Source organism: Larkinella fluvii (assembly GCF_051857545.1).
GTDB lineage: Bacteria > Bacteroidota > Bacteroidia > Cytophagales > Spirosomataceae > Larkinella.
In genome coordinates, this window is record NZ_JBPZHB010000003.1 from 461,372 (window position 1) to 692,057 (window position 230,686).

192 protein-coding genes and 1 riboswitch (2 of these 193 cut by a window edge) are annotated in these 230,686 nt (G+C 51.8%); of the genes, 106 read left to right on the forward strand and 86 right to left on the reverse strand.

The window, feature by feature from the left end:
• From ACS5NO_RS09285 to ACS5NO_RS09300, 4 genes are all read left to right on the forward strand, one after another.
• Positions 1–229, forward strand: the 3' portion of a protein-coding gene (locus ACS5NO_RS09285) for a hypothetical protein (protein ID WP_439414881.1). The gene continues 437 nt to the left of window position 1, outside the view; the window shows 229 of its 666 coding nt (coding positions 438–666); its start codon lies beyond the left edge, outside the window; the stop codon is at positions 227–229.
• Positions 230–340: 111 nt separating this feature from the next.
• Positions 341–1,219 (forward strand): PE-PGRS family protein, encoded by an 879-nt coding sequence (locus tag ACS5NO_RS09290; protein ID WP_439414882.1) that lies wholly within the window; start codon positions 341–343, stop codon positions 1,217–1,219.
• Positions 1,220–1,272: 53 nt separating this feature from the next.
• The gene (crtD, locus tag ACS5NO_RS09295; RefSeq protein ID WP_439414883.1) at positions 1,273–2,751 is read left to right on the forward strand and encodes a 1-hydroxycarotenoid 3,4-desaturase CrtD; all 1,479 of its coding nucleotides are present in this window, start codon (positions 1,273–1,275) and stop codon (positions 2,749–2,751) included.
• A 79-nt stretch (positions 2,752–2,830) separates the two neighbouring features.
• A complete protein-coding gene (locus ACS5NO_RS09300; RefSeq protein ID WP_439414884.1) occupies positions 2,831–4,012 on the forward strand; it encodes a cation:proton antiporter in 1,182 nt (393 codons plus the stop codon).
• On the opposite strand, the gene ACS5NO_RS09305 is transcribed toward ACS5NO_RS09300, so the two are convergent.
• Positions 4,009–4,347 (reverse strand): hypothetical protein, encoded by a 339-nt coding sequence (locus ACS5NO_RS09305; protein ID WP_439414885.1) that lies wholly within the window; start codon positions 4,345–4,347, stop codon positions 4,009–4,011. The two genes, ACS5NO_RS09300 and ACS5NO_RS09305, sit on opposite strands and share 4 nt — an antisense overlap.
• Positions 4,348–4,586: 239 nt before the next feature.
• Here ACS5NO_RS09305 and ACS5NO_RS09310 point away from each other — a divergent pair, with 239 nt between their 5' ends.
• The 5 genes from ACS5NO_RS09310 to ACS5NO_RS09330 all read left to right on the forward strand — a co-directional run bounded on the left by ACS5NO_RS09310 (position 4,587) and on the right by ACS5NO_RS09330 (position 11,123).
• Positions 4,587–6,020, forward strand: a complete 1,434-nt coding sequence (locus ACS5NO_RS09310) for a M16 family metallopeptidase (RefSeq protein ID WP_439414886.1) — start codon at positions 4,587–4,589, stop codon at positions 6,018–6,020.
• A 49-nt stretch (positions 6,021–6,069) separates the two neighbouring features.
• Complete coding sequence (locus tag ACS5NO_RS09315) at positions 6,070–8,154, forward strand: M16 family metallopeptidase (RefSeq protein WP_439414887.1); 2,085 nt, start codon at positions 6,070–6,072, stop codon at positions 8,152–8,154.
• Between the two features lie 202 nt (positions 8,155–8,356).
• Positions 8,357–8,788 (forward strand): hypothetical protein, encoded by a 432-nt coding sequence (locus ACS5NO_RS09320; protein WP_439414888.1) that lies wholly within the window; start codon positions 8,357–8,359, stop codon positions 8,786–8,788.
• A gap of 502 nt (positions 8,789–9,290) precedes the next feature.
• The gene (locus ACS5NO_RS09325) at positions 9,291–10,163 is read left to right on the forward strand and encodes an SDR family oxidoreductase (protein ID WP_439414889.1); all 873 of its coding nucleotides are present in this window, start codon (positions 9,291–9,293) and stop codon (positions 10,161–10,163) included.
• 45 nt (positions 10,164–10,208) lie between these two features.
• Positions 10,209–11,123 (forward strand): helix-turn-helix domain-containing protein, encoded by a 915-nt coding sequence (locus tag ACS5NO_RS09330; protein ID WP_439414890.1) that lies wholly within the window; start codon positions 10,209–10,211, stop codon positions 11,121–11,123.
• A 20-nt stretch (positions 11,124–11,143) separates the two neighbouring features.
• Here the strand turns inward: ACS5NO_RS09330 and ACS5NO_RS09335 are convergent, their stop codons facing one another.
• Positions 11,144–12,340, reverse strand: coding sequence for a hypothetical protein (locus tag ACS5NO_RS09335; RefSeq protein ID WP_439414891.1), 1,197 nt, complete (start codon positions 12,338–12,340; stop codon positions 11,144–11,146).
• A gap of 132 nt (positions 12,341–12,472) precedes the next feature.
• Here ACS5NO_RS09335 and ACS5NO_RS09340 point away from each other — a divergent pair, with 132 nt between their 5' ends.
• The 15 genes from ACS5NO_RS09340 (at position 12,473) to ACS5NO_RS09410 (ending at position 28,636) form a co-directional block, all read left to right on the forward strand.
• Positions 12,473–12,847, forward strand: a complete 375-nt coding sequence (locus tag ACS5NO_RS09340) for a hypothetical protein (RefSeq protein ID WP_150876463.1) — start codon at positions 12,473–12,475, stop codon at positions 12,845–12,847.
• A 110-nt stretch (positions 12,848–12,957) separates the two neighbouring features.
• Positions 12,958–15,321 (forward strand): TonB-dependent receptor, encoded by a 2,364-nt coding sequence (locus ACS5NO_RS09345; RefSeq protein WP_439414892.1) that lies wholly within the window; start codon positions 12,958–12,960, stop codon positions 15,319–15,321.
• Positions 15,322–15,345: 24 nt separating this feature from the next.
• Positions 15,346–16,542, forward strand: coding sequence for a sialidase family protein (locus tag ACS5NO_RS09350; protein WP_439414893.1), 1,197 nt, complete (start codon positions 15,346–15,348; stop codon positions 16,540–16,542).
• Positions 16,543–16,582: 40 nt separating this feature from the next.
• Entirely contained in the window at positions 16,583–17,362 is a 780-nt protein-coding gene (locus tag ACS5NO_RS09355; RefSeq protein WP_439414894.1) for an MbnP family protein, read from the forward strand.
• Between the two features lie 15 nt (positions 17,363–17,377).
• The gene (locus ACS5NO_RS09360) at positions 17,378–17,758 is read left to right on the forward strand and encodes a hypothetical protein (protein WP_439414895.1); all 381 of its coding nucleotides are present in this window, start codon (positions 17,378–17,380) and stop codon (positions 17,756–17,758) included.
• A 188-nt stretch (positions 17,759–17,946) separates the two neighbouring features.
• Complete coding sequence (locus ACS5NO_RS09365) at positions 17,947–18,780, forward strand: MbnP family protein (RefSeq protein WP_439414896.1); 834 nt, start codon at positions 17,947–17,949, stop codon at positions 18,778–18,780.
• On the forward strand, positions 18,780–19,823 hold the full coding sequence (locus ACS5NO_RS09370; RefSeq protein WP_439414897.1) for a cytochrome-c peroxidase: 1,044 nt from the start codon (positions 18,780–18,782) through the stop codon (positions 19,821–19,823). The genes ACS5NO_RS09365 and ACS5NO_RS09370 overlap by 1 nt, the downstream gene beginning before the upstream one ends.
• 29 nt (positions 19,824–19,852) lie before the next feature.
• On the forward strand, positions 19,853–20,923 hold the full coding sequence (locus tag ACS5NO_RS09375) for a cytochrome-c peroxidase (RefSeq protein WP_439414898.1): 1,071 nt from the start codon (positions 19,853–19,855) through the stop codon (positions 20,921–20,923).
• Between the two features lie 145 nt (positions 20,924–21,068).
• Entirely contained in the window at positions 21,069–21,989 is a 921-nt protein-coding gene (locus ACS5NO_RS09380; protein ID WP_439414899.1) for a hypothetical protein, read from the forward strand.
• Positions 21,990–22,117: 128 nt separating this feature from the next.
• A complete protein-coding gene (locus tag ACS5NO_RS09385) occupies positions 22,118–22,480 on the forward strand; it encodes a hypothetical protein (RefSeq protein ID WP_439414900.1) in 363 nt (120 codons plus the stop codon).
• Positions 22,477–23,304 carry an MbnP family protein gene (locus ACS5NO_RS09390; protein ID WP_439414901.1) on the forward strand — a complete coding sequence of 276 codons (828 nt, stop codon included), beginning with the start codon at positions 22,477–22,479 and terminating at the stop codon, positions 23,302–23,304. Before ACS5NO_RS09385 ends, ACS5NO_RS09390 begins: the two co-directional genes overlap by 4 nt.
• A 128-nt stretch (positions 23,305–23,432) precedes the next feature.
• Positions 23,433–24,530: a cytochrome-c peroxidase gene (locus tag ACS5NO_RS09395; protein ID WP_439414902.1), complete on the forward strand. Its 1,098-nt coding sequence runs from the start codon at positions 23,433–23,435 to the stop codon at positions 24,528–24,530.
• 259 nt (positions 24,531–24,789) lie between these two features.
• Complete coding sequence (locus ACS5NO_RS09400; protein WP_439414903.1) at positions 24,790–25,308, forward strand: hypothetical protein; 519 nt, start codon at positions 24,790–24,792, stop codon at positions 25,306–25,308.
• A gap of 50 nt (positions 25,309–25,358) precedes the next feature.
• Positions 25,359–27,743, forward strand: a complete 2,385-nt coding sequence (locus ACS5NO_RS09405; RefSeq protein WP_439414904.1) for a TonB-dependent receptor — start codon at positions 25,359–25,361, stop codon at positions 27,741–27,743.
• Positions 27,740–28,636 carry a DUF4249 domain-containing protein gene (locus ACS5NO_RS09410; RefSeq protein ID WP_439414905.1) on the forward strand — a complete coding sequence of 299 codons (897 nt, stop codon included), beginning with the start codon at positions 27,740–27,742 and terminating at the stop codon, positions 28,634–28,636. Before ACS5NO_RS09405 ends, ACS5NO_RS09410 begins: the two co-directional genes overlap by 4 nt.
• An 85-nt stretch (positions 28,637–28,721) precedes the next feature.
• Here the strand turns inward: ACS5NO_RS09410 and ACS5NO_RS09415 are convergent, their stop codons facing one another.
• From ACS5NO_RS09415 to ACS5NO_RS09460, 10 genes are all read right to left on the reverse strand, one after another.
• Positions 28,722–29,855 (reverse strand): LacI family DNA-binding transcriptional regulator, encoded by a 1,134-nt coding sequence (locus ACS5NO_RS09415; protein WP_439414906.1) that lies wholly within the window; start codon positions 29,853–29,855, stop codon positions 28,722–28,724.
• Positions 29,856–29,999: 144 nt separating this feature from the next.
• Positions 30,000–30,767: a glucosamine-6-phosphate deaminase gene (locus ACS5NO_RS09420; RefSeq protein ID WP_439414907.1), complete on the reverse strand. Its 768-nt coding sequence runs from the start codon at positions 30,765–30,767 to the stop codon at positions 30,000–30,002.
• Between the two features lie 31 nt (positions 30,768–30,798).
• On the reverse strand, positions 30,799–32,019 hold the full coding sequence (gene nagA / locus ACS5NO_RS09425; RefSeq protein ID WP_439414908.1) for an N-acetylglucosamine-6-phosphate deacetylase: 1,221 nt from the start codon (positions 32,017–32,019) through the stop codon (positions 30,799–30,801).
• On the reverse strand, positions 31,985–33,364 hold the full coding sequence (locus ACS5NO_RS09430; protein WP_439414909.1) for a sugar MFS transporter: 1,380 nt from the start codon (positions 33,362–33,364) through the stop codon (positions 31,985–31,987). The genes nagA and ACS5NO_RS09430 overlap by 35 nt, the downstream gene beginning before the upstream one ends.
• Positions 33,365–33,376: 12 nt before the next feature.
• Positions 33,377–34,756, reverse strand: a complete 1,380-nt coding sequence (locus ACS5NO_RS09435) for a Gfo/Idh/MocA family protein (RefSeq protein ID WP_439414910.1) — start codon at positions 34,754–34,756, stop codon at positions 33,377–33,379.
• Positions 34,757–34,798: 42 nt separating this feature from the next.
• Positions 34,799–37,111 (reverse strand): alpha/beta hydrolase, encoded by a 2,313-nt coding sequence (locus ACS5NO_RS09440; protein ID WP_439414911.1) that lies wholly within the window; start codon positions 37,109–37,111, stop codon positions 34,799–34,801.
• Between the two features lie 36 nt (positions 37,112–37,147).
• A complete protein-coding gene (locus ACS5NO_RS09445; RefSeq protein ID WP_439414912.1) occupies positions 37,148–38,671 on the reverse strand; it encodes a RagB/SusD family nutrient uptake outer membrane protein in 1,524 nt (507 codons plus the stop codon).
• Between the two features lie 13 nt (positions 38,672–38,684).
• Positions 38,685–41,792, reverse strand: a complete 3,108-nt coding sequence (locus tag ACS5NO_RS09450; protein WP_439414913.1) for a SusC/RagA family TonB-linked outer membrane protein — start codon at positions 41,790–41,792, stop codon at positions 38,685–38,687.
• Positions 41,793–41,907: 115 nt separating this feature from the next.
• Positions 41,908–42,891 (reverse strand): Gfo/Idh/MocA family protein, encoded by a 984-nt coding sequence (locus ACS5NO_RS09455; RefSeq protein ID WP_439414914.1) that lies wholly within the window; start codon positions 42,889–42,891, stop codon positions 41,908–41,910.
• A gap of 360 nt (positions 42,892–43,251) precedes the next feature.
• Positions 43,252–43,632 (reverse strand): MerC domain-containing protein, encoded by a 381-nt coding sequence (locus tag ACS5NO_RS09460; protein ID WP_439414915.1) that lies wholly within the window; start codon positions 43,630–43,632, stop codon positions 43,252–43,254.
• A 170-nt stretch (positions 43,633–43,802) separates the two neighbouring features.
• Here ACS5NO_RS09460 and ACS5NO_RS09465 point away from each other — a divergent pair, with 170 nt between their 5' ends.
• Positions 43,803–44,366: a hypothetical protein gene (locus ACS5NO_RS09465; RefSeq protein WP_439414916.1), complete on the forward strand. Its 564-nt coding sequence runs from the start codon at positions 43,803–43,805 to the stop codon at positions 44,364–44,366.
• A 185-nt stretch (positions 44,367–44,551) separates the two neighbouring features.
• Here the strand turns inward: ACS5NO_RS09465 and ACS5NO_RS09470 are convergent, their stop codons facing one another.
• Together ACS5NO_RS09470 and ACS5NO_RS09475 are read right to left on the reverse strand one after the other, a co-directional pair.
• Positions 44,552–45,253: a TapB family protein gene (locus ACS5NO_RS09470; protein WP_439414917.1), complete on the reverse strand. Its 702-nt coding sequence runs from the start codon at positions 45,251–45,253 to the stop codon at positions 44,552–44,554.
• Between the two features lie 78 nt (positions 45,254–45,331).
• A complete protein-coding gene (locus tag ACS5NO_RS09475; RefSeq protein WP_439414918.1) occupies positions 45,332–46,231 on the reverse strand; it encodes a geranylgeranylglycerol-phosphate geranylgeranyltransferase in 900 nt (299 codons plus the stop codon).
• Between the two features lie 210 nt (positions 46,232–46,441).
• Here ACS5NO_RS09475 and bshA point away from each other — a divergent pair, with 210 nt between their 5' ends.
• The gene (gene bshA / locus ACS5NO_RS09480) at positions 46,442–47,578 is read left to right on the forward strand and encodes an N-acetyl-alpha-D-glucosaminyl L-malate synthase BshA (protein WP_439414919.1); all 1,137 of its coding nucleotides are present in this window, start codon (positions 46,442–46,444) and stop codon (positions 47,576–47,578) included.
• Between the two features lie 62 nt (positions 47,579–47,640).
• Positions 47,641–48,330 (forward strand): phosphoribosylformylglycinamidine synthase subunit PurQ, encoded by a 690-nt coding sequence (purQ, locus tag ACS5NO_RS09485; RefSeq protein WP_114405364.1) that lies wholly within the window; start codon positions 47,641–47,643, stop codon positions 48,328–48,330.
• A 112-nt stretch (positions 48,331–48,442) separates the two neighbouring features.
• On the opposite strand, the gene ACS5NO_RS09490 is transcribed toward purQ, so the two are convergent.
• Both ACS5NO_RS09490 and ACS5NO_RS09495 read right to left on the reverse strand, forming a co-directional pair.
• On the reverse strand, positions 48,443–48,934 hold the full coding sequence (locus tag ACS5NO_RS09490; protein ID WP_439414920.1) for an RES family NAD+ phosphorylase: 492 nt from the start codon (positions 48,932–48,934) through the stop codon (positions 48,443–48,445).
• Positions 48,934–49,359, reverse strand: coding sequence for an Xre family toxin-antitoxin system antitoxin (locus ACS5NO_RS09495; protein ID WP_439414921.1), 426 nt, complete (start codon positions 49,357–49,359; stop codon positions 48,934–48,936). Before ACS5NO_RS09495 ends, ACS5NO_RS09490 begins: the two co-directional genes overlap by 1 nt.
• Positions 49,360–49,626: 267 nt before the next feature.
• Here ACS5NO_RS09495 and ACS5NO_RS09500 point away from each other — a divergent pair, with 267 nt between their 5' ends.
• The 6 genes from ACS5NO_RS09500 (at position 49,627) to ACS5NO_RS09525 (ending at position 58,564) form a co-directional block, all read left to right on the forward strand.
• A complete protein-coding gene (locus ACS5NO_RS09500; protein ID WP_439414922.1) occupies positions 49,627–49,905 on the forward strand; it encodes a hypothetical protein in 279 nt (92 codons plus the stop codon).
• 623 nt (positions 49,906–50,528) lie between these two features.
• Complete coding sequence (locus ACS5NO_RS09505; protein ID WP_439414923.1) at positions 50,529–50,720, forward strand: hypothetical protein; 192 nt, start codon at positions 50,529–50,531, stop codon at positions 50,718–50,720.
• A gap of 200 nt (positions 50,721–50,920) precedes the next feature.
• Complete coding sequence (locus tag ACS5NO_RS09510; RefSeq protein WP_439414924.1) at positions 50,921–51,670, forward strand: ABC transporter ATP-binding protein; 750 nt, start codon at positions 50,921–50,923, stop codon at positions 51,668–51,670.
• A 9-nt stretch (positions 51,671–51,679) separates the two neighbouring features.
• Positions 51,680–53,032, forward strand: coding sequence for a hypothetical protein (locus ACS5NO_RS09515; protein WP_439414925.1), 1,353 nt, complete (start codon positions 51,680–51,682; stop codon positions 53,030–53,032).
• A gap of 136 nt (positions 53,033–53,168) precedes the next feature.
• Positions 53,169–57,086, forward strand: a complete 3,918-nt coding sequence (locus ACS5NO_RS09520) for a PAS domain S-box protein (RefSeq protein WP_439414926.1) — start codon at positions 53,169–53,171, stop codon at positions 57,084–57,086.
• Between the two features lie 86 nt (positions 57,087–57,172).
• The gene (locus ACS5NO_RS09525) at positions 57,173–58,564 is read left to right on the forward strand and encodes a DUF418 domain-containing protein (protein ID WP_439414927.1); all 1,392 of its coding nucleotides are present in this window, start codon (positions 57,173–57,175) and stop codon (positions 58,562–58,564) included.
• A gap of 7 nt (positions 58,565–58,571) precedes the next feature.
• Here the strand turns inward: ACS5NO_RS09525 and lolA1 are convergent, their stop codons facing one another.
• From lolA1 to cysM, 4 genes are all read right to left on the reverse strand, one after another.
• Entirely contained in the window at positions 58,572–59,201 is a 630-nt protein-coding gene (gene lolA1, locus ACS5NO_RS09530) for an outer membrane lipoprotein periplasmic chaperone LolA1 (protein ID WP_439414928.1), read from the reverse strand.
• Between the two features lie 195 nt (positions 59,202–59,396).
• A complete protein-coding gene (locus tag ACS5NO_RS09535; RefSeq protein ID WP_439414929.1) occupies positions 59,397–61,916 on the reverse strand; it encodes an FtsK/SpoIIIE family DNA translocase in 2,520 nt (839 codons plus the stop codon).
• On the reverse strand, positions 61,900–62,976 hold the full coding sequence (locus ACS5NO_RS09540; protein ID WP_439414930.1) for a quinone-dependent dihydroorotate dehydrogenase: 1,077 nt from the start codon (positions 62,974–62,976) through the stop codon (positions 61,900–61,902). Before ACS5NO_RS09540 ends, ACS5NO_RS09535 begins: the two co-directional genes overlap by 17 nt.
• 121 nt (positions 62,977–63,097) lie before the next feature.
• The gene (gene cysM, locus ACS5NO_RS09545) at positions 63,098–63,973 is read right to left on the reverse strand and encodes a cysteine synthase CysM (protein WP_439414931.1); all 876 of its coding nucleotides are present in this window, start codon (positions 63,971–63,973) and stop codon (positions 63,098–63,100) included.
• 231 nt (positions 63,974–64,204) lie between these two features.
• Here cysM and ACS5NO_RS09550 point away from each other — a divergent pair, with 231 nt between their 5' ends.
• Positions 64,205–64,651 (forward strand): LytR/AlgR family response regulator transcription factor, encoded by a 447-nt coding sequence (locus tag ACS5NO_RS09550; RefSeq protein WP_225309452.1) that lies wholly within the window; start codon positions 64,205–64,207, stop codon positions 64,649–64,651.
• 35 nt (positions 64,652–64,686) lie between these two features.
• On the opposite strand, the gene ACS5NO_RS09555 is transcribed toward ACS5NO_RS09550, so the two are convergent.
• From ACS5NO_RS09555 to ACS5NO_RS09575, 5 genes are all read right to left on the reverse strand, one after another.
• Positions 64,687–66,393 (reverse strand): AMP-binding protein, encoded by a 1,707-nt coding sequence (locus tag ACS5NO_RS09555; protein WP_439414932.1) that lies wholly within the window; start codon positions 66,391–66,393, stop codon positions 64,687–64,689.
• Between the two features lie 241 nt (positions 66,394–66,634).
• Complete coding sequence (argC, locus tag ACS5NO_RS09560; RefSeq protein WP_439414933.1) at positions 66,635–67,618, reverse strand: N-acetyl-gamma-glutamyl-phosphate reductase; 984 nt, start codon at positions 67,616–67,618, stop codon at positions 66,635–66,637.
• The gene (locus ACS5NO_RS09565; protein WP_439414934.1) at positions 67,615–68,865 is read right to left on the reverse strand and encodes a glycosyltransferase family 4 protein; all 1,251 of its coding nucleotides are present in this window, start codon (positions 68,863–68,865) and stop codon (positions 67,615–67,617) included. The genes argC and ACS5NO_RS09565 overlap by 4 nt, the downstream gene beginning before the upstream one ends.
• Before the next feature lie 100 nt (positions 68,866–68,965).
• Complete coding sequence (locus ACS5NO_RS09570) at positions 68,966–70,171, reverse strand: argininosuccinate synthase (protein WP_150876427.1); 1,206 nt, start codon at positions 70,169–70,171, stop codon at positions 68,966–68,968.
• Positions 70,172–70,324: 153 nt separating this feature from the next.
• On the reverse strand, positions 70,325–71,032 hold the full coding sequence (locus ACS5NO_RS09575) for a GNAT family N-acetyltransferase (protein ID WP_439414935.1): 708 nt from the start codon (positions 71,030–71,032) through the stop codon (positions 70,325–70,327).
• Between the two features lie 364 nt (positions 71,033–71,396).
• Here ACS5NO_RS09575 and aat point away from each other — a divergent pair, with 364 nt between their 5' ends.
• The 5 genes from aat (at position 71,397) to tnpA (ending at position 76,073) form a co-directional block, all read left to right on the forward strand.
• The gene (gene aat, locus ACS5NO_RS09580) at positions 71,397–72,023 is read left to right on the forward strand and encodes a leucyl/phenylalanyl-tRNA--protein transferase (protein ID WP_439414936.1); all 627 of its coding nucleotides are present in this window, start codon (positions 71,397–71,399) and stop codon (positions 72,021–72,023) included.
• 144 nt (positions 72,024–72,167) lie between these two features.
• Complete coding sequence (gene proB, locus ACS5NO_RS09585) at positions 72,168–73,196, forward strand: glutamate 5-kinase (RefSeq protein ID WP_439414937.1); 1,029 nt, start codon at positions 72,168–72,170, stop codon at positions 73,194–73,196.
• A gap of 14 nt (positions 73,197–73,210) precedes the next feature.
• Positions 73,211–74,461: a glutamate-5-semialdehyde dehydrogenase gene (locus tag ACS5NO_RS09590; protein ID WP_439414938.1), complete on the forward strand. Its 1,251-nt coding sequence runs from the start codon at positions 73,211–73,213 to the stop codon at positions 74,459–74,461.
• Positions 74,462–74,584: 123 nt separating this feature from the next.
• Entirely contained in the window at positions 74,585–75,562 is a 978-nt protein-coding gene (locus ACS5NO_RS09595) for a sterol desaturase family protein (protein ID WP_439414939.1), read from the forward strand.
• A 52-nt stretch (positions 75,563–75,614) separates the two neighbouring features.
• Positions 75,615–76,073 (forward strand): IS200/IS605 family transposase, encoded by a 459-nt coding sequence (gene tnpA, locus ACS5NO_RS09600; protein WP_439414940.1) that lies wholly within the window; start codon positions 75,615–75,617, stop codon positions 76,071–76,073.
• Between the two features lie 263 nt (positions 76,074–76,336).
• Here tnpA and uvrA read toward each other — a convergent pair whose 3' ends face one another.
• Together uvrA and ACS5NO_RS09610 are read right to left on the reverse strand one after the other, a co-directional pair.
• Positions 76,337–79,234 carry an excinuclease ABC subunit UvrA gene (gene uvrA / locus ACS5NO_RS09605; protein WP_439414941.1) on the reverse strand — a complete coding sequence of 966 codons (2,898 nt, stop codon included), beginning with the start codon at positions 79,232–79,234 and terminating at the stop codon, positions 76,337–76,339.
• 242 nt (positions 79,235–79,476) lie between these two features.
• The gene (locus tag ACS5NO_RS09610; protein WP_439414942.1) at positions 79,477–80,544 is read right to left on the reverse strand and encodes a 2Fe-2S iron-sulfur cluster-binding protein; all 1,068 of its coding nucleotides are present in this window, start codon (positions 80,542–80,544) and stop codon (positions 79,477–79,479) included.
• 223 nt (positions 80,545–80,767) lie between these two features.
• Here ACS5NO_RS09610 and ACS5NO_RS09615 point away from each other — a divergent pair, with 223 nt between their 5' ends.
• The 4 genes from ACS5NO_RS09615 to ACS5NO_RS09630 all read left to right on the forward strand — a co-directional run bounded on the left by ACS5NO_RS09615 (position 80,768) and on the right by ACS5NO_RS09630 (position 85,681).
• Complete coding sequence (locus tag ACS5NO_RS09615; RefSeq protein WP_439414943.1) at positions 80,768–82,696, forward strand: hypothetical protein; 1,929 nt, start codon at positions 80,768–80,770, stop codon at positions 82,694–82,696.
• Between the two features lie 221 nt (positions 82,697–82,917).
• Entirely contained in the window at positions 82,918–83,283 is a 366-nt protein-coding gene (locus tag ACS5NO_RS09620; protein ID WP_439414944.1) for a BlaI/MecI/CopY family transcriptional regulator, read from the forward strand.
• Position 83,284: 1 nt separating this feature from the next.
• A complete protein-coding gene (locus tag ACS5NO_RS09625; protein ID WP_439414945.1) occupies positions 83,285–84,451 on the forward strand; it encodes a M56 family metallopeptidase in 1,167 nt (388 codons plus the stop codon).
• A 48-nt stretch (positions 84,452–84,499) separates the two neighbouring features.
• Positions 84,500–85,681, forward strand: coding sequence for a peroxiredoxin family protein (locus ACS5NO_RS09630; protein WP_439414946.1), 1,182 nt, complete (start codon positions 84,500–84,502; stop codon positions 85,679–85,681).
• Between the two features lie 69 nt (positions 85,682–85,750).
• On the opposite strand, the gene ACS5NO_RS09635 is transcribed toward ACS5NO_RS09630, so the two are convergent.
• The 3 genes from ACS5NO_RS09635 to ACS5NO_RS09645 form a co-directional block, all read right to left on the reverse strand.
• Positions 85,751–86,470 carry a glucosamine-6-phosphate deaminase gene (locus ACS5NO_RS09635; protein WP_439414947.1) on the reverse strand — a complete coding sequence of 240 codons (720 nt, stop codon included), beginning with the start codon at positions 86,468–86,470 and terminating at the stop codon, positions 85,751–85,753.
• 84 nt (positions 86,471–86,554) lie between these two features.
• Positions 86,555–87,433 (reverse strand): c-type cytochrome, encoded by an 879-nt coding sequence (locus tag ACS5NO_RS09640; protein WP_439414948.1) that lies wholly within the window; start codon positions 87,431–87,433, stop codon positions 86,555–86,557.
• A 263-nt stretch (positions 87,434–87,696) separates the two neighbouring features.
• The gene (locus ACS5NO_RS09645; protein ID WP_439414949.1) at positions 87,697–88,836 is read right to left on the reverse strand and encodes an amidohydrolase; all 1,140 of its coding nucleotides are present in this window, start codon (positions 88,834–88,836) and stop codon (positions 87,697–87,699) included.
• 91 nt (positions 88,837–88,927) lie between these two features.
• On the opposite strand from ACS5NO_RS09645, the gene ACS5NO_RS09650 reads away from it, so the two are divergent.
• Positions 88,928–89,284, forward strand: coding sequence for a VOC family protein (locus ACS5NO_RS09650; RefSeq protein ID WP_150876411.1), 357 nt, complete (start codon positions 88,928–88,930; stop codon positions 89,282–89,284).
• A gap of 88 nt (positions 89,285–89,372) precedes the next feature.
• Positions 89,373–89,735, forward strand: coding sequence for a winged helix-turn-helix transcriptional regulator (locus tag ACS5NO_RS09655; RefSeq protein WP_439414950.1), 363 nt, complete (start codon positions 89,373–89,375; stop codon positions 89,733–89,735).
• Positions 89,736–89,763: 28 nt separating this feature from the next.
• Here ACS5NO_RS09655 and ACS5NO_RS09660 read toward each other — a convergent pair whose 3' ends face one another.
• The gene (locus tag ACS5NO_RS09660; protein ID WP_439414951.1) at positions 89,764–91,260 is read right to left on the reverse strand and encodes an MBOAT family O-acyltransferase; all 1,497 of its coding nucleotides are present in this window, start codon (positions 91,258–91,260) and stop codon (positions 89,764–89,766) included.
• Positions 91,261–91,272: 12 nt separating this feature from the next.
• Positions 91,273–92,349 (reverse strand): hypothetical protein, encoded by a 1,077-nt coding sequence (locus tag ACS5NO_RS09665; RefSeq protein ID WP_439414952.1) that lies wholly within the window; start codon positions 92,347–92,349, stop codon positions 91,273–91,275.
• 229 nt (positions 92,350–92,578) lie between these two features.
• Here ACS5NO_RS09665 and ACS5NO_RS09670 point away from each other — a divergent pair, with 229 nt between their 5' ends.
• A complete protein-coding gene (locus ACS5NO_RS09670) occupies positions 92,579–93,757 on the forward strand; it encodes a CPBP family intramembrane glutamic endopeptidase (RefSeq protein ID WP_439414953.1) in 1,179 nt (392 codons plus the stop codon).
• Between the two features lie 119 nt (positions 93,758–93,876).
• On the opposite strand, the gene ACS5NO_RS09675 is transcribed toward ACS5NO_RS09670, so the two are convergent.
• The 5 genes from ACS5NO_RS09675 to ACS5NO_RS09695 form a co-directional block, all read right to left on the reverse strand.
• On the reverse strand, positions 93,877–94,317 hold the full coding sequence (locus ACS5NO_RS09675; RefSeq protein WP_150876406.1) for an ester cyclase: 441 nt from the start codon (positions 94,315–94,317) through the stop codon (positions 93,877–93,879).
• Between the two features lie 97 nt (positions 94,318–94,414).
• Complete coding sequence (locus ACS5NO_RS09680; protein ID WP_439414954.1) at positions 94,415–95,233, reverse strand: DUF6597 domain-containing transcriptional factor; 819 nt, start codon at positions 95,231–95,233, stop codon at positions 94,415–94,417.
• An 81-nt stretch (positions 95,234–95,314) separates the two neighbouring features.
• Positions 95,315–98,182 carry a M16 family metallopeptidase gene (locus tag ACS5NO_RS09685; RefSeq protein WP_439414955.1) on the reverse strand — a complete coding sequence of 956 codons (2,868 nt, stop codon included), beginning with the start codon at positions 98,180–98,182 and terminating at the stop codon, positions 95,315–95,317.
• Between the two features lie 66 nt (positions 98,183–98,248).
• Positions 98,249–99,406, reverse strand: a complete 1,158-nt coding sequence (locus ACS5NO_RS09690) for an acyltransferase family protein (protein WP_439414956.1) — start codon at positions 99,404–99,406, stop codon at positions 98,249–98,251.
• A 68-nt stretch (positions 99,407–99,474) separates the two neighbouring features.
• The gene (locus ACS5NO_RS09695; protein ID WP_439414957.1) at positions 99,475–100,377 is read right to left on the reverse strand and encodes a glycosyltransferase family protein; all 903 of its coding nucleotides are present in this window, start codon (positions 100,375–100,377) and stop codon (positions 99,475–99,477) included.
• Positions 100,378–100,693: 316 nt separating this feature from the next.
• Here ACS5NO_RS09695 and ACS5NO_RS09700 point away from each other — a divergent pair, with 316 nt between their 5' ends.
• The 4 genes from ACS5NO_RS09700 to ACS5NO_RS09715 are packed head-to-tail and all read left to right on the forward strand — an operon-like array spanning position 100,694 to position 104,930.
• Positions 100,694–101,419, forward strand: a complete 726-nt coding sequence (locus tag ACS5NO_RS09700) for a class I SAM-dependent methyltransferase (RefSeq protein ID WP_114405314.1) — start codon at positions 100,694–100,696, stop codon at positions 101,417–101,419.
• Positions 101,416–102,516 carry a glycosyltransferase gene (locus tag ACS5NO_RS09705; protein WP_439414958.1) on the forward strand — a complete coding sequence of 367 codons (1,101 nt, stop codon included), beginning with the start codon at positions 101,416–101,418 and terminating at the stop codon, positions 102,514–102,516. The genes ACS5NO_RS09700 and ACS5NO_RS09705 overlap by 4 nt, the downstream gene beginning before the upstream one ends.
• The gene (locus ACS5NO_RS09710) at positions 102,513–103,412 is read left to right on the forward strand and encodes a class I SAM-dependent methyltransferase (RefSeq protein WP_439414959.1); all 900 of its coding nucleotides are present in this window, start codon (positions 102,513–102,515) and stop codon (positions 103,410–103,412) included. The genes ACS5NO_RS09705 and ACS5NO_RS09710 overlap by 4 nt, the downstream gene beginning before the upstream one ends.
• Before the next feature lie 9 nt (positions 103,413–103,421).
• Complete coding sequence (locus ACS5NO_RS09715; protein WP_439414960.1) at positions 103,422–104,930, forward strand: lipopolysaccharide biosynthesis protein; 1,509 nt, start codon at positions 103,422–103,424, stop codon at positions 104,928–104,930.
• Positions 104,931–105,214: 284 nt separating this feature from the next.
• Here ACS5NO_RS09715 and ACS5NO_RS09720 read toward each other — a convergent pair whose 3' ends face one another.
• The 3 genes from ACS5NO_RS09720 to ACS5NO_RS09730 form a co-directional block, all read right to left on the reverse strand.
• The gene (locus tag ACS5NO_RS09720; protein ID WP_439414961.1) at positions 105,215–105,553 is read right to left on the reverse strand and encodes an Xre family toxin-antitoxin system antitoxin; all 339 of its coding nucleotides are present in this window, start codon (positions 105,551–105,553) and stop codon (positions 105,215–105,217) included.
• A 78-nt stretch (positions 105,554–105,631) separates the two neighbouring features.
• Complete coding sequence (locus ACS5NO_RS09725; RefSeq protein ID WP_439414962.1) at positions 105,632–106,573, reverse strand: GNAT family N-acetyltransferase; 942 nt, start codon at positions 106,571–106,573, stop codon at positions 105,632–105,634.
• 30 nt (positions 106,574–106,603) lie between these two features.
• Positions 106,604–107,494 (reverse strand): Ppx/GppA phosphatase family protein, encoded by an 891-nt coding sequence (locus ACS5NO_RS09730; protein ID WP_150876396.1) that lies wholly within the window; start codon positions 107,492–107,494, stop codon positions 106,604–106,606.
• Between the two features lie 196 nt (positions 107,495–107,690).
• Here ACS5NO_RS09730 and ACS5NO_RS09735 point away from each other — a divergent pair, with 196 nt between their 5' ends.
• The 5 genes from ACS5NO_RS09735 (at position 107,691) to ACS5NO_RS09755 (ending at position 115,789) form a co-directional block, all read left to right on the forward strand.
• The gene (locus ACS5NO_RS09735) at positions 107,691–109,553 is read left to right on the forward strand and encodes a carbamoyltransferase family protein (protein ID WP_439414963.1); all 1,863 of its coding nucleotides are present in this window, start codon (positions 107,691–107,693) and stop codon (positions 109,551–109,553) included.
• A gap of 270 nt (positions 109,554–109,823) precedes the next feature.
• Positions 109,824–110,186 (forward strand): SxtJ family membrane protein, encoded by a 363-nt coding sequence (locus ACS5NO_RS09740; RefSeq protein ID WP_439414964.1) that lies wholly within the window; start codon positions 109,824–109,826, stop codon positions 110,184–110,186.
• Positions 110,187–110,269: 83 nt separating this feature from the next.
• A riboswitch (SAM riboswitch) is annotated at positions 110,270–110,377 on the forward strand.
• A gap of 109 nt (positions 110,378–110,486) precedes the next feature.
• Positions 110,487–114,266, forward strand: coding sequence for a methionine synthase (gene metH, locus ACS5NO_RS09745; protein WP_439414965.1), 3,780 nt, complete (start codon positions 110,487–110,489; stop codon positions 114,264–114,266).
• Between the two features lie 608 nt (positions 114,267–114,874).
• Entirely contained in the window at positions 114,875–115,228 is a 354-nt protein-coding gene (locus tag ACS5NO_RS09750) for a PadR family transcriptional regulator (protein WP_114405302.1), read from the forward strand.
• A gap of 36 nt (positions 115,229–115,264) precedes the next feature.
• The gene (locus tag ACS5NO_RS09755; RefSeq protein ID WP_114405301.1) at positions 115,265–115,789 is read left to right on the forward strand and encodes a hypothetical protein; all 525 of its coding nucleotides are present in this window, start codon (positions 115,265–115,267) and stop codon (positions 115,787–115,789) included.
• 102 nt (positions 115,790–115,891) lie between these two features.
• Here ACS5NO_RS09755 and ACS5NO_RS09760 read toward each other — a convergent pair whose 3' ends face one another.
• The 8 genes from ACS5NO_RS09760 to ACS5NO_RS09795 all read right to left on the reverse strand — a co-directional run bounded on the left by ACS5NO_RS09760 (position 115,892) and on the right by ACS5NO_RS09795 (position 128,917).
• On the reverse strand, positions 115,892–116,521 hold the full coding sequence (locus ACS5NO_RS09760; protein WP_439414966.1) for a response regulator: 630 nt from the start codon (positions 116,519–116,521) through the stop codon (positions 115,892–115,894).
• 56 nt (positions 116,522–116,577) lie between these two features.
• Positions 116,578–118,500, reverse strand: coding sequence for a polysaccharide biosynthesis protein (locus tag ACS5NO_RS09765; RefSeq protein ID WP_439414967.1), 1,923 nt, complete (start codon positions 118,498–118,500; stop codon positions 116,578–116,580).
• A 124-nt stretch (positions 118,501–118,624) separates the two neighbouring features.
• On the reverse strand, positions 118,625–119,698 hold the full coding sequence (locus tag ACS5NO_RS09770; protein ID WP_439414968.1) for a hypothetical protein: 1,074 nt from the start codon (positions 119,696–119,698) through the stop codon (positions 118,625–118,627).
• A gap of 64 nt (positions 119,699–119,762) precedes the next feature.
• On the reverse strand, positions 119,763–123,290 hold the full coding sequence (locus ACS5NO_RS09775) for a hypothetical protein (RefSeq protein WP_439414969.1): 3,528 nt from the start codon (positions 123,288–123,290) through the stop codon (positions 119,763–119,765).
• A 1,299-nt stretch (positions 123,291–124,589) separates the two neighbouring features.
• Positions 124,590–125,966 (reverse strand): tRNA uridine-5-carboxymethylaminomethyl(34) synthesis GTPase MnmE, encoded by a 1,377-nt coding sequence (gene mnmE, locus ACS5NO_RS09780; protein WP_439414970.1) that lies wholly within the window; start codon positions 125,964–125,966, stop codon positions 124,590–124,592.
• Positions 125,967–126,047: 81 nt separating this feature from the next.
• Positions 126,048–127,049: an oxygenase MpaB family protein gene (locus ACS5NO_RS09785; protein ID WP_439414971.1), complete on the reverse strand. Its 1,002-nt coding sequence runs from the start codon at positions 127,047–127,049 to the stop codon at positions 126,048–126,050.
• A 71-nt stretch (positions 127,050–127,120) separates the two neighbouring features.
• Positions 127,121–127,606, reverse strand: a complete 486-nt coding sequence (locus ACS5NO_RS09790) for a DUF8785 domain-containing protein (protein WP_439414972.1) — start codon at positions 127,604–127,606, stop codon at positions 127,121–127,123.
• Between the two features lie 69 nt (positions 127,607–127,675).
• Positions 127,676–128,917, reverse strand: coding sequence for an ABC transporter permease (locus tag ACS5NO_RS09795; RefSeq protein WP_138989951.1), 1,242 nt, complete (start codon positions 128,915–128,917; stop codon positions 127,676–127,678).
• A gap of 131 nt (positions 128,918–129,048) precedes the next feature.
• On the opposite strand from ACS5NO_RS09795, the gene ggt reads away from it, so the two are divergent.
• Positions 129,049–130,848, forward strand: a complete 1,800-nt coding sequence (gene ggt / locus ACS5NO_RS09800) for a gamma-glutamyltransferase (RefSeq protein ID WP_439414973.1) — start codon at positions 129,049–129,051, stop codon at positions 130,846–130,848.
• 72 nt (positions 130,849–130,920) lie between these two features.
• Complete coding sequence (locus ACS5NO_RS09805; protein ID WP_439414974.1) at positions 130,921–131,535, forward strand: DUF6624 domain-containing protein; 615 nt, start codon at positions 130,921–130,923, stop codon at positions 131,533–131,535.
• Between the two features lie 114 nt (positions 131,536–131,649).
• Here ACS5NO_RS09805 and ACS5NO_RS09810 read toward each other — a convergent pair whose 3' ends face one another.
• The 7 genes from ACS5NO_RS09810 to ACS5NO_RS09840 form a co-directional block, all read right to left on the reverse strand.
• Positions 131,650–132,012, reverse strand: coding sequence for a DUF1801 domain-containing protein (locus ACS5NO_RS09810; RefSeq protein WP_439414975.1), 363 nt, complete (start codon positions 132,010–132,012; stop codon positions 131,650–131,652).
• Positions 132,013–132,208: 196 nt separating this feature from the next.
• A complete protein-coding gene (gene fahA, locus ACS5NO_RS09815; protein WP_439414976.1) occupies positions 132,209–133,396 on the reverse strand; it encodes a fumarylacetoacetase in 1,188 nt (395 codons plus the stop codon).
• Between the two features lie 167 nt (positions 133,397–133,563).
• Positions 133,564–134,724 carry a hypothetical protein gene (locus ACS5NO_RS09820; protein WP_439414977.1) on the reverse strand — a complete coding sequence of 387 codons (1,161 nt, stop codon included), beginning with the start codon at positions 134,722–134,724 and terminating at the stop codon, positions 133,564–133,566.
• A 51-nt stretch (positions 134,725–134,775) separates the two neighbouring features.
• Positions 134,776–135,213, reverse strand: coding sequence for a MarR family winged helix-turn-helix transcriptional regulator (locus tag ACS5NO_RS09825; protein ID WP_439414978.1), 438 nt, complete (start codon positions 135,211–135,213; stop codon positions 134,776–134,778).
• A gap of 99 nt (positions 135,214–135,312) precedes the next feature.
• Positions 135,313–136,065: a phenylalanine 4-monooxygenase gene (phhA, locus tag ACS5NO_RS09830; RefSeq protein ID WP_439415077.1), complete on the reverse strand. Its 753-nt coding sequence runs from the start codon at positions 136,063–136,065 to the stop codon at positions 135,313–135,315.
• A 75-nt stretch (positions 136,066–136,140) separates the two neighbouring features.
• On the reverse strand, positions 136,141–137,277 hold the full coding sequence (gene hppD / locus ACS5NO_RS09835; RefSeq protein WP_439414979.1) for a 4-hydroxyphenylpyruvate dioxygenase: 1,137 nt from the start codon (positions 137,275–137,277) through the stop codon (positions 136,141–136,143).
• 14 nt (positions 137,278–137,291) lie between these two features.
• A complete protein-coding gene (locus tag ACS5NO_RS09840; protein ID WP_439414980.1) occupies positions 137,292–138,470 on the reverse strand; it encodes a homogentisate 1,2-dioxygenase in 1,179 nt (392 codons plus the stop codon).
• A gap of 296 nt (positions 138,471–138,766) precedes the next feature.
• Here ACS5NO_RS09840 and ACS5NO_RS09845 point away from each other — a divergent pair, with 296 nt between their 5' ends.
• Together ACS5NO_RS09845 and ACS5NO_RS09850 are read left to right on the forward strand one after the other, a co-directional pair.
• Positions 138,767–139,678 (forward strand): nucleotidyltransferase family protein, encoded by a 912-nt coding sequence (locus ACS5NO_RS09845; protein ID WP_439414981.1) that lies wholly within the window; start codon positions 138,767–138,769, stop codon positions 139,676–139,678.
• Positions 139,679–140,132: 454 nt separating this feature from the next.
• Positions 140,133–140,540 carry a T9SS type A sorting domain-containing protein gene (locus tag ACS5NO_RS09850; RefSeq protein ID WP_439414982.1) on the forward strand — a complete coding sequence of 136 codons (408 nt, stop codon included), beginning with the start codon at positions 140,133–140,135 and terminating at the stop codon, positions 140,538–140,540.
• A 176-nt stretch (positions 140,541–140,716) separates the two neighbouring features.
• Here ACS5NO_RS09850 and ACS5NO_RS09855 read toward each other — a convergent pair whose 3' ends face one another.
• A complete protein-coding gene (locus ACS5NO_RS09855; protein WP_439414983.1) occupies positions 140,717–142,396 on the reverse strand; it encodes an AMP-binding protein in 1,680 nt (559 codons plus the stop codon).
• 68 nt (positions 142,397–142,464) lie between these two features.
• On the opposite strand from ACS5NO_RS09855, the gene ACS5NO_RS09860 reads away from it, so the two are divergent.
• The 11 genes from ACS5NO_RS09860 to ACS5NO_RS09910 all read left to right on the forward strand — a co-directional run bounded on the left by ACS5NO_RS09860 (position 142,465) and on the right by ACS5NO_RS09910 (position 156,358).
• On the forward strand, positions 142,465–142,596 hold the full coding sequence (locus tag ACS5NO_RS09860) for a hypothetical protein (RefSeq protein WP_439414984.1): 132 nt from the start codon (positions 142,465–142,467) through the stop codon (positions 142,594–142,596).
• A 78-nt stretch (positions 142,597–142,674) separates the two neighbouring features.
• A complete protein-coding gene (locus ACS5NO_RS09865) occupies positions 142,675–144,102 on the forward strand; it encodes a T9SS type A sorting domain-containing protein (protein WP_439414985.1) in 1,428 nt (475 codons plus the stop codon).
• Between the two features lie 107 nt (positions 144,103–144,209).
• Positions 144,210–145,067, forward strand: a complete 858-nt coding sequence (locus ACS5NO_RS09870; RefSeq protein ID WP_439414986.1) for a CAP domain-containing protein — start codon at positions 144,210–144,212, stop codon at positions 145,065–145,067.
• 237 nt (positions 145,068–145,304) lie between these two features.
• A complete protein-coding gene (locus tag ACS5NO_RS09875; RefSeq protein ID WP_439414987.1) occupies positions 145,305–146,147 on the forward strand; it encodes a FecR family protein in 843 nt (280 codons plus the stop codon).
• Positions 146,148–146,369: 222 nt separating this feature from the next.
• The gene (locus tag ACS5NO_RS09880) at positions 146,370–149,324 is read left to right on the forward strand and encodes a SusC/RagA family TonB-linked outer membrane protein (RefSeq protein ID WP_439415078.1); all 2,955 of its coding nucleotides are present in this window, start codon (positions 146,370–146,372) and stop codon (positions 149,322–149,324) included.
• 32 nt (positions 149,325–149,356) lie between these two features.
• The gene (locus tag ACS5NO_RS09885; RefSeq protein ID WP_439414988.1) at positions 149,357–151,078 is read left to right on the forward strand and encodes a RagB/SusD family nutrient uptake outer membrane protein; all 1,722 of its coding nucleotides are present in this window, start codon (positions 149,357–149,359) and stop codon (positions 151,076–151,078) included.
• 171 nt (positions 151,079–151,249) lie between these two features.
• The gene (locus ACS5NO_RS09890) at positions 151,250–152,173 is read left to right on the forward strand and encodes a sugar phosphate isomerase/epimerase family protein (RefSeq protein WP_439414989.1); all 924 of its coding nucleotides are present in this window, start codon (positions 151,250–151,252) and stop codon (positions 152,171–152,173) included.
• A 102-nt stretch (positions 152,174–152,275) separates the two neighbouring features.
• A complete protein-coding gene (locus ACS5NO_RS09895; RefSeq protein ID WP_439414990.1) occupies positions 152,276–153,019 on the forward strand; it encodes a 3-keto-disaccharide hydrolase in 744 nt (247 codons plus the stop codon).
• A 215-nt stretch (positions 153,020–153,234) separates the two neighbouring features.
• The gene (locus ACS5NO_RS09900; RefSeq protein ID WP_439414991.1) at positions 153,235–154,584 is read left to right on the forward strand and encodes a Gfo/Idh/MocA family protein; all 1,350 of its coding nucleotides are present in this window, start codon (positions 153,235–153,237) and stop codon (positions 154,582–154,584) included.
• Positions 154,585–154,694: 110 nt separating this feature from the next.
• On the forward strand, positions 154,695–155,723 hold the full coding sequence (locus ACS5NO_RS09905) for a DUF6807 domain-containing protein (protein ID WP_439414992.1): 1,029 nt from the start codon (positions 154,695–154,697) through the stop codon (positions 155,721–155,723).
• Between the two features lie 218 nt (positions 155,724–155,941).
• Complete coding sequence (locus tag ACS5NO_RS09910; protein WP_114405269.1) at positions 155,942–156,358, forward strand: hypothetical protein; 417 nt, start codon at positions 155,942–155,944, stop codon at positions 156,356–156,358.
• Positions 156,359–156,389: 31 nt separating this feature from the next.
• Here the strand turns inward: ACS5NO_RS09910 and ACS5NO_RS09915 are convergent, their stop codons facing one another.
• Positions 156,390–156,791, reverse strand: coding sequence for a hypothetical protein (locus tag ACS5NO_RS09915; RefSeq protein ID WP_439414993.1), 402 nt, complete (start codon positions 156,789–156,791; stop codon positions 156,390–156,392).
• A gap of 185 nt (positions 156,792–156,976) precedes the next feature.
• On the opposite strand from ACS5NO_RS09915, the gene ACS5NO_RS09920 reads away from it, so the two are divergent.
• Entirely contained in the window at positions 156,977–157,669 is a 693-nt protein-coding gene (locus ACS5NO_RS09920; protein WP_439414994.1) for a type 1 glutamine amidotransferase domain-containing protein, read from the forward strand.
• A 34-nt stretch (positions 157,670–157,703) separates the two neighbouring features.
• On the opposite strand, the gene ACS5NO_RS09925 is transcribed toward ACS5NO_RS09920, so the two are convergent.
• Both ACS5NO_RS09925 and rfbC read right to left on the reverse strand, forming a co-directional pair.
• Positions 157,704–158,474 carry a tyrosine-protein phosphatase gene (locus ACS5NO_RS09925; RefSeq protein WP_439414995.1) on the reverse strand — a complete coding sequence of 257 codons (771 nt, stop codon included), beginning with the start codon at positions 158,472–158,474 and terminating at the stop codon, positions 157,704–157,706.
• Positions 158,475–158,664: 190 nt separating this feature from the next.
• Entirely contained in the window at positions 158,665–159,210 is a 546-nt protein-coding gene (rfbC, locus tag ACS5NO_RS09930) for a dTDP-4-dehydrorhamnose 3,5-epimerase (protein ID WP_439414996.1), read from the reverse strand.
• A 140-nt stretch (positions 159,211–159,350) separates the two neighbouring features.
• Between rfbC and pyrF the strand changes: the two genes are divergently transcribed.
• Together pyrF and ACS5NO_RS09940 are read left to right on the forward strand one after the other, a co-directional pair.
• The gene (pyrF, locus tag ACS5NO_RS09935) at positions 159,351–160,163 is read left to right on the forward strand and encodes an orotidine-5'-phosphate decarboxylase (RefSeq protein WP_439414997.1); all 813 of its coding nucleotides are present in this window, start codon (positions 159,351–159,353) and stop codon (positions 160,161–160,163) included.
• A gap of 179 nt (positions 160,164–160,342) precedes the next feature.
• On the forward strand, positions 160,343–161,626 hold the full coding sequence (locus ACS5NO_RS09940) for a DUF2851 family protein (protein WP_439414998.1): 1,284 nt from the start codon (positions 160,343–160,345) through the stop codon (positions 161,624–161,626).
• A gap of 125 nt (positions 161,627–161,751) precedes the next feature.
• On the opposite strand, the gene ACS5NO_RS09945 is transcribed toward ACS5NO_RS09940, so the two are convergent.
• The 4 genes from ACS5NO_RS09945 to ACS5NO_RS09960 all read right to left on the reverse strand — a co-directional run bounded on the left by ACS5NO_RS09945 (position 161,752) and on the right by ACS5NO_RS09960 (position 165,090).
• Positions 161,752–162,573, reverse strand: coding sequence for a YciE/YciF ferroxidase family protein (locus tag ACS5NO_RS09945; protein WP_439414999.1), 822 nt, complete (start codon positions 162,571–162,573; stop codon positions 161,752–161,754).
• Positions 162,574–162,742: 169 nt separating this feature from the next.
• On the reverse strand, positions 162,743–162,946 hold the full coding sequence (locus ACS5NO_RS09950) for a hypothetical protein (RefSeq protein ID WP_114405262.1): 204 nt from the start codon (positions 162,944–162,946) through the stop codon (positions 162,743–162,745).
• A gap of 36 nt (positions 162,947–162,982) precedes the next feature.
• Positions 162,983–164,515 carry a CCA tRNA nucleotidyltransferase gene (locus ACS5NO_RS09955; RefSeq protein ID WP_439415000.1) on the reverse strand — a complete coding sequence of 511 codons (1,533 nt, stop codon included), beginning with the start codon at positions 164,513–164,515 and terminating at the stop codon, positions 162,983–162,985.
• A gap of 56 nt (positions 164,516–164,571) precedes the next feature.
• Positions 164,572–165,090 (reverse strand): L-threonylcarbamoyladenylate synthase, encoded by a 519-nt coding sequence (locus ACS5NO_RS09960; protein ID WP_439415001.1) that lies wholly within the window; start codon positions 165,088–165,090, stop codon positions 164,572–164,574.
• A 114-nt stretch (positions 165,091–165,204) separates the two neighbouring features.
• On the opposite strand from ACS5NO_RS09960, the gene ACS5NO_RS09965 reads away from it, so the two are divergent.
• Positions 165,205–166,734 carry a glycoside hydrolase family 140 protein gene (locus ACS5NO_RS09965; protein ID WP_439415002.1) on the forward strand — a complete coding sequence of 510 codons (1,530 nt, stop codon included), beginning with the start codon at positions 165,205–165,207 and terminating at the stop codon, positions 166,732–166,734.
• Here ACS5NO_RS09965 and ACS5NO_RS09970 read toward each other — a convergent pair whose 3' ends face one another.
• From ACS5NO_RS09970 to ACS5NO_RS09980, 3 genes are all read right to left on the reverse strand, one after another.
• The gene (locus tag ACS5NO_RS09970) at positions 166,735–167,871 is read right to left on the reverse strand and encodes a radical SAM protein (RefSeq protein WP_439415003.1); all 1,137 of its coding nucleotides are present in this window, start codon (positions 167,869–167,871) and stop codon (positions 166,735–166,737) included. It lies immediately after the preceding gene.
• 93 nt (positions 167,872–167,964) lie between these two features.
• Positions 167,965–168,393: a hypothetical protein gene (locus ACS5NO_RS09975; RefSeq protein ID WP_439415004.1), complete on the reverse strand. Its 429-nt coding sequence runs from the start codon at positions 168,391–168,393 to the stop codon at positions 167,965–167,967.
• 106 nt (positions 168,394–168,499) lie between these two features.
• Entirely contained in the window at positions 168,500–168,907 is a 408-nt protein-coding gene (locus ACS5NO_RS09980; protein ID WP_150876355.1) for a helix-turn-helix transcriptional regulator, read from the reverse strand.
• Positions 168,908–169,278: 371 nt separating this feature from the next.
• On the opposite strand from ACS5NO_RS09980, the gene ACS5NO_RS09985 reads away from it, so the two are divergent.
• Positions 169,279–169,506: a DUF2905 domain-containing protein gene (locus ACS5NO_RS09985; protein WP_150876354.1), complete on the forward strand. Its 228-nt coding sequence runs from the start codon at positions 169,279–169,281 to the stop codon at positions 169,504–169,506.
• Here the strand turns inward: ACS5NO_RS09985 and ACS5NO_RS09990 are convergent.
• Positions 169,472–171,079, reverse strand: coding sequence for a hypothetical protein (locus ACS5NO_RS09990; RefSeq protein ID WP_439415005.1), 1,608 nt, complete (start codon positions 171,077–171,079; stop codon positions 169,472–169,474). The genes ACS5NO_RS09985 and ACS5NO_RS09990 overlap by 35 nt on opposite strands.
• A gap of 174 nt (positions 171,080–171,253) precedes the next feature.
• Between ACS5NO_RS09990 and ACS5NO_RS09995 the strand changes: the two genes are divergently transcribed.
• The 8 genes from ACS5NO_RS09995 to ACS5NO_RS10030 all read left to right on the forward strand — a co-directional run bounded on the left by ACS5NO_RS09995 (position 171,254) and on the right by ACS5NO_RS10030 (position 179,454).
• On the forward strand, positions 171,254–171,829 hold the full coding sequence (locus ACS5NO_RS09995; protein WP_439415006.1) for a Crp/Fnr family transcriptional regulator: 576 nt from the start codon (positions 171,254–171,256) through the stop codon (positions 171,827–171,829).
• A 280-nt stretch (positions 171,830–172,109) separates the two neighbouring features.
• A complete protein-coding gene (locus ACS5NO_RS10000; RefSeq protein ID WP_439415007.1) occupies positions 172,110–173,030 on the forward strand; it encodes a hypothetical protein in 921 nt (306 codons plus the stop codon).
• Positions 173,020–173,835 (forward strand): hypothetical protein, encoded by an 816-nt coding sequence (locus tag ACS5NO_RS10005; RefSeq protein ID WP_439415008.1) that lies wholly within the window; start codon positions 173,020–173,022, stop codon positions 173,833–173,835. Before ACS5NO_RS10000 ends, ACS5NO_RS10005 begins: the two co-directional genes overlap by 11 nt.
• 779 nt (positions 173,836–174,614) lie before the next feature.
• A complete protein-coding gene (locus ACS5NO_RS10010; RefSeq protein WP_439415009.1) occupies positions 174,615–175,145 on the forward strand; it encodes a hypothetical protein in 531 nt (176 codons plus the stop codon).
• Between the two features lie 196 nt (positions 175,146–175,341).
• On the forward strand, positions 175,342–177,120 hold the full coding sequence (gene argS, locus ACS5NO_RS10015; RefSeq protein WP_439415010.1) for an arginine--tRNA ligase: 1,779 nt from the start codon (positions 175,342–175,344) through the stop codon (positions 177,118–177,120).
• A 16-nt stretch (positions 177,121–177,136) separates the two neighbouring features.
• A complete protein-coding gene (locus tag ACS5NO_RS10020) occupies positions 177,137–177,754 on the forward strand; it encodes a glutathione peroxidase (RefSeq protein WP_439415011.1) in 618 nt (205 codons plus the stop codon).
• A 91-nt stretch (positions 177,755–177,845) separates the two neighbouring features.
• Entirely contained in the window at positions 177,846–178,739 is an 894-nt protein-coding gene (locus ACS5NO_RS10025; protein ID WP_439415012.1) for a 1,4-dihydroxy-2-naphthoate polyprenyltransferase, read from the forward strand.
• Positions 178,740–178,761: 22 nt separating this feature from the next.
• Positions 178,762–179,454, forward strand: a complete 693-nt coding sequence (locus tag ACS5NO_RS10030) for an aspartate/glutamate racemase family protein (protein WP_150876350.1) — start codon at positions 178,762–178,764, stop codon at positions 179,452–179,454.
• A 127-nt stretch (positions 179,455–179,581) separates the two neighbouring features.
• On the opposite strand, the gene ileS is transcribed toward ACS5NO_RS10030, so the two are convergent.
• On the reverse strand, positions 179,582–183,004 hold the full coding sequence (gene ileS / locus ACS5NO_RS10035; RefSeq protein ID WP_439415013.1) for an isoleucine--tRNA ligase: 3,423 nt from the start codon (positions 183,002–183,004) through the stop codon (positions 179,582–179,584).
• Positions 183,005–183,453: 449 nt separating this feature from the next.
• Between ileS and ACS5NO_RS10040 the strand changes: the two genes are divergently transcribed.
• Together ACS5NO_RS10040 and ACS5NO_RS10045 are read left to right on the forward strand one after the other, a co-directional pair.
• On the forward strand, positions 183,454–183,906 hold the full coding sequence (locus ACS5NO_RS10040; RefSeq protein ID WP_439415014.1) for a hypothetical protein: 453 nt from the start codon (positions 183,454–183,456) through the stop codon (positions 183,904–183,906).
• 12 nt (positions 183,907–183,918) lie between these two features.
• Positions 183,919–184,404: a hypothetical protein gene (locus ACS5NO_RS10045; protein ID WP_439415015.1), complete on the forward strand. Its 486-nt coding sequence runs from the start codon at positions 183,919–183,921 to the stop codon at positions 184,402–184,404.
• A 33-nt stretch (positions 184,405–184,437) separates the two neighbouring features.
• Here ACS5NO_RS10045 and ACS5NO_RS10050 read toward each other — a convergent pair whose 3' ends face one another.
• The 6 genes from ACS5NO_RS10050 to ACS5NO_RS10075 all read right to left on the reverse strand — a co-directional run bounded on the left by ACS5NO_RS10050 (position 184,438) and on the right by ACS5NO_RS10075 (position 194,907).
• Entirely contained in the window at positions 184,438–185,487 is a 1,050-nt protein-coding gene (locus ACS5NO_RS10050; protein ID WP_439415016.1) for a sialidase family protein, read from the reverse strand.
• 349 nt (positions 185,488–185,836) lie between these two features.
• Positions 185,837–187,750, reverse strand: a complete 1,914-nt coding sequence (locus ACS5NO_RS10055; protein ID WP_439415017.1) for a CocE/NonD family hydrolase — start codon at positions 187,748–187,750, stop codon at positions 185,837–185,839.
• Between the two features lie 18 nt (positions 187,751–187,768).
• On the reverse strand, positions 187,769–189,397 hold the full coding sequence (locus ACS5NO_RS10060) for an alpha/beta hydrolase-fold protein (protein WP_439415018.1): 1,629 nt from the start codon (positions 189,395–189,397) through the stop codon (positions 187,769–187,771).
• A gap of 22 nt (positions 189,398–189,419) precedes the next feature.
• Positions 189,420–190,802 carry a RagB/SusD family nutrient uptake outer membrane protein gene (locus tag ACS5NO_RS10065; protein WP_439415019.1) on the reverse strand — a complete coding sequence of 461 codons (1,383 nt, stop codon included), beginning with the start codon at positions 190,800–190,802 and terminating at the stop codon, positions 189,420–189,422.
• Positions 190,803–190,899: 97 nt separating this feature from the next.
• Complete coding sequence (locus ACS5NO_RS10070; protein WP_439415020.1) at positions 190,900–193,932, reverse strand: SusC/RagA family TonB-linked outer membrane protein; 3,033 nt, start codon at positions 193,930–193,932, stop codon at positions 190,900–190,902.
• A 372-nt stretch (positions 193,933–194,304) separates the two neighbouring features.
• Complete coding sequence (locus tag ACS5NO_RS10075) at positions 194,305–194,907, reverse strand: DUF6134 family protein (RefSeq protein WP_439415021.1); 603 nt, start codon at positions 194,905–194,907, stop codon at positions 194,305–194,307.
• Positions 194,908–194,962: 55 nt separating this feature from the next.
• Here ACS5NO_RS10075 and ACS5NO_RS10080 point away from each other — a divergent pair, with 55 nt between their 5' ends.
• On the forward strand, positions 194,963–197,317 hold the full coding sequence (locus ACS5NO_RS10080; protein WP_439415022.1) for a beta-N-acetylhexosaminidase: 2,355 nt from the start codon (positions 194,963–194,965) through the stop codon (positions 197,315–197,317).
• Between the two features lie 8 nt (positions 197,318–197,325).
• On the opposite strand, the gene ACS5NO_RS10085 is transcribed toward ACS5NO_RS10080, so the two are convergent.
• Positions 197,326–198,300, reverse strand: a complete 975-nt coding sequence (locus ACS5NO_RS10085; protein ID WP_439415023.1) for a c-type cytochrome — start codon at positions 198,298–198,300, stop codon at positions 197,326–197,328.
• A gap of 273 nt (positions 198,301–198,573) precedes the next feature.
• Between ACS5NO_RS10085 and ACS5NO_RS10090 the strand changes: the two genes are divergently transcribed.
• The 3 genes from ACS5NO_RS10090 (at position 198,574) to ACS5NO_RS10100 (ending at position 202,335) form a co-directional block, all read left to right on the forward strand.
• A complete protein-coding gene (locus ACS5NO_RS10090) occupies positions 198,574–200,037 on the forward strand; it encodes an APC family permease (protein ID WP_439415024.1) in 1,464 nt (487 codons plus the stop codon).
• Positions 200,038–200,164: 127 nt separating this feature from the next.
• The gene (locus ACS5NO_RS10095; protein ID WP_439415025.1) at positions 200,165–200,947 is read left to right on the forward strand and encodes a LytR/AlgR family response regulator transcription factor; all 783 of its coding nucleotides are present in this window, start codon (positions 200,165–200,167) and stop codon (positions 200,945–200,947) included.
• Positions 200,948–200,997: 50 nt separating this feature from the next.
• A complete protein-coding gene (locus tag ACS5NO_RS10100) occupies positions 200,998–202,335 on the forward strand; it encodes a peptidoglycan DD-metalloendopeptidase family protein (RefSeq protein WP_439415026.1) in 1,338 nt (445 codons plus the stop codon).
• Between the two features lie 102 nt (positions 202,336–202,437).
• On the opposite strand, the gene ACS5NO_RS10105 is transcribed toward ACS5NO_RS10100, so the two are convergent.
• The 5 genes from ACS5NO_RS10105 to atpA form a co-directional block, all read right to left on the reverse strand.
• Entirely contained in the window at positions 202,438–203,013 is a 576-nt protein-coding gene (locus ACS5NO_RS10105; RefSeq protein ID WP_114409655.1) for a DUF4136 domain-containing protein, read from the reverse strand.
• Between the two features lie 283 nt (positions 203,014–203,296).
• On the reverse strand, positions 203,297–203,842 hold the full coding sequence (locus ACS5NO_RS10110; RefSeq protein WP_439415027.1) for a YceI family protein: 546 nt from the start codon (positions 203,840–203,842) through the stop codon (positions 203,297–203,299).
• A gap of 162 nt (positions 203,843–204,004) precedes the next feature.
• Positions 204,005–204,241, reverse strand: coding sequence for a zinc ribbon domain-containing protein (locus ACS5NO_RS10115; RefSeq protein ID WP_439415028.1), 237 nt, complete (start codon positions 204,239–204,241; stop codon positions 204,005–204,007).
• Between the two features lie 234 nt (positions 204,242–204,475).
• Entirely contained in the window at positions 204,476–205,363 is an 888-nt protein-coding gene (atpG, locus tag ACS5NO_RS10120) for an ATP synthase F1 subunit gamma (RefSeq protein ID WP_150876334.1), read from the reverse strand.
• Between the two features lie 116 nt (positions 205,364–205,479).
• The gene (gene atpA, locus ACS5NO_RS10125; protein ID WP_439415029.1) at positions 205,480–207,057 is read right to left on the reverse strand and encodes a F0F1 ATP synthase subunit alpha; all 1,578 of its coding nucleotides are present in this window, start codon (positions 207,055–207,057) and stop codon (positions 205,480–205,482) included.
• Positions 207,058–207,513: 456 nt separating this feature from the next.
• On the opposite strand from atpA, the gene bamJ reads away from it, so the two are divergent.
• Together bamJ and ACS5NO_RS10135 are read left to right on the forward strand one after the other, a co-directional pair.
• Positions 207,514–208,263 carry a BamJ family beta-barrel-assembly machinery protein gene (gene bamJ / locus ACS5NO_RS10130; protein WP_439415030.1) on the forward strand — a complete coding sequence of 250 codons (750 nt, stop codon included), beginning with the start codon at positions 207,514–207,516 and terminating at the stop codon, positions 208,261–208,263.
• Positions 208,264–208,443: 180 nt separating this feature from the next.
• Complete coding sequence (locus ACS5NO_RS10135; RefSeq protein ID WP_439415031.1) at positions 208,444–210,525, forward strand: carboxy terminal-processing peptidase; 2,082 nt, start codon at positions 208,444–208,446, stop codon at positions 210,523–210,525.
• 150 nt (positions 210,526–210,675) lie between these two features.
• Here the strand turns inward: ACS5NO_RS10135 and ACS5NO_RS10140 are convergent, their stop codons facing one another.
• Positions 210,676–211,023: a hypothetical protein gene (locus ACS5NO_RS10140; protein ID WP_138989892.1), complete on the reverse strand. Its 348-nt coding sequence runs from the start codon at positions 211,021–211,023 to the stop codon at positions 210,676–210,678.
• A 307-nt stretch (positions 211,024–211,330) separates the two neighbouring features.
• Here ACS5NO_RS10140 and ACS5NO_RS10145 point away from each other — a divergent pair, with 307 nt between their 5' ends.
• From ACS5NO_RS10145 to ACS5NO_RS10160, 4 genes are all read left to right on the forward strand, one after another.
• The gene (locus ACS5NO_RS10145) at positions 211,331–212,644 is read left to right on the forward strand and encodes an aminotransferase class V-fold PLP-dependent enzyme (RefSeq protein ID WP_439415032.1); all 1,314 of its coding nucleotides are present in this window, start codon (positions 211,331–211,333) and stop codon (positions 212,642–212,644) included.
• A gap of 53 nt (positions 212,645–212,697) precedes the next feature.
• A complete protein-coding gene (locus ACS5NO_RS10150; protein ID WP_439415033.1) occupies positions 212,698–213,075 on the forward strand; it encodes a hypothetical protein in 378 nt (125 codons plus the stop codon).
• 219 nt (positions 213,076–213,294) lie between these two features.
• Positions 213,295–214,722, forward strand: a complete 1,428-nt coding sequence (locus ACS5NO_RS10155; RefSeq protein ID WP_439415034.1) for a sensor histidine kinase — start codon at positions 213,295–213,297, stop codon at positions 214,720–214,722.
• Positions 214,723–215,412, forward strand: coding sequence for a LytR/AlgR family response regulator transcription factor (locus ACS5NO_RS10160; protein ID WP_439415035.1), 690 nt, complete (start codon positions 214,723–214,725; stop codon positions 215,410–215,412).
• Between the two features lie 142 nt (positions 215,413–215,554).
• On the opposite strand, the gene ACS5NO_RS10165 is transcribed toward ACS5NO_RS10160, so the two are convergent.
• Entirely contained in the window at positions 215,555–215,971 is a 417-nt protein-coding gene (locus tag ACS5NO_RS10165; protein ID WP_439415036.1) for an OsmC family protein, read from the reverse strand.
• A 201-nt stretch (positions 215,972–216,172) separates the two neighbouring features.
• Here ACS5NO_RS10165 and ACS5NO_RS10170 point away from each other — a divergent pair, with 201 nt between their 5' ends.
• The 3 genes from ACS5NO_RS10170 to ACS5NO_RS10180 all read left to right on the forward strand — a co-directional run bounded on the left by ACS5NO_RS10170 (position 216,173) and on the right by ACS5NO_RS10180 (position 219,190).
• Positions 216,173–216,916, forward strand: a complete 744-nt coding sequence (locus tag ACS5NO_RS10170) for a hypothetical protein (RefSeq protein WP_439415037.1) — start codon at positions 216,173–216,175, stop codon at positions 216,914–216,916.
• A 128-nt stretch (positions 216,917–217,044) separates the two neighbouring features.
• Positions 217,045–217,923 (forward strand): lipoyl synthase, encoded by an 879-nt coding sequence (gene lipA / locus ACS5NO_RS10175; protein ID WP_439415038.1) that lies wholly within the window; start codon positions 217,045–217,047, stop codon positions 217,921–217,923.
• Between the two features lie 106 nt (positions 217,924–218,029).
• On the forward strand, positions 218,030–219,190 hold the full coding sequence (locus tag ACS5NO_RS10180) for a lycopene cyclase family protein (RefSeq protein WP_439415039.1): 1,161 nt from the start codon (positions 218,030–218,032) through the stop codon (positions 219,188–219,190).
• A 197-nt stretch (positions 219,191–219,387) separates the two neighbouring features.
• Here ACS5NO_RS10180 and ACS5NO_RS10185 read toward each other — a convergent pair whose 3' ends face one another.
• Entirely contained in the window at positions 219,388–219,579 is a 192-nt protein-coding gene (locus tag ACS5NO_RS10185) for a hypothetical protein (RefSeq protein WP_439415040.1), read from the reverse strand.
• Here ACS5NO_RS10185 and ACS5NO_RS10190 point away from each other — a divergent pair.
• From ACS5NO_RS10190 to ACS5NO_RS10215, 6 genes are all read left to right on the forward strand, one after another.
• Entirely contained in the window at positions 219,578–222,115 is a 2,538-nt protein-coding gene (locus ACS5NO_RS10190; RefSeq protein WP_439415041.1) for a DUF7133 domain-containing protein, read from the forward strand. The genes ACS5NO_RS10185 and ACS5NO_RS10190 overlap by 2 nt on opposite strands.
• A 51-nt stretch (positions 222,116–222,166) precedes the next feature.
• Positions 222,167–223,225, forward strand: a complete 1,059-nt coding sequence (locus ACS5NO_RS10195) for a sugar phosphate isomerase/epimerase family protein (RefSeq protein WP_439415042.1) — start codon at positions 222,167–222,169, stop codon at positions 223,223–223,225.
• Positions 223,226–223,381: 156 nt separating this feature from the next.
• A complete protein-coding gene (locus ACS5NO_RS10200; protein ID WP_439415043.1) occupies positions 223,382–224,167 on the forward strand; it encodes an SDR family NAD(P)-dependent oxidoreductase in 786 nt (261 codons plus the stop codon).
• A 138-nt stretch (positions 224,168–224,305) separates the two neighbouring features.
• Complete coding sequence (locus tag ACS5NO_RS10205; RefSeq protein ID WP_439415044.1) at positions 224,306–225,598, forward strand: MFS transporter; 1,293 nt, start codon at positions 224,306–224,308, stop codon at positions 225,596–225,598.
• A 139-nt stretch (positions 225,599–225,737) separates the two neighbouring features.
• Positions 225,738–226,508, forward strand: coding sequence for an SDR family NAD(P)-dependent oxidoreductase (locus ACS5NO_RS10210; RefSeq protein ID WP_439415045.1), 771 nt, complete (start codon positions 225,738–225,740; stop codon positions 226,506–226,508).
• An 80-nt stretch (positions 226,509–226,588) separates the two neighbouring features.
• Entirely contained in the window at positions 226,589–227,674 is a 1,086-nt protein-coding gene (locus ACS5NO_RS10215) for a lipase family protein (protein WP_439415046.1), read from the forward strand.
• Positions 227,675–227,709: 35 nt separating this feature from the next.
• Here the strand turns inward: ACS5NO_RS10215 and ACS5NO_RS10220 are convergent, their stop codons facing one another.
• Positions 227,710–228,075, reverse strand: a complete 366-nt coding sequence (locus ACS5NO_RS10220) for a winged helix-turn-helix transcriptional regulator (RefSeq protein ID WP_439415047.1) — start codon at positions 228,073–228,075, stop codon at positions 227,710–227,712.
• A 109-nt stretch (positions 228,076–228,184) separates the two neighbouring features.
• Between ACS5NO_RS10220 and ACS5NO_RS10225 the strand changes: the two genes are divergently transcribed.
• Both ACS5NO_RS10225 and ACS5NO_RS10230 read left to right on the forward strand, forming a co-directional pair.
• Entirely contained in the window at positions 228,185–229,075 is an 891-nt protein-coding gene (locus ACS5NO_RS10225) for a pirin family protein (RefSeq protein WP_439415048.1), read from the forward strand.
• A 163-nt stretch (positions 229,076–229,238) separates the two neighbouring features.
• Entirely contained in the window at positions 229,239–230,075 is an 837-nt protein-coding gene (locus ACS5NO_RS10230; protein WP_439415049.1) for an ion transporter, read from the forward strand.
• Positions 230,076–230,086: 11 nt separating this feature from the next.
• Here ACS5NO_RS10230 and ACS5NO_RS10235 read toward each other — a convergent pair whose 3' ends face one another.
• Both ACS5NO_RS10235 and ACS5NO_RS10240 read right to left on the reverse strand, forming a co-directional pair.
• Complete coding sequence (locus tag ACS5NO_RS10235; protein WP_439415050.1) at positions 230,087–230,512, reverse strand: energy transducer TonB; 426 nt, start codon at positions 230,510–230,512, stop codon at positions 230,087–230,089.
• A 61-nt stretch (positions 230,513–230,573) separates the two neighbouring features.
• A protein-coding gene (locus ACS5NO_RS10240) for a PVC-type heme-binding CxxCH protein (RefSeq protein ID WP_439415051.1) crosses the window boundary here: on the reverse strand, positions 230,574–230,686 show its final stretch. 2,887 nt of this gene lie beyond the right edge of the window; only the last 113 of its 3,000 coding nucleotides appear in the window; its start codon lies off the right edge, out of view — the gene reads right to left on this strand; it ends in the stop codon at positions 230,574–230,576.

Sequence of the window (230,686 nt, forward strand, 5' to 3'; positions counted from 1 at the left end):
TTCGCGTAAATTGGTATGGCAGTACATAGGTAGCCGTGCCAATTTATCAATGGGTTTTCTACATCTTACGAATATGGTGAATGCCCTATTGGATGAAGATTCAAAACCATTCTTACTGGTTAAATCATATCCCGAGTTGGTAATGGGATTGATATGTATTCTCCTGATTTATTCGGTCACTTTTCTCCAACTCTACCGCGAAAATTTTAGCTACAAAACCGCTCACTAGCCTAACCCCAGACTTGAGTGCGCCGACACGCTTACTCAAAATTCTTGGGGTTCTACAACTATATGCCTCCGATTTCGCGTTATTTGTAGCATACAACCTTGTAAAAAACGCATGTACCTTCGTTATCTGGCCGTCAGCCTGCTTTTGACCCTTTGCTCCTGCGGGATTATTTCGCCCAACTCGTCCAGTTCCGACCGGTTTTCGACCAGTCCGGAGAAATTTGCCGTTCAGCCGGGGTTGGTCGACGAAGCATCCGGGATGGTTGCCAGCCGCACGATGGATGGGCGGTTGTGGGTGCAGGAAGACAGCGGCAATCCCGCCGAAATCAACCTCATGACCACCGATGGCAAGGTGGAAAAGCAGTTTCCGATACCGGGTGCCTCCAACCGTGACTGGGAAGACCTGGCCATCGGACCGGGGCCGCAGGACGGCGTTTCGTACCTCTACCTGGCCGACATCGGCGATAATCTCAAGCAAAACGACCTCAATTACATCTACCGGTTTCCGGAACCGAAAAATGCCGAAGAATCCGTAAACGGCGTCGAACGGATCAGCTTTCGGTATGCCGACGGTGCCCGCGATGCCGAAGCCATCCTGCTCGACCCCCAAACCCGCGATCTCTGGATTGTAAGTAAAGCCGAAGAAAAAGTACGCATCTACCGGCTGCCATATCCCCAAAGCACGAGCGTTGAGATGCGGGCGGACTATTACGGCGAACTACCCCTGACGTTGATTACGGGCGGCAGCGTTTCGGCGGACGGCAACGAAATCGCGTTGATCTCCTACCTGGGTGCGTACCACTGGCGTCGGAAAAGCGGGCAGTCGCTGGCGGATGCGATGCAAAAAAACAGCTTTAAAACCCTGGCGACTGACCCGCTCGGCATACAGAGCGAAACCATCTGTTTCGATAAAAACAGCAATGGCTACTACACCCTACCCGAAAAAGGAAGTCAGGCGTCGGTAACCTTAAACTACTACAAACGGTTATAGGACGTTAAAGCAGGGGAGACTCCCCGGTTCGAAACGCTTAAAAACCCATCGTCTTGTCTAAAACCGCTGCCATCGTTGGAGCCGGCATTGCCGGCATTGCCGCTGCCATTCGGCTGGCCGTCAAAGGCTACCGCGTCGATGTGTTCGAAGCCAATGCGTATCCCGGCGGTAAATTATCCGGTTTTACGCTCGACGGTTTTCGGTTCGATGCCGGGCCGTCGCTCTTCACCATGCCGCAGTTGGTCGAAGACCTGTTCCGGCTGGCGGGCAGAAATCCTGACGACTATTTTAAGTACAGTCGGCTGGATGAGACCTGCCGGTATTTCTGGGATGACCACACGCACCTGACCGCCTGGGCCGATCGCGACGGTTTTGCCCGCGAAGTGGCGACCCAACTGGGCGAACCCGCCGATCACCTGCTGGCGCATCTGGCCGACAGTGCCGCCAAGTACCACATCACCGAAAAACTGTTTTTGCACCGCTCGCTCCATAAGCTATCGACCTGGTTCAACCGCGACGCGCTGTACGGCTACCTGAATTTGCCGAAGCTGGAGGTGTTCAAAACCATGAACCGGGCCAACGAACAGCGGTTTCAGAATCCGAAACTGGTGCAGCTTTTCAACCGCTATGCGACCTACAACGGCTCCAATCCGTATCAGACGCCTGCTACGATGAACATCATTCCGCACCTGGAATACAACATCGGGGCATTTTTTCCGAAAGAAGGCATGATTGGCATCACCAACAGCCTGGTTCGGTTGGCGGAAGAACTGGGCGTACGGTTTCACTTCAGCACGCGGGTGACGGAATTGGTGACGGAAGGGGAACGGATTGTGGGCGTCAGAACCGGGAATGGAGACAATGCACGAAGCGAACCGAAACCTTACGATGTCGTGATTTCCAATATGGATGTCGTCAGCACATTCCGGCGGTTGTTGCCGAACGCCCGGCAGCCGGAGCGGATTTTACGTCAGCCGAAATCCAGTTCCGGATTGATTTTTTACTGGGGAATCAAGCGGGAATTTCCGGAACTGGGCCTGCACAACATCTTTTTCAGTTCTGATTACCGCGCCGAATTCGACCACATTTTCAATCAGAAAACGCTGTCGGACGATCCGACGGTTTACCTCAACATCACCTCCAAACACAAACCGGACGATGCGCCACCGGGTTGCGAAAACTGGTTTATTCTGATCAATGCACCGAATAATACGGGGCAGGATTGGGACGCTTTGATTGCCAGAACCCGGCGGAATGTCATTCGGAAACTGAGCCGGAACCTCGGTGTCGACATTGCACCCCTGATTGCCTGCGAAGCCCTTTTAGATCCCATCCAGATCGAAAACCGCACCTCAAGCTCGCAGGGTGCGTTATACGGCAACAGTTCCAACAACCGGTTTGCGGCTTTTTTGCGCCACGCCAACTTCTCGCACCAGTTCCGGAATCTGTATTTTGTCGGTGGCAGTGTGCATCCGGGGGGCGGCATTCCGCTCTGTTTGCTGTCGGCTAAAATTGCAACGGATTTGCTATAAGTTGTCTGGTAATTTCTCGGGCTATCCGCTGAAAGGCTGAAAACCGTATATTGCAAGCTTTGCACTGAAACTCGACGGCATGGATACCTCGTACCTGATTATCATTTTCAGTTTATCGGTTCTCCTTTCGTACGTGTTCGACCTGCTCAGCAGCCGTTACAAAACGCCGTCGGTGATTTTGCTGCTGGCGTCGGGCATGTTGATGCGGCAGGTGACGAATTATTTTGCGTTTCAACTGCCATATGTCGACACCATTTTGCCGACTTTGGGAACCCTGGGGCTGATTTTGATCGTATTGGAAGGCGCATTGGAGTTGGAACTGACGGGAGAGAAACTGGGAATGATTCGTCGGGCGTTCTGGGCGTCGCTGTCGTCCATTCTGGTCACGTCGCTGCTCATGGCCTCGCTATTTTACGTGCTGATGGAAGCGTCGTTTTTCAAGTGTCTGGTGGCGGCCACGCCGTTTGCCGTCATCAGTAGTGCTGTGGCCGTTCCGGGCAGCAACAACCTGAACCCAACGAGCCGGGAGTTTGTCGTCTACGAATCGTCGCTGTCCGACATTCTGGGCGTTATGATTTTTAACTTTCTGGTTTACAACGCTTCCGGCGGCATTCTGTCGATTGTGTCGTTTGCCAAAGACACCATCATCATGGTGATCATCTCGCTGATCTGTTGCTTTTTCCTGCTGTATTTGATCAGTAAAATTAGCCACCGGATCAAATTCCTGCCGATCATTTCCGTTCTTTTTCTCGTCTACGCCGTCAGCCGGATTTACCAGCTTTCCCCGCTTTTGCTGATTCTGGTTTTCGGGTTATTCCTGAACAACACCGAACTGTTCATCCGGGGTCGGCTCGACCGAATCTTTAAAAATGAGCTGTTCGAAAAAGAACTGGACCAGTTCAAAAACCTGACGGCCGAAGGAGCCTTCATTGTCCGGACATTTTTCTTCCTGCTGTTCGGTTATGCCTCCGATTTCTACACCCTGATCGAACCTGACGCCCTGATTGTTAGCTTTTTACTCCTCTTGATTCTCTACTCCGTTCGGACGGGTGTGTTGCGGTTGTCGTTGCCGGGCAGCATCAATCCGGTGGTTTTTATTGCCCCGCGCGGGCTGATTACGGTTCTGTTGTACCTCAGTATTCCGGATAATCTCAAACTGGTGGGTTTCCGCGACGGTATTCTGATGGCCGTGGTGTTGCTGACGGCGCTGGTGATGATGGTGGGCGTCATCAGTTACCAGGATGACACCCCTGTGGACTAAACGGTCCCGCCCGGCGGTTTGTCGGTACGATACGCCAGAAAACCGTACCACTTTCGTGTTTTCCAGTACGTCAGATTGTGCTCATTGTCAAAGGCTTCTCGCTCAAAGCTGATGTTACGGTACGCATCGTAATGATGGGTGTATTGCCAGCGCCGAATCAGGTATTCCAGCAAATACCAGACGTAGAAGGGGAGGATGCCCAGTTCCAATTGCTGGCGGAGGTGAATGCGTTCGTGGTGGAGCAAGACCGCATCCGGACGTTTCGTCCGTACCAATACGAACGGAAATAGTGCCATGCCACTGACCCACAAAAACGGTACGCGAACGATAATCATAAAGCAATTTTAAAAAGAAAACAGAAGGCCTTTCCTGACGTCCCATTCGTTGTCTGCTAATGGGTAAGGTAAGTCGTTCAGGTAACAAAATAAAACCGCTCACCATTCCTTTTCAGCCTTTTGACAAACTTTACACCCCGGTTATTTCCGATCTGTTTCCCTCCGAAAAAAACATTGTATATTTGAGAAAGACCGGGTTGCCGGCGTTGTCATAACCTACATTTTAGTGTTCTTACTCTATGAAAAAAACCGTGCTTTACGTTGCGTTAAGCCAGTGCCTGCTCTGGTCGGCGGTGGCGCAAACGCCTAAGAAATCGACCCCAAACCGGCCTGCTCCCAAACCGGCCGCCACGGTTTCGACCGCTCCGAAAAGCCCATCGACCGAGTCGGCGGCACGCATCAAATTTACTGAATACGACTTGCCGAACGGCTTGCATGTCATTCTGCATCAGGACAATACAACGCCCTTGGTGGCCGTCACGATGATGTACCACGTCGGCTCGAAAAACGAGCAGCCGGGTCGTTCAGGATTTGCGCACTTTTTCGAACACCTGATGTTTGAAGGTTCTGATAACATCAAGCGCGGGGAATATATGAAGATCGTAAAGGGGGCCGGAGGACAGTTGAACGCCAACACCTCTACCGACCGGACGTTCTATTACGAAATCCTGCCTTCTAACAAACTGGAACTGGGCCTATACATGGAATCGGAGCGGCTTTTGCACGCTAAAGTCGACGAAAAAGGGGTTGAAACCCAGCGCGAAGTGGTGAAGGAAGAACGGCGGCAGCGGTATGAAAACCAGCCGTACGGCACGTTCTTTCCGCAGGTTTTGAGCCATGCGTTCAAAGTACACCCGTATAAATGGGCGCCCATTGGCTCGATGGAAGACCTGAATGCGGCCAAAATCGATGAATTCCGGGATTTCTACAAGGAGTTTTACATCCCCGGTAATGCCATTCTGTCCATCGCCGGGGACATCAATCCCGAGGATACAAAAAAACTGATTGAGAAATATTTTGCCGAAATTCCGAAAGGAACGAAAACGCCGTATCGCCCGACTGTAAAAGAGCCGGTTCAAAAAGCGGAGGTGCGCGACATCGTGTACGATAACGTCTCGCTGCCGGGGGTATTCCAAGCGTATCACATGCCCGCTCAGGGTGATCCGGATTATTACGCCCTGGATGTCTTGCAGACCCTGCTTGCCGCCGGTGAAAGCTCCCGGATGAATAAGGAACTGGTTGATAAACAGCAGAAAGCGGTTCAAACTGGTGTGTTTCCCCTCTCCACTGAAGATCCCGGTTTGTTTATCTCCATCGGCATTGCCAACATGGGCGTCAAAGCCGAAGACTTGGAAGCCGGTATGAACGCCGAAATTGAGAAACTGAAGAAAACCCTGGTTACCGATGCCGAATTTCAGAAGGTGAAAAACCAGATTGAAACCAATTTCGTGAACCAGAACGCGGGTGTCGCCGGTATTGCCGAAAGCCTGGCCAACTACAAAATGTATCTGGGTGATGCCAACCTGATCAACACGGAACTGGAACGGTATAACAAAGTGACGAAGGAAGACCTGCGCCGGGTGGCTAACAAATACCTCACGAAAGAAAACCGCGTGGTGTTGTATTATCTGCCTAAGGCGATGGAGCCGAAAAAAGAGGGGAAGGGGGAATAAGCAAATAACGAATATCGAACACTGAATATCGAATTTTGAATATCGAATGATGAAAGCAAACTATATCCTGGCTTTGGGCTTGATGGCTCTTGGTCTGTCGGTTCAGGCGCAAACGCTTGACCGGTCAAAACTGCCCGCCGATGCGCCGGCACCGGTCATCAAAGTGGGCAAACCCGTGTCGTTTACGCTCGCTAACGGACTGAAAGTGTTCGTGGTACAAAATAATAAACTGCCGCGCGTCGGTTTCAGTCTGCTGTTCGACTACCTGCCCATCCGCGAAGGCGACAAGGCGGGGTACGTCAGCATTGCCAGTCAGTTGATCAAAACCGGAACCAAAACCCGGACAAAAGATCAGATTGACGAAGCGGTTGATTTCATCGGCGGTAGCCTGAACACCTCGCCAACCGGCGTTTATGCGATGTCGCTGAAAAAGCACACGCCCAAAATGCTGGAAGTGATGTCGGATGTGGTGCTGAATCCGAAGTTTACGCAGGAAGAGCTGGATAAGCTGAAAAAACAGACCAAATCGGGGCTGGCGTCGCAGAAAGACAATCCGGCGGCCATTGCCACGCGGGTGAGCAGCATGCTGGTTTACGGCAAAGACCACCCGTACGGTGAGCCGGATTCGGAAGAAACCGTTGACCGGATTACACTTGAAGATTGCCGCAAATTCTACGAAACCTATTACCGGCCCAACATCGGTTATCTGGCCGTGGTAGGCGACATTACGCCGGAAGAAGCACGTCCGATGGTGGAGAAGTACTTTGGCAAATGGCAGCCGGGCGAGGTTCCGAAACCGAGTTATGAAACGCCAAAACCGCCCGCCAAAACGACCATTGCGCTCATCGACCGGCCGAGTTCGGTGCAGTCGGTGGTCTACATCACGCATCCGGTTTTGTTGAAACCGTATACGCCCGAGTCGATTCAGGCCAGCCTGACCAACGATATCCTGGGCGGTGGCGGTGGCAACGCCCGTTTGTATAACAACCTGCGCGAAAAACACGGCTATACCTACGGCGCGTATTCGTCGTTGACGAGCGACCGGCTGGTGGGCCGCTTCCGGGCCAACGCCAACGTGCGGAATGCGGTGACCGACAGCGCCGTAGCGGAATTTATGACGGAACTGAAAGCGATCCGGAGTTCGAAGCCGACGGCTGAAGAACTGAAAAGTACGAAAAATACGTTTGCCGGCAATTTCATTTTTACGCTGGAAGACCCCGAGACGATTGCCAATTTTGCGATCAATACCGCCCGGTATAATTTGCCGGAAGACTTTTTCGCCAATTACCTGAAAAACGTCGATGCCGTCACGGAAGATCAGGTTGAAGCGTCAGCCGCCAAGCTGATCGATCCGGAACACGCCTATGTGGTAGTGGTGGGAAAAGCTTCCGAAGTGGCCGATAAACTGAAACGGTTTGGCGACGTTGTTTACTACGATGTCAACGGCATGAAAGTGGACGCACCGGCTCCCGGCAAACTGACGACCACGCCGGTGGGTGTGACGGCGGATCAAGTGATCGATAAGTACATAACCGCGATCGGCGGGAAAGACGCCATTGCGAAAATCAAGGATGTCACCCAAAAGCTGACGACCGAGATTCAGGGCACGAAAATAGACATTGAAAGCAAGCAGAAAGGGTTGAACAAGTTCTCGCTGGCCGTAACGGCCCAGGGTCAGGTGGTGCAGAAAGTGACTTCCGACGGCACGAAAGTGAAAATGGAAGGCGGTGGGCAGTCGAAAAACGTGACGGACGAAGAAGCCAAGATGGAAATTCTGAAGAATGCCTCTTTTGCTGAATTGCTGTATCCGACGCTGGGAGCCAAAACGACGCTCGTCGGCACGGAAAAAGTGAATGGAAAAGACGCCTTCAAAATTGACGTGACGCTGGGCAAAAAGACCATTTCGGAGTTTTATGATACCGAAACCGGCCTGAAAGTGCAGCACACGGCCATTGAGCAGACTCCGCAGGGTGAAATGGCCATCAATACCGGCCTGAGCAATTACAAAGAAGTAAATGGTGTAAAGTTCCCGCACACCCTGACCCAGAATCTGGGCCCAATGACGATGAAAATGGAAACCCAGTCGCTGGTGGTGAACACCGGGCTGGATGACAAGGAGTTTGCGGTGCAGTAAGCACGGTTTATGGTTTTCGGTATACGGTTTACGGTGGCTGGCGCGTGCTTTTTGTGCGTTAGCCACCGTAAACTTTTACAATAGGCTTCCCTTTCTTGACTGGTACGAGGAAGTAGAATTCTTCAATTGGCATCCCGCATACGGTTTTCGGGAAACGGCGGTTTTGGTCTGTTCTGGGTGAGCTATTTGGTAATTAGACCACATGATTGGTGCTTCTAAGACAAAGTTGATGCGTTTCTTAATAATCCTCTTGCTGCCTGTCATGTTTGTTTGGCAATGTAGTCAGTTTGGTTATCATTCTATTGGAGGGTTCCCAACCAGAGCGGCTGCTCATGCAAAAGCATTGGAACATCTGCATTTTTGGTATTACTGGATCACCACAGGTACGTATAAAATAGAGTATTCGTACCTTGAAAACGGCGCGTATAAACGCGAAGCCATGTGGTATTTTAAGGACGAAAATAGATTAGGGTTAGAAGAGGATATCGGTAGTGGTTTTTATGTACTTTGGCCTGGCATCAACCGTTCTGAAATAAAGCGGTTGATCGTGCAAACTCAACAAGGAATGCCACTAAACAGCATCCTTCGGAAATCAATTCTGCCAGGAGATACGTGGGACATTGAGGCTAAATAAGGCTTTATATCTCATGATGTACACTGATTCAAGAAAAATATATGCTTAATCACACTTGGCAAAAGCAACTCGGAGGAGTGATTCTAAATACTATTTGTTACCTGGTTTTGTGTGCTGCTCTATTTCCGTTCTGGCTACTGTTTGGTGTTTTGGCTAGTGAAACCGCTCTTTGGCAAAAAGTGTTGTGGCATATTGTTTTTCCTTTAGTTGGGCTTCCCTGGCCCGAATCCGTTACTGGCGTATTGGTCTGCTTGTTATCAAATGCAATTGTATGGGGTAGCATTGCTCAACTATTAACCCGATTACGTCATTTTAAACACTCGAAATAGTGAGTTTTCTATGATGGATTATCTAATAACAGAAATCAAACAGTGGGTTTAGAATTAACTAATCATAAGATTTTCCATTCCCAAATAATTAATTCGGCTACAACAACCCCAAATTCGGCTACGTTTGCTCATTGGAAATGGCGGACCTTTGTCCTAACCAATAGAGCATAACCATGATCTTAGTAACTGGAGCTACAGGCCAGCTAGGCACTGCCGTCATCGACCAACTCCTTCAAAAAATACCAGCCAGCCAGATTACCGCCTTTGTGCGGGACGAAACCAAAGCCGCCCATATGCTTAAACAGGGCGTGACGATACGCGTTGGCACCTATGACGACATCAACGCCCTCGACAGCACCATGCAGGGTGTTGAAACGGTTCTGTTGATTGCAGGTACGGATGAAGAAAACCGGGTTCGCCAACACCAGAATGTCGTGGATGCGGCCCGAAAAGCTGATGTTCAGCGGATTGCCTACACCAGTCGGGCGCTGAAAAACCCGGCGACGCTGGTGAACCGGTTGATGGCAGGCCACTTTCAGACCGAGGATTACATCAAAGCTAGTGGAATGCCCTACACGCTGTTTCAGAACATCCTGTATATGGATGCGATTCCGCAGTTTGTGGGTGGCGACGCCGTTTTCGAGCGTGGTATCAACGTACCGGCCGGTCAGGGCCGGGTTGCCTTTGCTCTCCGCAGCGAGATGGGCGAAGCGATCGCGAATGCGCTGGTCGGTAACGAGGAAGACAGCCGAACGTACCGGCTGACGGGCCGTGAGTCGTACTCGTTTTATGACGTAGCCGCAGCCCTGACCGATCTCTCAGGCAAATCCGTCACCTACACGCCAGCGGAGCCAGCCACCTTTGAAGCCCAACTGATCGGACGCGGTTTGCCTCAAGTCGTGGCCCGGCGAATCACCGGGTTTATTACCGACATCGCCCATGGCCAGGAAGACACCATCAGTTCTGATCTGGAAAAGTTGCTGGGTCGAAAACCGACTGGACTTAAAGACGGATTAACGGTGTTGTATAAGCTGAAACAGGCGTAATCTGGCTTTTACTCGGTGCAAACCAGGCCATAAACCCATCGAAGAATGTCAACTGAACCGCTTCACCGCATCGACACCATCTCCGCGTATCATCAGTTCGCCGGTCTTCCCAAACCGGGCCATCCGCTCATTAGCGTAGTTCGGTTTGACGACATCAGACCACAGAAGATTGACAGACCGAAAAGCTTTGTGAACAACTTCTATTCGATTGCGCTCAAACGGAATTTCAATGGCCGGATGAAATACGGGCAACAGCCGTATGATTTCGACGACGGGGTGATGGTTTTTTTAGCGCCCGGTCAGGTGCTGGCGGTTGCGGCTGATGAAACCCTTGAACACAGCGGCTGGCTGTTGATGATCCATCCTGATTTTTTATGGCATACACCTCTGTCTAAAACAATCCGCCAGTACGCCTATTTCGACTATTCCATTCGTGAAGCCCTGTTTTTGTCTGAAAAGGAAGAGTCCGTGATCGTCGGCATCATCCAGCAGATTCAGCAGGAATACCAGGCTCCCATCGACAAATTCAGCCAGAACATCATCGTTGCTCAGCTCGACGTGCTGCTCAATTATGCCGACCGGTTTTACCAGCGACAGTTCATCACCCGGAAAATTACCAACCACGAAATTCTGGACCGGTTTGAAACCGTACTTGTGGCTTATTTTGCCAGCGATGAGCGACTGAAAACCGGCTTGCCAACGGTCGGGTATATGGCCGAACAACTTCATCTATCTCCCACGTATCTGAGCAGTCTGCTAAAAGCACTGACCGGGCAAAACGCCCAGCAGCATATTCACGGGAAACTCATTGAAAAGGCCAAAGAAAGGCTGTCGACAACGACTTTGTCGGTTGGTGAGATCGCTTACGGGCTCGGTTTCGAGCATCCCCAGTCGTTCAGTAAGTTATTCAGGAGCAAGACGAACTCTTCTCCGCTGGAATTTCGCCAGTCGTTTAATTAAGTCAATGATGGCGGTGCAGATTACCGCCCAATCGGCCGGATTCCCGATTTCCGGACATCGGCGACGACGATAAAACGGTAGCGGGGGTCTTTATCGAACGAGTCTTTAGAGGTGCGGTAATGCCGCTGGGCGCGCTGGCGGGCTTCGGTGAAGAGCTTTCGGGAAGCTTTCCGACGGCGAACCGACATGATTTTCCGTAAATCGACATCGCCGATCATCGAGGTTTCCAGACAGGCCAGATCCTTGTGTTCGGCGTCGCGGTAGTAGCCCAGCACGCAGTGGTCGGCCAGCAACACCAGAACCGGGTCGATGTGAATGGAACGCAGCACCGACGCCATCAACACCATGCCATCGACACAATTGGCCTGCCGATTGTTCCAGGTTTGGTCAATCGTCCGAATGCGCTGGCTATAGAGGTTTTGTGAAATGCCGGTACTTGAATTGGTTGAGATCGAACTGTAGCGAATGCCCCGTTTCTGTAGCGCATACCAGATGGAAAAAACCTGATCGTCGACCCGCTTTCTGTCGCCGGTCTGGTAGCCGTCGAAGCCATCCACAATGTCATTTTGCAATGCCTGACTCAGCACCTCGTCCACAACCGGATCATCCTCGTTGATGTAGGCCACGTACATGTAATTCAGATCCAGATCACCGGTTCCGGTTTCGTCGTCTTCCCAATAATACGGGCAATCGTTGACGGAACGCATCGTGGCCACCACCGTCCGATGACCGACTTTTTCGTTGTTGATGTAGGTCGTAACCGTGAAATTAACCGGCGTAGGTTGCAGCAATCCGCGCAGTTTCTCAAAATTCCAGGCAATGCGGGGCGTTATTTCGTAGTTCCTGTCGGGTTCCTGCAAAATGCCTTCGTAAACAGCCGCTTCACTAAAGGGCGTTGCGCCCACTTCCACCCGCACGGAGGTATTCAGGCCGGGGTTATGAAACGAAACCGACACATTGCCGTCGCCATCGCCCAATCGGTAATTTTTGCTTTTTTCGGAAAGAGTCGCCCGCGCCAGCAGGTAGGAGGGGAAAAGCTGGTGTTCCATGCCCACCACTACCGATATACGTTGACGGTTTTCCCGGACTTTACTGGTCGGAGAAGAAACATGCGCCAATGCATCCCCTCTGGTCTCGACAGGTGCCAACTGCGAATAACCAGGAAACAACGACAAATAAAATACACTAAAAATCAGTGCATTGCACAATAATCTCATTTCGGTTAAAACAGTTACGATAGAATCTACGGGTGGCTATGCGAATTAACAAAATATTACGAATTTAGTCAATAGGTAACATCAGAGGGTATTCAACATTTTTTTGTACTATTGTGCGGATTTTAAAATCGTATGCGCGCTGCACTGGCTTACATCCTGCTGATTGCGATTCTGCTGCCTCTGTTCAGCCAGTGGGGAACCATTGCGTATTACCATGCCAACAAGGCGTATATTGCCAAAGTCCTGTGCGAAAATCGCGCCAAACCGGAGCTGCATTGCGACGGGCAATGTTACCTCGCCAAAAAACTGACCGCTCAACAGGAGCAGCAGGATAAAGCGACCACGGAACAAGTGCAGAAAACGCCTGATTTTCAGTTGTTCTACCAGTCGAATTTGCCGTTTTTATTTCAACCGGTTGTCATTGCTCAGACAACGGTTTTGCCGGCTTATCTGCCGGGATCGTATCCTTCCCCACGGTATTCGTTGTTTCAGCCACCGCAGGTTTGATGGTTTGTTGTCAGATCTGTCAGGTTTCCAAAACCTGATAGATTCCCGGTTTAACCAATGGGATGTTCCCAGCGGTTTGCTCGTCCATTTCATCAAATCGAACCCGCTTTATGACTTTTTTATACCGGCTCGTGGTCACGGTTTTCGTGATCCTGGCGCCATTTGGGCTATACGCCCAATCCCTTATTCAGGGAACCATTTTCGATGCCCAAACCAAAGAGCCCCTGGCGGGCGTCGCTATCTCGTCGGAAGATCGCAAAACCGGTACGCTGACGAATGCCGACGGCCGGTTTTCATTGAATTCCTCCACCCTGAAACTGTTGATTTCGGCGGTGGGTTTTCAATCCCAGGAAGTAACGCCCTCCGAAAAACCGTTGCGCATTGCCCTGGCTCCCGCCGTCGAAAACCTACAAACCATTGTTGTGACCGCCAACCGCGAAGCCCAGAAACGGACCGAAGCGCCGGTGGCCATTTCCCGGCTTTCGCCCACGCTGATCGACGAAACCAAGCCGACTTTGCTGGCCGAACTCATCAACAAAACGCCGGGCGTGGTGATGCTCAATTACAACAACGAGCAACACGGCATGGGCATTCGCCAACCGTTTGGCACCAGTGCCTACTTTCTCTACCTCGAAGACGGTGTTCCGATCCGGCCGATGGGCGTTTTCAACCACAATGCGCTGATTGAAATGAACGTCTTCACCGTCAGCTCGGTAGAAATTGTGAAAGGCCCGGCTTCGTCGCTCTATGGACCGGAAGCCGTGGGGGGCGCCATCAATTTTATCACGCAGCGACCCACCGCCGTCCCGACGTTTCGGGTTGGCATTCAGGGCGATCAGTGGGGCTATGGCCGGGTGCAGTATGGCGGGGGCGGAATGCTCACCAAAAAGCTGGGCGTCTACGCGGGCGGTTTTGTGGCCCGGCAGCACAATAGCTGGCAATCCCGGTCCGACTACGACAAAGTGTCGTTCAATGGCCGGGCCGAATACGCGTTTACGGGTCGTACCAAACTGACCGGCACGTTTTCGTACAACGACTACAATTCGCAAACCGGCGGCAGCGTCGACAGCATCGCTTTTTACAACCGGCAATACACCTCGACCTCGGATTTTACGTACCGGAAAGTAAAGGCAATTCGCTCGCGGTTGACGCTCGATCACCAGTGGAAAAACGGCTCCGATAGTTACCTGACGGCTTTTTACCGCGACAATTCGATTGGCCAGAACCCGAGTTACGGCATTCGCTGGACGAGTGGTGCCACCAAAGCCACGGGCCAGATCAACGTCAATGCCTTTCGCAGTTATGGCTTCATTGCCCAGCACAGCCAGAAGCTGCCGTTCTGGAACGGACGGGTGATGGCCGGGCTGACCTACGATGCGTCGCCAACGACCTATAACGCCTACCAGATTGAACTGGAAGCGCAGCTACGACCCGACAAAAAATCGGTGGAACAGTATAAACTGGTGAAAGAACGGCCCGACTTGCTGCTGGCCGACTACGCAGCCGACATTCACAACTCGGCCGTTTACGCCCAACTCGACCTGAATCCCTGGTCGGCGCTGCGGATTTTACTCGGCGGACGGTTCGACCAGATGGCGTTCGATTATGACAATTACCTGGATCAGAGTACCGGGCGAAAAGCCTACCGCCAGTTTACGCCCAAAGTGGGCCTGACCTACGATCTGGGCCGCGACCAGGGTTTGTATGCCAACTACAGCAAAGGCTTTTCACCGCCCGGTCTGACGTCGATTTTTACCAAACGCGTCAACGCCCAACCGGGTGAATCGCCCTTTTATTACAACCTTCAACCGGCGTATTTCAACAACTACGAAGTCGGTGGCTGGGCGTCGCTGCTCAACCGGAAAATGTACATCGATGTGGCGGTTTACCAGATGGAAGGGCGCAACGAACTGCTCAACATTCGCCAGCCCGACAACAGCACCGATTACCAGTCGGCGGGGAAAACGCTGCACCGGGGCATCGAATACAGCCTCACCTACCGTCCGTCGGGCGAGTGGTTTTTCCGGTTTGGCGGGACCAATGCCGTTCACCGGTTTGTCGATTTTGCGTTGAGTACGAGGGCTTCCGATGCCGTAAAAAACGTGAACGGCTTCGATATGCCGCAGGCCCCGCGCTGGGTGGCCAATACCGAACTGACGTATAAACCGCGTTGGGCCAAAGGGTTGCGGATGTCGGCGGAATGGCAACGCATCAGTTCCTGGTATCAGAATCAGATCAACACGGTTTCGTACGACGACCGGGGCGCGTTCGGCGGGCGGGGTGTCAGCGTCATCAACCTGCGGGCGGGGTATGCCTTCCGGCGGTTTGAGGTATTTGCCAATCTGATGAATGCCACCGACGAACTCTATGCGACCTCGGCCACGCGTGGCAACAATGCGACCGACCGAACCACCTATACGCCCGCAGCACCCCGGACGCTGGTGGGCGGGATTCAGTATAATTTTTCAAAGTGACCTAAACTGCATACCGTATTGACCATGAAAAACAGCATCCTGATTGCCGCAATTCTAATGTTTGGATTTGCCGAGCGACCCGCCAAAGAAATCCGGCTTTCGAATCCCCAGTTTGTGGGAGCGACGCCCCGATTGACCACCGATCACCGAAATCACCCGGTGTTGAGCTGGACGGAAAAAGAAGGCGAAAAAGTCGCTTTTTACTATGCTGTCTCGGAAGACGGCGGGCGGACGTTCGGTGAAAAAATCCGGATTAAGTCGCCGACGGTTTTTTCGACCCACGCCGAAGGAATGCCGAAAGTGGCGTTTAAAAAAGACGGAACCGTGCTGGCGACCTTCGAGGTGTCCCGGCCCACGGCGGAGGCCCCGCGTGCCGGTGATGTGCTGTATGTTACCTCGACCGACGGCGGCCAAACCTGGACCGAACCCAAAGCCGTTCACCGCGACACCACGCCGGGAAAAGGTCACTCGTTCAGCAACCTGAACCGGCTGCCCAACGGCGAAATAGGAATTGCGTGGCTCGACGAAAAAACCGCCAACAAGGAAGGCCGAACCGTAAAATTCGCCCAAACGGTGCCGGGTGGCGGTTTTGGGAAAGAGGTGCTGGTAGATGACAATGCCTGCCAGTGCTGCCGAACCAACGTGTTTGTTGACACGAAAAACCAGATTCACATTGCGTATCGGGATTTGCTGGACAACGGTGCCCGCGACATTAGCCACGCGGTTTCGACCGATGGCGGCCGCACATTTACCAGCCCGAAAGTGGTGTATGATGACCAGTGGAAAGTGAACGCCTGTCCGCATACCGGCCCTGATGTGGCACAGGTTGGCAATGAGCTGTTCGTGACCTGGTTTTCGGGGGGAGAAAAAACACCCGGTATCAAGCTGGCCCGGCTGGGAGCAACGCAACTGGTTTCGGGGATCGTCTCCGTGCGAACGAAACATCCGCAGATCGCGTCGCTCAACGGGCAACTGATCTGGGTTTGGGACGAGTCGATGGAGGTGAAAAATGCGGCTGGCGAAAGTCGGTTTATCTCCCGAATCGGGATGCGGAAGGTGTCCGGCGGCACGGCTTCCCCCATCACCTACCTTACGCCAACCGATGTCAATGCGGCTTTTCCGGTGGTTCTGGCCACAAAAAAAGGTCTTTTAGTCGCCTATGAGCAGAAGAAAGACCAGCAAAACAGCGTTATCGTAAGTAGATGGATTGAATCAATGTAATGCAACGTTCAGTATGAAAAACACCTTTCTCGCTTCCGGTATGAGTTTATTTCTCTTTTTAACCGTTCTGGTTGCCTGCCACAATGACCCCCTGGAACCGGAATACGGAACGGTTCAACTGAGATTTGATAACGTAGTCGGTGCGCAGGAATTGAAACTGGATTCAACGACCTACACCAACGGCAGCGGAGAACCGTTTACCGTCTCCCGGTTTACATATTTCATCAGCAACATCAAGCTGAAAAAAGCCGATGGGTCGGAATACGCCGTTCCGCAGGACAGCAGTTATTTTCTGACGTCGCAGAGCAACCCGGCTTCCCGGACGGTTCTACTCCGCAACGTTCCGGTGGGCGATTACACGAGCATCAACTTTATGGTGGGTGTAGACAGGGAGCGGAATATGATGGATATTGGAAAACGAACCGGCGCACTCGACCCCGGTGGTGCGGCTGCCGGGATGTATTGGGACTGGAATTCGGGCTATATTTTCCTGAAACTGGAAGGAACCTCAACCAAAGCACCGGTCGATGCGACGGGAAAACGGAATTTCGTCTACCACATCGGTTTGTTTGGCGGGTACCAAACCAAAACCATCAACAATCTGAAAACCATTCAGTTGGCCTTGGGTACGCAGCCCGCCCACGTCATTGTGAACGGAAAAACCGGTATTCAGGTGAAGGCGGATGTACTGAAGGTGTTCGACGGCGTCAAACCGCTCAGCATTGCGGCTTTACCGACGATTATGGTATCGGATTCTTCGAAAAACGTTGCTAACAATTACGCCACGATGTTCAGCATCGGTACGGTTCAGGTTGATTAAGTATTTGGTACAAGTATGATCCGAAATCTCCTTTTGTATAGCTGGTTATGCGCCGTTCTGCTGCCGACATTCAGTCAGTGGGGAACGATTGCGTATTTCCAGCTCAACAAGGAGTACATTGCCCGGGTGCTGTGCGAAAACCGCGATCGGCCGGAGCTTCATTGCGACGGACAATGCTATCTGGCCCGGCGGTTGAAGGCACAACAGGAAAAACAGGATCAACAGACCACCGAACGGGTGCAGAATATACCTGTCCTTCAGTTATATACGCCCCCTTTTCTCCGGTTCGATTTCCTGCCGGAGTTGACGGTTTTGCCCACAAAAGCTACGTTTAGTTATCAATTACCAGCCTATTCGGCTCCCCTCGCTGATTTACTACAGCCGCCCCGTCTGTAACACTCCGAAGCAAACCGGTCTATTTCCAAAAATCGGGTAATCGTTTTTCTTGCGATTACTCAGGAAGAGTCTGTCTGATCGTCTGACAACGTTTTTCCGTTGCCGGGAAGATGATGACCCGCCGGTTTTGCTTCAATTCCTTTCGTTTACTCCAAATCAGCACTTTTTAATCCTTATTCGAATTTCGTATGAACTTCCGTTCTTTATCTCTGATAGTCAGTGTGGCGCTTCTTTTTATGGCCTGCACCAATGATTCGTCCACCACGACCCCGGAACCGGCTGGATCCGGTGCTGTCGATTTGAAAATCGAAGCCCTGTATGGCACCGCTGCGTTTGAATTGGGCAAGGCCTACACTACGGCCGGAAACGAAAAAGTAACCTTCGATCAGCTCCGGTTTTGGGTTAGCAAAGTGGAACTGACCCAAAAAGACGGTTCCGTGTATGAAGTGCCGAATTCCTATTACCTCATGCAGTATCTGGGGAAGGATGAAGCCATTCAGTATGGCACGTTTACCCTGACAGCCGGTAAACGCGAGGTGGTGAACCTGACGGGTGTTCCGGCGGGAGAATATACCAGTGTCAAGTTTGGCATCGGCGTCGATCCCAAATACAACGACAACCTGACCCTGGCCGCCGGGGAACTGAATATCCTGCAAAATATGACGAATGTGAGCTGGATGTGGCACACCAGTTATATTTTCACCAAACTGGGCGGAACCGTTGACGTGGCCGGAGCCGCCAGCCCTTTTCTGCTGGAAACCGGTACGAACGTCAATTACAAAACCATCTCGCAGACGTTTGCCACACCCCTGGTGGTCGACGGTTCGATGAAAGGGCAGATGACGTTGCAGGCTGATGTTGCCAAGGTTCTGGACGGGATTGTGATTGCCCGGGATGCCAAACTGAACACGACCGACAAAACGTACCACATCAATGCCGGAACGGCTAGTATGATGAGCAAACTCGCCGGAAACTACCCGGTTTCGTTCGTAAACGCCAAAACCGCCCGCATTAGTCAGTAATGAATCGACGGGGAATTTTTGCGGGATTGATAACGCTGGGAATGGTCGCCTGTTCTCCGCCGGACGTTCCTGCGCCGACACCCGAGACGCCACTGCTGGTGCGCGAACCCGCCAATTTTCCCCCCTTGCCGTCGTCGTCGGATAATCCAGCGACGACGGCGGGGGTGAAACTGGGTCGGCAACTGTTCTACGATCCGCAGCTTTCCTCCAACGGAAAAGTGTCCTGTGCCTCTTGCCACGATCCTGCCAAAGCTTTTTCCGACGGTGTTCGGGTTTCGGCGCTGGGCGTATCGGGTCGGCCTTTGCTGAGGCACAGCCCGGTTTTGATGAATCTGGCCTGGGCAACCAATGGCCTGTTTTGGGATGGCGGTTCTAAAAATCTGGAATCCCAGGTGTTGGGGCCGCTGACGAACCGCGACGAAATGGGCCACGATCTGGTCGTTTTAGCCAATTACCTGAAAACCGTCCCGGTCTACAAAGCGCAGTTCGAGCAGGCTTTCCCCGGCGAAGCCATCCATTACGCAACGATTGCGAAGGCCCTGGCGCAGTTTCAGCGGACGCTGGTTTCGGCCGATTCCCGGTATGATCAATGGGTTCGCAAGGAGGGCGGTGTTCTCCGCGACGAGGAACAACGGGGGCATCAACTGTATCAGCAACACTGCGCGGGCTGTCATGCAACGGACTTGTTTACGGATCATCAATACCATAACAACGGTTTGGATATTGTTTTTTCGGACGAGGGCGACGGCGAAGGACTGGGCCGGGAACGGGTGACGTTTGATTGGGCTGACCGGGGAAAATACCGCACCCCCACGTTGCGCAATGTGGCCCTGACGGCTCCGTATATGCACGACGGGCGCATGGATACGCTGGAGGACGTGCTGGACCACTATTCAGACCGAATTAAAACATCGCCAACCCTCGATGCCCGATTACCGGCGGGCGGTTTCAGGTTGGCAACCACTGATAAAAAAGCGCTCCTGGCGTTTCTGAACACGTTGACAGACCCGCAATTTGTCACCAACCGGGCTTACCGGCCCTAACGGAAACGCAGCGGATTCGCTTTCGCAAAATGATAGAAAACCGATTTTTTGGACTACTCAGCAGTATACTCTTTTTGGGAATCGTGATGGCCTGCCAATCGGGCAAAGATCCCGGTCCGGAAGCCACCGGCGTGTATGACCCGACCCCGTATGACTGGAAAAAACCGGCGAATTTTCCGGAACCGGTTTACGATTTCTCGAAAAATCCGATGACCCGAAAAGGCGTGGCATTGGGGAAGATGCTGTTCTTCGATGGCGCGCTCTCGCGCGATGGCCGGATTGCCTGCGGGTTTTGCCACCAGCAGTATTCGGCTTTTGCCCATGCCGACCATTCGCTCAGCCACGGCATCGACGATAAAATTGGCACCCGCAACGTGCGGAATCTGCAAAATGTGGCCTGGAGCACGGCTTTTTTCTGGGATGGCAGCATCACGGATCTGGATACATTGGCCATCAGCCCGATTCAGAATCCGCTGGAAATGGGCGAGCATCTGGGCAATGTACTGGACAAGGTGCGCCGGAGTTCAAGCTATCCGGCGCGTTTTAAAGAAGCGTTCGGAACCGAGCAGATTACGCAGGAGAACTTTCTCAAAGCCTTGTCGCAGTTTATGCTAACGATGGTTTCGGCCAATTCCCGGTATGACAAATACGTCCGGAAAGAACCGGGCGGGGATTTGTCGGCAGATGAACTGGCGGGGCTTTCCCTGTTCAAACAGCAGTGTTCGGGTTGCCACCAGGGCGAGTTGTTCACGGATCAGGGGTATCACAACAACGGTTTGCCGGTCAGTGAAATCAACGATCAGGGGCGGTTTGAAGTGACCAAAAAAGAAACCGATCGGCTGAAGTTTCTGGTGCCCAGTTTGCGCAACATCGAACGCTCACTGCCATACATGCACGACGGACGGTTCTGGTCGCTGGAGCAGGTGCTGGATCACTACAGCCAGGGGGTGAAAGACAGCCCAACGCTCGATTCACGCCTGAAAACCGGTGGCGTTTTGGGTATTGCCCTGAGCGAACCCGAGAAGAAGCAGATCATTGCGTTTCTCAAAACACTTACCGACCAGCAATTTATTACCGACCGACAGTTTATTCCGAATTGATTATAGGCCTTTCGTTATTGCCCCTAATCCCCTGAAGGGGACTTAGACGCGCGCTACTCCGGATGCTAAAAGTCCCCTTCAGGGGATTAGGGACAATAACGAAAGTCTTGTGATGATTAGTCAATGTATTCTAATAATCCACTTTATGAAAAAGCTTTTTTTACTGGTTTTTCTGCTTAGTCCGGTGCTGACTTCGGCCTGTGAAGTGTGCGGGTGTTCCGGCTCCAGCTTTTATCTGGGCGTATTGCCCCAGTTTCAAAAGCACTTCGTGGGTCTGCGCTACCGCACCCAAAGCTACGACACCCGGCTGACGCTTCACCACGCCGGAACGATCTACGATTCGCGGGAGGAATTCCGGGCCATCGACCTCTGGGGGCGGTTTTATCCGCACCCCCGGATTCAGGTGCTGGCGATGTTACCTTACCAAATTAACAAACAGACCCAGGGACCGGACGTTCGGCGGCACCAGGGAGTTGGCGACGCGACGGTTTTGGTCAATTACAAACTGCTTGATAAAACCCGGATGAGTGACAGTGGTCGGGTGGTGAAACAAACGCTGCTGGTGGGGGGCGGAACCAAGCTCGCGACGGGCGAATACCGCTACAACCAGTACGATGGCGCGCAGGTGGCTAATCCGAATTTTCAGGCGGGAACCGGGGCTTACGATGTGGTTTTCAACGCCATTTATACGCTGCGCATCGACAAATGGGGGATGAATGCGGATGCAACGGGCCGATTGACCGGCACGAATGCCAACGACTACCGGTTTGGCAATCGGCTGAATAGCTCCATCACCGGTTTTTATGTGCAGCAATGGGAAAAGCTGGATGTCGCGATGATGCCGAGCGCGGGCTTCTACGGTGAGCTGGCGCACAAAGACCGGGATTACGCTGGCATCGTAGCGGAAACGGGCGGGTATATGTTGGCCGGAACCGTTGGGCTGGACTTCTACCGGGGGAATTGGATGATGGGTGCGAACGCCCAGATTCCCCTTCGCCAGAAGATTTCCGAAGGATTGGTTCAGGCCCACAGCCGGGTTGGAATTCATCTGGCCCGGACGTTTTAATGATTGTTCTATTATCTGAAATCTGATTATCAATGATTTGTAAAAATAAACTTTCGATTTTGTGTTTTCTGCTCGGGCTTCTCGGATCCTGTCAATCCAAAAAGCAACCCGACGACCATCATCACCATATGGTTTCGGATTCTGGACAGACGACAGGCCCCGTTGCGGAGCTGGAGAAACAGGTTCTGGCCGTACACGACAGCCTGATGCTCCAAATGAATGACTTGATGCGTATGCAGGAAGAAGTATCCGTTAAAGCAGAGAAGAGCGATACGCCATCCAGGGAAAAAGGGCTGCAGGTTCTCCGGCAGCTTAAACAGGCTGATGAGGTAATGATGGACTGGATGCATCAGTACAAGGGCGATACGCTCAAACAACTGGATCAGGAAAAGGCGCTCAACTACCTGAAAATCCAGCAGGGGAAAGTGAACTCCCTGAGCCGCCTGATGCGCCAGAGTCTCGCCGATGCCGAAAACTACCTGAAAGAATGAGAAAAATCCGAAAAATCACCCTGACAGCCGTTGGATGGCTAGGTCTGTTTACCGGCATTTTCTGGTCATGCCGTCACGACAACCCGGACCCTCAGCCAGGACCGACGGGATCGCTCGAACTCGTGTTCGATCATGTTGTGGGAGCCGCCGATTTACAGCTTCATACCGGAAATTATACCAACGCCAGTGGCGAAGCGTTCAAGGTAACAACCCTGAATTATTACGTCACCAACATCCGGCTGAAACGGTCTGATGGGTCGGCGTATGTGGTTCCGCAGGACAGCAGTTATTTCCTGGTGAAAGAGGCCGAACCGGCTTCGCAGCGCATTATGCTGAAAAATATTCCAGTCGGCAATTATACGGAAGTTTCGTACCTGATTGGCGTGGATAGCCTGCGCAACACGATGGACGTCAGCAAACGAACGGGGGTTCTGGACCCGTCCGGTGGCATGACCGGCGGCATGTACTGGGACTGGAATTCCGGGTACATTCATTTTAAAATGGAAGGGACTTCGCCACAGGCTCCTGCAACGGCCAGTGGTAAGGTCTTCCTGTATCACATTGGTCTTTTCGGCGGTTACCGGACTAAAACCATCAATAATTTAAGGACAATCACTTTACCCTTTGGAGCAAAGGCCGTCCGGGTAACCGAGAACGGAGTCGTTCCACAGGTAACGATTCAGGCGGATGTTCTCAAGGTGTTCGATGGGCCGATGAAACTGAGTATTGCCGCCTATGCGGATATTATGGTGTCTTCGCTGTCGTCCGGTGTGGCCGACAACTACGCCCGGATGTTTCAGATTGCGACCATAAAAGCCGATTAGGACTGCCGGTTTTCAATCGTAAATGGATGGCGGGTTAATCATTGCCCGCCATACGTTTACATTCTTCCGTACGTTTTATTGTAGTAAATTTGTATTCAGATTAGCAAGTAAAGCTGAAGTAGATAGAAATGACGCGTTGGCAACATGTTGCAATCCTGGCGGCAATCGTTTTTTACGGTTTCGCAGTCGGCTGTCAGAACGACTCGGGGAAGGATGGCCCGGTTGAGCCGGAACCCAAACCCGTCGAGTTCAAGGCGACGCCGTACAACTGGAAAAAACCGGCCAATTTTGATGATCCGCACTACGATTTTACCAAAAATCCGCTGACGGTTGAAGGTGTCGCCCTGGGAAAAACCTTGTTCTATGACGGAATTCTGTCGCGCGACGGGGCCATCACCTGCGCGTTTTGCCACCAGTCTTTTTCGGGTTTTGCGCATAATGACCACGCCTTAAGCCACGGCATCGGCGATAAAATCGGAACCCGCAACGTTCCCGGTATTCAGAATGTGGCCTGGACGCGGGCTTTTTTCTGGGATGGCGGGATTGTCGATCTGGATTTGCTGCCCATTGCGCCTATTCAGAACCCGGTCGAAATGGGCGATTCGCTGGCTAATGTGCTGAAGAAAATCCGGGCCAGCGGGCAGTATCCGGCTTTGTTCAAAGCGGCTTTCGGAACGGAGGAAGTAACGACGGAGCGATTTTTGAAAGCCCTGTCGCAGTTTATGCTAACGATGGTTTCGGCCAACTCCAAATACGACAAGTATTCGCGGAAAGAAACCGGCGCTTCATTGACCGAATCGGAGTTGCGCGGATTGACGTTGTTCAAAGCGAATTGTTCGGGTTGCCATACCGGCGAATTGTTCACCGACCAGAGCTACCGGAATAACGGTTTGCGGATGCAACTCGCCAACAGCAAGGACTTCGACTTGGGCCGGTATCAGATCACGCTAAACCTGGATGACTATAACAAATTCCGGGTGCCGAGCCTGCGGAATGTCGAGCGAACTTCGCCCTACATGCACGATGGTCGTTTTCAGACACTGGACCAGGTGCTGGAACACTACATCAACGACGTTCAGGACACGCCCCAACTTGATCCGTTGCTGAAGAAAACCGGCAAACCCGGTATTGCCCTGACCACCACCGACAAGGCGGATCTGCTGGCGTTCCTGCGAACGCTGACCGATGACGAATACATCCGCGACCGCCGTTTTCAGCCGGACTGAGAGGGAAGGGCGTGTTGATAAGGGCGAAAGCTACTACCTTGAAAAGCGTCCTGATACGACGCAGACAACTCGATAGATTCCTTACGAGACGATTAAAGTGAGGTTGTCATACCGGTTAAAAGAACGGATTGAGGATCGTTCCATTGAAAAAAGTCTTTTTAAAGATCGTGAGAAGTGACCGAAAAGGTTTAAAATATGTTAATTTAATCTTCTTTTCGTGATAAAAAGATACCTTTCTGATCTATCATCCGAGAAGCTCATGAAAGGCATCATCACACTGTTTGTACTTTTAAGTAGCCTTATGTCGGTCACGGCTCAAAATCCGGTTAAGGCATCGTTTAAAGTTGGCTTAAACACGATATTTTTTGGCTCCGGTGACCTGCGGGGAACAGAAATCTATAATGAATACAATTACCGACTGAGTTCTCACTTCACACTGGCTCCCTCCCTGCATGCTGGTTACGGGACGCGGCCATCCGGGGGCGCAAAAGGGACCTTGTCCACCGATGTGACCCTGTTTTTCTCGCCCATGCAATTTAACCAAAGTAAAGTTCGGTTAGGCATTGGGCCATCGCTGCGCTTCTTGACCGATAGCCGGTTTTCTTATCCAGGCGATCGCTATTCGCCCAACTATTGGACGCTGGGTTATACTATGGCTTTAGAAGGGGAGTTCAATCTGTCTAAAAGGTGGCTGGCCGGGGTGGGAGGTTCGATCCAGCCCTATGAGAGTGGTGAAATTGTTTCCAGGTGTGGTCTCAGTGTCGGTTATAAGTTTTAGGAGCGATAAGCGGCTGTTTCGTCAAAACAAGAATAAAATTGACTTAACGTATGGTGGATTTTATACGTTCAAAGACTAAAACGGTAGTTACTCTAGTTTTTTGTTCGCTGCTCTACGGGTACACTCTTATCGATGCGAATGCTCAGTTCGTTACCCTGAAAGGAGAAGTTACTGATCGCCTATCCACTGAAGCGCTACCCAGCGCCCACGTTTCGGTAGATGATGGGCGTACTATAATTCCTACTAATCGGTATGGGAGTTTTACACTTCGACTTACCCCTGGTTCACACGATCTGAGAATCACCTACATGGGCTATGCGCCCCAGCGTCTATCCATCCACGTTCGCAAAGACACGTCCCTTCAAATTGCCCTGGCACCCTTGATCAGAGAACTGGATGCAGTCAATGTCAGTGGGATCACCACCGTTCAGGACGTGATACCGGGTCGAGTAACGTTGAATGTGGCTCAGATCAAGAATCAGCCCGCTTTGGGGGGGGAGGCCGATGTGCTGAAAGCACTCCAATACTTACCCGGCGTAAGCGCTCCTGTTGAGGGTACATCTAACTTGTCAGTGCGGGGCGGGAGCTACGATCAAACCCTGGTCTTGCTCGATGGAGCCCCCGTCTATAATCCGGGCCATGCTCTGGGTTTCTTTTCGATCTTTAACATTGATGCCCTTAAAGATATTTCGCTCTATAAAGGGCTTATTCCCAGTCAATACGGGAACCGGCTGTCTTCCGTGGTTGACATCAGTATGCGCGAAGGCAACTCCAAACAACGAAAGACGGATGTCGGTGTGGGCTTACTGGCCAGCCGGCTGACCCTGGAAGGGCCGCTCTCCAAAAACACGTCCTTTATCGTTTCCGGCCGCTATAGTTATGCCGGTCATACCTTGAATGCCCTGGGTTCGGTGCTATCCAACTATGTTTTTAGCTTACGAAATTTTCAGAATAACAACGTCATTAGCTTCTACGACCTCAATGCCAAGATCAACTTCAAGGATCGCAGCGGAAAAGACCGATTCTTTTTTTCGGCTTATAATGGCCACGACAAGTTTAATTACTACTTGCTGAGCAGTTCCACATTGCTAAAGTGGGGAAACACGACGGGGGCTTTTCGTTGGAATCACACTTATACCAACCGCTTGTTTTCGACGATCAGGGCTACTTATGGCAACTATAATTATAACTATATTCTCGTCAATGATCGGCGAAACTTTGACTGGATGGCCCGGCAGTCTGAAATGAGCGTAAAAGCTGATTTTCAGTACGCGGTTTCGCCCGGGTGGCATTCCGACTTTGGGCTGCAAGTCGCTAAAAACAGCATTTCTCCGGGCAGCGTTAGTCCCATAACCGCCAATTCCAGTGTATTGCCTTTTAAAATGAGTGATAAGCATTCGGTTCTCACGGCGGTTTATACGGGCAATCAGATCGATGTAAATGAAAAAGTAAAAGTGTACCTCGGTTTACGGGCGAATGTGTTTAGTCTTTTGGGGCCGACCAGGCTACCTGTCCTGGATGCTGGCTACAACATCATAGACACGCTGTTGTATGACGCGAAAACGCCCATAAAATCCTTCGCTACCCTGGAGCCGCGGTTGAGCGCTACCCTGCTGATGGCGAATAACCAATCGGTTAAGTTCGCTTACTCCAACACCGCCCAGTTTTTTCATTTACTCACGAACTCATCGGCGGGCCTGCCAACGGATATCTGGATGCCTTCGAATCCGATCATCAAGCCGCAAAAATCTCATCAAATTTCACTCGGGTACTATAAAACAGTGTCCAACGATCGTTATACGCTAACGGTCGAAGGGTATGGTAAAGCCATGAGCAGCGTCATCGACTTTATTGACAATGCCAATTTATTTCTGAACCAGACCATCGAGACCCAGATACGATCCGGAAAAGGGTCGGCTTACGGGGTCGAAACCCGGCTGGAGCGAAACAAAGGGAGACTAACGGGGTGGGTGAGTTATACGTGGGCCCATTCCAGACGTAAAATTGAGGGCATTAACCAAGGGTTGTGGTACCCTACGCGCGATGATCGTAGACACAATTTGGCCTTGACGGGCAATATGATCCTGAAAAAAGATAAGCTTTTTTTATCGTCGAATTTTAGTTTTAATAGTGGCGCGCCGATTACGGTTCCGATAGGTACTTTTATCTATCAGGGCGTGGTATTTAACTATTACAGCGACCGCAATGGCGTGCGCTTAAAACCGTATCATCGTCTGGATCTATCGCTAACGTTTCGCAAAAGAAAAAACAGACATGAACGCAATTGGATCGTTGGCATCTACAACGTGTACGGCCGAAACAATGCCTTTACCATTGTTCAGCAACCTGACTTTTATGATCTAACCCGGAGTCAGGTCGTCGCCTTGTCAGTTTTTGGGATCGTTCCTTCCATTACCTATACGCTTTCGTTATGAAAAAAGCCCTGATTTACTTTTTGGTCTTCCTGCTGGGCGAAGGCTGTATGCACGTAGTCGATATTGAGCTGGAATCCTCTTCGGGTAAAGTCGTCATCGAAGGCCAGCTTTCCAATGAGCCCGGTGGCAATTATGTTCGGGTCACGCTGAGCGACCCCGCTAAAACCGGACTCATATGGGACAAAGACCAGGCCGTGCCTCTTGGAGATGCCCTGGTAGTGATTTCCGATGATCAGGGACAAGTTGATACCTTGAAGCAGGAGTATGGCTCGGGCGATGAGCGCTTCACGGGCTATTATCTACCCCGAACAATAAAAGGGATACCGGGGCGGACCTATTTGTTAACCGTCCAGGTTGGCTCTCAAATGTACCGGGCTACTTCGTATATGCCACTAGTTCCCCCAATTGATTCGGTTCAGGTTCGCTATGTTGAAAACGGCAAATTTTCGGGTTATCAGCCCATTTATTACTTTCAGGATGTGCCATCAGTCAAGAATTATTACTTAACCAAAGTCTGTTTTGATCAAGACTATCCTTACTACAAAAGTTATCAAGTAGGAATCAACTGCGGTTTAGACGGACGCGTGTGGAACTTCTCGGTAGTCGACGACCAATATGTTAAACCCGATTCCGTGGGACTCAATGTCAATTTAGGACCCACTCCCTCTACCTATTTTATTCCTTCTCTGAGGCCAGGCGATTATCAGGCCAAGCTCTATTCGCTGAATAAAGAAGCGTTTGCATATTATGAAGCTTTAATCAATAGTTTTTCAAACGATGGCGGTGTGTATAGCCCCACTCCGGCCTCCCCCCCAACCAACATCCAGGGTGGCGGGCTGGGTTTCTTCAATACCTCAGCCGTCACGATTCGATCTTTTTCGATTCCTGAATGATCAGACATTGAGGTTGTCATAGCAGCAAAAAACGGCTTGAAGAATGACCTGCCGACTGCTCCTCTAATTGTCAACATGCTCAAGGTTAGTTTCGGTAAAACGCCTGGTTTTCCCGCATCACAATGTCGATGGGCATGTATTGCTCCTTCTCGATGGATTTTGAAAAAATCAGAAGCTGATACAACGTCATGATGCTCCGGTAGCCCTGGTCTTCGGGTTGGTGGCAGATCAGGAAATCGATCAGGCCGTTGTCGAGGTATTTGGCGTTTTCTTTGATCAGGTCGTACCCGATCAGCAGCGGTTTTTGCTCCAGATTTAATTTTTCCAGAAAACGCGCCACCAGAAAAGACCGGGAGTTGGTCACGAACAGCACGTCGATGGCCGGATTGGCTTCGAACAGCGGCTGAAGGTTCCGGAAAACGGATTGCTCGTCGGTCTGGTGACTATCGACCCGCAGGATGGGATATGACTTGTGGTGTTCGGCAAAATACGCCCTGAACCCTTCTTCCGTCTCTTTGTAGGTGTAACTATCAATGGCCGTGGCAATGTTGACCACCAGCAACTTGCTATTCTCCCGAAGCGCGTACGTGCTTAATTTGCCAGCCAGATAACCGCTCTGAAAGAGGGGAGGACCGATGTACGAAAGGTTTTTCTGGTCAGGAATGGTCGAGTCGATGAAGACATACGGAATGCTTTTTGCATCGCAGGCCGCCGTAAACTCCCGGGCTTCGTTGATGAACATCGGCGCCAACACAATGCCGTCGGCCGAAGATTCCAGAATGGCGTTGGCCTGTTGGACGAACGATTGCTGGTCGCTGAGGTCAAAAAAGAACAAATCGACCTGCAGGCCATACTGGCTGATTTCGGTGTTGGCCCGCTGAATGCCCCGCAAAGGGGCATCCCAGAATTCGGTTTCTTCGGTGGCCGAAGGAATCAAAACCGCCAGCTTGATGATTTTACCGGACGCCAGACGGCGGGCCAGCATGTTGGGCTGGTAATTCAGTTCCTCGATAATTTTGTTGATTTTCTCGCGTGTTTTGTCCGAAACACCCGTTCGGTTGTGAATAACGCGGTCTACCGTAGCAATGGTGACGTTGGCCCGGCGGGCAATTTCCTTAACGCCCTGAAGTTCTTTCTTTTTCATGTATTGGCTCTCCGAACAGGCAAAAAGTTGCAAACCGCCAGTGGCCGGGATGCGTTTCTCTTTCCTTTCTCTCACTCTTTCGCCGAAAGATACTTTTTTTGCTTAATGCCGCAACAAATAGGATCATAAGTTGGGGGAAATAAGCGGTATTTTCCCGAACTGAGCCGTTTCGTATCCTACCTGTTGTCGCCCGCATCTCGCGGGCGACAACAGGTAGGATCATTGGGGTAAGCGGGAGGCACTGTCGGTGTCGACGAACAAAACCGCATCTTCGTGCAGCCGCAGAATGGTAGAAGGATACTGCTCGCTGACCGGTGAATGCAGTGTGTGGTAAACGGCCTGCGCTTTGTTGACACCGGGCACCATGCAAAAAACGTGGGGCGCCTGCATCAGGGCCGGAACCGTCAGCGTCAGGGCGTGCGTTGGCACGTCTTCAAAAACCGTAAAGCACTCATCATTCACCTGTTGCTGGCGGCAGGCCTGGTCCAGATCGACGACCTTGACCAAAACCGGGTCGTTGAAATCAGCGACGTGGGGGTCGTTGAAGGCGATGTGGCAGTTTTCGCCAATGCCCATGCAAACCACATCGACGGCGTGTTGCTTCAGGAGATCGCTGTACCGCTGGCATTCAGCCGCCAGATCCGGGGCGTTGCCGTTCAGATAGTTCACGGTTTGGAAAGGTACCCGGTCGAAAATCCGTTCTTTCAAAAAGTTGCCGAACCGCTGCGGGGCGTCCTCGGCCAACTGGACGTATTCGTCCATGTGAAAAGCATGAATCCGGCTCCAGTCGATGGCTTCTTCCTGGCACAAAGCCGCCAGAAATTCTTCCTGCGACGGGGCTGCGGCAAAAATCACGGAAACCGTATCCTGTTCGGCCAGCAGGGTTCGCAGGCAGTTCGCTGCGGCTTGTGCGGCACTGTCGCCCAGTTGGTTCCGGTTGTCGAACCGGCGAAAATCAAGTTGGTTGGTATTCGATTGACTAATCATTCGGATGGATGGTATTTTCTTCGTATAGGGTTTAAAAGACGGGGATGCTTTCACGCTGGTAGACAATCCGTCCTTCAACCATCGTCAGTTGTATTGAAATATCGGCATCAAAAAACACCAGATCCGCGTCTTTCCCCGGTGCCAGAATCCCTTTCCGATCGGCAACGCCCATGATCCGGGCCGGGGTGCTGCTGATCATGCGGATGGTGTCGAGCAGCGGAATGTCGGCCAGGTTGATCATGGTGCGCACCAGCCGGTCGGCGGTGGCGACGCTACCGGCAAAAGCCTGACGATCCGGCATTTTGGCAACGCCGTCTTCTACTATCACCTCGGTTCCGTTGTGGAGGCTGCCCAGAATGCTGTTGCCCGGGGGCATTCCGGCGGCCCGCATGGCGTCCGTGATCAGAGCGGTTCGTTCAGCCCCTTTGATCTTATAGGCCAGTTTGAGCAGTGGGGCCGGTAAATGCACGCCATCGGCAATGAGTTCCACGTCCATCTGATCCAATAGATACGCACTTTCGATCACACCGGCATACCGGAAACTGTTCCGACGCGTAACGCCCGACATCGCGCTGTACAGGTGCGTGGCCAGCGAATAGCCATTTTCGACAGCCGCCAGCACTTCCTCATACACCGCGTCGGTATGCGCAACAGCCGCCAGCACGCCCTTTGAACGAAGGAATTGACCAAACTTGAGCGCGCCCTTCAGTTCGGGCGCGGCACTCCAGCGGGTCACGGACGACGAACGGGCCAGCACTTCCTGGTATTCGTCCGGATCGGGATCACGAATGTAGCGCGGGTCCTGGGCTCCGCGCTGGCTCATGGCAAAATAGGGGCCTTCGAGGTGCATACCCAGAAACCGGGCACCCGACGTGTTGCGGGCGTTCGCTTTCTCGTAAATTTCCAGCGTATTGAACAACTCCTGGCGCGTACTGGTCAGGGTCGTCGGCACCATTGCGGTGGTGCCGTATTGGGCGTGGAGTTCGGCGATGCGCAGAAAGGCTTCCTCGCTGCCGTCCATAAAGTCGTGCCCGCCCCCGCCGTGGACGTGCAGGTCGATAAAACCGGGCGACACATACGCTCCCCCGGCATCCAGTTCCAGTGCGTCGGGGACGTCGATGTCGCGCTCGCTGATTTCCGTGATCGTTTTTCCCGTAATCAGGATCGTTCCGTGGGGAATGATCCGGTAGGGGGTCAGAATCCGGGCGTTAGTAACTTTAATCCGTTGTGGTGCCTTGCCAGTGTTGTTCATGAACAGGTGTTTTAGCCGCCCCCGAAATCCGCCACCGGCGAATGCGGTGACCGTAAAAGGCATAATAAGCCAAATATAAGTAGCAGGGAAACAGAACCCAATAGGCTTCCCGAAGTCCGTATTGATCAGCGAGATACCCGTAAACCAGGGGCAGGATGGCGTTGCCGCTCAGTCCCATGATCAGCAAAGCCGCCCCGACTTTCGTAAACCGCCCCAAACCGTCGAGGGCCAGGGGCCAGATGCTGGCCCAGACCAGCGAGTTAGCCAGCCCCAGCAACACGATAAACCAGATGGAAACGTCGGCCTGATGACCCAGAAAGACTACGCTGCTTTTTGCGAAAATAATCAGTAACGTGAACGCTAATCCCAGTAACGTACAAATTCTGAAGACGTTCACCTGGCTGATGCGTTTGGGAATCAGGATGATGCCCAGCAGATACCCGCAGATGGCGGCAAAGAGCGTATACGACGGAAACGTTTTGGCTTCCAGCAGCGAAATGCCCATCGAACTGGCGTAGCCGATGATGGTGTCGATGGAAATGACCTGTGTGCCGACGTGCAGAAAAATGGCGATTGCGCCCAGCACCAGGTGCGGAAACTGAAGCACCGACGTTTTTCCGGAATTGGCAGCCGCCACTTCGGAGGTTTCCTGTTCGGTATTGATTTCGGGCAAAGGTGAGTAACGAACCAGAATGCCCAGCCCGATCAGCACGAAGCCCATCACCGTATACGGAACAATCACGCGCCGAACGAGCTCGTCCAATGCCTGGGCTTTTTCGATGGGCGACATGCCCGGCAACTGGCTGAACAGGTCGGTGTCGGTGGCCCGCAGAATCACGGCGGCAAACAGAATCGGAGCCAGAATTCCGGCCCCCTTGTTGCCGATGCCCATAATGCTGATGCGTTGGGCGGCCCGTTCTTTCGGTCCCAGAACCGTGATGTAGGGATTGGCCGCCGTTTGCAAAACCGCCAGCCCGACGCCGATCATGAACAGTCCCAGCAGAAAAATCTCGTAGGTTCGCGTCAGTGCTGCGGGGACAAAAATGAACGCGCCCACCGCCATAATCCAGAAACCGATCATCATGCCTTTCTTAAAACCGGTGGCTTTCAGCAGATACGACGACGGCACCGACATCACGAAATACGAAATGTAAAACGCGAAGGTGACCAGATACGACTGGAAGTTCGTGAGTTCGCAGGCAATCTTGAAATACGGAATCAGGATGGCGTTGACCCAGGTCACAAACCCGAAAACGAAAAATAGCAGCCCGATCAGGGCGATGGAAATCCGCGTATCCCGCTGACTCAGCGACCCTACGTCAACCGTCTTGGTTTGGTTTTTCATGCGATTATGAATCTAAACGGTGGGTTCCCAGCCCCGCTGGTAGTCGCGTTTCCAGTACTGCTGCGCCTGGCGGTTATTTTTGATGTGGCCGTTGGTCGGGTCAATTTCCAGCGTTCCGCCCGACCGCAGGGCAATGTTGCCCAACTGACAGAGCAGCGTACTCTGGTGACCACTCAAAATATCGGCATTCAAAGCCGTTCCTTTTTTGATGCCATCAAAGAAATTCTGGATGTGAATCGCGTCCAGCACCTGCGAGGGGTTCATCCGATCGCGGGCGTTGATCACCACGTCGTTCTTCACTTCCTTCACCAGCTTGTTTTCCAGATCATAAATCTTGTAGGCATTGCCCCCGTCGATCTGCAACGAACCGGTATCTCCGTAGAAAATAACGCCGACGCTGCTGCCTTCAATGGTGCGTCCGTTGCAACTCCGGCCTTCCCACGTCATGCCGGTATTGTTGGCAAATTCGAGGTTGATCACCTGCGTGTCCGGTGTTTCCCAGTCGTCTTTGTAGCGATACCGCCCGCCCGAGGAAGTTACCCGGTTGGGGTACTCCACGTTCAGCCCCCAGCGCATCAAATCCAGCATGTGCGTGCCGTTGTTGAGGGCTTCGCCCGTTCCCCAGTGCCAGAACCAGTGCCAGTTATAGTGCAACAGATTGTCTTTGAACGCCATACGGGGCGCGGGTCCCTGCCACAGATCGTAGTTCAGCCACGACGGAACGGCGGCTTCTTTCCCGACGCCAATGGATGGGCGGTTGTTGGTATACCAGCCTTTGGCAAAATACGCCCGGCCGATCACGCCATCCCGAACCGCCTTGACCCCGGCGGCCACGTTGGGCCACGACCGGCGCTGGTTGCCCATCTGAATCACGTTTTTGTACTTTTTAGCAGCCGCTACCAGAATCTCGCCTTCGTTTGGGTTGTGGCTACACGGTTTTTCCAGATAGACGTGTTTTCCGGCTTTGGACGCCAGAATGGCGGCTGGCGCGTGCCAGTGATCCGGAGCGGCCACCACCAGCGCATCCAGGTCTTTGTCTTCCAACGCTTTCCGGAAATCAGGAACCGCTTTGGGTTTGGATTTCTGAATACCTTCCACGGTGGTGATGCACTTGTCGGCTGCGCGGGTATCGACGTCCGAAACCGACCGGATTTCGCAGTTGGGTTGCAGTGCAAAATTGCTCGCCAGCGCCAGACCCCGGCTGTTGACGCCCATCATGCCCACCTGAATGCGTTCGTTGGCCCCCAGAATCCGGGCGTAACTTTTGGGACTAAAACCGGGGAGCATACCGCCCAGCGATAAGGCCGCTGTTCCCGCCAGCGTCTGGCCTAGAAAGGTCCTCCGCGACGGCGAACTGGCTGTGTTTTCTGTTTTTAGTTTCGATTGGGTCATTGTACGGACTGTTAAATTGATAAAGGGTTGCCTGTGTTGATGTTACTGCTTGTCGGATTGTATCAAAAACCGCGTAAGGTCCGCCCGCATGGGCGCGGTGATCCGGTTAATTTCTGGTGGCGTCTGGAACTGCAAGGCATCGGATTTCTGGTACATACCGTAGACGGTTTTGACCCGCTCCAGGGTGGCCTGCACCGCCGACGGATCGGCATGACGGTTCAGGCTGGGCGCGATCACCAGCAGCGGACGCGGGGCAATGCAGGCCATGATTTCGTCATAATCGACCGGCGTCTGTTGCGGGTTTTCGGCAAATAGACCCAGTCGGGGTAAAAAACCGTGTTGGTAAGCGTCATTTTTCAGGCTTTCATACTGCTTCGTACTCGTCCGCCAGGGCGAAAACGCAGCCACAACGGCGACCCCGGCGATCCGTTGATTGAGCGCAGCCGCCATCAGGGCGACGCTGCCGCCGATGGTTTCGCCCAGTACATAAATCTGCCGGTTGTCAAGGCCTTCGTAAGTTTCAAGCGCATCCACGCACGCCCGGACATCGCTCACCATTTTGCCCATTTTGGACCAGCCCGGGAAACGATCGTAAAAGTAGGTGCCTTCTTCCAGGCGGTTTCCGAATCCCAGCAGGTCGATGGCCAAAACCGCAAACCCCTGATCCAGAACCTCCTGAAATAGAACTTCATTACCCCGCCCGCCCTCGGGTTTGTAGCCAACGGCGTAGCCGGTGTTGTAATTGTAAGAATGCAGGTAAATGACAACGGGTCTCTTTTTGCCTGGCTTCAACGGACCATCCGGCTGGTACAGGGTGCCGCTCAGGTGGTCGCCCATGGCGGTATACGGCCCCAGATGCGTAATTGTCGCGCGTTTGGGTTTGGGGCGGCCCGTGATGCCGTCGATCCAGTCGACGCGGTCGATGATGGTGGCGGCTACGGGATTGGGTTTCACTCCGGCGGGTTCATCCCCCAGCAACCAGTTGAGACGTGCCCGGATGGCCTGCTTCTGGCGACCCAGCGCAACGGTATCTTTGGCTTCGTTCAGGCGGATCGCGGGCCAGGAGGGACGTACGGTTTTAGTCGTTCGGAGCCAGTTCGGATAGGAAAAATCACAATACCGGACGTTTTCCCACCGGGCGGTTTTTCGTTTAAACTGGTTGTCCAGAAAGTCCAGGCACCGTTCCACATCCCGGGTCGTCACGGCATGTTCGCCCATGCGGGGAAGCAGGCCAATTTTTTCGGGCGATTTCAGAAAATCATAGACGGTTTTTACGGACTGGTAACACTGCTCGTTCGCCCAGGGATTCAACTGCCGTTCCACCGTCGAGTAGGTGAGCAGCAAACTGCGCGGAGCGATCAGGGCCAGAAGCTGGTTCTGGTCGATGGGCAGGCGGTCTTCCCGCCCGAAGAAAAACCGCAGACGCGGGTGAAACCAGTGGGCCGCGTTGGCGCAAATGTCGTCGATGGTCTGGTTGCCGTATTGCGGGTCGCTAAACCGCCAGGGCGTAATGCCGCCCGTTCCGCAACTGCTGGAAATGACAGCCGCAAACCGCTCGTCGAACGCAGCCGCCCACAAGGCCTGCTTGCCATTGCGCGAATGCCCCGTAATGGCGATCTGGGCCGGATTGACTTCGTTTCGCGTAACCAGGTAATCCACTACCCGCGAAGCACCCCAGGCCCGGCGCATCAAACCGGTAAAGTCATAGTCGGGGTAAAGAGCCTGATAGGCCTGCGTGTCGTCCTGCGTATCGGCCCCGGCATACACGCAACCGATGTAGCCGCGCTTGACGGCCAGTTGCGCCCAACCCCGGTGGGTCACGGGCGTCATGTAAACCGGTAAGGACCCTTTTCCCGGCGGAATCATCAGTTCCAGCGTCATGCGGGCGCGGTTTTCGGGACCAAATGACAGCTCGATCCGTTGAATCCGGACGGCCCCTTCGTAACGGTCAGAAAGCATCCGGGGGTTCACGGACGCGGGAGCCGGGGGGACGGTTCCACTGATCCAGTGCTGAAATTCCCGCCTGATCCGGTTTCGTTCCTGCGACCAGTCGGCTGCGGTTTGGATGCGTTTTCCGGTCGTGCCCGACATCAGCGGGTCGGGCAGAAACGGTACGGACGGAAGTGCGGAAAAATCGGGGGGTAATTCGCCCGTTCGCCGTTGCCAATCCAGCCAGGTGCTGTCCTGAAGCGTCACCCGCCGACTGATCGGATGCCGGTGATCCTGCCGCACATTCAGCCGCAGTGATTCTTCCAGATACTGTTTCCGCCGGGCCAGGTCAGCCTGCGCCCAAAGCGAGGTTGCCAGAGGGCCGGTTAACAGAAGGATCAAAATCAGGCGAAGCGAATAGCGCATGGTTGAGAAAGGGTTTGACGAACGGGCTTTACCCACTTAAAAGGTATAATGTGGATTTTGCTCCAGTGCCTTGTTCCGGTTCCAGGCATCGCGCGGGATGGGGAACAGAATGGGGACGGTGCTCAGCCACGGTTTTTTGTCAATTTCCAGGTCCTTGATGTTGGGGCGGTTGGCCTTGATAAAATCAATGAAGCGCCCGCGTCGGTTGAGGTCAGAAAATGCCCCCGCCGGTTCCCAGATGAATTCCATGCGTCGTTCGTAGAAAATGGCATCCAGCACCTCCGCTTTGTTCAGCGTTGCCGGTTTGGCCGCCAGACCGGCCCGCACCCGGATGCGGTTGACCTGCTGCATGGCGTCCTGCGAGCGACCCACTTCGTTGAGGGCTTCGGCGTAATTGAGCAGGGCTTCGGCAAACCGCAGAATGGGCGGGTTGATGCCGGAGTTGGTCAGCGCGGGGCCTTCCCAGTATTTGGTAACGATATAACCCGTTCGGGACCAGCCCGCTGGTACGTCTTTCGGCATCACAAACGCGGGCATGTCCTGATGCGCTTCGCCCGGCCCGATGATGACGCTCCAGTAGCGTTTGTCCTTGATTTTGCCACCGGCCTCTTTTTCAAAAGCGTTCACCCATTGCGGTTGCGGTACGAAGTTACTCCAGGCGGCACTTCCACTGTATTGTGACGGCGATCCGCGCGGGGCGGTCCGCTTCACGAGGTTGTTGCCTTCCGCATCCGGGGAAACCCGAAACTGGGTCGAGAACAAAATCTCCTTGTTGTTTTCGTTGCTTTCGCGAAACACGTCCCGGAAGTTGGGAATCAGGTCGTAGGCTCCGGTCGCGATCAGGTCTTCGCTGTATTTGACGGCTTCGGCCCATTTTTGCTGCCACAGGCTGGCTTTCACCAGATAGCCCAGAGCGGCTCCTTTGGTGGCCCGGCCCACATCGGCGGTTCCGGTCCAGGCCGTTGGCAGCGCCTTGGCGGCTTCCTGCAAATCGGTTTCGATCTGTTTCCAGGTTTCGGCCGCCGTGGCCCGCGGAATGGCGAGGTTGGAGGAGGCATCCAGTTTTTCGGTAATCAGCGGCACCCCGCCGAAATAATTGACGAGCCGGTAATAAAACAACGCCCGTAGAAACCGCGCCTGCCCCAGAATCAAGGCCTGATTGGCTGGGTTGATGCCGCTCATTTTGGTTGCTCCGTCGATCACCAGGTTGGCGCGGCCAATGCCCTGATAAGCCGCCTGATAAACGTCCCGGATAATGGTGTTGCTCGACGGCAGGTTTAGCGAGTGCAGTTCAATCCGGTTGGCACTGCCGTCCATTTCGTACATATCGCCCGACATCGCCCACTCGATATCGGCGGCATCGCGGACGTTCGTAAACGTTTCCTCGCGTTGCAAAACCGCATAGGTGCCGATCAGAGCCGCCTGGGCGTCCGATTCGGTCAGGAAGAAATTGGCATCGGTCAAAACATCCTTGGGCGTCAGTGTCAGAAACGAATCACTGCACGCGGTGGCCGTCAGCAAAAAACCGGTGAGGGCCAAGTAGTTGATATACTTGCGCATGAGTTCGGTTGGATTAAAAGTTCAGATTGATACCCGCCATGAACGTCCGGGGTTGCGGATAAACGCCATCGTCGATCCCGGCCTGCAACGGATTCAGGCTGCCGATTTCGGGATCGAAACCCGAATATTTCGTGAACGTGAACAGGTTCTGGGCCGATACGTACACGCGCGCACCCTGGAACGCCCGGGTTCTGGACAGCAGCGATGCCGGAATCCGGTAGCCTAGCGTGACGTTCCGAATCCGGAGGTAATCGCCGTCTTCGACGTAAAAAGTTGAGCTGTTTCCGAAGTTTCCGTTGGCATCGGTATACTGCAATTTGGGCACATCGTTGCGGCCACTGCCGGGTGTCCAGCGGTTCAGCACGTCCTTCACGCCGTTGATGACGCCCGATCCCCCAAAATATTTGAGCGGATAAACCGACCGGCGGTTGGCGTTGTAGATCTGGCTGCCTCCGATGCCCTGCACGATGATGTTCAGGTCAAACCCTTTGTACGACAGATCGGCGTTGGCGCCATACATCAGCGTCGGCCACGGACTTCCGATCCGCACCTGATCTTGATCCGTCAACTGATTGTCGCCGTTGATATCCCGAAACCGGAAGTCACCCGCTTTGGCGTTGGGTTGCAGCACTTTGTTGACCTCCTCATTGGTTTGGTAGATGCCATCGACCTGATAGCCCCGGTAATACCCAATCGGTTGCCCCACTTCGGTGTAGGTCGCCCGCATGTCGAAGTAGCTGGATACGGTAGCCCCCGTGATCGGCTGGCCGACGCCCAGGCTTTTGACTTCGTTTTTGAGCGTCGAAATGTTCGTATTGACGTCATACCGGAACTGGCCGACCTTGCCTCGGTAGCCGAGTAAAAACTCCCAGCCCCGGTTTTGAACCTTGCCGCCGTTGACGGAGGGCGCATTCTGGAAACCGGCTTCCACCGAAACCGGCAGACTCACCAGCATGTCTTTGGTGTTTTTGACGTAGTAATCCGTCGTCAGATACAGCCGGTCGTTGAAGAACGACGCGTCGATCCCGAAGTTGGTTTGTTCACTGATTTCCCACTTCAGGTTGGGGTTACCGGGCCGCGACATGCTCGCTCCGATGACCAGTCCCTGGTTGGTGCCCAGCACGTAGTTGTCGTTGACGGTTCCGATCTGGATCGTGCTCAGATAGCCGAAAGAGCCGATGGCGTCGTTCCCCAACTGCCCCCAGCTTCCGCGCAGTTTCAGCGAGTTAATGGCGGGAATGCCTTTCATAAACGCTTCGTCCGACAGGTTCCAGCCCGCCGAAACCGACGGGAAATTGCCCCATTTGTGCTTCGGTCCGAAGTTGGACGAACCGTCGCGTCGCATGCTGACCGAGAGCAAATACCGCTCTTTGTATGAATAATTGACCCTGCCTAAATACGATGCCAGTGAATAGAGCGAACCGGTGCCACTCGCCCGGCGCTGCGTATCGTTGCTGCCGTTGATGACCTGTAATTGCTCATTCTGGAAATCCAGCGCCGTTACGGAAACCCAGTCCGAAACGTTTTTCTGGGCGGTTTGCCCCACAACCGCGCTGATGCGGTGTGCCCCCACATCCGTGGAATAGGAGAGCGTGTTTTCAACCAGCCAGTTAAGCCCCTGCGTAAACGTGTTGCCCAGCCGAGCCTGCAGGTTGCGGTAATGGCCACGTTCGGCTTTCGGTTCCCAAGTCGTCGACCGGTTGTTGCTGGCGTCGATGCCCACGCTGGTGCGCCATTTGAGTCCCTTAATGACCTCGTATTCACCGAACATGTTGCCGTAGATGCGCAGGTTGTAGAGGTAATTTTCGATGGAATTGGCCCGGAGCAGCGGGTTGTCACCCTGGGTCGTGTAATAGGCAGACGATCCGTTGACCACGGCGCTGGGGCCCAGGGTCGGATAAAACTGCTGGGCGAGGTTGAAAATACCGATCCGCAGATCCTGGTTCTGCTGTCCTTTGGCCTGCGAGTAGGTGAGGGCCATCGTTCCGCCAAACTTCAGTTTGTTCGTTACGATCAGATCGGCGGTAGCCCGGGCCGTGTAGCGTTTGTACCAGGTTTCGATGAGCGTTCCCTGCTGGTCCCGGTAGCCGAGGGTCAGGGCGCCTTTCAGTTTCTGGCTGCCACCCGAAATGCTAAGATCCACGTTTTGTACCGGCGCACTGCTGAAAACTTCGCCGATCCAGTCGGTTCCCTGACCGAAGGAAGCCGGGTTGGCCCATTCCGGATTGGGTGCCATGCCGGAGTTGGTATACAGTTCGTTGGCTAAGGTTGCAAATTCCTGCCCGTTCAGAAATTCGGGCTTTTTCCACAGTTGCTGAATCCCGGTATACGCGTTCAGGCTCACTTTTGCCTGGCCTTCTTTTCCGCGTTTGGTCGTGATCAGAATAACGCCGTTGGCGGCCCGCGCTCCGTAAATGGCCGCAGCCGCAGCATCTTTCAGAATTTCGACGGATTCGATGTCATTTGGGTTGATGATCGATAAACCGTCTACCTGATCCGAACTGCCGCTGATGCCCATATTCCCACCACCGAGTGGAAAACCGTCGACCACATACAGCGGCTGGTTTCCCCCCGTTGTCCCGACACCCCGAATCCGAACGGAAGCGCCACCACCGGGCGCACCGCTGGTTTGGCTGATGAAAACACCCGGAACACGCCCCTGCAGGGACGAGGTAACGCTGTTAGTGGCTACTTTTTGCAATTCTTCCGCTTTGACCGACGAAACCGATCCGGTCAGTTCGCGCTTGAGCTGAGTTCCGTAACCGACTACCACCACTTCGTTGAGTGAAGAAGCTGCCTGTTGCAGCAGCACGTCGATGGTCGTCTGGCCTTCGATTTTTACTTCCTGGGTCGTGTAACCGATGTAAGAGAATACGAGTACATCGTTCGGTTTGGCATCGATGCTGTACTTGCCGTCGCCATCGGTGGAAACACCCCGGGTTGTGCCTTTGATGGCTACGTTGGCACCCGGCAGGGGCGACTGGGCGAGGTTATCCCGAATAACCCCTTTAATCGGGGTAGAAATTTGGGCCATTGCCGACCGGTTGGCCAGCAGAACCAGCAACCAGAGGCAGGTTACCTGCCAGACGAGCCGTCGCAGGCGTTGGGGAGCAGTTGTCATAGTGTAAAGGATTTGAGCATGAGAAAAACTGGAAATAAACCAATTCATGAAGGGGGTTAATTGAGCAGAAAAGGCATTCCGGGTACGTACCCGGAATCGGAACTAAAAAAGGATACTACGCTTTTTGCGCTTTTTTCAGGACGCTGGCGAGGCTCACAGCGACGCCACCCTGCCGTTTGCTTTCGTCGGCGGCTTCCATGAAGGCAAAAATTTCGATGGTTTCTTCGGGCTTGACGGGCGTTTCACCGGTTTCGAAAAAGTGGATGATGTCTTTCAGCAGTGGGTTGTAACCGGCGTAGGGTCCCAAGGTTACGTTGCCATTTTTGGTATATACCGTGCCGCCGTATTCGTGTTTGCCAGTACGGGTTCCGCGAAAGGTTCCCACGCGTCCGTCGCTCCAGGTACCGATCACGATGTCGGTATCGGGCGTATGGACCCGCGTCACACTCTGACAGCCCGTTCCCATGGCCGTAAACAGCGTTTCGACGCCGTGAATACCGTACCAGAACAGATCGGGATGTGTTTTTTCCAAAACCGCCGGGCTGTAGGTGTCGGCACCCACGACCAGGCTTTTGTCGATGCTGTCCATGCCTTTGATATAGCGCAGCGACGATGCCGAGAAAACGGGGATGTTTTTCTTCCTGGACAGATCAAAAATGGCAATGGCGTCGGCGAGCGAAGCGGCAATGGGTTTATCGATGAAAACGCGTTTTCCTGCTGCAAAAACCTTGGCAACCTGTTCCCGGTGCAACCGACCGTCGTTGGTTTCCAGCATCACGACGTCCACTTTACGCAGCAGATCATCAATCGAATCCGCGATCTCGACGCCCAGTTTTTTGACCTCTTCGATGTAGCCGGGAATTCGTTTGACGCTGGTTTCGATGTCGTTGCTGCCTTTGGGGTAAGCCGCCACCACCCGATACCCGGCCCAGTCGGGATTGGGGCTTGGGTTGTTGAGTTCTTTGGTGAAGGCAATGCTGTGGGAGGTGTCCAGCCCGATGATGCCCACTTTTTTCCCCTGGAGTGGCCCGGCTGGCACCGATCCGGCGGTTGCGAACGGAAGCAGGTAGGACCCTAAACCGGCGGATGCTGTCAGCATTGAGAATTTTCTACGATTAAGTGTATTTGCCATATAATATTTTACAAGGGTATGGGTTTGTAAAAACGTGTACGTACCCGAAAGGTGGGATTCAAAATTTAATAAAACAAATAAATTGTATATTTATTAAATTAATACTATTTAAAGGGTAAATAGTTGTATTAAAATTAGTTTTTAGAAGGGGATAGTCTGCCGGATTGCCGGTCATCCGGATTTCAATCCGGCGGAGGAGAAATAGAGAAGTTGTTTCCGTATGGGTACAGGCATTCCTACGGGATAAACGCCTGGGTCAACGAATGGAAGTTCGCAAATTTTGGGTCAAAAGACCATTGACCGTGGGGCAAAAAGGGAATCGTTTGATTAATGCGCGTGGCGCAGGCGGTGAAGCCGGATGTTGGTGAGGTGGGTCAAAACCAGGCCTAAAGAGGCTGCGTAGCCGAGGTATTCGAAGGTTTCGCTAACGTCTTCCAGCAAAATGGCCACGGCAAAAACGCTCAGGAAAAACCACAGGCAGACTTTGATGGCGGGCGTGGTGAAATGCCGGGTGGCAAAATAAACCGCTACGATGTTGACACCGATGAAGACATAATCGAGACTGAGGTAGCCGACCCGAACGGTGTCGTTGGCCAGAAAAGACGACGATACGAGCAGAATGGGCGTGATCAGGCAGTGAATGATGCACAATACCGATCCGCTAATTCCGATGTAATCCGCCTTGCTGCCTAGCTCTCCCAATTTCATAGTCGTCCGTTTGCTCAGTAATCATTGCAAAATAAACAGATGGTTTTGTACCGATCAAGATTATTTGCAATAAAGTTGCATTTATTTTTGCAACCTTGTTGCGAGTGTATACTTTTGCTGCCGGATTGCTGACCGATCGTCGGCTAAAACAAACTAAAGAGCATTGAAGAATGAAGGCAAAACGAACACGTCAATGGGTGTGGATGCTGTCACTGGCAGCGTCGGTGGTGCTGGTAGCGGGTTGTAATGACAAAGCCGATGAGCCCGAACCGGCCGATGAGAACGAATTGATTACGACCGTCAACCTGAAATTTACGGAGTCGGGAACGACAACGACCCAGACTTTTACGTACCGGGATACCGACGGTGATGGGGGACAGGCCGCTACCCAATTCGATAAAATCGTGCTGAAACCCAGCAAAACCTACGAACTGGCGGTGGAATTACTGGACGAGAGCAAAACGCCCACGGATGATATTTCAAAAGAAGTAGCCGAAGAAAGCGATGAGCATTTGTTCGTCTTTACGGTTTCTCCGACAACCCTCGCGACGTATACCTACGGCGACAAGGACGCCAACAACTTGCCCATTGGCTTGAAAGGCACGTTCAAAACCAATGCCGCCGGAACCGGAAAACTAAAAGTTCAACTCCGTCACCAACCCAATGCGAAAGATGGCACGCCAACACCGGGCAGCGACGATGTGAATCTGGACTTCGATCTGACGGTTCAGTAAGCGAACCGTCAGATCTTGAATTGAATTAACGAGCGACTTACGCTTTCTGCCCCTAAATTCCTAAAGGGGACTTGGACACAGCTCGAGCCGGATGCTAAAAGTCCCCTTTAGGGGATTTAGGGGCAGAAAGCGTAAGTATAAGAGAATTATCACACGTAAGTTCTGGCTGAGTGATAAAGACATTCTCATTTATCACTCAGCTTGCTCAATACCGTATAGCCTTTCAGCTTGCCGTTTTTGTTATAAGTTTCAGTTTTAATATCAAACAGCACATCGGTTGCCCGGTAGCTGACGGAGCGGAACGAAACCCGGACAGGGATGCCCATCATCCGATTGGCCAGATTAATGTCGGAACCGATTTTATAGACGTCGAACGTGCCGGCGGGTGTTGTCAGGCTTTCTTTGCTTTCAACCTTCCGGTTGACAACCTTGATGGACATATCCATCATTTTGGTGTCTTTGTTGTAGGTCTCGGCTTCCAGTTCGCCGTCGGCCAGGGTGCTGCCTGCGCTCAATTGTTTGGGATAAACCAGTTTATTGGTTTTGATCCGCACTTCCATGTCTTTCATCGCGTCATTGGTGGCCAGCACCACGCCCGACAGGTCGGCGATGAGTTCATCCCCCGTACAGGTATACTTCACCGCCATTTCGGGGGCCGGTTTGCCCTTGTCGTCGAACGACTGCATGACGATATGGATCAGCGTGGAACCGCCCTCACTCGTGACCTCCTTGATGGTATACACAACCCGGCCGGTCGGTTTGTCTTTGGCACTGTAGGACAGCATTTCGTAGCTGGTTCCCGGCTTGAATTTGATTCCCAGACATTCCTGAGCGTTAGCAAGAATGGCGATTAAACTGAAGGCAAAAAAGAAGAGCAAAGTTTTCATAGAAAATAGGGTTCGTTACGAAACCGGTAAACTACGGAAAATTTGCCAGACCGGAACAAAGGATTGAGTGAACGGATGTTAGACCCAGGCCATGCTGACGACACCAATGAGCATGATCAGTTTGCAGAGCGAACTCAGGTAGGCGAAATCCCGCTTGGTGTCGGCCCTGACCAGCCGGTAGACGAGCCACGCAATGGGCACCAGCAGGATGACAAACATCCAGAATAGTTGCTCGTTTTGCAGCGAATGGGCAATGGTGAAGAGCGAAAGGATGAAGGCGGCAATGATGCTGTACAACAATTGTTTGGTTCGGCGCAGTCCCCAGACGATCGGCAGCGTCCGGCAACCGAAGCGGGCGTCGCCCTTCACGTCTTCCATATCTTTGATGATTTCCCGAACCAGCGTGATGACGAAAGAAAACAGCGCGTAAATAAGCAGCAAATCGACCTGTTGCCGGTAAAAAACCGCCAGTACAATCAGCGACAGAGCCGTGAGCAGAGCCACGATAAAATTTCCGATAAAAGGCTGGCGTTTGAAGGTCGACGAGTAAAACCACAGCAATGTGACCGACAGGACGTTGACGACGAAAACCCATTTGCTGAGGTAAAAACCGATTACGACGCCCAGAAAATTCAGCCCCTGGTGTAATCCCATCGCAATCTGTCGTTTCAAATACCGCCCGATGATGACCCGATCCGGTTTGTTGATGATATCGATCTTGATGTCGAAATAATCGTTGATGATGTAGCCGGCCGCGGCAATCAAAACCGTTGACAATGAGAGCAGAAAGAGCTTCGGGTCCAGGAGCAAACCGGTCCAGTTGTCGCGCGGGCCGATGAGCGTAATACGGGCAAAATACTGCGTGCCGACGATGATGAGCAGGTTTTGTACCCGGATCAACCGCAGGAACCCCAGAATGTATACGTAAAATGGCGGAGTACCCGCGCGGGGCGAATGGCTCCGGACTTTTGGGGTCATAACCGAAAGGGAAAATCAGTGAACCAAAGATACAGTTTCCGGGCCGAATCACCGGCTCTGCTAAAATCTTTCTCTGTCCAACCAAATTTGTGAACACAAACGACCGGAATTGATGTTATGGGAACTGATTGGAAGAGCGAAGGGGTGAACGGGTGTTTGTCACTCGGTTACTCCCTCCCTCCCTCAGTCCTTCCATCATCTTACGACTATATGAAAATTGGCATAGTGTGTTACCCGACGTTCGGGGGAAGCGGTGTGGTGGCAACAGAACTGGGCAAGGCCCTGGCCAAAGCCGGCCACAAAGTTCATTTCATTACCTACCAGCAACCGCACCGGTTGGACTTTTTTAACGAAAACGTTTTTTACCACGAAGTCAATATACCGACGTATCCGCTCTTTCAGTTCCCGCCTTACGAAACGGCGCTGGCCAGCGCGATGGTGAACGTCGTTCAATACGAAAAGCTGGATTTATTGCACGTTCATTACGCCATTCCGCACGCATCGGCGGCTTACATGGCTAAAATGATTCTGCGGGCGCAGGGGCGGCACATTCCTTTTGTTACCACGCTGCACGGAACCGATATTACGCTGGTGGGCAAAGATGCGTCTTACGAACCGGTGGTGACGTTCAGCATCAACGAGTCGGACGGCGTAACGGCGGTTTCGGAACACCTGCGGCAGGAAACGCTCGATCAGTTTGCCATTCGCCGGGATATTGAAGTGATTCCGAATTTCATCGACCTCGACCGGTTCAAACGGCAGAAGAAAGACCATTTCAAAATGGCGATTTGCCCGAATGGCGAGAAGCTGATCGTCCACACCTCGAATTTCCGGCGGGTGAAGCGCATTGACGATGTGGTGCAGATCTTCCATAAAATCAATCAGCAGATTCCCAGTAAATTATTACTTTCAGGCGACGGTCCGGAGCGGGCGCGGATTGAAAAACTGTGTCGCGATATGGGCATTTACCAGGACGTGCGGTTTTTGGGCAAACTGGATGCGGTCGAGGAGGTTTTGTCGGTGGCCGATTTGTTCCTGATGCCGTCCGAAAACGAAAGTTTCGGCCTGGCCGCATTGGAAGCCCTGGCCTGCGAAGTGCCGCTGATCACGTCGAACGCCGGTGGTCTGCCCGAATTGAACCTTCAGGGCGTGACCGGATTTCTGAGCAACGTCGGTGATGTGGACGACATGGTAAAAAATGCCCTGTACATCCTGGATGACGATAATCTGCCGACCTTCAAACACAACGCGCTGGAGCGGGCGAAGGAGTTTGAAATTTCGCGCATTCTGCCGCACTACGAAGCCTATTACGAAAAGGTGGTGATGGAAAGCCGGGCGCTGATCTGAAATAACGGTTTTTAGCAACTTTTTGCCCGACAAGTGTTAACTTTGCCACAAACCAAGAACGTATGAAATTCGGTGTAGTAGTATTCCCCGGCTCCAATTGCGACGACGATGCGGTCGACGCGCTGCGTGATCAACTGAAACAGGATGTCGTCAAGCTCTGGCACAAAGACCACGATTTGCAAGGCTGTGATTTCATCATTCTGCCCGGCGGTTTTTCCTACGGGGACTACCTTCGGACGGGGGCCGTTGCCCGGTTTTCGCCCATCATGAACGAGGTGATCAAACACGCCGAGCGGGGTGGTTACCTGATGGGCATCTGCAATGGTTTCCAGATTCTGGCCGAAGCGCGGCTGGTTCCGGGCGTTCTGCTGCGGAACACCAACCAGAAATACGTTTGCAAAAATATCTACCTCCGTCCGCAATCGAAGAGCGTTCTGCTGACCGCCGGTTTGGACGATCGGGCTTATAAAATCCCCATTGCCCACGGTGAAGGCCGATATTTCATCGATGCCGATACATTGAATGAACTGAACGACAACGATCAGATCATCTTCCGGTATTGCGACGAAGCGGGAAACATCACCGACGAAGCCAATCCGAACGGCAGTCTGGACAACATTGCGGGCGTTGCGAACGAGCGCAAAAACGTGTTCGGCCTGATGCCTCACCCAGAACGGGCGGCCGATTCGCTGTTGGGCAATACCGACGGGCGGCTAATTCTGGAGCAATTGCTGAATACGGTTTTGGTGTAACGCTCCGGTTTGTTTAAGACATTGGAAAAGTCGGCTCAGGTGGCCGACTTTTCGCGTTTATAACCTTCTGGATACCGGCATAGGAATTCGAGTTACTTTATTGACCGTTTGCTCAAGCGGTTGGTAAGCGAGGATCGATTGGATACGGTTCAATCCGAATAATCTGACATTCAGCCCGCAATGGGTGAAGTGGATCGATCAATACATTCCGCGAAGGGGACAACGGTACTACCGCCGATGGCAAAGCCAGACACAATGTACCTTGTTGCCGAAATTGGGCGTCGGTAAATTGCGCTAAACCCGCTGGTGTAACCTGCGGATCGTTCCAGCCGACCGGTAGCTGATCTGTTCTCAGAAATGTAATCGCATTGTCCGGAATTTTGATTTCGCACAGAATCAGAGGTGGCAAATCTGCTAAAGGTGTCCCCTCGAGGTGTACGATGTATTCCAGAAAACAGAGTTCGGGTGTTGTGGCCGTATAAATCATCGGTCGACCTTTGCTGTTCCAGCGACCTCCCCGCAGTTGAGCTCCAATCCCGTCCAGAATGGTGTCACGATGCGAATCCGACTGGATGCGGTATAACCGGTTGATAGGCGGATGCATTAGCTGAAAACGCCGTATTCGATTCTCCCCAGAATATCTTCGACCAACTGAACGCCTGTTGTGCTGTCGAGTAAATCTAAAGGTGAGCGTTCAGCCAGTAGTCGTAGCGGTCGTCGCAGCCAGCGTATAAATTTCCCCTGATCCTGGAAAACGGTTGCTCCATAGGTGGCTAATTGAGTCAATAACAACAGTCGTTCCGACGTAGCCGCATCGAGTCGGCTGATTTTAGCCTGTCTGTGAAAGGTTGCCACGGATTGATTCAGGAGCCGGGCCATTTCTTTGTCCGAAACCCCCAATAAACCAGCAACCCGCCCGGCTTCAGTGCCCGACAGCCCTTGGCGTGAGCGATCAATGAGTTGAAGTGCCGTGAGTGAAGTGTTTACCGGCGTTTCTATCAATGGGTTTGGCTCTGTCGACGTTAGCATGTCAATGTAGAATCATTTGATTGCAATATAAGAATCTTTTGAGATTGTTCGTAGATTGATCCAGCATTTATTTTTGCATTGAGCCGTCCGGTTATTAACTGAAAATGTGGCCAGATTTTCGCGTTTGTAACCTTCTGGATACCGGCCAATGGATTCGAGTTACTTTATTGACCGTTTGAGCAAACGGTTTTTACAATAAAGCAGATCGGGTGTGACTTTCGGCTTATGATCACGTCTGACAACTAATTCTAACCATTTGTCGAGACCATGCTTCAGAAACTTTGTAATCGGTACGAATCCCTGAATTGTCTTGTCCGGAAACGAGCTACCGGTTCTCCCAAAGAATTAGCCCAGAAATTAGGCATTAGCGAACGGGCTTGGTATAAACTCCGCGACGAGTTGGTCAATGAGCTGGGTGTTCCGCTGGCGTATTGCCCAATCCGACGAACGTATTACTATGCCGAAGAAGGGGAACTGATCTTTCGATTTCGGCGCAAGTTAGAAGATGAGCAGATGGAAGGGTTGTCAGGCGGTTTTGCTATTTAATGCCGCAGTTGCTTCAGGCGTTATAGATGCATTACTGTGTTATTGAATTGTTTTTTTGACTAGTTTAATAATTGAGTTTCTTATTTCCATTGCACTTAAGTGACAAAATGTAATTTTTGGATAGTTTCTATAACCAATGTAAAAAATAGAAAGAATCGATTTTTTAAATAGATTTGAAACGATTATATGCAAATTTAGAGTTTTCAGATTAGGATGAAGTTTTATTTAAAATTAGTAGTTTTCTTATGAAGAATCCTTTTTGCAAAAGCCATATTTTTATATATCTATCTTTTTTTGTTTCAATAATGGCGGTCCTTAATTTGTATATTATTTATAGGCATGAGTTACTATTGGTGGTATTAATCCTTTTATCAGTATTAGCTATTTGGAAGTTGCCAAAATTACTTAAATAAAATTTGGGAGACCGAATGTGTCTTTTTAGTAAAGTTGTACAGATTAGCTATTTGGCTTATTTTGCCTAATATCTTGTGAAATTTGGCTCCAATGAAGGCACTAAAAAAGAAGAGATAGAATGGTTTTAATCTCTTCTTTAATGATCTTATTTCTTAATTTGGTTTATTTTACTGTAAAAAGAAAGCAGAAAATACTTAATGGTTGTTCCAATGAAAACTAAGTATGTAATGCTGATTCGTGCTTTGTCTGGATTGTGTGCAAGCGGTCTTCTATTGCTTTTTTTATTCAAATCTGAAGCTGCTCTATTTACTGATGATATAGCAGGTACTATAGCAGGTTTAATAACGGTAATTGCTTTTCTGGTGTTTTTTATGAAATTTACTAAAAGACCACGTAAGTGAATTACTAAATTATTGAAATGAAATATATTGTGAACAAAATGGATGGCAGTAAAATAGCCGGTATAGTGCCTCGTAAAATTTGGACTGCTTGCGGGTTGTTTGAGCATTGGCTATTTTTGCAACCACTCAATTTGACTTTGATAACCAATCCCAACGTTGTCAAACCCAGTCGTTGACCCACACAACTACTTTCTTTCACCATGGAACTGGTCATTAAAGAACTCCGCAAATCCTATTCGGGAAAAACCGTGCTCGACGCCATCAATCTGACCTTTCGGGGTGGCGATGTGATTGGGTTGCTGGGCAAAAACGGATCGGGAAAAACCACCTTTCTGAATTGCCTGATCGACCTGATTGCGCCCGATAGCGGACAGTTTTACTTCAATCAGGAAGAGTTAACGGGCGATCGGTTGTCGTTGAAACGGGTACTGGGCATTGTATCCGACGTCATTCCGCCCGTGCCTGAATTTACCGGTGCGGACTACCTGCGCTTTATGGGCCTGATTCACAAGCTCGATGACGCGACGTTTCAAAAACGCTCCACCGACCTGACCGATTTCTTTTTTGATGAACCCGGCGTCCTGAAAAAGAAGATGAGCCAGTATTCGACGGGGATGATCAAAAAGATTAGTTTCTGCGCAGCGATTCTCCACATTCCGTCGGTCGTCATCCTGGACGAACCGTTTGCCGGTCTCGACCCCATAGCCGTCCGTCAGTTGATTTCCTTCCTGCAGACCTATCATCGGGCCGACCGCATCATCCTGGTTGCGTCCCATGACCTGAGTTACCTGGAAGAAATCGCCACCCGCATTCTGGTGTTGGATGAGACGCAGATCAAATTTGATGGCGAGCTGGCGAACTTTACCGAACAAGGCACCAAAGTCATCAGTGAGGCCCTGTTCGAGATATTAGTACCAAAGACCAAACAAACCACTTTCGATTGGCTCTAACCTCCCCGAATGATGTTTCCCATCCTCTTTTTCGCCTTGCGTCGGCGTTTTTTTGGCTTTTTTCGGAGTGCAGAGTCGATCCTCGGACTGATTCTTCGGTTTGTTTTCATGGCCGCTCTGGCGTTGAGCGCGGGTACGACGGGCTGGTTGATCGATTTGGCTGCCACTTCTGACAAAATGGGAGCTAATCCCAACAATCTCATTCTGATCAGCAACGGCGTCGTCTGTGGGCAGTGGGTGTGGATGGAATTTTTTCCGACCTACACACCACGGTCAACGCTGTTTTCGAAAACCTTTCCGATTCCATATCGCTCTCAGTGGATCGGGACGCTGTTGTATGATGCGTTTACGGTTTCGGTGGTTGGTTCGGGATTGCTTTTCGTCATCCTGAACGCATTTTCGAAAACGTATACCAACACCCATTTAATGTCTTCACTCCTGCTGCTGGGCAACGCCGTGGTTTTTGTTCAACTGCTGAAAGCGTTCCTGGAATCGACGCATCGCCGGCAAGCGGTATTCCTGTTAAGCTGGGGAATGCTGAGTGTCCTGATTGGTTTTTCGGCCTGGCATTGGCGGTTCGATCCAACCGGATTACTTCTTGTAGTGAGTGTTGCATTTGCCAGCCAAACTATACTCTTGTTTTTAGTGGATCGGGCTGCTGTAGCGAGAACAGAATCAACGGTTCTGCTCGTAAAGACAAACTACCTGTCACCGGTTTATACGGCCTTCATCAACAATGCCCAAACGCGGAAAGCCTTTGCGTTCGGAATCCTGATGAAAGCGCTGTTGCTATTGTTTTCATCAAAGATGTCGGCGAGTGATTTTTCGATGGCCGATTTTCTGCTTCTCCTGTACGTTTCTCCCATGATTTTATTCAATTATGTGGCCAATAATAGCTGGGGGTTCTTTCCGGCTTTGTGGATCAACGGTGCGTTAGGGAAGCGTTCGGAGGTGTATTTGATTTATTTTCAACTGCTTATCATTCCTGTTCTGATCGACCTGATCGCAACCGTCAGCGTCCTTGCCTTCTTAAACCTGTTGAGTGGGCACCTGCTCTCTTTTTACCTCATCAGTACGGTTTGCTTCAGTTTGAATGGCCTTCTTTTTTCGCAGTATAAGGCGTTTCGGGTACACAACAGCCTGAGTTTTGGTCAGGCAAAAAGTAATGTGAGTGGCTGGAGTATTTTTATCAATTTTCTTTTACTGATCGGAATTGGTCTGGCGCTGAAAACCGCAGTGACGACCTTCGCTCTCTGCTTGGGTTTGGTGGTGGCGGTGGTGTATGTATTCCGTTCTGTTTTGCCACGGGATCGCAATGCGATTCACAGAATTTACAAAAGTGTATTCGTAGACCGGGAGTAAAGGCAACGAATCGATGCAAGCAAGCCATTCATTCGGATTTATTTATGTGTACAAATTGCGCATATTAGTAACTTGGCCTGGAAAATGCTGTTAATTACGGTAATTTTATACACTGCCATTGTACGCATTGAATGCCATGCCAATTCCATCCAATGAGCCTGAAAGAGTAAGAGCCTTACACCGGTACCAGATTCTGGACACGGTTCCTGAGAAAGAATTTGACCGGCTGACCGAGCTGGCTTCCCTGATTTGCCAGGTACCGATTTCGTTGGTGTCGCTCATCGACGACCACCGGCAATGGTTTAAATCCCGGGTTGGGCTTGATTTGAAAGAAACCAGCCGGGATATTGCGTTTTGCCGGTACGCCATTCTAAACAGTGACCTCTTCGAAGTGGAAGATGCCACACGGGATACGCGCTTTAAAGAAAATCCGCTGGTCACTTCGGATCCTCACATCCGGTTCTACGCCGGTTATCCATTGACCGATTCCGATGGGTATGCCTTGGGAACACTTTGCGTACTGGATCGAATTCCCCGGCAACTCACTGAAAGCCAGCAAAAATCGTTGCGCCTGTTGGGTGACGCGGTTATTGAACTGATTATTAAACATCGCCAAAACCAGGAACTGAAATACCTGGGCAACCTCTTTGCGCTGTCAAATGACCTGATCTGTGTGGCGGGTACCGATGGCTATTTTAAAAAACTAAATCCGGCTTTTCATGATATATTGGGATGGGATGAGTCCTATTTACTACGAACTTCTTTTTTTGAATTAGTCCATCCGGACGACTTGCAGGCTACCCGGCAGGAAATCGCCGGACTGGCATCGGGCAAGTCGACCATCAATTTTGCCCATCGGTTTCGTTGCCAAAATGGCACCTACCGGAACCTGCAATGGGTGGCCACGCCCGAACCCGACACCGGGTATCTGTTTGCCATTGCCCGGGACATTACCGACGAGAAGGAGAAAGAGCGTCTGTTGTTCCAGTCGGAGAATAAATTCCGCTCGTTTTTTGAAAACTCCCAGGGTCTCATGTGCATTCATGACCTGGAGGGGAAACTGCTCACCGTCAACAGTGCGGGTGCCCACGCTTTGGGGTATGAACCGGCAGAATTGGTCGGCCTGCAGTTGTCCGATATTGTTCCCGAAATGCACCAGGGTGCCCTGACCGCTTACCTGCAAACCATCAGCAAAACCGGTCGGGCCAGCGGGCTGATGCACACGCTCACCAAAGACGGGTCGTTGCTGATCTGGCTGTTCAATAACATCCTGGAAAAAGAGCTGAACGGCCATACGTATGTGATTGGTAATGCCATCGACATTACCCGCAGACACCAGTTGGAAGCGGATTTGAACCGGACCAAACAAATTCTGGAACAAACCAACGAGGTGGCCCGAATCGGAACCTGGGAAGTGAATGTTGTTCAGGAAACCGTATACTGGTCAGCGGTAACAAAAGCCATTCATGAAGTGCCAAAAGACTATGTGCCGGATTTTCATGCTGCCGTATCTTTCTTCAAAGGGAAAAATTACGAGCAGATTATGGAAGCCGTAAACCGCTCCGTTCAGGAAGGCATTGCTTACGATGTAGAATTGCAGATCGTTACGGCGAAGGGCCGGACTGTATGGATTCGGGCACTGGGAACCCCCGAATACCAGGACGGAAAGTGTGTGCGCTTATACGGCACATTTCAGGACATTGATGAACGAAAGAAAGCAGAGCAGGCGCTGCTGAATGAAAAATTACGCTTGGCGGCTTTTGTTGAGCACGCTCCGGCGGCCGTCGCCATGCTCGACCGTGAGATTCGGTACATCGCCGTCAGCAATCGCTGGATGGAAGAGTATCATTTGTCAGGTAGTGTTCTCGGGCGGTCACATTATGACGTATTTCCCAATTTATCAGACGAATGGAAGGCGATTCATTCCCGCTGTGTCAACGGGGCTATAGAAAAAAATGAAGAAGACATCTGGCGCCCCGAGGGATGGGATCATGACCAGTACCTGCGCTGGGAAGTCCGGCCGTGGTACCAGTTCGATGGCTCCATTGGTGGTATCATGATGTTCACCCAGGACATTACCGAAATTTGTCTGCAACGTGATGAACTGAAAAAAGCGAAGAGTATGGCTGAGCAGGCCAGCCTGGCGAAATCGGAATTTCTGGCCAACATGAGCCATGAAATCAGAACCCCGCTCAATGGGGTCATCGGTTTTACGGATCTGGTGCTGAAAACCGCCCTGAACACCACGCAACAGCAGTATTTGTCCATCGTCAACCAATCGGCCAACACCTTGCTGAGCATCATTAACGACATCCTTGATTTTTCGAAAATCGAAGCCGGAAAACTCGAACTGGCGATTGAAAAAACGGATGTATACGAGATCAGCAGCCAGGTGGCCGACACCATCACGTATCAGGCTCAGAACAAAGGACTTGAGGTCTTATTGAACCTTTCGGTCGATCTGCCCCGGTTCGTCTTTGTGGATTCGGTGCGGTTGAAACAGGTGCTGGTCAATTTGCTGGGGAATGCCGTGAAATTTACCGAGAAAGGTGAAATTGAGTTGAAAATCAAGACATTGAGCGATATTACAGAAGAGTACATCACTTTTCGGTTTGAAGTGCGGGATACCGGTATTGGCATCAAACCGGAAATGCAGGAACGCATATTTGACGCTTTTTCCCAGGAAGACCCTTCCACGACAAAAAAATACGGCGGAACCGGATTGGGGCTGACCATCTCCAACAAGCTATTGGGCTTGATGGGAAGTCAGCTTCAGTTGACGAGCAAACCCGGTGAAGGAAGTTGCTTTTTCTTCGAAATCAGGCTGAAGGCAGAACCGGGGAATGCAATCGTCTGGCGCGATAGCCTCCCGATCAATACCGTGCTGATCGTGGATGATAATGCACACAACCGCCTTATTTTGCGGCAAATGTTTCTATTGAAAAACATTGAAGTAGAGGAAGTTAATAACGGTTTTGAAGCGCTTCAGTTGTTAGGCCGTCATAAAAAATACGATGTCATTCTGATGGATTACCACATGCCTTACATGGATGGGCTGGAAACGATTCAGAAAATACGGACTACCTTTTCTCCGTCACCCATTGAGCAGCCCATCATCTTTCTGCATAGCTCATCGGATGACGAAAAAATCATCAAAGCCTGTGAGTCGCTGGATGTTAACCAGCGGCTGGTGAAACCCATCAAAATGCAGGAACTGTATCAGGCACTGTACCGGCTGGTTCAGCAGGACGAGAAACCCGTGCCGACCTTGTCCGACCAGGAGGCCGCAGTCGATAACCAGGCCGTAAAGGTGTTGATCGTTGAAGATAATAAAATTAACCTGTTGCTGGCGAAAGTCATCATTGGCCGGATTGCCCCGAACGCGCGCATTTTTGAAGCGATCAACGGCGTGGAAGCGGTTCAGTGTTACATTCAGGATGCGCCCGATCTGATTCTGATGGATGTTCAGATGCCGTTGATGAATGGGTATGAAGCTACGCAGCGAATTCGGGAACTGGAGAAGGATCGGCGCATTCCGATTGTTGCCCTGACGGCAGGGACCGTGAAAGGGGAACGGGAGAAGTGTCTGGCCGCCGGAATGGACGATTTTCTTACCAAACCCATCGTGCAGGAATCCCTGGCTGCTCTGTTCAGGGTGTGGTTGTGGGCCGAGCCAAAAACCGCCCATGCGGTCGACCAATTCGCCGAAAGGAATGCGCATTTTGACCTGGCGGTGATCAAGGAAATGGCGGGGCATGATCTGGCCTTGGTACGGGAGCTGGCGGAGGTTGCCGGCGATGAATTGAGAAAATCGATTCCTCAGCTTCTTCTTCAGGCCGAAAAAGCCAATTTATTGGGATTGAGAGCAGCCGGACACAAATTGTATGGAACCGCCGTGAGTGCCGGTATGCCCGACCTCGCTGCGCTGGCGCGTACGCTGGAATACCTCGAACGGTTTGATGCTGAGAACGTAAACGAGCTCCTCGGCCGGGTGCAGTCAGAAATCGAACTGGTCCTGGATGCCATAGCGAATACGCCCTTTACCGAATCCTAAAATCCCCCAATCCGGAATTGGATATGAATCAAATCCTTCGCTATTTACCGTAGCGAACCTTCTTTCTCCTCTAATTCCTGCCGTTTATGAATACGCCCGACGTTTCCGCAACTTCGTCGGCCGCAGTGGCTGAAAACCTGCGCCCGGTTGAGCGGGCCGAACGCATTCGCTCCATCGACGTCATTCGTGGAGTCGCGTTGCTGGGCATTCTGATGATGAACATTCCGTATTTCGGACTGCCGGAAGGAATGCTGGGTTCCCTGAAATTCGATCATCCCGGCGACACCAACTTTATCACCCACCAGATCGTCGACATTGCTTTTTCGGGCAAAATGCGGGCGTTGTTTTCCATGCTCTTCGGCGCGGGAGTGATCCTGCTGACCACGCGCAAGGAACACGCTGTGGGGTTGTCGGTGGCCGATATTTACTACCGCCGGATTTTGTGGATGATTCTGTTTGGTGTGCTGGATGCCTACGTTCTGCTCTGGGCGGGCGATATTCTGTATGCCTACGGTCTTTGCGGTTTGTTTCTGTTTCCATTTCGGAAGCTGGCTCCGCGGTATCTGATTCTGGCCAGCGTATTCTGCTTCGGCGTCCTCATTTTTAAAGGGAATTTGCGCTTTCAGGAAACGAAGGGAAAACGGGAAGCCTACCTGAAAGTGGTGGCGCTGGAAAAGCAGAAAAAGAAGCTGACCGATGAGCAAAAAGCTGACAAACAGGCGTGGGAAACCGTCGTGAAAAACGGCAAACCGGATCAGAAAAAGATTGATGAAGAGATCAAGAAAGTACGTTCCGGTTATCCGACGGTTTGGGCGTATTATGTACCCATCAACAGTGAAATCCAGTCGGCGGTGATGTATAATTTTTACTTCTGGGATGCTATCGGAATGATGTTTCTCGGTATGGCACTCTATAAATTAGGCGTTTTTACCGGTCGGCTCCGGCGACGAAGTTACCTGGCGTTGATGCTGATTGGCTACGGCATCGGCATTCCACTCGGCTGGCTGGCCCACCAACTCACCCTGGAAGCGCACACGAACTTTGGACTTTACCTGGACACGCACGGTTTTGGATTTCCCCGCAGCACCTACGACATTCGCCGGGTAACGATGGCCCTGGGGCATGTCGGGCTGATTATGATCATCTACAAATCGGGCTGGTTACGAGGACTGATGAGCGCTTTGGGGGCAGTCGGTCAGATGGCTTTCTCCAATTACGTAATGCAGACCCTGATTTGCACCTTTATTTTCTTTGGGTACGGTTTTGGCTATTTCGGTAAATTGACCTACTACCAACTGTTCTACGTCGTCGCTGGTGTCTGGATCTTTCAGTTGATTGCCAGTCCGTTGTGGTTACGGCATTTTTACTTTGGCCCCCTGGAATGGGCCTGGCGGTCATTGACCTACTGGAAACGGCAACCATTCCGTATTCCGCAAAACCGTACAGAAACCGTCATTTCTCCGGCACAGGCCGGATAAGTCGCCCTTATCGCAAGTCTACGACTTCAACGCCGGGATACTTGGTTTTGTCAAACACAAAATACGAATCGGCTACGGCGACGTTCGGGGTGAATTTGTCGATCGTATAACTGGTTACCTTACCGGTTTTATCGGTCAGTTTCCAGCCTCTGACCTGCTTGTCTTTTTTGTTGACGGAGATTTGTACTTTAACAATTTGCGTGCTTTTCTTTTCGGGGGTCAGTTCCACCACTTCGACGGGTTGACCGCCCTGTTTCTGCTCGCCGATGTATTTGTAGTTGTACCCTTGTTTGTAGATGGAGTAAATCTTCGTCGGATTGAAGTCCCCGGCGGCTCCGGCGTCGTAATCCTGTACGTTCACTTCGTTCGTTTCCTTGATGTAAGTAGACATCGTTTTGCCGTCGGTGAATACTTCCTGACCGGCCAGCTTCAACCGGAAGGCGTTCTTTTTTACCGTTAAATCACCCTTGTAATTGCTCCCTTCGCCCGTGTAGGTAAAGGCGGCTTTGTAGGAATTTAGTGCTTTGTATTTGGCACTCATGGCATCTAAAACGTCCGATGCTTTTTTATCTTTTTGCGCCACCGAAGGCAGCGAAAATCCAATAACCAATGCCCACAATAAGGCTAATTTTTTCATGTGTATCGTCTTTTACGTAATTTCGGGTGATTTCTAAAACCGCCCGCAAAGTTGCTGACCGTTTTGTAGGTAGACAAGATTTATGAGAAAAAGTTTAATAAACAGGAGAAAGACCTAGTAGAAAAGCGGAGAAGCCAATAGAAAGAAATGACCGCATCATGCTCTTTCTATTGGCTTCTCCGCCTGCACGACTGCCTAATTCATATTTTTCAGAACTTCCTCCAGCGTATGGATATCCTGAATCAGCACCTCGCGGGCTTTGCTGCCTTCAAAGGCGCCCACAATACCGGCGGCTTCCAACTGATCGATGAGCCGACCAGCCCGGTTGTAGCCCAACTTTAACCGGCGCTGAATGAGTGAGGTGCTGCCCTGCTGGTGATTAACCACCAGACGAGCCGCTTCGTCGAACATCGGATCACGGTTTTCGAGGTCAATTTCTTTTTCTTCGCTGCTTCCCGATTCATCACCGGCAAATTCGGGCAGGTTATACGCTGAATCATACCCGCGCTGACTCCCGACAAATTCGCAGATGTCTTCAATTTCGTTGGTATCGACAAACGGACATTGCAGCCGGACAATATCGGAATTGGACGAGAACAGCATGTCACCCATGCCGACCAGTTGCTCGGCACCGCCCGTATCCAGAATGGTTCGGGAGTCGATTTTTGAGGTCACCTTGAACGACAGACGTGCCGGGAAGTTGGCTTTGATCAAACCCGTAATGACGTTCACGGAGGGCCGTTGCGTAGCCACCACCAGGTGAATCCCGATGGCCCGCGCCAACTGCGCCAGCCGGGCAATGGGCTGTTCGACTTCCTTGCCCGCCGTCATCATCAGATCGGCCAACTCGTCAATCACCAGCACGATATACGGCAGGAATTTATGGCCTTTTTCCGGATTCAACCGGCGCTGGATAAACTTGGCGTTGTATTCTTTCAGGTTCCGGCACTGCGCGTCTTTGAGCAGGTTGTACCGGTTATCCATTTCGATACAAAGCGAGTTGAGCGTATTGACCACCTTTTTTGTATCGGTAATTATCGGCTCATCACTGTCGGGCAACTGGGCCAGAAAATGCCGTTCTAGTTTATTGAACAGCGTCAATTCCACCTTCTTCGGATCAACCAGAATGAGCTTGAGTTGCGAGGGGTGTTTCTTGTAAATCAGCGACGTCAGCAAAACATTCAACCCGACGGATTTCCCCTGTCCCGTGGCACCGGCCATGAGCAAGTGGGGCATTTTGGCCAGATCAGCCACGTAAATCTCGTTGGAAATGGTTTTACCCATCACCACCGGCAACTCGAAATTGCTTTTGGTAAATTTCTCGGTGGTCATCACAGACCGCATCGCCACCATTTCCCGGTTTTTGTTCGGCACCTCGATCCCGATGGTTCCCTGGCCGGGCATCGGCGCAATGATCCGAATACCGAGGGCCGCCAAACTCAGGGCAATGTCATCTTCCAGGCTCTTGATCTTCGAAATCCGCACCCCGGCCGCCGGAATGATTTCGTACAGGGTGACGGTTGGCCCGATGGTCGCCTTGATGCTATCGATCGTGATGCCGTAATTCTGGAGGGTATCCACAATCCGGTCTTTGTTGGCTTCCAGTTCTTCTGCCGAAACCTGGGCCTTTTTATTTTCCGGGTATTCGGTCAACAAGTCGATGGTCGGAAACTGATACCGGGGCAGATCGAGCGTTGGGTCATACAGACCGTGCAATTTTAACGCATCCTCATCCACCTCGTCCGTTGGTCCGGCAAACACTTCCGCAACGGGTTGGGGCGATTCGGAAGCCGGTTCGATTGGCGTGGTGTCGGCAATGGTAAACGTAAGCGGTTTTTTAGCGGGTGGCCCCGATCCATTGACCTTTTCGGGTTTCAGTTCAGTCGTGTGCCCATTCAAGGGCTCGGGTTCCGCCGGGACTTCGGCCACCGGAACTGGCGTTGGCGCGGGCACCGGTTTCGGAACGCCGTTCGATGCCGGTTTGACGTCAATAAAATCCTTTACATCATCTTCGTCCTCTTCTTCCGGATCATCGTCCTCGCCATCATAAGCTGATTTGGAGGCCGAAACTGGTCTTTGGGGCAGCGAAATCGACGGCAATTTGGTGATTCCGTAGAAAAAAACGAGAAAGACAAAAAGCGCAAACCCAATGATGGCAAGACCGCCCCAGCCAATGAGGTTGTAGAGCCAGACGTTCACTTCGTAGCCTATGCCACCGCACCAGACGCTGCCCTGCCCGACGGAGTCGGTAGCCAGAACGATGTAACCGGCCAGCGCACTGATCCAGGTCATGTAAAACAGCACGGCTTTGGTCGTGCGGCTCAACGGCAGCAGTTCGAAATTGAAAGCCAGTTTACACCCGGCTAAAAACAGGATGACGGGAATGCCGAGGGCGGCAATTCCGAACCAGCGGAAAATGAACACGTGGGCGATGTAGGCCCCCAGAATTCCCAGAAAATTCCGCATTTCGGTGCCCGATTCCCGCAGGGGAGCATCCGTCACTTTGCTCAACACGCTCTGGTCGGCCTGACCGGTGAGCAAGTAGGAGCAGAAGGCCACGGTTAGCCCGATGGCCAGCAGCATCAGCAACCCGCCAAAGGCTAATTGCGACCGGCGGTCGGCTTGCCAGGCCGGCCATTTCATCGAAACCGACGATGGCCGCGGTTTCGGCCGCTCATTCCGAACGGAGTTTTGTCGGTTAATGGGTTGACTCATTTTTTTGTAAACTGCTATAATCTACCTCTTCTGCCAATACTTTGCAAATCTCTTTCGCCAACGTAGGGCCTTCATAAATGAACCCCGTGTACACCTGCACCAAACTGGCCCCAGCCCGCAGTTTTTCGAGCGCGTCTTCCGCCGTGGCAATACCGCCTACGCCAATAACCGGGAACGCATGACCCGATTGTTGACAAAGATAACGAATCACTTCCGTCGAACGTTGTTTTAACGGCGCTCCGCTGACGCCACCCATGCCTATTTTTTCAACGGTCTGGGCGTCGGTTTGTAAACCGTCGCGGCTGGTGGTTGTGTTGGTCGCAATAATACCGGCAATGCGGGTGGTGGTAACAATTTCGATAATATCATCCAACTGACTGTCGGTCAGGTCGGGGGCAATTTTGAGTAGAATGGGTTTCGCAACCGGTTTCCGGCTGTTTTCGTCCTGCAGGCGCTGCAACAGGGCCATGAGCGGTTCTTTTTCCTGCAAGGCCCGCAGCCCCGGTGTGTTGGGCGAACTGACATTGACGACGAAATAATCAACGGTATCGAACAAGTCGTGAAAGCAGGCCAGGTAATCGTCCAGCGCGTTTTCGTTCGGGGTCATTTTATTTTTGCCGATGTTTCCGCCGATGATCAGTTGCTGGCCCGAACGCCGTTTGCGTAGCCGACTGGCAGCCGCTTTGGCACCTTCGTTGTTGAAACCCATGCGGTTGATGAGCCCTTTGTCGGCTTTCAGACGAAAAAGCCGGGGGCGGTCGTTGCCGGCCTGGGGGCGGGGTGTTACGGTACCGATTTCAATAAAGCCAAAACCCAGACAGGCAAGTTCGTCGACCCATTCCGCATTTTTGTCGAAACCAGCGGCCAGGCCGACGGGATTGGCAAACTGAATGCCGAAAACTTCCCGTTTCAGACGCGGATCGTCGACGGTAAACAACTGACGGGCCAGCCAGCGAAAACCGGGGATGGCCAGCGAAATTTTCAGGAAAGAAGTAACAAAATGGTGAATTTGTTCAGCATCAAAACGAAAGAGGAGGGGCAGGACGACGCGCTTGTACATAACACAAATGTACAGAACTGTCGGGATGTGGTGCAAGCCGCCGGATGGATAATTAACTGCCGGAAAAATTAATTTCCCGGCAGTCATCCCCCGGCCGCTGATGGTCCGTTGTGCTGTTCGGTTAACTCCCAAACAGATCGGACGACAAATAGCGGTCGCCCCGGTCGCAGATGATACAGACCACGACGCCTTCTTCCAGTTCCTCGATGAGCTTGAGGGCGGCATAAACGGAACCTCCGCTGCTCATCCCGGCAAAAATCCCTTCTTCGCGGGCCAACCGGCGGGTCATCCGGGTGGCGTCGTCCTGCGACATTTCAATGACGCGATCGACGCGGCTGGGTTCAAAAATCTTGGGCAGGTATTCCTGGGGCCATTTCCGGATTCCCGGAATCTGTGACCCTTCGGAAGGCTGGCAGCCGATCACCTGAACCGCCGGGTTCTGTTCCTTCAGATACCGGGACGTTCCCATGATGGTGCCGGTGGTTCCCATGGCTGAAACAAAATGAGTAATTTTACTCTGAGTATCTTTCCAGATTTCGGGGCCTGTGGTGCGGTAATGGGCTAAGTAGTTGTCAGGATTGGCAAATTGATTGAGGAGAAAATAATTCCCTTTTGTGGCTTGTTCCTCGGCATAATCGCGGGCGCTTTCCATCGTTTCCAGCAGGGTCACTTTTGCACCGAATGCCTGCATGGTCAGAATCCGTTCGCGGGTCGAGTTCTGGGGCAAAACCAGTTCAATCTCAACGTTGTAAAGCCGGGCAATCATGGCCAGTGCAATGCCGGTGTTCCCGCTCGTGGCTTCGATCAATTTCATACCCGGTTTAAGATCACCACGATCGATGGCTCCCTTGATCATGCTGTAGGCCGGACGATCCTTCACGCTGCCGCCCGGATTGTGTCCTTCCATCTTTCCGTACAGCTTAACGCCTGGATGTGAGTGAATACGGTTTAATTCAACCAATGGGGTGTTCCCAACAAAATCTAATAAAGTAGCCATGAAGAGTGTACGAAGAATGAAAGCCTGTCTGAAACAAACACGAGGGCGGTTTTCAAAGTTGCAAACCGCCCAAATGTTACTAAAAATGGCGTTGTAATGCAGTAAAACGGCATTAGAGCAAATAAGTTGAAAATATTTTTGCTGTTCGAGGGTAAAATGTTAAAAAAACATTGCGTTTATCAAATAATATGAGCCATTTTTGTAGAAGATCAATATACAACGGCTACGTATATGAAATTACAAATCCATTCCACCCCCAGAAATAGTTACTCCGAGTACCAGTTGCAAGCCGTCACCCGTCATCTGAACCTATCAGACATCGTCCTGCCTTTCTGGGGTCAGCGCCGGAAAATCCCGGCGTACCGGATCACCTGGCTCGAAGGACAGGGCAACTACACGGTGGTGCATTTTAGCGACGGTTCCGAGATGATCGTATCGCTGACGCTGAAAAAACTGGAAGGCCGTTTGCCGACGGAAATCTTTGTGAGGCCCCACAAAAAAAGCATCATCAACCTGCTGTATTTACAGGAAATCCGCCCGGGGAAAAGTACAACCATCTGTCTGACAAATGGCTGTGAAATTGAAGTTTCGCGTCGGAAAACTACGCATTTCATGCGGCTGGTAGTTGCCTTTCAGCAGGAATTCCTTCCGCTTACGACGCAGTATGCCGTGGCCTAAAGCACAAAAAAAGCGGTTTTTCAACCGCTTGTCTTTTACTTCTTCGGGAGTTTAGCGAGTTCTTCGTCGCGCAGTGGCCGTCGCAGAATCTTGCCGACATTGCTTTTCGGTAACTCGGTCCGAAACTCGATGTGGCGCGGTCGTTTATAGTTGGTCAGTTGGTCTTTGCTGTACTTGAGAATGTCTTCGGCCGTGAGGTTGGGGTCTTTTTTGACCACAAAGATTTTGACGGCTTCCGTCGATTTGTCGTCAGGCACACCAATGCAGGCCACTTCCAGAACACCCGGACACTGGGCAATCACATCCTCGATTTCGTTGGGATATACGTTGAAGCCCGAAACCAGAATCATGTCTTTCTTGCGGTCGACAATCCGGAAAAAACCGTCTTCGTCCATCACCCCGATGTCGCCCGTTTTGAACCAATCTCCCTCCATCACCTTGGCGGTTTCGTCGGGGCGGTTGTAGTAGCCCGGAAAAACCTGCGGTCCTTTCGCCCACACTTCACCCGGCATCCCCATCGGCGCTTCGGTGCCGTCTTCCTGCATGATTTTCAGCTCGGTACTCGGCAGTGGCAGACCGATCGTTCCCAGCCGGGCCGTGCCGTCGCAGGGGTTTGATGATAGAATCGGCGAGGTTTCCGACAAACCGTATCCTTCCGAAATCACATTCCCGCTCAGGTTTTTCCAGCGTTCGGCCACTGCCGTTTGCAGCGCCATGCCGCCCGCCGACGAAATCTGGAGGTGACTGAAATCGACCTCGTTGATCCGGGGGTGATTGACCAACCCGTTGTAGAGCGTATTCAACCCGACAAACATGTTGAACTTGTATTTCTTCATCTCGTCGATGAACGCATTCATGTCGCGCGGGTTGGTAATGAGCACATTCAGACAACCGCTCTTGAGCGCCAGCATGGCGTTCACGGTCAGGGCATAAATGTGATACAGGGGCAAGGGCGTAATGATCACGCACTGGTCTGTTTTCATACGGTCGATCTGCATCCAGTAACAACCGGCTTCCGTGTTGGCAATGATGTTGCGGTGCGTCAACATGGCTCCTTTCGAAACGCCCGTGGTACCACCCGTATACTGAACAAAGGCCATGTCGGTGTTCGCAACCTGAACTTTCTGCAACGGCTGACGGCTCCCGCGGCTCAGCGCATCGGCCAGCGAAACGGCCTGAGGCAGGTGATAGGGTGGAATCAGTTTCTTGACGTATTTCACGACAGCATTGACAATCAGCTTCTTCGGAAAGCCGAGCAAATCGCCCACATTGGTGATGATAACGTGTTTGATGTCCGTTTGGTCGATGATTTTTTCCAGATTCGCGGCAAAATTGGCGAGAATGATAATGGCCTTCGCGCCCGAATCCTTGAATTGGTGCTGCATTTCCCGGGGCGTATACAGCGGATTTGTGTTGACAACCACCAGACCGGCCCGGAGAATGCCGAAAATAGCCACCGGATACTGCAACAGGTTCGGCATTTGAATGGCAACGCGGTCTCCTTTTTGCAGTTTCAGGTTGTTTTGCAGGTAAGAAGCAAAGTGTCCGGAAAGCGTATAAATTTCCCGGAACGTCAGTTGCTTATCCATGTTCGCGTAAGCCGGTAAACTGGCAAACCGCTGGCAGCCTTCATCGATCAGATCGACCAGGGATGAATAGGCATCGGGATTTATGTCGGCAGGAATACCCTCCGGATAATGCTTGAGCCAGGGGTACGGTTTCGCCGTGAACGGTTTTTCCATGGGATTAGAATGTTTTTTGTAAAAATAAGACAAAACTTCAAACCTCCTACGCACCCACGGACTTTCGTCCGCGTTTAAATGAAGATCAACGACGGTCAGGTTTCTTTGTTGTGTCGGTTACGTATGAACACAAAGATATAGGCTTCAAAACCGTCGGCCAGCGGGAGTCGATAACTGGCGGTGTAGAGCCGATAACTCACAAAAAAAGGCCGGATTTTTGTGATCCGGCCCCCTGAGAATGTTAAAACGCAACGGCTTTCAGTCGCAGTCCCGTATCTTCCGGCAACCCGAACAGGAGATTCATATTTTGAACGGCATGGCCCGATGCGCCTTTGGTCAGGTTATCGATCACACTGCTGATGAGCAACTGACCGTCGTGTTTTTCCAGGTGAATCAGGCATTTGTTGGTGTTGACAACCTGCTTCACATCCACCGGCGTGTTGCTGACGTACGTAAACGGGTGGCTGCGGTAGTAGGTGTCAAAAAGTTGACGGGCTTCGTCGAGGCTCCCGGCAAAGGGCGTATAGACGTTGGCCATGATGCCGCGGGTGAAGTCGCCCCGGTACGGAACAAAGTGGATCGGCTGATCAAAACCGGGTTGCAACGCATTCAGACTCTGGCGAATTTCTGTCAGGTGCTGGTGCGTAAAGGCTTTGTAAATCGAAACGTTGTTGTTCCGCCAGGTGAAATGCGTGGTTGGGCTTAACGATTGTCCCGCGCCGGTGGAACCGGTAATGGCACTCACCTGAACGGCTTCCGTGAGCAGCCCGGCCTGCGCCAGGGGAAGCAAAGCGAGTTGAATGCTGGTGGCAAAACAACCAGGGTTCGCGATTTTGGTTGCGGATTGGATGCGTTCGCGTTGCAGTTCGGGCAAACCGTATACAAAGCCGTTCGACTGATCGCGGAAATCGGTGCTCAAATCAATTACTTTCAGCGTTTCCGGGATCGGGTTTTCCGCCAGAAACTTCGCGGACTCCCCGTGGCCGGAGCACAGAAAAATCACCGATAGTCCGGCCTGGTTGACCAGTTCGCGGGTGTCGTCCCCGGAAAAAGTCAAATCGGTGTCGCCCAGTAAATCCGTGTGGGTGTTGTAAACCGGTTTTCCTGCCTGGCTTTTGCTGTGGACAAAGGCAATTTCTGCATTGGGGTGGTTGATGAGAATACGCAGCAACTCGCCACCCGTGTAGCCCGCTCCGCCGATAATCCCGATACGTAGTTTAGTCATAATGTCTGATAGAGCCTGATGTGCTCACTGGTGAAACGTTCCCACGAGAACAATTGTGCCCGCCGGAGCGCTTGGGTTGCTAATTCGTTGCGTAAATCCGTCGACCGAACGACCGTCAGGATGGCTTGGGCGAGCGCGTCGGCGTTGGTAGGTGACACCTGAATGGCCGCATCGCCCACCACTTCGGGCAGTGACGAAACGTTCGAGGTAATCACCGGTAAACCGCATTGCATGGCTTCTAGGGGCGGTAATCCAAAGCCTTCGAACAGGGATGGATATACGAAGGCCAGGGCACCGGAATACATAGCGGCCAGGTCTTCGTCGGGCACAAAACCGGTGAAAACCAGCCGCGACCGAATGCTTTCGTTCTTTGCGATTTCACTCAAAACCTGATCCATTTTCCAGCCTTTCGTACCGACCAATACCAGCTTCACTTCCGTCGGCAGCTCCCCGCTTTCGGCCAGTTGAACAAAACAGCGGATGAGGTGATCGAGGTTTTTGCGCGGTTCGAGCGTGGCCAGACTGAGCAGATACGGTTCGTCGCCCAGGCCGAAGCGTTGCTGCGTGGCTTTGATTCGCGCGGCATCGGTTACCGGATAAAACAGCGTTTTTGAAGCCGCCAGATGAATGGCGGTTACGCGGGCCGGATCAAAACCGGTAAACTGGCAAAAATCTGCTTTCGTCGCTTCGGAAACGGTAATGACGTGTGCGTCTTTGGGTAGGGTTTGGATTGCTTCTTTGACCGCCCGCTCACCCGCCGGAAACCATTCAGGGTGGTGAATGGGAATCAAATCATGTACCGTCAGCACCTTGCGAACGTGTGGCATTCGCCCAATGTCGTCCGGAATGGCAAAAAACGGCGAATGATAAATGGCACCGTTCGGCAGCCGTTCTGCCGAAAACCGGGCCTGTTCGCCCTTCAACGCTTTTCGGAATTGGTAAAAAACCTGCCGAATCACCTTCGAGGGCATACTTTGGGGCGCAAACGGACCGAGCAGGGCGTTTTCCAGCTTCGCCCACCGCTGTTCGACCGGGCGGTTGATCAAGGGCGGAGCCTGTGTCCCGAAGGTTTCCCGCGCATACCGCAACGTTTCGGCCTGGTTGGTCGGCGCAGCCAGCGAAAGCTGCACCTGCTCCGACGCAAGCAGTCCCTTCACCAATTGCTCGGCTACGCGACTCACGCCCGTTTTGGCCTGACGGTGGTAAAAGCCAATACCCGGAAGGCTGGCGTCGATGATTACGTCCAAATTTTAAGGAATGTAAAATAGCAAATGTAAAATGATGAATGTAAAAGTGTTAGAGCGACACCACGCACTTGTACATTCATCATTTTACATTCTACATTTATTATTTGTTTGCGCTTTCCTTCACTTTCCCATAAATCATCAACTGATTCGACATCACTTTCGAGAAGCCACGGACATCCTCGCCGGTCCAGGCGTTGTTCATTTCGCCGTAGCTGCCGAACGCGGAGGACATCAGGTCGAATGGCGATTCGATGCCCAGCACCTGGAAGCGATACGGAGCCAACAGAACGTGAACTTTGCCCGTTACGTGGGTTTGGGTATCGGTCAGGAAGGTCTCGATGTTCCGCATGACGGGGTCCAGAAACTGACCTTCGTGCAGCATCGTGCCATACCAGTTGGCCAGTTGATCTTTCCAGTATTGCTGCCATTTGGTCAGCACGTGCTTTTCGATGGCGTGGTGCGCTTTCAGAATGATCAGCGGAGCCGGAGCTTCAAAACCGACCCGGCCTTTGATGCCGATGATGGTGTCGCCGACGTGAATATCGCGGCCAATGCCAAACGGCCCGGCCAGCGCCGTCAGTTGTTGAATGGCCTGAACGGGATCACCGACGGGTTCGTCACCGATGCCTTTCAGTTCACCCGCTTCAAAATGCAGCGTGATTTGCTCCGGTTCGGTTTTGGTCACCTGCGTCGGCCAGGCCGATTCGGGCAGAAAACCGTTGGAAGTCAGCGTTTCGCGACCGCCTACCGAGGTTCCCCACAAGCCTTTGTTGATGGAATAGGCGGCTTTGTGCCATTCCTGCTCCACGCCCTTGGCTTTCAGGTAGTCGATTTCGGCTTCGCGCGACAGCCGCAGATCGCGGATGGGCGTAATGATTTCGGCATCCGGGGCAATGATCCGGAACGCCATATCGAACCGTACCTGGTCGTTGCCCGCGCCGGTACTGCCGTGTGCAATGGCATTGGCACCAATGGATTTAGCGTATTCGGCGACAGCGATGGCCTGAAAAATCCGCTCGGCACTGACGCTCAGGGGGTAGGTGTTGTTTTTCAGTACATTACCGTAGACCAGATATTTTAAACATTGCTGGTAGTAATCGTCGGTTTTGGCGATGGCGGTATGGTGCTTCACGCCCAGCGAATAGGCCCGGTCTTCGATGGTTTTCAAATCGGCCTCCGAGAACCCGCCGGTATCGACCAGCACGGAGTAGATTTCATACCCCAGATCTTCGGATAAGTATTTAACACAAAACGAGGTGTCGAGACCTCCGCTAAACGCAAGAACTACTTTTTTCTGTTGAGACATCACGGTGAACTGTGGGACGTATGGAACGAAAAGGGTGATCTGACCGGATTGGGGACAGCTCAGATTGTATTTAAGACACAAAACTAAAAAATCCCTTCCAGCCGACCGCCGAAAGGGACTTAAAATCACTTGAATACCTTTACAATGACTTTATTACCCGACGGTTTCCAACTCGCGTTCGGTTTTCCTTGTCCGGGGGCGATCCTGAAAACGCATCAGAATGCGCTGTTTGATGCGCATCCAGCGTTCATACAGCTTCGATTCCTTCAGAAAATTCCACTTCTCGGTTTTCTCTTCCGTCTTTTTGTGCTGCTCGGGATCATACAACATGCCCGTACAGAGGCAGTGTTTCCGGTTGGTTCGGGTCAGAATGTCGTAATTGACACAGCTCGAACAGCCTTTCCAGAACGCATCATCCGCCGGTAATTCGCTGAACGTCACGGGTTCGTAGCCCAAGTCTGAATTGATCTTCATCACCGCCAGGCTCGTCGTTAAACCGATGATTTTGGCGTCCGGATATTTCTTGCGTGAAAGCTTGAAAGCCGCATTTTTGATGCGCGTGGCAATGCCGCTCTTCCGAAAAGAAGAATGGACGATCAGGCCCGAATTGGCGACAAACTTGCCGTGCTGCCAGGTTTCGATGTAACAAAAACCCACCCATTCGCCGGTTTTCGTCGTTGCCACAATCGCCTTGCCTTCCAGCATTTTCTCCATCAGGTACAAAGGCGAGCGTTTGGCAATGCCCGTTCCTCGTGCCTTGGCGCTCTCCTCCATTTCCTGGCAGATCGCTTCGGCTAGTTGAAGGTGGTTTTCATCGGCCACCTGAACTACATACGTATCGTTGTTTACTTCTGAAATCATCGTCGTTTGATCGAATGAAGGCACCCTCGTCCGGCGAATAACCGGTTGGATCGTGTGATCAAAAAAGTTTGTTGATAAATGAAAATGAGAAAGGGCTGAACCGCAGGAGCGGATGCTCACCGCATAGGCAAGCAATTAGGTCGGGTCCTTTCGGACCTGAACCGAAATGGCGTTGTGTGGTAGAATGTCGGTAGATAGACGCGTGTTGCCATTTTTGTGTTTGCCAAAAAGCGGGACAATGATAAAGGAATTGTTCCGCTTGTGCAATAAAATAACGATAATTTTGAAGAAACGTTCAGTAATCGTGCCATTTTTTACAAACCATTATTTTTATATATTTGTTGGAGAACCTTCGCGAATCTCCATGTATCGTCTGTCTTCTGATGACCTGATTTATGGCTACATCAATGGTATCTTTCCGATGGCCGACACGGACAATACGCTGTATTGGTACTCCCCCGACCCCCGTGCCATCATTCCCCTGGACACCTATCAACCCGCTAAATCACTGCGGCCTATCCTGAATAAAAAAGTATTCGAGATTCGTATTAATGCTGATTTCGAGCAGGTTATGCGCAAGTGTGCGTTGCCACGTTCGGAGAATGACGGCACCTGGATTTCCGAAGAAATTATCGAAGCCTATATGGATTTACACCAGATGGGAATGGCCCACAGCGTGGAAACGTATATCGACAACTGTCTGGTCGGCGGACTCTACGGCGTTGCACTGGGAGCGGTTTTTTTTGGTGAATCAATGTTTTATCAGGTGCCCAATGCCTCAAAAGTAGCGTTCCACTACCTGATTGAAATCTTGAGAAAACAACAATTTGAGTTGCTGGACACTCAATTTATCAACGATAATGTCCGGCGGTTTGGTGCCATTGAAATTCCACGACCGGAATACATGAAGCGGTTGAAGCAAACGCTGCAAAAAAAAGCCAATTTTACGGAGCCGGTGCTGGCGCATCTTTTCAAAAATCAGCCGGATTAATAGCGTCTTTCGTTCCCCCACGGTTTTCTGTCCCCGATTTCGGCCGATTCGCGCGGTCTGGCGGAATCTTTCGTATTTTTGCCCCTTCTTTCACTTCATCGCCCGTAACGTCACTTTAGTTTAGTCTTTTAATCCAGTTCAAGCGTGTCAGTTTTAGTCATTAAATTCGGTACGGCATCGATTACCCAGCCGGACGGTTCGCTCCATGAAGCGGTGATTGCCGACATTGCCCGGCAGGTGGCCGAATTGCGGCAGTCGTACCACATTGTTCTGGTATCATCGGGCGCGGTGGGTGCCGGAAAAGGCCTGATCGAAGGCTACCGGGGCGAAATGGCCCAGCGCAAAGCTGCGGCCGCCGTCGGTAATCTACTGTTGCTCAATGTATATAACCGCTATTTTTCCGAATATAATATTCCCATTGCCCAAACCCTCTGCGAACGCCATCACTTCGCCGACCGGCAGCAGTTTCTCCAGCTCAAGGAAACCGTGCAGGAATTGTGGAAAAACGGCATTATTCCCATTGCGAATGAAAACGACGTCGTGAGCGACCGGGAACTGAAGTTTTCGGACAATGACGAACTGGCCACGCTCATGGCCGTCGGGTTTGGGGCTTCGACACTCATGCTGTGTACCTCAGTTGGCGGTTTGCTGGACAACGACAACCACATCATCCAGGCGGTCGATCGGGTCGATGAATCCATTTTCGGGATTGTTCGGGATGAAAAATCGGCCCTGGGCCTGGGCGGAATGGCGTCCAAGCTGACCTTTGCCAAACTGGCGACCCGCATGGGCATCCGGGTCACGATTTTTGGCCTGAAACAACCCGACGGTATTTTGCGGGCGTTGCGGGGCGAAACTGGCACGACGTTTAAACCGCAGGTGAGCACGCCCTCGGCTCGGCAACGCTGGCTCGGCAGTGGCAGCCTGACGGCCGGAATTCTGCGGGTCGATGCGGGCGCGGTGGCGGCCTTGGGTCGGCGGAACAGTTTGCTGGCCGTCGGTGTTCGAACGGTAGAAGGTGAATTTGCGGCTGGCGAAGTCGTTGAGATTTGTGACGAAGCCGGGGTCACCGTGGCCGTAGCCCGCGCGCGCCTGTCGTCGGCGGACTTATTGCCGCAGTTGAACCAGCAAAATGTGGAGGTGGCAAATGCCAATGATATTGTACTTTTGTGAAAATACCGGATTGTATGAATACAGTAACTCCCCTGCTTCAGGAAACGAAGTTTGCTTCGGCTGCGGTTCGGCGCCTGTCCGACGAGCAGAAAACCGCCTTGCTCAACCGGCTGGCGGACGTGGTTTTTGAAAACAAAGAAACCATCTTGGCTGAGAACCAGAAAGATCTGGACGCCATGCCGGACACCGATCCGAAGAAAGACCGGTTGTTGCTGAACGAAAAGCGCATCTGCGATCTGGCGGAAAGCCTGCGCGTGGTGGCGGTGCTGCCCGATCCGAGCGGAAAGGTTTTACTGGAAAAGACGATAGAACAGGGGCTTCAGCTCCGGAAGCTGGCCGTTCCGCTGGGCGTGGTGGGCGTCATTTATGAGTCGCGGCCCAACGTAACGCTGGATGTGGCTTCGCTCTGCCTGCGGTCGGGAAATGCCTGCGTACTGAAAGGCGGGAAGGAAGCGCATTACTCTAACCTGGCGATTGTGGCGCTGATTCACCAGGTGCTGACAGAATTTGGCGTGCCGGAAGCCGCCGTTTCGCTGATGCCCCCCGACCGGGCGGTAGTCAACGAATTGCTGACGGCCACGCGCTATGTCGATATTATTATTCCGCGAGGATCCGATTCGCTGATTCAGTACGTCCGGCAAAATTCGCTTGTGCCCACCATTGAAACCGGTGCGGGCGTTTGTCATACCTATGTTGAACGGACGGCTGATCTGGAAAAAGCGCGTGATATGGTCGTGAATGCCAAGGTGTCGCGCCCGTCGGTTTGCAACTCGCTGGATTGCGTGCTGGTCGATCAGGCTGTTGCCGACGTATTTTTGCCGATGCTGGTGGCGGATTTTACGAAATGGAACGTGGAGGTTTTTGCGGATGAGGAGGCTTATCGTACCTTAGCGTCAGTTGGTTATCCCCAGCTTCAACCGGCTCAACTGAGCGATTTTGGCCGGGAGTTTCTGGATTATAAATGTGCCATTAAAGTGGTCGGCGGTTTGGAAGAAGCCTTGTCGCACATTCAGACCTATTCGTCGCGCCATTCCGAAGCGATTGTGTCCCGCGATCCGGCGGCTATCGACCGGTTTCTGAATGAAGTGGACGCGGCAGCCGTGTATGCCAATGCGTCGACTCGTTTCACCGACGGCGGGGTGTTTGGTCTGGGGGCCGAAATTGGGATTTCGACGCAAAAATTGCACGCCCGCGGGCCTTTCGCCCTCGAAAAACTGGTGACGGAAAAGTGGGTGGTGGTTGGCGATGGTCAGGTGCGCTGGTAGGAGAAAACCGCTTTTTTTAGTTCGAAATGAGGAGGTTCATTTTTAATGAATTTCTAATCAACGTACAATTACAAATGTAGTTCAATGCCGTAACTTGCAACGTATTCGTCGTAACACTGAAGAATGATTGGATTTCGGGAGTCTTTGCTATTCATGCTCTCCACACCGTTATATGTGCTCATTATCGGCGCAGAGATGATGTTGAGCTATTGTCAGCATCGGCCTTATTATTCCATCAAAGGTGTCCTTCAGAATTGTTACCTGACCCTGCTCAACATGGGCCTCGATTTGCTGGTTCGGGGTTTCTATGTCGGCGTTCTGGTATGGATGTATCAATACCGCATCACCGAGATAACGACACCCTGGCTGTATTGGCTGACGCTCCTGATTCTGGAGGATTTTGCCTTCTACTGGCTGCACCGCGTCGATCATTTCTGCCGCCTGTTCTGGGCCATTCACGTCACGCACCACTCTTCGGAGGAGTTCAACCTCACCGTTGGCTTTCGTTCTTCCGTGCTGCAACCGCTCTACCGGTTTATCTATTTTGTTCCGATTGCGTTGCTGGGGTTCCGGGCCGAGGACATTGTGTTTATGTATTCTGCAACGCAGATTTACGGCATTATCGTTCATACCCAGTATGTTGGCCGTCTCGGTTTTCTGGAATGGTTTCTGGTTACGCCGTCACACCACCGGGTTCACCACGCGTCCAATGTTCGCTACCTGGATCGGAACATGGGCATGATGTTCATTGTTTGGGATCGTCTGTTTGGCACCTTTGCCGAAGAAGCCCCGGAAGACCCCGTTCGGTATGGTCTTACGACCAACATCACCGATCACTCACCGGGGAATCTGGTTTTTCACGAGTGGAAAAAACTAATTTCAGATCTTCGTATACCGGGGCCGTTCGGCCAGAAAATCAAATATTTGCTGGCTCCTCCCGGCTGGAGCCACGATGGCCGGAGCCAAACCGCCGACGAAATGCGGCAGGAACTTGGCATCGGGACGGAGTCGGAAATGGAATTCCAGATGGTCGGTGAGTTGCCGGAACGGCCGGGTGTTGGGAATCATACGTCGATTTCTACGGAATCGCCAGCGAAGTGACAAAATAGATTGGTTGTCGTCTAGGTATTGAACGATAATCCCTATTTCCGCGATGTCACATTCCAAAACCAAAATCTGGATTCACGCCGTTTTCTCGACTAAAAACCGCCAGCCGCTTATTCGGAAAACCGTCCGGGATTTCTTATACCGTCATATTCGTCAGGAATTAACCGACGCCGGTTGTATCGTCGATAGCATCAACGGCATCGAAGACCATGTTCACATCCTGTTTCTGTTACAACCGCAACTAGCGGTTTCGGATGTTATGAAGCAGATCAAGGGCAGCAGCTCCCATCACATCAACGGGCTGGATGTTATTCCGGACAAATTTGCCTGGCAAACGGGGTATGGTGCTTTTTCGGTGAGTGAATCCCAAGTTGAACGGATTCGGCAGTACATTGCCAATCAGGAATACCACCACCAGAAAATGACGTTTGCCGAAGAATATCGCCGGTTTATGAAACAATATGGGTTGCTGAACAGCGAGGATGACGGGTTTCAAAACCGTTAAAACGGTTTTTGGAATTGAGGGAAACCGGTTCGTGGACCCACGGTTGAAACCGTGGGCTGGTGTTGACGTACTATTCAATCAGCCTGCGTTTTTATTCAGGGTTTGAATATTTTGCCATTCTGACCAACAAACTGGTTTGCTGCACCGGTATTTTACCAGCCCACGGTTTTAACCGTGGGTAAATCGGTCAATATCCCCATTTCCAAAACCGTTTTAACGGTTTCATATTCTGAAATACCATTAAGCCACGGTAAAAAACCGTTTCAACGGTTTGAAAACGCGGCCAACTCCATTGCCAAAAACTTCCCGGTATAGCTTCCTTTCGTTTTAGCGACTTTCTCCGGCGCTCCTTCTGCGATGATGTAACCGCCTTTGTTACCCCCTTCCGGACCCAAATCGATGACGTGGTCGGAGACTTTAATCACATCCAGATTGTGTTCGATGATCAAAACCGTGTTGCCTTTGTCGGCCAGTTTGTTCAGCACGTCGAGCAAATGGGAAATGTCCTGAAAATGAAGGCCGGTGGTGGGCTCGTCGAGGATGTACATGGTTTTGCCGGTGTCCTTCTTCGAGAGTTCTTCCGCCAATTTCACCCGCTGGGCTTCCCCGCCCGAGAGCGTCGTGGCGTGTTGACCGAGGGTGATGTAGCCCAATCCGACATCGTTCAACGTTTGCACTTTTCGCAGAATCTTCGGCTGGCTGGCAAAGAACTCGAGCGACTGTTCAACGGTCATATCCAGCACGTCGGCGATGGATTTACCCTTGAATCGTACCTCCAGCGTTTCGCGGTTGAAGCGTTTGCCTTTGCAGGTTTCGCACATGACGTGGACATCCGGCAAAAACTCCATTTCGATTTTCTTCATCCCGGCTCCCTCACACTCTTCACACCGACCGCCTTTGACGTTGAACGAAAACCGCCCCGGTTTATAGCCCCGGATTTTGGCTTCGGGCAGTTCGGCAAACAGGCTGCGGATGTCGGAAAACATGCCGGTATACGTCGCCGGATTCGAACGGGGTGTCCGCCCAATTGGCGATTGGTCCACCTCGATTACCTTATCCAACTGATCCAGCCCTTCGACCGATTTGAACGGCAGGGCCTCGCGTTTCGACTTGTAAAAATGCTTGTTCAACACCGGAAACAGCGTTTCGTGAATCAGCGACGACTTGCCGCTGCCCGACACGCCCGTAATGCAAACCATCTGGCCCAAAGGCAGTTTGAGGGTTACGTTCTTCAGGTTATGTCCCGTAGCGCCCTTGATTACCAATTGATTTCCATTGCCTTTTCGGCGTTCTTTCGGAACTTCAATCGCCCGGCGACCGCTCAGGTAAGCCGCCGTCGTGCTGCCGTTTTTCAGGAATTGCTCCGGTGTTCCGGCACCAACGACCTGACCGCCGTGCCGACCAGCTCCCGGACCAATGTCCAGAATGTAGTCCGACTCCAGCATCATGTCCTTGTCGTGTTCCACCACCAAAACCGTATTGCCCAGATCGCGCAGGTTTTTCAGCGAGTCGATCAATTTGACGTTATCGCGCTGGTGCAAACCGATGCTGGGTTCGTCCATAATATACAGAACACCAACCAATTGGGTGCCAATCTGCGTGGCCAGCCGGATGCGTTGGGCTTCGCCACCGGAGAGCGTGCGCAGCGGTCGGTCGAGCATCAGGTAATCCAAACCGATGTCCAGCAGAAAACCGATCCGTTTGCGGATTTCTTTCAGAATCTCTTTGGCAATCACATTCTGGCGGTTGGACAGGCGGCTTTCCAGATCCGTCATCCAGACGGCCAGTTCCGAAATGTCCATCCGGGCCAGTTCGGAGATGTTTTTGGTATCCAGCCGAAAGTAAAGCGATTCTTTTTTCAAGCGCGCGCCCTCGCATTCCGGGCAGGTTTTGATCACCGTAAAATCTTTCAGCCATTCCTGAATTTTGTCGGAACGTCCCGCCGAATCAGCGCTTTCCTGCTGGCGTTTCAGGAAGGTAATGACGCCCTCGAATTTGAAATTGTAATAGTCCTGGCCCGGATGTTTTTTCGACGGCATGGTCGACTCGTCCTCCGTTCCGTAGAGCAGGGCATGCAGCAAATCTGCCGGGTATTTTTCGACCGGTGTCGTCAGGCTGAGTTTGTATTTTTTTAGGATGACTTCGATTTCCCGAAAAAACCAGAGTTCGCGGTATTCGCCGAGGGGAGCAATGGCACCCCGGCTGATGCTGAGCGATTTATTCGGAATCACCGATTCTTCCGTAATTTCTTCGATACTTCCCAGCCCGTTACAAACCGGGCAGGCTCCATAGGGCGAATTGAACGAAAACGTATTCGGCGATGGCTCATCGTAGCTGATGCCCGATTCCGGGTCCATCAGGTTTTGGGAGAAATACGTCAGGTGGTTTTTCTCATCCAGAATCTGCATGGCCCCCTTTCCCTGTTTCAAAGCCGTTTGCACCGACTGGCTGAGCCGGTAGCGGTCCTCTGGTTTGGGAACAATCCGGTCGATCACGATCTCGACATCGTGAACTTTATACCGGTCAAGCTGCATCTTTGGAACGATGTCCTGCACCTCGCCATCGACGCGCACTTTGGCGTAACCTAACTTGGCAATTTGCACGAACAGTTCACGGTAGTGCCCTTTCCGGCCCCGGACGATGGGTGCCAGCAGCGTCAGCTTTTTATTGGCATAATGCGTCAGAATGGTGTCGATGATCTGATCCTGCGATTGGCGCTCCATTTTCCGCCCCGTGACGTACGAAAAGGCTTCACCGGCGCGGGCATACAGCAGCCGCAGAAAGTCGTAGATTTCGGTGGTCGTGCCGACGGTAGAACGGGGGTTTTTCGACGTCGTTTTCTGCTCGATGGAAATAACCGGACTCAATCCGTTGATTTTGTCGACGTCGGGCCGTTCCATGTTACCAAGAAACGAGCGGGCGTATGCGGAGAAACTCTCCATGTAACGGCGCTGTCCCTCGGCATAAATGGTATCGAAGGCCAGCGACGATTTGCCGCTGCCGCTGATACCGGTTACCACCACCAGTTTGTTACGGGGAATGGTAACATCAATGTTTTTTAGGTTGTGTTCGCGGGCACCCAATACCTCAATTTGTTCGTAGCCCGTCAGGTCAATGTCTGTAAGCCCGGTGTGTGGGGCGGAAGCGTTGTTTTCTGTCACGTTGTGATAGCCTTATTCTTCTAGCTTTTCGCTTGCCGCCCCTAAATCCCCTAAAGGGGACTTGGACACGATCAATCCGGATTCCAAAAGTCCCCTGTAGGGGATTTAGGGGCGGCAAGCGAAAGGCCTATTCTTAAATCTAACAGAAAATTCAGGGATGAAGTTTCTAACCGGTAAAAGTAAAAGGAGTGATTTGGTGCTGGAGGTCTAACCCTGTCAGCGGTCGAAGATCCTGACAGCGGTTAGGCTTCCAGCACCAAACCTTCCGATGCCGGATAACCCGTGCAAGTCAGCACCCAGCCGTTGGCCAGGTCGCGTTCCGTCAGCACATCGTTGATCGTCATGTGCACTTCACCCGCTTTCAGCCGGGCTGCACAGCTTGAACACCGGCCGCCTTTGCAGCTATACGGCAACGGAATGCCGTGATCCAGAGCCGCTTGCAGAATGGATTTGTACGCCGGTACGTCGATGTCGTAGTCTGTTCCGCGATACCGCAGCAACATCCGGTGGTCGCGCGCCAGTTCGGGCGGTGGCGTTCTCGTAACGGGTTCGATTACAAAATTTTCTTTCTTGATGTGATCGAGCCGAATGCCCGCATACACCAGCGTAAACTGCACCATCCGCATGAACGCAAACGGCCCGCAAACGTACCAATGGGCCTTGTCGCGCTGAAAACGCACCAGCTCGGGCAGCATGGTTTCCAGCAACCAGTTGTTCAATCGACCCCGCCGGATGTTGCCCGCTTTCCGCCAATCGTCCGACGGCTGGCTGAGCAGGTGGATCAACTGAAACCGGTCCGGGTGCTGTTTCCGCAGGGCTTCCAGTTGGGTGTAGAAAATAATATTCTGTTGGCTGGTGTTGCAATACAGCAGCGTAATGTGGCTTTTCGGCTCATCACGCAGGGCCTGTTTCAAAATACCGTACAGGGGCGAAATACCGCTTCCGGCCCCAATCAGTACAATATCCCGCTGCTGATCAGGGTTGCTTTCCAGTGTAAACCGGCCCGTTGGCGGCAAACTGCTGAGCGTATCGCCTACCCGCAGATGATCGAGCAGATACCGGGAGATTTCGCCGTTCTCCACCCGTTTGATCGTCAGGCTCAACGGCTCTGCCGGATCACCACCGGGTGTTGAACTCAATGAATACGACCGCCGGACTTCGTGGCCGAGGTGGTGAAAGAGAAGCGTCAGAAACTGCCCCGCCCGATACGGAACAGGTTGCCCGTCGGTGGGTTGTAAAAGAAGCGTTTTCGTGTCGGGTGTTTCCGGAATTATTTCGGATACCTGAAGATGAATCAATTCCTCGTTCATGCGAGCGTGTTAACTTTGTACCAGGGTCTGCAAACTTTCCGTTATAGTTAGCGAACTTTGCATTTCGAAAACGGTTATCGTTTTACCCCCAAATCCCCTGAAGGGGACTTCCGGACCTGGAGGTTTTGCGTCCAAGTCTCTTTCAAAAGATTTAAGGGTAAAATGCAAAGTTCGTCAACCCAATCGGAAAGAACACCAAGTTTTGAAGTTGAACCACACATGCATGAATAAATTTACGTTGTTGAGTATCGTTTTGGGAGTCGTTGGGGTGTTGACCCTCGGCGTGTCGGGAGTGGACCAACGAACCCGCCAATCCCAGGCTGTTGCCGATACCCTGATTGAAATCCAGAAGGACACGCTGATTGAAAAGTACCTGAAAGACAGTCTCTACAAAGCCATTTTTCAGCGCGATACCACCATGCGCATCGACTCGGCGGCTATGCGCGCCCAGGCCGACAGCCACAAAGTGGCGTTGCCGGAAGTGATAACGGGTGACCTGAACGGCCTGGCGGTTTGTGCCGGATCGCCGGTTTCGGTGCCGTATACCTCGTCGGGTGGGCGGTTTTCGCCGGATAATCAATTTGTTCTCCAACTGGTCGATGCAACCGGAAAAGTGACCAACCTGAGCGAACCCGCCAAAGCCGGGCCGTTTGGCAACGGAACGCTGGCGGGCGTGATTCCGGTCACTACTGCAGCCGGAAGTCGATACAATTTGCGGGTCGCTTCCACCAATCCAGTCGTTAATGGTACGGTGCAGGCACTTCGGGTGTTGCCCGCGCCGGGTGCGCGTATCGAACTGGCCGATGGCAGTAATGCCGTAACGGTTTTGCCGGGTCAACCCGCTACGTTCCGCATCGCCCTGAGCGGCCATGGGCCGTGGTCGTTTATGCTGTCGGACGGAACCAAAGTGCAAAATACCACCACGACGCCTTACGAAGTGACGGTAACACCCGATAAACCAACGATTTATAAAGTGGTAAACGTCAGCGGCCCCTGCGGAAGCGGAACGGTTTCGGGGGAAATTATCGTCAATGTAAATGAGAACCCGAACCCGGAAATTGCGATCAAAGCACCAAACGGCGGTTTTCGGATTTGTACCGGAACACCCTTTCAGGTCGCTTTCACGGCTACCGGAAAATACCAGACCGGGAACGGTTTTGTGGCCCAACTCGCCGATTCCACCGACAACTGGACTACCATTTCGGCTTCCGGCACGGCCAGTCCGCTGATGGCGCGGTTGCCCTACGGGATTTCGCCCAGGGGAGCTTATAAAATTCGGGTGGTGGCAACACAACCTGCCATCAGCAGTAACCCCGAAAATCTGATCGTGGCGGCTCAGGCCGTGGCGGTTTTGCGGAACGATACCGTGAAGATCGAAGAAGGAAAAACCGCCGAACTGACCGTGGATTTTGGCGGAGGTGGGCCGTGGTTCGTTCTGTTGACGGATGGCACCTACGAAAATAACATTGCCAAAAGTCCGCACACCATCCGGGTGACGCCGAACAATCCGACACCTTACGCCATTACCTCGGCGGGTGGTGCCTGCGGGGTAGGCGAGTACAGCGGGCGGGCGTTTGTGAAAGTCAACATTCCACCCTCCACCATCACCACCGGCAATCTGTCGGCCCGGACGATTTGCCACGGTGCCGAAATTACGGTTCCGTTTACGACGGCGGGGCGGTTTTATGCCAACAACAAATACATTGTGCAGGTGGCCGACACCAGCGGGCGGTTTGTCAATCTGGCGACCACCTACAAAGACGGGGTTTTGAAAGCCGCCATCAGTCCGGCTTATCTGAAAGACACGCTCAACACCGTTCGGCTGCGGGTGGCGTCGACCAGCCCGGCGGTGGCGGGTTCCGAAACGACGGTTAAAATCCTGGCACCCAATGTCAGTCAGGCCATCGTAGCGGGCGAGGGAACCATCCGGCCCGGCCAGACTTCCAAAGTGCGGGTAGCTTTCAAAAATGGATTGCCACCCTGGTCCTTTGTACTCTCCGACGGCACGCAGGTGAATGGCACCTTCCTCAATCCGTATGTGCTGACGGTGGCCCCCACGGCTTCGACGGAGTATACCATTACGTCCTTAAAAAGCTCCTGCGGGGCAGGAATGCCGGCGGGAAGCGCCCGGGTAACCGTGGAGCGGAACTAGTAAAGAGCATTTACATCCGTGCTGCAGAGTTAAAGTAGCCCCTGGTTTTAACCGGGGGTTCGCAAGGCAATTTGATTATTGCATTATTGAAACCGTTTTAACGGTTTTGAGCACTAGAAAACCGTTGGCTAATCCAACCATTCCTGAAGTCCTGAATTTTATTTTCAGCATTTTATTTCACAATTACGAAATATTCGTAGATTTACGAAAAAATCGTAATTGTGAATAAGCTGACTGTACAGGAAGAAGAAGCCATGCTGGTGATCTGGAAAAGCCAGGGCGGTTTTGTCAAAGATTTTCTGGATCAACTGCCGGAACCCCGCCCGCCCTACACGACCCTAGCGTCAACGATTCGGAATCTGGAGCGGAAAGGGTTTCTGGAGAGTAAAAAATGGGGCAATACGTATCGCTACGAGCCGCTGATTAGCGAAGAGGAGTATAAGAAACGTTTCATGAGCGGTTTTGTGAGTGATTATTTCAGGAATTCCTTCAAAGAGCTGGTCGCGTTTTTTGCTGAAGACCAGAAGATCAGCGCCGATGAGCTGAAGGAGATCATTGAGATGATTGAAAAACGCAAATCCGATTGATATGCCCCCGGTTTTGATATACCTGCTTCAGGCCAACACGGCTTTACTGCTGTTTTTTCTGGCCTATTCCCTGGTTCTTCGTCGGCTGACCTTTTATGGTCTGAATCGCCTGTTTCTGCTGTTCGGAATGGTTTTTTCTGCCATTTACCCGGTGATGAGCTTTCCAGACTTAGGCAGCAAGCCGGTACTGGGCAATTCGATTCAACGGATGGTAAGTTGGACGGTGCTGGAAACCGTTCCGCAGCAAACCGCAGACGGGAGCCAATGGATCTGGCTGGTGGTCGTGTTCTGGCCTGGCCTTGGCGTGATGGCTGTCCGGCTGGTGGTGCAGTTGCTGTCGCTCCTCCGCATTCACCGGTGTTCGCAACCGGCAACGTACAAGGGGTTCCGTTTTCGGGCGGTCAGCGAAAATTTCAACCCGTTTTCGTTCGGGCAAACCATCTACCTGAATCCGTCCCGACATTCGGAAGAAGAACTCGGGCCGATTCTGCAACACGAGCGGGTTCACGTTCGGGAGTGGCATACGTTGGATGTCCTGCTGGCGGAATTGGTTACGGTTTTTTTCTGGTTCAATCCGGTGAGCTGGTTTCTGAAACGGGCGATCAAAGAAAATCTGGAATTCGGCGTTGATCGGCAAATGCTGCGGAGCGGTTTGGATGCTAAAAACTATCAATACATGCTGGTGCGCATCGGCGGTTTGCGGGTGAGTTTAGCCACTAACTTCACCGAACTGACCATCAAAAAACGGATTGGGATGATGAACCGTAAACCGTCATCACGGCGATTAATGGCCAGTTATAGCCTTTTGTTGATGATTTTGGTCACGCTGATTCTGCCAAAAATGCCGGGAGCATCAGTGAACCGGGAGCGAGGAATAACAACGGATGCCGGAAACTTTTCAATCGATCCGAAAAACGCATTTGCGGTAATTGATACGCCCAATGGAACGCTGAATCTGATCCGTAACATCCAGCTTAAACACCGAAAAGCCGGGTCGGAACCGCCAACTGAACTGATTCTTTTTTCGAAAAACAGCGAAGGCCGAGGCATGGACGTCTACGTAAAAATAAAGGACGATCAGATTGAACAGATAAAAATTCTGGCGCTGGCTTCTCCCCATTTTTCCGCAAACAACTCCTCCAAAAAAACGCTGGCTAGCTTGAAGTAACCTTTTCCAACACGTCTAAATTTCTCCATAATCTTCCTTCCTACTGCGATGAAATCATTGATTTTCAGTGGCATTCTTATGCCCTTTTTTCTGGTAATGACAGCCCAAACGTCCGGTTTGGCACAGTCCGAAACCGTTTCTGCGGAGGACGTACTTCGTAAAACTTCGCAAGCACTCAGCGGCCGGAAAACGCTCCGGTACCACTATCACCGGGAACTGAATTACGTCTCGGAAGGCATCCACAACGAGATGAGCGGAGCGTGCTTTCTGGATTTTAGCAGTGAAAACCCGGTTTTGGACTTTCGCTACCAGTTCAGCAACGCGGATATGCTGGCGGTTTTTAATGGAACCGAACAGTTTGTCTGCGACCGGAAAAGTAAGACGCTGCGGGTTGTCGGACAACCGGCCCGTCGGAATTTTGAGTCGCTTTCGTTCTTTTACGATTCGCCGGTCACGTATCGAAACGCGTTGCCGATGCTTTTTTCGGATGTGTCGGTTCCCAAAACCGTGCTGGATACCGTGGTGGACGCGAAGCCTTTTTATGCGGTAACCTTCACCCTGAAACAGAAAGTGATCGATTATCTGGGCGCTTACCGTCCCATTACGGCGGACCGATTGATCCGCTACCGTTTGCTGATCGACAAGGCGACGCATTTGCCCATTGAAGTGATGCAGTCCAACAACCGCAACCAGGATTTTACGAAAACCCGCTTTCAATACCTCGATGCGACAGCTTTGCCAACTGATTCGTCCTGGTATTATTCCAGTTACCGGAATGAGTACAAGCTGGGAAGCCCGGAAGATGAAAAGCTGCAAATCATTCCACGCGGCCAGACCGCCCCGGATTGGACCTTACCGGTTTTTGACCGCACGACCGAACTCACGCTGAGTCAGTTGAAAGGAAAAATCGTTTTGCTGGAATTCTGGATTCGGAATTGTGGCTATTGTGTGGCCGCCGTCCCCGAATTAAATGCGATTTATAACCAATACAAAACCAACGGTTTCGAACTTTTGGGCATCAATCCGCATGATTCGAAAGAAGTCATAGCGGTTTTTGAACAGAAAATCCAGCCGGAGTACCCGCTTTTATACGGTGCGCAGGAGGTGGCGAAACGCTACGGTATTGGCCTATTTCCTGTGGTTGTATTGCTCGATAAAACCGGAAACGTGCTGTATTCCGGCGAGTTCAGGCGGGAAAACGTGGCGAAACTGATTGAGGAGAATTTGTAAGAGTTGGGTGGTTGTTAGTAGTGCTTTACACTACTAACAACCACTATGTTCTGAGAGAAAGACGGTTTATTACTCCCCAGCCGCGTCCCGATCCACCCAAACATAGCCCTTCGGGTGCGTTTGCATGATGCTGGCTGGAAACTCTTCCGTCACCGGGCCTTCCAGGGCGGTTTTGATCACCGGTGCTTTTTTGCTGCCGCTGGCAATCAGAATGGCTTCGCGGGCGTCCATCAATTGTTGCAGGCCGGTCGTGACGCCCAGCGTCAGGGGCGTTGGGGTAGAGAAGTATTTTTGCCCGACGGTAATGGTCGTTTCGGCCAGTTCTGAAACGTGGGCTTTCAGGTTGAACGGTGTTCCGGGTTCGTTCAGGGCAATGTGGCCGTTCAGACCGACGCCTACCAGAATCAGGTCAAAACCGCCCCGATCGTCAACAAATTGCGTCATCGACGCACATTCGGCTTCCAGATCATCGGCTTTGGCGTCGAACAGGCGGTATTGATCGGACGGAATGTTGAGGGGTCCGAAGAGTTCGCGCTGGAGGTAATTCGCGCAACTTCCTTCACTTTCCGGTCCTAAACCAACCCATTCATCCAGGCCTACAAACGTGCAGCGGTCGACGCTGGTTTTTCCTTCTTTAACCAGTTGAACCAGTGCCCGGTACGTCCCAACGGGCGTGTCGCCGGATGCAGCACAAATCAGGGCATCGGGTTTGCGGTTCAGTAAGTCGGCAATGTGTTGGGCAGTATGACGGGAAAGCGTTTCGTAATCGGCGAAAATCTGGAAGTTCATGAGCGGGGTTTAGCAGTTTGGCCGCTAAAATACGGCGAAGCGGTCTATTTCCCTGCAAAGGGCTCAAAATCTATTTCTCTACCGTTACTTCAAGTCGTGCAGGTATAAATAAATCGCTTTCAGTTCGTCGTCGGTATACACGGTGGCGAAATACTTCCAGGGCATAAAATCGTTAATCACGCGCCCATCCGGTGTTTTACCCGTCCGGATGGCGGTAACAAAATGATCCGACGTCCATTTTCCGACTTTGCCCGTTTGGGTCAGGTCCGCAATGTGCGGTTCGCCGGGACCGTGGCCGGGACCACCTTTGAAACTGGGACCGTGGCATCCAGAGCAGGTAACGGCCAGGTATTTTCCGTAGACGGCATCCACCGCGGCCGGTACGTTTTCGGCGGGTTGGGCCTCGTGGTCGATGACTTCTGCCGGAAAAAGCGGCAAGTCGCCGGTAAAGGCTAAAAACCGCCCCAATGGTTTCACTTCTTTGGCCGGGTGAATTTTATCGACGGGTGGCTGACGTTTCAGGTAATAAATCAACGCCCCCATATCCCGGTTCGACAGCGGGGCACTCACATCGTTCGCTGGCATGAACCACAACGTTTTGTTGTCTTTTCCCAAACCATGCCGCAAGGCGCGAATCCAGTCCTGATCGGTATAGGAAATTCCACCTTTTCCGGTGGTCAGGTTAGACGTATACAAAATACCGATCGGAGTGCTTGCGTCGAAGAACGGTCTGCCACTGAAATCGGCACCGTGGCATTCCGCGCAGCCCCGGATACCGGCAATGTGTTTGCCAAGGGCATACGAAGCCGAGTCGTTCGGAAGGGTGAGCGTCTGCAATTTGACATCATATACCTTGTTGGCGCGCGACTCGGTCTGAAAATAGACGAATGCATAAAAAACCAGGAGCAAAACCAACACAGCGCCAAGGACAATGCCGAGCCATTTCAATACTTTCCTGAACATGATCAATGGTACGTTAAAGGGAGTGAGTAGGGTGATCCATAACCCCGGTTTTCGAAAACCGGCCTTTCTGTGCTGCCCGAAAAGAGTTAACTGACAATAAGTTAAAAGCAAATGGGTTTGGTGCTCACAAGTATTGAGCAAGTGGTAGAAAGAGCCTTTTTAATTGATTATTCGGTTACAGTATACGGTTTTCAGTTTACGGTGGCTGACGCGTTAGCCTAAATGCGCTAGCCACCGTAAACCGTAAACTGAAAACCGTAAACCTATTTGTGCTGAAGGTCGATCAATTCCAGGAACATCCGGGCCGCTGGTTCGATCAGATCATCGTTGAAGTCGTAGTCGTCGTTGTGCAGGGCCGGGGTGTTTTCGCCCGCGCCGATCCCGAACATGGCGCCCTGGAAATGTTGTGTGAAAAGACCGAAATCTTCTCCCCATTTAAACGGTTCCTGTTTTTCTACGAACGAATACCCCAATTTCAGTGCGCTGGTTTTGACCTGCTCAAACGCATCGGGATCGTTCTGGCTGGCGAAAAACACTTCCGTGATGGCGGTTTCTATGTCAATACCGGTTCCGACGCTGAGGATCGACAAAACGCTGAGCAATTGCTTGGTCAGCCGTTCCATGTTTTGGCTGGTTCGGGTTCGGAGCGTTAGATGCACTTCGCCGTAACCCGCCGACACACCGTACGATTTTTCGCCCAGTGTGGTATAAACCGGTGTGATCAGTACAAAGTCGTTGGATCGGCTGTCGGGATGCGTCAACTGCCTGGTTTTTAGAATAAAATCCGCCATCAGATACGCCGGATTGATGCCTTTTTCGGGTTCTGCCGAATGCGACACTTTGCCCCTAAACGTCACGATCAGGCTTTGAACGGCTGACGTAAACGGGCCGGGTTTGCACACGATGGTTCCTGAACCGAAACCGGGCAGATTGTGCAGGGCAAACACCCGGTCGGGGCGAATCGCGGTAAAGGCGGGATCTTCCAGGACGGCTTTGGCACCTTCACCGGTTTCTTCAGCGGGTTGAAAAAGCAGATACACCCGGCCTTTCAGCGACGGTTTTTCGGCCAGATGAGCCGCCAGTCGGGCCAGAATGGCCGCGTGGCCGTCGTGGCCGCACTTGTGGGAAACCCCTTCGATCCCGGATTTGTGTGCAAACTCGTTGACTTCCTGAATCGGTAACGCGTCGATGTCCGCCCGGATCATGGTGACCGGCCCCGCAACATCCGCTCCGTATTGCAGCAGCAGCCCGGTTTTTCCTACTTCGATCAGGCTAACCGGATTAAACCGGCTCACAAATTCCTGAATCCGTCGCTGGGTTTCAAATTCCTGCCCGGAAACCTCCGGGAAACGGTGAAGTTCCCGTCTGAATTCGGTGAAGCGGCTGGTTTTTTCTGAAGACATAGGTTGCTGAAAGGAATTTTACAACGAAATTCGGGAGCGATAAAAGTAAGCGAAATTTGCAGTAGGTTGCACCCCAATCCATAAAAATACGATGATTCATTTCAAGCGGTTAGACCACATTCTGATTTCCATTCCGGAAGGGAAAAAAGCAGAAGCGAGAACATTTTATGGCGATGTGCTGGGCCTGGAAGAAGTTCCGGGTGAGCATCCCGGTGGTGCGCTCTGGTTTTCGATTGCCGATATTCAACTGCATTTTCGCGAAGAAGCCGCCGGGCCGTATTCCAAACGGCACCCGGCTTTTGAAATTGCGAACCTGGAGGAAGCCAAACAGCAACTGGAAAACCACGGCATCGCGATCACCTATTCGTCCGAGATCGACGGACGGCAGCGGTTTTTCTTCCACGATCCGTTCGATAACCGCATCGAGTTATTGCAATTTGCTGATTAGAAGCTTCCTGTTAAATTTCTATATTTGCTATCGAAAAGATACCAGACTCCAAACGGATACCGGTATTTCTAAACAGTTTCGGACGGTTATGGTCAAGCAAAAAGATAAGGTCATTCATACCAAAAGCGCCTGCGACCGCAGCTTAGCCGGAGTGCGGGATGCGCTTTATGTCCTCAATGGCAAATGGAAATTGCCCATCATCATTGCCCTGTCCGAAGGTCCGTCGCGTTTCAAGGACCTGCAACGGCGGGTGGAAGGCATCACGCCCAAATTGCTCTCGAAAGAGTTGAAAGAACTGGAGCAAAACGAGTTTGTCGTGCGCCATGTTTACCCCCAAACCCCGGTTTTGGTCGAATATGAACTGACGGAATACAGCCGTTCGCTGGACGACATTATTCAGGCGATGGCGGAATGGGGTTTTCAACACCGGGCGCGCATTCAATCCCGGTAATGAAAACCCCGTTCGGAACAGGTAATCTCTAGAACTGAAAGTAAATGAACGAGTTGCTGCTTTTCTGAGTCAGAATCAGTAAAATCAGCATGCCCGCCCAGACGAGGCTGAGCAGCCACCACGGTAGGCGCGCCCCGAGTTTCACCAGCGACGAATTGCGCATCGCCCAGTGACAGGCAATCAGAATCACCGTGACTGAACTGACTTTCAGGATGTCGAGGGACGTGAGCAGGGTCGCTCCGTTGGGAATGACGCCAAACATCGACAGCAGAATTCGCATCGCGCTGCCGAAATCGGGGGCGCGGAAAAACACCCAGGTGATATCGACCAGAAACAGGGTTAACAACGCCAGACCAAAATTGCCGAGCTTTCCGTTCCACGAAACGGGCAACATCGAAGCCTGTGCAACGGTTCCGGTTAGCACCTGGTCGGAGCGGTTTTGTCCGGCAAAATTCCGCTGCCGCTTGCCGGACCAATCCCGAATCAGCCGTTCGGCACACAGAAAAATGCCGTGCAAACCGCCCCAAATCACGAAGTTCCAGGACGCTCCGTGCCACAAGCCGCCCAGCAGCATCGTGATCATCAAGTTGATATAGGTCCGGGCAGCGCCCTTGCGGTTTCCGCCCAGCGGAATGTAGAGGTAGTCGCGTAGCCAGGTTGAGAGCGTGATGTGCCACCGGCGCCAGAAATCCGAAAATCCGATGGATGCGTAGGGGTACCGGAAATTGTCGGGAAGTACAAATCCCAGACACAGCGAAATGCCGATGGCGCAAGTCGAATAGCCCGCAAAATCACAGAAAATCTGCCCCGAAAACGCCATCACACCCATCCAGGCATCCAGTGGTTGCACCGGAAAGGGCACCCCAAAAACCGTATCGGCCGAGTCGGCCAGCAGCGTATCGGCAACCACCACTTTCATGAACAGACCGAGCGACAGCAGAAAAAGTCCCCAGGTCATCTGTTGGGTCGTGGCGCGGTGGGGCTCCTTGAACTGAGGAATCAGATCTTCGGGCCGGACAATCGGCCCCGCAACCAGGTGCGGAAAGAACGTAACGAACAGCGCAAAATTCAGAAAAGATGGTTCGGGTTCGGCTTTCCGGCGGTACACATCCAGCGTGTACGAAAGCGTTACGAAGGTGTAAAACGAAATGCCGACCGGTAGGATTATATCGGGTTTGGCCGCTTGGAAAGCAATGCCCATCGCCGACAGCAAAGCCGTAAAGTTTTCCAGCAAAAAACCGCCGTATTTGAAGTAGCTCAACATGCCGAGGTTCAGCAACAAGCTGACGGTCAGGAGGAGTTTGCGGGGCGCAGACCGTTGCTCGCGGGCAATCAGCCGGGCCATGTAAAAATCCACCACCGTCGAAAGCCAGAGCAACAGAATGAAGGGCGGATTCCAGAGAGCGTAAAATAAGTAACTGGCTAGCAACAAATTGATCTTTTTTGCCTTCCAGGGCAGAGGAAGGTTGTGCAGCAACAGCAGCAGAACGAAGAAGAGGGCGAAACTGTAGGAGTTGAAAACCATGATCGTCAGGAGCTATTGGTGGGGAGGAAGGGAAGCCGTAAGGGCGGGCTTTGGAGTGGACCGGATCGGGATGGGCCAGCCGGTTTTCTGCTTCAGAATCGGGATAAAATCCTGCGTGAACGTGACCGCATCCTTCGGTGCCAGGTGCGACCATTCCGGGCAGCGGTATTTAGACAATGCCGGGTAATCCGCAAAATAGATACCGGGCGTCCGGGTATGCGCCAGCAGCCGGTCCCAGTATTTTTCCCGTGGGTGGCTCATTTTTTCGGCTTCGTAGAAGGGGCCGTCCGAAGGCATCCGGACAAAAACCACTTGACCACCCCGCGCCCGAATCTGGTCTACCGACTTCTTGACGGAGTTCATAATGCCCATAACCATCGCATCCGGCATGGTTTGCTTCGGGCTGTGGGCGCCAATGTCCAGCCAAACCGCCTGCACTTGGTGCTGAATGGCGGTGTCGGCCACCATCGCATCCGTCATGACTTCCTGCCGGTCGAACTGGATGATCGAGAATTCTTTTGGAAATTTCGGTCCACCCCAGGTGCCGGGCCGGGGCGGAATCGGCAGGTTGGTCAGCAGGGGACGCAGGGCCAGCCGTTCTTCATCCAGAAAATACAGCCAGGGTTCCAGCACCCGGTTGATGTGGAAGCTGATCTGCTGGGAAAGCGACCACCTGGGATAAAAATTGACCCGTTTCGTGGCCTCCCGTTCGGGAAAAGAACCGTCGGGCGCGAAGAAAAGGCCTTCGGTGACGCCAATGATGAGTGTTCCTTTGAAGTTCGGATCATTGGCCAGATCCGTCAGCAAAGGCCGGGGGGCCGTACCGACCAGCGCCAGTTGGATCGGTTTTTCGCCGGTTGCGGCTTCCCAAGTCGCCAGATCGAGGTCGAACTTGACGCGCGACGAGCCAATGATCACGGGCCTCGACGGGCTGCTCCGGTAAATTTCTTTCCGGGTGTGCGCCCACAGGCTTTCGTCGTCGTTGTAGGAAAGCCCGAGGTTCTGACTGCGCCAGTACCATTCCCAACCAACGACAAACGTCAGAACCAAGACCAGCGTCAATAGGCTCGATTTCAGAAGTGGGGTCATTTGTGTAAAGGTTATCGTATTGTGTATCAGTTTGTTCGGTATAATCTACGAAAGCTGGATCTGAAAACCGGCGGGTTATTTATTAATTGGTCGAACATCGAAGAATTTTACCAGATTTTGCATCAGAAATGATGTTTTGGAGAGAATAGAGCATTTTTGCAGTTTTTTGCCTCGCCCAATAGCCCATCTGATTTTCTTTTCGTAGTTATCTGGAACAAATTGACGGATGATGAAAAAGACGACGGGGTATGCGGGTGAAATACGGACGGGCGTGCTGTTGACAGCGGCCTTGTTTGCGCTTTTCCTCTATTTCAATGGGCAACTTCCACCCGCCGAACTCCTGCTGGCGAGTCCTTACTTCATCGGGTTGTATTTCCTGACGTTCACCCTGGGTCAACCGACTCTTTCCGAATCGCTCCGCCGGACCGTTAGCACCGGCCTGGAGCGGGCGGTTGTGTTTCCGGTGTTGCTGATTATTGTTCTGTATTCGTATCTGGGATTCCACGGGCATTCGCCGTTCAAGGGGTCGGCTGCGCTCTTTCCTTTTTATGTACTGTTTCCGGTGCTCGTTTTTTTAGCCTATCCGAAGGACTACCAGCCGATCAAATGGACGGATTTTGCGGTTTATTTTCTCTTTCTGATTCCGGCTACTTCCATTTCTTTCGGGGTAAAAACACATCTGCCTTTCAACGGTGCGGGCTTCAGCAATGTGTTGCGGTTTGTGCTGATTTTGACAGCGGTCTACGGTTTCGGCACCATCCGAAAGCTGCCCGACATCGGTTTTTTTCCGACTTTCAACTGGCGTTATCTTAAAACCGCCCTCTGGGTCTGGCTGGCTTTCATTGCCTTAACCGCCTTGATTGCGTACGTCAGCGGTTTTCTGAAAACCAGCGGCTACGAACCGCTTTCGATGGCGTTGATTCCCCTGGCCGTTGGCGAAATGGTGCGGATATTTTTTGGTACGGCCTTGTTCGAAGAACTCTTTCTGCGGGGCATTTTGCAAAACATGCTGGCCCGGAAAATTACGGAATCGGGTGTCTGGAAGACGTATTGGAAATGGGGATTTGCAGTTTTTCTGCTGCTCTCGCTGCTCACCGGGTACCTGATGCACGCGGCCCTGCTGTGGGTTCCGGTTCTGATCACGGTTCTCTTATTCCTTGCCGCTTACTGGATTGAGAAGAAATCGATCGAGTTGAATGGTCCGTATACGGCCCTGGCGATCACGAGTATCTTTTTTGGCCTGGTTCATTTTCACGCGGGTTCGCTGGTCTTTGTGGGCCTGGCCAGCATTGCGGGCTGGGGCTATGGCTACACGTACATGAAAACGAAAAATGTCTTTTACGCGGCTCTGGTTCACACGCTCGTCAATTCATCGGAGTTTCTGTTCAATCTGGAAACGCTGAAGTGAGGAGGGATTTAGACAAGAGAGTAAAGACAAGAGAGGATAGACGTGAGAGTAAAGACTGTTTTCTGATCACTATTCTCTTGTCTTTATTCTCACATCTTTACTCTCTTGTCTTCAAAAACCTATACGCCAAGTTGCTGCTGGAAGCTGGCGTGATCCCAGTCGATGGCTACCGCAACGATCTTGTCGTCTTCGTTGAAGCGGAAAATGAAAATATGGTCGCTGTTGAAATGCAGTCCTTTGTTCGTAATACCGGCAAAATCAGCGGTTTGGGTTCCGAACAACGCCACGTTGCAAATGATTTTGTCGCCATCGGCCGTCACTTTATCGACGGTATTGTCGATGTCCGGGAAAGCGCCGATGACGCCCGTCCAGAAATTCCGGCCTAAGTCGCCGATGGTGCCCTGCGGATCGGGGCCGAGCGGCATGAGCCAGAATTCGCCGGCGGGGTCAAAGAGGGCCATCATCCGTTCGATATCGCGTTCCTGGTAGGCCGAGAAAAATTCAATGCTGGTGCCTTTGCGGGTCAGGTCGGTCAGTGAGTCCGTTTGTGTCGTTTTCATGAAAAATCGTGGTTATATGATACACCAAAAGTACCTGACCACCGGGCGGCTTTATTGTATAAATGCGACATTTTGCAAAAGGCGCACAAACCGGCGCTCACGATTTGAGAAAATTCGCCAGCTCGACGTTATCCCGTACGTAAAGTGATGGAATCCGGCCCGTAAAGCCGGTAAACTCACGGATGAAATGCGACTGGTCGTAATACCCCGCCCGGTAAATGACGTCGTGCCAGTCGTCCACGTTCCAGTGTTTGCTGGCCAGTTGAGCACACAAGTAACTGATGCGCCGGATGCGGGCGTAATATTTCGGACTCACCCCGACTTTGGTCAGGAATTTTCGTTCAAACTGCCGCCGACAAACGTACAGTTCGTTCATTAATTCATTGATATTGATGATGCCCCGCTGGTCTACGATCAGGTTGGCAACGTAATCCGTGCGGTCGGTTACGGCATTGGTGCGGGTCATCTGGTTGCTCAGAAAGGCTTCCAGCAGCCGAACCCGACCCATGGCACTGTTGGGTTCGACGATGCGTTCCTGAATGGTTCGGATGCCGTCGCCCAGAACGCCGGTCAGATCGATGCGTTCATCGGCAAATTCATACATCGGTAACCCAAACAAACTGTTCAGGCCCGCCGGACGAAAAACCGCCCCGACCATGCCGATTTGCCCCTGCAACTGCAACTGGTAGCTGCGGGTCGACTGTCCGCTCAGGAAGGAAGCCGGCACCATTTTCGTTCCGTTTTTCTGCGTTTGAAGCCGGTACGGATCACCATAATTGAACACCAGCGAGCCGTAGCCGTTCGGGGGCGACTCAACCGTCATGGGCTGAGTCGGCAACGCTGCGTTTTCCCAAACGTAGTAGCACTCGACAAACGGGCGCAGATGGGGAGCCGGTTGATACTTCTGGTACAGCATGAGACGTGCAGGGAGTTAAAGCAAGTTATGCTTTTTTTCCTGCAAAGCAGCCCAACGATTTAGCGAAAGGTAGGTGGTGTCTTATTTTCGCTCCGGCAACAGCAACAGCTTGATGAAATTCTTGCCAAAATACTGATTGGCAGCCTGTTTCGTGCTTTCGGGGGTCACCTGTTTCAGAAATTCCGCTTCCCGCAGGATTTCGTTCGGGTCGTCCTGATTGAAATATTGGTTGGATAGATACCCCAGCCAGAAGTTGTTCTGCTTCAACTGAACTTCCGTTTCGCGCCGGGTTTCGGCTTTGAACTTGTCGATGTCTTTGGAATCAGCACCGTTCTGCTTCAGTTTTTCGATTTCGGCCAGGGTTCGCGCAATCAGTTTATCGACGTTTTCGGGGGCGCAACTGAAACCGACGCGAAACGTATACCGCTGTGCCGGGATTTTGGCATAGGCCCCGTTGACGCCCACACCGTAGACCCCGCTTTCTTCTTCGCGCAGCGTTTCGGTCAGTTTGATCTCCAGCACTTCGGCCAGCGCGTCGACCTGGGTGGCATTTTCGGCATTCCAGACAAAATCACCGCTGAAAATCAACTGCACAGTACTCCGGGGTTCCAGGCCCTTGGTAACGGATTTCTCGATCTTCCCGGCCGGAATCCGGATGCCCAGGTCGCGGTAAGTTTCTTTGCGGTTTGTAGACGGTAAACCGCCTAAATATTTCTCGATCAGCGGTTTAATGTCTTTTTCTTTAAAATTTCCGACGAAGAAAAACGTGAAGTCGCTGGCGTCGGCAAAGCGTTCTTTGTAAATCGCTCCGGCCCGGTTGACGTCCACTTTATCCAGCCGTTCGGGCGTCAGTGGCAACCGGCGGTAGTTGTAGGCTCCCAGCAACGACTGAACCGTATCCTGAAAAACCTTCTGGGGCGTTGGGGTGGCCAACTGGTTTTGCAGAAAGCTCCGCTGGTTTGACAGAAAACCCTTGATCACGTCGGGGTCCTGGCGCGAGGCCGTAAAATAGGCGTAGACCAGTTGCAGGGCGGTTTCCAGATCGTCGGGCGTGGTGCTGCCGCTGATGCCTTCGGTGGTTTCACCGATGTAGGGCGACACGCTGACGGTTTTTCCGGTCAGGTATTTACCCAACTGAATCTGGTTATATTCGCCAATACCACTCATGTGCGTCAGCGTCGAGGCAAACCGCGCCGATTCAAAATCCTTGTCGGGGTAGAGAGACGTTCCGCCCGGACTGTTGGCCGAAAAAATGATCTGATCGTTTTTAAAATCCGTCGGTTTCAACACCACCTTCACGCCGTTGCGGAGCGTCCATTCCGTGACGTTGATGTCATTGATTTCTTTTTCACTCGTTACCGGACCGCCAACGGGCAACGTCGGCAACAGCGGTTTGTCCATTGTCTTATCGACATACGCCGTCAGGTTTTTACCGGCATTGTCGATCAGGGCCAGCACCTGCTTTTCGGTCGGGAGTTTGGCTTTGTCTTTTTCGGGAGCCATGATGACCACGGCGCGGTTTTCGGTCGTAATGAACTGTTTCGCCAGGTTGTTGACGTCGCCAACGGTGATTCCACCGAGGTATTTTTTCAGAAAATCATTGTAAAACGAGATGCTGACCGGAATATCGCCTTTCAGAAAGTTCTCCACGTATTCGCCGACGTAGCTCGTCGAACGGGTTTTGTCGCGTTCGCGGTAAATGCGGTCGACGGCTTTCAGATACTGTTTTTTTGCCCGATCCAGTTCCGTTTCCGTAAATCCGAAGCGATCGACGCGGGCGTTTTCGTCCAGAATGGCCGTGACGGCCCGTGCTACGTTTCCGTCTTTGGCGATGACATACGAACTGAAGGCATCCTGATCGCCCAGAAAACCGCCATAGTTGCTGTAACCGGCCAGAAACGGCGGGTCGGCCTGCTGCGTGAGTTCATTGATCCGGTTTCCGATCATGGAATTGAACAACACCCGTTTGATAGCCTCGCGGATGTCATACAGGGTTTTCTCCTTGATTTCGGGGCGTTTATACATAATCTGCACCATCGTGTTCGGTTGTTCCGGATCGGTCACGATGGCGATTTTGGTGTCTTTGTGGGGCGGAACCGGGTATTCCGGGCGCGGTTTCGGGTTTGTTGCCGCCGGAATTCGTCCGAACTTTTCCTTGATGATGCCTTCAACCTGATCCACATCGAAATCGCCCACGGCCACAACAGCCATCAAATCCGGGCGGTACCAGTCTTTATAAAACCGTTGCAGGACTTCGGGTTTGAAGGTTTTGATGATGTCATCTTTTCCGATGGGCAAACGGCTGGCGTAGCGGGAATTGTTGAGAATCAGCGGGAAATACTTCTCGCGCATCCGTTGACCCGCCCCGCGCCCCGACCGGGCTTCTTCCAGAATCACCCCCCGTTCTTTTTCGATTTCAGCCGGGTCCATCGTCACGTTATGTGCCCAGTCTTCCAGAATCTGAAACGCCCGCTCAAAAAGCCGCACCGAGTCGGTTGGAACGGGCAGTTGATAAACCGTCTCGTCAAAACCGGTCGACGCGTTCAGGTCGGCCCCAAACCGGACGCCCGACGATTGCAGGAAGCTCACCAGCTCGTTTTTGGGGAAGTTCTTGGTGCCGTTGAACGCCATGTGTTCCATGAAGTGGGCGAGCCCCTGCTGGTCGTCGGTTTCCAGAATCGACCCGGCATTGATGGCTAACCGCAGTTCGGCCCGGTTTTTGGGCTCGGCATTTTTCCGGATGTAATACGTAATTCCGTTCGGTAGTTTCCCCACTTTAACGCCCGGATCGAACGGAATGGGCTGTTTTAGTTCGGCGGGAATACCGGCTGCAACAGCCGCTTTGGAAGGAATGGCGGCTTTTTTGGCACCGGTTTTAGTGGGTTGCTGGGCATTCACACCGGTTACCAACAGAGAAATGGCAAGGCCGGTCGCAAGAATCTTGTTCATTAGGTCGGTTTTGAAAACACGGCGGATCACGTGTCTGCTGTGTTAACTCAAAATTAGCGGCATTATTTATACTTTAATAATGATTTTTTGTTGATACATCCAGCCCAGAATACCGAACCAGATCAACACAAAGGTCAGCGCCCCGGCCAGCGACGCATTGTACGGACTTTCGAAATACGGCACAAAAAACGCCTGGTACAGCCATTCTTTCGCGCCGATCTCTGAGCCATCGGGTTGCTGAATTTTAATCATGTTCAAAATGCGTGGAATTAGACCGGAGAGAAAGAAAACTGTGATAGCATTGACGCCAAAGGCCACGAACGGTTTAGTCCATTTTTTGTAGTCCTGCACGTCGATCAGCCAGTAGCACAAGGCCAGTCCCTGCAACGCCAAACCGGAGGTGAGCAACACAAATGAGCTTGTCCAGAGGGATTTGTTGATCGGGAAAAAACCGTTCCAGATGTAGGCACCCAGCAAGGAGAAGCAACCCGCTACAAACAGCCAGACGGCTTTTTCTGCTTCCGGGCGGCTGGATTTCAGGAGCGTTCCGGCCAGAATTCCGGACAGGCCGGTGGCAATGGCGGGCAGAGTGCTTAGCAGTCCTTCGGGGTCCCAGATTTTCGAGGTTTTCCATAGGTGTCCGCCCAGCAAAGTTCGGTCGATCCAGGCACCGAGGTTGGTTTCGGCTTCCAGATTGGCCGGGCCAAAATCCGGCACGGGAACGAACGACATCAACAGCCAGTAGCCGACGAGCAAAATCCCGACCAGCCAGCCCTGCGTTCGGGTGTCGGTTTTGATGTAAATCAGCGAACAGGCCAGATACACCAGCGCAATCCGCTGCAAAACGCCCGGAATCCGGACGGTCGTGAAATCAAATTTCGGAAACAGGTTCAGAAACAAACCCAGACTAAACAGGATCAGACTTCGCTTCACAATTTTTCCCGCCAGTCCGGCCCGGTCCTTCTGCTGCAATGCATACGAAATCGATACGCCGACAATGAAGAGGAAAAACGGAAAAATCAGGTCGGTGGGCGTCCAGCCGTGCCAGTGGGCATGGCCCAGCGGGGCGTAGATGTGACCCCAGTCGCCGGGATTATTGACCAGAATCATGGCCGCAACGGTGATACCCCGGAAGGTGTCGAGGGAGAGAAGCCGGGAGGGGTTAACGGACCGGGGAGTGTCCCGGTTCGGGTCGTTTGTGTGCGAAGTAGTCGTTGGTTGCATGTGTTGCTACGGAAACTGGAACGGATGGATACGACGATTGTTCAACTTTTTCGGCGGGATAAAGATCATTAAATACCGTACTTATACCGATTGATCATCTGCCGCAGCAAACTCGGCTTGAAATGTCGTTTGAGGTTTTGAACGATCTCCGGGTCAACCTGAATATTCGGTATTAGCTTGATTTCTCCTTCGTGAAGCGCCGTGTTCTGAAACCGGCTGAACCGGCCAAAGTTGGTGCCGGCGTCGTAGCCAATGTGTTCGACTTTCGACCGGATCGGATACAGACAATACCGCTTTTGCCTGAAATGCGTGTAACTCCAGCGGATGGCCCAGGAACTGATCAGGCCCTTTTGCTGCTTGGCAAACATCGGAATCAGGTCGCTGCCGCTGGCCGAAAAAGCCTGCCGGGCTTTCGAATCCTGAATGAAATGGGCGTAATCCGCCACCGACCAATCGGCCAATTCCCAGCGGTTTTTCCAGGTCGACCAGCCGAGCGACGATGCGCGCGGCAACAGCAAGACGTCCTCAGAATAAGTGGACGGAATGGAAAACGGATACAAGTAGCCAGAAATCGAAAAAACCAGCGGATGGTGTTCGTAAAAATCCAGAGCCGCATTCTGAAAATCGAGGAAATCGGTCGTACAGATGATGTCATCTTCCATGACAATCACGCGGCCATGTTGCGCAATCACCTCCGAAACGCCCCGGATTACGGAGTTGGCCAGCCCCTGATTCGTTTCGGCTTCCTTGATGCGGACGTCCGCAAAGCCTTCTATCGTCGGCAAATAGGAACGGACTTTTTGCACCCGTTCTGCGTCTTCTTTCCCAACCGCCGGATTCGTTTTTGGCCCGTCTGAAAAAATATAAAGGATACTTTCTCTGGCTAATGGGTTTTTAGCCAGATAGTTAATCGTTTCCCGCAGATGATCGACACGGTTATAACAAAATAAAACGATGGGGGCGAGGGGCATTACGGTTTACGGTTTACGGTATTCGGTTTACGGTATTCGGTTTACGGTATTCTGTTTACGGTGGCTGACGCGTGCTTTTAAACGCACGATCAAGTATGTGTAGCTATCTTGCGCCAGCCACCGTAAACAGAAAACCGAATACCGTAAACTAATTACAAGATTACTTAATTATTTGCATCGTCTCTGCTTTCTTTGTGTTTACAATGCCAATACGCACCACAAATCGTACGCGTGCAAGGGCTGATTTGTTTGGTATTTCTGAAAATCAGCCGATTCCCGTTCAAACCGGGCCGCACTACGACGTTTCTATTTCATTATGACAACAATCCGCGCTGAAGCGATGCCGGACGATCCGTCTGAGCATTACCGGATTAAACCTCCACTGACCAATCCCCGGCGGTATTATCTGATCAAACTCAGGGAGTTGGTGCAGTATGCCAGAACCACGTTTATCGATCCGCTGACGAAAACCGGGCGGATCAAACTGGCCGATTACGGCTGCGGAACCAAACCCTACGTGTCGCTTTTTCCGCCCGAACAGGTGCAGTACATCGGCATCGACCTTGACTGGAACCCGCACGCCGATGTCTACATCGGCTCCGACAGCCGCATTGGCATGGACGACGCGCAGGTGGATGTGGTGTTGTCGACGCAGGTGCTGGAACACGTCGAAGATCCCGAAGGCTATTTGCAGGAAGCCTGCCGGATTCTGAAACCCGGCGGTTTGCTGTTGCTGACGACACACGGTTACTGGATGTATCACCCCGACCCCACGGATTACTGGCGCTGGACCTCCGCCGGTTTACAAAAAATTGTGGCCCGCAACGGCTTTGAAATTGTCTCCTTTCGGGGCATTATCGGAAGGTCGGCGATGGGTTTGCAACTGTTTCAGGACGGTTTTCTGTTCAAAATACCGCGCTGGCTGTGGCCACCGTTTGCGCTCATCATGCAGGCATCAATCAGCCTGTTTGACAAAACGACATCTCAGGAAACGAAGGACAAGGACGCGTGTACGTATTTGGTCGTCGGCCGGAAGCTATGAAAATCTGCATTGCCTATCCGAACAAAAACAGCTATTCGGAGACGTTTATTCACAACCATATCGCGTATTTAAAGCCCGAACTGACGCTCTCCGGCGGCTGGCGACCGTATCGCACGCAGGACGGCGACACGATTATCCGGATGCCGCTGGCCGAGCCGGTTCGGGTGGGCGTGAAACGAATGGTTTCGGCACTTTATCCGGCTTTTTACACCCATTTTCTAACCCGGTATTTGAAAGAAAACCGCCCGGATGTGTTGCTGGCAGAATACGGCCCGACGGCTTGCCATGTGATGGCCGCTTGCCGAAAGGCAGACGTTTCGCTGGTCGTGCATTTTCACGGCTTCGATGCGGTCGAGAAAGAAACGCTCAGAAAGTTCGAAACGCCATACCGCCAACTCTTTGCGCAGGCCAAGGCGATTGTGGCGGTTTCCAACGATATGGTGGAACAACTCGTCCGGCTGGGTGCTGATCCTCAGAAAGTTCACCGAAATCCGTATGGTGTTGAAACGAAATTGTTTGCCGGGGCCGAGCCGGAAAAAGCGGAAAAGCTGATTGTAACCGTCGGACGGTTTACGGCCAAAAAAGCGCCACAACTGACCATTCGGGCGTTTGATAAAGTGCTGGACCGGCATCCGGATGCCAAGCTGGTGATGATCGGCGGGGGTGAATTGTTGGAATCGTGTAAGAAACTGGTCGACGACTTGCAGTTGAAATACGCCGTTCAGTTGATCGGTGTTAAAACCGCTGCGGAAATTGCGGAATGGCACAAAAAAGCCCGGCTTTTCGCCCAGCATTCGATGGTCAACCCGGTGAACGGCGATTCGGAAGGAACGCCCAATACGGTGCTGGAAGCCTCGGCCGCTGGTTTGCCGATTGTCAGCACCCGCCACGCGGGCATCAAGGAAGCCGTCGAACACGGCGTGACCGGTTTTCTGGTCGAAGAAGGTGATTTTCAGGGCATGGCGAAGTACATGGTTCAGTTGCTGGACGAGCCCAAACTGGCTGGTGAACTGGGTCGGAATGCCCGGCAAAAAATGATCAATGAATACGAAATGCGTGACCGCATCAAGGAATTAAACCGCCTATTGGAACTATGACCGTACGCTCACCGCTCACCAACTCGCCCGCGGTTTCGCCCGTTCGGAGCCTGAACGCCCGCACCATCGAAGAACGGTATCGCGATCAGTTCGGGATGGACGTCAGCCGGTATTTTGCCGGGATGGACGAGGTGATGATTTATGAATGCAACCAGTCGAAACTGCGGTTTTATTACCCGTTTTCGCTGGCGGGTGATGCGGATTTTTACGCCGATCTGGGCAAGCATTACAAAGGCTATTACAGCCCGTGGAAATGGGAACACGAGCTGGTGTTTCAACACCTGAAGTCGGGCGACCGGGTGCTGGAAATTGGCAGCGGTAATGGCTACTTCCTGAAACGGCTTCCCGAAAAAGGAGCGAACGGTTTGGGGCTGGAACTGAACGACGACGCGATTGCGTACGGAAAGAAAATCGGGGTTAATATCATTAATGAAGATCTGAAGATTCACGCCCAACAGCATGAAAAACAGTACGATGTCGTCTGTGCATTTCAGGTTTTCGAGCACGTCAACAACGTGGGGGATTTCTTTCGGCAGGCGGCTCAGTGTGTCAAACCGGGCGGTTTGCTGGCCATTGGCGTTCCGAATAATGCCTCGTATTATTTCCGGGAAGATCCGTATCACACGCTGAATCTGCCGCCCCACCACACCCTGCTCTGGGACCCGGTTTCGTTGAAATATGCCGGTGAGTGGATGGATTTGACCGTGGTTGAAATCCGAAACGAACCGGCTTCTGTCACGCACCGGAGTCTCGGGTATCGCTTGTGGCTGGAAAAACACCTGGGCCGGAATCTTTTTTCGTCGCTCGTCTATAAATCGACCCGGTTTGTGGCCAAACGCCTGCCGATTATGTCCGACGGGGCCACGGTGGTCGCCATTTATCGAAAGGGAGCGTAACCAAAACACATGGGAATTGTCATTCGTCAAAGCCTGAAAGCCAGCATCGGTTCCTACATTGGAGTCGGCATCGGGATTATTAACCAGTTGTACGTTTCGCTGCATTTTCTGTCGACCGACCAACTGGCGATTTCGCGTTTGTTACTGGAAAATAGCCTGCTTTTTGCCGCGTTTGCCCACCTCGGCGCACCGTTTATCACTGACCGGTTTTTTGGCTATTTCCGCGATGACAAAACGCAGAACAACGGCTTTCTGGGTTTCCTGCTGGCTTTTCCCCTGATTGGAATCAGCCTGTTTACGGCGGCTTATTTTCTGTTCGAACAACCCATTCAGGATTATTTTGCCGAAAAATCAGCGGGGCTGATTCCGTATCATGTGCTGGTGGTGCCACTCACGATATTCTGGATTTACATCTCCGTGCTGGAAGCCTACTGCCGCAACAACGCCCGCATTGCCATTCCGACCTTCATTCGGGAAGTGTATCTGAAACTGGCGAATGTGCTGGTGATTCTGCTGTTCGGACTGGGCTGGTATAACTTCGACTGGATGCTCTACCTGATGGTTGCATCGTACGGTCTGGCGGTGGTCATTTTGCTGGTCTATATTTATCAGTTGGGTAAATTTTCGTTGCGGTTCGATGTGACGCGGTTGAAAGACGGCATGTTTCGCCAGATGATTTACTTCGGTCTGTTTGTCGTCATGGGGGGCGTCGGCACGCAAGTGGTGTATTTCATCGACCGCACGATGCTTTCCGGTGGCGAAGGACTGACCAATGCCGCTATTTTTATCATCGCGACCTACATTGCCGGCATTATTGAAATTCCCCGAAAAACCATCACGCAGATTTCGACGCCACTGGTTTCCAATTCCTTACGACAGAACGACATGGCGCACGTTCAGGAGTTGTACCACAAATCGTCGCTGAATCAGTTACTGGCGGGTGGTCTGGTTTTTCTGCTGATCTGGACCAACATCGACGGTATTTTCAGCCTGCTGCCGAAAGCCGACATCTACCGGCAGGGCAAACACGTGGTATTGTTGCTGGCGTCGGCGAAGCTGTTTGAGATGGCTACGGGCGTGAACGGTGAAATCATCAACTACTCCAAATACTACCGCTACGCCACCTTGCTGATGATTGTGATGGCCTGCCTGGCCATTGGCGCCAACGCCTACCTGATTCCGCGCTACGGCATTGACGGAGCGGCTTTTGCCACCACGCTCACCACGCTGGTTTTTGCGCTGAGCAAAGTGGGGTTGGTCTGGGTGTTTTTCCGAATCCTGCCGTTCACGTTTTCGGGTGTCAAAGCCCTTGCGGTTTTGGTGCTTGTCTATGGCGTTTCGCTTCTTCTCCCCGCGTGGAACGGTTCGTTGTGGCTGGTGTTGCTCAGCATTATCGGACGCTCGCTGGTGCTGGTGGGCCTGTTTGCCGGGCTGATTCTGTGGTTCCGGGTGTCGGACGATATGAATGGCTTAATGGGGTCAGTGCTGGGGCGTGTGCGGGGCTTTCGACGGCGGTGATCACAATGATCAGAACATCCACAGATTCTTTAATTAGATACCTCTAAATTGTCTCGACGGTAAACAGGTCGCGTTAGCGACTGGATGTTTGTAGCTCGATAGAATCTGTATCTCCATTTTGGTCGCGTAGCGATCTAACAAACAGGCGAAGGTTGGATCGCTACGCGACCAAATTGTAAGTGGAGACGTTTACTACAAACATTTGATGCCTAACGGCATCTCAGAAAATGATAAAACTACAGGCTTATGGAGTGAATATGGGAAATTATGTTAAGTGATGCACATCATGTAGGTAAACCGTAGTCCAGCCGACCTAAGACATCGTTGACCAACGTAAAACCGCTAATCCTATCCATCAACTGAAGCGGAGTCTGATCGTTTAATTCCCGAATTGGCGTTTTTAGCCAGCTTAAAATGGTGGCGGTGCGCCCTTCAAACGTGTCTAATGCATGTACTAAAACGTTTGTTAGTAGCAAAAGCCGTTCTGATGCTTCAATATTTAAGTTTTGTTCAGAGAGAAGCCGGTGGAGATTGCGGGGTGTCAGACCCAAAACATAAGCCATTTCTTTATCTGTAAGGCCAACTAAAGCAGCGATTTCGTTGACTTGAGTAGGTAGTACCATATTTTATACGTAGAATTTGTGATTAAGTAAGAAGAATTATTTCACTCCCACAAATATTGTCTTACCACAAAGTCTATATCAAAACCGCATCTCAAACACCAGCTTCGCCGACTCCACCGCGCCCAATTGGCTTTTAAACCGGATTAGTCCCTCGTTCCGAATGCCATGGCTGGTCGAAATGCCCAGATCTAGCAACGGAATCTGGTGTTGCTGGCAATAGGTGTAAAGATTTTCGACCAACATCACCGAAGGGCTAAACTGTTGATAATCTTCATGATCGGCGGGCAGGAAGTAATAGAGAATACCGGGCGCAACGCGTATGCCCAGGCAGGCGGCAATGAGTTGGTCGCCATCACACACCGTAAAAACCGGGCAGACTTCCCCGAAATTCGTGAGAAGATTGGCAAGCTCTTTGCTGCTCATTGATAAAGGCAGGTTTTTCCGCAACCGCGCTTTCCGGATGAACGCAAACAAAGTGTCCGCGTCTGGTTTTTCCCAGATTTGAGTCGTAAAACCGGCCTGCTGGCATTTTCGAAGGCGCCGTCGTTCGGCGGCATGCAGGTGTTCAGTAAAGGAACGTGCGCTGACCGGCAGGTGTTGATTCAGTTCTTCATATTTCACCGCAAAACCGGCGTCCAGCAATATCGCACGAAGTTGCTGGGAATGAACCGGCAAATAACAATCCGGGTAGTTGACTATTCGAAGGCCCTGGACTAGTAATTTTTTACTAGTTGTTACTACGGCGTCCACCAGTCGGACTAGTTCTTCGTCCGGCAACTCATCCGAAAACTCAATGGAACCAAACGATGCGGCCGACGGGCTGATGGCCCAGTCGTCGCGGATAAAAACCGCACAACGGGCGTCGGCCCGGCCGGTTTTGGGGTTGAGAAGGGCAAAATAGTGGAGCGGTCGATCCGGCTGGTTGAGCAGGTGACGGGCCTGAAGGAACAGAAAACCGTCCTGGCAGAACGACGGAATCTGTTCCGGAAGCGGGTTTTCTACCTGGAGAAGTTCGTACACAGCCGGTTCACTGCTTGAATGGTTCGGGAACTAAGGCTTTTTTTTCGGCTGCTTTTTGCCCCAGCGTTCATACACCAACTGAAGAATACCGTCTTTCAGGCCCAGGTCAGGCACCACAATGGTATCGGCTCCGGCCCATTTCATGACCGAAATGTAGATGTCTGCCGCCGGAATGATGACGTCGGCCCGGTCGGCATTCAGCCGCAGTTTGTTGATGCGGTCTTCCAGGCTGTAGCCCGAAATGTAATTCCGCATCCGTTCAATTTCCGCCAGGGTGGTCGTGTCATTGACTTTCGCCACGAGGTTGAAAATCTTGTTGATGTTTCCACCCGTCCCCACGGCGACCATATCCTGCGTTTTCAGCACGTTTTCATCCACCCAGTCTTTCATTTTGTTCCAGGCTCCTTTGGTTTCTTTTCCTTCCAGTGAGCGCACGGAGCCGATTTTGAACGACTTCGAATTGACCTTTTTCCGATTCAGATAGAGGTTCAGTTCGGTGCTGCCACCGCCCACATCGATGTGCAGAAACTGCCGTTCGTCGAGGGCCTGCACCACCACGTTGTTGATCAGTTCGGCTTCTTTCTGACCGTCGATGATGTTGATTTCGATGCCGGTCAACTCCTTGATGCGGGTCGCTACTTTGTGGCCGTTGACGGCTTCCCGCATGGCCGAGGTGGCGCAGGCCATGTAGTCTTCCACTTCGTGGAGTTCCATCAACAGCTTATACACCTGCATCAGTTTGTTGGTACGAACTTCGCTTTCGGGCGTAATTTCGCCAAAATTAAACACATCGTGACCTAGCCGAAGCGGAAACCGGACGTATTCAACCTTCTTGAAACTAATCACGTCGTCCACGTGCAGAACCGTTGAAATCTGGAGACGGGCCGCGTTGGAGCCGATATCGATGGCAGCAATTTTCAAAATGAAGTTGGGAAAAGTGGTACTGAAACGCCCAAATATAGTCAATTTACATCCCCAGACGAAATACGGCGGCTTTTCTATAGAACGGTCGGGCGAATCGAGCTACCCGCTAAAATTTGGGGTACTTTTGAATGAACAGGCTTACCTTTAACACCGATTGACCCTTGCCGGTTTTACCGGGGTGCCCGACACAGACATGACGATTCTCGGAATTTCCGCATTTTACCACGATTCTGCTGCGGCTTTGGTCGAAGACGGGCGGATTGTGGCGGCTGCTCAGGAGGAACGGTTTTCGCGCAAAAAACACGATGCCGGTTTTCCGGCCCATGCCATTCGTTTTTGTCTGGAATACGGCGGAACGAGCTTGAATGAGCTGGATGCCATTGTGTTCTACGACAAACCGCTGCTGAAATTTGAGCGGTTGTTGGAAACCTATTACGCCTTTGCCCCGCGTGGTTTGCGGTCGTTCCTGACAGCCATGCCGGTTTGGATGAAGGATAAATTATTCCTGAAACGACTCCTGCGGGACGAGCTGAAAAAACTCGGCTACGATGCCGGAAAACCGGTAAAACTGCTTTTCCCCGAGCATCATTTGTCCCACGCGGCCAGCGCGTTTTATCCTTCCGCGTTTGAAAAAGCCGCCATTCTGACCATCGACGGCGTGGGCGAATGGGCGACGGCTTCCATCGGGTTGGGCGACGGAAAGGCGATGACGGTTTTGAAAGAACTGCATTTTCCGCATTCGCTGGGCTTGTTGTACTCCGCTTTTACGTATTTTCTGGGCTTTCGGGTCAACTCCGGGGAGTATAAATTGATGGGTTTGGCACCGTACGGAAATCCGAATTCGCCAGAGGTGGATCGGTATGTCGAGTTGATCAAAACGAAGCTGGTGGAGATCAACGACGACGGTTCCATCTGGCTCGACCAGAATTACTTCGATTATGCGACCGGTTTGCGGATGGTTCACGAAAAAAAGTGGGAAACGTTGTTCGGTATTCCAAAACGGAATTCGGATGACGAACTGAAACCGGAACATGGTAATCTGGGCCTGGCGATTCAGCGGGTGACGGAGGAGGTGGTCATCAACATGGCGCGTGAGGCCCGGCGATTGACTGATACGGATAATCTGGTGCTGGCGGGTGGCGTTGCCCTCAACTGTGTCGCCAACGGGAAACTGCAAAAATCCGGTATTTTTAAAAATCTGTTTATTCAGCCCGCAGCCGGTGATGCGGGTGGGGCCTTGGGCGCGGCTCTGGCGGCCTACCATATTTATTTCGGTAAAGAGCGAATCATCGATGCCGGGCACGACGCCCTGCAAGGGTCGTTTCTGGGTCCGACGTTTTCGGATCTGGACGTTGAGTTGATGGCAAAAAAGTACAAAGCGGTTTTTACCCGGTACGACGATTTTGAAGCCTTGTGCAAGGAAACCGCCCGATTGCTGGCGAACGAAAATGTGGTGGGCTGGGTGCAGGGGCGGATGGAATTCGGACCACGGGCGTTGGGTGGTCGCAGTATTCTGGGCGATCCGCGGAGTGCCGACATGCAGAAAAAACTGAACCTGACCATCAAATACCGCGAGTCGTTCCGGCCTTTTGCGCCCTCGGTGCTGGCCGAAGATTGTTCCGACTACTTCGATTACGACGGGACTTCGCCCTACATGTTGCTAGTGCATCCGGTTCTGGAAAACCGTCGAAAATCGCTGCCCGCTGATTACGACAGCCTTCCCATGCGGGAAAAATTGTATTTTCAACGCTCGGATTTGCCGGCCATTACGCACATCGACTTCTCCGCCCGGATTCAAACCGTTCACCGGAAAACGAACCCGTACTACTGGCAATTGATCGATGCGTTCAAACGACAGACGGGCTGTGCGGTTTTGGTCAACACGAGTTTCAACGTGCGGGGCGAACCCATCGTCAACTCGCCGGAGGACGCGTATCGCTGTTTTATGCGAACGGAAATGGATTATCTGGTGGTAGGGAATTATGTGTTTGATAAAAAACAGCAACCAGCGTGGCCGGAAAAGGGTGAGTGGAAGGAGGAGTTTGGATTGGATTGATAGTAGAAAGACTACCATTGTCACTCGTGACACGCGAGCGATATACTTTACAAGCTGTTTGAATTAACCGGGGAGAGCCCTGGAAGGGCGGTCTGTCAATAGGCAATAGCATCATTAGCTAGTGGTAGCTCCGGAGGAGCGGTCTAAAAACATCTTCGGGCCGCTCCTCCGGAGCTACCACTAGCTAATGATGCTATTGCCTATTGACAGGACAGGCCTCCGGCCTTAATTTAAAACGACTTCTTAAATTTTTTTAACACCTATCTGTCTATGAGTCAAGTAGACCGCGTCAAGGCCCAGTTGGTGATCGTAACCGGGTTGGTCGTTTTGTACTTTGTTTTTAAGTCCGGTTATTGGCTCTATGCCGCAGCAGCTGTCGGATTGCTCAGCATCTTCATTCCGGCGGCTGGCAACGGCATTGCCTGGCTGTGGTTCAAACTGGCCGAAATCCTGGGGATGATCAACAGCAAAATCATTCTGACGGTATTATTCTGGGCGGTTTTAGTCCCGATCGCGTACCTCTACCGGCTCCGGGCGAAAAACCCGTTGACCATCAAACGAACCCGGCAGGCATCGCTTTACCACGAGCGGAACCACACCTATACCAAAGAAGATCTGGAACATACCTGGTAACGGAATCTTTTGGGAAAACCGCCTGTTTCTCCCCGGAGGGAATCAGTTTGGCGAAGACCGGCTCTTTTTCTATTTTTGTAAACCGCTTATCGAGAAAGACGGAGGGATTGGACCCGATGATGTCTTGGCAACCATTCATACTCCCTGAAAAAGGTGCCAAATTCCGCCCCGGCAACGGGGACAGATAAGTTGAAAGCTTGCACCCTGCTTCCTTTCTTCGATAAGCCGTGTAACCGTATTTGCGCCGTTCTGCTATGGGCGGTGGTTTGCCGGGTAGGTAATCCTAATCAATACAAGAACTTGGAAAAAATAACTGACCTTCTTCAACAGCGTATCCTGATTCTCGATGGAGCCATGGGTACTATGATTCAACGGTATAAACTGGAAGAGGAAGATTATCGCGGGACGCGTTTTGTCGATTGGCCCCACGATTTGAAGGGCAACAACGATTTGCTGTCGCTCACAAGACCGGACATCATCAAGGAAATCCACCGCCAGTATCTCGAAGCCGGATCGGACATCATCGAAACCAATACCTTCAGCGGAACGTGGGTGGCGATGGCCGATTACCATATGGAAGAACTGGTGTATGAACTCAATTACGAGTCGGCGAAAATTGCGAAGGAAGTGGCGGTGGAAGTAACCCGCCAGAATCCCGACAAACCCCGGTTTGTGGCCGGTGCGATGGGACCAACCACGCGGCTGGCCTCCATGTCGCCCGATGTGAACAATCCGGGGTACCGCGCCATTACGTTCGATCAACTGGTCGAAGCATTTTACACCCAGGTTTCCGGATTGGTCGAGGGCGGATCAGATTTGTTGTTGATTGAAACCATCACGGATACGCTCAACGCCAAAGCCGCGTTGTTTGCCGTGGATAAATATTTTGCGGACAAAGGACTGGAACCGTTACCCATTATGGTTTCGGGAACCATTACCGACGCTTCGGGCCGGACGCTGTCGGGCCAGACGACGGAAGCGTTTCTGTATTCGGTGTCGCATCTGCCGTTGCTCAGCATTGGGTTGAACTGCGCGATGGGGGCCGAACTGCTGCGTCCGTATGTGCAGACGCTGGCGAAAGAAGCCCCGTTTTTTACGTCGGCCTACCCGAATGCCGGATTGCCCAACGAAATGGGGGAATACGATCAGTCACCCGACGAAATGGCGGCCCAGATCGAGGGCTTTGTGCAGGACGGTTTTGTCAACATCGTCGGCGGTTGCTGCGGTTCGACGCCGGATCACATTCGGGCCATTGCCCAGGCGATTGCAAAATACCCGCCCCGTCCGAGACCGCAGGCCGAATCGTATCAGAAGCTGAGCGGTCTGGAACCGTTGAAAATCACGGAGTTGACCAACTTTGTCAACGTCGGTGAACGGACGAACGTAACGGGTTCCAAGGCATTTGCGCGTTTGATCAAAGCCGGGGATTACGATGCGGCCTTGTCTGTAGCGCGTCAGCAGGTGGAAAACGGTGCGCAGGTGATCGACGTGAACATGGACGAAGGTATGCTGGATTCGGTGGAGGTCATGACGACCTTCCTGAACCTCATTGCCGCTGAACCCGACATTGCGCGCGTGCCGATCATGATCGACTCCTCGAAGTGGGAAGTGATCGAAGCCGGTTTGAAATGCGTGCAGGGCAAAGCCATCGTGAACTCGATTTCGCTGAAAGAAGGCGAGGAAGCGTTTATCGAACGTGCCAATCTGGTCAAACGCTACGGCGCTGCGGCCGTGGTGATGGCATTCGACGAAACCGGTCAGGCCGATAATTTCGAACGGCGGATTGAAATCTGCGAACGCGCCTACCGGATTCTGGTGGATAAAGTCGGCTTTTCGGCGCAGGACATCATTTTTGACCCGAACATCCTGACCGTTGCCACGGGAATCGAAGAACACAATAATTACGCCGTCGATTTTATCAATGCAACGCGCTGGATCAAGGAAAATCTGCCGTTAGCCAAAGTCAGTGGCGGGGTGTCCAATATTTCGTTCTCCTTCCGGGGCAACGAGGTAGTGCGGGAAGCGATGCACTCGGTTTTTCTGTACTACGCTATCAAAGCCGGGATGGACATGGGAATTGTGAACGCCGGTAATCTGGGCGTTTATGACGACATTCCGAAAGACCTCCTCGAACGCTGCGAAGATGTGCTGCTCAACCGCCGTCCGGATGCGACGGAGCGGCTGGTCGATTTTGCCGAAACCGTTAAGGCCAAAGGAAAAGTCGTTGTTCAGGATGAAAGCTGGCGGCAGGAACCGGTTCAGGAACGCTTGAAACACGCGCTGGTGCGGGGCATTACGGATTACATCGATCAGGACACGGAAGAAGCCCGGCTGCTGTATGAGCGCCCCATCGAAGTGATCGAGGGGCCGTTGATGGATGGCATGAACGTGGTGGGCGACCTGTTTGGCGAAGGTAAGATGTTTCTGCCGCAGGTGGTAAAATCGGCGCGGGTCATGAAAAAAGCCGTTGCCTATCTGTTTCCGTTCATCGAAGCCAGCAAAGCGGTGGGCGCGCGGGCGGCCGGAAAAATTCTGATGGCGACCGTCAAAGGCGACGTTCACGACATTGGAAAAAACATCGTCGGCGTGGTTTTGGGCTGTAATAACTACGAAATCATTGATTTGGGCGTGATGGTGCCGACCCAGAAAATTCTGGAAGAAGCCAAAAAACATAACGTCGATATCATCGGCCTGAGCGGTTTGATTACGCCCTCGCTGGATGAGATGGTGGGCGTGGCGAAAGAAATGGAGCGTCAGGGTTTTACGATGCCGCTGCTGATCGGCGGGGCTACGACCTCGCGGATTCACACCGCCGTCAAAATCGACCCGCATTATTCGGGGCCGGTGGTGCACGTGCTGGATGCCAGCCGGAGCGTGCCGGTGGCCGGACGGCTCATTAGCGAGCAGGAAAGTACGCGTGATCTGGTTTTCCACGAATTCAAAGACGAGTATACCAAACTCCGCGCCGATCACGCCAAGCGGAAGCAGGATAAAAAATCCCTGACGATCGACGTAGCCCGGAAAAACAAAACCGTTATCGACTGGTCGGAATTTGAACCGACCAAACCGCAGTTTCTCGGAAACCGCTATTTCCAGGACTATTCCCTGAAAGAAATTGCGGAGTTCATCGACTGGACGCCGTTTTTCCAGACCTGGGAATTGCACGGAAAATACCCGGCGATTCTGACCGATGAAGTGGTCGGCGTCGAAGCGAAGAAGGTTTTTGAAGATGCCAAGCGGCTTTTGCAGAAAGTGATCGATGAAAAACTGCTGACGGCCAAAGCCGTGGTTGGTTTTTATCCCGCCAACGCCACCGAAGACGATGTGCTGCTCCACGACTTTGAAGAAATCGTCCGCGAGATTCCCTGTGAACGGCACGGTTCGCACGCGCATATTGAATATAAACTCAGCCACATCGCCGAGCGTAGCGAGCACAAATCGGCAGGGGAACTGATCTACGATACCAAAACCGTACTCCACTTCCTGCGTCAGCAGAACCAGAAAGCACCCGGTTTGCCCAACTTCTGCCTGGCGGATTTTGTAGCTCCGATGGAGACGGGCCATACCGATTACATCGGCGGTTTTGCCGTTACAGCGGGGATTGGCATTGAAAAACTGGTGGAAGAATTCGAGCGTGATCACGACGATTACAACAGCATCATGATCAAGGCCATCGCCGATCGGTTAGCCGAAGCTTTCGCTGAATTGATGCACAAACGGGTTCGGACGGAATTCTGGCCGTATGCGACGAATGAAAAATTGTCGAACGAAGATTTAATCAAGGAAGAGTACCAGGGCATTCGGCCGGCACCGGGCTACCCCGCCTGCCCCGACCATACCGAAAAAGCGACGCTGTTTGAACTGCTGGATGCCGGACAGATCGACATCCAACTCACCGAGAGTTTTGCCATGTATCCGGCGTCGTCGGTGAGCGGTTTTTACTTCTCGCACCCGTCGTCGCGGTATTTTGCAGTCGGTAAAATCAACAAGGATCAGGTGCTCGATTATGCGCAGCGGAAGAACATGCCCCTCGATGAAGTCGAACGCTGGCTGTCTCCGGTTCTGTCGTACGACGCGTAAGGAACGCGTCCCCCACGCCCCGTCACCCCGCCCCAACGGGGCATCATCATTAACCCCGGACATTGTCCGGGGTTAATGATCATATCCGCGTCCTCGCAACCCTGAACGGGTTGAATATCGATCTAATTATCCAACCCTTTCAGGGTTATGACCAATTGGCCCTTCCCCGTATTCCCCGGACGATGTCCGGGGCTAATGATGATGCCCCGTTGGGGCGGGATGACGGGCGACCTCCCCGTATTCCCCGGACGATGCCCGGGGCTCATGATGGCGTCCCTTTGGGGCGGGGGTGACGGGCGACCTCCCCGTATTCCCCGGACGACATCCGGGGGTAATGAGGGTGCCCCTTTAGGGCGGGGTGACGGGCGACCTCCCCGTATTCCCCGGACGATGTCCGGGGTTAATGATGGTGCCCCTTTGGGGCGGTATGATGGGCGACCTCCCCGTATTCCCCGGACGACGTCCGGGGGTAATGAGGGTGCCCCTTTAGGGCGGGTTCTGTTGCGTGGAGGATTTGAAAAAAAATCCGGGAAAGATTTTGTTTATATATTGGAATCTTTTATATATTTACTTCATACAAATAAATTAACATTCTATTTCTGCACAGCATGGAACCATCAGGCAATGAATTTTTGCGGGGAACCCTGAAGACAATCGTGTTGAAACTGCTGACCGAACGGGGCCGGATGTACGGATACGAAATCACGCAGTCGGTCAAAGAGCGGACGCAGGGGGAAGTTATTCTGACGTTCGGGGCGTTATACCCGGTTTTGCACAAATTGCAACAGGAAGGATTACTGATTACGGAGTCGGTGGAAGTGGACGGGCGGTTGCGCAAATACTACACACTCACCCCCAGTGGCAACGAAATGGCCCACCAGAAAGTCTCTGATTTCGAGCGATTTGTTGAAGTAATGAAAGCCCTTTTACAACCGGTGCCAGCCTTGTCGCTGGGCCACTAAAATCCGAACCGATCAGCCGCTAAACCCGATAGTCCTATGGAAAAGCTCAACCCGCAACAAGTAGAAATCCTATACCGCCATCTGGTCTGGAACGGCACCGACGAAGCGCTGTTTGAAGAACTCCTCGATCACCTGGCTTGTGAGGTCGAGCATTACATGTGGATTGGTCTGCCGTTTGAAACCGCCCTGGAAAAAGTGCAGCTCGAAGCAAACGCCAAAGCTGTAAAACATTTGCGCAAAACCTACCAGATCGAGCTGACCATGAACGAGGAACAGCTTCGGAAAGCGGATCTGGACGATATTGTGTTTCAGTTTCGCAACAAAGCATACGGCGCGTATGATTTGCGGCAGGAATACCGGAATTCCCTGCGTACGGCCCTGCTGATGACCGTCGGAATGGTCCTGATGATGATGGCTCTACTAACCACCGTCAGTACCGGAAAATGGGCGTATCTGAGCGTTTGGGGGCTGGTCTGGACCGTTGGGCTGCTCAGTTTCTCGTATGCCGTCGGCACCTGTATTCGCCAGCGAATTCAGCAGCGATACCGGATCGTCCGATAAACGATTGCCTGGAGCGATGGTTGAAGAAATTGGAAGTGGCCGGGAAACGAGAACGTTTCACACGGTGTCCACTCCCAATCGGCTATTTATTCAACGCTAGGATTAAATCAGTCGGTAATGCGCTGCCAGGTCCTTCATAACCAGGATGTTGTCGACCTTGAGCTTGTCGAAAATCCGGGCTTTGTGCGTGCCGACGGTCGACGTGTGAATGTTGAGTGTATCGGCAATGTGGCTGACGGATTTGCCCCTCACCAGGTGAAAAGCGATTTCCAGTTCCCGGTTCGACAACGCATCGAACGGGTCCAGTTCTTTTCTGAAGTGGTTATCATCCTGCATTTTTTCCAATAAGTCGGGACATACACACGGTTTTCCGCACAGGATGGCGTGAACGGCTTTCCGGATTTCCGGGTCCTCGGCCTGCTTGCTGATGTATCCCTTAACGCCTAGTTGCAGATACCGCTTGGCGAACGCGTATTCGGTCATGATGGTGAAGATCATAATCGGCAAGTCCGGTGCCATCGCCCGAATATTCTGGAGTAAACTAAAGGTGTCCGTGTTGGGCATGTTGATGTCCATAATCACCAGATGGTAGGTGGTATCCATAATCTTGCCGAAAGCCGAACTGCCGTTTTTGGCTTCGTCAATCTGGATGGCGCCATACTGTTCTTTCAACAACAAACGGATGCCTGAACGGACAATGGAGTGGTCGTCTACTAATAAGATCCTGTACATAACTTTCCTGGTTTTAGCGTTAAATAGTATTTCATCACTACACTTTGGCCCGGTTTTCAGTAATCCAGGGCCGTAAAAACGGAATTGTTACTGATGTATTCGGGAATCAGACGTTTCAGGGTTCCCACCAATTGGTGATCACTGCCGTTAAGCATCAGATGCCGCAATTGGTCGAGCGTCGCTTTCATTTCGTCCGCGTCGGGAATGACCACCTGCGCAATCATAATTTTGGGGTGGTGAGTCGGCAGCGTGCTTTCGTTGTCATTGAGGAGTTCTTCAAACAGCTTTTCGCCCGGTCGCAAACCCGTGAAAACAATTTTGATGTCTTTGTCTACGGCATAACCGGACAGGTGAATCATCTTGCGGGCCAGTTCCACGATCTTCACCGGATCGCCCATGTCGAACACGAACACTTCTCCGCCTTTGCCCATGCCACCCGCTTCGAGCACCAACTGGCAGGCTTCCGGAATGGTCATGAAATACCGGATGATGTCGGGGTGGGTAACCGTTACGGGGCCGCCCGACTGGATTTGCTGTTGAAAAACCGTCACCACCGAACCGTTGGAGCCCAGCACGTTACCAAACCGGGTGGCAATAAACCGGGTGCGACGCAGGGCTTTGTCGGGATGGTTCAGGCTCTGGACATACATTTCGGCCAGCCGTTTGGTGGCTCCCATGACATTGGTGGGGTTGACGGCTTTGTCGGTCGAAATCATGACGAACGTGCGGACGCCGAATTTCAGCGACAGATCCGCGACAATCTGCGTACCCAGCACGTTCACCCGCACGGCTTCGTAAGGGTGTTCTTCCATGAGCGGAACGTGTTTGTAAGCCGCAGCATGAAAGACAATCGTCGGGCGGGTTTCCCGGAAAATATGGCGCATCCGAAACTCGTCGGAGATGTCCGCAATTTTCACGATCACATTGACCTCGCTCGCCATCGCCTGGTATTCCCGGCGAAGCTTGAATTCCAGATCGAAGAGGGCTGATTCGGCCTGATCGACCAGCACAACCGTGTGTGGACGGTGGCGCAACACCTGCCGGATGAGTTCGGCACCAATTGAACCGGCGGCCCCCGTCACCATTACGACCTGATCGCTGAGTTGTTCGCGGATGGCCTTGTTTTCCAGTTGGATGGGTGAGCGACCGAGGAGATCCTCGATTCGGATGTCGCGGATCTGGAACGCGTTTAGCCGGCCGTCTATCCATTGTTCAACCGTGGGAATGGTTTTGACCGAGACGTGGTATTGCAGGAAAAAATCGGTGATTTCTGCTTTTTTCTTCGGACTGATGGCCCCCATCGCCAGCAGAATCTGGGGCGGAATCGTTTGTTTCCGAATATAGCGTTTGTAAGCTTCCTGCCTCGAAACGACCGGCAAACCCTGAATGACTTTGTTGATTTTGTACGGATTATCGTCGATGAAAGCCAGAACCGTATACCGTTGCGTGGGGTCCTGCGCCAGCGCGTTGCGGGTGAGCAAACCGGTTTTTCCGGCTCCGTAGATCAAAATCGGCTGGGGTGGCGTGCCCCGCGTAATCGATCGCAAATGCCAGTAAAACGCTTTGACCAGAAACCGGCTCAGCGACAAGGCTACGAGGCAGCAACAATAATCGATCATCAGAATCGATACCGGTACGTAATATACGAGGTAACCCGCTTGCCAGCCGAAATAGGTTCCGAAGGCCGTAAGCGTGCTCCCGGCGGTAACCGCATACAGCAGCAGCAGAATGTCTTCCAGGCTGGTGTGGCGGATAATGCCCTGGTGGGAGCGAAACAGCACGAAAAACAGAGACCGGATTCCGACCGTGAGACCCAGACAAAACAGGAAGTAATCCGCATAAATGGCCGTTACTTCGAAATTAAACCGCAACAAAAAGGCGATCGCGAACGAACCGATGGAGAGACAAACATCGGCCAGCAGCACGAAATAGCTGGAGACAATGCGGTTTGAATGGATTTTTAAATAGTGCTCTATCATCACTTTATAATCTAGGATGAGGGATTATCGACTCAGATGATTGGCAATACAGAGCCAGGTACCGCGGTTTTCAAGACGGCGGTAACGAATAAGTCCGTGTTTTCAGATCAGTTTGTTCAGCCGGTTACTGAACCGCCACTTTGACGAATTTCGGCTGCACCAGCGACGGGTTTTGCAGCGAGATCACGTACAGACCACTGTGCAGTGACACGCCCTGAAATTGTACGGTATTCCGCCCTTTTTCCAGCAAAATCGATTGTTTGCCGACGGTTCGGCCCATGTTGTCAACCAGAACCAGCTTCGCTTCCCGGGAGAGATTTTCGTCGCCATAATCGACATACACTTTGATGGTGCCGTTGGTAACCGGGTTGGTCGACAGTTTCAGTTCGATGCCCACGTAGCCCTCAAACGTCAGGGAGCGCAGGAAGCTGAATTCGTATTTCCCGTCTGTATCCACCTGCCGCAAGCGGTAATAGTGAACCACTGCCGGATCGGGATATTCCTGCGTAAAGCGGTAATGCTGGGTTTGATACGTCGTTCCGTGGCCGTTTACCTTCCCCAGTACCTCAAAATCGCGGGCATTGGTCGAATGCTGCACTTCGAAAAACGCGTTGTTTTTCTCGGATGACGTAGTCCATTCCAGAACCGCGTGTTGGTTGACGGCTTTCACGTTGAAAGATGACAGGGTGACGGGCAGGGCCGAGGTGCCAACGGACGTTTCCCGGTTGCTGGTGTTGTTGGCCGTGATGTTTTCTGACAGATCGGTCGGTTCCACCAGCGAAGCCGTGGAGGTAATGGTCGTTGTGCCAACGGTTTGTACCGCTAGAACGTTGATCTCCAAAACAATAGGCGAACCCGCTTCCGTAATGGGAATGTTGTTGATCAAATATACGCTGGTCGTGCTGGTGTTACCGGGAACCACTTCAAAACCGGGGATGGACGAAGCCGACACGTAGTTGACATACTGATTGAGCGTTATAACAACCGACATTTGCCCCGCCGGGATCGGAGCGGGGTTGTTGTTGCCCACCGTCACCCGCACCACCCCGGGATGGTTGGGACCGGCAAAGGTTGACGTATTGTCATCGGAGATAACATCCGTTGGGGTTGCATAAACGTCAACCACCTGGGCCTGGCTCTGGTGCGAAAGCTGGATAAGGGCCAGGAAGATGAACGCGATAAGTAGTTGCTTTTTCATGGAATTTTTGTTGGTTTCGTGGAAGAGATGAAAGTCTGGGGGTCAGCCCCCAGACTTGTTGAATTTAGAAGGTAATGTTGACGGCTGTAACCGCGGTATTGTTTTCGTTATTGACCTCACCGCCCGACCCGCTCTGGATGCGGGTATTGATCAGGCTGGCTCCCGAGTTGGCTCCTGCGGTCAGGGTGAGCGTCAGCCCGATGCTTTTCGCATTGGCCGCTAACCCTGCGATGGTAACACCCGGTTTTGATACCAGCCTGAAGAAGCTTCCCGAATCGGTGAGCGTCCATTCATCACCGGCAGAGCCTGAGAAGGCAACCGTCATATACTGGGTTGGTTTGGTCACCGTCACCGTAATCGTTCCGTTGGAAACCGAGTTGGCCGGAATGTTCCGTATCGTGATGGTCAGACTGCGCGACTGGCCAACGGCCGTGAAGCCGGCATTCGGCATCAAATTCGTCGGGGTCAAATCCACGTTCGGGTCCGTATAATCCGGGTTGTTGTCCGTATCTCCATCGGGCAATGTGGGGCTGCTGGCATCGCCGTACGCATTCTGCGCCCCATCGACCGACTGCGGAATACCGTCGTTATCCGGTTCATCGGCATTATCGATAATCCCATCGCCGTTGGTATCTATCGTGGCCGGGTTCGGAATACCGCTTTCGTAGAGATCCTTAATGCCGTCATTATCACTGTCCAGATCCAGGTAGTTGGGGGTGCCGTCATTGTCCGCATCGGGCGGAGTCAGACCGTTGCCTGCCGAAGCCGGAATGCCCGTTGAACCCGGTGCGCCGTCGGCAATGCCGTTGTTGTCGGCATCGGTGCCACCGCTTTCGATCACATCGTTGATGCCGTCGTTGTCCGAATCCAGGTCGATGTAATTCGGTTTGCCATCGCTGGTGCCGCCCGAGTTGGTGTCGCTGTTGGTGGGGTTTGTCCCATCTGCCCCACGTTCCACCGAATCCAGAATGCCGTCGTTATCACTGTCCAGATCGCGGTAGTTGGGATTGGCATCGCCGTCCGTGTTTGGCAGGGTCGGACTGTTGGCATCGCCGTAGCTACCGGTTGCCCCATCAACCGACGTTGGAACACCGTCGTTATCCGTTTCGGAGGCATTGTCGATAATACCGTCTTTGTTGGTATCGAGCGTACCCGGACTCGGAATGCCGCTTTCGTAGAGATCCGGTATTCCATCCCCATCGCTGTCAACGTCCTGGAAGTCTGGTTTGGCGTCGCCATCAGTATTGGGCGGAGTCAGACCGCTGCCTGCCGAAGCCGGAATGCCCGTTGCGCCCGGCGTGCCGTCGGCAATGCCATTGTTGTCGGCATCGGTGCCATTGCCTTCCACCACGTCGTTGATGCCGTCGTTATCAGCATCCAGGTCGATGTAATCCGGTCGTCCGTCGGGGTTGCTGCCAGTATTGGTATCGCTGTTGGCCGGGTTGTTGCCGTCGGAGCCTTTCTCAACGGTATCCAGAATGCCGTCGTTGTCACTGTCCAGATCGAGGTAATCGGGCAGGGCATCGCCGTCCGTGTTACGGGGCGTATCGCCGTTGGGACCCGCTTCCACCGAGTCGGGAATGCCGTCGTTGTCGCTGTCGGGATCGCGGTAGTCGGAAACGTCCGTACCGTCCGTATTGGAGGGATTGTTGCCATCCGGACCTTTTTCAACGGAATCCGGGATGCCGTCGTTATCGCTGTCCAGATCCCGGAGGTCTGGATTACTGTCACCATCCGTATCCCGGTTCGGATCGCCTGCCGGATTTTCCACCGTGTCGGGAATGCCGTCGTTGTCATCATCCGGATCGCAGGTGTCGGGAATGCCGTCGCCGTCGAAATCGAGGAGATCATTGCCGGTTCCGGTGCCGCAGACATCTTGACAATCGGGAACGCCATCCCCATCGGCATCTTCGATGACAAAAGCATCGTAAATTAAATAATCACCTGCCAGATCGGCACTGAGCAAACCTTCATTGACAATCAGCTGAATCCGGTCAAATGCTGCGTCCGGATAAAAGCCTACTACTGATCGGGTGGTTGTACCGGAAATAACCGACGCCCCCAGCAAACTAGCGGAAGTAGACTCATCCACCAACGTCGTTCCATTATAGACTTTTATGGTGATAGCGTCCAGGAGCCCTAAAGCAATGAGCGAGCCGGTTTTGGAAATATGAAACCCGGCAAACGTCGTGTTGGCGGTAAAGTCTGTTCCATCATTTTCAATGGTAAACTGCAGACCGGCCCCTAATACACCCACGACGGATGTATACGTAGCAAAGTCGTCGGTTGGCGTTGATGTAACCGCATTTCCACTATTCGTGAGCGCGTGTAAACCAAGCCCGTGTACACCCGTCCAGGGTAACCCAAGTGATTGAGAGCCGGTAACAATGGCCCCATTGTATTTGCCCGTACCGGCGTTGTTCAGAAGCGTTTCACAATTCGTGCAGGTTGTGGCCTCCACAAAAGCCCCGTAGAGCCGGATTGCACCGACGTTGGCCGTCACCAGCGAGTTGATGCGGATACGAACCTCGTTAAAATCCTTCGTCGTTGTGAAGCCCAGCTTTTGTTTCGGAATCGTGTTACTACCCGCTAGCAACGATAAGCCCACCACATTCGTAGGGTCGCCGGGTGATTTAGCCTCCTGGAGGGTTCCAAACAAGTAGGTTTCAATCGTAATGGTGCTCAGGGCATTCAACGCCAGCAAAGCATTGACCTGGTTTTTAGCAATGACGAAACCAGCCCGATCACCGGCCTTGTATTTCTTTTTCGTGTCGATAACGCTGACCGAAATTTCGGATGCAACACCAGCCGTAGGAGTCAAGACGGCATAATTGGCATTGTTTCCATCGATCAGATTGGCCCGGTCGGTCAGCGAACAGGCGGCACAGGTGACCGAACCGTAGTAGGTAGCATCCGTGCCTAAACCACTGATGTAATCATTGCAAGCAGTTGCAGCGACCGGCGTTGAGCAACTGGTCGGGAAGGCTACTGCGGCAAAAATGCGAAGATTGCTGAACACTTCGGCACTCAACAGACTGGTATTCAAACGAACTTCGTCAAATTCCTGGTTCGTCGTGAACGTTGCATACATTTTCTCCACACTGCCCAGCGCGGAGCCCGACACCAGCGAACTGATGGGTTGTGCCGCCGAAACGGGATTACCGTTCAGGTAGGTTCGGATGGTCACGCTGCTCAGAACCGACACATCGACCAGCGCACTGCGCGATAGAATAAAACCGACCACATTTTCGCCGGTATAGGTACCACTGGTTCTCTTCACCGAAATCCCCTGCGCAATCTGAGCCGCAATGGTCGTATTGATATTGGCAAAGGTTTCGAGGCTGTTATCGGTTATTTTTTGCAATTCGTTATAGGTGCCCGTTCCCAGGCAAAGCGGGCCTGCGCAAACCGTTGCACTGATCACCCCGCCCACCTGCACCGTCGTTCCGGAAATGGGGGCATAGCACGATTGCGCATACGCGGGAGGTATACTGACCAGCATACCCATTACGGCCAGCAAACTCATCAGACGGTACCGCTGTCGGGATAGCCGGTTTTTAATTCGCCCAGTTAAGCAGTAATGTGGAGTCATAGCGAATTGTTTTTAAATGGATGGATTTTTAAATAAAACTTTTACTTTAGGGACATGTGCATCACTCACAGCTATTTTTTATAAAAATTAGCTGTCCGGTTCTGTAGCTTAACAGGCATACTTTTCCCCGGTAGAAATTCTTATTTTTTGAATTTCATGACGAAAAATTGCAGTAAGTACATGTTACATAAAATCATTATTACCTTTTCCTGGTGATTGATTGTAGAGGAAATCAATTCTGGTTATCGGATCGAAAACCAGACAAGAATAGCGCGTAAAGCCTGGAGGTAGCTCGCGTTTGTATTCTTGACAGCAGGATGATTGAAGATTAAATGCGAGTTACAGAATTAAGCATGCGAAAGTGATGGTCGCTTAATCCGGCCGTTTCCAACTCTGACATCTAAGTGGGTAACCCTTTGTTTTTGCAATCACAGCAGCATTTGGAGGTGAATGCTGGTTTTTTGACGGTTAATTTGCCCACCCTGGAGGGAATGTAGCAAAAGCATTGTTTGGGAATACCTGGCTATGGAGGTTTGGGCCAGGACTAGTTACTCGTCTTAAAAAAGCTATTTTTTTTCATAATGTGCTTCACAATAAGGAAAGACAGAGAATTTGTATGCGCAACTTTAAACTGTTTTTTCATAAATGTCAAGTTTTAAATACGGTTTTCTTTGTCTATTTATTATACGGTATATTCTAAAATTTTTAAATTAAATAGATTTAAATTTTTAAATAAATAGACGGTTAAACGCATTTAATTAATAGCAAAAATTTTGCCACTGCATCTATGAATAGAATTATTTTTCGTCTGACAATTAATTTAAAAATTTAATTTGAAAAGATAGTCTACTGCCCTAGATTAATCATTAGCGTATTTTTAAATAATACTTTTACCCTTTTTTTCATAACCCCTTCGCGGATAAATTGTATTTTCTGAATTTGGCGCCTTATGAATAGCCGCGCTATGGGCTTATTCAACCCGATTGGTCTTCAATCCGTAGCCTAAAAGATAGCTTGAACAAGGCCTTTTTTTAGGAAACCCACCTGTAGTGGTAGATAGAACTATTTTGAGATACAATTTGAGCTTTTTTACGATAGGCAACCTGGAGAATAGATTGCGAACCGCTCGGTTCAAAGTGCCGCCCCCGACTATATCCCGGCCCTCACGAGGGAACCCGAGCCGAAAAAAACTTTTTTTTTCGACTCGGGTCGCAAAAAATGGCATAGGTTTATCAGGCCGGTTTTTAATTAAGAAAACGGACGGGAAGACGCTAACGCTTGGTGTGTACGTGAAAAGGGTTACTTCCCGATACAAAATTTACTGAAAATCGTCGCCAGCAAGTCGTCTGTAGTAATCTCCCCCGTCAACTCGCCCAGGTGGTGCAGGGCATCGCGGAGTTCGATGGCGATCCAGTCCTGGGTCGTTCCGTCATCCAGGCCATCGAGGACGCGGATGAGGGCCGCGTCGGTTTGGGTCAGGTGTTCGTAGTGGCGCAGATTCGTGACGACGGTGCTGCCGGGAATGGCGTTCGTTTTCACGAAACCCACCAGGCGTTGCGTCATCTGGTCCAGATTTTTGCCGGTATTGGCCTGAATCGGCACCAGTTCCGGCCCGAACGAATCCCGCCATTGGCTGATTTCGGTGTCCGCCAGCTTATCCATCTTGTTGGCAACGAGCAGATACGGCACCGTCCGGTTTTTCAAATCCGCTTCAATTTCGGCAATTTCGGCCAGCGTGGTTTCGGCCGCGTTGAATAGGTAGACGATGATGGCGGCTTTGTCCAGTTGCTGCCGGGTGCGTTCCACGCCAATGGCCTCGATGGTGTCGGTGGCTTCGCGGAGTCCGGCGGTGTCGATGAGCCGGAAGCGAATGCCGTCGAGAAATAACTCATCCTCGATTACATCCCGTGTGGTGCCGGGAATGTCGGAAACGATGGCTTTTTCCTCGTTCAGCAGCGCATTCAGCAGGGTCGATTTGCCGGCATTCGGCTTGCCGGCAATCACCGTCGCCACGCCGTTTTTGATGGCATTACCGACCGAAAACGAGTCGATCAGTGGCCGCAGCACGCGCTGAATGGCATACACGAGCTTCCGCAGATCGTCGCGTTGGGCAAATTCAACATCTTCTTCGCCAAAATCCAGTTCCAGCTCGATCAGGGCTGCAAACTCGATCAGTTGCTGGCGGAGTGCCTTGAGCTGTTTCGAAAAACCGCCCCGGAGTTGGGTCAGGGCCGCCCGGTGGGTGGCTTCGGAGTCGGCGGCAATGAGGTCGGCGACGGCTTCGGCCTGCACCAGATCAAACTGGCCGTTCAGAAAAGCCCGTTGCGTAAATTCTCCCGGCTGCGCCATCCGAACGCCTTCTTTCAACAACAGCCGCAGAATTTGCCGGATCACATACTCTGAACCGTGGCACGAAATTTCGACTACATCTTCCTTCGTAAACGAGGACGGACTGCGAAAAATAGTCACCAGCACCTCGTCGATGATCGCGTTTTGCTGATCCCGGATGGTGCCGAAATGAACGGTATGGGAAGGTTGCTGGTTGAGATCTTTGCCGCGAAAAATCCGGCTGGTCAGCGCAATGGCGTTGTCGCCCGATACCCGAATAACGGCAATGGCACCTATGCCCGGCGCCGTCGCCAGAGCCGCAATCGGTTCCTGTTGTAAAATAGTCATTTATAATCTCTGATAACCTCTGATGTTCTCTGATAATCTCTGATTAACAATGAGTTATTTCTCAGAGGAAATCAGGGTTTATCAGAGACTGGAATTCAATAATTTGGGAAAAATGGGCAGTGATGTCGCCAGCCCGACCAGCCGTTTCTCCAGCGGCACCGCCGGAAGGTTCAGCAAATCGGCCAGTTCGTCGCCGAGGAAGAAACGCATTTGGGCTGCCGGGAGGTTCCGCAGGGCGGTGGGCGCCAGATTTTCGAGAGCCTGAAGCAGCGACCGCGTCAGGCCGGTTCCCTGCTCCGAATTCCGAAATTGCCGCCGGGCAATCGTGCGTTCGAGGTGAAAGGCTTCGCGCAGGTTCCGGGGTAACAGCTCGTCCGCAACGCCCAGCAGCGAACCAGCCACATTGATCTGGTGCAGGTAGGCGTCTTCTTCTTCGGGCGTCATCGGAATACCGGCTTTTCGCAATCCCCGAATCACAATATACGAGAAGGCCAGATTGGTAGCCGCCATGTCTTCCTGATTGATCGGATAGCCCCAGGCCAGATCCCATTGCCCGCCGTGCAGCGTAAACCAGCGGATCGACGCGTGCAGCAGACGGATTTTCAGGGTTCGGCGAAGGGCCTTCCCCGTCTCCCAGTCGCGCGGCTTCATGATTCCGAACACCCATTCGCCGGTTTCTTCCAGCCGCTTCCGGGTGTCGTTGTGAATCCGCTGCGAGAGCCAGAGCACCCGCGCGCCGTCGGCTCCGGCATAGCAATAGGGCAGGGAATAACACCCCAGGGTCAAACCCACGGCGACTTCGTTTTTTTTGAAAAACCGCATGGCAAGGTCCATCTTCCGGCGGTCGGCCCAGTCGGGGAGGTGGGCCTGGGTTGTCATAAAGGCTTGAACAGCCGGGGGCTGGTCAAGACCGTCGAAGTCGGCGGTATTACTGAGCCAGCGCATCAGCAAACCGACGCTTTCGCGGCCCTGTTGAGCTGCCACCGAACTGATAACGGCATCGGCATCCGGATCACCCTGTTGCCGGTATTGATCCAGTAATGCGTCCGGAAAAATGCGTTGAAGACTGACGGTTTTTAGCATAAGTACCCACGGAATTTAGTCCGTGTTTTCCCTGGAACAACAAACAAAACACGGACTAAGGTCCATCGGTACTACAAAGTATCCCTGCCTAACGTATCGACCGGTGCGGGCAGCGTTTGTTGTGCGGGTGGCGGTGTCGACGGAGCTGGTTGATTCGGATACGCCGGTTGGCCGGGCACACCATAGCGGTACTGGGGTTCTACGATTTCAACACCGGTTACAAAGTATTTGGTTTCGCCGTTCCAGGGGAGTTTGACCAGTTTTTCTTCATAATGCAACGTCACGCGTTGACCGGTTTTAACGGCCTGGTTGATCTGCTGGGCCACGGAATCGTCTTTCACCGAAAAATCGAAGTATTGTGGAGTCAGCGAACCGGTTTCACCCGAAAAACCGCCGACGTTCAAAACGCCTTCCCAGGTCTTGAAAACATACCCCCGACGGCTGTATTTGGAAATGGTTCCGGCCCGCTCGCCGTCGCTGTAACTCCAGGCGGTCAGGTAATAAAATATGCCAAATACAAGAAGTAGAAAAACCAGGGGAATCAGAATGCGTCTCATTGAATAATGCTTAGGTTTGATACGTTATGCATACAAATGAATAATTTTTGGGCGGTAATTGCAATCCGGCTATTTGGACCGGATGGCAATGACGGGGTCCATCCGGGCGGCCACCAGGGCCGGCAAAATACCGGAAAGGGTACCAATGATACTCGATACGCCCAGCCCCAGCATGATGTTGGCCGGCGACAGGATAATCACCAGACTGCCCAGTTTCATAAATGACAACAAATAAACGAGCAAAATGCCGACGCTGCCGCCAATTAAACTTAAAAAAACGGCTTCAAACATGAATTGAAACAAAATAAAGTAGTTTTTAGCCCCCAGCGATTTCTGAATGCCGATGAGATTGGTGCGTTCTTTGACCGACACGAACATGATGTTGGCGATGCCGAACCCGCCCACCAGGATCGAAAAACTGCCAATGACCCACCCGGCCACCGTCAGAACGGCAAACAGACTGGAAATGGCTTTGGCGGCTGCGTCGGGTCGGTTGAGCGAAAAGTTATCTTCCTGCAACGGTTTCAGTCCGCGCCGGGCTCGCATCAGGCCCCGAATTTCACTTTCCAGTTCGAGGAGTCCTTCATCCTGGTCAAATCCTTTCACGGCAATGTCGATGCTCGGATTGATGGAATGGTACATCTTGGCAAACGCGCCAATCGGAATTATGCACTTGTTGTCGGGGTTTCCACCGAAGTTGACCAGGCTTTCGCCTTTTCGTTCCTGAACGCCAATGACGACGTATTTCAATCCGTTCAGTTTGAATTCTTTACCGACGGGAATCTGGCTTGGAAACAGGGTTTCGGCAACGTCGGCACCCACAATGGCCACGTTGCGGGCGGCATCGATTTCCTGCTGGGAAAAATACCGTCCCTGTTCAACCGGCACCTCCGAAATCTTGTTGTAATCCATCGTTGTTCCCTGAATCAGCGCCTGGATGCTGTTGTTGCCGTTTTTGACCGTCACCTGGCCTTTGAAATCCATCGCCACCACGGCCTGGGCGTTTTCCAGCCGGTCGGACAGAAATTTGAATTCGTTGATCGATGGCTCCGGGCGTTGGAAATACTTCCACCACTGAAAATTGCCGTCGAAGACCCAGGGCCATTTCTGAACGTACAGCACCTTATCGCCAATGCCCGACAGACTATCCTTGATATTCCGTTCGAGCGAATCCACAATGGTAAAAACCGCAATGATGGCGAAAATGCCGATGGTCACGCCCAGCAGCGAGAGCGTGGTCCTGAGTAGGTTCGAGCGCAGGGCCTGCCACGCGAACCGGAAGCTTTCGTACGTCTGACGGATGAATTTCAAGGGATTGACGGTTTACAGGAGACTAAAGGTATCAGACCAGTCGGAATCTACCAAACGATTTGAAGGCGAAGGTCATTTCGGCGGATGTTTGGTTAGTTTTTGTAGTTTAGTGGTTTACGAATTCCCGAATTATGAAAAAGAAAATTCTATCTATCAATAATACCATAATTCTGGCTTTGGTTGTTCTGGGTGCCTGCCGAACGGGTTCAAAGACACCGGGTGTTCGTCAGAGTTCCGGTGTATATCAGTACGATAACGAAAAAAAAACAACCGCCCAGCGTAAATCCGGGCCGTATTATTCGGACCGACAGGCGGTTACCGGCAGGAATGGAATGGTCGCATCGGCACACCCGGTAGCCTCGCGGGTGGGTGTCGACATCCTGAAAGCGGGTGGCAATGCGGTCGACGCGGCCGTGGCGGTCCAGTTTGCGCTGGCGGTTGTTTATCCCGGAGCGGGCAACATTGGCGGGGGCGGTTTTATGGTTTTTCGGGACAAAACCGGTCAGGCCTACACGCTTGATTTCCGCGAAAAAGGCCCCGAAAAAGCGCACAAAGACATGTACCTCGATTCGGCCCGGAACGTCATTCCCCGGCTTAGCATCACGGGCCATCTGGCAAGTGGAGTGCCGGGTTCGGTCGCGGGCATGGTGGAAGCGCACCGGCGGTTTGGCAAGCTGACGTGGGCGCAGGTGCTGCAACCCGCCATCGAGCTGGCCGAAAAGGGCGTGGCCCTGACCGAGCGCGAAGCCCTGGGCTTGAACCGCACCAAAAAGTCGTTTTTGCAGGTGAACCCGGACAAGCGGTATTTCATGAAAGCCGACACGACGGATTGGAAAACCGGTGAAGTGCTGGTTCAGAAGGATCTGGCGCAAACGCTGCGACGGATTCAACAGGAAGGACGTGCCGGTTTTTATGAAGGTGAAACCGCCCGGTTGCTGGTGGCCGAAATGCAACGGGGGGGCGGCATCATCACGGAAAACGATCTGAAAAATTACCAGGCCGTCTGGCGCGATCCATTGGTGGGAACCTTCCGAAACTACAAAATCATTACCATGCCGCCGACCTCCAGCGGGGGCGTGGCGTTGTTGCAATTGTTGCGATTGGTGGAACCGTATCCGCTGCGTCGCTGGGGCTGGAACAGCGATTCGACGGTGCAGGTGATGATCGAAGCTGAGCGTCGGGTGTATGCCGACCGGGCCAAGTTTCTGGGCGATCCCGATTTTGTGAAAGTGCCGGTCAGTCAACTCGTTGATAAAGACTATTTGAAAACCCGCTGGTCTGATTTTACCTTTGCCAAAGCAACGGACAGCAAAAACGTGAAAGGCGGTGTGTTGCCGGGTTACGAAAGTCTGGAAACCACCCACTTTTCGGTGGTCGATCAGGAAGGCCATGCGGTTTCAATCACGACTACCCTCAACGGGGGCTACGGCAGCCGCGTGGTGGTGGGCGGTGCCGGTTTTCTGATGAACAACGAAATGGACGATTTCAGCGTGAAACCGGGCGTCCCCAACATGTTCGGACTGATTGGCAATCAGGCCAATGCCATTGCGCCGGGCAAGCGGATGCTGTCGTCGATGACGCCGACGATTGTGGAACAGGACGGAAAATTGTACATGGTGGTAGGGACGCCGGGCGGCTCCACGATCATCACCTCGGTGTATCAGACGATCCTGAATGTGCTGGAACACGGCATGACGATGCAGCAGTCGGTGAACGCCCTGAAGTTTCACCACCAGTGGTTGCCCGATAATACCCTTTTTGAAAATGGCGCTTTTTCGGAGGAAACGATTCAGAAACTTCAGGCGCGGGGGTATAAACTCGAACAACTGACCAATTCGCTGGGTCGCATGGACTGCATTTTGCTTCGGCCCGACGGTACACTTGAAGGCGCTTCGGACCCCCGGGCGGATAATACGTCGGTGGGGTATTAAAAAAAATAAACCTTGTGAGCCGAAAAGCGGTTTTTACCAAATCACCTGTTAGTAAGCGACTGATTGACAATTATGAAAACGAAATTCCTTTCTCTCATTCTTCTGTGCCTTTTCAGTACCGGTTTGTGGGCGCAGGCTACCAAAAATGCCGCAGCGATGGCCGACGTTCGCAAGCGGCTGACGCAGATTTACGAAAAAGACCAGAAAGAGCGCGCGGCCTATGACGCCATTGAGCGGCAATATGGCTGGGGCGCGAAAGAATCGCAGGATGCCCGGCAGAAAATCAAGGACATGGACAAAGAACACCTGACCGAAGTGGAAAAAATCATTGCGCAGGTGGGCGGCTATCCCGGTAAGAGCGTGGTGGGCCAACCGCTGGATCAGGTCGCCTTTCTGATCATCCAGCACAGCGTCGACCGGGCGGTTCACGAAAAATATCTGCCGATGGTAACGGAGGCTGCGCAGAAGAATGAACTCGACAAAGCCGGGGTGGCTTTTCTGACCGATCAGGTGAAGGTTCAAAAGAAAGAAAAGCAAGTATACGGTACGCAAATTCACATCAACAACCAGGGACAGAAAGACGTCTATCCCATTGAAGATGAAGCCAATGTCGATCAGCGCCGGAAGCAGATGGAGCTGGAACCGATGGCGGCTTACCTGGCTCGAATGGGGGTGAAAAAGCAATAAAGTAGAATGTAAAATATCAAATGATGAATACTAAATGTAAAAGTGTTGAGTCAGCGTTTCCAGACTTTTACATTTAGTATTCATCATTTGATATTTTGCATTACAGTTAAAGCGCTAGAATTTTCCGTGGTTTTTGGCCATTTCCAACAGTTCGGTCAAGCCGGGGGTAGCGATTTCGTCGGGGGATTCAAATTTGATATGCCGCAGGAGTTTACCGGTGCCTTTCAGTAAATTGTTGGGGTCGGGCAGTTGGGTTCCGTAATGGAAACCCAGGTTGACGCTCGAGGAGAGCGGGGCAATATAGCAGATTTCTTCCGACATCCGGGGGCCGGTTCCGTAGGTAATCGTTTTGTAGCCGGTATGAACGGACTCGTGCGCTTCGGGCAGAACGCTCCGAACCAACTCCCTAATCTTCAATGCAAGGTCGCGAACTTCCGGTTTATAGTCGGCTAAAAAGTCTTCAACTGGTTTTTTCATGGGAGGGTTTAGTTGGCCAAAACTATAGTTTGTCCATGAAAAGTGCAATAATCGCGCCGATAATAATTATATGCAGCTAAAAAACCGCTCTGCTGTCGTTTTTAAGCCGTATTTGCCAATCCTTGATGCAGTATAACAATTTAAAAGTGATTTTGTGGTTTTGCCAATAAACGGGGAGAAAACCAATCGGCTGGCGTTAGGTTGAAGCAACGATTTTGCCGCGAACTGCGCCGAAATCGACGCGTTTTTCGTCGGCCCAGCCGCGCAGAATCAGCGTGTCACCATCTTGAAGGAACGTCCGGGTGGAGCCATCGGGCAGAGTCAGTGGGCGGGTTCCGTTCCAGCTTAGTTCGAGCAATGAACCATAACTGCCGGGCGTTGAGCCGGATATGGTTCCGGTCGCCAGCAGATCGCCGACGTTCAGGTTACAACCGTTGACGGTATGGTGGGCAATGAGTTGTGCCACATTCCAGTAAAGATGCCGCGCGTTCGTCCGGCTGATGACGACCTCATCCGGGCCATCGGGCGTTTGTAAAACCACCTCCAGCGTCAGGTCGAATTGCATTCGTCCGCCCGACTGCAGGTAAGGCAGGGGAGTGGGCTCCTGCTTCGGGCCGTCGATGCGGACGGAATCGAGTGCTTCCAGCGGCACAACCCAGGGAGACATCGATGAAGCAAAATTTTTCCCCAGAAACGGCCCCAGCGGCTGGTATTCCCAGCGTTGAATGTCGCGCGCCGACCAGTCGTTGAACAGCACCAGACCAAAAATATGGTCTTCAGCATCGTTGACCGAAACCGGCTCGCCCAGAGTCGACGGTTTTCCAATCACGATTCCGAGTTCCAGTTCAAAATCCAGCGCCTTGGAAGGACCAAAAACCGGCTGCTGATCCGGGCCTAAAAACGGGCCTTTGGGACGTTTGATCGGTGTTCCGGAAACCACGATAGACGACGCCCGCCCGTGGTAGGCCACCGGCAAATGTTTCCAGTTCGGCAGCAAGGGCTCAGCCTGTGGGCGAAACATCCGGCCCACGTTGCTGGCGTGTTCTTCGCTGGCGTAAAAATCCGTGTAATCACCAATGTGAATCGGCAGGTGGAGCGTCGCGGCTTCGGCATCGATCAACACGAAGTCGGCAAAGGCTTCGAGCGGTTTTTCCGGATCGTTCAGCAAGTCGATCAGGCGCTGGCGAATAATCCCGCAAAGCGGTTTTCCCAACGCCATGAAATCATTCAGAACCGGTTTTTTGAATACCGCCAGGTCGAACGAAAGGTCATCGAAAAAACCGAGCCGACCGACCATTTCCAGATCAAGAATCTGGTTGTCAAGCCGAACGCCCACGCGGGGGCTGGAATCGTCGGTGCTGAATATGCCGTAAGGGAGGGTCATGGCTTGTTTTTAAATAAAATTCCTAAGGGGACTTAGGTGCAGACTATGGCAGGTGGATTACCAGAGATTAATTTTCTTATATTACTCTATTAAAATGGTTGTAAGATTAGGGTAATTTCTGTCACCAAATGAGAATTAATTACATTTTTTAACAATATATTTTGGGGTTATTTTTTAAATTTATATCTAACGATTTTCTTAATTTTGCCACTTTTATACAACTCTATATCCTGTTTCACTGCTTCTTCTAGTTCTTTGTTGTAAATCCAATCGTAATTTGTAAATGCCCAATTCATATCAAAATATTCATCGGTTTTGTAAATCAACACACTAAGGCATTTGTTTAATTTTCTCTTGTACTTATAAATTTCAGTAAAATTTATAAGTACATTTTTCCAATGATCAAGCTTTTTAGGAGGTAAAGAGATGAATACGAAACCACACCCAGTTCTTGGGATTGTAAATCTATAAGGCAAAGAAAATTCTGAAGAATTAATATTGTCGATGGTTTTTTTGAACCGACTTTTAAACTCTAGCAATTCATATCGCTTTAATTTTGCAATTTCTTTTATTATTGAATAATAATCTGTAATATTTTTTTGACCTTCTATTCTTATTTTTTCTAAAAAAATATTTAAGATGCCTGACACATCAAATTCATCTACATCATCTTCCAATTTAGTAGCAGTGTCAATATAGCGCTCATTAATAATACTTTCGTCGTCGGTGTTTAAAAAATGCCCCAAAATATATTGTTCTGGGTAAAAGCTTATTATATTTTTATGCCTTAAATAAATCCTTTCCCTAAATTTTAAATATTCATCGAGTTCAGTGGGTGTTATTAAATATTTACAAATCCAAGAGTAATCTTCAATATTAAAAATATGAATATTTCCAGATTGCTTGCTTTCGTAGAATTTCATAGATTTGTTGCTCTCACTAATTAATGAACTATTAGGCATATATATAATTACTTTATTTATTTGATTTAAATTGGCTTTTGATATATCTATCTGGTGATTTCTGATATTTTTTATCTTAATTTCTTTATATTTTTGAAAAAAATTGATAGATTTTTTGATCTGATTTTTAGCAGTTTTGAGTACAGTATTTTCAAACCATTTATTTTCTTCTTTTTCTGTTTTTATTTCATTTATATTTCTCTCTTTTACTTGAATAACAAAAAGTAAATTATCTATCCATAATACATTGTCCGCTAGTTCTTTTTTGCCGTCATAGGGATAAAATTCATTTTTGTCAAAAGTGAATTCTTTATAAAAGACATTTGAGCTTATTCTTGTAACAATATTTTCAGATTGTGTAGGCATTCTAAATTAGATATAAATTGCAGTGTAAGATAACTTTAAAGACTTGGTATATCATTCACTGATATTACTATAAATAGAATCCATAATCCGGACGAAATGCTGGTAATCTTCTTCGCTTAGGTCGCCCCAGCCTTTCCGTCGAATATCGACCACGGTCGGCAGCACTTCGTCGTATTTGGTCTGGCCTTCGGGGGTCAGAAAAATCAGAAATTTCCGGCGGTCTTCTTCGGCCATGCGTCGTTCGGTCAGTCCTTTTTTGCAGAGCAGGTCGATCATCCGGGTCACGGTCGGCGCGTCTTTGGTCGTCAGATCGGCCAGTACATTCTGGCTGATACCGGGGTTGCGGTAGAGGTGATCGATGAGCACCCATTGATCGACCGTCAAGTCAAAACCGGTTTCGTTGAACTGCTTCTGGAGCGCATTCCGAATTTTCTTGATGGTCGTGTCAATCTTAAAAAAATAAGCCCGGTGATCGGAGGGATGCGTCATTCGTCTGATAGCGGTTTTCACTGGTTCATTCGCCGGAGCGACAGGCTGTATCATGCCGCGAAAAAGCATGACAAAACCCAACCACAAAAGTAGTCCAAACTAAGTGACTAACAATTCTTCCAGTTTCTCTTCAATTTCCGGAATGGATTGATACAATTGCTCGTACGATTCAATGACAAAATACCGGTCCTGAAACCGGTCGATGACGTAGGGCGTTTGCAGCAGTTTTCCGACCTCATACGGAATGCGGCTCGGTCGTGGATCGGATAAGCTGTAGGTGGTTTCGCCCGTCGAGGACAGAATGCCCCCGCCGTAGATACGCAATTCCGATTCCTGAATCAAGCCAAACTCAACCGTATACCAGTAGAGCCGCGAAATCATCTCAATGGCTTCGGGATGATCGACGTGGGCGAGTGCAATCCGGCTCAGAGCCGCCAGAAAATCGCAGAATGCCTGATTCGACAGCATCGGAACATGCCCGAACGTATCGTGAAACAGGTCCGGTTCCTGCAAATAATCCAGTTGTTCGCGCCGACGTAACCAGGTGGTGGCCGGGAAGTTGCGAGTTGACATGAGTTCGAAAAACGCGCGGTTGGAAATCAAACCCGGCACCGACGAAACCCGCCAGTTGGTGAGCTTTAGCAAGCGGGGATTCAGCTCGCGTTCAAAGTCCGGAATGTGATCGGCCACAAAACCGACCTGATCGATGCCGTCCAGATAAGCCTGACTGGCCTTCCCCGGCAAAAGTGCCATCTGTCGTTCGAAGAGCAACCGCCAGACGACCTGGTCGTCAGCGGTGTAGGTGTCGTATGCCTGAGTCATTTTCATGGAGTGAATGAGTGATTGAGCGATTGAGTGAATAGCTTCACCGGAGGTAAAAAATGGCGGAGCTATTCACTCAATCGCTCAATCACTCATTCACAATTGTTAAAGCGTTCCCCGCAATTCCTGCTCATATTCAATGGCTTCGAAGAGGGCTTTGAAGTTGCCCTTTCCGAATGATTTGGCGCCTTTCCGTTGGATGATTTCGAAAAACAGGGTCGGGCGCGGACCCACCGGTTTGGTGAAAATCTGGAGCAGATAGCCTTCGTCGTCACGGTCGACCAGGATGCCGAGCGACCGTAACGCGTTGATTTCTTCGTCAATATGACCCACCCGGTCGAGCAGATCGTCGTAATAGGCATCCGGCACTTTCAGAAACGCCACGCTGCGGTCGCGCAAAGCGGTGACGGTTTTTACAATGTCGTCCGTGGCCACGGCAATGTGCTGAATCCCGGGTCCGCCGTAGAAATCCAGGTACTCTTCCACCTGCGACTTCTTTTTGCCTTCGGCGGGTTCGTTGATCGGGAATTTAATGCGCCCGTTGCCATTGCTCATTACCTTGCTCATCAGGGCCGTGTAATCGGTCGAGATGTCCTTGTCGTCGAAGGATACCAACTGGTTGAATCCCATTACGTTGGCGTAGAAATTGACCCAGGTATTCATCTCGTTCCAGCCCACATTGCCGACCATGTGATCGACGTACTTCAGACCCACGTCGTCGGGATGGTGTTCCGGCTCCCAGGTTTTGTAACCGGGCAGAAAAATACCGCCATACTGACTCCGTTCGACAAAAACATGGACCGTGTCGCCGTAGGTGTGAATGCCCGACCGAACTACAAAACCGTCTGCATCTTCCTCGCGCGTGGGGGCCATGAATGGAATGGCGCCCCGCTGCGTGGTTTCTTCGTAGGCTTTTGTCGCGTCATCGACCCACAAGGCCACCACCCGAACGCCATCGCCGTGTTTATCGATGTGTTGACCGATGTCCGTACCGCCGTGCAGGGGCGAGGTCAGCACCAGCCGGATTTTGCCCTGAACGACAACGTACGATTCACGGTCGCGCCAGCCGGTTTCCAGCCCGGCATGGGCCAGCGGCTGAAAGCCAAACGCCGTCTGGAAATAATGCGCCGACTGGAGGGCGTTGGCGACGTATAATTCAATATAATCGGTACCATTGAGGGGCAGAAAATCTTTTGCCGCATCGGAGGCCGGTTTTGTTTGTGTCAATTCTGCGGTTTCCATTGGTTGTTGATGATTTATTCAATCCAGGATTTATAATACTTCCCATCGTCCAGTTGCAGGGCCGCGTCCGTCAGCATGAGCGGGCGGAACGTATCGATCATCACGGCGTATTCGTGCGTCTCTTTCTTGCCAATGCTCCGTTCCATTGCGCCGGGATGCGGGCCGTGCGGAATACCGCCCGGGTGCAGTGTGATGTGGCCCGGCGCGATATCGTTGCGACTCATGAAATCGCCGTCGACGTAATAAATCACCTCGTCGGAGTCGATGTTGGAGTGGTTATACGGGGCCGGAATCGCTTTGGGATGATAGTCGTAGAGCCTGGGGCAAAACGAGCAAACCACAAAGGCGTCGGTCTGAAACGTCTGGTGAACCGGCGGGGGCTGGTGAACGCGCCCGGTAATCGGTTCGAAATTGAAAATGGAAAAACCGTACGGGAAATTGTAGCCATCCCAACCCACCACGTCGAACGGATGCGTGGCATACACCAGCGAATGCAGTGCGCCCTGTTTCTTGATTTTGATCAGAAAGTCGCCGGTTTCGTCGTGGGTTTCGAGGTTTTGCGGCCGTTTGATGTCGCGTTCACAAAACGGCGAATGTTCGAGCAACTGGCCAAACTGGTTGCGATACCGTTTGGGTGTATAAATCGGTGAATGTGATTCGAGATACAGCAGACGCGGTTGTGTGTCAGGATCAAACTCGATCTGGTAAATCATGCCGCGCGGAATGATCAGGTAATCCCCGTATTCGAACGGAATGGTGCCCAGCAAGGTGCGGAGACGTCCGGAACCCCGGTGAACAAAGATCAATTCATCCGCATCGGCATTCTTGTAAAAGGAATCCGTCATCGACCGGGTTGGAGCCGCCAGCCCCACGATCACATCTTTATTGACCAACAAGGGAATGCGGCTTTCCACAAAATCCGCGTTGGTGGGTTCCAGATTGAAACCGAGCAGTTTGCGAGAAAGAATGTTCTTCTCAACGGCCACCACCGGCGTTTTTCCCAAACTTTCCAGCACCGCTTTAACCATCGTGGGCCGGTGGACATGATAGAGCAGCGACGACATGCCCTCGAAACCGATGGTGCCGAACAACTGTTCGTAATAAAGCCCGGCAGCATCGTCGCGGCCCGGCGGTTTTTCGAATTGGGTGTGCCGCTTGGGCGGAATCTGACCCAGGGTATGGTAGAAAGGCATGGGCGTTGATGAAATCTGCGAAATAATACTTGTTTTACTAACTATTGTTTTGCTTACAATTATAACGCTATTCTTGGAATATATTGAACAATTTCGGGAAATAATTTTCTTATAAATTGATTTTATGGATTTGCAGGCCGTAAAGTGCATTTAATACGAGCCTGTGTAGGGAGCAATCAGCATTTCCTTATTTTTGCCCGCGATTACCCCCAACCCCCTGAAGGAGACTATTTAAATCCGGGTTATATAGCCCCCTTTAGGGGGTTGGGGGCTTAACTTTCAACTCCATAAACCTGATGCAACCCACACTCCTGATCTTGGCCGCCGGTATTGGCAGCCGTTACGGTGGAATCAAACAACTGGATCAATTTGGTCCGAACGGTGAGACGATCATCGACTATTCCTTATATGATGCCATTCGGGCCGGTTTTGGCAAAGTCGTATTCATCATTCGCGAAGAATTGCGGAAGGATTTTGAAGAGATCTTTCTGCCGAAGCTCGCCGGTAAAATCGAAGTGGATTTTGCGATCCAGGCCTTAGATTCCTACGTGCCGGAAGAACTGGGCGCCATCCAGCGGACCAAACCCTGGGGGACGGGCCACGCCATGCTCTGTGCCTGGGAGCAAACCGACACGCCGTTTGCGGTCATCAACGCCGACGATTTCTACGGGCAGGAAGCATTTCGGATTCTGGCCGATTTTTTGGTGAACAACACCGATGATGAAATGCATGCCCTCGTGGGCTACGAAGTTCAGAATACGCTGTCGGATTACGGCTCGGTTTCGCGGGGCGTTTGCGACCTCAATGCCGATGAAACCCTGTCGTCGGTGATCGAACGGACCAAAATCTACCGGCAAAGTGCTGGTGACGAAGCCGGTCAGATTGTGTTTGAAGAAGCGGACGGGCTAACGGTGCTGGCACCCGACACCCCGGTTTCGATGAATTTCTGGGGTTTCAAACCGGCGGTTTTTCCACTCGTCGAGGAGCAGTTTGCCGATTATGCCCACGCGAATTACAATGTACCCAAAGCCGAGTTTTACATCCCGACCATCATGACCAATCTCATCCAGCGGAATCAGGGTCAGTGTCAGGTATTTCGGAGTCAGTCGGAGTGGTTTGGTGTCACCTACCCAGATGACAAACCGCTGGTACAGGCGTCGTTCAAGCGGCTGCACGAGGAAGGAAAGTACCCTGAAAAATTATGGTAGTTTTTGAAGATATGGTATTCGATTGGCACTTCTCCCTTTATTTTACCGCCAATACTGGGGGAATTGGCTTTGTTTATGATAAAATAAGATAATTTTCGGCCTAAAACTGAAAAAATGAAAAAAGCTCCGGACAACGCGTTTGGAGCTTTTTTCATTACCACAGGAATGAATTGTACTATTTTATAAAAGCTGGTATTTATCCGGGAAAATGGACATTTCACTATTTAAAGTATTAGTAGTAAACAACCGTAAAGTATTGAATTTTTCTAAGTTTAACCTTTAAATTATAAACAACTTTTTGATTATTAACAATTCGGTAATTGACTTGTATTCAATGTTGTATAAATTTGTATCAACAAAGGAGTTGACAAGGGTTCAGTAAGGTAATCATTTAGTTTATTGTACTATATCAAGTCTGAATACAACCTAGTTCGAATACAACCTGTAGAAAATTATGAAAACGAATTTTGTCAATAATAGTGTAACGTTGGGCTTGGCGATGCTGGCCGCAACGACTCTGGTAGCCATTGCTCCTTCATCAGCAGAGGCTCGTGTATTGGATGGCCCGAAAGCCGAAACGAAAGCAACGCCGGTTTCGATCCGGGAAGTTGGAAATCTGAAATTTAAAGTAACGGTCAATCAGCCGGTTGATGATAAAATCGTCGTATCGATTGCTGATGACTCCAACAACAAGCTGTACAGCGGCACGTTGACCAAAAAAGAACAACTGGGTCGGGTTTTCGACTTCTCGCAGTTGGCGGACGGTAAATATGTGATCGAAGTAGCCTATGGCAAAGAGAAAGTTTCTCAGTCATTCGCCATTCAAACGCAAGTAAGCCGTGTGGTTCTGGCGCGGAACTAAGCCCTCGGGCCTTTCCGCTTCTACTCACTAATTCTCGTCCACCTTTGTCAGTTCAAAAAAGGGACCCGTCAGGTTTTCAAAACCTGACGGGTCCCTTTTTTGATGATGAGTTATGAATGATGAACGATGAATGGGCTGACGCATGACATTCATCGTTCATCATTCATAACTCATCATTATTTCTCCCAGATCACCGTCTCCTCCCGTTCAAACCAAGGTTGAAGGTGGGGTTCATACCGGGATTCAATCATTTTTCGCTTTATTTTCAGGGAGGGCGTCATCAGGTCGTTGTCGACCGTCCACGGCTCTTTCACGATCACGGCTTTTTTGACGCGCTGATACGTGTGCAGGTTGGGATTCAGCGTGTTAAGCGTCTCCTCCAGACTTTGTGAAACCTGCGTTTTATCCGCTTTGAGGCCCGTTTCTGACAACACAATCAGCGCGATCGGTTGCGGCAATTGCTGAACGGCCACGCAGATTTGGTCCACAAAATTGTTCTCCGCAAAACCGGTTTCAATCTGCGCCGGAGCCACGTATTCGCCCTTGGTGGTTTTGTAAATCTCCTTCACCCGGCCCGTAATGGCTAAAAAACCGTCGTCGTCCAGTGTCCCCACGTCGCCGGTATGGAGCCAGCCGTCGGGATCCAGGGCCGCTGCGGTCATCTCCGGCTCCCGGAAATAGCCGCGCATCGTCCAGTCGGAGCGGGTCATGAGTTCGCCCGTGACGGGGTCGAATTTCACCTGAATGCCGTTGTAGAGCATCCCAACAGTGCCGTCTTTGATCGTGGAAGGAGGCATAACCGACACCACACCCAGGTTCTCGGTCATGCCGTAGGCTTCCTGAATGGTGATGCCCAATTCCCGAAACCACCGGATGATGGCAACCGGCGTGGGGGCTGCACCGGTCAGGATCAGCCGAACGTCATTAAGGCCGAGGGCCAGGCGGAGTTTGCGTTTGATCAAACCGGAAATCACCGGAATTTTGAGTAGCCGATCGAGTTTTTGCTGTGGAAGCGTAGCGAGGATTGTCTGCTGGAATTTCAGCCAGATGCGGGGAACGCCCAGAAAATGCGTCGGACGCGCAGCCGCCAGATTTTTGGCAAACGTCGCCATCGATTCTACAAAATAAACCGTGCCGCCCGTAATAAGGCTCAAGGCTTCGACAAGGTTGCGTTCGGCCACGTGACAAAGGGGCAAATACGAAAAGAAACGGGAATCCGGCACGTCGACGCACATCAGCGGTTTGGTCGCGTCGATGGCGCTGATCATTGCCTGGTAGGGCATCATGACGCCTTTGGGGCTGCCCGTTGTTCCGGACGTGTAAATGATCGTAAATAAATCCTCGGAATGCGGCTGCGGATTGTCCGTCATGGGCTCATAACGGGTCAGAATCTCATCCCACTGCGCGTGGTCCGGGTCGGTCGTGTAACCCGGCAAATCGATGCAGTGGACGGTTTCGGGGACACCCGGTTTCATGGCCGGCCATTGATCCAGCTTTCCGACAAACAAGACCGGGCAGACACTGTGTTCCAGTACCTGATGTAACTGGCTGGCCGTCAGGGTCGGGTAGAAAGGAACGGACACGTGGCCGCTGAGCAGAATCGCCAGATCGGCAATAATCCAATGCGCACAATTTTTAGATACGAGACCGATGTTACTCTTCGGGGGTAAGCCCAGCGAATTCAGGTACGTCGCCAGCGTCCGTGCCTGTTTTCCGACATCGCGCCAGGTGTAGTCGCGGTATCGGTCACCTTCGGGTTGCCGCAGGTAGACTTTTTTGGGTTGTTGTTTTTCCCAATAATAAAAATAGTCAAGCAGCGTCTGCCCTTTCTGAAAATCAGAGCGTAACGTGTTCATATCAGTATGGATTGGCTGGGTAGTAAAAGTGTAAAATAGTATTTGTTTTTGAAATAATTGTAGTTAATATGGAAAATCTTAGCAAAAAAGAAGCAGAATTTCCCGAAATGGGTTTTGAACGATCAGAAAAGCGGGTTAAAGGCTCGAATGAAGACGCCAATGCAGAACAAGTAAAAATTTCCGGTGGAATTTGTTACTAAACTTCGTCCTAATCGTCTCAATAAAAGGCACATCCGGAGCCAGACATTTCTTCGGTATTCGCCGAAATCCCGACTTTTATGACGACAATCTTACTGACCCTAAATCGCCTTTGTGTTATCCTCCTTTTTTCGCTCTCCTTCCTGAGCGGGAACGCCCAATCGCCGACGAACCTGACGACCAACATCGTGTTGACCGCACCGGCTGAAACGGATTTTGGTCCCTCGGCTTTTTTTTCGAGCACGACCCAGATTGTTGCCGCTTTCAATACGGCGCGACGGGCCGAAGAAACCCAGTTGGGATTGCCCGCCAATAGCCTGGGAAACTTAACGTTACCGGCTAATTATGCCACTTTTTCGCCTAATGATCGGGCGTTGTATCTCATCAACCAGGAACGGATCGCCCGGGCTGGCGTTACGTATCCCGGAACAACGGCCGTTCTGGGCTTACCGATGGAAGCAACCGAAAGCGCGCTGATCAATACCGCTCAGACGCACGCTGCGTTTATGGTAGCTAACAACGTGTTCTCCCATACCGGCGCTGGCGGGTCAGGCCCTTTCGATCGGGTGGAGGCCACGTATCCGGCTAGCTGCCTATCAGGAATGGGCTATTCCGAAAATATTTATGTCGCCTGCACCAGTAACCCCTCTACACCCACTTTTCTGGTCGAACAGGCCATTTTCAACTGGCTCTATCGCGACACGGCAGCCGGGTGGGGACACCGGAAAGCTGTTCTGATTCAGAATACGGATATTTATACCTCAGCACCCCTTCAGGGGTATGTCAACGACCACGGAAGTGCTTCCAGTGAAGGCTTTCTGGGTATTGGTATTGCTTCTACCACCGTTGGAGGCTATTCGGCTTCTTGCTCGGGTAGCTTTGCCGGTCACGTCGTAGTGATGAACATTGCCGACCCGACGGCTGATGCTAGCTGTACGTTCAATACGACGGATGCCCTTCCCGTCCATTTGCTCTATTTTTCGGGGGCTTCCCGTCAGGGAAAAGCCGTCGTGGGCTGGTCGACCGGTTGGGAGCAGGGCAGTCTGGGGTTCGATGTCCTGAAAAGCCGGGATGCCCAATCGTTTGAAAAAATCGGGTTTGTTCGCGGAAACGGGACGAGTTCGGAAACCAACACGTATGGTTGGACGGATGAGGAAGTGACACCGGGTCAGACGTATTATTACCGGTTGCGACAAATCGACGCCGATGGTCGCACGGAACTTTCGAAAATAGTAGCCGTCCACATTGGATCGACAGACCGGGATGTTTACCTCTTTCCCAATCCCAGTGCCGACGGGCGGTTTACGCTGGTAGCTTCGGGGTCGGATGAACTCAGCCTGCAACTGGTCAACACGGCAGGGATTGAATTGCCGGTTCGAACGGTGGCCGCGTCCTCTTCGACAGACGTCGTTCCGCGTCAGGTGCTGACGCCCGGCTTGTATTGGGTGAAGGTGCGGGATGCAAAAGGCCGGGTGCAAAACGTCCTGCGGCTGCTGGTAGGCCACTAAAAACCGGGTTTTTTGAAATCACAACGGCAAACTGTTGGGTTGTTTGTGTTCGTTCCGTATTTTTCGCAACGGTGCAGGTGACCGGGTTGGCAACTAACGCCTTTTTGATGCGACAACTTACCAGTGCCCTTCTGTTGATTTCCGGTTTAGCGTTCGGTCAGGCACCGAAAAACCTGAAAGCGGATGTAAAATTACCGAAGGAGCCGACGTACACCAGTGCGCCCAACGGTTTTCCGGTTTTCGACACACCGGCTCAGGTTGTGAATGCGTTCAACTATGCCCGTCGGCAGGAGGAAAAGCAGATGAGATTGCCCGCCAACAGCTTGGGAAACCTGACGTTACCGGAAAATTACACCAAAATGTCCCCGGCAGAACGGGCGTTGTGGCTAACGAACGGGGAGCGAAAAGCCCGGGCGGATGCGAAGTATGGTACCGAAAAAGCACTCGGTCTGCCGCTCGAAGCCCTGGAAACCCACCTGAACGCCGTGGCCCAGGCCCACGCTGCGGACCTGACCACGCACAACTTTTTTGGGCACACCAGCCGGGATGGCCGGACGGCCCTGCAACGCATCAACGCCCAGACGGTGTTTAGCGGAAAATGCTACGAGTTTATGTCGCGGGCTGAGAATATCTACATGTTTTGTTACTATTCCAGTGACAAACCGGTTCTGGAGCTACCGGCTTTCATCGTGGAGCAAGCCATTTTCTCCTGGCTCTATCAGGATGCGGTCGTGGCCTGGGGGCATCGGGAAACGATGCTGATACAGGACAAAGATGCGTCCGGTGGAAAAGGGTTTCAGAACAACCGGGGGGCCGTCGGCAGCGAAGGTTTTCTGGGCGTCGGCCTGTCTACCCGGTTGGACTATGGCCCTTGCGCCAAAATGCCGGGCTACCAGCGGGTTGGCCACGTCGTGGTCATGAATCTGGTTGATCCAGCCGCCGATTGCCCGTATTCTCTTCCATAAATTTTCTTCCCAAACGGCCTGTTCACCGGTTTATCGATTTCAAGTTTCCGGGAAATGTACTTAAGTATATTTCCCGGAAATCGCTTTGCCGCGCGGTTTTAAGCCGCTCATGGGGCGGAGTGTGGTAAAAGCAGGCTTGTAAAAAAGTCTTGTCGTCAAATTTCAAAGCAGGGCAAGTAGAACGTTTGGATGGGCTTCTTTTATGGCATAGTAAACTTTATCTACAAAAAATACTAAATGAAACACTTCTCCGCCTATACTGCCGAGGAGTTAGCCGCTGACGAATTATTCATTCGGTGGGTTCAACATCCTGATGACGCTGAGGTTTCGGCGTACTGGGAGGGTTGGCTGGCTCACCATCCTTACAAAACGGAAGTTGTCGATTTCGCCCGCGAACTGGTTCGCATGGCTTCAAGCCCGGCGTCGCGGCCGATGGAAGGAGAGGAGGTGATGTCGTTGTGGGGGCGAATCCGGTCATCGATTCAGGAAATGCCGGAGTTGCAACCCCTGCAGCCCGAAATCCAAAGTTGGGTAACAAACTGGTATATTTTTCGCTGGGTGAGTGCCGCAGCCGGTATCGTGCTGTTTATCGGCTGGGTTCTCTGGACGCAGTGGTCACATGCGATGGAAACCGTCCGGACACCGGTTGGCGTGGCCAAAACGGTGAAGTTGCCCGATGGAACGCTGGTAAAACTGATCGGCAACAGCCAGATTCGGTATGCGCGCGTCTGGTCGGAAGAAGTGCCCAGGGCGGTTTGGCTCGAAGGAGAAGCCTTTTTCACCGTTGCCCAACGCTACGGTTCCGGTGAAGACAGCAAGTTTCGGGTTCATACGACCACCCTGACCGTGGAAGCGCAGGGAACCCTCTTTACGGTTTCGCAACGAAAGAAAGGAACGCGGGTTGAGCTTTCGGCCGGCAAAATAAAGCTGATGCGCAACGACGATCCGCAGGTCATCGAAATGAAACCCGGTGAGTCCGTTGAAATTCCGGCCCCGACACCGGTTACGGTTCAGAATAAAACATCTTATATCCTTAGCGATACCGATCCGCAACCGTCGTCGGTCATCTATTCAATCTAATTCAATCTCTATTATTTCTATACGTTTAATCAACCAATCTCTATTATGAAATGCATCATTACTTCCTTTCTCTCTGCTAAAGCGGGGCGGGTTGCCGTTGCAACTCGCCTGGGAGCTTGCGGGTTGGCGGGTCTGCTGGCCGGTAGCCTGCCCGTCGAGGCCGCCATCGGCCCACACCGACACCCCGCAGACGTGCACACTGCCAACCTGAGGGGCCTGCCAATGGCCAGTCTGAGGCCAGGTGAAATCATCGATCCCGCCCTACAGGAGCGGACGGTTTCGGGCCAGATTCTGACGGCGGAAGACAATACCCCGCTGCCGGGGGTAAACATTGCCGTGAAAGGATCGACGCGCGGAACCACCAGCGACGCTGAAGGAAAATTCCGGATTGCTGTTCCGGATAATAATTCCGTGCTGGTCTTTTCATCGGTTGGGTTTCTTTCTCAGGAAGTTACCGTCGGTGCCCAATCGACGATCAGTCTAAAACTGGCCGTTGACCAGCGCACGCTGAACGAAGTGGTCGTTGTCGGGTATGGTACGCAGAAAAAGAGCCAGTTAACCGGGGCGATCTCCTCGGTTGGCGCCAAAGAAATCGCCGAACTGCCCATCACCAACGCCCGCCAGGCACTCCAGGGCCGGGCTGCCGGGGTCGATGTGGTGCAGAGCAGCAGCAAGCCCGGCGCCGGCCCGGTCGTCCGGATTCGGGGTCGCCGGTCCATCAATGCATCGAATGATCCGCTGTATGTCGTCGACGGGATTCCGTTGGCGGGTGGAATCGACGATATTAACCCGTACGACATTGCTTCGATGGAAGTATTGAAGGATGCATCGGCGACGGCCATCTACGGGTCGCGCGGCTCCAATGGCGTTGTGTTGATTACCACGAAGCGGGGTAAGCCGGGCAAAACCGTTGTCAGTTATGATGGCTATTACGGTTTTACCGATCGGCTTGGCCAGATCGATGTTTTCAACGGAGCCGAATTTGCGGAATACAAAAGGGAATCCCGCCGGGCAGCTAACCAGTATACCACCGATGAAAAGCTCTTTGAACCGATCGAATTAGACGGAATCAAAAACAATCGCAGTACGGATTATCAATCCTACCTGATGCAGCAAGGGAACATTCAGAGCCATCAGGTTGGGGTGCAGGGTGGAAATGAGAAAACCCAGTTTTCGATTTCCGGTAACTACTTCAAGGACGTCGGTGTCGTGAAGAATCAGGATTTTACCCGGTATACGTTCCGGATCAATCTGGATCACCAGGTTAGCAAGAAAATCAAAGTCGGTATATCGACCCTGGGCGTTTACAGCACCCGGAACGGCGAAAACTTCAATCCATTGGGTGGATCCTATGCCGAAAACCCGTTGGGAAAACCGTATGATGACAACGGTAACCTGATTTTTCTGCCGACGTCGGATGGTTTACGGACCAACCCCATTGCCGAGGTGGTTCCGGGCGCGCAGATCGACCTGACGAAGCGGATGCGGATTTTTAACAGCATCTACGGCGAATGGAACATCATCGATGGCTTGAAATACCGCGTCAATTTCGGCCCTGACCTGACCAACCGTCGCGTAGGCCGGTTTGTCGGTAGCCAGACCAACGCCCGCCGGGGTGCCGATCCGACCGCCTTCTCCTTCAATGAATACCAGTTTAACTGGACGCTGGAGAACATCCTGACCTACAACAAAAGGTTCAATGACATTCATAACCTGAACGTTACGGCACTCCACTCGATTCAGAAAGACGATTACGAAACCAATCAAATCTCGGTAACGGGTGTGCCGGCTGAAACGCAGCAGTTCTACAACCTGGGGCAGGCTTCGCTGATCAACTCCGTGGGCTCGACCGTCCGTCGCTGGGTGCTGAATTCCTACATGGCCCGGGTGAACTATGACTACAAGGAGAAGTACCTGCTGACGCTAACGGCCCGCTACGATGGTTCATCGCGGTTTGGTGAAAACACGAAATACGGTTTTTTCCCCTCAGCGGCTGTTGGCTGGAATTTGAGTAACGAAGGGTTTCTGAAGTCGGTTCGCTGGATCGACAACCTGAAACTGCGGGCCAGCTACGGTTCAATCGGCAGCACGGCCATCGATCCCTATCAAACCCAGGCTCAGTTGGCCCGTTCGGCCTATGCATTCGGTTCGGTTGGCGCATTCGGTTACTGGCCATTTACCATTGGAAACCCCGATTTGAAATGGGAATCGACCACCAACAGCAACGTTGGGCTGGATTTCAGTCTGTTTAGCGGACGGGTTTCCGGTTCGCTCGAATATTACCGGGCCGATACGCGCGACCTGCTGCTGTTTGACCAGTTGCCGTTGACGAGCGGTTTCGACCGCGTGCTTCGGAACGTGGGAAAAACCCGGAATCAGGGGGTTGAACTGACCTTATCGACGGTCAACGTAGATGCTCCCGGTGGATTCCGCTGGACGACGGACTTCCAGTTTACCCGCAACCGGGAATCGATCCTGGAACTGTTCAATGGCAAAGTCGACGATGTGGGTAACTCCCGGTTCATCGGTCAGCCGCTGACTGCCTATTTTGACTACAAGAAAATTGGCATCTGGCAGGCCAACGAAGCAGAACAGGCTAAGAAATACCAGAGTGCCGTAGGCCAGATCAAGATTCAGGATACGAACAACGACGGAAAAATTGATCCGGTCGACCGCGTCATTCTCGGTTCGCAAGTGCCGAAATACAGCCTGGGGCTCACCAACCGCTTCGAATACAAAGGCTTCGATCTGTCGTTCTTCGTGTTTGCCCGCGTGGGTTATATGTTCCGCAGTATTTTCCACCAGGATTTCCTGACGCTGGCAGGCCGATACAACACGCTGGACGTTGACTACTGGAGCGCGAACAATCCAACCAATGAGTTTCCGCAGCCAAACATGAACCAGGAATTTCCGCCTTTCCGTTCGACGCTGTTGTATTTTGACGGTACGTTCGTGAAAATCCGGAACATCAACTTCGGGTACAATGTCCCGGCGAGTCTGACGGAAAAACTGGGCATCGGTTCCCTGCGGTTTTTTGCCAGCATTCAGCAACCCTTTATTTTCTCGGAATACCGGACCAAATACAAAGGGATCGACAGCGAAACCGATGGCGATGTCAACGCGGATCAGTCACCCGCCGTACGGCAGACCACGTTTGGTTTAAACCTGAAATTTTAACCTGGATTAAACGGATTAAAAAGATGTTCAAGATGAAAACATATAAATCACTTCTTCACTCGTTCACGCATTCGCTATTGATCGTGAGCGCGCTGTTGCTCAGTACAACGGGCTGTAAAGATTTGCTGGAAGAGGTTCCGATTTCGCAGGTCGGCAGCCAGTATGCCACCACGCCGAATGGGTTTGAATCGGTGGTGAAAGCAGCCTATTCGTCGTTGCGGGAATACTATGGTCGCGAAGATGCCATGACCCTGACGGTTTTCGGAACGGATACCTATACGATGGGAGCCGATGGTAGTTTCAAATTTGTCAACCAGTATACGTCCCAGATCGACGGCCGATTAGGGCCAACCAACAACATCTGGAATGCTTTTTACAAAGGCATCAATACCATCAATGTGGCGCTGGACGCGGCTGATGGAATTGCCGGGCTGGACGCAACCATCAAGAAACGTCGGGTTGCGGAATTGAAATTTCTGCGGGCGCACCATTATTTTATTCTGGTGCAGATGTTTGGGCCGGTTTCGTTGCTGACCAAAGGCAACCTGGTTCCGACGAAGGAATTTACCCGCGCTCCAGTGAAGGAGGTATATACCCAGATCATCGCGGATCTGGAATCTTCTTTGACCGATTTGGCAACCCCCACCGGCGATTATGGCCGGGTAACCAAAGGAGCTGCTGAGCATTTGCTGGCTAAAGTCTACCTAACCAAAGGTACGGACAAAGATGCTCAGGCCGCCGATGATTTTGCCAAAGCCGCTACCTATGCCCAGAACGTGATCAAGAACTATACGTATAGCCTGTTGCCTGATTTTTCAGCGGTGTTTGCCCAGGGTGGAGGAGAAGTCAACAGCGAGGTGATTTTTGCCACGCAATACACTTCCGATCCCATTACGAACATTGGTTCCGGTTTCAACAGTACGACAACCAGCACGGTGACCATCAACGGAAACCAGACCCACTTGTATTTCGGGATGGAGTATGACACTCAGGCCGGTATGCAGCGCGATGTGCTGAACGGGCGCCCTTTCAAGCGGTTTATGCCGACGAATTATATGTTGAATGTCGTGTTTGCCGAAAAAGACCGGGTGAAAGATTCGCGCTACAAAAAAACGTTCAAGGACACCTGGCTGGCCAACAACCCCAGCAAAACGACGCCGATCTTTGATAATTCGAAAACGTCCCTGAAGTTCAATGCCGGCGATACAACCATCTTTATTCCGGGCTATGAAATGCCACTGGCCGAGCGGGCCAAGCGTCCGTATCAGGTGTTGGTGCCAAGTCTGTACCGGCCTAACCTGTTCCCGACTTTGCAGAAATTCCTGGATCCCCTGCGCCCCGACCGGACCTACGAACCCGGTAGCCGCGATTTCATCATGTTCCGGTTGGCGGATACCTATCTCCTGGCGGCAGAGGCTCTCATCAAACAGGGAAAAGCGGCTGATGCGGTGCCGTTGATCAATGCTGTTCGCCGGCGGGCGGCTTGGCCGGGTAAGGAAAAAGACATGGAAATTACGGTTGCCGATGCCACGATGGCTTTCATCATGGAAGAACGCGAACGCGAAATGGCCGGCGAAATGCACCGTTGGTTTGACCTGAAACGCTGGGGTAATCTGGTAGAACGCGTGAAAGCGTACAATACCGACGGGGCTCCGAACGTCAAGGATTTTCACGTACTTCGGCCGATTCCACAGGATCAAATTGACCGTACGGCGGGTGGAGCGGCCAAATACCCGCAAAATCCGGGGTATTAATCCATATGGCTAAGAATTGACCAACAGACCCCGAACCGGAATTCCGGTTCGGGGTCTGTTGTTTAGGACAGGGCTGAGTAGATTTTACGGCGAAATTCCTTCCTTCCTTTAGAATTCTTTACAACAAAAACCGCAACTCCCATTCAGGGTTGCCGACTATACTACCCTATTATGCAGGCTATTGTAAACAGACGCCAGTTTCTTACCACCGCCGGTTTATCGGCGCTCGTTCTGGCAACCAGAACCGATCTGCTGGCTGATGCCGCTAAAAAATCGGGACTGAAGATTGGCTACTCCGGGATTACCTGGGGCGGCAAAGACGAGCAGGCCATTAAAGACCTTTCTTCGCTGGGCTATAAAGGGATTCAGCTCCGGGCCAACACTTTTGCACCGTATAAGACCAAACCCTCGGAACTGAAAGCTTTGCTTGACCAGCACCAGTTGAAGCTGGCGATGTTTTCGAGTGGCAATGTGGAGGTCGACCCGGCGAAGTTCGACAGCACCGTGGATATGCACGTGGCCCACGCCAGCTTTGTGAAAGCCCTGGGCGGTTCGGCATTCCAGATGACCAACAGCCTTCGGAAAAACGGGCAGGCCCCGACCACCGAAGAACTGAAAAAGCTGGCGAAAGTGATGAACGAGATTGGTAAACAAACCGCCGACATGGGCGTTCAGGCCACGTATCACAACCACATGAAACAGTGGGGCGAAACACCCGAAGAAGTGGATATTCTGGTGCAGGAAATGAATCCAAAGTACGTCAAACTGCTGCTCGATATTGCCCACTACAAACAGGGTGGGGGCGACCCGGCCAAAGCCGTTGTGCAATACAAGGACGTGCTGCACACACTGCACCTGAAAGATACCAAAAGCCCGGTACCTGAAAAACCGGATGATCCGAAAGCCTACAAATTCGTTGAACTGGGGCAGGGTAATGTCGACGTTCCGGCGGTTTTTGCAGCTTTGGATAAAATCAAGTTCAAAGGCTGGGGCGTGGTCGAACTTGATGGCGTTCCAGACCCGAATAAAACCCCTTTGCAGTGCGCGCAAATCAACAAAGATTACATTACCAAAACACTCAATTTCCCACTTTAGCACTGATCAGCTCTGATTTTCTCCGATCAACTCTGTGAAATAATTTAATCGCTATTTCACAGAGTTGATCGGAGAAAATCAGAGCTGATCAGAGAAAATACTATGAAGACACTATTCGTTACGGCCGTTTTAGCATTAGGCCTGATGGCTGCTGAAAAACCGCAGGCACCCAACACGCTGACGGCCAAGGAGAAAAAGGAAGGCTGGCAACTGCTTTTCGACGGCAAAACCACCAAAGGCTGGCGGGGTGCCTATAAAGACAAATTCCCGGAAAAAGGCTGGCTCGTTCAGGACGGTTTGCTGACCATCTCGAAAACCGACGGTTCGGAATCGACGCACTACGGAGACATTGTGACGGAGGGTGAATACGGCGACTTCGACCTGATGTTCGACTTTAAGCTTACCGAAGGGGCCAACAGCGGCCTGAAGTATTTCGTGGTGGAAGAAACCCCCAAGCCGAAAGGATCAGCCTACGGGCTGGAATTTCAGGTGCTGGACGATGACAAACACCCGGATGCCAAAATGGGTCGCGACGGCAACCGCACGGTTGGATCGCTCTACGACCTAATCCCGGCCAAAGACAAAAAAGCCAACCCGATTGGCGAATGGAACACCGGGCGGGTGGTCTCGAAAGGGAATCACGTTGAGCATTGGCTGAACGGCAAGAAAGTCGTCGAATACGAACGGGGTAGTGAGGAATTCCGGAAGCTGGTCGCACAAAGCAAGTATAAGGCCCCTTCGTATAACGCCCACGGTCGTTTTGGCGAAGCCCCCAAAGGCCACATTCTACTCCAGGATCACGGCGACCGCGTTTCGTTCCGGAATATGAAGATTAAAGCGTTGTAAGGTTTACGGTATTCGGTGCAGCTCCCCGCCGGGACTGACGCATGCTGGCTAGTGCACGAAGTCTAACGCGTCAGCCCCGACGGGAACCGCACCGAATACCGTAAACCAAAAACCGTAAACCAAAAACTAGTAGACTTTTCGCAAATAAGTCTTTCAGTAATAGTCTTTTGTCAGCAACCAGACGTATTCTATTTATCATTTAAACGACCAGCCGCATGGAAAATCGTCGCGACTTTATAAAAAAATCTGCTCTGGCGGGGCTCGGAATGAGCTTCTCTGCCGCTAGTTATGCCCGAATCCTGGGTTCCGCCGACCGCGTTCGGGTCGGAATTGTCGGGTTCTCGGACCGGTTCCGGGGTGCCCTGGCCCCCAGTTTTGCCACCCATGCCAAAGAACTCAACTTTGAATTCGTGGCGGTTTCCGACATCTGGAGCCGTCGGCGCGATGAAGCGGAGGCTTATCTGAAGGGAAAAGGATTCATTGGCAATGATAACTTTGCCAAATGCCGTAACAACGATGAACTCTATGACCGCAAGGATGTGGACGCCGTCATTATCAGTACCGCTGACTTTCAGCACGCGCTGCACTGTGCGGAAGCCGTGGACGCTGGACGTGATGTGTACGTCGAAAAACCGTTTGCCGAATCGCTGGAAGATGCCCGCAAGGCGTTGAAAGCCGTCGAAAAAAGTAAGAAAATTGTACAGGTTGGTTCGCAACGCCGGAGCACGCCGAACTACTGGGCCGCCAATGAATACATCAAATCCGGAAAATTTGGTGACATTACCATGGTTGAAATGACCTGGAATGTCAACCAGCCGGGACGGTGGCGCCGGGCAAAACTCGTTTCCGAAATCAAGAAGGAAGAGACCGATTGGAAGCGGTATTTGATGAACCGCCCGATGGTGGAATGGGATCCACGCAAGTATCTGGAATTCCGCCTGTTCTATCCGTATTCTTCGGGTATTCCGGGTCAGTGGATGTCGCACCAGATCGATACGGTTCACTGGTTCAGTGGTTATGATCACCCGCGCAGTGTGGTTGCCAACGGTGGAATTTATGTCTGGAAAGACGGACGAGTGAATCCCGATACGTTTACGGCGGTTTTCGATTACGGCCCTGACGACGACAAAAGCAAAGGTTTTCAGGTGCTGTATAGCTCACGGATGAACAACGAAGCGGGCGGAACCAAGGAATTGTACTACTCGAACGGTGGTATGATCAACCTGGATACGAACAAAATTAGCTCAGAAGGTGGTCTGGAAGCCAAAGCTGCGGCTGAAATGGGGATGAAGCCCAATTTGCTGGCTGCACAGTCGCTGGCAACAACGGGTGAAAAACAGATCACTTCCGCAAATACCGGTGCTGACCCGATGACTTCGGCGCACATGCGGAACTGGATGGAGTGCGTTCGCAGCCGGAAAGAACCGAATGCACCGGCCAAAGTCGGCTATAATCACTCCGTGGCCAGCATCATGTCGACCATCGCTTACCAGACCGGTGAGCGGGTTACTTTCGACAACGCCAAGCAGGAAATTATGGCGAGTGGAAAAACCGTAAAAGTTTAATTGATTAGATAGGAACGCTGATTGAACGGATGCAACGGATTTTAACGGATTTATCTGTTAAAATCCGTTGCATCCGTTCAATCAGCGTTCCCATAAATAGCCACCTGAAAATGAAAAAACTAACTTTTGCCTTCTGTCTGTTAACGCTCGGTGCGATGGCTCAGAAGCAGGCTGTTCAACTGACGAACAATGAAGCGCAGAAACGCGTGGATGTTACTGTTGATGGCAAACCGTTTACCTCTTACATCTATCCGGGCCCGGATGTCCTGAAAAAACCGGTGCTGTATCCGATCCGGACGGCAGGAGGCAATTTTATCACGCGCGGCTGGCCGATGGATCCCCGGCCCGGCGAGCGTGTCGACCACCCGCACCACGTGGGGATGTGGCTCAATTATGGCGATGTGAATGGCCACGATTTCTGGAACAATTCCAACGATGTAAAAGGACACGGCGGCCCGTTTGGCACCATCGTTCACACCGGTATCAAATCGCTGAAAAGTGGAAAAGATGTGGGCGAATTGGTCGTGACTGCCGATTGGCTCGATAAAGATGGCAAGCCCCTGTTGCAGGAAACGACGACGTTTGTTTTTCGCGGTACGCCAAAAGAACGCATCATCGACCGGACAACGACGCTGAAAGCCCTGGGCAAGGACGTGACGTTTAAAGACAACAAAGAAGGCATGGTGGCGATTCGGCTGGCCCGGCAACTGGAACACCCGTCGAACAAGCCGGAAGTGTTCACGGATGCGAGCGGTGTGGCGACCAAAGTATCCCAGATGGACAACACGGGCGTCACCGGAAAATACAAAAGCAGCGAAGGGGTAGAAGGCGAAAAAGTCTGGGGAACGCGCGCCAAATGGATGAACCTGACGGGCGTCATCAACGGTGAAAACGTTTCCGTTGCCCTCCTGGATAATCCGAAAAACATCGGCTATCCGACCTACTGGCACTCGCGCGGATACGGTTTGTATGCCGCTAATCCATTGGCCCCCAGTGTGATGAGCGAAGGCAAAGACAAGCCGATGAACTATGTGCTACCTGCGGGTAAGTCCGTAACTTTCCGGTATCAGGTACTGATCACAACCGGCTCGGTCTCCGACGATGCGCTGAGCCAGAAAGTCAATCAATTTGCGAATTAGTTAAATTTTTAACGAACAAGGCATAGTAATTGCCTGCGGGTTTTTATTGTGACCAATGCAGGCTTCATACGCTACTGCAAATTTGCTTATCTCCATGATCGGTTACTTTTAACCGTCAAGTAAGTGCTAAAAGTCAATTTGTGCCATCTGATCACTCGGATGGCTTTTTTTTTGATTCAGTGTCTGGTATTAACCCAAATCACATTAAAGACACCAGCATGGAACCATTGCAACAGCTCATCGACTCTTATATGAACACATACCGGGCCATTATGTGGCGGATGAAAGACCGTGCTGTCGACAGCCGGGGATTGAGCGAAACCGTTCGGTTAACCGAGAATACAATTCGCCTACGGCGTCAGAAACCGGGTCTATGGCGGGTTAGTGAAGTTCGGTTGCTGGCTGAATATTTCGGTTTGCCCGACAATGCCTGTGTGCGCCTGGAGCAGGAGTTAGCACCCTTCATGAGTCAGGCATTGCAAATGCCGCCTTCCAAACGCCGTCTTCTGGAGCAGGCGACGCAATTGCACCTTCGGCGGATGTCGGCCAATAAACGGCTGGACTGGCCCGTCGAAGACATCGAAAAGCTGCGGAAGGGATTACAGCAATTTGAGGCCAACGCCTGTGTTGGCTGAAGACGGATGCGGTGAAATTGGCGGCCGGTGTCTAATTCAACGAGAGACCGGCCGGCGTGTTATAAGAAAACCGGTTTAATTTCGCGCTCATCCACGACCGAAAAACCGGGCTGTTAAAGCCCATTTTGCTCAGTTCATCGTCAATCTGCCGCAACAGAAAATTCAGTTGATGGACCATCAGCCACTGTCGTTTAATTTGCTGTTTGAGGGAGGCCGGAGAAGGGGTGGCTGATGTTTCTTCCATTAACCGCCGGACTGTGGCGCGTAAATGGTACTGAATAACGACCAACCGGCCTGCCAAAACGTGGTCGGCAGGGTGTTTTTCCAGAAAAGTGATGCCGTCGGTGATAAGCTGGTTTCGGCGTTGAAGGTGTTGTGTAACGGTGATCCAGGCCTGATCTGCTTTGATCGACTCGTAGGATGCGGTTTTCATGATAATAGGTTATTTACAAGTTTTCAGTACGGTTAGGTCAAAAATAGCGAAATAATCCAAATAATATAGGGGTGAGAAAGAAGAAGTGAAGAATTTTAGTTGGCGGTAGTTTTCTGGAGACCTGACCTTTCTTTTCGGTGATTTTGCGGATATTTGTAACCCCAATCACTTTGCCGAAACCCTCTATGAATCCTTCCATCCGGGCCCTCATCGTTTGCACTAACCATACGGACTACAGAACCAAACCGGAGAAAACGGGCCTTTGGTTGAGTGAATTGACCCACTTTTATGACGAATTATCAGACAAAGAAATTCCATATGACATCGTGAGCCCAAAGGGGGGAAGAGTGCCAATTGATGCGCGGAGTTTGAAGCGGAAAGACAACACGAACGACAAATGGTATCCCAATCCGGTACTGAAAGCGAAGCTGGAGAATTCACTGAAACCGGAGGAAGTGAATGCCGGTCATTACCAGTTGATTTACTTTACCGGTGGGCACGGAACGCTCTGGGACTTTCCGGAGAACGATCCTATTCAACAGATCACCCGGCAGATCTACGAAGGCGGTGGAATGGTCGCGGCTGTGTGCCACGGCGTGAGCGGGCTGTTGAATGTGCGCTTGTCGGATGGGAGCCTGCTGATTCAAAACCGACAGATTACGGGTTTTGCCAACGTGGAGGAGCGGCTCCTGGGGCTGACCCATGAAGTCCCCTTTTTGCTGGAAGACGAGCTTCGGAAACGGAACGCAATTTATCGGAAAAGTTTAATTCCCTTTTTGCCCTACATTGAAGTGGACGACCGGTTGGTGACGGGTCAAAATCCGTTGTCGGCCCGAAAAGTCGGCAAGAAAGTGATGGAAGAGATGGTTGAAAAATAACAAAACCGGCAGGAATGGTTCGGTTTCTTTTCCATTAAATCAGGGTGTTGTTCAACAATCCGCTCTCCAAAACCTTCTGATAATATGGAAGTTTTCGGGCCTGCTTGATGGCGGGTAGCTGGGTTTCGTGGTAAATATCCGTTCCGACGAAGGATACCAGCCGCTGGTCGATCATCCATTCTGCCAGATTCCGGGCTTCCCGCGAGGGCTGACCCGAGAGGGAAAGGAGGTTTAATTGGAATTTAACACCCTGATAATGAAGGTATCGCATTGTTTCAGGATTTTTTTGCAGGTAAATGTATTGTTCTGGATGAGCCATAACCGGCACCAAGTTCCGTTGTTGAAGGGCCGTAATCACCTTGTCCAGTTCGTAGGGCCGTTTGACCAGGCTGGTATCGAAAAGCAGATAGCGTTCGGTCGTGCTTTGGCCAAACGTCAACAACTCGGCTTTGGAGTAAAGAATCCTGAGTAGGTTGATGTCGACAAAATACTCGGCAGCTACTTCCACCTCAATGTTAATCTTTAATTTTTGCAATTCGTACTTCAGAATCGACGCGGCCGCAAAAATGCTGTCGGTGGTATTCTGGTAGAAACCATCCATGATGTGGAGGGTTGCAACGACCTTCCGAAAGCCCAGCGCAGAGAGTTCACGAAGGAGACTGATGCTGTGTTCAACCGAATCGGTTCCGTCCTGACTGCCCGGAAGCAGTTGGGCATGAACATCGACACGAAGCTCGGAAGCCGAAGCCGACGCGTCGGGCTTAGCGGTTTTTGTACGGGCACGAGTCAGAAAACCGAATGGCATTGGGGTATGTAACTAGAAAGTTAGGAGATTCGGGTGCCGAACAAAAGTTTGGCACGGCACCCTCAATCTGCTTCATTAATGGACATGAATCGTGCCAAAACTAACAATATGGGTAGTGCTCGTTTATTAAACGGATACAAAAAAACCGCTCAGGTGAGCGGTTCGATACGAATCGGTATGCGCCGAAAATTTAAGACACAGATTGCGGAAATAATTCGCGAAAACGAGCCAACTGTTGGTCTTTATCAGACACGTTCGGGCTCTCGATGCCCCAGTCGATGTTTAGATCAGGATCGTTCCAGATGATTCCCGACTCACAGGATTTGTTGTAGACATTGGTGCATTTGTAACTAAAAATGCTATCCTCCAGGGCTACGAAACCGTGAGCAAAACCCTCCGGGATATAGGCCATGTTGCTGATTTCCGAATCGAGGATAAACGCTTCGTATTTTCCGAAGGTTGGCGAGCCATCGCGCAGGTCCACGGCAATATCCATCACTTTCCCGGTAATGACCCGGACCAGTTTGCCCTGCGCAAAGGGTTCGTTCTGAAAATGCAACCCCCGCAGGACCCCTTTGGTTGAAAAGGATTGATTGTCCTGCACAAAATGAGCGGTGATGCCTAATTCGTGGAAAACCGGTTGATTGTATGTCTCCAGAAAACTACCACGGGAGTCTTTAAATGTCTTCGGGCGTAATTCGACCAACCCTTCAATCGACGTTTTGATGACCTGCATGAAATACTAATTGAGCATAAAGAACCGGTTTGTCCGGCATCAGCGGACAAATTTAGGAAACTCTATCTACTTCCAGTAATTTTGAGCCTCACCTTTTTTACGGGCACCCAACTAATTTAACTTTAGCAGACGATCAACCTATGACGGCTAATGAGTTGTATACGACTATTTTAACTAAAAAATCTTATTTGTGCGTGGGTTTGGACACTGATATTCGCCGGATACCGACGCATCTTCAACGCGAACCGGATCCGGTGGCAGCCTTTAACCGACAAATTATTGAAGCCACGGCGGAGTACGCCGTTGCCTACAAACCCAATATTGCTTTTTACGAAGCTCAGGGCCCCCGCGGTTGGGAAAGCCTCCAGCGAACCCTCGAATACATTCCCAAAGACTGTTTTACGATTGCCGATGCCAAACGCGGTGATATTGGCAACACCTCCGGTTTATACGCCCGTACGTTTTTCGACCCGGCTTCGTCGGGGCTGGATTTTGATGCCGTTACGGTGGCACCCTACATGGGTCGGGATTCTGTCGAACCGTTCCTCGAATTTGAAAATAAATGGGTGATTCTGCTGGCCCTGACGTCCAATGCCGGTAGTTCGGATTTCCAGCAATGGCCCGTTGGGGGTGAAAAACTCTACGAAAACGTGATCCGGACGTCGCAAACCTGGGCCGGAGCCGACCGGATGATGTACGTAGTTGGGGCCACCCGCGCCGACGAACTGGCGCACATCCGGACGCTCATCCCCGATCATTTCCTGCTCGTTCCGGGCGTGGGCGCGCAGGGCGGTAGCCTGGCTGAGGTGTCGCGCTATGGCATGAATCAGCAGTGCGGTCTGTTGGTCAATGCCTCCCGCAGCATTCTGTACGCGTCCGGCGGTACCGATTTCGCGCAAAAAGCAGCCAATGAAGCCCAGGCGTTGCAGCAGGAAATGGCGGGGTACCTTTGAGTGATGAGTTAAGAGTGATGAGTTAAGAGTTATGAGTTATGATTGGGCGATTTGGAAAGAATGTTGGTGAGAAGTGTGACTTTTTGCCTTTTTCTCCTTCCAATACGTAGCTGCACGGACGATCCGTCACACGCTTCATTCTTAACTTATTACTCATAACTCTTAATTCATAACTCTTTATGTCCGAAGAGTTTATTTATTTTCTCTGGCAATTTCACTATTTCCGCACTACCGATCTGCGAACGGAGGAAGGGGAGGGCTTGCGGGTGATTCATCCGGGGTACCGCAATCCGGATGCCGGGCCGGATTTTACGCACGCACGCCTTTTTGTGGGGGAGGTCGAGTGGGTTGGAACGGTTGAAGCGCACGTGCGGGCCGGGGACTGGCTGCTCCACCGCCACCAGCACGACCGGGCCTACGACAATGTGATTCTGCATATTGTCTGGGAAAAAGAGTTTCTTGAGTTAAAGCGGTCGGACGGTTCGGTTATTCCGACCTTGTGCCTGAGCGAGCGGGCGGACCTGACACTCCTGCAACGGTATCAGACCCTGCTGGCCGAATCGGGACCCATACCGTGTGCTGCTCAGATAGCCCGCGTAGAACCTCTGCGCCGGACGGCCATGCTGGATAAAGCCTTGCTGCAACGCCTGGAACGAAAAGCCGCCGGCGTGATGGCCCTGTTTCAGAGCACCGATCTGGACTGGGAGGAGACGACGTATCAGCTCCTGGCTGTAGCTTTTGGGTTTCAGGTAAATACCGAACCTTTTGGCCAGTTGAGCCGTCAGGTACCGCTGAAAACCTTGCAAAAACACCGTGATACGCTTTTGCAATTGGAAGCGATGTTGTTTGGGACGGCCGGTTTACTGAACAGCGAAAACCCGGATGCCTATGAATCGGAATTGCAGCGGGAATACCGTTTTCTGGCGGCCAAATACCAGCTTGCCGCCAAAAAGCTACCTGCCTATGCCTGGAAATGGGCTAAGCTTCGTCCGGCCAACTTTCCAACGCTCCGACTGGCCCAGTTTGCCCAACTGCTGACTTTCCGAAACAGCCTGTTTTCAGTTTTGATCGAAACGGACGACAGTCGGGTTTTGCTCCGGCATTTGCAGGTTACGCCGTCTACCTATTGGCAAACGCATTATCGGTTTGGGAAAGCATCCGGCCATGTTCTGGCTACACTGGGGCAGAAAGCTGCTGAGAGTCTGGTAATTAACGCCGTTGTTCCGTTGCTGGTTGCCTATTCCCACCACAAGGATCAGCCCGAATACCGGGAGCGCGCCATCCGCTTGCTGGAACAACTTCCGGCGGAAGATAACCGCTTGACCCGGGTCTGGCAGCAGTTGAAGATTCCGGTTCGTACGGCATTCGATTCGCAGGCATCCATTGAGCTGTACAAGAATTTTTGCCAGCCTAAAAAGTGTCTGTCGTGTCAGATTGGGGTGAGTCTGTTGCGGGGAAAGTAAGACCTGAAAAGTGAACCGCAAAATGTAAAATATTGAACGCCCAATGTAAAAGTGAAGAGGCTAAGCGCTCTTAAACCACTTTTACATTGGGCGTTCAATATTTTACATTTTGCGGTTACAAAACCTTAAAAACCGCTCGGGCCGCCGGTCAATGGATCGGTATCGCGCCGGTAGGTCGTGTTGCCTGAATTGGATCGGGTGTCATCATCTGATTTCCAGGTGCGGTTTTCCTGATCCCGTTGCCAGGTTGCCGCATCCGCATTCTCTTCGGTACCGCTGCCGGTCACGCCGGAATAGCTGCTTCCACCCGGGTAGGTACCGACGGTTTGGCCGTAGTCGCCATCGCGAACGGTGTCACGCATCCGGTCTCGGATGCCATCCCGGTCGGTATCATCATCGTTGTCGGACTCCATTTTGGCGCGTTCATTGATGAATGATTCCGCAATTTCAGTCAGTTTCCGGTCTGTATTTTTTTCCTCCTCCAGACTTTCACTCAGGAGTTGAGCGGCATCGTGATACCCCAGCAAACGAGCCAGGGAATGGAGTGAGCCGTAGGCAGCAATTTCGTGGTGTTCAACTTTTTGTCCGGCAATGATCAAACCGGCGTCGCGGGTTAATGACCCCGATTCGGTGTCAGCAATCACCAGATCGCCATCATCGATAAGTCCATCGATGGCGTTGCAGTCCTTTTCGTCGGCATCGACCCCCAGTTGCTGGAAGATTTGCTCGATTCGGCGAATTTGATTTTCTGTTTCAGCCAGGTGCTGGTGAAAACCGTCGCGTACTACATCGGTGGTAGCCGCTTCGGCCATGTTTGGCAGCGCATCAGCAATTTGCTTTTCGGCATAATAGATGCCTTTCAACTCGCTGATGAATAATTCACGCAGTGATGTGTCCGTGTCCCTCGTGCCAAAAAAATTCGCTAACTGTTCCGTGAAAGAAGCCATACAGATAATTGATTAACAGGTTTAACATTGAGTTTACATCCTATGCTCAAATGCTATACCAGTAATTAATCGCCTGAAAAATAGAAAGTTAGTAGGTGAGCGCTGTGGATGAATTACCCCGTTTCGCGGATGGGGTTCCTCGTAGAACCGGAACAGCGAAAATCAACTGCTACGAATTATTGATGAGACTAACGCCCGAACCCAGGAACACCAGACCGACAATGAAAGGCGCCAGGGATTCCCATTTCGTGATGCTCATGCCCAACACCGGTTTGGCATCCGACAGGAAAGCCACGCAGGCAAACAAGACGACGATGATGCCCAGAATGGTCAGTGTTGCGCCGAAAAAGCGCCGGAAGTTGTTCTTATCCATAGTATTTTGTGCGTTTGTGGTGGTTTCGTGTCGGATCTATGGCGTGCTTTCTGGTGAAGCGGAATCGTGGGCTACGGACTGGTCAGCCTGAATGGGCAGCTCTTTGACGGGTTCCAGGCCCATTTTCCGGCCCTCTTCGATCATAAAAGGGATTGCGGCCTCCAGCGTGTTGACGACGGTACCCTCCAGAATGGCTTCCCGAATGGCTACCTTGATCAGGCCGACTTCTTTCGACGGTTTCAGGCCAAAGGCTTCCATGATGAGTTCTCCCGTGATAACCGGCTGAAAATTACGCAGTTTATCCCTTTCGTCCAGCTCGCGGAGTTTGCGCTCCACCTTGTCGAAATTAGCAAGGTGTTTCTTGACGCGGTCGTAGTTTTTCGACGTAATATCGGCCCGGCAGAGGTTCATCAGCGCTTCCAGATCGTCGCCCGCTTCGATCAGCAGCCGCCGGAGTGCCGAGTCGGTAATCTGTTCTTTCACCAGGGCAATGGGGCGAAGGTGCAACCGGACGAGTTTTTTAACAAACCGCATTTTTTCGTTCAGCGGCAATTTCATCTGGCGAAAAATGCCCGGAACCTGTTTGGCTCCCAAGTCCTCGTGGCCGTGAAACGTCCAGCCCACTTTCGGATCGAAGCGTTTGGTAGCCGGTTTGGCAATGTCGTGGAGCAAAGCCGCCCACCGCAGCCAGAGGTCATCGGAGCGTTCGGCCACGTTGTCCAGCACTTGCAGCGTGTGGTAAAAATTGTCCTTATGGCCCTTGCCCTCAATGGTTTCAACGCCTTTCAATGCCAGCAGTTCCGGGAAAATAAGTTCCAGCAAACCGGCGTGATACAGCAGTTTAAAACCGTATGATGGCTTGGTCGACAGAATAATCTTGTTCAGCTCGTCCGTAATCCGTTCCCGCGAAACAATCGCCAGCCGGTCTTTCATTTCAATAATCGCATCGAACGTGTCCGGCTCGATGTCGAAACCCAGTTGCGACGCAAATCGGATGGCCCGCATCATGCGAAGGGGATCGTCGGAAAATGTGATTTTTGGTTCGAGCGGGGTGCGAATGGTTTTCCGGCGCAAATCGTCCAGACCGCCAAACGGGTCGAGCAACTGGCCGAAATCGCTCCCGTTCAGGCTAATACCCATCGCGTTGATCGTAAAATCCCGGCGGTTCTGGTCGTCTTCGAGGGTGCCGTTTTCAACCAGCGGTTTTCGCGAATCGGAGCGGTAGGATTCTTTCCGGGCGCCCACAAACTCCACTTCCCAGCCCAGCGAACGACTGCCTGGAACGGTTTCGGTTGCCTCGGTATACGTAGTTTGATCGGGATGAGCCGGTAACATGGCCGTTCCGAAATTCTTAAACACAATCACGGGCACTTTCAACTCCCGGCCCACGGCTTCGGCCAGGTCGATGCCACTGCCAATGCACACAATGTCGATGTCTTTCGACGGACGTTTCAGAATCAGATCCCGTACAAAACCGCCGATGACATACGCACGAACGTCCAGCGCAGCCGCCTGACGGGCGATGACTTCAAAAATGGGATTGCTATGTAGGGTCTCCGTAAAGTTCATAGAACACAGGAATAACGAATCGTTCCGATCCTGGTCGGCAGTGGCGGTACGGCTCATTATTTTCGTAAAAAGGCTACTTCCCCTTTTGGACCTAACTCCATAATACGCGGCAACTGGATTTTGGCCGGCAGTTCGCCCCACGAAATGGGCGGTTTTGCCAGACCGACCGGCCATTCAGCATCTTCAAACGGCAAGGTCAGCAGCCCCCGGCCAAACGCGCCGATGAGTTGTCGCACCGATTCGCTAAGGGTTTTCCGCAGCGGCACCTGCAACCGGAAGGCGTCGGGCAGGTTGATGCCGTTGTACAATAAAACCGTCAGGGGCATTTCGGCGAACTCGATCAGGTCCCAGGCCACATCCGGCACAGGCCGGACATAGAGGTTGAGCTGACTATTGTCGGAAATGAGAATGGTGGGAAGCGGGGCCGGAACCAGGTCTTTCCGAACATCCAGCAGATGTTCGACGGCTTCCGCATGGCCGGGATCGCAGGCCAGTGAAACCCCGGTTTCGTCGGCCAGCCGGATGAGTCGTCCCTGCCGGAGTTCGGCAACAATATCGCGTGGCGTTGGTGTCATAGCTGTAACAAGCCGCAAAAGTACGGCAAGTTTTTGGAAAGGTGTTTGAATTATAAGCAAACCGTCTTAGATTTCATTCAAATGTCGGTTTTTACAGCCCCTTATTCCTGACCCATGAATTTAGTAGTCGTTTCGCTTACTGCCCCTAAATCCCCTGAAGGGGACTTTTTGCATCTGGAAAAATTCGCTTCCAAGCCCCCTTCAGGGTCGGGGTCGCGCATTACTTTAGGGGTGAAAAAGACGTTTATTTTTGGAATTATCTACCTGTTCCTGTCCGTTTTAGGATATGCCCAGAAACCCGCTGCGGCTTCGAAAGAAACCGTTGCCTTGTCCAAACTCTACATCATTCCCGACAAACGCTACATCATGCGGGGGGATGGAAAACCGTTTTTCTGGCTGGGTGACACGGCCTGGGAATTGTTCCACCGGCTGACGAAGGAAGAAGCCGATCTGTACCTGAGAAACCGGGCGGCTAAGGGATTTACCGTGATTCAGGCGGTGGTGCTGGCCGAACTCGACGGGCTGACGCAGCCTAATCAGTACGGTCAGTTGCCATTGGTGGGCAACGACCCCACTAAGCCCAATGAAGCGTATTTTCAGCATGTCGACTGGGTGGTCAACCGGGCCACGGAGCTGGGGCTGGTCGTTGGGCTGCTGCCGACCTGGGGAGATAAATTCAATAAGAAGTGGGGAAAAGGCCCCGAAATTTTCAATACTGCCAATGCCCGGACGTATGGTGAGTTTATTGGCAAACGCTACCGGGGCAAACCGGTTATCTGGATTTTGGGCGGTGACCGCAATCCGGAGGACGAGCAACGGCTGGCCATTGTCCGGGCGATGGCGGAAGGCATCAAGAAAGGCGACGGCGGCACCAAGCTCATGACCTATCACCCGCAGGGCGACAGCAACTCGTCAGGATTTTTTCACAGCGATAAATGGCTGAACATTAATCTGTTTCAGTCGGGACACAGTGCCAGGAACAAGAAGAATTACGTGATGCAACGGCAGAATTACGCGATGTTTCCACCCAAACCGACGCTCGATGGTGAACCACGTTACGAAGACCATCCGATTGCGCACAAACCGGAGCAGGGCTATTTTGACGATTTTGATGTGCGGCAGGCGGCCTGGTGGGCGGTTTTGTCGGGCGGATGCGGGCATACCTACGGTAACCACAACATCTGGCAGTTTTTCGATAACGACCGAAATCCGCCGGTTTCGGCCGCCCGTACGCACTGGAAGCGGGCACTCGACCATGCCGGGGCGTTTCAGATGGGAATTTTGCGCCGGTTGTACGAGTCGCATCCGTGGACGCGGCTGATGCCCGACGAGCGTCTGATTCAGAACACCAATCCCGACGACGGCAATCACCAGGTGGCCGCCATTTCGGAAGACGACAACTTCCTGTTTGCCTACACGCCCAACGGCAGTCCGCTGAAAATTGACCTCGCCCGGCTGACCGCTTCGCCGAATGTGCTGGCCTACTGGTATAATCCCCGCGATGGAAAGAGCCAGAAAATCGGGGTGTTTCCGAATACCGGCCCGCAGGAGTTCAAGGCCCCGATTGTCGGCCCAACCACGGACTGGGTGCTTGTGCTGGACGATGCGAAAGCGCCGTTTGCGGGTTTTGGCCTGAAGAAATAGCTAAACCGTATGGCCAAAAACCGCCATTTTTTCTGCGCCGATGTCCTGTCCCAACGCCCGGATGATGTGGGAGATCAGCCGGTTTTGACCGCAACACTCGCCGGTAAAATCCGTACGGTATTTTTTAGCGATGTAGCGGTCGTGCGGGCAGCCGCCGTTGCAGATTCCGTAGTGTTGACAGGCCGATAGTCGCTGGAGGTTGTCCCGTTCCTGTCGGCGCAACGCCCGCATTTGGGGCGATTTAAACAGCGAATCGAAATCCGATTCCAGAATGTTGCCGAGGTTATACATCGGATCACCGACGTATTTGTCGCAGTGGTAAACGTCGCCTTCGGGCTCGATGTGGTAATAACCGCCGAGGCAATTCCCGGCCAGCGTGCAGACCTGTGGATTGCCCCGCATCACCGAACGCACAATGCCGTCGATCTCGCGCACCCGAATGTCGGGGTTGTCGAGGGCATACCAATGGTCGAAAATCCGGATCATAAACTCTTCGTAGTCTTCTAGCGACAGGTAATCAGTCGTCGCGCGTTCGCCGGAGTTCTGGCCGATGAGGTTGTCGGGAACGGCGGGCAGGAACGAGAAGTTGTCGACTTTCAGATCCCGGGTGATGAAATCAAAAATTTCGGGAGCCGGTAAACGCTTGGTGTTTTCGTTCAAAACCAGCAGAACGCCGTGGCCGATCCCGTATTCTTTGAGCAGGTCGATGCTTTTGATCACCTGCTGAAAACTCCCTTTTCCCGATGCAAAAGACCGGTTTCGGTTGTGGATTTCTTCGGGGCCATCCACGCTGACGCCCACCTGAAAGTGGTTTTTCCTGAAAAAGTCACACCATTCCTCCGTGAGCAGCGTACCGTTGATCTGGACGCTGTTGAGGACGTATTGCCCTTCCTGAATAAAAGCCTGCTGCAGGCTGAGCGCCCGGCGAAAGAAATCGATCCCCAGCAGGAGCGGTTCGCCCCCGTGCCAGATAAAATTGATGACCTTGTAGCGTTTCGCGCGAAACGCTTTCGCTACGATGTTGGCCAGAATCTCGAAGGAAATAACCGTTCCGCGCGAGCGCCAGTCGTGGCAGTAGGAGCAGCGCAGGTTGCACTTCCGGGTCGATTTGATGATCAGGCTGAGGGAATTGTCCATGATAGAGGTTGTTGTAAGGCGGTTCGGAAAGGGAGTGAAAAGCCGAAGAACCCCTTTTGGTCGGGATTCTTCGGCGGGGGATGGCAAGCGGTTTCAGGACATGCCTTTGAGCCGGTCTACGAGTTTGATCTCTTCCTCCGAAAAGCCGATGGAATCAGCAAAATCCTTGAACGAATTCAGCGGACTGGTTTCAAACCGGGGAATGTCGACGATGATCCGGAACCAGAAACGAACCCAGATCCGGAACCAGATGCGGAGGTTGAGGTTCTGCACCAGCGCATCCTGGAGCGCCAGCCCCGCTTCATCGGTTTTGATCTGGTTCCGTAATTCCAGGGGAACCATCTCGCCTTTCCGAATCGGAATTTCGGCGTCGGGGGACGATATTTCGAGCCCTTTTCGTTCTTCGTACATCGCTTTCGCTACTTCCTGAATCAGCCTTTTTCCGATTTCCTGCTGACTTTTCGGGTCTTTGGCCAGTTTTTCCAACGCGTCGATCTGTTCTTTCAGCGGTCTCTTTTCCATGGTGTTTAGCTTTAGTTTTACATCGATATAAATACCTGACTAATAGTGTTTTATTGGCCGATGTAAAGTTTGTTAATCCCGAAGAATTTCGCTTTTACGGATGTTCCTAACCTTTCAACGCATGTTCCAAAAACTTGAACGGATGTTCCGAAAGCGGTTTGAGTTCATGGGTCTCCTGGTACCGCCGGGGGCAAACGCCGAATACCTCCGTAAACCGTTTGGTGAAGTAGCTCAGGCTGTTGAAGCCAACCGAGAAGGCAATCTCGGAAATGGTCAGATCCGTTTGATCGAGGAGCAGATCGCGCGCTTTCGTCAGCCGGACGTACCGGATAAAGGCCGTGGCCGACATCCCGGTTTTGGCAGTGAGCCGACGGTAGAGGTTGGTGCGGCTCATCGCAGCCGATTCGAGGAGGTCCGTCACGCTTAAATCGGGATTGTCGATGTTTTGCTCGATCTGACCCCACAACTTCAACACGGTATGGTCTCGGACAGCAACGGATTGAAACGGATTCATGGCTTTCTGGATGAACGGTGTGAATGTAGATACATCGGGCGATGGCAAACCCGGTCTATCCTTGATGTTCTAGCCAGTCTACTTTGGGAAGTGCAATTGTTGGAGCAAATGAATACAATAATTTCCTGGAAAGAGATCGGGTTTTAGTATCCGGTTTGGCGAAAACCGCTAAACTTGCCGGTTTTCGAAACCATTGGCATTCCTTATTTTGAGTTACCGGTAATCTATTCCAAAGTCTGGTAATTGAGCGTCCAGAGTATGCCGGACGAGTGAAAAAAAGTTTAGCGAGGGAGGAAATTGTCTTTCTGAGGAACGTAGTCTATACTTGCAGGAAACGATTCATTCACGGGTTAGCGACCGTATGTACTGGTATGAACGCAGGAATTGGCAAGTATCTGATCGGAATTGGGGTTGTGGTGGTCCTGATCGGGCTGATCGTTTATTTTTTTGGCGATAAACTGGGCTGGCTCGGTCGGTTGCCGGGCGACATTCGCATCGAAGGTAAAAACGGCGGTTTTTATTTCCCGATTGTCACCTGCATCGTCGTCAGCGTTCTGCTGAACCTCATTTTTGTTTTGATCCGGAAGTTTTTCGGGTAGCGTTGGTATCGTCCGGGCTGGCCGAGCGGCTCGACGGGCGGGTGTCCGGATCATCGGGAATGCGGGTTACTTTATTGATATAGAACACTTCACGCGGAGGAGCCAGGGAGCGTTCAGTCGAAATTTTCTGAAATCCACAGGCCAGAAAATGGCCGTCATACCAGGCTTCCAGTTGTTCGTTTTCGGAATAGACCACTTTCTCGTTTTCCCGTAATTTTTTCAGCGAATACTTCTCCTGCTCCCGCACCACCTTGCCGCCCTGAATCACCTCGGCGTGGATTTCGCCGTCGTGTGGATAGGCCAGAATGGTCGTGTTGCCCTGGCGGGAAACCTGCACCATCTGATTCAAATCGTAGCTGCTCAGATCGGGAATGGGCAGGGAGTTGTCCCACAGTAGTTTACCATTTTTGTCGAAACCGCACAGAAACGCGTGCGTATACCGGTAGCCTTCCTGGTAACGATCAAAAGAGCGCCCGGAGCCCAGATAGGGATAAGAACTGCCCCGGTATTGGGGGTAATACACTTCTGCAATCAGCATCAGCCCTTCGTCGGTGGGCAGCAGGTCGTGTACCAGCAGCCGATACCGGAACTTGGTGTCTTTGCCCTGGTCTTTCCGACGCGCCAACCGCTCGATCATCTTCTGCTGGCGTTTGGGTTTCATGTAGTTGAAGAAATTCTGAAGCTCCGAAAAGTCGATGTACCGGGTGTCTTCGGTCGGGGTAATCACCGTGCTTTCGCCCACCGGCGACGCGGCATTGCGGATTCGCGTGATGTAAACCCCCTGCGAATAGGGCGTGCAGTCGTTGGAATAATTGCCAACGAGCAGCGATTCCTCGTCGTTGAGGGGAAGTAATTTGCCCGAAATCAGACTGTGTTTGTTGCCGTCCAGATTCACCGTCCGGATCAGTTTGCCTTCATACGAATAGGTGCGAACCGTAAATTCGCAGTTCCGCTGGTGCGTGGCATCGGTCATGACGTGCACCAGTCGCCGTTGTTCATCGACTTCGATGTTGTTGAGCTGAATGTGGTTGGAATACAAACCGGGTAACACTTTGGAAGTCAGGTCGAAAAACGAGAACGACACCACCACCGGCCGGGAGCGGTAATACCCACCGAGGTAGGCGATGTTGTCCAGGACCTTGAAATGAAAAATATCCATGGGTGTCACCAGATCACCCCGGTAGGTTTCCATCGTTCCGTCGGTGAGGTTCACCCGCAGGATGGCAATTTTCTCGTTGGCGGTTTCTTTCAGCAGCCAGTAGAGGTAATGTTCTGTGCGGGCCGACCGGACTGGTTCGTAGAACGCATCAATTTTATAATCCGTCGACCAGAGCAGTTTGAGGTCGGTATCGTAGCGTTTGAAAGAGAACTTGGTGGGGGCCGATGAGTAGTAATCGCCATGCCGGACATTCACCAGAACGCCCTGATCCCCGAGCGTCGTCACGTCGAAAAACTCCTCTGAATTCTGACTAATGGGCAATTCCAGGCGGATGGAAGGCTCAAATTGGGCCATCGCGGGAATACATGCCACCAGCATCCAGCACCAAAGCCCTCTCGTGAGACGATTGATCATCAGCATTTTGATTAAGTACTGATTAAAGGTACGTATTCCGCCCCTTTTGTCAAATCAAACAGCGGGTTTTTGCGTGAATGGAAATTCTCAATTCTGTACTATTAAATAGGCAGAAAGTGACTTCCGTCACATCCGTCCGTCAAATCTGGGACACTTCTCTTCAACTCCTCAGTTATGGTTTCGGCGAAAAAAAAGCTGTTCGATCAACTCCTGGCTATCCGGCGGTTGTTTCCGGAAGCCTTGCATGAATTGGAAGTACGGCTTGTTTTCCAGCGCTTGCCGGAAGGTACGCACCTGCTCCGGGCTGGCGAAACCGAAGAGCGGATTTACTACATCGCCCGGGGTTTGGTGCGCGGCTATTGTCAGGAGGAAGAAAAGGAAGTAACGACCTGGCTGGCGGAAGAAGGCCATTATGTATTTTCGAGTTCCGGTTTTCTACTGAATAAACCATCCAACGAATCCATCGAAGTCTTGGAGCGGGCCGAACTGTTTTACATTACCCGACAGGATCTTGATTATTTACACTACCGTTTTAAGGAGTTTAATCACCTCAGTCGGCTGATCCTTCAACACCATATTCTCATCCAAGAAGACCGGCTGCGTTTACTGCGGCAGAGCAAGGCTGAAAAACGGGTTGAGCAGTTTCGGAAACAATTCCCGGAGTTGTGGAAACGGGTTCAGAACCAATACATTGCGTCCTATTTAAGGATTGATCCGGCCACTTTGAGCCGGGTACTGCGGAAACGATAAACTGGAAATTCTAAAAATGTAACTGATTGTTTTTAGGCTGTTAACTTAAGTACTACGCAAGAATATTTTCCTAAAATGATCACTATTTTTTGACGTTTGTCAGACGTTTTTTGACAAATGTCAAGCGGTTTTTCGGTTCTAATTGTCAGATTTGTACATGCAAAAACCGCACAGGTCCGGGGCTGCGATTCCATTCCTGTACGGTTTTGTGTCGTTCGATGTTTTACCATAAAACCTGTGTAAAAGTATAAAAAATGTATTACGATTCGGTATTCCGATTTTGGTTGCTACCACACTGTCCTGTCAGAAAGAAACGACTCAACTCAGTCCAACGCTGACTCCTGAAACCGCGGAAAATAAGGAAGTGGTTAAAATTGCTGATCGACTCCGATTCTCAAACCGGGATGTATTTGAATCCTATATGCTTGATTTGAATAAACGCTCGGCCACTGTTAGCGAGGAAAAATTTTTGGAATCAAAGGAAACTGCTCTGGATTTTGAATCATATCGGAACCTTGGTAAACGATTTGGTGCACGGCGGAGTAGTGAAAGTTGTCCATTGGATGATGAACATCTGGCATCAGTCTTAAACCCGGATGGAGTTATTCAGATTGATAAATGGATCATCAAAATAAATTTATGTGACAAGAAAGTTTTTGTTTTGGATCAGCAAGACGCAACTTCCGAATTACTGGCCGAAATGGCAAAAAATATCCCAAGTCATGAAAAGATTCGTTATTTCAGTACAGATCAGGAGGTGTTGGAACTTTTAGAAGCAAGTGAGCCCGGCAACCGCTCCGCTCGGTTATGCTTCAGTGAAAGTGGGGCAGATAAAAAGGAAGACGATGACACTCCTTACTACACTGGAGATACTAGAATGGATTGTAAACTCCGATACCAAAAAGTGGGCATTTACTTCGCGCTGGTAGCGAAATCACAATCACAAAATCAATTTTCTGGTATTTGGTGGGCAACGACAACAACGATGGGTGCTGATTGGGTTGCTAGGTATGAGCCAAAGTGTAAAGGTGAGATTATTAATCAACAATCAGCAAGTGCTAACTGGGTGGCTCACAATGACTGGGTTTGTCGTCCATATGAATCAACGACAGCATTACATCGCTATAAATTTCAGGCTCAATTCTTCAATTTATATTGGGGAATTAGCTCAAAAATAATGGAAATAAATCATGGATATTAAAATTATGGAACTATCAAGTACTAAAACCTTCGCAATTGCGAAGGTTTTAGTACTTTATTTTATAACATTTATGCCCATAGAAAGTATTGCTCAGTTGGTCTATCTGAAACCAACGGGGGGGATACAAGCTGTGTTTTCAGATATTACGTATGGGACATCTACCAATTCCAATTTGAGTAAGGGATGGAATCCATCCGACGATTATTGGGGTTTACTGATTCAATACAATTTCATTCCGAAATGGCGAGTATCAACGGGCATCTGTGAGAGTGATATTGGGTGGATATATAAGATTAAGGGAAACCGTTATACGGTTGGTAGCGGTACCTACGCCCCCATTATTCAATTTCCGCTGAATATAGATTATATGTTGAGAGATAATATCCGAATTGGACGGCTCGATAAAGTAGATTACCGTTATTTGATGATCTTTAATGTATATCTTACAGGTGGTGCTTCATTCAATTGGTTTAAGTTTGACAATTATGGCGCAGGGTCTTTATCCGGCGGTACTGGCGGCTTTCAGAATCCAATCGAAATTGATGAAAAACTCCCCAACGTCCTCCACCGGCGCGGGGCCTCGATTCAGGCCGGGATTGGTTTTCAGTTCAAAAGCCACGACAAAGACCGGCTCGATATTCAACTGGTTTATTCGCAGGGATTGAGAAAATTGGTAACAGTCGACGTAGATTATACCATCAACCAAACCGCGTATTTCCTGCAAATGGCAGCTAGAGGCTCCGCGTTTCGGATCACGGCTTCCTATCCCATTCGGCTCAGCAAGCACAGAAAGTCTGAAGAGTAATTCGGTAACGTTTGTTCGTAGCGGTTTCTTGTTTTTAGCATCACGATATGCCACTGAATAGAAAACAAAGAAAAGAACTTCCATTCGCCGGGCTGTTTTTTGCAATCTGCATGATGGCTTTCAGTTCCTATGGCTCCTTTGATCCAACCACGACCGGTTTTTACATGTCGCTTTTGACCGGGTTATTATGGATGATAATGACAGGTTATCTTGTTAGTGAATTTCAGAATGAAAAAGATTAGTTTTGCTTTAAGAAAATTGTGCCTATTTTATAAAATTTGCATAATGAACGTAAACATAATTGCAGAGAAGCTAAGCATTAAATATGATAATTATGTAGAAGGTTCATTGACCGAAAATGACTATCGATTTTGGATTGTGTATATTACCAGTGCCGTTGCAGGTTGTCTAATTTATTACTTCTACACGTTCAAATTCAAATATTTTTTTAATATAAAAGATTCTAGAAGTCTTGCACTGGTAATGGCAGCCGTTTGCTTATTGTTTCCGGCTGTTTCCTTGCGGAGGCTCCATATTGTTGCAGTTTTAATACTAATTCATTTGGTGAAAAGTTTGCTTGAAATGAATGCCTGAGTAGGCAAAAATAAACTAACCTAATTCATCACGTTAAAGTGAATAGGGGCTATTTAGGAACGGTTTTTGCTGCCATAAAAATGGTCAAATGTTTAGTTATTTACTTTTTATTAGTTGTATCAACTACTTGCTTTTCACAGAATAAGTTTACGTATAGTGTTGGTATTGCCTGTCAAAGTACCGCTATGAACTTTTTTAATTTCAAACCGATTCCTACCTTCTCCTATTACATGCCGTATAATTATGAGCGGAATATACAGGGACTAGGTTTGCAAGCGGTTCTTACTTATCAGGTTGCCAATCAATGGTCATTTTCGTATGTACCAACGCTGCGCTATGACGATCTTGGGATTAATCCCGATACCATTCCCGGAAACTACCGACGGGGGTTGATTATAAACCACCAATTTTCCATACTGCGAAGTTTGGGGATAAAAAATAAATTCAATAGAAATTATAAGATCGGTATCGGGTATTCTCTGTTTAATTCTTTTAACAAAGCGATAAAATTTTACGATCCTGTTTATCAAATTCATTTTTCTATTCCTTTACGATTTCCAGCGATCACCCTACGATATGATATACCCCTTGGTAAGAAGCTTTTACTTTTTCCAACCGCCAATATCATTTATAAGAATTTTCCAAATGATCCCGTTTCCGGAAATCGGCGGTATGTATTTTATACTGTCTCCGTGTTGTATACAGCAGGACGCTAATTTTACACAAATGTTAAAATTATCCTGCAAATGGCGGCTCGTGGCTCCCCTTTCCAAATACCCCATCCTGTCTCATTCGGCTCAGCAAGCGGAAGAACCGGGACGAATGAGCGGTTTTTAATGCAGTTCCTTTCCCTCAACACGGATGGAAACTAATTTTTGGCGTAGTTTTGTGCTTTGAATCTTACCTGGTCGAATGGACATTCAAGCACAACTCAAACTAGCCATTGCCGAAGCGATCAATTCGCTGTTCAATGTGCCCGTTGAAACCGTTATTCTGCAACCTACCAAAAAAGAATTTGAAGGACTCTATACCTTCGTCACCTTCCCGCTGACCAAAACGACCCGAAAACCGCCGGTGGAAATCGGTCAGGCCATCGGAACGTACCTGAAAGAAAATACGACGATCATCAGCCAATTCAATGTTGTTCAGGGCTTTCTGAACCTCACCATTGCCGATTCGGTCTGGGTCGAGGAGTTGAGCGCGATGCTGGCGAATCCGGACTGGGGGCAGTTGCCGTCGCGAAACGAGTCGGTGATGGTGGAGTTTTCGTCGCCCAACACCAACAAACCGCTGCACCTCGGCCACCTGCGCAACAACTTTCTGGGTGATTCGGTCAGCCGGATTCTGAAAGCCAACGGCTACGAAGTCGTGAAAGCCTGTCTGGTCAACGACCGGGGCATTCACATCTGCAAGTCGATGCTGGCCTATCAGGAGTTTGGCAATGGCGAGACACCCGAATCGACAGGCATGAAAGGCGATCACCTGATCGGGAAATACTACGTTTGGTTCGACAAAGCCCACAAACAGCAAATCGAAGAGCTGATTGAGGAGGGAATGCCGCGGGAAGAAGCCGAGAAAAAGACGCCCCTGCTGCTGAAAGTGCAGGAAATGCTGCGGAAGTGGGAGCAGGGTGACCCCGAAACCGTCGCGCTCTGGAAGCAGATGAATGCCTGGGTCTACGCCGGTTTTGCCGAAACTTACCACGAAATTGGCGTCAGTTTCGATAAAACCTACTACGAATCGGAGACCTATCTGCTGGGCAAAGACGTTATTGAGGACGGTTTGCAGCAAAATGTTTTCTACCGTAAACCGGATGGATCGGTCTGGATCGACCTCGCCGACGAAGGGCTCGACCAGAAGCTGGTGCTGCGGTCGGATGGTACCTCGGTCTACATCACGCAGGATTTAGGAACCACCGATCTGAAATTTCAGGATTATCCGGTTCAGCGTGGCATCTGGGTAGTGGGTAATGAGCAGGACTACCACTTTGCGGTATTATTTGCGATTTTGCGTCGGTTGGGCCGCCCGTATGCCGACGGCCTGTTCCACCTTTCCTACGGCATGGTCGACTTGCCGAGTGGCAAGATGAAGTCGCGGGAAGGCACCGTGGTCGATGCCGATGACCTGATCGAAGAGATGGTCGAAACCGCCCGGAACCGCACCCGGGAGTTGGGTAAAATCGACGATTTTGAAAGCGAAGAAGCCACCAACCTGTATCACATGCTGGCAATGGGGGCTTTGAAATATTATTTATTGAAGGTGGATCCGAAAAAAAGGATGACGTTTAACCCGGAGGAGTCGATTGATTTCCAGGGACATACCGGACCCTTTATTCAATATACCCACGCCCGGATTTGCTCGGTTTTACGGAAAGCGGCCCAGTTGGGAATCGACCCTGCTGGTTCCTTGAAAATGGTCGAACTGGCTGATAGTGAGCAACAACTGGTTTATTTGTTGACGCAGTTTTATCAGCGGATTACCGAAGCCGGAACCGACTACGCTCCCTCGTACCTGGGGCAGTATGCCTTCGAGTTAGCCAAGGCCTACAACCAGTTTTACGGGGAGTTATCGATCCTGTCGGAACCGGATGCCGACAAACTCAAATTTCGGGTGGCGTTATCGAAAGCGGTTGTCGAAACTATCTGTAAAACAATGGAGTTATTAGGAATTGAAGTGCCTACTAAAATGTAAACCTCTCCCAACTCAAATGAAAAAGCTGCTTCTTCTAGTATCTGTTGGTGTTCTGGCTGTAACCTTATCCAGCTTTATGTCTGTAAAAACTGTTTTAAATTTCCTGCTGAGTGACAAGAGCGAAGTCGCTGTACGTCCGGCCAACGCGGTTGCTCCAACCAAATCATTGTACGATTTTACCGTCAATTCCATCGAAGGCAAAACCGTCCCCCTGAAACAATACCGGGGCAAAAAGGTGGTGATCCTGAACACGGCCTCCAAGTGCGGTTTTACGCCACAGTTTGAAAAATGGGAAGCGTTCTACAAAGAACACGGCGACAAAGTGGTCGTTTTAGGGTTCCCATCCAACAATTTCAAGAGCCAGGATCCCGGCAGCAACTCCGAAATCGCCGAGTTCTGCAAAAAGAATTACGGTGTATCGTTCCCGATGTTCGAGAAAACCGAAGTGTTGGGCGAAAACCAGTCTCCGCTTTACAAATGGCTGTCGGACAAGTCGATGAACGGCTGGAATGACAAGGTGCCAACCTGGAACTTCTGCAAATACGTCATCAATGAAAAAGGCGAACTGACGCACTTCTTCGCATCCAAAGTATTACCAACCGATCCGGAATTCAAGTCGGCTGTTGGTATTTGAGTTAAAAATTAAGAGTGATGAGTTAAGAGTTAAGAGTTTGTATGCGTCAGCCAACTCTTAACTCTTAATTCTTAACTCTTAACTTATCACTATGAAAAGTTGGCTTGCGGCTGCCCGGCCGCGTACATTACCGCTGGCGCTGGCCAGCATCATTCTGGGAAGTTTTCTGGCGGCATCGGCCGGCCGGTTTAGCTGGACCATCTGCGTTCTGGCGTCGCTCACCACTATTTTCCTTCAAATCCTCTCCAATTTTGCCAACGACTACGGCGATGCGGTTTCGGGCAAGGATACCGCCGAGCGCGTAGGACCCCGCCGGGCGGTGGCAACCGGCCTGATTACCAAAGAATCCATGTTGCGCGGGATTATCACTACTTCTTTGCTGGCGTTGATTTCAGGCATCTGGCTGCTGGTCGAGTCGCTGAAGAACGCGCCGACGGAAGTTTTCTGGATTTTTGTGGGCTTGGGTTTGCTCTGCATCGGAGCCGCCATTGCCTATACCAATGGCAAACGCCCCTACGGCTACAGCGGTTTTGGCGACATTGCCGTTTTGCTTTTCTTCGGTTGGGTGGGCGTTCTGGGAACCTACTTTCTGCACACCTTGTCCTTCGAACCCATTCTGCTGTTACCGGCCACCAGTGTCGGTTTACTGGCGACCGGCGTTCTGAATATCAACAACATCCGCGATATTGAAACTGACGCCAAAACCGGCAAATATTCTATTCCGGTGCGGCTGGGGCGGCAACGGGCCGTTCGCTACCATTGGCTGCTGCTGCTGGGTGGTATGCTTTGTGCCGTAATCTACACGTTGCTCATTGGCCACAATGTATTTAGCTGGCTGTATTTGCTGGCCTTTCCGCTGTTTGTGCTGAATGGTCGGGCGGTTGCCAATCACCAGAAACCGGGCGAGTTGAACCCGCGTCTGGGGCAACTGGCCTTGTCGACCTTGCTGTTTGTCGTGTTGTGGGGTGTAGCGTTGGTAGGGTAATCACCGTAACCGATTTTGAAAAATGAAAACCATCGGAATCATCGGCGGCATGTCGTGGGAAAGCTCGGCGGTTTACTATCGCCTGATCAATCAGGAGATTGGGAAACGATTGGGCGGTCATTATTCGGCGAAACTCGTGCTGTCGAGTGCCAATTTTGAAGAATTCAGCCAGTGGCAAAAAGCCGACGACTGGAAGGCGATTGAAACCGCTGTTGACGACATGGCGCAGGGACTGGTTCGGGCCGGAGCCGACTTTGTGGTCATTGCCTGCAACACCCAGCACGAAGTCGCTGACGGCGTAACCGAACGCTTGCTGGTTCCGCTGTTGCACATTACCGATGTGACCGCCGAAGCCATTCAGAAAGCCGGTTTTCGGACCGTCGGTTTACTGGGAACCCGGTTCACGATGGAACGTCCGTTTTTTCGCGGGCGATTGAAAGAGCGTTTTGGCATCGACGTCATTTTGCCCGACGAAGAGGATCAGAAATACGTTCACGACAAGATTTACCACGAATTCAGCAAAGGCATCTTCAGCGACAGTACCCGCATCCGCTTTGTAGAGATCATCGAAAAACTCGCCGGGCAGGGTGCGGAAGGGGTGATTTTAGGCTGTACTGAAATTCCCATCCTGGTTCAGGCGGAGCATACAGACGTGCCGCTGTTCGATACCACGACGCTTCACGCGATGGCAGCAGTCGAATTTAGTCTTATTTAAAACAATACGATTTCTTTGATGTTTCTACACATAGATGGTGGATCATGTGTAGAGAGGAATGTGCCGAAGGATTCACCATCTTTTTATAAAAAAATACCCACGAACCTGAATCCGTGGGTATCCTACGTTAAGCGACTGCCACTTTCACGCGCAGCAGAAACTCATCCATTTCAATCTCCGTCGCATTGCCGTTCAGGTCGTTGACCAACTCCAGCGACAGCGCCTGTACTTCCTGACAGATGTAGTCTTTGTGGGTTTCGATGGCACTGGTCAGTACCTCGGTCGGGCTGTTCTCCAGTTCGATCCGAATTTTATCCGTCACATCAAAATTCTGGTCTTTCCGCAGGTTCTGGATGCGGTTGATAAAGTCGCGGGCGATGCCTTCCTGACGCAATTCTGGCGTAACCGTCACGTCCAGCGCAACTGTCAAACCGCTTTGTGTCGCCACGATCCAGCCCGGAACATCCTCCGTCCGGATTTCAACATCCGCCATCGTAATCTCGCCAATGGCCAGTTGCATGCTTCCGGCGGCTTCCAGTTTGCGGATGTCGTCTTCGGTCATGGTGTTGATGGTCGTCGCCACATCCTTCATCATCGGACCGAATTTCGGCCCCAGTGTTTTGAAGTTGGGCTTGATTTTTTTCTTCAGAATACCGGAGGCATCATCGATGAATTCGACAGCTTTCACGTTCACTTCCGACTGAATGATCGGCGAAACGTGCTCGATCTGCCGCCGGGTCGTTTCGTTCAAAACCGGAATCAGCACCTTCGTCAGCGGCTGGCGCACCTTGATCTTATGCCCTTTCCGCAGCGAGTGAACCAGCGAGCAGATATCCTGCCCGAGTTGCATGGACGTTTCCAGGTCGCCGTCGATCAACGCCTGTTCCGCTTTCGGGAAATTGGTCAGGTGAACCGACAAATCCGTTTCTTTCGTCAGGTTGCGGTAGAGCCAGTCGGCGAAGAAGGGCGCAATCGGCGACATTAGTTTGGAAACCGTTGTCAGACATTCGTGTAGCGTTTCGTAAGCCGCGCGGGTGTCCAGGCTCAGTTCCCCATTCGATGTCTTGGGCGCATTCCAGAAGCGTCGGCGCGACAGCCGTACGTACCAGTTTGAAAGCTGGTCGTTGACAAAATCCTGCACCGCCCGGCCCGCTTTGGTCGGGTTATAATTCTCGAATTGCTGTTCTACTTCCAGCACCAGCGACTGCAATTTCGACAGAATCCAGCGATCCAACTCCGGGCGTTGATCAACCGGAATAGTCCGAACGCCATCGAAATCGAACTGGTCAAGGTTAGCATACAGCGCGAAGAACGAATACGTATTATAGAGTGTCCCGAAAAACCTGCGCTGTACCTCGGCAATCCCGTCGATGTTGAATTTCAGGTTATCCCAGGGTTCGGCGTTGGTGATCATGTACCAGCGGGTGGCATCGGCCCCGTAGGTCGCCAGCGTCGTGAACGGATCGACGGCGTTGCCCAGCCGCTTCGACATTTTGTTGCCGTTTTTGTCCAGCACCAAACCGGTCGACACCACGTTTTTAAACGCTACCGACGAATCAGCTTTTTCATCCAGCGTGCCAAGCATGCCGGAAATAGCGTGGAGCGTGAAGAACCAGCCGCGCGTTTGATCGACCCCCTCGGAGATGAAGTCGGCGGGATACGCCTTATCGAAAATATCTTTGTTCTCGAACGGATAATGCCACTGGGCGTAGGGCATCGCGCCCGAATCGAACCAGACGTCGATCAGATCCGACTCGCGTTGCAGTACTTTACCGGACTCGGAAACCAGGTACAATTCATCGACAAAAGGCCGGTGAAGGTCGTAATCGCCGGATTCGATTTTTTGCAAATAGGCTTCGTTTTTGCTCTTTTGATCGTCCGACAACAGGCCCGACGCAACGGCTTTTTCCACCCCGGTTTTCAGTTCAGCGACCGAACCGATGCAGATTTCGTCGCCGGTTTCATTGCGCCAGATCGGCAGCGGTGTCCCCCAAAACCGGCTGCGGCTGAGGTTCCAGTCCACCAGGTTTTCGAGCCAGTTGCCAAACCGCCCGGTTCCCGTGCTTTCGGGATTCCAGTTGATGGTTTTGTTCAGCGCCACCAGCTTGTCTTTTACCGCCGTCGTTTTGATAAACCAGCTATCGAGCGGGTAATACAGAATGGGTTTGTCGGTCCGCCAGCAGTGCGGGTACGGGTGTTCGTATTTTTCGACGTGAAATGCCTTTCCTTCGGTCTTTAACTTGATGGCAATCAGCACGTCCGTCGGTTTGAATTCCGGGGCTTCCTGCTCTTCGTCGGAGTAATATTGCTCCTTCACATACCGCCCGGCAAACTCCCCAATTTCCTGCACAAACTGCCCGTGCTTATCAACAATCGGTACTTCCTTGCCGTTTTCATCCTTCACCATGATGGACGGAATGCCGTTTTGCTGGGCAACCCGAAAGTCATCGGCCCCAAACGTCGGTGAGGTATGAACCACGCCCGTACCGTCTTCGGTCGTCACAAAATCACCCAGGATGACGCGGAATGCGGGCTTCTCGGGCTGAACATACGGCATGAGTTGTTCGTATTCGATCCCGGCCAGTTCCGAGCCTTTGAATTCGGTCACAATGGTCCACGGAACCAGTTTTTTGTCCGAAACCGCAAAGCCGTCGAAATCGCCGTCGTGTCCTTTCTCGTTGAACCAGCGACCAACCAGCGCTTTGGCCAGCACCACGTTGACCGGTTCGTAGGTGTATGGGTTGAACGTTTTGATCAAAACGTAATCGATGTCTTTTCCGACGGTCAGCGCGGAGTTGCCCGGCAGCGTCCAGGGCGTGGTCGTCCAGGCCAGGATGTAAGGTTGCGAACCTTGCAGGTCTCCAAAGACCCGTACGGTTTGATCCGACGGTTTGGTCTTGAACATCGCCACAATCGTCGTGTCTTTCACGTCTTTGTACGTACCCGGCATGTTCAGTTCGTGCGACGACAGACCCGTTCCAGCCTTCGGCGAATACGGCTGAATGGTATAGCCTTTATACAGTAATCCTTTGTCGTACAGTCGCTTCAGTAACTGCCAGACGGATTCAATGTATTCACTTTGGTAGGTAACATAGGGATTTTCGAGATCGACCCAGTAGCCCATTTTTTCGGTCAGGTCGTTCCACAAGTCCGTGAATTTCATCACGGCTTCCCGGCATTTCTGGTTGTAGTCCTCAATGCTGATACCGCCTTCGGATTCGGGCTTGCCGATGTGGTCTTTCGTAATGCCCAGCTCTTTTTCGACCTGTAGTTCAATGGGTAACCCGTGGGTATCCCAACCCCCTTTGCGTTTGACCTGAAAGCCCTGCAAGGTTTTATACCGGCAAAAAATATCTTTAATCGCCCGGGCCATCACGTGGTGAATCCCCGGTTTTCCGTTCGCCGAGGGCGGCCCTTCGTAAAACGTGAACGTAGGCTGGCCTTCGCGTGTGTCGACGGATTGTTCAAAGACGCGATTGGCTTTCCAGAATGCTAATATGTCATCGCCAACCTGCGCATAATTCAGGTTCTTATATTCTTTGTAACTCACGATCGTACTGGGATTTGGAATTGACCGCAAAGATACGGAAAATTGGGCGGAACGCATGGCCGTGCGGGGAAGAGGAACGGGGCCAAACGGTTTTTCGGTTGCAGAGAAAGAAAATGATTCCTTTATTTTTGAAAGAAGGGTATGTATTACCTATGTCTGATCATTCTTTTACACTTATAAATCGCCCCTAAATCTCCTAAAGGGGACTTGGACACAGCATAATCCGGATGCTAAAAGTCCCCTTTAGGGGAACGGGGCAAAAAGCGAAGGTTTCAGTATAAATAGGTATGTATTTTTCTACATTTTCACCTTAAATTTGGCATTAACTTTGTGCGAATTGGGCTGGAAACGAGACACAAAGACTACATTGCATCAGAAGCTGGTTAACGACAACCGTGTCTAACCCGATCTGGAGATCATTCGAATTTGTTTCACTAATGGGGTATGGCATGAATGAACTGGAACGATCAGCAGAAAATGGTGCCTTTCGGCATCATCGCCGGCCGGTTGATCAACGAGCGCTCTACGATCGGTTTGGCGCATTGGCCTATGGGATTATCTTGCAGATTCTTCCGCAATCGACCTTAGCCCAGAAGGCGCTGATGGAGGTTTTTTCCGCCGAACACTTACCCGCTTTCGCCAATTCACCGGTTAATCCGGCGATTGCGGTCATCCGAATCGCACGCGCCAAAGCGCTTGAGTTGAAGGATAAGGCGAAAGAACGGGAGACTGACCGCACGGAACCATTTTCGGTAAACAACAGTTATTCACCGGAGTATATTTTTGACCTATCCTTTCGTCAGGGCTACTCCTTTGAAACGATTTCCGAGCAGTCTGGCCTTTCCAGACCGGAATTAGTAAAAGCCATTCGGGATTTTATTCACGTGTTTCGTCGATCGTAATTACGCAGGAAATTGGAAATTCGTCAATACATAGATAGTGGAGTTTTAGAGGCCTATCTGTTGGGATTAGCGTCCGAAGAGGAGCAACACGAAGTCCAGCAGATGAAGGTTCTTTATCCGGAAGTGTCTTCGGCTTTGAACGAGCTTGAGGTGGTGATTGAAACGTATTGTGTCGAAAATTCGGTCCCCCCGCCACCCGGCACCTGGGAACTCATCCAGGCGCGCATTCCCGGTCAGGAAATCAAAAAACGGGAGCCCGAAACGGACAATAAAAAAGACGCGGAACCCCGAACCGCTAAATCTGATTACGTGGAAGTGGAGGTAAGCGACTCGTTTATCCGCGTCCACAAATACTGGCGACTGGCTTTCGTGATCGTGTTTGTTTTATCCAAGATCTTTCTGATCGCCGGGCTGTATTATTACTTCAAAGCCGACAGCCAGCAACAGGAAATCGAGCGCCTTAAAACCACCATTCAGCAACAGCAGGTCACGCGCTGATTCTGTTTTTCAACGACCTTTCGGGGCCAATCCCTACGGTTTTGGCCATTGCCCTTCTTTGATATCGGTCAGCGTCAGTTTGGCCGGGTCCAGCACCACGTAGCGTATCTTCTTGCGATGGTGCGTGTAGGTGATGTGAACAAGACCATCGCGGGATTGAATCACGGCTGGATAGGAGAACTCGCCACCGGGCTCGTTTTCGAGCACGGCCGCAGCCTGCCAGCGTTTGCCATCGGGCGACAAGGCCACATTGAGCGGTGAGCGGCCTTTGGGCGTGTGGTTATACACCAGCAGTTGGCGGCCGTCCTGGAGCGTTACCGCATCCGTCCCGGAATTCGGGTTGGGCAATTCGGTGGTTTTCAACTCCGTCCATTTCGTACCGCCATCTTCCGACCAGGCTTCCAGCACCCGGCCGTTTTTACTGCGGCACAGCAACTGCAATTTTCCGTTGGGGTGGAACAGAATGCTGGGCTGAATGGCACTGAATTGCTTGCCATCGTTGAGCGCCGGGGTTTTCTGCCAGGTTTTTCCGCCATCGGTGCTGCTTTCCATGTGCAGTCGCCAGCCGTTGTCTTCGCTGCTCGACGGACTCAGCAATTTGCCGGAGGCCAGCAAAACCGGTTTGTTCTTGATCGGTCCAACGATTCCGTCGGGGAGCCGTGTGGGTTTCGACCAGGTCTTGCCACCGTCGGCCGAACTCATCTGCATGCCCCACCAGGTCGACGGGCTGGGGCCGACTTTGTAAAACAGCAGCAACGGTCCTTTGGGCATTTGAAACAGAACGGGATTCCAGGTGGGTTGCCGTTTCCCCTGAGCCTGAATGCCATTCGCCAGTTCGACGGGGGCCGTCCAGCCCGCACCGGTTTTCCGGCTGAACCAGATGCCGACGTCCGGGTCCCGTTCATCGGTTCCACCAAACCAGGCGGCTACGATGCCATCCGGGGTTTCGGCCAGCGTGGACGCGTGGCAGGAGGGGAAAGGGGCGGTTTCGTAAATGAACTCGGATTTGACGATGCCGGTGGTTTGGGCCGCTAAAAAACCGGGTAGAAGACTGAGGAAAAGAAGGGTCAATCGGGTTTTCATGAAAGAATACAACTAAATTTTAAGGATAGGAATTTCATCCAAAGGTATTGGTTTCGATTGGAAATTAATTGCAAATTTTAGCGGGATTTGGACTAGCCTACGGTTAAAACCGTGGGGTCACGGCGATTCAATTCCGGTCGAAAAAACCGTTTTAACGGTTTAGAATCTAACAAAACCGTTAAAACGGTTGCCATGGATTTGATCGGTTTTTTGAAATCCCACGGTTAAAACCGTGGGCTGGTATTTTTGCCGCAGACAGCCTATTTTACGATTGATTATACCATAGCCAAACCGCCGGGCTGTAAAGGAATTCTCCCTTACAACCCGGCGGTTTTTTATTCAACAACTCTCAAATACCCTTGTTCAGCACCCGCACTTTGACGTGCGAGGGGTTCTTGTTCGAAAAGTAAACCCGTTGGGTGGTTTTGTGGAAATCAGCTTCCGTAGCGTCGTAGATGTTCATGAACTTGCCCGGATTGCGGTCCACCAGCGGGAACCACGAACTCTGCACCTGCACCATCATTTTGTGGCCTTTTTTGAACGTATGAGCCGCATCCTGCATGTCGAATTTCACTTCGGCCACTTCACCCGGTTTCAGCGGTTCCGGTTTGGAGAAGCTGTTGCGGAATTTGGCCCGCATCACTTCGCCCCGAACCATCAACTGAAAACCGGCCATTTTGGTCGTTGGAATCGGGCTGGTGGCCGTCGTCGTGTCAGGATAGACATCGATCAGTTTAACCACAAAATCCGCATCCGTTCCCGTCGAGGTCACGAACAGATTCGCCATCACATTCCCGGTAATCGTCAGGTCTTCCGTCAACGCTTCCGACTCATACACCATCACATCGGGGCGGGCAGCCGCAAACCGCTGGTCTTCGTACATGAAATCGGCCCCCCGGATAATCTGGATGTTGTTCGTATACGGAACCGGTTTCTTGGGATCGTTTACGTATTCGTCAAAAACCGCTTCGGTTTCCTTCGGTGGTTCGAACGACAGCTTGCCGTTGGCGTGTAAATAGATGCTGCGTTCCTCCGACTCTTTGGGGGGCCACTGGCTGTATTGCTTCCACTCGTTGGAACCCGTCAGGAAGATCGACGCATCCGGCAGTTGCGGGTCAGGGCCGTCTTTCAGGTAGTGATTGAAAAACGGCAACTCGATTTTTTCCCGGTAATACAGCGACGTTTTGGCCCCAAAACGAATATTTCCCAGTGATTCGCCGGTGCTGCGCGCCCAGCCGCCGTGAATCCACGGCCCCATCACCAACTTGTTAGTCGTCTTCGGATTTTTGCTTTCAATACCGGCATATACCTTCAACGGGCCGTACAAATCTTCCTGGTCGAACCACCCGCCCACGGTCATGATGGCCGGTTTGATGTTTTTCAGGTGCGGAACCACCGCCCGGCTTTGCCAGTATTCGTCATAGGCATCGTGTACCATCATCTCCTGCCAGAGCGCATTTTCGCCTTTGAAATACTTCTCGTTGACCTTCGACAGCGGCCCGACGTTCATGTAAAATTTATACGAGTCCGGGGTGTAATAGCCGTTGAAACGCGGCCCCCCTTTCGTGGTCGGAACCGGGCGGGGCTGGCCGTATGATGAAAGAAACGCGAAGGTGCCCATCAGAAAAAACGCGCCGTTGTGGTGCCGGTCATCGCCCATATACCAGTCCGTTACCGGCGCCTGGGGCGAAACGGCTTTCAGCGCCGGGTGGGCGTCGATGGCGGTCATGGTGGTGTAAAAACCGGGTGCGGAAATGCCCCAGGTCCCCACTTTTCCGTTGTTGTTCGGAATGTTTTTGATCAGCCAGTCGATGGCATCGTAGGTGTCCGAGCTTTCGTCCACATCGGTTTTCTTCTTTTTGTCGGGAATGTGCGGCCGAACCGCTACAAAGTTGCCTTCTGACATCCAGCGGCCCCGAACGTCCTGATAAACAAAGATATAACCGTCTTTGGCGAATGCCATCGAAGGCCCCAGCGACGTTTTATACGCGTCTGCTCCGTAGGGCGCCACGCTGTAGGGCGTGCGATCGAACATGATCGGGTATTTCTGCGAGGTGTTTTTCGGCGTATAAATCGATGTGAACAGTTTCACCCCGTCGCGCATCGGCACCATCACTTCCGTCTTGATGTAGTTTTCCCGGATGTACAGCGAATCCGCCTTGTTGACCCCCGGCACTTGCGCCAGCAGTGGATTACTTAGAGCAACGACCACCACCAGTAGCAGAAGCTGACAAATCGACGGTATTTTCAGACTGATTTTCATGCGATTGCGTTGGTTAGACTAATTGGCTTTTGTCGCTGCACCCTTGGCCGGAGCCATCTTTTTGATGTGCGCATCCATGATTTTGAGCAACTCGCCGTTGGAGTAGGGCCGCCAGCTATGACCACCGCGATCGCCGTAGGTCACCGAACCGCCGTAAGCCGGATTGGTGGTTTTGCTCAAAAACTCGTCGACTTTATACACCCCAAAGTTAAGGAAGAAATCGTCCATCCGCCCAACGATGATGTTCAGCTTGCCCACCAGCTTCGGCCCAACAGTTGCCCAGTTTTTCTCCAGATACTGCCGCAAATCGTAATGTTCTTTCCAGTAAGCGGCCACGCTGGGATCGATCACCCCGGTTTTTTTGTCGAACAGCGGTTTGAAATAGCCATCGGCACCGACCGGCCCGAACACCGAACTCCAGACGTCGAGCTGACCGCCCGACCGGCCTTTCGTGCCATTGACTAACTCCATCATGTTGCGTTGTTCCGACGTCAGGCGGGGTTCGCCCGTGGCCGGAATGCGCGTGTTCGTCGTGGGCACTTTATACCATTCGTATTCTTTGTAAAACGCATTTTTATCCTTGTAAATATCGATGCCTTCGACGTTCCAGAAATCGAGCGGATCGGGGGCAAACGACCAGGTGCCGCCGTAAAATTCCGGATACCAGACCTGGAGTGCGAATGATTCCCAACCGCCGGTCGAACCACCCGTGAGTAAACGGGCGTAGCCTTCGCGGATGCAACGAAATTTCGTTTCAATTTCCGGGATCAATTCTTCATGAATGGCGTCGCCAAACGGGCCATTGTTGGCCGAATTGACGGCGTACGAATCATCAAAATACGGCGACGGATGTTGCAGCGTGATGGCGATAAACCGGGGGGCACTGTCCGCTGTCCAGTCTTTGTAAAACTCGTTGTTCGGGTTTTCGGCAAACCGGAACGGGGGCGCGGTCGAAAAGTGGCCTTGCTGATATACCGTCGGATAAAGCCGGGTGGGTTCTTCGTCGTAGCCTTTCGGCAGCAGAATGGTCGCGCCGATAAAAATCGGATGGCCCCAGAATTTCGTTAGTTTGGCGCTCTGGATTTTGATGTGTTTTACCCATTTGGTATCCGCAGGCACCGAAATGGGCGGAATCACCTTCGTCACCTCTAGCTTGACGGTCTCACTTTTGGCCGGGTCGATCGTGATTTTCTGAACGGCACTGTAGACATTGCCCGGCGACCGCGTCCATTGCTGGCCTTCCCACTGATCCATGTGCATCCAGACCGTGTGGCCGTCCGACCGCTTGAATTCGGTGTATTTGTTCAAAACCGCCTGCACAAAATACTCGCCTTTCGGAACATCTTTCAGCGCGTTGATGGGATAGCCCAGCGTGGAACCGTCGATGGTGACGGCTTTTCCCGCAGCCAGTTTTTCGAAATCGGCACCCCAGAATTGCGTCCCGTACCGACCCACCTGCTGGCGCGGTTCGGTGCTGTCTTTGCGGGAAATGATCAGGAACATCCGACCTGTGAGCGGAGTTGCGCTGATGGCGGCCGGATACGAAAGCTCAAACTTGAGCTTCGTCTGGGCAAAACCGGTGAACGAGGTCAGAACAGCCAGGACGATCAGCAATCGTCGGGCGATCTTACTGTGGAAATGTTTCATAGAGCGAAGGGTAGGGGTTAGGTTACTGCGGATTTTTAGCATCCCACTGAATTTCGGCAAACGGACGGATCAGTTGATCGTACACTTTATGATTCGGCTGATCGTTCGGAAGCTGGGCCAGACGGCCGTAGCGTCGCATGTCGAACCAGCGGTGGCCTTCGTAAAACAACGAATACCGGCGTTGATTCAGCAACTCGTCGATCAGGGCATTTTTGTCGTTCAGAATCGCCGGTTTGGCGGTCGCCAGTTCTTTCAATCCGGCACCAACGCGAACCTTGTTCAGGGCCGTTACGGCATCCGTCAGTTTGCCGGTTTGAATCATCGCTTCGGCATACATCAGAATCAGTTCTTCGTTCCGGATGATCGAGATCGGATTGGTACTGAGCGGATACATCGACACGTCGTACTCACCAATAATCCCGTTCAGGGCGCGGGCGGAGGTGCGTTTCGTCACTTTTTTCGTCACCCGCGAATCTCCGGCTTCGGCCTGAGTGATAAACAACGCCTGGGCGACCACGGGCGACGCCGTGGTGTTCAGTTGCTGAAATTGCGGATTCGTAATATCCCCCGAGGTGGTTGAATACGTGAAATTGGGGCCGGTCGTCAGCGCACCGTTCAGGTCGAAAAACGATTCGCCCAGCGTGGACAGCAACCCCGTCCAGTCCTGCTGGTACATGGCCGTCCGTGCGGCCAGTGCCCGGTTAAATTTCCGGAAATTGGCGGGCGTATTGAACCCGGCATAGCCACTCGTCATCGTAAATCCGAAAGCCGTTCCACCGGCAGCCAGTTGCGTCGCTCCTTCGTCCAGCAAGCGCCGGATTTCCTTCAGCGCTTCTTCATAAGATACAAACGGTCCCGGTTTCAGCATGTCGCCCGGACTGTACAAGTCCGTGTATTTGATCCGGATGCCATTTTTATACTGCATGTTGAGCATGCACAACATCGTGTAGGCCGATACGGTATTGGAAAACCCGCGAATTCCCTGCTTTTCAGCATCGGTCAGCGCACTGGGGGCGGAATTTTCGGCGGCCAGTTTAAAATACTCGGCCCGGCGACGGGTCTGGGCGTAATCGCTGTAATAACCGTTGAATAAGGTGGTTGCGCTAAAACCGCCGTTGGTCGTTCCCAGCAATTCAGTCGTCCAGGTCAGCTCCGTAGAAGCCAGGTTGTAGATTTCCCGGCCAATAGAACCGGTAACCCGAACCAGGTTCGACTGACCGTTGCGGAAAGATGACTGGATGCCGATGCCCATCTGGTTGATCTGGATCCGCGACGCGTTGGTCAGGATGGACTCCAGGGCAGGGTTGTTGGGGTCGATGGTGTCTTCGACCTCGAAAAAGCTACAGGACGGCATCGAAAAAGCAAGTCCGGCCAGGAGAATGGTATGTTTTAGAGAAAATTTCATAGAAGAATAATTTAAGTGTTTTGCCCCCAACCCCCTAAAGGGGGCTTTCAAATTCGGATGTTTTAGCCCCCTTTAGGGGGTTGGGGGCAAAAGGGGACTAAAAATCAACCGCAATGTGGAAGAAGATCCGTTTGCTGTTCGGGAAAGCAGCATTGTCGACGCTGGCACCTACCGACTGGTTCCCAAAGTTTGAAGCCTCAGGATCGTAGCCTTCGTATTTGGTGAAAGTCAGCAGGTTTTGGGCCGACGTACCAATCCGGATGTTGGACACCACATTGGCGAACGCTTTGCCCAGAATGGTTCTGGGAACCGTATAGTACAGCGAAACCTCACGCAACCGAACATAACTCGCATCCTGAATGAATTCGCGGGCCGTTACGTTGGGGTTGGCCGGTAGCCGGGCGCGCCCGTTGGGCAGGCCCACGTTGCCATACAAATTGTCGACCTGACTCCAGTCTTTCGTCGTACCGCCCGTATCTTTCTGTTTGGTCGTCAGGTTGGAGTTGTGATTTCCCTGGCTGGTGTGCAGCAGGAATCCGAAGTCGAAGCTTTGGAAGATCTTGAACTGGTTGGAAAACGAAACCTGGTATTTCGGCTGTGCGTCTTCGTAGCGGGTCGCCTGGGCAACGCCCTGCGCATCCGGAACGTTCGGGGAGCCATACCAGCGGGTTGGCGATTCGCCCAACCGCAACTGGTTGCGTCCGTAGATACTGAAACCGGAACCCACCGTCGTGTTCGGAATTTCCAGTCGCGTAATCTTGCTGCGGTTGAACCAGTATTGCACCGAGGAGGTCCAGGTAAAATTCGACATCTCGACCGGTGTGACGTTCAGGCCCAGTTCAACCCCCCGGTTTTGCAAATCACCCACCGGATAGGCGTTGAACTGCGTAACCCCTGTTCCGGATGATAAGGTGTAGGGATTCAGCAGGTTGAAGATTTTTTTGTCGTAATACGTCGCTTCCAGACTAACCCGGTTTTTGAACAAGCCCAGATCGACACCCCATTCCACTTCCTGCGCCGTTTCGGGCTCGATGGTCGGGTTTCCAACGCTCGTGGGCGTAACGGAACCCAGTTGGCCGTCGATGATGGTGGTTCCGAGCGAGGTGAAGAGGTTTCCGTAAGCCGGTACGCCCCCGGTACGGCCAAAAGCACCCCGGAGTTTGAACTGGCTGATGGGGTCGTAGGACCAGAAACCAAATTTTGTCAGGTTAACGGCCAGTGACGCACGCGGAAAACCGTACCACTTCGCATTGTCGCCGTTCAGGCTCGATTTGTCGAAGCGAATGCCCAGCGTACCGATGATTTTATCCTGGTAATTGGCTTCCTGCTGGGCAATCAGACCCACATCCTGCCAGGTTTGCCAGGTTTCGCTGAACGTGCGGACACTCCCGGTGTTGGGGTTTTTCTGCTTGGGTAACAAACCATCACCCTGAATCCAGCTAAAATCGTTGTCGGTCGAGAGCCGCACCGTTCCCACCTGCGACGTCAGGTCGAGTTTGCCGCCCAGCAACTGCCAGTTGTAAATCAGGAAAGCCTGCAAATTGGTGTTGAAGCTCCGGTTTTTCGAATAGCGGGAGGCACCGGGCGTGGCCCGGGTGAGCTGTGACTGCAAATCTTCCGGGAAATACACTTCCGCTTCCGTGTTGACGTAATCCAGACCGCCCTGGAGGGCCAGTTTCAGCGTGCTGTTCGGTTTTTGCAGGAAGTAAATGTTGCTGGTAAACGACTGAATAAACCGGTTGGTCATCTCGTCGTTGATCGTCCGCTCGGCAATGGCAACCGGGCTGTCGCCGGTATAGCGGGACTGCGGGTAAACGCCGTTGACGGGCATTAACTGCGCATAATCAGGGGTATAGGCCAGGGTGTAGCCAATCGAAACGCCCCGGTTGTCGTTCCCGCTGAAACTCCGCTGGGCACCGGTCCGCATGTAGTTGGAACCGATCGAGAAATCAACCCATTTCGCCAGCTTGTGATCCACGTTCAGGCGGATCGACTTCCGTTGAAAACCGGTCCCTTTTTGGATGCCGGTTTCGTCGTTCAGACCAGCCGCCATGTAAAACTTGGTCTTGTCATTCCCGCCGGAAATGCTCAGCCGGGTGTTGGTGATTTTGCCGGTATTGCCGTAAATGTACTTTTCGTAATCATACAGCTTGCCTTCGGCGGTGGCTTTCTGCCACAGTTCGATTTCGGTTTTGCTGCCACTGCCCACGGTTCCATTGCCAAAAACGTAGTCGAATTTGGTCTGTCCTTCCGGACCGATGGGGTCCAGGCTGAAGCCTTCATAACCCAGCAGTTTGGTGGCAGACGAAAAGCCGACATCCTGGCCAAAGCTCACTTTGGTTTTGCCCGCTTTCCCTTTTTTCGTAGTAATGATAATCACCCCGGCATTGGCGCGGGTTCCGTAGATGGCGGCCGCACTGGGACCTTTCAGGATTTCCATCGACTCAATGTCGGCGGGGTTGATGTCGGAAATCCGGTTGGGGGCCTGATCCTGGTTGGTTCCCGCCCCGCTGAACGAGCCGGAACCGGCCCCGGTGGCAAACTGGGAGTTGTTGACGAAAACGCCATCGATGACATACAACGGCTCCGAACTTCCGTTGATGGACGAAATTCCGCGTAGTTTCACGGAAATTCCACCGCCGGGCGCACCGCTGTTCTGCACGATATTGGCCCCGACAATTTTACCGCTCATGGCGGCATCGAGGGTCACCGGGCGCGTTTTTCCAACCAGTTCGTCCGACGAAATCCGGGTGACGGCGTTGGCGGCATTGCTGCGTTTGACGCTCGTGGCCAGACCCGAAACAATGACTTCGTCGAGGCTCTGGCTGGCTTCCGTCATCGTCACGTTGATGGCATTGGAGGAGGCCGAAACGGGTGCTTCCTGGGTCAGAAAGCCAATGTAGGAGAAGACCAGCGTCTTGGTGCCGGCCGGAGCCAGCAGGGAATAATTTCCGTTGACGTCCGAAACGCTGCCTTTTGAAGAACCCTTGGCCACCACGTTGACGCCGGGCAGGGGGGTGCCATCGGACGAACTGGTGATTTTGCCCGAAAGCGTTCGGTCTTGCGCCCAGGCTTTTCCGAGGCCACTGACGACGATCCAGACCAGTAGCAGAGAGTAGATTTGCTTCATTTTTGAATAGTTTGGGTTATAAAAAATGGAAGAAAGAAAGGGTGTGTTGAGTACAGGCAATAGCCGTTCTGCGCTCCTCACGATAAGGAGACTGCACGACTGTTCAGAATGGGACGAAAAAGGGCAGCAAACCGGGAAGTTTGCCGGAGATGGTTTGGGCCTGCTGGTTTTGTAAGGCGTCAGAAAAGCTGACGATGCAATTATAGGTACTTATTCTTGAAGTGCAAATATAATTTTGATAATATTAAAATTATCAAAATTTTTTAAAGATTATTGCTGGAATCGAGGAATTAAATATGGTATATTTTCTATCTTTTTTATAATGTTTTGTTGAAGATAGGCGAAGGGTAATAAAATACTGCCATTGCGTACTTATTCAATCGATCGTATTACAAAATTCTTGATCGGGTTCTTTTTGATAATCTTTACCAATTTCCCTTTCACATAAAAGTACTCATCTTCCCGATCATCGATCCGAATGCGGTAACTTCCTTTTTTCGTCGGTTCGATGGTGGCGTAATTACCAAAGTATTCTGCAAAAACCCGGGTACGACCCACCGGTTCTTCAAAATAAAGCCGCATGGTGGTAAAATCGATCGGGTTAGGTTCAATCGCTTTTCGTTCGTATTTGTACTGCCTGACATTGATGTCGTAGTGGTCTTTTTTCCAGATAATGTCGGACTGGTAATTCCCGTGATTGGACAGCGCGTCGATGTCGGAATGCAGGAGCTGGCGGGAGGTTGGATCGTGGCGGGAAACGGTTTTGTAATACACTTTGATTTTCCCGAAAAACCAGAATTCGACGTCGCTGATCTGGTCGTAAACCACCGAGCCGGGGCTGGTAATCTGGGCAACCGTCATTGTTCCAACGCGGAAACCGGCGATATCGATTTCGTATTTTTGATTTACCGTCTGGCAGAAGCTTCGCGTGCAGGTCAGTATCAATAAGCTGGTAATGAGAAAAAACTGTAGCACGTTCGAACTGGTTTTATGTACTTTTAACCGATTTAAAACTCAACTGCTTGTGTCTATGCCTCGAATTGTCGGTCTGTGGCTGGGTTTGTTGCTGTCTTTTTCCGGCTTTAGCCAGTCGGATCAAGACTTCCTGATCATTCCCAAACCGGCCAAAATGGAAGTTCTTGGCGGCCGGTTTATTTTCAGCAACGAAACCACCGTCCGGTTTCCCGTGGACAACGCCGAGCTGAAAACGCTGGCTGATCCGTTTATCCGGCAATTCCAGGCCGCTACCGGTTTTTCGCTGCGAACGGAAAATCGGCCCGGAGCGACGCCAACCGGTACTTTTCTGGCTTTTGTGCCGGTTTCTGACGCGAACTTGGGCGACGAAGGCTACCGGCTCGATGTTACCACCACTACTATAACGATTGAAGCGAGCAAACCGGCTGGTTTTTTTTACGCAATCCAATCTCTGTATCAACTTCTGCCGCCCGAAATCTTCCGTTCAACACCCGCCGACCTGTCGGTTAATTGGTCAGTTCCCGCTTGCCGCATTGAGGATAAACCCCGCTACGGTTACCGGGGATTGCACCTGGATGTGGCCCGGCATTTCTTCCCGGTTTCGTTCATCAAAAAATACATTGACCTGCTGGCTCTGCATAAATTCAACACGTTTCACTGGCACCTGACCGACGATCAGGGCTGGCGGATCGAAATAAAAAAATACCCCAAATTGACTCAGGTCGGTAGTCGGCGGAAGGAAACCCTGATTGGCCACTATTATGAATCGGATCCACAACAGTTTGACGGGCAATCGTACGGCGGTTTCTATACGCAGGATGAAGTGCGTGAAGTGGTGCGGTATGCGAAATCCAAATATGTAACTATTATTCCTGAAATAGAAATGCCGGGTCATGCCCTGGCCATTTTAGCGGCTTATCCGGAGTTCGGCTGTTCGGGCGGCCCCTACGAAACCGCCACCAAATGGGGGATCTTCACGGACGTTTTGTGTCCCTACGACCGGACATTTACTTTTCTGCAAGACGTCCTGACGGAAGTGATGACGTTGTTCCCTGGCCCCTATATTCACATTGGTGGTGACGAATGCCCGAAAACTTCCTGGAAAAAAAGCCCATTCTGTCAGAACCTGATGAAGAAGCTCAAACTGAAAAACGAGAATCAGTTGCAAAGTTATTTTATTTCCCGAATTGATAAATGGGTGACTTCCAAAGGCTGGAAAACCATTGGCTGGGATGAGATTCTGGAAGGGAACAGTCCGGCCATTCGGGTGTCGCCGGGTGCAACCGTCATGAGCTGGCGCGGCATCGACGGCGGTTTGAAAGCCGCCCGGCAGAACCACGATGTGATCATGACACCCGGCGATTTTCTGTATCTGGATCATTACCAAGCCGACCGGTCGCAGGAACCGCTGGCTTTTGGCCGGTTTACGCCCCTCGAAAAAACGTATTCGTATGATCCAACGCCGGCTGATTTACCGGCCACGGCCCAAAAACACCTCATCGGTGCGCAGGCCAACGTCTGGACGGAATACCTCAAAACCGCCGATCAGGTCGAATATATGGTTTGGCCCCGGGCGGCTGCCGTGGCCGAAGTGGTATGGACACCCCTCGATCAGAAGAACTGGCCGGACTTCACCCGGCGGCTTCCGGTTCTCTTCAAACGACTGGAGGCACTGGGGGTTTCGTATTCCCGGGCTTATTATGATGTAGTAGCCGAAACCCGTCCGCAGCCGGATGGAAGCTTGCAGATTGCGCTGGCAACCCAGGAAGAAACCGCCGAAATCCGGTATTCGACCGATGGTTCGACGCCCACAGCCCAATCCGTCCGGTATGATCGCCCGGTGAACCTGACAAAACCCACGACGGTGAAAACCGTTGCGGTAAAAAAAGGTGTGGTCATTGGCGACGTTCAGGATTGGGATTTTGCGGTTTCGAAAGCGACTGGCAATTCGATCCAACTTACCACGGCGGCAACCCGGCCGAAAAATATAGACCCATCGATATTAATTGACGGTCGCTACGGAACCACCATTGGCTATCTGGAGGAAATGCAAAACGTGGCCGGTGTGAAAACCGCCGACCTGACGGCCACCCTGGATCTGGCCGAGCCGAAGTCGATTCAACTGGTGACGATTGGATTGGTAAAAGCCACTGCCGGGGCCATTCTATTGCCCAAACAGGTTGAAGTGGCCGTTTCGGACGATGGCCAGACGTTCCGCACCGTCAAAACCGTGTCGATGGACCCGACGGAACGCGGAAAAAAGGCCATCATCCGCCAAACGCTCACTTTTGAACCGGTGACGTGTCGGTATGTGCGAATCATGGCCCGAAATGTAGGAAAAGTACCCACCGGGATGACCCAGGCTGGCAAAGAGGCCTGGGTCGTGGCGGATGAAATTACGGTGGAGTAAGCCCCGATTTAGTTGCTGGCGAGGGCTTCTTTCTCCTTGCCGGCAACGTCGTTTTTAATTTTAGGCACCGTTTTGAGGTACTCGTAAATGGCTCCCACTTCGTAGTCGGTCATCTGGTGTGGAAACATTGGCGAGCGAATCAGGCTGCCATCCGGCCGCACACAGGCTTTGACGGCCTGAATGAACTGCGCTTTCGTGTATTTTTTGCCGATTCCGGTTTCTTCGTCAAAGGTGAGATTGGACGTAAAAATGGGTTTGCCATCGGGCGTTTTCATCTCGTTTCCACCGCCATAATATCCCGCTGACAACTCGGGGTTTAGGGGATTTTGTTTGGTAAAATCGGCCGAATGACAGGCATAACAGGTTCCCAAACCGTCGGCTACGTAACGTCCGAATGCCACTTCGTCGGTGCTATCCGGAATCACAATGGGCTTTTCCGGGTAGGGGAGCGGTTTGATGACGGTATTGGCCAGCAACTTGGTGAATAGCGAAAATTCGGATGGAGGAGCTTCTTTGCCGGACGCTTGTACCGGAGCGGCATCCGAGCGCAACCAGACCACGACCGATTGCAGGTCTTCGTCGGACATGGTCGCAAATTTCGGCATGATTCCGGCGAAGGTGCCGTTTTTACGAACACCGGTTCGCAAAAAATGGAGCAGTTCCCCGTCGGTCCAGTTGCCGATTCCGACGGTTTTATCCTGCGTAATATTCATGGAGTAAACCGTTCCAAACAGGCTGGGAAGGTCGTTCATGTGTTTACCTGTGAGTTGGTTATCAGCATTGGCATGGCAGGCGATGCAATGCATCTGGGCAATCTTGGCGCCCCGTTCCAGCCGGGCCGGGGTAGCTTCGATGGTCATTTCCTGAACCACGGGAGGGTCGTAGGTGGGAATGCCACGGACGGCAACGAAACTGACGAAGCCCAGCAAGCCAACGACGACAAAGCCGACTCCGATCAGTACAATGCGCAGTACTTTTTTCATACAAGAGGAAAATTAATGAGAAGTATTCGTGTTTACAGACACAAATTAAGCGGGTGTGGGTGGGTTTGGCCGTGTCGGAATGCGTCAAAAAAGCAACATTTGCCGACAGGAACCGACCGTTGGCTCGAAAGGTAAAAACCGCATTAGAAAGCGATAATGCACGCTGACAGGTCGTTTTGAGGACCCAAAACTTGTTTTTCAGACCGGTTTTGCCGAATCGCCGTTTTTTTCTTTATCTTCCGATTCCAACCTTTTCAAGCTCAAAACCCCTGTATGTCTGATTACGCAAACCCGTTAACCGAAGAGAAAACCGAATTAAAACGCTCGCTGGGGTTCGTCGATGCCACCCTGCTCGTATCGGGGTCGATGATTGGTTCAGGTATTTTTATCGTCAGCGCCGATATGTCCCGCAACGTCGGATCGGCGGGGTGGCTGCTGTTACTCTGGGTGTTGACGGGCGTCATTACCGTTACAGCCGCTTTGAGTTACGGCGAATTGGCTGGTATGATGCCCAAAGCGGGCGGACAGTTTGTGTACATCCAGCGGGCGTATGGCTCACTGCTCGGGTTTGTGTATGGCTGGACGGTTTTTGCCGTGATTCAAACGGGAACCATTGCCGCCGTTGCGGTGGCCTTCACCAAGTTTACGGCGGTTTTTATTCCGGCCTTAAATCCCGAAAATATCCTGTTCAGCGTCGGTAGTTTTCCCATCAAGGCGTCGGCGCTCTTTGCGATTGGCAGTGTGGTGTTGCTAACCTGGATCAACAGCCAGGGTATTCAAAGTGGGAAGCTGATTCAAAACGTGTTTACGTCGGCCAAATTACTGGCTCTTTTGGGTTTGATTGTGGTGGGCATCGGCGTTGGATCAAAAACCGGAACGCTCTCGGCGAACTTCCACAATGCCTGGGCGGCTACCCAAACGACAGCCGACGGCTCCGTGGTGTCGCTCGGCGGCATGGCGTTGCTGCTGGCGTTGGGCGTGTCGATGATCGGGTCGCTTTTCTCGGCCGATTCGTGGAATAACGTGACGTTCATTGCCGGCGAAATCCGGAATCCGCGCCGGAATATTCCCCTGAGTTTGTTCGTAGGAACGCTGATGGTAACCACCATTTACGTGCTGGCCAATATTGCTTATCTCTCACTGCTGCCCTTGCAGGGATCGCCCAATGCTGCCGATGTGGTAGGCCGGGGCATTCAGTTTGCTTCGTACGACCGCGTGGCAACGGCTTCAGTTTCGCTGATTTTTGGGGATGTGGCCGTGGCCATCATGGCGGTTTTGATCATGGTGTCAACCTTCGGCTGCAACAATGGCCTGATTCTGTCGGGAGCCCGGCTCTATTACGCCATGGCGAAAGAAGGGCTTTTTCTGAAAACCGCTGCCCAACTCAACAAAAATTCCGTCCCCGGTATTGCGCTTTGGTTGCAGTGTGGCTGGGCGTCTATTCTTTGTTTGTCAGGAACATACGGAGATTTGCTGGATTACTGTACGTTCACCTCGCTGGTGTTCTACATCATTACCATCGGCGGCCTTTTTCTGCTTCGTCGTAAGGAACCTGATGCCGAGCGACCCTACAAGGCTTTTGGCTATCCGCTGGTTCCGGCGCTCTACATCGTGGCCGGGGTGACCATCTGCCTGATTCTACTGAAAGAAAAAACATTCAATACCGGTATGGGATTGTTGATTGCCGGTCTGGGCGTCCCAATTTATTTTATGACCTCGCGCGGGCGGAAGAATTAAGACTACGGCACAATTCCTGCGCCGGTTTTCGCAATACATCCATCAGAAAAAGCATTTCGGTCAGGATTCTTTTCAGAAATTGGCCGAAATGCCATTACTTGCTGTTGTTTCCTGAAAAATTATTCTGATGAAGGTATTGATTGTTGAAGACGAGGATCTGGCGGTACGCAAGTTGCGGAAACTGGTGCAGGAAGTGGATCCAACGCTCGAAGTGGCAGGTATAACGGCCAGCATTGAAGATACCGTCGGCTGGCTTAAAAACAACCCCGCCCCCGACCTGATTTTCATGGATATTGAACTGGCCGACGGGCAGAGTTTCGAGATATTCGAACAGGTGGAGGTGAACAGCACGGTTATTTTTACGACTTCCTACGACGAATACGCACTCCAGGCTTTCAAGGTCAACAGCATCGACTATTTGCTGAAACCGATTCAAAAGGATGATTTACAGCGCAGTCTGAAAAAATTTCGGGATTTGAAAGTTCGCAGAGCCGAAGCGAATGCCCAATCTGCTCCGGCTTTCAATTTGGATAAACTTCTGCGCGAACTGCAATTGCAACAACCCAAAGAATACCGGCGACGGTTTCTGGTACGGCTCGGGCAGCGGCTGCTTTCGGTCGAGGTGCAGGACATTGCTTTTTTCTTTACCGACGAACGGTTTAGCTTTTTCAAAACCTGGAATAATCAGAAATACCTGATCGACTATACCCTCGACGAACTGGAGGATGCGCTGGATCCGGGTATGTTTTTTCGCATCAACCGGGGTGTCATCGTTACCCACAGCACCGTCGAACAGATTCAGCCGTATTTCGGAAACCGCCTTTCTCTCACCCTGAAACCGGTATTCGAAAAAGAAGCTATCGTTAGCCGCGAGAAGGTAAGTGATTTTAAGGTATGGATGGGCAAATAATAAACCTTGCAGCCAGAGTAGCCGTTTACTAATCAAACGACTGCTCATCAATGAACTTCTCTTTCATCAACCGACTTCTCTCTTTTGCCATACTGAGTCTGCTGGGAGCCTGTACGAGTGTCGGGCCGGGCAAATTGTTTCGGTCGGCATCACCCCATGATCAATATGCCCAGTCGCTGCGCGATGCCCGGCTGGAACGTACGGCTTTAGGCACCGACTGGCTGACGACGGCCGACCGGGCTTTGAAAGACTCGGTGCTGATCACGGTGCCGTACCGCGAAAGCGGTTATTTCTCATCCTCCCGCCCTTTTGCGCTTGGTTACCGCCTGAACGGGCAGCGGGGCGACAAATTCATCATCAAAGTCGATGTTCAGGGGCAGGAGCCGGTGCAAGTCTTTATTGACGTTTTTGAACTGAACGAAACCAACCGGGACCCCGACCGGCTATCGTCCGCCAAGGCCGATACCAATCTGCTGGAACTCGAAATCCGCCGAACGCGCACCCACCTCGTTCGGATTCAGCCCGAATTATTGCGCAGTGGCCGCTACACGCTGTCCATCACCCGCGAACCGATCCTGAGTTTTCCGGTCGTCGGGCGCGATAGCCGCCAGATCAGCAGCTACTTCGGTGTTCCGCGCGATGCGGGTCGTCGTCGGCATGAGGGCATCGACATTTTTGCCCCCCGTGGCACTCCGGCTATTTCGGCATCCGACGGGTATATTTCCCGGGTAGGGACCAATAACCTGGGTGGGAATGTGGTTTATGTATCGGACGCCCGGCGAAACCAGACGCTGTATTACGCGCACCTGGATTCGCAGGCCGTTCAGCAGGGGCAGAAGGTTTCGGTGGGCGATACCGTGGGATTTGTGGGCAATACCGGCAACGCCCGAACGACTGGTCCGCACCTGCATTTTGGCATATACAGTTCCAATACGGGTGCCGTCGATCCGCTGCCTTTTGTCCGGCGCGGAACCGGTCCGGCGCGTCAGTCCCTGCTTGCCGCCGAAACCCTGGGCGATTCCGTTCGCATTTCGTCCACCCGGGCCGTGGTTCGTCAATCACCCAACGGAGATGCGCCCGTTCTGCGCACCTTGCCGCGTTCTTCTGCATTTACCATCGCGGGTGGAACAGCAGCCTGGTTGCGGGTTGAATTGCCGGATGGCGTAACGGGCTATGTTGCCAGCAGCGTCGTTGAACCGGCCCGCCGGGTGTTGCGCCGGGCGTCTTTGCCCGTTGGGACCGATCTGCTGGAATCGGCCAGTTCGCAAGCTGCGGTTATCGAAAGACTGCCCTCCGGATCGGCTGTCGATGTTTTGGGCGTCTTCGGATCGTTCCAACTGGTGCGGCACACCACCGGCCTAACGGGCTGGCTGTCGCAAGCGCCCTAAAAGCAAAAACCGCTCACTTCGTTGGAAGCAAGCGGTTTTGTGTTGGACACCTGTAAGGTCTTCAAGACCTTGCAGGTGTTAAGGGTGTTGTGTTACCGTTGATTATTTCTCTTTAATTGAGCCATAATCAGAACCGGCACTTTCGGGAAGCTGTTTCATGATGCTTTGAACCGTTGTCCGGTAAGCCACATCACGGTTGCTTTCCTTTTTGCTCTGGTTTAACTGACCCGAAGCCCAGCCCTGCCAGATGATATCATTCGTGCGGGTATCATATACGTTGACTACGACCCGGTTTTCTTCGTATTGGCGGGTATAGACATTGTTGAAGCCCGGGTTATACCACATCCAGTAAGGCGACCAGTTGTTGTTGGACTGCACTTGCTGACGGTCTTTCGAATCGGAGAAGAACCGGATGACGAGGTCGGCTTCTCCACCCACGACCGGTTTATAGCCTTTGGCCCGCATTGTTTTCTCGATCTCGTCGGCAATCCGGCGTTGGTTCAGGTTACTGCCCGCAATCGGGTCAGCATTACGGCGTTGGTCAGCTTCAACCCGGAAGGTGCTGAACTGGCGAACATTGACTTTAGGGTCATAGTCAAATTTGACATTCACTGATGGCGAACAACTTGCCAACAGACCCAACATGAACAGACTGGCAATTATGCTCCTGGTATTCATCGGTTGATTTGCGTTATTAGGGTTAATGTAATCGACTTCCAAATTTAAGTGAACTACTTGTTAACGCTTACTGATTTCTCATTAGTATTTAGTCCCTTAAATAACTAAATTTTACGAAAGTTAGTTCGCTGAATCGACCTGGCTTTGTAAGGATATATGTTTAATTCTTTATTTTTTAAAAGACTGACTAATAGTGAATTATTTGTGTGGGCTGTGTTTTTTAGGGCATTAAAAAACCATCCGCCCTCTGGAGACGGATGGTTAAAAATAGTTAAAAGAAGTCTTACTGATGCGACACCTGAACGTCGAGGAGCAGCTTGACATCGTCGCTAACGACCACGCCACCGGCTTCAGTAACGGCATCCCACGACAAACCGTATTCTTTCCGCTTGATGGTGCCGGTAATTTCGAAACCAGCTTTGGTATTACCATAGAAATCGCCCATTTGTCCGCCGTGCTCTGCTTTCAGGGTAATGGATTTTGTGGTTCCCCGGATGGTGAGGTCGCCCGTAATGTCGTACGTATCATCGCCGGTTTTCTTGACAGATGTCGATACAAAGGTCAGTTGCGGATGGTTTTCGGCATCGAAGAAATCGGCTGATTTCAAGTGACCGTCGCGTTGGTCGTTGCCGGTGGTGATGCTATCGATATCGGCCGAGAAAGAAACCGACGCGTTTTCAAAATCGTCGCCAACCGTTTCAATTTTTCCATCAAAGGAATTGAATTTACCGGTCACATTCGAAACCATCAGGTGACGGACTTTAAACTGGATGACGGTGTGAGATGGATCAATGGTCCATACGATGGTTTCGGGAGCAGCAGTTGCCATGATTGTCTTTTTATTTTTGGTTAATAATGTTAATACATTTAATGTTAATACATTTAATCTTGGAAAAATGTTTCAAGATTCCTGATTTTTTTTGAAAAAGAATGATTTTCCGGACGATCAATTCATGAATAGATCGTAGGATTGTAAGAAAATCTCTGGTTATCAGCCAAATAGTAAATCAAGGACGGCCCCCAAATTATCTTTTCCCTCCAGAATTTCCGGATTATAGAACTCGGTATAACTGCATCTTGCACACGAACACGCCATAAACACGTTGTGTTCGATGTCGAAAATACGGGACAGACCCGTTCCGGTAGCAGCAATCCGCTTGATATACACTTCACGGTTTTGGCATTTTGCACAGGAGTACCGGTTGGCAATTTCATGTTCAATGGTCATGGAGAATACGGTTTGTGGTGTGAAAATTAACGGGCTTAAAGATAAATTTTCACGGAAAACCGTAAGGGAGTTATGGGCAGAAAGGCAATTTGTCGCTGTGAGTGGGTTTATAAAGTTACCACAATAATGAAACCGGTTCTTTCGTATGGGTACGGTTCGAATGTTGCGAAGCTATAAAAAAGAAACCCCCGTTGCGGATCATACAACGGGGGTTCTGTATCGGTTTCTTATTTGCTATTGTTGTGCCAGTGCTTCGGCTCCACCAACGATTTCGAGAATTTCTTTCGTAATGGCGGCCTGACGGGTCCGGTTGTAAACCAGCTTGAGTTCTTTCAACAGTTCCCCGGCATTTTCCGTGGCTTTGTCCATCGCCGTCATCCGCGCGCCGTGTTCCGAGGCATTGGACTCCAGAACGGCTTTGTACAACTGAATTTTCAGCGTTTTCGGAATCAGTTCCGTAATGATTTCTTCTTCCGAAGGCTCAAACAGATAGTTGACATTGTTCGCCTTGGTAGCGGAATGCGTTGCTGCCGAAACGATGGGCAGAAACTGCTCGGAGCGGATCACCTGTGTCGCCACGTTTTTGAACTCGTTGAAGACGACGTCTACGCGATCGTACTGACCGGCAGTGAAAGCCGCCATGACCTCTTCGGCTGCCGCCCGGACTTTGGCAAAACTCAGCGACAGAAAGGTATCGACAAAGTTGGTATTGACCTTATACCCCCGGCGTTGAAAGGCTTCAGCACCTTTTTTACCAATGGCCAGGATTTCAACGTTACCCCGGCGGTTTTGCTCGGCGTAGCGTTCATTGATCAAGACCAGCGCTTCCTTGACAACGTTGGTGTTAAAGGCCCCCGCCAGACCCCGATCCGAGGTTACCACGATCAGCAGTACCCGTTCGATGGGACGAACCTGGTTGTACGGACTTTCGCCCGCCAGTTCGGCACCAGCCGCGACGGTGCTGAGCATTTCGCTCAGTTTTCGGGCATACGGTCGCATCTGAATGATGTTGTCCTGTGCCCGGCGCAGTTTGGCCGCAGCCACCATTTTCATGGCTTTGGTGATCTGCTGCGTCGAGATAATAGAGGTAATCCGGCTTCGTACTTCTTTTAGTGAGGCCATTGTCTTTGGTTGGGAGAGGCTGTTGTTGAAAGTAGAGAAATCTAGTGATCGGAAAAATGTTCCCATCCACTAAATTTCTCACTCTTCAACAAACTAAACTCCTGAATATCTAAACGTTATGCGAAACGAACTGCTAACTCGGTGGCAACTTTCTTGATGACGCCGATGATGCTGTCGTCCAGTTTCCCGGCGCGGAGCAGATCCAGCGTATCCTGGTATTGCGTTGTCAATAGCATCGTGAATTCGGATTCAAATTCTTTGACCCGGTTGACCGGCACTTTATCGAGGAAACCGTTGGTCGAGGCCAGGATGATGGCAACCTGGTGTTCTACCAATACCGGCGAATACTGTGGTTGTTTCAGAATTTCCTGGTTCCGCCGACCCCGTTCGATGGTCAGTTTCGTCGACGCATCCAGATCCGAACCGAACTTGGCAAAGGCTTCCAGTTCGCGGAACTGCGCCTGATCCAGTTTCAACGTACCGGCCACTTTCTTCATCGACTTGATCTGGGCATTACCACCCACCCGTGATACCGAGATACCGACGTTGATGGCGGGGCGGATACCAGAGTTGAAGAGGTTGGTTTCCAGGAAGATCTGGCCGTCGGTAATCGAAATTACGTTCGTCGGAATATAGGCAGAAACGTCACCGGCCTGGGTTTCGATGATTGGCAGAGCCGTCAGCGAACCACCTCCTTTAACCTTACCCGTCAGCGACGGCGGCAGGTCGTTCATAGTGGCGGCAATGGCGTCGTTATTGATAATTTTGGCGGCCCGTTCCAGCAGACGGCTGTGCAGGTAGAAAACGTCACCCGGATAGGCTTCCCGTCCCGGAGGACGACGCAGCAGCAGCGACACCTCGCGGTAGGCAACGGCTTGTTTCGACAAATCGTCATATACGACCAGGGCCGGACGACCCGTATCCCGGAAGTACTCACCGATGGCGGCACCGGTAAAAGGTGCAAAGAACTGCATCGGCGACGGATCGGCTGCGGGAGCGGCTACAATGACCGTATAGTCCATAGCTCCGGCCCGGCGCAGGGTGGCTTCCACCTGCTTAACGGTGGAGGCTTTCTGACCACAGGCCACGTAGATACAGAATACGGGCTGACCTTTGTCGTAAAATTCTTTCTGGTTGATGATGGTGTCGATGGCCACGGCGGTTTTACCCGTCTGGCGGTCACCAATGATCAACTCGCGCTGTCCCCGACCGATGGGGATCATGGCGTCGATGGATTTAATACCGGTTTGCAGCGGTTCGGTTACGGGCTGACGGAAGATAACCCCCGGGGCTTTGCGCTCCAGCGGCATGGCAAACGTTTCGCCAACAATAGGGCCTAAACCGTCGATGGGGATACCAAGCGTGTTGACAACCCGACCCAGAATACCTTCGCCAACGTTGACATAGGCAATCTGATTCGTACGCTTCACCGTGGCACCTTCTTTAATTTCGCTGTAGTCACCCAGCAATACGGTTCCGACGTTGTCTTCTTCGAGGTTCAGGGCTAATGCCTGCAATCCGTTTTCAAACACCAGCAATTCACCGGCCTGGACTTTTGACAGTCCGTAAATGCGGGCTACTCCGTCACCAATTTGCAACACCGTACCGATTTCCTCGAGTTCGGCGGTGGTTCTGGAGTTCGATAGCTGTTCCCGGAGAATGGCCGAAACCTCGTCGGGTCTAACTGATACCATATGAGTGGAAGAATCGTTTTATGATGGTTCTAAGAATTCGGGTGCAAAGTTACGCACTAAATTTCACTAAAACAGACGTTATCAAGAAAATTCGTTGGCAAAGTTTATACTTTTCTAAGAATCGGGCGTTCATGATTTCATAAAGTGGACGGAACCGGTATGAATCGCATTTTAACCGGAAACGAGGGGTTGCCCGAAAAAAAGTGCACTATTTGAACTCCGCTTGTTGAGATCCTGACATTTGTTTTTTACTTTAGTGAGTTGTGAGTAATTCATTGTCAGAAACCGCTGTCCGGTATGGACTGAATTACCCATCCTGGTGGTCTCCACTGACCCCTGCCTGTCACCATTCATCAATAATTTGTTTCATTAAATCCCGCTATTGCCAAACTTTTGACCTACATCTTTACGTTTTCAGCTTAAGTACTTTTTGAATACAACTTTTGTATCTTACACATGACGATTAAACAATGGACTTTAGCCGGCCTGCTGTCGGCTGTATTGGTAACGGGTCAGGTTATGGCTCAGACGAAAAAACCGGCCGTTAAGCCGAAACCCAAAGCACCGGCGGCTGCCGCTGCTACAGCCTCTGCTCCGCTCAAATTAAACAATGCCATCGACTCCGTTAGTTATAGCATTGGCGTCAATGTGGGATTAGGGCTGAAACAGCAGAATCTCGGCAATGCCAACATCAAAGCCATTACGAAAGCGTTGCAGGATGCACTCCAGTCGCAGAACATGCAGATCGCACCGGAGCAGGCCAACCAGATTATTGGCGCGTTTTTCCAGAAAGAACGGTCGGCCAAAGCGGATGCCAACAAAAAGATCGGAGAACAGTTTTTAACGGAAAATAAAAAGAAACCGGGTGTGCAGACGACGGCCAGCGGGCTGCAATACGAAATCGTCAAGGAGGGGACCGGTCCAAAACCGATGACCACCGATACCGTTAAAGCACATTATACGGGCCGATTGATCGACGGAACGGTTTTTGACAGCTCCGTTGAACGGGGGCAGCCGCTCGAAATACCGGTCAACCAGGTCATTCAGGGGTGGAGCGAAGCCCTTCAGTTGATGCCGGTGGGCTCGAAATGGAAGTTGTTTATTCCGTCGTCGCTGGCCTATGGCGCGCAGGGAACCGGCCCCCAAATCGGGCCTAACTCGACGCTCGTTTTCGATATCGAATTGCTGGAAATTGTGAAGAAGTAATCAATGAATGGTTAAAAATTGTTAAATGGCTGGAAGCAGTGGATGGTTCAAGGGCTAAAAATGGTTAATCAACTGGTGAGAGAATGAAACTGCGTAGCCATTTAATGAACCATCTAAACCATTTTCAGCCATTCAGCTTTTAAATAAAGAGTGGTGCTACATTAATCATAAAAGGGGAACATGAGAAAGTATCTCATTACGTTAGTACCGGTGCTGATGCTGAGCCTTCAGCCGGGTCCACAAGCAGGGATGTCAGCCGTACCGCTGCCCCCCCCAAGCGCTGATGATTTAAAACCGTCGGTATCGCAGGAACATGTTGAACAACTGGTCGCGCGTTTGCTGACGACCCACCACTACCGCAAAGTGCGGCTGAACGACTCCCTGTCGTCGGTCGTTTTTGACAATTATCTCAAGGAACTGGACGGAAACAAAGCCTACTTTCTGGCTTCCGACGTCAATTCGTTCGAGAAATACCGCAACAACATTGATGATCAGTTGATCAACGGCGAACTAACGGCCGCTTACGACATCTACAATGTGTTCCGGAAACGTTATCAGGAGCGTAATAAATTTGTTCAGGAGAACTTCGTAAAACCGTTCGATTTTACGGTAGACGAAACCTTCAATACCGACCGCGAAAAAGCCAACTGGCCCAAAAGCATCGAAGAGCAAAACGACTTGTGGCGCAAACTGCTGAAAAACCAGTCGCTGGAACTGAAGCTGACCGGAAAAGCCGATACGTCGGTGGTCAACAGCATGAAGTCGCGGTATAAAAACCTCGATCGTTACATGAGCCGGATCAAAGCCGAAGACGTGTTTCAGATTTATATGAACTCGTTTGCCGAATCGCTCGATCCGCACACCAACTACATGTCACCCCGCTCAGCCGACCGTTTCAATCAGGAAATGAGCGCATCGCTGGAAGGCATTGGTGCCCTGTTGCAGGAAGATGGCGACTACATCAAGATCTCGGACATTGTTCCCGGCGGCCCGGCTTTCAAAAGCAAACTGCTGACGAAAGGCGATAAGATCGTGGGCGTGGCCCAGGGTGAAGGTGGTCAGATTGTCAACATTGTTGGCTACCAGGTCGATGACGCCGTTAAACTGATCAAAGGCCCCAAAGGCACGACGGTTCGTCTGCAAATTCAGTCGAATGATGCCATCGCCGGTGCTCCCCCGAAAGAGATTCGGCTGGTGCGTGAAAAAATCAAACTGGAAGAGCAACGGGCGAAGAAGGAAGTGATCGAAGTCACGCAGAACCAGAAGAAATACAAACTGGGTGTTATCACGATCCCGGTTTTCTACCGCGATTTTGAAGGGGCCCGCAAACGCGAAGAAGGCTTTGCCAGCACAACCGGCGATGTTCAGAAGTTTTTGAACGAGCTGAAAGCTGAAAAAGTAGACGGCGTTGTGGTGGATTTGCGCGACAACGGCGGAGGATCGCTGACCGAAGCCATTACCTTAACTGGTTTGTTCATCTCACGCGGACCGGTGGTGCAGGTGAAAGAAGCGCAGGGCGACATTGAAGTACAAACCGATCCTGATCCGTCGATCATCTACGATGGTCCATTGGCGGTGATGGTAAACCGCTTCAGCGCGTCGGCTTCGGAAATTTTTGCGGCTGCCATTCAGGATTACAAACGCGGGCTGATCGTTGGAAGCCAGACCTACGGGAAAGGCACCGTTCAGACGATGGTGGATCTGAACACCTGGTTGAAAGAATCGGAGAAAGTGGGACAGGTCAAAATGACCATTGCCAAGTTCTACCGCATCAACGGCAGCAGCACCCAGCACAAAGGTGTGACTCCGGACATTGAATTGCCATCGGCTTTCAGCGCGGAAGAATATGGCGAAAGCTCACAACCCAGCGCGTTGCCCTGGGATCAGATTGCCTCAGCCCGGTTTGACGTGACCCGTAGCCTGGACGACAAAATCATCGCCAAGATCCGCGAACGCTACGAACAGCGTTTGAAGTCGGATACGGACATGAAACAGTTGATAGCTGATTTTGCCGAACTGAAACGCGCCAAAGAGAAAACCGTCGTATCTCTCCAGGAGTCGAAACGCAAGAAGGAACGCGACGACGCGGAAAAACGCCGGAAGTCGATCAGTGCTTCGGCAGGCGAACCGGTGGCAACCAACGACTCGACCACACCGGCCAAAGACCCGAAAGATGCCAAGGCACCAAAGAAGGATTTGTACCTGGACGAGTGTGGCAAGTTACTGGCCGACTATATTGCCTTCACGAAGAATCCGCAGTAAGGGTATCTTCTGATTCCAGTAAAAAACCGCATGGATCAACGCCATGCGGTTTTTTTGATGCCGAAAGATGGCAGACCAGTTGCTATAAAAGCCGACAGCCCCGGATTGCTCCGGGGCCGTCGGCTTTTTTGGTAGAGGACAGGTAGTGCGTTAGATCAGGCGAATGCGAACCTTGGCCAGGTATTCCTGATTTTCGTTCGAATTTGGCTCGGTTAAAAATACTTTTTTGCCCATGAGTTGCTTAATCAGCGTGGCATTCAGGCTTTTGTTGTCACCGCTGGAGATCCGCAAATCGGCCAGCCGTTGTTCGCCATCAACCCGGAACTTGATGACGACGAAATCTTCGTTATCGAGCTGTTGCAAGATTTCCGGATACAAAACATAGGAGGCAATCTGTTGTTCCAATGTTTGTTTGAGCGTAATTTTTTTCTGACCCGAAGCCCGTAAAGTGATTGCCAGGGCGAGGCAGAGTGTACTGATTATCAAGACCGTTTTCATTAGTTTGTTGCGACTAGAATTGTATCAATGGTGTGGATATGTCAGATTCGACTTTACAAAGGTAGGGCGACCGGGGTAGCTCTTTTAGCGCACAACTACGCAATTTGAAAATTGCGTAGTTTCCACATCCACTCCGCCGGAATTGCGTAGTTACCCTTTCATCATACATTGTATACTATTTGATCGATCAATGCGGAAGAAAAGTAGATGTTTTGGGTATTTAGTTTGATATTCTTTGGTGTAAATACGGAAATGGCAATTTTATTTATACCTTGTGGTCTGAACACCATATTCCCTCCTGAACAGAATGTCTACCCGCCGTACTTTCTTCCGCCAACTGGGTGCAGCAGCCGCTACGCCCCTCGTTTTACCTGATTTTCTGACTGAATCGACCCGCACGGCTTTTCAGCGACTTCAAAAACCGGGAAGCCCGCAGCAGATTGCGCAGGACGAAGACTACTGGTCGTGGATCAAAGCCGAGTATACGGTTTCGCCCAACATTCTGAACCTGAACAATGGCGGGGTCAGTCCGCAGCCGAAAACGGTTCAGGATGCCCACATCCGGTTTTATCAGTATTGCAACGAAGCCCCCAGCTATTACATGTGGCGGATTCTGGATCAGGGCCGGGAGTCGCTGCGGGCCAAACTGGCCGATCTGGCGGGTTGCTCACCGGACGAACTGGCCATCAACCGCAATGCGACGGAAGGCCTGAACACGATCATTTTCGGCCTGACGCTGAAACCGGGTGATGAGGTCGTGCTGGCAAAGCAGGATTATCCGAATATGATGAATGCCTGGAAACAGCGGGAAAAACGCGATGGGATCAAACTCGTCTGGCTCGACCTGAAACTGCCTTCCGAAAACGACGATGAACTGGTACGGCAATACGCCGGTGCCATTACCAGCAAAACCAAAGTGGTTCATGTCACCCACGTCGTCAACTGGACCGGGCAGATCATGCCGGTTCGGAAAATTGCCGATCTGGCGCACAAGCAGGGCATTGAAGTCATTTGCGACGGCGCCCACAGCTTTGCCCACCTCGACTACAAAATCCCGGAACTCGGTTGCGATTATTACGCGACCAGCCTGCACAAGTGGCTCTCTGCGCCCTTCGGCAGCGGCATGATGTATATTCAAAAGGAGAAAATCAAAAACGTCTGGGCGTTGCTGTCCAGCCCTGAGCCCGATGGGCCGGATATCCGGAAATTCGAGTCTCTCGGAACGCGTTCGTTTGCCGCCGAAATGGCCATTGGTACGGCAGTCGATTTTCAACTGGGAATCGGAGCCGCCCGGAAATTTGCGCGTCTGCATTACCTGAAAAACTACTGGGCCGAAAAAGTGAAGGATATTTCCGGCGTCAAACTATTCACCTCGCTCAAACCGGAATTTGCCGGTGCGCTGGCCGTTGTCGGCATCAGCGGAATGGCTGGTCCCGAACTGGAGAAACAGCTTCTGGAAACGTACAAAATCCATACGGTACCCATTATCCTCGGACCCGTCGACGGAGTTCGCGTGACACCCCACGTCTACACGACGCCCAAAGACCTCGATCGGCTGGTGGTGGCTATTACCGAACTGGCGGGAAAACAAAATCTGGCAACGAAACAAAAGAAGAGTTGATCCTTTATCTTTGCGGGCGGTATTGCTTTGGTGTAACAAGTAACTAAACCGCCATGATGAGGATTTTAAGCACAGTGCTTTTTTTGTTTGTACTCACGACAAAGACAGCGGCACAACTGATGGTCAACCGGGTCGATGTCAATAGCCTGGATGTTCAATATTGCCAGTTGGTGGGTGAATACCCTACCTGGGGGACCAAAGCCAAAGTCTATATTGATTACGGACAGGCTAGTTTCCAGCGGGTTGCCTATTGGGAATTACGCCGGATTGATTCATTGGGAAAATACACTGAGCGTTTCGATACGGTTATGCAGGCCATCAACTACGTCGAAAAAAACGGATGGGAAGTGGTTTCATTCCAGGTAACGCACGCTGCGAGCGGTTCATATGACCAGTTCATTTATTTGATGCGGAAAAAACAGCGGCCGTAAACACGTATCTTCCTGACTTTTCCCTCTTCGGCCCATTTTTGTGTCAGTTCACCCCAATTCTCCCACGTATTGCCATTCCCGGCCTAGTTTTGTTGAAAAAACAGATCAGTTATGCGGGAATTAGCGGGTATCCGACGCTTTGAATTGTGGTTCGCCGGGGGAGCGACCTTAATTTACGTTGTCCGAAGGCTTTTGGAAGAAGCGAACCGGATTGACGGAATGATTGAGGTAGTCGAACAAAACCGGGTTTCTTCGGCTATCATCTGGCGGGATCTGGCGGGTTATAACCACATCATCAACAACAATTTTCCGCTGATTGTCGGTGCGGTGCATTTTCTGGCCGCCTGGTACGTTTTTCATTACCTCACCCTCCCGAACTGGAACAGCAAAGAAAATGATGAGAAAATCCGGTTGTATGCCGGTCTGAGTATTTTACTGGTCGTGAGTAGTGTGGCCTTTTATTATTTTGCCAAACTTCATGTGCATTTCCGGCAGAATGAAGTGGGGACCACGATCGGCCTGAAAGTGTATTCCTTATACCGGAAACGGAATGTGCTGGCCGATGCCATCGGAATGGGAATTTTCATCGTTGGGTATGAATTGCTCTGCCAGTTGGGATACTACCTGAATCGAAAGGCCCGCCAGGATTTCCGGTTCATCAGTTATCTGATCTGGGTGCCTTTATACACCTTCCTGACAATTTTTGTTCTGGGGGGAAATCTTCCCGAAAAACTCTGGCAAAGTCCGGTTTTCGAAATATTGCTTACGCTGGCCATTCCCATTCAGGTGTATATTCTACAGGCGTATATCTATACGTCACTGCTGCCCTATATCCGAAGCTTTCGCACGACCGAGTTTCTGGGCCGTTTGCTGGCCGGTTTGCTGATCTGGTTTCTGCTCAGTGCGATGCTCTGGGGCGCCCGCACCTATTTCAGGTTTCCCAATTCAGGGCTGAACAATACGTTGTCGATACTGACGCTTTTTTGCGCGGTTATCATTGCCCTGCTGCGCCGGACTTCGGTTAAAGAAAAGGTCGCGTTGCAAACCCAGGTTTCCCACACCTCCGCCGAACTGGCGGGCCTGCAATCCCAGATTAATCCGCATTTTTTGTTCAACGCTCTCAATAGTCTTTATGCCACGGCTTTGAAAGAAAACAGCGAAAAAACCGCCGACGGGATTCAGAAACTGGGCGATATGATGCGGTTCATGTTGCAGGAAAATAACCGGGATCGGATTCCGCTGGAAAAAGAGGTGGAATATTTGCGTAATTACATCGAGCTCCAGCGGATGCGGCTGGACGAATCGCACGGAATCGAAATCCGGGTGACGATTCAGGAACCGGACCGGGACATATCCATTGCGCCGATGATGCTGATTCCGTTCGTTGAAAATGCCTTCAAACACGGGATTAGTCTGCGTAAACCGTCCTGGATTTTTGTTACCTTGACCCTCGATCACACAACGATTTACTTTAAAGTTCACAATTCGCGCCATCCGGGACTGGTCAATGACCCGGAAAGAGAGCATACCGGCATTGGCCTGGAAAACGTCAGCAAACGGCTGGAGTTGATTTATCCCGGACGGCATACGCTGGCGATTCAGGCGTCGGAACAGGATTATTTTGTCGCTTTAACGATTCGCTATTGAATGTTAACCGCCATCGCTATCGACGACGAACCGCAGGCTTTGGAAGTCGTCCGGCTGCATGCCGCCAAAGTGCCGTTTCTTGATTTAAAAGCGAGTTTTACGGATGCGTTTGAAGCGATTCCGTATCTCCAAAAAAACAAAATCGACCTGATCTTTTTAGATATCAAAATGCCCGATATTTCGGGGATCGAGTTTGTTCGCTGCCTGCAAACCGTGCCGATGGTGGTTTTTACCACGGCTTATTCCGACTACGCCGTTCAGGGCTTTGAACTGGATGCCATCGACTATCTGCTGAAACCGTTTCCGTTGGCCCGTTTCCTGAAAGCCTGCAATAAAGCACTGGATTACAAGAATTTGCGGGATAGTGAGGCCGAAGAATTTATTTTTGTCAAAACCGGCTACGAGGAAGAAAAGATCTGGCTGGATGATATTTTATACCTGGAATCCGACGGAAACTATGTAACGTTCGTCCTGAAAAACCGCAAACTCCTGAGCCGCCAGACCCTGTCGGATATTCCGCGAATTTTGCCAGAAAGTCAATTTGTCCGCGTACACCGATCCTACAGTATTTCGCTCCGGAAAATCGAGAAAATTGCCCGGAACGAAATCACCATCGCCGGTTTTAAAATTCCCGTTGGCGCTTCGTATGAAGATAAACTAGCGGAAATTAAAACCCGGCTTTTGAAATAGAATCTGTTTCGAAAGTCGAAGGAATTATAAATATAAAATAATGAACGCTAAATGTAAAAGTGTTTGGAACGCGCCAGCCCACTTTTACATTTAGCGTTCATCATTTTACATTTATCATTCTCTTTTAAACACCAACACTTTTTCATTCTTTCCAATCAAACCGGATCACCTGCTCCAGATCCGGGTGCAGGCTGAGGGCAACGGGGCAGGTGTGGGCGGTATGCTCCATTTTGGCCCGAAACGCTTCCGTATGCGCTTCCGATGGCGGCATCATAATGTCAATTTCAATACGGACAATCCGCCGGGGGGCGTCTTTTGACATCACTTTCGTAATCGACAATTCGCCGTTGGTCAGTTCGATGCCTTCGCGCCGGGCCACAATCCCCATCGTGGTGATGATGCAGCTCCCCAGTGAGGTTGCTGTCAGGTCGGTCGGTGAAAAAGCTTCGCCTTTGCCGGTATTGTCGGTGGGGGCGTCGGTCAGAATTCGGGTGCCAGATTGGAGGTGAACCGCTTCCGTCCGCAAGTCTCCTAAGTAGGTTGTTTGTACCGTGGGCATAAGACCAAAAACTAAAATCCTGTTTGTGTACAACTATTAATTGAAAAATATAAATTGCTTCACGCAACCATCCAATGACTCAGACCGTTACTCAATAGAACGAGGGAGTTACAAGAGACGCGTTGGTTGATGCCGACGATAATTTCGTAGTGTCAAAGTAAACTGTTATTTTTATCCTTACAAAAGTTTTCCATTACGACCGTGTCACGAGTTTTACCGATAGTGTCCATCCTGGGCCTGCTACTAAGCGTTTGCCATGTGCAGGCTCAAACTGCCGATACCGACGAAGATAAGTATACGACTGTTACCACCTATGGTGTAACGACCAATACGAACTCCGGTATTTTAGGCGGTTTTGTTTTCCGGCATTCCAAAGCGTTGCCTACTCTGTTTCAGGGAAAGCGGCAGTTTCGGTATATGGCCCTTGAAATTGTCAATGTGAAGCACCCAAAAGAGGTGCAGTCACAGACGCCCTATTCGGGAGCGCGGTATGTATATAACAAGCAAAATTATCTTTTCGTCGTTCGGCCGCAGTATGGTCGCGAAATATCGCTCTTTACCCGGACTGCCGATGAAGGCATTGCGATCAACGGTATTATTGCCGTTGGGCCGTCCATTGGCATCATCAAGCCCTATTACGTACAGTATACGACCCGTCCGGGACAGGTCGATACCCGTCCGTTCGACCCCAGTTTGCAACCCGAGCTGATTGTGGGTGCCGGGAGCTTCTTTCAGGGTTTTGACAAGTCCAAATTAACGCTGGGTGTGAATTTCAAAGCCGCCGTTGCTTTTGAACTGAGTGCGTTTCGGAACAACATGACTGGACTGGAAATCGGTTTTTTGGCCGAAGCGTACCCCAAAGAAGTGGTGATTATGAATGCTACCAACAACCGCAGTGTGTATACTTCCGGTTTCGTAACGCTGTTTTTTGGTAACAAACGATAAATTGCCCCCAACCCCTAAAGGGGAGCAAAAGTTCGTTATTTTAAAGCCCCCTTTAGGGGGTTGGGGGCAGTTGCCCGAACTTTACTGCCCGAAAATTCCTTGTGTAAAAAACAGGATTGAGGTTTGCCATGATTGAACTTCCCGTAATTCCCTCCGAAACACAACGAAAGAAACGCCCCGACTGGCTGCGGGTAAAACTGCCCATTGGCCCGGAATATGCCAAAGTCCGCAAATTAGTCGATACGTATAAACTGCATACGATTTGTGAAAGCGGCAATTGCCCGAACATGGGCGAGTGCTGGGGTGCCGGCACGGCCACGTTCATGATTCTGGGCAACGTCTGCACGCGGAGCTGTACGTTCTGCGCCGTAGCAACGGGTCGCCCGAACGAATACGATACCGACGAACCCCGCCGGGTGGCAGAGGCCATTCTGCTGATGAAAGTCAAACACGCCGTTCTGACATCAGTGAACCGCGACGAACTGAAAGACCGGGGTGCCGAAATCTGGTACCAGACCGTACGGGCCGTGAAAGAAGTGTCGCCCACGACCACCATCGAAACGCTCATTCCGGATACCAAGGGCAACTGGGATGCGCTGATTCGGATGATTGAAGCCGGGCAGGAAGTGGTTTCACACAATATGGAAACCGTCGAGCGCCTGTATCGTCGTGTGCGTCCTCAGGCCCGGTATGAACGCAGCCTGGAACAAATCCGCCGGACGAAAGACTTTGGCCAGCGAACTAAATCGGGCATTATGCTGGGATTGGGCGAAACCATCGACGAAGTGCTGAAGGCGATGGACGATCTGGTCGAACACGGCCTGGACATTCTGACGCTGGGTCAGTATCTGCAACCGACCAAAATGCACCACGAAGTGATCGAATGGATTCACCCCGACACGTTTGCAATGTACCGGGAGGAAGGCCTGAAACGCGGGTTGAAATACGTCGAATCCGGGCCTTTGGTCCGTTCGTCCTACCATGCCGAGCGGCATGTGAACGTCTGATTCCGAATTGGATTAAAAAGAAGAGGGAGGAGTGGAAAAGCGGTTTTTAAAGCCTTTTTCCGCTCCTCCCTTTTTCCTTACCTCCTTTTTTGCTTTCTTGTTCATAATGAAAAAATACGACTTCATCATCGCGGGGGGCGGAATGGCTGGGTTGAGCCTGGCGTATTACCTGAGCCTGTCGTCCCTCCGCGACCGTTCCATCCTGATTCTTGACAAAGAAACCAAAAACCGGAACGACCGGACGTGGTGTTTCTGGGAAGATCAGGAGGGGCCGTTTGAGTCGATTTTATTTCGGAAATGGGACACTGTCGAGTTTTTCGGAACCACCTTCAACGGGATGCTCGATATGGGGGCCTACCAGTATAAAATGCTGCGCGGCATTGATTTCTACACGTTTATGAAGAATCACCTCGCGCAGTTTCCGTCCATCGAGTTTCGACAGGTGACCGTCAACCGCGTTAAGGACACGCCCCAGGGCGGTTTTGTAATCGCCGACGACGAACCTTACATTGCGGACTATGTGTTCGACAGCACCCACTTGCTGAAACTGAACCGCCCCGAAAATCACAACCTGTGGCAACATTTCAAAGGCTGGACGATTACCGCTGAAAAACCGTGTTTCGATGTCGACAAGCCCTGCATGATGGATTTTCGGGTAGATCAGCAAGGCGATTGCCGGTTTTTGTACGTGCTCCCCTTTGATGACCGGACCGCACTGGTCGAATACACGATTTTCAACGACCGGCTGTTGTCGGACGAACAGTACGAAAATGCACTTCTTGGTTACATCGACCGGTTTATCGATACGGGCAGTTACGCGGTTCAGGAAACGGAATTTGGCATCATCCCAATGTCCGACGAGCCGACTACCGAACGCCCGGGCAAGCACGTCATCCGGATTGGGACGGCGGGTGGCTACACGAAACCATCGACTGGCTACACCTTTCAGCGAACGCAGCGGTATTTGCGCGAAATCGTTCAGAACCTGGCGGCAAACGGCAAACCCAAACGCCGTAAGCCGTGGCTACGGCGCGTTTTCAAACGGTTTCTAGACAGTGTGCTGCTGAACGTGCTGCAATACCACCGTCATCCGGCCGACGATGTGTTCACCCGCCTGTACCAGCGCAACGCTCCGGCGCAGATTTTCCGGTTTCTGGATGAAGACACAACGTTTGCCGAAGATCTCAAAATCATGACCACGGTTCCGCTGGGAGCTTTCACAGTGGCGGCTTTCGATGTGATTCGCAAGCGCGTTTTCCGGGTTTAACCTGGCCGCAACCGATTGGCTGTTAAACACCTGACAGGTCTTCAAGACCTGTCAGGTGTTTAACAGCCAATATGCCTTTTCCTCAACCGTTTGCCGTAAGGCACGCGACGATTCGCATCAGCAAACAGGGTTGTGTACCTCACGGCACACGGTTGGGCAGAATTGCCTTGACCTACCGACGTTGCGCTGTTACATCACTATAGAATAGATTGTGCAAAACCGGCTTTTACTTCTAAACTTTTTCCTGACGGCACATAGTCCCCATGGAACGGCAATCCTGTCAACAATCTTCCTAAAAAACGGATAAAAGGTACTGATTGCACCAAAACAGATGAGTAGTATTTTACCAAAAATTCTTTATTATGTAATAATGACAAAAAGCGTCTCATGGTTAAGCGCGTCAACTACCTTTACCTGATCGGTGCCGGGCTGCTGGGCCTGTTGGGTTTTATAACGACCCGGGAAGAGTCTCCGTCGCCGGTTCGAACACCCGCCGAAGAGTTGGCGACTTTTCAGGTTGAGCCGGGGTTAAAGGTTCAACTGGTGGCGTCGGAACCGATGGTTCAAGACCCGGTTGTGATTACCTTCGATGCAGACGGTCGGCTCTGGGTAGTCGAAATGCGGGGATTCATGCCCAACATGGACGGCACCGGCGAAGAAAAACCGGTGGGCCGCATTTCGGTATTGGAAGATACGAACGGCGACGGGCAGATGGACGTCAGTACAGTCTACCTCGACAGTCTGGTCATGCCCCGGGCGCTGGCACTGGTTCCGGGGGGCGCCTTGGTGGTCGAAAGTGGCGCCCTGTGGATGACCAACGACCGCAACGGCGACCTGAAAGCCGATTCCAAAACCCTGATCGACCCGACCTATGCCGCCAACGGTTTGCCCGAACACGCCGGGAATGGCCTCTGGCGCAGCATGGACAACTGGTATTACAATGCCAAATCGCGCCTTCGCTACCGGCTGAACGACGGAAAATGGGAGCGGGACAGCACGGAATTTCGGGGGCAGTGGGGCATCAGTCACGACGATGAAGGCCGACTCTATTACAACTACAACTGGTCGCAACTCCACGCCGATCTGGTGCCGCCCAATTACCTTTCCCGCAATAAAAACCACACGCCAACCACCGGCATCGACCACGGCCTGACCATCGACCGCCGGGTGTATCCGATCCGGCCGACACCGGCGGTGAACCGGGGTTACATTCCCGGAACGTTGAATAAAGAAGGTCGACTGCTGGAATTTACGGCGGCCTGTTCACCCCTGGTCTACCGCGGAACGGCTTTGCCAGCCCCTTATTACGGCAATGTTTTTGTCTGCGAACCCGCGGGCAATCTGATCAAACGCAATGTCGCAGAAGACAATGGGCTGCTGATAACGGCGCAGGACCCCAATCCGGGCCGGGAGTTTCTGGCTTCGACCGACGAACGGTTTCGGCCGGTTCATCAGGCAACGGGTCCCGACGGCGCGCTGTACGTAGCGGATATGTACCGGGGGCTGGTGCAGCACAAAGCGTATGTAACCCCCTATTTGCGGGAACAGACGATCAAGCGGGGGCTGGTGATGCCGATCAATCGGGGACGAATCTGGCGGATTGTACCGGAAAACTGGAAACCGACCAAACCCGCTAAATTGTCGAAGGCAGCCTCCAAAGACCTGATTCGGGAATTGTCGAACCCCGATGGCTGGCACCGGGATATGGCGCAGCGACTGCTTGTGGAGCGCAACGACAAAACCGTGCGGCAACCACTTACCGAGGTGGTGTTGAAAGGCAAAAGCCAACTCGGGCGTTTTCACGCGTTATGGACGCTGGACGGCCTGAAAATGAGCAGCCCGGAACTGCTTTTGAGTCTGCTGGCAGACCCCAACACGCTGGTCAAAACCACCGCACTGCGGCTGCTGGAACCGATGGCCAAAACAAACCCGGCTGTTCGGGCCAAACTGGAAGCGCAACTGCTGAAAGCGTGGGAAAAAGCCCCCATCGAGCAGGTGCTTCAAATGACATTTAGCGCCGGTGTTCTCTCACCGAACGCGTCTCATCAACTTCTGGCCGGGATTGTAAACCGGTATGGCAATACCGCCCTGATTCGGGATGCCGCCCTCAGCAGTCTTCAGAATCAGGAGTTTGCGTTTTTGCAAAGCCTGATGAAATCGCCCCAGTGGCAGGCGCACGAACCAGCGAAGGAGATTTTTCTGGAAATGCTGACCACATCGATTGTTCGAAAACGGAATCCGGCTGAACTCGCCGACCTGTTGAACCAACTGGATCGGGAGTCGCTGGGATGGCAGGAAAAAGCCGTCCTTACCAGTCTGTCGATTCAGGGTAATACCACCAAAAAACCGATCCGGCTTGAAACCGCCCCCACACTGCTGACCCATTCCAACACGAAAATCGAGCCGTTCCGTCTGGAAGGGTTAAACCTCCTTTTTGAATGGCCCGGACACACCGCCGTCAAGAGCAGCGTGACCAAAAAGAACCCCTTGAGCGATGAGGAGCAGAAACTGTTTGCGTCGGGACGGCAACTGTATCTGAGTACCTGCTCGGGTTGTCACGGCACGGATGGGGCTGGCCTGAACCGGTTTGGACCTCCGCTCGTGGGCTCGGATTGGGTGTTGGGCGATGAAAAACGACTGGCATTGATTCTTTTGCACGGCATGGAAGGGCCGGTGGAAGTGGGTAAAAAGGTGTACAATGCGCCGGAGATTCTGCCGGTGATGCCCGCCCACTCCACGATGGATGATGCCTCGATCACGTCCATTTTGATGTACATCCGCAACGAGTGGGGGAACAACGCCGGGCCAATTGGCCGGAGAACCGTCGGGATGACCCGCATTACGTCGCAGGGACGCGTTATGCCCTGGACCGCCAAAGAATTGAACAGCTATATGCTGGAAGCCAAAGCCGCGGGCGGGAAGTAAATTCGCCCGAAAGCAATACTGAATACAGACTATTCCAAACCCGTAATCCGAATGGACAGACGTGACTTTATACAAAAGGCGACCCTGGGTGCCCTGGCGATCTCGTTGCCTAAAATGCCCGCATTCCTGAAAGACGTGCCGATGGGCGTGGTCGTCCATTCCTACGGAAGTCGCTGGAATTCAAAGGTCGAAAGCAAAAAATACCCCGGTTTTACGAACGCAATTGAATTGATCGATCACTGCAAGGAAATTGGCGCGGGCGGGGTTCAGACGGTGGTCAAAGACTGGTCGGCCGACTTTGCCAAAAAAGTGCGTTCGGAACGGGAGAAAACGGGCCTGTATCTGGAAGGGTCCATCGGATTACCCAAAAAAGCGGAACAGGTGGCGGCTTTTGAGCAGGAGGTGATCAACGCAAAAGAAGCCGGCGCAACGGTTTTGCGGACGGTTTGCTCAAGCGGTCGGCGGTATGAAACCTACCATTCCAACGAAGAATGGCAGGCGTTGAAGAAAAACGCACTGGTTTCGCTGCAACTGTCGGAACCTGTTCTGCGCAAACACAAAGTCAAACTGGCGGTCGAAAACCACAAGGACTGGCGAGCCGACGAGCTGGTGACAATTCTAAAACAGATTGACAGTGAGTGGGTTGGTGTAACCCTGGACTTTGGCAACAGCATCGCCCTGCTGGAAGAACCAATGGCCGTAGTGCAGACGCTGGCGCCCTATGTGTTGACAACCCACGTCAAAGACATGGGCGTGGCCGAATACCCGGACGGTTTTCTGTTGTCGGAAGTACCGCTCGGCAGCGGCATCCTGGATCTGCAAAAAATGGTGGCCATCTGTAAAAAACACAACCCGGCTGTCACCTTTAACCTGGAAATGATCACCCGCGATCCGCTGGAAATACCGTGCCGGAAAGAGACCTATTGGGAAACCTTTGGCGGCATACCCCGAACGGATATGGACCGGACGCTGCGCATGGTCAAACAGCATACCTATAAACCGGCCCTTCCGAAGGTCTCCCAACTTTCTCCCGAAGAACGACTGGCGGTTGAGGAGAAAAACATCGTTTCCTGCCTTTCCTACAGTAGCAACAAGCTGGGGCTTAAATAGAGTTTACGGTATTCGGTATACGGTTTTCGGTGCGGTTCCCCGCCGGGACTAACGCATGCTTGCTGGCGCGTTTTTGTTTCATGCGTCAGTCCCGGCGGGGAACCGCACCGAAAACCGAAAACTGTAAACCGAAAACTGAAAACCAATCAACGAATGATGAGTAAAGAAACACTGCCTGGAATTAAGCAATTTGATTTGAGCGGGAAAGCCGCCATCATTACCGGAGGCTCCAAAGGGTTGGGATTTGCGATGGCGGCCGGGCTTGCATCGGCAGGCGCTAACGTGATGCTGGTGAACCGAAATGCGGAAGAAGGAGCCAGAGCCGCCGAGGAACTGAGCCAGGATTTTGGGGTAAAAACCCTTTCGTTCAGCGCCGATATTACGAGTCAGGAACAGACCGAAGCAATGGCCCAAGCCGCTATCGACGCTTTTGGCCGGATCGATATTCTGATCAACAGTGCCGGAATCAACATCCGCGGCCCCATCGATGAGGTGACGCTGGAGGATTTCAGCAAGGTCATGACGGCGAATGTTACCGGCACTTGGCTATGCTGCCGGGCTGTGACGCCCTACATGAAAAAAGCTGGGCGGGGCAGCATCATCAACCTGGCCAGTACGCTGGGCGTGGTCGGCCTGGCCAACCGGACGCCGTATACATCCAGCAAAGGGGCAGTGGTGCAGATGACCCGCGCGCTCGCCCTGGAACTGGCGTCGCATCACATTACCGTCAATGCCATTTGCCCGGGACCGTTTCTGACCGATATGAATGTGCCGATTGCCGACACGGAAGAAGGCAAGAAGTTCGTCGTGGGTGCCACGGCACTGGGTCGCTGGGGTCATCTGCGCGAAATTCAGGGAGCCGCAATCTTCCTCGCCAGCGATGCCGCCACCTACATGGTCGGCTCGCTGCTCACCGTCGATGGCGGCTGGACGGCGAAATAGTTTAACGGTTTACGGTTTTTGGTATCCGGTTTACGGTGGCTGACGCATGCTTGCTGGCGCGTTTTTGTTTCATGCGTCAGCCACCGTAAACGGATACCAAAAACCGTAAACGGAAAACCCCTAAACCAAAAACCGTAAATGGAACAAGTCATTGGCAAGGCCCCCAAAACCCGGGTACGATACGGGATGCTGGCACTCGTATTCATCAACGTCGTTATCAACTACTTAGACCGCAGTAATCTCTCGGTGGCTGCGGCTTCGCTGAGCAAAGACCTGGCCCTGTCTCCGGTCGAAATGGGGTACATTTTTTCGGCTTTCGGTTGGACCTACGCGGTTTTGCAAATTCCCGGCGGGCTGGTTGCCGACCGCTTCGGCCCCCGGATTTTGTACGCCTTCTGTCTCATTACCTGGTCGATATCCACTGTTTTTCAGGGATTTGCGCGTGGGTTTGCCAGCCTGTTTGCCTTGCGACTGGCCACCGGGGCTTTCGAAGCACCTTCGTATCCGATCAACAACCGGATCGTAACCAGTTGGTTTCCTGACAATGAACGGGCTGCTGCGACGGCCATGTACGTTTCGGGCCAGTTCATCGGCCTGGCGTTTCTGACACCGGTTCTGGTAACGATTCAGTATTACACGGGCTGGAAAGGGCTGTTTGTCATCACCGGTTTGGTCGGTTTGGTCTGGGGTGTTATCTGGTACCTTTCCTACCGCGATCCGCTGGAGCATAAGGGCGTCAATGAGGCTGAACTGGCGTATATCGAAGAGGGGGGCGGTTTGTTCCGGGGAAAAAAAGCGGGAACGAAGCACACCAGCGTGTGGAGTTGGGAAAACATTAAACTGGTGTTTCGGGGCCGCACCTTATGGGGCGTCTACATCGCCCAGTTTGCCGTGAACGCGACGCTCTGGTTTTTCCTGACCTGGTTTCCCACCTATCTGGTGAAATACCGGGGCCTGGATTTTATCAAATCCGGTTACCTGGCATCCATTCCGTTTCTGGCCGCCTGCGCGGGGGTACTTCTGTCCGGTTTTCTGTCCGATAATCTGGTCAAAAAGGGCTGGTCGGTGAGCGCGGCCCGCAAAACGCCGATCATCGTCGGACTCATTTTATCGACCAGCATTGTGGGTGCCAACTACAGCACCGACACGGCCTACATCATTTTCTTCATGGCCTTTTCGTTTTTCGGAGCCGGTATGGCCCTGATTTCCTGGGTTTTCGTCTCCTTGTTATCACCCAAACATCTGATTGGGTTAACGGGTGGTGTCTTCAATTTCATGGGGAACCTGGCGTCGATCATCGTTCCGATCGTCATCGGCTATCTGGCCAAAGACGGTGATTTCAAACCGGCTCTGGTCTTTATCGGCGCCCTGGGTCTGATCGGTGCCTGTTCGTATATTTTTCTGGTGGGGAAAATTGAGCGGAGGGGATAGAAAAGAATGATAAATGTAAAATGCTGAATGTAAAATGTAAAAGTTTTTCCAAACCGTCCCTTTTACATTTTACAATCAGCATTTTACATTTATCATTCCTGAAAAGTTTTGTTCTGGTTTACTTATTAATCCATTGCATATGAGTGATTTAGTATTCCCCGACCGCTACAAAGGGCAGGTTGCTATCGTTACCGGTGGCGCAGACGGTTTAGGAAAAGCCATTGCCCGGCGGCTGGGTGCTGAGGGTGCTTCCCTGGCCTTGTTCGACCGGAACGCGGTTTTGCTGGAACAAACGGCGCAGGAAATGACGGCTTTGGGCGTTGTTGTTCGGACCTATACCGTGGATATTTCTCAGGAAGAACAGGTCAAGCAAGCCGTGGAGCAGACCGTGGCGGATTTCGGGCAGCTTGATGTTGTGGTGCATTCGGCGGGGATTGTCGGACCCACCAGCACCAATATTACTGCCTACGCGACGGCTGACTTTGAGAAGTTGCTCGCCGTCAACCTGTTCGGGAGTTTTCTGATCACCAAATATACGGTCGGGCACATGGCCAGCCGACAGTATGGCCGGATTCTGCTCATTGCATCCATCGCCGGAAAAGAAGGCAACCCCGGCATGGTGGGCTATTCGGTCAGTAAAGCGGGTGTAATCGGGTTGGTAAAAGCCATTGCCAAGGAATACGCAACCGCCGGAATCACCGTCAATGGGCTGGCTCCGGCTGTAATCAGAACCGCCATGAACGCCGACACCGCCCCCGAACAACTGGCCTACATGACCGCCAGAATCCCGATGGGTCGATTAGGTGAAACAGACGAAGTGGCGGCTATGGCCTGTTTCATCGTCTCTCCCGAAAATAGTTTTTCAACCGGTTTTATTTACGATATTTCGGGCGGCAGGGCAACGTATTGAGCAGGAAGAAACAAATCGCAGGAGTTCGTAAATCAAAAAGGTTGATCAATCCGTTACCGTCGTAACCAATTACGCTCCGTATGAAAACACGATTTCTTCTGCTTCTAATTGCATCGGTTGGCTTGCTTTTCGGGCGTGTTTCGGCACAATCAAACCAACTGAAACCCGGTTTTGAAAAGTCCGAGTACCTTGAAATGCTGCGGGTGGGCGCGGGCCACATTGACTCGGTGACGATTGATCCTCCGCAAGGCTACAAGAAAGTATATCGCTCGCCCGTTGTGGGTCTCGACAACCGCTGGGAGTTGTGGCAGGGCAACAACGGCGTTGCGGTGATCAGCATCCGGGGCACCACCCTCGACCCGCTGGGCTGGATTGAAAACTTCTATGCCGCGATGGTGCCAGCCACGGGCCAGATTCAGTTGAGCGCCAACGAGCCGTTTTCTTACAAACTGGCTAAAAATCCGCGTGCGGCTGTACACGCTGGCTGGTTGATTGGCATGGCCTATTTGGCCAAAGACATCCTGCCGAAAATGGATTCCTGCATTCAGAAAGGAACCAAAGAATTCATGATTACCGGAATCAGTCAGGGGGGCGCCATCACTTTTTTAATGACTTCATACCTCTCCAATTTGCGGGGCAACCGGCTCCCCGCCGACCTCCGGTTCAAAACTTACAGCATTGCCGCGCCCAAGCCGGGCAATCTTTCCTATGCGTACGATTACGAGGTTCTTACGCAGAGCGGATGGGCATTTAATGTGGTCAACTCTGCCGACTGGGTTCCCGAATTTCCGTTGACGGTTCAGACTACCGATGATTTCAACCTGACCAATCCCGTTACGACGATTCGCAAAGCCATCCGGAATCAGAAGTTTCTCAACCGGGTGATGTTTAATTATGTTTTCAATAAGATGGATAAACCGTCCCGCAAAGCGCAGAAGCAATACCAGCGGTTTCTGGGGAACTACATCAGCAAGGCCGTCAGGAAAAATTTGCCGGATTACCAGAAGCCGACTTATTTCCCAAGCAGTCATTTCATGCGGGCCGGGCAGACCATCGTTTTGGATGCTGACGAAGTGTATTTCCGGCAGTTCCCGGCCGATCCCAAAAAACTCTTGCAAAACCACCTGCTGAATCCGTATTTGTTTTTAGGGAATCGGCTGAAGTAAAAATGGGTATTTTCTCCTGAAAGGTTCGTCGGGCACTACTCGCCCGACGAACCTTTCAGGATGATTTCCCGGTGCAAAACGCCCCATTTCCGCAGGGCTTCAATCACTTCATCCAGCGATTTGCTGTGGGGTGTCAGGGCGTAGGTAACCTTCACCGGAAAGGTATCTTCCACCGTCCGTTTCACCAGTCCGTTCATCGTCAGATCCTGTAACTCCTTGGATAACACGCGGTCGGTAATGCCGTGAACCTCCCGGGCGATTTCGCTGAAACGCTTCTCCCCAAAGGTTAGCGCCACGATGATGGGCAGTTTCCACTTGCCATTCAGCACATCCAGGGCGTCCCGGATGGGTCGTAAAATTCCCATGCACTCCGAGTGGTTCAATTCGACGGGTTTTTCCATGATTTCTGGTTTTACTATCCAAAAGGATAGTGCTATTAAAAAGTATAGTGCTTACAAATGGATAGTAAATATAGGTAAATTTGTTTTACGAAATAAAAAGAATACAAACATGGAAACGCAACAAGACGTGACGATCCGGCGCAAGCTGGTCAATGTATATACGCCACCTGCCCAGCCGGGTTTTCTTGGTCCCGATCACACGGCCCGTGCGGTCATTCATACGAGCTTTTCGGAAAGTGATCCGTTTATCCTGTTGATGGATGACGTGCTTGATAAAAAGGGGGGTGAGCCGGTGGGCGGTCCGCATCCCCACGCCGGTTTTGAAACGGTTACACTGATCTTGGAAGGCGAACTGGGGGATGATGACCACCGGATGAAAGCGGGGGATTTCCAGATGATGACCGCCGGAAGCGGGATCGTTCATACGGAAACCATCGACCGGAAAACGAGGATGCGGCTTTTGCAATTATGGCTCAATCTGCCTAAAAAAGACCGCTGGACTGCCCCCCGCGTTCAGGATTTGACGGTAGAGACAGTTCCCCGTGTGTCTGAACCCGGGCTGGAAATCCGGCTCTACAGCGGTTCGTTTGCTGGCATCACCTCGCCGGTTCAGAATCATGTTCCGGTTATTATTGCCGATATTCAGTTGCAACCCGGCGTCAGCACCGTCCAACAGCTACCGGCTTCTTTTAACACGTTTTTGTACGTAGTTGGCGGGAGTGTTGGAATCGGGAAAGAAGGGAAGCTGCTAAAAGAAAACCAGGTGGGCTGGCTGGACAAATTTCCTGGGGATGCGCTCAGCGACCTTCAACTAACCGCCGGGGAAGCGGGAGGACGGGTTATTTTGTATGCCGGACAGCCTCAGCACGATCCGATTGTTTCCTACGGGCCTTTTATTGGTGATACTGAAAGCGACATCAAGGGATTGTACCAGGCGTTTCGGCAGGGCAAAATGGGCCATGTGTCGGTTTTGCCGGAAAAGCAGAAATTTCGGTATTAAGTCACGGTAGGTGTCTCTGATCGGGAATAAAAATGAGCCGGAAATGGGTAGTTCGTTCGTATAAATTCGCTTCGGGAATGGGAAGGACGAACTGCCCCTTTTAAACCGGACTTCAACAATCGGTGTTAAACAGGTGGATCGTCCCGCATAAACCACCGCACCTATGTCCCTGTCTACCCCTAAACCGCCTTCCACACACTGGCGGCTTCGTCTGCACGAGATCATTTTCGAAGCCGATACGCCCGCCGGGAAAGCCTTCGATATTATCCTGATCGGGAGCATTCTGGTCAGTGTCATCATCGTCATGCTGGAAAGCATCGGCCGGGTCAGAGCAGTGTACGGGGATGAACTGCACCTTCTGGAGTTGTTCTTTACCGGGCTGTTTACCATCGAATACATCCTCAGGCTCATCAGCGTCAAGCAGCCGATGCGGTATGCGCGGAGCTTCTTCGGGATCGTCGATATTCTGGCCATTTTACCAACCTACCTGAGTCTGTTCGTCCCCGGCACCCAGTATCTGTTCACGATCCGCATCCTGCGGCTGCTCCGGATTTTCCGCATTCTGAAGCTGTCGGAATACCTCTCGGAAGCCACGATCCTGACCAGCGCCCTACGGGCCAGCCGTCGCAAAATCAGCGTGTTCATCCTGACGGTTCTGTCGCTGGTGGTCGTGCTGGGGTCGTTAATGTACATCATCGAGGGAGAAGAAAACGGTTTCGACAGCATTCCGACCAGCATTTACTGGGCCATTGTGACGCTGACGACCGTGGGCTACGGCGATCTCTCGCCCCAAACACCCCTCGGCAAGGCTTTTGCGTCGCTCGTCATGATCATGGGATATGGCATCATTGCCGTTCCTACCGGCATCGTTACTGTCGAACTTTCTCAGGCAGCTTTAAAACTAAAGCAAGCCGTTTCATCCCAATCGTGTCCGTCGTGCGGGGCGGAAGGGCACGACGTCGATGCGGTTTTCTGCAAATACTGCGGAACGCACTTGTAATGGGTTTCGCTTTACCGGCCGTTGATGCTGAAATTGATCGGCATGTTATACCGACAAGCCACCACCTGTCCCCCTTGTTTCGCCGGTATCCAGGCAGGCATATTTTTGATGAGTCGAATGGCCTCCGCATCCAGTTCCGAACCTAAACCTTTTAAAATTTCTGCCTTTTCGATCCGGCCCTGCTCGCTGACGATAAAGGTAACGAACACCTTGCCTTCCTCTCCGGTTTGCCGGGCGGTTTCGGGATAGCGAAGATTCTTCCCAATATACTCGCCTAACTTGCTCATTCCTCCTGGAAAAGTGGGTGAATCGTCGACAACTAAATAAACCGGGCGGTCGAATGTGGACGTCGAATCGAGGTTTTTGGGCTGGCATTGCGCGAGAAGCCAAAGCGTCCCCAGTAGTGAAAGTGTGGTAAGGAAGGTTTGCCGGATCATGGCGTTTCTGTTGTTTGGCCAATCGAATAACCTGAATAAGCAAACGTACTAATTTCTATTGTTACTTACTCCCCAATTCGCTCAAATACCGGATCAAATCCCGCACATCTTCTTCCGAGTACGCATCCATCAGTCCCGTCGGCATTAGCGAACCGCTCTCGGTCTGGCTGGCCA

Coding starts and splice junctions, on each gene's coding strand:
- ACS5NO_RS09290 (WP_439414882.1), top strand. CDS start 341: ATGTACCTTCGTTATCTGGCCGTCAGCCTGCTTTTGACCCTTTGCTCC.
- ACS5NO_RS09300 (WP_439414884.1), top strand. CDS start 2,831: ATGGATACCTCGTACCTGATTATCATTTTCAGTTTATCGGTTCTCCTT.
- ACS5NO_RS09305 (WP_439414885.1), bottom strand. CDS start 4,347: ATGATTATCGTTCGCGTACCGTTTTTGTGGGTCAGTGGCATGGCACTA.
- ACS5NO_RS09310 (WP_439414886.1), top strand. CDS start 4,587: ATGAAAAAAACCGTGCTTTACGTTGCGTTAAGCCAGTGCCTGCTCTGG.
- ACS5NO_RS09315 (WP_439414887.1), top strand. CDS start 6,070: ATGAAAGCAAACTATATCCTGGCTTTGGGCTTGATGGCTCTTGGTCTG.
- ACS5NO_RS09320 (WP_439414888.1), top strand. CDS start 8,357: ATGATTGGTGCTTCTAAGACAAAGTTGATGCGTTTCTTAATAATCCTC.
- ACS5NO_RS09325 (WP_439414889.1), top strand. CDS start 9,291: ATGATCTTAGTAACTGGAGCTACAGGCCAGCTAGGCACTGCCGTCATC.
- ACS5NO_RS09330 (WP_439414890.1), top strand. CDS start 10,209: ATGTCAACTGAACCGCTTCACCGCATCGACACCATCTCCGCGTATCAT.
- ACS5NO_RS09335 (WP_439414891.1), bottom strand. CDS start 12,340: ATGAGATTATTGTGCAATGCACTGATTTTTAGTGTATTTTATTTGTCG.
- ACS5NO_RS09340 (WP_150876463.1), top strand. CDS start 12,473: ATGCGCGCTGCACTGGCTTACATCCTGCTGATTGCGATTCTGCTGCCT.
- ACS5NO_RS09345 (WP_439414892.1), top strand. CDS start 12,958: ATGACTTTTTTATACCGGCTCGTGGTCACGGTTTTCGTGATCCTGGCG.
- ACS5NO_RS09350 (WP_439414893.1), top strand. CDS start 15,346: ATGAAAAACAGCATCCTGATTGCCGCAATTCTAATGTTTGGATTTGCC.
- ACS5NO_RS09355 (WP_439414894.1), top strand. CDS start 16,583: ATGAGTTTATTTCTCTTTTTAACCGTTCTGGTTGCCTGCCACAATGAC.
- ACS5NO_RS09360 (WP_439414895.1), top strand. CDS start 17,378: ATGATCCGAAATCTCCTTTTGTATAGCTGGTTATGCGCCGTTCTGCTG.
- ACS5NO_RS09365 (WP_439414896.1), top strand. CDS start 17,947: ATGAACTTCCGTTCTTTATCTCTGATAGTCAGTGTGGCGCTTCTTTTT.
- ACS5NO_RS09370 (WP_439414897.1), top strand. CDS start 18,780: ATGAATCGACGGGGAATTTTTGCGGGATTGATAACGCTGGGAATGGTC.
- ACS5NO_RS09375 (WP_439414898.1), top strand. CDS start 19,853: ATGATAGAAAACCGATTTTTTGGACTACTCAGCAGTATACTCTTTTTG.
- ACS5NO_RS09380 (WP_439414899.1), top strand. CDS start 21,069: ATGAAAAAGCTTTTTTTACTGGTTTTTCTGCTTAGTCCGGTGCTGACT.
- ACS5NO_RS09385 (WP_439414900.1), top strand. CDS start 22,118: ATGGTTTCGGATTCTGGACAGACGACAGGCCCCGTTGCGGAGCTGGAG.
- ACS5NO_RS09390 (WP_439414901.1), top strand. CDS start 22,477: ATGAGAAAAATCCGAAAAATCACCCTGACAGCCGTTGGATGGCTAGGT.
- ACS5NO_RS09395 (WP_439414902.1), top strand. CDS start 23,433: ATGACGCGTTGGCAACATGTTGCAATCCTGGCGGCAATCGTTTTTTAC.
- ACS5NO_RS09400 (WP_439414903.1), top strand. CDS start 24,790: ATGAAAGGCATCATCACACTGTTTGTACTTTTAAGTAGCCTTATGTCG.
- ACS5NO_RS09405 (WP_439414904.1), top strand. CDS start 25,359: ATGGTGGATTTTATACGTTCAAAGACTAAAACGGTAGTTACTCTAGTT.
- ACS5NO_RS09410 (WP_439414905.1), top strand. CDS start 27,740: ATGAAAAAAGCCCTGATTTACTTTTTGGTCTTCCTGCTGGGCGAAGGC.
- ACS5NO_RS09420 (WP_439414907.1), bottom strand. CDS start 30,767: ATGATTAGTCAATCGAATACCAACCAACTTGATTTTCGCCGGTTCGAC.
- nagA (WP_439414908.1), bottom strand. CDS start 32,019: ATGAACAACACTGGCAAGGCACCACAACGGATTAAAGTTACTAACGCC.
- ACS5NO_RS09430 (WP_439414909.1), bottom strand. CDS start 33,364: ATGAAAAACCAAACCAAGACGGTTGACGTAGGGTCGCTGAGTCAGCGG.
- ACS5NO_RS09435 (WP_439414910.1), bottom strand. CDS start 34,756: ATGACCCAATCGAAACTAAAAACAGAAAACACAGCCAGTTCGCCGTCG.
- ACS5NO_RS09440 (WP_439414911.1), bottom strand. CDS start 37,111: ATGCGCTATTCGCTTCGCCTGATTTTGATCCTTCTGTTAACCGGCCCT.
- ACS5NO_RS09445 (WP_439414912.1), bottom strand. CDS start 38,671: ATGCGCAAGTATATCAACTACTTGGCCCTCACCGGTTTTTTGCTGACG.
- ACS5NO_RS09450 (WP_439414913.1), bottom strand. CDS start 41,792: ATGACAACTGCTCCCCAACGCCTGCGACGGCTCGTCTGGCAGGTAACC.
- ACS5NO_RS09455 (WP_439414914.1), bottom strand. CDS start 42,891: ATGCTGACAGCATCCGCCGGTTTAGGGTCCTACCTGCTTCCGTTCGCA.
- ACS5NO_RS09460 (WP_439414915.1), bottom strand. CDS start 43,632: ATGAAATTGGGAGAGCTAGGCAGCAAGGCGGATTACATCGGAATTAGC.
- ACS5NO_RS09465 (WP_439414916.1), top strand. CDS start 43,803: ATGAAGGCAAAACGAACACGTCAATGGGTGTGGATGCTGTCACTGGCA.
- ACS5NO_RS09470 (WP_439414917.1), bottom strand. CDS start 45,253: ATGAAAACTTTGCTCTTCTTTTTTGCCTTCAGTTTAATCGCCATTCTT.
- ACS5NO_RS09475 (WP_439414918.1), bottom strand. CDS start 46,231: ATGACCCCAAAAGTCCGGAGCCATTCGCCCCGCGCGGGTACTCCGCCA.
- bshA (WP_439414919.1), top strand. CDS start 46,442: ATGAAAATTGGCATAGTGTGTTACCCGACGTTCGGGGGAAGCGGTGTG.
- purQ (WP_114405364.1), top strand. CDS start 47,641: ATGAAATTCGGTGTAGTAGTATTCCCCGGCTCCAATTGCGACGACGAT.
- ACS5NO_RS09490 (WP_439414920.1), bottom strand. CDS start 48,934: ATGCATCCGCCTATCAACCGGTTATACCGCATCCAGTCGGATTCGCAT.
- ACS5NO_RS09495 (WP_439414921.1), bottom strand. CDS start 49,359: ATGCTAACGTCGACAGAGCCAAACCCATTGATAGAAACGCCGGTAAAC.
- ACS5NO_RS09500 (WP_439414922.1), top strand. CDS start 49,627: ATGCTTCAGAAACTTTGTAATCGGTACGAATCCCTGAATTGTCTTGTC.
- ACS5NO_RS09505 (WP_439414923.1), top strand. CDS start 50,529: ATGAAAACTAAGTATGTAATGCTGATTCGTGCTTTGTCTGGATTGTGT.
- ACS5NO_RS09510 (WP_439414924.1), top strand. CDS start 50,921: ATGGAACTGGTCATTAAAGAACTCCGCAAATCCTATTCGGGAAAAACC.
- ACS5NO_RS09515 (WP_439414925.1), top strand. CDS start 51,680: ATGATGTTTCCCATCCTCTTTTTCGCCTTGCGTCGGCGTTTTTTTGGC.
- ACS5NO_RS09520 (WP_439414926.1), top strand. CDS start 53,169: ATGCCAATTCCATCCAATGAGCCTGAAAGAGTAAGAGCCTTACACCGG.
- ACS5NO_RS09525 (WP_439414927.1), top strand. CDS start 57,173: ATGAATACGCCCGACGTTTCCGCAACTTCGTCGGCCGCAGTGGCTGAA.
- lolA1 (WP_439414928.1), bottom strand. CDS start 59,201: ATGAAAAAATTAGCCTTATTGTGGGCATTGGTTATTGGATTTTCGCTG.
- ACS5NO_RS09535 (WP_439414929.1), bottom strand. CDS start 61,916: ATGAGTCAACCCATTAACCGACAAAACTCCGTTCGGAATGAGCGGCCG.
- ACS5NO_RS09540 (WP_439414930.1), bottom strand. CDS start 62,976: ATGTACAAGCGCGTCGTCCTGCCCCTCCTCTTTCGTTTTGATGCTGAA.
- cysM (WP_439414931.1), bottom strand. CDS start 63,973: ATGGCTACTTTATTAGATTTTGTTGGGAACACCCCATTGGTTGAATTA.
- ACS5NO_RS09550 (WP_225309452.1), top strand. CDS start 64,205: ATGAAATTACAAATCCATTCCACCCCCAGAAATAGTTACTCCGAGTAC.
- ACS5NO_RS09555 (WP_439414932.1), bottom strand. CDS start 66,393: ATGGAAAAACCGTTCACGGCGAAACCGTACCCCTGGCTCAAGCATTAT.
- argC (WP_439414933.1), bottom strand. CDS start 67,618: ATGACTAAACTACGTATCGGGATTATCGGCGGAGCGGGCTACACGGGT.
- ACS5NO_RS09570 (WP_150876427.1), bottom strand. CDS start 70,171: ATGTCTCAACAGAAAAAAGTAGTTCTTGCGTTTAGCGGAGGTCTCGAC.
- ACS5NO_RS09575 (WP_439414935.1), bottom strand. CDS start 71,032: ATGATTTCAGAAGTAAACAACGATACGTATGTAGTTCAGGTGGCCGAT.
- aat (WP_439414936.1), top strand. CDS start 71,397: ATGTATCGTCTGTCTTCTGATGACCTGATTTATGGCTACATCAATGGT.
- ACS5NO_RS09590 (WP_439414938.1), top strand. CDS start 73,211: ATGAATACAGTAACTCCCCTGCTTCAGGAAACGAAGTTTGCTTCGGCT.
- ACS5NO_RS09595 (WP_439414939.1), top strand. CDS start 74,585: ATGATTGGATTTCGGGAGTCTTTGCTATTCATGCTCTCCACACCGTTA.
- tnpA (WP_439414940.1), top strand. CDS start 75,615: ATGTCACATTCCAAAACCAAAATCTGGATTCACGCCGTTTTCTCGACT.
- ACS5NO_RS09610 (WP_439414942.1), bottom strand. CDS start 80,544: ATGAACGAGGAATTGATTCATCTTCAGGTATCCGAAATAATTCCGGAA.
- ACS5NO_RS09615 (WP_439414943.1), top strand. CDS start 80,768: ATGAATAAATTTACGTTGTTGAGTATCGTTTTGGGAGTCGTTGGGGTG.
- ACS5NO_RS09625 (WP_439414945.1), top strand. CDS start 83,285: ATGCCCCCGGTTTTGATATACCTGCTTCAGGCCAACACGGCTTTACTG.
- ACS5NO_RS09630 (WP_439414946.1), top strand. CDS start 84,500: ATGAAATCATTGATTTTCAGTGGCATTCTTATGCCCTTTTTTCTGGTA.
- ACS5NO_RS09635 (WP_439414947.1), bottom strand. CDS start 86,470: ATGAACTTCCAGATTTTCGCCGATTACGAAACGCTTTCCCGTCATACT.
- ACS5NO_RS09640 (WP_439414948.1), bottom strand. CDS start 87,433: ATGTTCAGGAAAGTATTGAAATGGCTCGGCATTGTCCTTGGCGCTGTG.
- ACS5NO_RS09645 (WP_439414949.1), bottom strand. CDS start 88,836: ATGTCTTCAGAAAAAACCAGCCGCTTCACCGAATTCAGACGGGAACTT.
- ACS5NO_RS09650 (WP_150876411.1), top strand. CDS start 88,928: ATGATTCATTTCAAGCGGTTAGACCACATTCTGATTTCCATTCCGGAA.
- ACS5NO_RS09655 (WP_439414950.1), top strand. CDS start 89,373: ATGGTCAAGCAAAAAGATAAGGTCATTCATACCAAAAGCGCCTGCGAC.
- ACS5NO_RS09660 (WP_439414951.1), bottom strand. CDS start 91,260: ATGGTTTTCAACTCCTACAGTTTCGCCCTCTTCTTCGTTCTGCTGCTG.
- ACS5NO_RS09665 (WP_439414952.1), bottom strand. CDS start 92,349: ATGACCCCACTTCTGAAATCGAGCCTATTGACGCTGGTCTTGGTTCTG.
- ACS5NO_RS09670 (WP_439414953.1), top strand. CDS start 92,579: ATGAAAAAGACGACGGGGTATGCGGGTGAAATACGGACGGGCGTGCTG.
- ACS5NO_RS09675 (WP_150876406.1), bottom strand. CDS start 94,317: ATGAAAACGACACAAACGGACTCACTGACCGACCTGACCCGCAAAGGC.
- ACS5NO_RS09680 (WP_439414954.1), bottom strand. CDS start 95,233: ATGCTGTACCAGAAGTATCAACCGGCTCCCCATCTGCGCCCGTTTGTC.
- ACS5NO_RS09685 (WP_439414955.1), bottom strand. CDS start 98,182: ATGAACAAGATTCTTGCGACCGGCCTTGCCATTTCTCTGTTGGTAACC.
- ACS5NO_RS09690 (WP_439414956.1), bottom strand. CDS start 99,406: ATGCAACCAACGACTACTTCGCACACAAACGACCCGAACCGGGACACT.
- ACS5NO_RS09695 (WP_439414957.1), bottom strand. CDS start 100,377: ATGCCCCTCGCCCCCATCGTTTTATTTTGTTATAACCGTGTCGATCAT.
- ACS5NO_RS09700 (WP_114405314.1), top strand. CDS start 100,694: ATGACAACAATCCGCGCTGAAGCGATGCCGGACGATCCGTCTGAGCAT.
- ACS5NO_RS09705 (WP_439414958.1), top strand. CDS start 101,416: ATGAAAATCTGCATTGCCTATCCGAACAAAAACAGCTATTCGGAGACG.
- ACS5NO_RS09710 (WP_439414959.1), top strand. CDS start 102,513: ATGACCGTACGCTCACCGCTCACCAACTCGCCCGCGGTTTCGCCCGTT.
- ACS5NO_RS09715 (WP_439414960.1), top strand. CDS start 103,422: ATGGGAATTGTCATTCGTCAAAGCCTGAAAGCCAGCATCGGTTCCTAC.
- ACS5NO_RS09720 (WP_439414961.1), bottom strand. CDS start 105,553: ATGGTACTACCTACTCAAGTCAACGAAATCGCTGCTTTAGTTGGCCTT.
- ACS5NO_RS09735 (WP_439414963.1), top strand. CDS start 107,691: ATGACGATTCTCGGAATTTCCGCATTTTACCACGATTCTGCTGCGGCT.
- ACS5NO_RS09740 (WP_439414964.1), top strand. CDS start 109,824: ATGAGTCAAGTAGACCGCGTCAAGGCCCAGTTGGTGATCGTAACCGGG.
- ACS5NO_RS09750 (WP_114405302.1), top strand. CDS start 114,875: ATGGAACCATCAGGCAATGAATTTTTGCGGGGAACCCTGAAGACAATC.
- ACS5NO_RS09755 (WP_114405301.1), top strand. CDS start 115,265: ATGGAAAAGCTCAACCCGCAACAAGTAGAAATCCTATACCGCCATCTG.
- ACS5NO_RS09760 (WP_439414966.1), bottom strand. CDS start 116,521: ATGTACAGGATCTTATTAGTAGACGACCACTCCATTGTCCGTTCAGGC.
- ACS5NO_RS09765 (WP_439414967.1), bottom strand. CDS start 118,500: ATGATAGAGCACTATTTAAAAATCCATTCAAACCGCATTGTCTCCAGC.
- ACS5NO_RS09770 (WP_439414968.1), bottom strand. CDS start 119,698: ATGAAAAAGCAACTACTTATCGCGTTCATCTTCCTGGCCCTTATCCAG.
- ACS5NO_RS09775 (WP_439414969.1), bottom strand. CDS start 123,290: ATGACTCCACATTACTGCTTAACTGGGCGAATTAAAAACCGGCTATCC.
- mnmE (WP_439414970.1), bottom strand. CDS start 125,966: ATGACTATTTTACAACAGGAACCGATTGCGGCTCTGGCGACGGCGCCG.
- ACS5NO_RS09785 (WP_439414971.1), bottom strand. CDS start 127,049: ATGCTAAAAACCGTCAGTCTTCAACGCATTTTTCCGGACGCATTACTG.
- ACS5NO_RS09790 (WP_439414972.1), bottom strand. CDS start 127,606: ATGAGACGCATTCTGATTCCCCTGGTTTTTCTACTTCTTGTATTTGGC.
- ggt (WP_439414973.1), top strand. CDS start 129,049: ATGAAAAAGAAAATTCTATCTATCAATAATACCATAATTCTGGCTTTG.
- ACS5NO_RS09805 (WP_439414974.1), top strand. CDS start 130,921: ATGAAAACGAAATTCCTTTCTCTCATTCTTCTGTGCCTTTTCAGTACC.
- ACS5NO_RS09810 (WP_439414975.1), bottom strand. CDS start 132,012: ATGAAAAAACCAGTTGAAGACTTTTTAGCCGACTATAAACCGGAAGTT.
- fahA (WP_439414976.1), bottom strand. CDS start 133,396: ATGACCCTCCCTTACGGCATATTCAGCACCGACGATTCCAGCCCCCGC.
- ACS5NO_RS09820 (WP_439414977.1), bottom strand. CDS start 134,724: ATGCCTACACAATCTGAAAATATTGTTACAAGAATAAGCTCAAATGTC.
- ACS5NO_RS09825 (WP_439414978.1), bottom strand. CDS start 135,213: ATGACGCATCCCTCCGATCACCGGGCTTATTTTTTTAAGATTGACACG.
- hppD (WP_439414979.1), bottom strand. CDS start 137,277: ATGGAAACCGCAGAATTGACACAAACAAAACCGGCCTCCGATGCGGCA.
- ACS5NO_RS09840 (WP_439414980.1), bottom strand. CDS start 138,470: ATGCCTTTCTACCATACCCTGGGTCAGATTCCGCCCAAGCGGCACACC.
- ACS5NO_RS09845 (WP_439414981.1), top strand. CDS start 138,767: ATGCAACCCACACTCCTGATCTTGGCCGCCGGTATTGGCAGCCGTTAC.
- ACS5NO_RS09850 (WP_439414982.1), top strand. CDS start 140,133: ATGAAAACGAATTTTGTCAATAATAGTGTAACGTTGGGCTTGGCGATG.
- ACS5NO_RS09855 (WP_439414983.1), bottom strand. CDS start 142,396: ATGAACACGTTACGCTCTGATTTTCAGAAAGGGCAGACGCTGCTTGAC.
- ACS5NO_RS09860 (WP_439414984.1), top strand. CDS start 142,465: ATGGAAAATCTTAGCAAAAAAGAAGCAGAATTTCCCGAAATGGGTTTT.
- ACS5NO_RS09865 (WP_439414985.1), top strand. CDS start 142,675: ATGACGACAATCTTACTGACCCTAAATCGCCTTTGTGTTATCCTCCTT.
- ACS5NO_RS09870 (WP_439414986.1), top strand. CDS start 144,210: ATGCGACAACTTACCAGTGCCCTTCTGTTGATTTCCGGTTTAGCGTTC.
- ACS5NO_RS09875 (WP_439414987.1), top strand. CDS start 145,305: ATGAAACACTTCTCCGCCTATACTGCCGAGGAGTTAGCCGCTGACGAA.
- ACS5NO_RS09880 (WP_439415078.1), top strand. CDS start 146,370: ATGGCCAGTCTGAGGCCAGGTGAAATCATCGATCCCGCCCTACAGGAG.
- ACS5NO_RS09885 (WP_439414988.1), top strand. CDS start 149,357: ATGAAAACATATAAATCACTTCTTCACTCGTTCACGCATTCGCTATTG.
- ACS5NO_RS09890 (WP_439414989.1), top strand. CDS start 151,250: ATGCAGGCTATTGTAAACAGACGCCAGTTTCTTACCACCGCCGGTTTA.
- ACS5NO_RS09895 (WP_439414990.1), top strand. CDS start 152,276: ATGAAGACACTATTCGTTACGGCCGTTTTAGCATTAGGCCTGATGGCT.
- ACS5NO_RS09900 (WP_439414991.1), top strand. CDS start 153,235: ATGGAAAATCGTCGCGACTTTATAAAAAAATCTGCTCTGGCGGGGCTC.
- ACS5NO_RS09905 (WP_439414992.1), top strand. CDS start 154,695: ATGAAAAAACTAACTTTTGCCTTCTGTCTGTTAACGCTCGGTGCGATG.
- ACS5NO_RS09910 (WP_114405269.1), top strand. CDS start 155,942: ATGGAACCATTGCAACAGCTCATCGACTCTTATATGAACACATACCGG.
- ACS5NO_RS09915 (WP_439414993.1), bottom strand. CDS start 156,791: ATGAAAACCGCATCCTACGAGTCGATCAAAGCAGATCAGGCCTGGATC.
- ACS5NO_RS09920 (WP_439414994.1), top strand. CDS start 156,977: ATGAATCCTTCCATCCGGGCCCTCATCGTTTGCACTAACCATACGGAC.
- ACS5NO_RS09925 (WP_439414995.1), bottom strand. CDS start 158,474: ATGCCATTCGGTTTTCTGACTCGTGCCCGTACAAAAACCGCTAAGCCC.
- rfbC (WP_439414996.1), bottom strand. CDS start 159,210: ATGCAGGTCATCAAAACGTCGATTGAAGGGTTGGTCGAATTACGCCCG.
- pyrF (WP_439414997.1), top strand. CDS start 159,351: ATGACGGCTAATGAGTTGTATACGACTATTTTAACTAAAAAATCTTAT.
- ACS5NO_RS09940 (WP_439414998.1), top strand. CDS start 160,343: ATGTCCGAAGAGTTTATTTATTTTCTCTGGCAATTTCACTATTTCCGC.
- ACS5NO_RS09945 (WP_439414999.1), bottom strand. CDS start 162,573: ATGGCTTCTTTCACGGAACAGTTAGCGAATTTTTTTGGCACGAGGGAC.
- ACS5NO_RS09950 (WP_114405262.1), bottom strand. CDS start 162,946: ATGGATAAGAACAACTTCCGGCGCTTTTTCGGCGCAACACTGACCATT.
- ACS5NO_RS09955 (WP_439415000.1), bottom strand. CDS start 164,515: ATGAACTTTACGGAGACCCTACATAGCAATCCCATTTTTGAAGTCATC.
- ACS5NO_RS09960 (WP_439415001.1), bottom strand. CDS start 165,090: ATGACACCAACGCCACGCGATATTGTTGCCGAACTCCGGCAGGGACGA.
- ACS5NO_RS09965 (WP_439415002.1), top strand. CDS start 165,205: ATGAATTTAGTAGTCGTTTCGCTTACTGCCCCTAAATCCCCTGAAGGG.
- ACS5NO_RS09970 (WP_439415003.1), bottom strand. CDS start 167,871: ATGGACAATTCCCTCAGCCTGATCATCAAATCGACCCGGAAGTGCAAC.
- ACS5NO_RS09975 (WP_439415004.1), bottom strand. CDS start 168,393: ATGGAAAAGAGACCGCTGAAAGAACAGATCGACGCGTTGGAAAAACTG.
- ACS5NO_RS09980 (WP_150876355.1), bottom strand. CDS start 168,907: ATGAATCCGTTTCAATCCGTTGCTGTCCGAGACCATACCGTGTTGAAG.
- ACS5NO_RS09985 (WP_150876354.1), top strand. CDS start 169,279: ATGAACGCAGGAATTGGCAAGTATCTGATCGGAATTGGGGTTGTGGTG.
- ACS5NO_RS09990 (WP_439415005.1), bottom strand. CDS start 171,079: ATGATCAATCGTCTCACGAGAGGGCTTTGGTGCTGGATGCTGGTGGCA.
- ACS5NO_RS09995 (WP_439415006.1), top strand. CDS start 171,254: ATGGTTTCGGCGAAAAAAAAGCTGTTCGATCAACTCCTGGCTATCCGG.
- ACS5NO_RS10005 (WP_439415008.1), top strand. CDS start 173,020: ATGGATATTAAAATTATGGAACTATCAAGTACTAAAACCTTCGCAATT.
- ACS5NO_RS10010 (WP_439415009.1), top strand. CDS start 174,615: ATGAACTTTTTTAATTTCAAACCGATTCCTACCTTCTCCTATTACATG.
- argS (WP_439415010.1), top strand. CDS start 175,342: ATGGACATTCAAGCACAACTCAAACTAGCCATTGCCGAAGCGATCAAT.
- ACS5NO_RS10020 (WP_439415011.1), top strand. CDS start 177,137: ATGAAAAAGCTGCTTCTTCTAGTATCTGTTGGTGTTCTGGCTGTAACC.
- ACS5NO_RS10025 (WP_439415012.1), top strand. CDS start 177,846: ATGAAAAGTTGGCTTGCGGCTGCCCGGCCGCGTACATTACCGCTGGCG.
- ACS5NO_RS10030 (WP_150876350.1), top strand. CDS start 178,762: ATGAAAACCATCGGAATCATCGGCGGCATGTCGTGGGAAAGCTCGGCG.
- ACS5NO_RS10040 (WP_439415014.1), top strand. CDS start 183,454: ATGAATGAACTGGAACGATCAGCAGAAAATGGTGCCTTTCGGCATCAT.
- ACS5NO_RS10050 (WP_439415016.1), bottom strand. CDS start 185,487: ATGAAAACCCGATTGACCCTTCTTTTCCTCAGTCTTCTACCCGGTTTT.
- ACS5NO_RS10055 (WP_439415017.1), bottom strand. CDS start 187,750: ATGAAAATCAGTCTGAAAATACCGTCGATTTGTCAGCTTCTGCTACTG.
- ACS5NO_RS10060 (WP_439415018.1), bottom strand. CDS start 189,397: ATGAAACATTTCCACAGTAAGATCGCCCGACGATTGCTGATCGTCCTG.
- ACS5NO_RS10065 (WP_439415019.1), bottom strand. CDS start 190,802: ATGAAATTTTCTCTAAAACATACCATTCTCCTGGCCGGACTTGCTTTT.
- ACS5NO_RS10070 (WP_439415020.1), bottom strand. CDS start 193,932: ATGAAGCAAATCTACTCTCTGCTACTGGTCTGGATCGTCGTCAGTGGC.
- ACS5NO_RS10080 (WP_439415022.1), top strand. CDS start 194,963: ATGCCTCGAATTGTCGGTCTGTGGCTGGGTTTGTTGCTGTCTTTTTCC.
- ACS5NO_RS10085 (WP_439415023.1), bottom strand. CDS start 198,300: ATGAAAAAAGTACTGCGCATTGTACTGATCGGAGTCGGCTTTGTCGTC.
- ACS5NO_RS10090 (WP_439415024.1), top strand. CDS start 198,574: ATGTCTGATTACGCAAACCCGTTAACCGAAGAGAAAACCGAATTAAAA.
- ACS5NO_RS10095 (WP_439415025.1), top strand. CDS start 200,165: ATGAAGGTATTGATTGTTGAAGACGAGGATCTGGCGGTACGCAAGTTG.
- ACS5NO_RS10100 (WP_439415026.1), top strand. CDS start 200,998: ATGAACTTCTCTTTCATCAACCGACTTCTCTCTTTTGCCATACTGAGT.
- ACS5NO_RS10105 (WP_114409655.1), bottom strand. CDS start 203,013: ATGAATACCAGGAGCATAATTGCCAGTCTGTTCATGTTGGGTCTGTTG.
- ACS5NO_RS10110 (WP_439415027.1), bottom strand. CDS start 203,842: ATGGCAACTGCTGCTCCCGAAACCATCGTATGGACCATTGATCCATCT.
- ACS5NO_RS10115 (WP_439415028.1), bottom strand. CDS start 204,241: ATGACCATTGAACATGAAATTGCCAACCGGTACTCCTGTGCAAAATGC.
- atpG (WP_150876334.1), bottom strand. CDS start 205,363: ATGGCCTCACTAAAAGAAGTACGAAGCCGGATTACCTCTATTATCTCG.
- atpA (WP_439415029.1), bottom strand. CDS start 207,057: ATGGTATCAGTTAGACCCGACGAGGTTTCGGCCATTCTCCGGGAACAG.
- bamJ (WP_439415030.1), top strand. CDS start 207,514: ATGACGATTAAACAATGGACTTTAGCCGGCCTGCTGTCGGCTGTATTG.
- ACS5NO_RS10135 (WP_439415031.1), top strand. CDS start 208,444: ATGAGAAAGTATCTCATTACGTTAGTACCGGTGCTGATGCTGAGCCTT.
- ACS5NO_RS10140 (WP_138989892.1), bottom strand. CDS start 211,023: ATGAAAACGGTCTTGATAATCAGTACACTCTGCCTCGCCCTGGCAATC.
- ACS5NO_RS10145 (WP_439415032.1), top strand. CDS start 211,331: ATGTCTACCCGCCGTACTTTCTTCCGCCAACTGGGTGCAGCAGCCGCT.
- ACS5NO_RS10150 (WP_439415033.1), top strand. CDS start 212,698: ATGATGAGGATTTTAAGCACAGTGCTTTTTTTGTTTGTACTCACGACA.
- ACS5NO_RS10155 (WP_439415034.1), top strand. CDS start 213,295: ATGATTGAGGTAGTCGAACAAAACCGGGTTTCTTCGGCTATCATCTGG.
- ACS5NO_RS10160 (WP_439415035.1), top strand. CDS start 214,723: ATGTTAACCGCCATCGCTATCGACGACGAACCGCAGGCTTTGGAAGTC.
- ACS5NO_RS10165 (WP_439415036.1), bottom strand. CDS start 215,971: ATGCCCACGGTACAAACAACCTACTTAGGAGACTTGCGGACGGAAGCG.
- lipA (WP_439415038.1), top strand. CDS start 217,045: ATGATTGAACTTCCCGTAATTCCCTCCGAAACACAACGAAAGAAACGC.
- ACS5NO_RS10180 (WP_439415039.1), top strand. CDS start 218,030: ATGAAAAAATACGACTTCATCATCGCGGGGGGCGGAATGGCTGGGTTG.
- ACS5NO_RS10190 (WP_439415041.1), top strand. CDS start 219,578: ATGGTTAAGCGCGTCAACTACCTTTACCTGATCGGTGCCGGGCTGCTG.
- ACS5NO_RS10185 (WP_439415040.1), bottom strand. CDS start 219,579: ATGAGACGCTTTTTGTCATTATTACATAATAAAGAATTTTTGGTAAAA.
- ACS5NO_RS10195 (WP_439415042.1), top strand. CDS start 222,167: ATGGACAGACGTGACTTTATACAAAAGGCGACCCTGGGTGCCCTGGCG.
- ACS5NO_RS10200 (WP_439415043.1), top strand. CDS start 223,382: ATGAGTAAAGAAACACTGCCTGGAATTAAGCAATTTGATTTGAGCGGG.
- ACS5NO_RS10205 (WP_439415044.1), top strand. CDS start 224,306: ATGGAACAAGTCATTGGCAAGGCCCCCAAAACCCGGGTACGATACGGG.
- ACS5NO_RS10210 (WP_439415045.1), top strand. CDS start 225,738: ATGAGTGATTTAGTATTCCCCGACCGCTACAAAGGGCAGGTTGCTATC.
- ACS5NO_RS10215 (WP_439415046.1), top strand. CDS start 226,589: ATGAAAACACGATTTCTTCTGCTTCTAATTGCATCGGTTGGCTTGCTT.
- ACS5NO_RS10220 (WP_439415047.1), bottom strand. CDS start 228,075: ATGGAAAAACCCGTCGAATTGAACCACTCGGAGTGCATGGGAATTTTA.
- ACS5NO_RS10225 (WP_439415048.1), top strand. CDS start 228,185: ATGGAAACGCAACAAGACGTGACGATCCGGCGCAAGCTGGTCAATGTA.
- ACS5NO_RS10230 (WP_439415049.1), top strand. CDS start 229,239: ATGTCCCTGTCTACCCCTAAACCGCCTTCCACACACTGGCGGCTTCGT.
- ACS5NO_RS10235 (WP_439415050.1), bottom strand. CDS start 230,512: ATGATCCGGCAAACCTTCCTTACCACACTTTCACTACTGGGGACGCTT.